A 230686-nucleotide genomic window follows, 5' to 3' on the forward strand; every position below is an offset into this window, starting at 1 on the left:
TCGATACGTGTCTTGCAATGTCGCAAGCGCGTCGCCCCCGGCGAAGACAAAACCGGTGACGCCGGCTGCACGCAGCGCCGCCTCGGCATCGGTCGGGCGGCCTGCCAGATAGATAAGTCGGGCGCCGGCGGTTTGCAGGGCCTGCGCCGCGGCTTCGGCGTGTTCTGCATAGACCTTGTCGCTGGAACAAAGGCAGGCGAGCCCGGCACCGGAGGCCTTGAAGGCTGCAGCTAACTGGGCCGGATCGGCGAAGCCCTGGCTGTCGACGGCCTGGCTGTCGACGGCCTGGATGCCGCCGGTCTCGAACAAGCTCTTGGCAAAGGTCGCGCGCGCCGTGAAATCGGCGGGCGTGCCGAGATTGGCCAAGAACACTTTCGGCCGCGCGCCGTGTGCCTTCAAGGCCCCATCGGATTTGTCGCGCAGCGCCTCGAACGGTTCCGCCAGCCGGATCGGCGGCAGCGGGTCGAACTTGTATTTTTGCTCGCCATAAGGCGCCAGCGCGATCGGCGTCGCCTTCAGCACCATCGTCTCGTTCTCGTGCAGGTTCGGAAACTCACTGGCGCCGGTCAGCACGTCGCGGCGTTTTGCGATGTTGGCGTCGCGGGCTTTTCGCGCGGCCGCGACCTTGCTCTGGAACAGGCCCTGCTGAAGCGCAGAGAAGGCGCCGCCGGCTTTCTCGCTCTCCTGGAATAGCGCCCAGGCGGCGTCACAAAGCTGGCCCGTCAGAGTCTCGATGCCGCCTGCGCCTGCCGCGGGATCGCTGACCTTGGCGAGATTGCTCTCTTCCAGCAGCACGAGCTGCGTATTGCGCGCCACGCGCCGCGCGAACGGATCTGGCAGGCCGAGCGCCAGCGTATGCGGCAGCACGGTGATCGCGTTCGCGCCGGCGAGTCCGGCCGCAAACGTCGCCATGGTCGCGCGCAGCATGTTCACATAGGGATCGCGTTGCGTCAGCATGCGCCAGGCGGTATCGGCGGTGATGAACAGCGGTTTTGGCATGAGCCCGCATGCCGTCTCGATGCGCGCCCACAGCAGCCGCAAGGCGCGGAATTTTGCCATGGTGAGGATCTGATCTGCATCCGCGGCAAGCCGCGCATAGACCATGCCCTGCGCCTGCTCCAGCGGAACGCCCGCGCCCTCGATCGCGCGCAAATAGGCGATGCCGCAGGCGAGCACGAAGGCGAGCTCCTGCACCTCCGAGCCACCGGCATCGTGGACGACGCGTCCGTCGGCTGATGCGAACGGTCCCTTGAAGCCGAGCGCGGCGAGGCCCTTGATGCCGCCGGTGACGACCGGAACGATCTCGTCCCAGGTATAGGGGCTGTGGCCCCACACCGCGCCGGCCGCAAGCGGGTCGAGCCCGAAGCGGATGTCGCAGGCCGCGGGATCGATGCCGTTGCTCTTCACATATTCCGCGACGTGGATCGCCGCCATCCGCGATTGCGGACCGATCTCGAGCTCCAGCCCGATGCCGGCGTCGAGATGGACGTCCTTCAAGATCTTCGCGATTGCGTCTGCGGTCGGTTCCAGCCCGAAACCGTGAGCGGCATTGCCGCCGGCGAACACCAGCGCAAGCCCTGTCGCGCCATTTTCGAGATCGGTCAGTGCCTGTGCATTCGCTGCACTTGCATCGGGATGGTCGATCCGCTGCATGATCTGCCAGGGTGCCGCCGCCGGCCGACCCACCACGGGCGCAACGCCTTTGGCGCGCGGATAGAGCGGATCGATCCTGATTCCGTCATAGGTCTTGGCGACCAGCTTCTCGAATGGCGCGCCCTTCAGCACGCCATCGACCAGCTTGCGCCAGTCGTCGACGGTCGCCTTGGGAAAATCCGCCGCCAGCGGCAGGTCGTCGGTCGCGGAGGTCATGCGGCGAAGGGCTCCCGAAAATCTTGTTGTTCGCAGGCGAAATTGCCACGGCCGGCCGTCCCTGCAAACGGTTGTTTTTGGTTAACCGGTATCCGGAAGCCGCTCAATGCCTTGTGTCGAGACGCTGGCGAGACCGTCACGGACACGAATGCCTGCGATCACGCGGTCGGGCGCGATCTCGGCCAGCGGCACCAGCACAAAGGCGCGCTCGAACAGGCGCGGATGCGGCAGGGTCAGATCGGGCTTCTGCATCGACACATCGTCATAGGCGATCATGTCGAGATCGAGCGTGCGCGGGCCCCAGCGCCGCTCCTTATCGCGCGAGCGGCCGAATTTCTGCTCGACCTTCTGCATCACGAACAGCAGCGCATGCGGATCGAGATCGGTCTCGATCTCGATGCAGGCGTTGATGAAGGGAGCCTGGTCCTCGTCGCCCCAGGGCGGGGTCGTATAGTCCGACGAGCGCGCGATCAACGCAGCCTGCGCCATGCCGCAGATATGGGCGATCGCCTTCTGGAACGTCGCGCGGACATCGCCGACATTGCCGCCGAGTGCAATCAGGACGCTTGCCATGTCAGGGGTGCCGCGAACGCGTAAGCATGATTCCGACGTCGTCGAAGATCGCGGCGATCGGCGCATGCGGCTTGTGCACGGTGATCTTCACGGCGCGGATACGCGGAAAGTGCGACAGGATGGCATCGGCGACCGCGCCGGCCGCGCGCTCCAGCAGCTTGTAATTGGTGTTCTTGAAGGCCGCGGTGGTCGTCGCCACGACGTCGGCGTAAGACACGGTGTCGGCGAGCCGGTCGCTGCGCGACGGCTCCGACAGGTCGGTATAGAGCTCGAGGTCGATGACAAAACGCTGGCCGACCTCGGTCTCGTGCTCCATCACGCCGTGGCGGGCATGGATCGACAGGCCGCTCACGAAGATCGTATCGGTCATGGCTTGCTCTCGATTGCGTGCGCCACTCGCAGGGCCTGCAAGGTCTCGGCGACGTCGTGTGTCCGGATGATTTTCGCGCCGCGCTGCGCGGCGATCAGATGCGCGGCGATCGAGCCGGCGAGCCGCTCTGTCGGCTCCGACGGCGACACCGAAGCGATGAAGCGTTTTCGCGAGGCGCCAACGAGGATCGGCAGGCCAAACATGTCGAGCTCGCGAAGTCGCGCCAGCGCGGTCATGCTTTGTTCGGCCGTCTTGCCGAAGCCGATGCCGGGATCGAGCACGATCTTGTCGCGGGCGATGCCGGCTTTTGCCGCGATCTCCAGCGAACGCAGGAAAAACGCTTTCATGTCCACGACGATATCGATGGCGGGATCGACGCTGTCGCGGTTGTGCATGACGATGACGGGGGCGCTTCTCGCGCCAATCAGCGGCGCCATGGCGGCATCGCGCTGCAGGCCCCAGACGTCGTTTGCAATCGCCGCGCCCTGATCGAGCGCGAAGGCCACCACTTCCGCCTTCATGCTGTCGATCGAGACGGGCACACCGAGCGCCACGATCTCCGATAGCACCGGCCGCAGCCGCGCCAGCTCGTCTTGCGCCGTGACCGGCCGAGCGCCCTTGTAGGGCCGGGTGGACTCGGCACCGATATCGATGATGTCGACCCCGGCCTCGATCATCGCCCGTGCCCGCGCGAGCGCCTGCTCGGGCGCGATGAATTCGCCGCCGTCGGAGAATGAATCCGGAGTGACGTTGAGCACGCCCATGACCGCCGGGATCGGCCGCTCCAGCAGCGTCCGCAGCACGTCAGGCCCGACTGAACCGGCCGCCGGGACGGATGGAGAGGGCGAGGCATTCATGCGGCCCGCTTTAACGGTCGGGGAGGGGGGATTCAAGGCGGGATTGGGGGGCGATCCAGTCGCCCCATGCACTCCGGGGCCGGTGAGGGCGCGATGCTCTTGCCCACGCTCCGTCATTACGAGCGTAGCGTAGCAATCCAGGCTGCCGCTGCGGAGAGACTCTGGATTGCTTCGCTGCGCTCGCAATGACGACCGGGAAGGAGCGGTGCTCTATCTGCCCAGCCTTGTCCCTGGATCAATACGAAATCTTCGGCGGCAGCTTTTTCGCCTTGGCAATGATGTCGCCGACCGACTTTTCCGAGGGCAGGATGCGGAGGAGCTTTTTCTTCTCGTTGGCATCCCGCATGCTCTGGGCCAGCCTTGCCGGATTTCGGTAGGCGAGCTCGCGCACGGTGGTGACGCCGGCGGCGCGGACCAGGCCGACCTTGGCCCGGCCCATGCCGGGGATGCGCATGTAGTCGGAGACGTTGGCCCATTCCAGCAGCAACTGCTCGCTGATGCCGGTCTTGGCGGAGAGCGCCTTGCGGCCCTTCACGGTCGAAGCCGCCTCGAGCAACGCATCGGTGGTGCGGATACCCTGCGCCTTCAACTTGTTGGCGGCAAAGGCCGACAGGCCCTCAATCTCGGAGATCGGATATGTCATGATACTCGATGTGAAATGCGCAGGCGTCAGGCGAACTGGCTGAGGCCCGGGGTCCCCGCGATGATCTTGCCCATCTGATCCGCTCCGATTTTGTCTCGGCCGAAGCGAAAAAGTTCACGGGCGATGTTCTGAATCTCGGACATGCCAAGTCCCAGGCCCATCAGGCGCGTGCCGACCGCCATCAAGCCGCCGCCCATCAGCCGCGACAGTCCTCCGCCGCTGCGGGACGCCTCGATTGCCGCTTCTGCACCTGGAATCTGGTCGATCAGGACCTGGACGCTGTCGGAAGGACCCTCGTTGCGGAGGAAGCCCAGGATAATGCCGACGGTCTTTTCAGCGACAGCACCATCTATGCTGGCGTTTGTCGCCAGCCGCCCGATCAGCTCGTCCATATGGCCGCCCCTCAGCCGGTTCACATGCCGGAGTATTGCTTTCGAAAATGATCTTGAGCCGGCGTGATCTGAAATACAAGCGATGAACGCCATCAACGTTCCGATTCATTCTCGAACGCGCGAGAAGTGTTGCAGCGATGCAAGGGCGGAGATGAAATCGGCAGAAAAATGCCGCGATGCGAATGCGTCGTTCCTACTTTCGGCTGATGTCACTCGCATGTTTCCGACGATGTCGCATGCCCGGAGCGCGTTGAATGGTTTCAATCAGCGCGCGATATGCGTTAAACTACGGAACTGGTGCATTCGAGTTTCGATATGCGAAACAAGGCAGAGAGATCAGGGCATAATGACCGCACAGGACAGCAAGCTCGGTGATACCGACGACAAGATCTTCGTCGGTAAAGGAAGCGAGCAGGCATGGCTGACGCTGGCGTTCGCCAATCGCCACGGCCTCGTCACGGGTGCAACCGGAACCGGCAAGACGGTCTCGCTGCAAGTGATGGCAGAAGGATTTGCGCGCGCTGGTGTTCCAGTGTTCGCGGCCGACATCAAGGGCGACCTCTCAGGCATCTCCGAAGTCGGCGAAGCCAAAGATTTCATCGTCAAGCGCGCCACCGAGATGGGACTGACGTTCCAGCCCGACCAGTTCTCGACGGTGTTCTGGGACGTGTTCGGCGAGCAGGGCCACCCGGTGCGGGCGACCGTCACGGAAATGGGCCCGCTGCTGCTCGCACGTATGCTCGACCTGAACGATGTGCAGGAAGGCGTGCTCAATGTCGCCTTCCGCGTCGCCGACGACAACGGGCTGACGCTGATCGACATGAAGGATCTGCGCGCGCTGCTCGATGCCATCGTGCCCGACGCCGGCAAGAAGGGGGCGGATGCCGAGGAGAGTCCGCTTGCCGAGATCAAGAAGGCGGCGCAGGGTTTTGGTAACGTCACCAAGGCCACTGTCGGCACCATCCAGCGCCAGCTTCTGGTGCTGGAGAATCAGGGCGCCACCAAATTCTTCGGCGAGCCGGCGCTGACGCTGAAAGACTTCATGAAGACCGACCGCGACGGCCGCGGCATGGTCAACATACTCGTCGCCGACAAGCTGCTGCAGAGCCCACGGCTTTACGCGACATTCCTGCTGTGGATGCTGTCGGAGCTGTTCGAAGAGCTGCCCGAGGCCGGTGACCTGCCCAAGCCGAAGCTGGTCTTCTTCTTCGACGAAGCGCATCTGCTGTTCAACGACGCGCCCAAGGCGCTGATGGACAAGATCGAGCAGGTGGTGCGCCTGATCCGCTCCAAAGGCGTCGGCGTTTATTTCGTCACGCAAAACCCGGTCGACGTGCCCGACCGCGTGCTCGGACAATTGGGCAACCGGGTGCAGCACGCGCTCCGCGCCTTCACCCCACGCGACCAGAAGGCGGTCGCCGCCGCGGCCCAGACCTTCCGGCCCAACCCGAAGCTCGACACTGCCAAGGTGATCATGGAGCTCGGCAAGGGCGAGGCGCTGGTGTCCTTTCTCGAAGGCAACGGCACGCCGGCGATGGTCGAGCGAGTGATGATCCGGCCGCCATCGGCCCGGATCGGACCGATCACGCCGGAAGAGCGCAAGGCGATCATGGATGCAAGCCCGGTGAAGGGCAAATACGACACCGCCGTCGATGCGGAGTCCGCCTACGAGATGATCCAGAAGCGCATTGCCGGCACTGCTGCGACTGCCGATCCAGGCGCGGCGGGCGGTGGAGGCGGCGGCATTCTCGGCCAGATCGGCTCGATCGTCGGCACCATCTTCGGCACCAACGTCAAGCGCGGCCGCCTGTCGACGGGCCAGGTCATCGCGCGCGACATGACCCGATCGGTGACCAACCAGGTGATCGGGGGGATGGCGGCCAATATCGGCAAGTCGGTCGCCGGCCAGCTCGGTGGCTCGATCGGCCGCACGCTGGTCCGCGGCGCGCTCGGCGGCTTGCTGCGTCGCTAGGCAGAAAGCCCTGTTTGAGGCAATTCGCCCGCAAACCCGCCGCTTGTGCGCGGCGGGTACAAATTCGGGTGAACAGGACTCTCCAACCTTCTATCGGTCTGCTAGGTGCTATGGCCCATGACTGGACCACACCGTGACCTCACCTGAATCTTTTACCAAACCCGGCGCACTCCGAACCCTGTCGCTGCGTGCGCCGCTCGACCTGCTCTTCCTGCTCTGCTGCTTCATCCTGGCCGCCGACGTCCTCGGTCCCGAGATCTTCGGGCACGGCAAGACCAAGGATTACGGGCTGTGGTACTGGGCTGGGCGGCAGGTCTTGCAGGGTGGGCCGCTCTATCCCGGCGACATCCATGAGTACTTCGAGTTCATCTACCCACCGCTGCCGGCAATCCTGCTGGCGATCCCGAGTTGGTTCGGCAAGGTCGCGCTCTACACCGTGCTGTCGATCCTTAATATTGTGGCGTGGTGGTACACGGGAATGTTTTCCAACGCCATGACTGGTTCGGGCCGCACGCCTGGCCCCTGGCTGGAGGCGCTGCCGGCTCTCGTCACCGTGACCTTCGTGTTCGACATGTTCGATCTTGGCCAGCCGAACCTCGTGCTGCTGGCGATGATGCTCTACGGCTTCTGGAGCTTGCAGCATCAACGCTCCTGGCTCGCAGGCTTGATGTTCGCGCTCGCCACCGCCATCAAGGTGTTTCCCATTGCGGTGCTGCCCTATCTGGTCTGGCGTCGAAACTGGGGAGCCGCCGTCGCTACGGTCGCCTTCACCGGCATGCTTCTCTATATCGTGCCGGCCCCCATACGCGGCTTCGAGCGCAACGCCGCCGAGGTCAAGACCTGGTATCAGGGCATGGTCGGGTCGAGCTCGGAAAAAGGATTTGGCCAGCGCGACGAGCAGAACTGGTCGTGGGTGAACCAGTCCCTCATTGCTGTCACGCACCGGCTGGTCCGGCCGATCAACTACAATCAGGAAGATGCCAACAAGCCGCCGCGCACGATGAATGTCATCGACGTCGATTACAGGACGGCGAACTGGATCGTGCTGGCGCTGTCGGCGTTGCTCGGACTCGCCTTCGTCGCGGTCATGCCACGGCAGGGGCAGCGTACGGCGCGGTCGGACGCCGAGGAGCTCGGCATCCTGTTCTGCCTGATGACGGTGGCATCGCCCCTGGCGCGGCAATACTACTTCATGTGGCTGTTCTTCCCGATGACGGTGCTGATGCATCGTGCCGCCTTCGATGAGCGGGCGAATGTACGCCTGGGAACCTGGCTCGCCCTCGGCGTCGCCGGCGGTCTCATGCTGCTGGCGCTGCCGTGGTTTCCCAATGTCATCCAGGCCTGGGGCAACAATCTCGTCGCCACGGCGATCCTCGCAGGTGCGCTCGGATGGCACATCCGGCATCCGCCCGTCGCGGCTAGCTCCGAGGCAGCGGCAGGGCTAAAAGCGCAGTGATCTTGAGACCCCGATTTCTTGAGACATGAAACGTAGGGAACACGACCATGGCCAATGCACAGCTTCAATCCGTGCTCGACCACATCGACAAGGATTTCGACAACAGCCTGGAGCGTCTGTTCTCGCTGTTGCGGATCAAGTCGATCTCCGCAGATCCCGCCTTCGCGGCTGATTGCAAGGCGGCGGCCGAGCATCTTGCCAAGGACATCGCGAGCCTCGGCGTCGCGACTGAAGTGAGGCCGACCGCCGGCCATCCCGCGGTCGTCGGCAAGAGTGTCGCCGGTGGCCGGCCGCATGTGCTGTTCTACGGCCACTATGATGTGCAGCCGGTCGATCCGATCGAGCTCTGGCACCGTCCGCCATTTGAGCCTGTTGTGACCGACCATGCCGACGGCCGCAAGATCATCGTGGCGCGCGGCGCCGAGGACGACAAGGGTCAGGTCATGACTTTCGTCGAGGCCTGCCGCGCCTGGAAGAAGGTGACGGGGTCGCTGCCGATCGACGTCACTTTCCTGATCGAAGGCGAGGAAGAAGTCGGCTCGAAGAACTTCGTGCCCTTCATCGAAGCCAACAAGGACGAGTTTAAGGCTGACTACGTGCTGGTCTGCGACACCGGCATGTGGGACCGCAACACGCCCGCGATCACGACCTCGCTGCGCGGCCTGCTCTATGAGGAGCTCAAGATCACCGCCGCCAATCGCGACCTGCATTCCGGCGTGTTCGGCGGCAGCGCGATGAACCCGATCCGGGTGCTGACCAAAATTCTCGGCGGGCTGTTCGACGATGACAACCGTATCACCATTCCCGGCTTCTATGACGGGGTGAAGGACACGCCGTCGGACATTCTCGCGCAGTGGAAGAAGCTCGATTTCACGCCGGACACTTTCCTCAAGCCGGTTGGACTATCGATACCGGCCGGCGAGAAGGGCAGGCTCCTGGTCGAGCAGGCTTCCACGCGTCCGACCTGTGACGTCAACGGCATCTGGGGCGGTTATATCGGTGAGGGCTCGAAGACGGTGATCCCGTCGCACGCATCGGCCAAGGTCTCGTTCCGGCTGGTCGAAGGCCAGGATCCCGCGAAGATCCGCAAGGCTTTCCGCGAGTACGTGACGGCGCGCATTCCGGGGGACTGCAAGGTCGAGTTCGGCGACCACTCTGCCGGGCCCGCGATTGCGCTCGACTGGAACATGAAGCCGCTCGCCGCGGCCAGGACCGCGCTGACCGAGGAATGGGGCAAGGAGACCGTGCTGATGGGCTCGGGCGCCTCGATCCCGATCGTCGCGGACTTCAAGCGCACGCTGGGGCTGGATTCGCTGCTTGTTGGTTTCGGCCTCGACGACGACAATATCCACTCGCCGAACGAGAAGTACGACCTCCGCAGCTTCCAGAAAGGCATCCGTTCCTGGGCGCGCATCCTCGCGGCGCTGGCGGAGGTGAAGTAGCGGGCGCTCTGTCCTCGTCATTGCGAGCGTAGCGAAGCAATCCAGAATCTCTCCGCAGAGACAGCCTGGATTGCTTCGTCGCTTCGCTCCTCGCAATGACGGGGCCAAATAAAAACGCCGCCCGGAATTGGGCGGCGTTTCATTCCGAAAATGTGTAGAGGGTGTTGAGACCTACCCTACACCAAATCCCGAAAATCTCAAGAGCGGTAGCCCGGAAGCTCGCGGTCCAGCTTGCGCAGCAGCGGAGGCCACACGAGGTTGGTGGCGCGCAACTCGGCGCGGTCGCGGTTGGCGAGCAGCTCGGTGTTCTTGTCGATGGCGACATCGTCGACCGGATAGACCGGCGTGCCCAGCGCGCGCGTACGTACCTGCATCGAGCAGGCCCGCTCAAGGTGATACATGCGCTCGAAGGCCGAGGCCACCGAGCGGCCGACCGTCATCGTGCCGTGGTTGCGCAGCAGCATGTGGTTGTGGTCGCCGAGATCCTTCTGCAGCCGCGGCCGCTCGTCGTGGTCGAGGGCGATGCCTTCGTAGTCGTGATAGGCGAGGTCGTGGGTGACGAGCTGAGCGGTCTGGTTCAGCGGCAGCAGGCCTTCGGCGCTGCTCGAGACCGCGGTGCCGTCGAGGGTGTGGAGATGCAGCACGCAGATGGCGTCCTCGCGCACCTCGTGGATCGCCGAATGGATGGTGAAGCCGGCGGGGTTGATGCTGTACTCGCTCTCGGAGAGCTGGTTGCCGTGCAGATCGACTTTGACGAGGCTCGACGCCGTGATCTCGTCGAACATCAGTCCGTAGGGATTGATGAGGAAATGATGGTCGGGGCCGGGCACGCGCGCGGAGATGTGGGTGTCGACCAAATCGTCCCAGCCGTAGAGCGAGACGAGGCGATAGCAGGCGGCGAGATTGACCCGTTGCTGCCACTCGGCCTCCGTCATGTTCGACGGCACTTCCTTCAGGCGCGCTTCCGCTGGCGACATGGTTGATCTCTCCGAACATCGTTGTTGCGGGGAGGGAGGGTAGTCCTGCCGCGAGCTGCCGGCAAGGCACACAAAGCGCGGCAGTCCAGCGTAGCCCGCATGAGCGAAGCGACATGCGGGGCTGCCTGATAGGCCCCGGATGTCGCTGCGCTCACCCGGGCTACGATCCGGAGAAATTTATTACGGTGCCGGGATCGAGAGCAGGCTGGAAATGCTGCTGCCGCGGATGTCGTAGACGCGGGCGAACACCACGTCGTCGCGCTTGATCTCGACCAGCACGGGCGCGGTGAGGCCCTTGCAGTAGAATTCACCGAGCGTCATGGCGAAGTCGGCGGCATTGGAATCCCAGCCGATGGTGAAATCGGGGCCGAGCGCGACCTGGGCGGGGCGCTGCGGACCGCACACGGCGACCTTCCATTTGCGGTTGCGCGGCGGCACTTCCTGGCGTTCCACCAGTTGCTCGCGCAATTCGTCCGAGGCCTGCTTCAGCGCCAGGCCCCAATAATCCAGCATGAAGCGGTCGTCGGCGCCGCGCACGGTGCCGGCGATGTGGTTGAAGTGGGTGTATTGATAAGGATGCAGGCGGATCATCTCGGCGAGCGAAAGCGCCAAGCCAAAGCAGAAGGTGGCGAGCACGACCGGCTGCCAGGTGCGGTGATTAGCGCGCAGCCGCTGCATGGCCCAGCCAAAGGCGACGCCGCCGAGCACCGCCATCGGCGGGATCACGAAGACGAAATGGCGGATGCCGTTGTACAGCGCCGGCCGCTTCACCATCGCGATCGCGAGCGGCAGCGTCGCGGCGAGCGTGAGCATCAGCAGGATGGTCTTGCGGCGTGCGGGAACCTCGCGACGCGGCAGCAGTGCGAAGGTGCCGATCACGGCGCCGAACATCAGCACCAGCATCACCTCAGGCAACTGAAGCGCGAACAGCGTCGGCAGATAGGACCAGGGCATGTCGGGCACGGATACGATCGCGCCGTCGAACATCTCCTTCCAGGGTTTCTCGAAGAAGTGCGAGAAGTAGGTCAGCGCCTCGAAGGGGTTGCCGGGCTCCATGATCGACCACGGCCAGATCAGCCCCATCACGAGGTAGCCGAGCACGAGGCCGGGCAGCAGCACGTAGACGACATAAGCGAAGCGGCGGACCGACTCGCGCAGGCCCTCGCTGCGCAGTTCCTCCAGGAACAACGGCATGAAGCCGATCACGGCATAGACCAGCGCCAGGCCGCCGAGGATGCGGGTGCCGAGCGAGAGGCCGGCACCAAGGCCGACGATCAGGATCGTGCGCGGCGAAGGCTGCGGATATTCCTCTGCGAGGCGGACGAGACCCAGCATCAGGATGATCATGGCCACCGCGAAGGGCGCATCCTTCGGGTTCATGAACATGTGGCCGTAGAAGGTCGGGCAGAGCGCGAGCAGCAGGAGTGAGGCAAGTCCCGCAAGGGGGCCACCGACTCGGCGGCCGAGCCGCCACGTCACCGCAAGTCCGATCACGCCGACGACGGCGCCGACCAGACGGCGCGTCTCGAACAGTTCGAGCGGAATCACCTTGTGCAGGAGGGCCGCGACCATGTCGAAGCCGCCGCCATACATATAGAGGTTAGCGAAGGAGAGTGCCGCCGTGTCCTTGAAACCGGAACCGAACATGCGCAGCAGCAGGTCGGCATATTCGGCGTGGGTGTAGTCGTCCCAGCCGAGCCCGTAGTCGCGGAAGGTCAAACCGGCAATGACGGCGACCGTAGCCAACACCAGCATGGCGAGATCGTCGCAAGTCCGTTCAACCGAGCGCCGCAGAGGCGTGTCGATCGCCGAAGTCGTGATGGATGTCATGGCTATTGGTGACCCGGAATCCCCTCTTGGCCCTGCTGGTGCGCGCGGGCCTGCTCCCCGGAATCCCTATAGCGCAGTTCCATTACCAAGTAATTGGGCATTATGGCTAAATTCCTGATGCAACGCAGCAAATCCGACCAGCTCGAGAGCAGCTTAGAAGTAGCGAGCCGTAGCTGAAGGGAATGTGAATAAGTCCCTGATTTCCTTTCCTTTAGGAACGCAGGCTATAATTCGACGTTGGCGTGGAACACCGGATGACGGTATCGTGGCGTGACGAGTGTCGCGTGTGGCTGCGCGGCCGGGGGTGAGTTCGATGGCGTTGGCATTGTTGATCGCGGGGATTTTCGCCGTTTTGGCGGGCCTCCTTGCGATCCTGTTCGGCTTCACCGTCAGGGAATTCAGTCTCGGCAGTACCCTCATAATCTCCGGCACCATCGGCGTCTGCTCCGGAATGTTACTGGCCGGCCTCTACGTCGTGGTTGCGGAATTGAAGGGCATGGCCCGCCGGCTCGCTGGATCAATCGCACCATCCGACGTTCGGGTCCGGCCCGTACTGCCGGGTCTCGGGATGCCTGGAACGCCTGCCCCCTCGCCTGAGCCGGGCGCGGAGAAGATGGAGCCGGCGCCGCCATTGCCGGCCGCAGGCCCGCCCCCCTGGCAGAACGAAGCAGCCGCGCGCGAGCGACCGCGCGTCGAACCTCCGCCACCGCCGGAAGCTCCGAGCCCGCCTGAGGTTCCGGAGCCGCCGCGCCGGCGCAACTTGCTGTTCGCCTCGACCTCCCGCAAGGAGCGCGAGCGCGCGGAGGCGAAGACCGGCGAGGGCGTGCCGCCGCTGCCGCATGCCGAGCCGTCGGGGGAGCCTGCCGCCCCGGAGGCGCCGCCTGCGAGCTTTGACGACGCCTGGCCGAAGCCGGATCGCATGAGGCCTGCAGAGCCGCCGGCCGGCTCGCGGCGCCCGCCACCGCGCTCGCCGTCGACCTTCGCGGAGGCTGCTCCGCCGCCCGCACCGGAGCCTGCGGCTGCGGCCGAACAGGCGCCCGTGACCGTGCTCAAATCCGGCATCGTCGACGGCATGGCCTATTCGCTCTACTCCGACGGCTCGATCGAAGCCCAGATGCCGGAAGGGATGATGCGCTTTGCCTCGATCGACGAACTGCGCTCCCACCTTGACCAGCGGGGCGCTTGAAGAGCGGGCGTAGGCAACTCTGGCGCAGCCAAGTAAAGCGCTGGCGTTCTTGTTGGTTCGTCAGTAAATCAGCCCATACTCCTCAGTCGTCCCATTTCAGCCAAACGTATTGTTGACACGGAATACTCTGACGTCGTCTCTCCCGTGAGACGCAAGGTGGAGAAAGGCGGGGCGATGTCGGATGCCGGGGCTAAGAATTTCATTGAGCTGACGGCAGGCATCGTGTCGGCCTATCTCAGCAATAATCCGACGCCTGCGGCTGAGATTCCGAACCTGATCAGCCAGGTGCATGGCGCGCTGGTGCGCGTTTCGTCGGGCCGCACCGAGACGGTGCCGCTTGAGCCCGCGAAGCCGGCGGTCTCGCTGAAGAAGTCGATCGCGCCCGATTATCTGGTCTGCCTGGAAGACGGCAAGCGCTTCAAGTCGCTGAAGCGCCATCTGCGCACCCAATACAACATGACGCCGGAGCAATATCGCGAGAAATGGGGCCTGCCGGCCGACTATCCCATGGTCGCGCCAAACTATGCGGTGGCCCGCTCGCAGCTTGCGAAGCAGATGGGACTGGGACAGCAGCAGCGGAAGCGGAAGTAGATTTTCTACGACGCTTCCGCGAGCGCCTCTTTCGCGTCGGTCTTGATGCGCTCGACCATCGAGCGCAGGCCGTTGGAACGCTGCGGCGTCAGATGATCGCGAAAGCCGAACTCGTCGAATACGGCAATGGCGTCGGTCGCAAGAATCTCCTGCGGCGTGCGGCCGGAGTAAAGCGACAGCACGATTGCGACCAGTCCGCGCACGATGTGGGCGTCACTGTCGCCGCGATATGTCAGGACCGGCGGGCCGCCATCGCGATGATCGATCAGCTTCTGAAGCCAGACCTGGCTGACACAGCCATTGACCTTGTTCTCGGCCGAATGCTCAGCCTCGGACATCGGTTCCAGGGTGCGGCCGAGCTCGATGACGTACCGATAGCGGTCGTCCCACTCGTCCAGAATCTCGAAATTATCCCTGATTTCGTCGATCGTCGTCATGCTGGCCCAAAGTTCCCGTTCAGGCCAATATAGGGACGCAAAGCGCCGAAATCGATAGGGTTTGGGCGCTAATTCGCCGGTGCAAGCGCCGGACCGCGCCATTCCAGCGCGAGGTCGTCCTGGGACAGGGTGTCGCGCGGCGCTTCGCTGGTTGCGGTATCGCCTTCGCCGGCCAGCGCGATCGAGCCGGTGTGGTCGGGCGCCTTCTTGTCGGGCTTCTCGAGCTGCTCTTTTTTGTCGTTGATGATCTGGTAGATCTTCTTCGCGCCGTCCTGCGCGCGCTGGCCGATGATGGTGGCGGCCTGTCCGCCGACCTCGCAGGCCGCCGGCTGGCGCTTGCAGAACTGAGTCATGTCGGAGACGGCCGCGGTCGCAGCCTGCACCGCGTCGGCAGCGCCGATCTGCGGCAGCTTGTCCGATTCGGGCGTCTTGTCCCGCGGCAGGAGCACCAGCACCAGCCCGAGCCAGAATGTGATGCGAAGCAGAAAGCGCATCTTGCGACCTGTATGTTAGACCCCGTCGCGGCGATCTCCGCGGATGTCGGACCTAGCAACTCTCGATAAATCGCAAGTGATTGCCTTCCGCTTAATTCGCGGAAAATTGACTCAAGAATCTTTGCAATCGACGGTGTCGTAAATTTTCGATTGACGTCCGTGCCGTGAGCTCTGCGGCCGCGCCCGTCCACCATTTCGAAACCATGCGGATCACGGGGAAACCCTGTGTTCACCATCCCCGCCGATGACGTCGTCAAATCGTCTAAAAAGCCCTGCGATGACGCGGTGTCCGGCGGCGCGCCGCGCTGCCTTAGTGTTCGTTTAAGGTCGCTCTGACACGGTGGCTCAACGATAAGGAGGCGTTCCGGCGCGTCTTCCCGACGAATGAGCCGAAGCGCGAGACCCGTGACAGTTTTGAGTATCATCCGCGATTGTCTCGATGCGCTGCTGCATCCCTCCGCGCGTTACGACGCGCTGACGCGAGCGCGCCATCGTGCCTTCATGGCCCCGCGGCTGCTCGGCAGCCTGGCCGCCTTCGCCGCATTCCCGGTCTATCTCGCCATGCGCGGCGCGCCGAGCGCGATCGAGGTCGCGGCCTTCGCCTGGCTGATTGCGCCGATCCTGTTGTCCTGGTTCCTGTCGCGCACCGGCCGTTACGAAGGCGCGCATGTGCTGTCGTCGCTGGCGCTGTCGGGCCTGATCATGGCGGTTGCGGTGACGACCGGCGGGATCGAATCCTTCGCCGCGATCTGGCTGGTCGTGGTTCCCCTCGAAGCTGCGCTGTCGGCCTCGCGCCGCGTCGCGGCCTTTGCATCGCTGCTGGCACTGTCCTGCGCCGGCATCCTGATCCTCGTCAGCCAGCTCGGGTGGCTGCCGATTGGCGACACCAGCGCCGCGGGACGCGGCGTGCTGATGGCGTTCGGCGTCGCCTCGGCGACGCTCTATGCCGCGGGCCTGGCCTTCGGTGCGGAATCGCTCGCGCGCACCAGCGTGGCGCTGCTGTCGCGTGAGGAGGAGCGTTACCGCCTCCTGGCGCGGAATATGAGCGACGTCATCTCGCGGCATCAGCGCAACGGCGCGGTGCAGTTCATTTCACCGGCGGTGGAAGCCATGCTCGGCGTGCCCGTCGCGCAACTGCTCGGCCACGGCCTGTTCGATCGGGTCCATGTCGCCGATCGGCCGGCGTATCTGACGGCGCTGTCCGATGCTGCGCGCGGCGACGTGCGCAGCGTCGAGTTCCGGTTGCGCCGGGAACGTGCCGGCTCGGAACGCGGCCAGGTTGACTTCATCTGGGTCGAGATGCGGTGCCGCCCGCTCGACCAGGATATGGGCCGTGATGCCACGCGCGAGGCCGATGTCGTCGCCGTGATGCGCGATGTCACCGACCGCAAGCTCGGAGAGCAGGCGTTCGACGAGGCACGCAGCGCTGCAGAGGCGGCCGACGCCGCCAAGACGCGCTTCCTCGCCACCATGAGCCATGAGCTGCGCACGCCGCTCAACGCCATCATCGGTTTCTCCGAGATGATCACGCAGGAGCAGACCTTGATGCTGGGCGCGGCCCAGCGGAGGGAATACGCCCAGCTCATCAACGATTCCGGCCAGCATCTGCTCTCGGTCGTCAACGGCATCCTGGACATGTCCAAGATGGAGTCGGGCAATTTCGAGATGGCGTCGGAACCGTTCGCGCCGCGTGCATCATTGATGCATTGCTGCAATCTGCTGGCGCTGAAGGCGCGGGAGAACGGCGTCGATCTCGTCACCGATGCGCCGCAGGACCTGCCTGTCATGACCGGCGATCCACGCGCCTTCAAGCAGATCGTGCTCAATCTCGTCGCCAACGCCGTCAAGTTCACCGAGCGCGGCGGTCAGGTCACCGTCACAGCCGCGGTCTCGGGCTCACAGCTTGCGCTGCGCGTCAGCGACACCGGTATAGGCATCGCGCCTGACGATCTCAAGCGCATCGGCGCGCCGTTCTTCCAGGCCGGCAAGACCTATCAGCGCCGTCACGAAGGCACCGGCCTCGGACTTTCGATCGTGAAGAGCCTGGTGGCGTTGCATCTCGGCGAATTGACGGTACAAAGCAGGCTCGGCGAGGGCACTGCCGTCAGCGTCAAGCTGCCGCTGGTCTACACGCCGCAGGCCAAGACGTCTGATCAAAAGACGTTCGATCAAAAGACGTTTGAGGCTAGCGAGAGCAAGATCGCGACGCTGACGCCGGTGCTCCGTCAGGAATCTCAGGACCAAGTTCAGGATCAACCCGCTCTGGTGAAGAAAAGTGCCTAAGAAGTCTGCCAAGGACGAAGCCGCTCCGCGCCGCCGTGGCGCCAAGGCCGCGGTCATCGATGTCGAGACCGAGCGCAATCTTGTGCTGCGCGTGCTGCTGCATAGCCCCAAGGATACGCTGGCCGGTCTCGTCGCCGTTGCCGCTATCGGCGCGATCGTTGCCAATGCGCTGTTCCTGCAGACCGGCCGGCACCCGGCGCCGATGTTCGGTACCGTGATCAATCTTCCCGCGCCGTCGTCCATGGCGCTGTCGAACCCCTTGCCCCGTCCGCGTCCCGTCGGCGCCGATACCTCTCCGCTCGAGCCGAGAGCGACGGAGTTTCGTGCCGAGCCCAAACCTGCAGACAAGCCGCCGGAGAGGCCCGTCGAGGCGACTGCATCGACGCCGCGCTCGGGCGATCCCATGACCAATCTGGTCAAGCAAACGATTTCGGCGCCGCCCTCCGTCTCGCGTCCGCCGGCGCCGATCCCCGTGCAGCAGGGCCCGGCCGCGCGGCGCATCGCCGGCGTGCAGCGCGCGCTCTCCGAATACGGCTACGGGAATTTGAAGATCACGGGCGCGATGGGCGCCGAGACCCAGTCCGCGATCCAGAAATTCGAGCGCGAGCACAAGATGCAGGTCACCGGCCAGCTGTCCGACCGCCTGCTCCGCGAGCTCGGCGCCGCGATCGGCCACCCCGTCGAATAGTCGTGATGTTGTGCGAAGGCTGGTGCTGATTGCAGCGCTGTCCTATCGTGGCCTCCATGCGTTTGAAATCAAACATCTGGGTCTCAGCCTATCTGCGCCGGTGCCAGACCGAGGGCGTGTACGGCGCGGTGCGTCGTCGCGGCGCCGAGGAGGCGGGTGCGGTGTTCGTGAAGGTCTCGCTGCTCGACGGCAATGCGATGCTCTACGTGCCGGCGCCGCAGACCTCTTATGACGACGGTCGGCCGGTCGATCGCTTCTTCGTGCCGCTTGCGCCGCAGCCGATGCCGGAGTCCGCGGTGGAGGAGCGTCTGACCAAGGAGATCCGCTTCGACTCCGACATCTGGATCGTCGAGACCGAAGACCGCGCCGGGCGGCATTTCCTCGAGCTGGCGAAGACCTAACGATCCGATCCGTCAGTCCCTGTCCGCACCGCAGGCGCGGAGCCGGGCTGCACGCCCGGACGCGTCTGGCTTGCGCCCGCACGTGCGCGCTGGCGCTCGCTGTGGTGCAGCGACGGTTGGTACTTGGCCCGGGTGACGGCAAGCGTCGAGCCGCGCCAGGCGGCCAGCATCACCAGCGCCGCGCGGTCGCTGAGGCGATCGTAAAGCCGCGACAGTCGGTACACGTCGGTCACGGAGTTGCCGATCTCCGGCTTGAAGAACAGCAGAATGCGCTGGAACACTGGGCTTGGCATGTCGAGTGCGCGCGCGGCGACCGCGAGCGCTTCGCCGCTTGCATCGTCGACGATCTGGGCTGCGACGCGCGAGGGCAGGATCAAGCTGTCGCCGAGCTCGAAGGTAAAATTCTCGACATCGCCCGCGATCGCCGCCATCTCGAGGATCTGGATCCCGCGCTTGGCGCGGACGGTCGGAATCCGCGGCGCGGCCTTCAGCGGCGTCTCCGCCAGATTGTGCAGGATCAGCGCGCGCTCGGTAGCGCCAGCGCGGAAGAACATGTCGTGGATATCGGCCGCGTCCTTTGGCTGCATCGCCATGTTCGAGGCCATGCGCAGCTCGGCGTCGCTAGGCGTGCGAACCGGCAAGGGGACAGGAGCGGGGGCAGGAGCGGGGGCAGGGACGGGCGCCGGGATTTCGCGCGCGAGCGGAACCCTGCGGCGCTCCTGCGCGGCCGACAGTCCGAGCTTCTGCATGATCGGCGCGGGCGTCGACGGATAGATCGCAAGCCGCGACTTGACGGCCGCGCGCGTCGCGTCGTCGACCTGGTCGATCAGTCGTGTGGCGAGCTCGACGAACTGGCGCTGCTCGTCGTCGCTATGGGTGCTCGACTGGACATAGAGGTCGGTCAGCACGCGCAGCAGCGTCGGACGAACATCGACGCCTTCGCGACGGGAGAGGGTCATCAGCCCGTCGAATCCTGGAAACAACGACTTGGTCATGGAGAGATACGCGACCTGGAAGAGATACTCGCCGCCAGCCTATCGCGGGCTCCTTTAAAGGCTCGTTAAGGAAAACGAGGCGTGAAGCCGAACGGGCAATTTGAAGCGTTCTCGTGCCGCAACGGGACGGCCGGGTCCCGCCCGTGCGGTTACGGTCCCGCCGGCACGTTTACACCCCGTTAACCATGAACTGATCTTAATGAATGCATGTTGCAGAGGCGCGCCGGGTCGCGCGGCAATTGAAGAGAGCTGATATGGGGACCATCATCGAATTTCCGGCCGGTCGCCGGGTGAGCGCGTCGGGGGACGTGGCTCCGCGCGCGGACATGGGCACGATTTTGATCCTCCCCGTGATCCGCATTGAGCGCGAGAGCGACGAAACCAGCGGCGATCACGGGCCGGAGCGGGGCACAGCGCCGGGGCGCCGTCGTCGTCGCCGTTAGCCTTCGGCCTTTGCAATGCCGGAGAACATCCGCCAGATCCGGCCCGTCGTAACGGCCATCATGCTCGCAGTGCTGGGCGCGACGCTTGCCGCCTGTAGTGGTGGCGATTTCGGCCGGACCCGCGCCGACATGCGCAGCGACGACATGCATCGCTGGCTGGGCGCGGAAGTCACCTCCAGCGTCGGGCTGAAGCCATCCCAGTTCCAGCTCACCGACGAGGAGCGCCAGCTTCGCGACCTCGCTTATCCCCTGATCGAGCCGCCGCTGTCGCGGCCCGCCTGGAAGAGCGTGTTCGGCGACTACAAGGCGCTGCCCTCGCCCTGGCGGCAAAAGATCGTGTTCGACCGCACCATGTATGGTCGCACACTGATCGACGAGCCGCACCGTTCGCATTCTTCGCGCTACACGCAGCTGATGGAGGACGTGCGCAACGACATCACCCGCTTCGAGCCGTTCTTCGCCTCCGCGATCCGCGTCATCGACCTCGACAAGAAGCGCAATGCCAGCATGGCGCGTGTCTCCTCCCTCTCGCCGAAGGAGAAGGAGGACGCGGTCGAGCGCATGCAGGAGAATTCGCTGATCATCCAGTGGGTGCAGCAGTGCCTCGAGCAGCGCGTCTCGTCCTATCGCTGGGGGCTGGAGCGGCTGGTGATCCAGGCGCCCGACGGCATGGCCGCCGATGCCGACCGCCTGATCGGCGAACTCGCCGCCCAGACCGCCAACCCGCCGGTCGCGGCCCAGCCGCCCTACGGCCGCGCGGTCGTCTCGAAGGGCTAACCCAGTTAGTCGCACAAGGGCGATATGGTCGGCTGCACTGGAGCCGCGGCCTCGCTCGCCGACGCGCGTCCCCAGATCATCACGGCGACGATGTGAACGACGAGGAATGCGGCTGCGACCGCCAGGAGCCAACGCATTTCACTGCGCTGCGGAGACCGCACCGTCAATCCTGCCTCAGCTGTCCTGTTCGCAACGATCATTCTCGTTCTCCGGCATCGTGTTTGAGTTCGTTGGTGAGCAAGTGCTCGTAATGGCGCAGGACGCGACCTGCCTGATGTCGTCGCGAGGCGTGCAGCGCCGACATGATGAAGGCGAAGATGCCTCGCGATTCCGGTCCGACGTGGCGGTTGGGAACCTGAGAGGCCGCTCCGGACCAAACTGACATGATGCTCATGGTCGAATCCGATCGGTCAGAAGAACCCGGCGCTGAGATCCAACCCGTGGGTCAGCGACAGCAGCCATACGAAGAGGACGGCTCCGCAGCACAAAGTGAGCTGCTTGAGAACATGTGCCCGCAACGAAGACGCGGGGAATGCGCGAGCAAAAGCGCTCGCAATGGTGGCGGTTGCGAGGGCTCGCATGATGATCCGGACCGTGGGCTAATGGCCGGGCCTGACCGGCCGTCGCGCTTCGCGCGTGAACTCGTCGTACCGTTGCCGGCGCCGGCGGGCTTCCTCGATTTCCCAGAACGCCCAAACGAAACACGCGCCCAGGCAGGCTGAAATCAGCATGAGCAAAAACGCTTGATCGCTCGCGGTTTGAGTCATGAAATGTCCGATGCAAATAAAAACCAAATCGAAGCAAAGGGTGCGCCAACGCGGCCTCACTCAAGGAATGTTGATTGCCGGCAGTGGGCCGGTGGCAAGAATTGAGACGTCGGTGGCTTGCTTCTGCTCGAACATGGCCAGCAACATCAGCGCGATCAGGAAGACGTAAGACGCGAGACGCCATCGCTTTGGTTCGGGCCGATGGTCGTCCGTATCGAGGCAGCGCCCGCCAGTTGCCGTCCGCATCGTTGATCTCCTGATGTCGTGACGATGAGAAAATCAGTCATCCCGCATCGCCGCATCATCGGAACCAATGAAACGCAACCGTCGTCGACGAATTTTTTCGTGTCTGGAGATTTCGCCCGGCATGCGTAGCGCGGCGCAAGCCGGCGGCGCAGGCAAATGACGACGATTTAGGCGTACGTCAGGTGACGAATTAGCCGACAGCGCCTTGTGCGGGCAGAAGTGGCGGCGTGGCGCTTTGCAGCAGGCGAAGCAGATCCGTTTGCCTCGTCGTGTTCGTCTTGGCAAAGATGCGCTGCAGGTGAGAGCGCACCGTTGACTCGCCGATGCCGAGCATGTCGGCCGCCTCTTTCGCGCCGAGACCTTGCGCGAGCGTCATCAGCACGCGAAGCTCGCCGCCCGTGAGCTTGTAAAGCCTCGCAAAAGCCTCGCCCGGCATCATCGGCACCTCGGCGGGGTCCTTCATGAAGACGGCTACCGATGCGGCAAACGGGGCGAGGATTCCGTTGCGCTGACCGCGATCGACAGGAAGCAGGGTGGCGATGTAGCCGGCGCCGTCGATATCGGGGATCGCAAGCGAGTGTCCGCTCAAATCCGCATCGTCGCGGGACGCTTCGTCGATGGCCTTGGACAGCGCGTCGCGGGCGGCGGCATCGGTCGGAAAGATCCGGTTGCCGAGGACACGAACGGCGTTGCCGGTCTTGATCTGCCGCTCGGCAGTCTCGTTCATGTAGACGACCCGGCCGTCGCGCGCCGTCAGGAAGACACCGACGGCAAGCATGTCGAATGTCCGCTCCAGCATCTCCGACCGCAGCGTCCTGAGGTCGAGTGCGTCGGAGATGGTGAGGGCGCGGCAGACATGAGGGGACAGCATCTTGAACAGGTTGATGTCCAGCTGCTGATAGCGATGCGTCTTCGCCGTCCGAGAGGCATGCATGGAGGCCATGCGCCCGCCGGTCCGCAGAGCTGGAAACCAGATGATGTCCTGCAATCCGTGAGGCTGGAGAATGTCCCGGTAGAACCGGCTTTCGAGCAGCTCATCGAGATCGTTCATCGAGAGCGCGCTGACATGACCGATGTCGGCGACGATATCCGCGGCCGCCATCGGCGTCTTCGCGTAGTTTTCGCCGAGCTTTTCCAGAAACGTCTGCTCGTAGCCGAACACGAACAGCTGGTCGTTCTGGACGTGCTTCATGTCGTGAACGCAGATGCCGCCCGCCGTGCTCTCGCAGAGATCGGCGATCTTCCGGCAGGTGGCCGCCCAAAGCTGCGGATTGAGGGCGCAGTCGTAGATGGCGCCGATGGTGTCGGATAACGCTTGGGCGGAAACCCCCTCCAAACCGATCATGACGCCTCTTTCATTCTTCTTTGATTAGTTTTTAGGCAAACAACCGGCGTAATATACATAGCACATGATTTGATGGATTTACGAGCGCTACTTTGCGCTGCAATAAGGATGCGCTAGCGCGGACGAGGCGATCTCTTCGCGTTGGCCACGGCCGCTCGGCCCCGTGGAGACTTGGCCCGCTGCTTTAGACACTGCGACGTCCGGATTGCCGCGCGCCACGCCTTCCGGGACAATGGCGATGCCGACCCCGGCAGCGACCAGCGCCATGGCCCAGTCTTCCGATTGCCGCTTTGCTCGCAATGGCAGCGGTCGATCAAGGGGACGCGGGCGAGATCGGCGGTGCGAAGCTTCTCCTTCAGCGCCAGCGGATGCGACGGCGGCGGCGCTGCGACATAACGCTCGCTCACATCGCGACGAAATGCTCGTCAGCGCGCAACATGGTCTTCGAGATGATCTGAACCACGGCGATCGCGTGAGCGTCGTCAACAGCCACGATCCCCCCGATTATGAGCGCTGCAGGTGCGACGCACATTGAGTGCGCTGCTCGGGCCGTCAGCGCTGTCCGTCGTGCGCGGAGATCGCGGATGCCGCGAGGCCTCCGATGCGCGCGTGAGGCCGGCCGCCGGTCGCCATCACGAGCCCGAATGCGATCTCGTCGCGCCGTGGTGAATCCCACAGGGTCATCTCCGCGGTGCCGAAATGGCTGCGGACATAGGCGGCGTGGATGTGCCCGAGCGGAACCATGAGCCGCGTGCCCGGACCGCCGATGGTCTTCGCCGCCGGAACGATCGCCTTGGGCTGACCGAGCACCTCGCGCATGCCCTGGCCGCCGGCCTCGTGCCAGACCGCGCCGTGCTCGAGCTCGCCGTCCTCGCCGACGATGATGCCCTTGCCATAGGCTTCGATTTGCGCGGCGCCGCCGAGCTGCGCGATCAGCCGTGTTGCGAGCTCGCGCCCGAGCTCGCGCAAGGATGCCTGAAACGGCATCAGGTCAGGTTCGAAGCGGCCCGCGAAGGGATTGCGGATCACCGCAATGGCCGTTCCGACCAACAGAGGCTTCTCCAGCCGGGGACCGCGCTCGTGCCAGATGGTCTCGACGCTAAGCGCGGTCTTGCGGATGTCATGGGACACGTCTTGAGACGACATGCGCAGGCGCTATGCTTCGTCGACGACGGGATTGCGCAGCACGCCGATGTTCTCGATCTCGACCTCGACCACATCGCCGGGCTTGAGGAAAACAGGCGGCTTGCGGGTGAAGCCGACGCCAGCCGGCGTGCCGGTGGCGATGACGTCGCCGGGGACGAGGTCGAAGATGGTCGAGCTGTACTCGATCAGCCGCGGGATCGAGAAGATCAGCATCGAGGTGTCGGAGGATTGTACCACCGCGCCGTTGACGCGCGTCTTGAGCTTCAATTTGGTGGGATCGCCGATCTCGTCCGGCGTCACCAGCCATGGTCCGAACGGGCCGGTGCCGACGAAGTTCTTGCCGGAGGCGATCTGCTGGGCATGACGCTGCCAGTCGCGCACGCTGACGTCGTTGTAGATCGAGTAGCCCGCCACGTGATCCCAGGCGTTGGCCTGGCTGATGTGACGGCCGCCCTTGCCGATGACGACAGCCAGCTCGCCCTCCCAGTCGAAATTGTCCGAGACCTTCGGCCGGATCACCGGCGCGTTGTGCGCGACCTGGGAGCGCCAGACCCGGAGGAAGATCGGCGGAAACTCCGTGATCTCGCGCTTCATCCCGAACGCCACGGCTTCATTGTGGTGGTCGAGATAATTGCGCACGGCGCAGACGATCTTCTCCGGACGCGGGATCACCGGCAGATATTTGACGTCGCTCAGCGCCATCGTGGGCTTGTGTCCGGCGACGATGGCCTCGCGCCGCGCATAGTCGTCGCTGCCGAGGAAGTCCGCGAGAACAGGGTACTGGGGCAGGGCGCGGCCGAGATCCACGACGCCATTTTCGACAACGGCGCCCCAGCTTTCCCGATTTCCGTCCAAGAACGACAGCAGCTTCATGGTTACGCCCCAAAGGTTGGCATTTTCGATCTTGGATATTATTTTCGATAATCTGGCGGGGCGCAAGCCCACGGCGGTAAAAAGCCGTTGCCGCCTATTCGATATCGAGCAGATGCGCGGCGTAGGTCGCGACGTTGTCGGCAGTCGTGCGGATATGCGTCTCGATCAGCTGCACCGCGAGATCCGGATTGCGCGAGATGGCGGCCTGCATGATCGCCTGGTGCTCGCCGGCCTTGTCGCGCGGCCGCGGCCGGAAATTGGACGACAGATGCCGATAGCGCTCGGCGCGATCGAACAGGTCGGCGCGAATGGCAAGAAGGGTAGCGGAGCCGCAGGCGGACACCAGTGCCTGGTGGAATTGGCGATGGGCGATCTTCCATTCGGGATCGCGCAGCGGATGTTCGGGATCGCGCTGCTCGATTCGCTTCAATCTATGCAGCGTCGAGATGACGGCGATTTCCCAATCGTCGTCGCCCCGCTCGATCGCGCGGCGGATCAATTCCACCTCGATCAGCACCCGGGCATCGGTGACTTCCACCAGGTCCTGGCGGCTGACCGGCGCCACCCGAAATCCGCGCTGCTCCTGCGCGTCGACCAGGCCTTCGGCGGTAAGCGCCGTCAGCGCCTCGCGCAGCGTCGTGAAACTTACGCCGAATCGTTCGCGCAGGACGTCGAATCGCAGCGGCTCGCCCGGCGCCAGGCCGCAGGCAATGATCTCCTCGCGCAGCCGATGGGTGATGTCGGCGGCAACGGTCTTGCCGAATTCCTTGCGGGGGCGAATGGCGCTTTCGGACATGGTTTCTGTCATTGAATCGATTGGCTCAACATGCCGCGCTAACGAGCATCTTGCAATAATTTTCGTAAACGATATTATTTTCGAAAATATGGGCGGAGATGAAATCATGAGGGCGGTGCTGGTGCGTCAGCCGGGTGGGCCGGATGCACTCGAACTGGTGGAGCTTCCGGTGCCTGTGCCCGGACCCGGCCATGTGCAAATCCGGGCCGAAGTGTTCGGGGTGGGGCAGCCCGATGTGCTGATCCGGCGTGGCGTCTACAAATGGATGCCGCCGCTGCCGGCCAATCCCGGCAACGACGTCGCCGGCCGCATTGCCGCGCTCGGGTCCGGCGTCGAAGGGTTTGCGATCGGCCAGAAGGTGCTGCTGAGCGCACGCGATCTGTCGCAGCGCGGCGGCTGCTACGCCGACTATGTGGTCGCGCCGGCGGACGCCATTCATCTGCTGCCCGACGATGTCGATATGCAAGCGGCCGTGTGCCTGTCGAACTACCAGGTGGCCTACGCGCTGCTGAACGAGTGCCGCCATCCGCGCGCACCGGCCAGCGTGCTGGTGATCGGGGCGGCGGGTGGTGTCGGCACCGCGCTGGTGCAGCTCGCCAAGCTCGCGCAGATGAATGTCATCGGCACGGTTTCCAACGAGGAGAAGGCCGCATTTGCGCGCGGCAACGGCGCCGATCACGTCATCTACTACCGCCGCGAAGACGTGGTGGCGCGGACCCGCGAGCTGACCAATGGCGAGGGCGTCGGCCTCGTGCTCGATCACGTCTGTGGGCCCGAGTTCACCGGCTATCTCGGCGCGCTCGGCAAATGGGGGACGCTGCTGTCGTACAACGCCTTCGCAGGATTGCCGGAAGAAAACCTGATGGCGGCGATGCGCGACCATCTCGACATCTGCCCGGCGATACGCTGCTTCTCCTTCCACATCTACGACCACGATCGCGACGGGCGTCGCGCGCTCATGCGCAACGTGATCGACGCGCTGAGCCGCAATGCGATCAAGCCGGCGATCTCGGCGGTCCTGAAGCTCGACGAGGTCAGGCAGGCCCACACGCTGCTCGAGCAAGGCTCGGCGCTCGGCAAGATCATCATGACGCCATGAGGGGGTGGATTGCACGATGACGACACAAGCACCCATTGCACGCTTCACCCGGCTCCGGCACGCGAGCTTTGCCTCGCCCGATCCCGAGCGGTTGCTCGACTATTACCGCGCCCTGATCGGTCTTGGCCTCGTCGGCCGCGACGGCAACCGCATCTTCCTTGCCAACGATTCCGAGCAGCTTTCGCTGGTGATCGAACCCGGCGACGCGGCGCTGACGAGCATCGCCTTCGAGATATCTCCTGATGTCCAGATCGAGGCGCTGGGCGCCGCGCTGAAGCAGGCCGATCTGCGGCCCGAGCTGCATAGCGATCCCCTGCCTGGCATTTCCAAATCGCTGTCGTTCAGCGACCCCGAAGGCACGCGCTTCGAGTTGATTCAGGGCTGGACGCCGACGCCTGCGCAGGAGCGGATCGGTGCGCTTGCCGTCACCAAGCTCGGCCATGTCGCTCTTCGCACGCCCGATCCGCGCGCGGCCTCGGAGTTCTACGCGAACATGATGGGCCTGCGGGTTTCAGACTGGATCGAGGATCGCTTCGTCTTCATGCGCAGCGGCTTCGAGCATCACACGTTGAACTTCGCCCGCGCGCCCGTCCGTGGCCTGCATCATGTCGCGTTCGAGCTGCGTGGTGCCGCCCACATGCACGAGGCCTGCGATCATCTCGCGCGGCACAAGCTGCCGGTTCTCTGGGGGCCGGTTCGTCATGGCCCCGGGCACAACACCGCGATCTACCACCGCAATCCCGACGGGCATGTGGTCGAGCTGTTCTTCGATCTCGACCGCATGACTGACGAAGAGCTCGGCTACTTCGAGCCGCGTCCCTGGCATCGCGATCGACCGCAGCGGCCAAAAGTCTGGGTCGGTCTGCCGCGCGACGTCTGGGGCATGCCGCCATCGCCTGAATGCACGGAGTTCGCCCGCTAGCGGATTCAAACTCGACTTGAAGAACGCCGCCTCGTCGCGGCCAACGATAGAACAGTCAAAGGGAGGACGCATCCATGCGAAGGATGAAGCGGCTTGCTGCGGCGATTTTTCTGTTTGGCGGCTTTTTAGCAGCCACTTCGGCGTCGGCGGACAATTATCCATCGCGCCCGATCCGGCTGCTGCATGGATTTGCCGCCGGCGGCGCGGCCGACACGTTGTCGCGCATCATCGCCGACGGGCTCTCGAAGAAGCTCGGCCAGCCGATCATCGTCGAGGCCAAGCCCGGCGCCGGCGGCAACATCGCCGCGGATGCCATCGCGAAAGCGGCGCCCGATGGCTACACGATCGGGCTCGTCACCGGCGCTCACGCGATTTCCGCCGCGACCTACAAGAGCCTCGCCTACCAGCCGGCCGAGAGTTTCGAGATGATCTCGACGCTGGTCTATTACGCGCTCGTAATCGCGGTGCGTAGCGATTATCCGGCAAAATCGCTGGGCGAGCTTGTCGCCATGGCAAAGCAGAAGCCGGGTGCGCTCTCCTTCGGATCGGTCGGTTTCGGCAGCACGCACCATCTTGCAGGAGAGCTGTTGAACGCAGCCGCCAGCGTCGAGATTGTGCACGTGCCCTATCGCGGCGACTCCCAATCCGTCACCGCGCTGCTCGGCGGAGAGGTTCCGGTGATCGTCGGCACGCCGGTCCTGCTCGCCCCGCAGATCCAGGCCGGTGCGATCCGCGGCCTGGCGGTGACCTCGCCGACGCGCACCGCATTGCTGCCCGATGTGCCGACGGTTCAGGAAGCCGGTATCAAGGGATACGACGTGCGCACCTGGGCCGGCCTGCTGGCCCCGAAGGGAACGCCGCCCGCCATCATGGCCACACTCAATGCGGCGACGCTCGACGCACTCAGGGATCCCGACCTCAAGCAGCGTCTGGAGACCGCCGTCGGCGGCGAGGTTCGCGGCAGTTCGCCGGAGGAGATGAAGGCCCTGATCGAGACCGAGATCAGCAAATGGACCGGCGTGGTGGAGCGGGCGAAGATCCCGAAGATCTGATCCCAATAGGACAGGGATCTCGTAAGCCTATCGCGCTTCGACCACCTCGCCATCCTCCTTCACGAAGCGGCCGACGGGACGGTCCAGGAGATCGATCACCGCTTCCGAGGGACGGCACAGGCGTGTGCCCTTGGGCGTCACCACGATCGGACGGTTGATCAGGATGGGATGCGCGAGCATCTGGTCGATCAGCTCGTCGTCGGACCATTTGGGGTCATCGAGGCCGAGCTCCTTGTAGGGCGTGCCTTTCTCGCGCAGCAGCGCGCGAGCGGAGACGCCGAGGGCCTTGACGAGTTCGACCAGTCTTTCGCGGGAGGGCGGCGTCTTCAGATATTCGATCACGTCCGGCTCGACGCCGCTCTGCCGGATCATCGCCAGCGTGTTGCGCGATGTGCCGCAGGCGGGGTTGTGGTAGATCGTGACGCTCATCGGGTGGTCTCCGCGATTGGGATGGGGTCGGCCGCGCGGGCGTCTGCGAGCAGCCAATTCATCAGCAGCACGCTGGCGAACGCTCCGCAGAGCTCCGCGAGAATGAATCCGGGCAGGTCGGCGGGACGTATGCCCGTGAACGTGTTGGTCAGCGACCTCGCAATGGCCACGGCCGGATTGGCGAACGAGGTCGAGGCCGTGAACCAATAGGCCGCGGTGATGTAGAGACCGACCAGCCAGGGGACCGCAGTGCGCTGAAACCGGATGCCGGCCAGGATCGTCGCGACCAGACCGAAAGCGGCGACGGCTTCGGCGAACCATTGCGGTCCTCCGGTTCGCATCTTTTCAGAGAAATCGAATAGTGGCAGTCCGAACATCAGATGCGCTGCCATCGTTCCCGCGATGCCGCCGGCGATCTGCGCGACGACGTAAAATGCGGCGTCGTTCACCGGCAGCTCCCGCTTGCCGGTGAAGACGAGGGTCACTGCCGGATTGAAGTGTCCGCCGGAGATCGGACCGAGCACGGTGATCAGGACGACCAGAATGGCGCCGGTCGGCAGGGTGTTGCACAGAAGCGCAAGCGCGACGTCTTTGGTCAGCGTCTCCGCCATGATGCCGGAGCCGACCACCGTGGCAACCAGAATGCCCGTGCCGAGCGCCTCAGCCGCGAGACGCCGCGGAAGATCGAATTGATCAGGCACGGCTTCGCTCCTTTCGTCTCGGCTTGCAGCACGCTTGCAGGGTTTCGACGACAGGTTCGCAGACTTCCGGCCGTCCGCCGCAACAATCCCGCAGCAGGAAGACCGCGACGTCGCGAAATTCGCCGAGATTGGCGCGGTAGACGATCGAACGGCTGCGCCGCTCGGAGGTCACCAGCCGCGCGCGCGTCAAGATCGACAGATGCGCCGAGAGGGTGTTTTGAGGGACCTCCAACAGCCGTGCGAGATCGCCGGCAGCGAGACCATCAGGCTCGTGCCTGACCAGTGCGCGGAAGGCCTCCAGCCGGGTCGATTGGGACAGCGCGGCGAGCGCCAGGACGGCTTCTTCTGTTTCCATATATCCAGACTTATGGAACTAATTGGAGCGCGTCAATCCGGAATTCTTGCCCGTTGGGCGGCCGAGCCAGTATTTCGAAGATTCTAGAAATATGGTTTGACAGTTTGAAATCGGCAGGCGCATCATGGCGGCCATGAAGATCGACGACGCAGCAGCACGCTTGGAGGCTCTGGGAAACCGGACCCGGCTTCAGATCTATCGTGCCCTGGTGCGGGCAGGGCACAAGGGCATGGCCGTCGGCCGCCTGCAGGACAAGCTGAAGATTCCGGCCTCGACGCTGTCGCATCACATCAAGACCCTGGTCTCGGTCGGGCTCGTCAGTCAGGTCCGGGAATCGACGAGCCTCGTCTGTCACGCGAATTTCGAGGCGATGCGGGGCCTGGTCGATTTCCTGGCGGCGGAGTGCTGCGCAGACGAAGTCGGATGCAAGACGAAGCAAACCGCGGCGTGAACTTTTTTTGGCTAGCATTTTCGATGATTCTAGAATTATGGGAAAAGTCGAATGAACGCTAAGACGGTCGCCATCATCGGGGCAGGGCCTGTCGGCCTCGCAGCAGCTGCGCACGTCCTGGAGCGTGGCATGTCACCCATCGTGCTGGAGGCAGGACCCGAAGCGGGGCACGCGGTTCGCCAGTGGCAGCAGGTCCAGCTCTTCTCGCCGTGGGAGTACAATATCGACAAGGCCGCCGCGCGCATGCTCGCGCCGACGGGATGGAATTCGCCGGACCCGGGCTCCTATCCGACCGGCGGCGAGCTGATCGACCGATATTTGACGCCGCTTGCGACGCGAACGCCGTTGCGCGAGGTGATCCGGACATCCAGCCGTGTCACGGCCATCAGCCGCGTCGGCTTCGACAAGGCGAAGACGAAGGGGCGTGAGCAGGCGCCGTTCGAAATCCGCTACCAGAACGGCAAAGGTCCTGAAGTGCTGCGCGCGGATGCCGTGATCGACACATCAGGCACATGGTTCTCGCCCAATCCCGCCGGAGGTAATGGTCTGGCCGCGATCGGCGAGCGTGAATGCGCCGGTCACATCGCCTATGGCATGCCCGATGTCCGCGGTGCCGGCCGCGCCAGATATGCCGGGAAGACCGTTGCGGTGCTCGGCGCCGGCCACTCCGCGGTGGGCACGCTGATCGATCTGGTGCAGCTCGCAGGCGAGGTGCCGGGGACGCAAGCGATCTGGCTGTTGCGCGGCGCCGATCCCGCCAAGGCCTTTGGCGGCGGCCGGAATGACAAGCTTGCCGCACGCGGAGAGCTCGGCAGCGCGTTCGCTGCGCTTGTTGCCTCCGGAAAGATCAGGGTCGAAACCGAATTCGGCGTCACGCATCTGTCGGACTCCGAAGGCCGCCTCGAGATCGCGGCCGGCTCGGGTTGCGGCGCGCGAAGCGTGATTGTGGACGAGCTGATCGTCTCGACCGGCTTTCGTCCCGACTTTTCGTTCCTGTCCGAATTGCGCCTGCGGCTCGATCCCGCCATCGAGGCGGCGGTCGCGCTGGCGCCGCTCATCGATCCCAACGAGCACAGCTGCGGCACGGTGCGCCCGCACGGCGCGCGCGAGCTCTCGCACGACGAGCCGGGCTTCTACATGGCGGGCATGAAGTCGTATGGCCGCGCGCCGACCTTTCTCATGATGACGGGGTATGAGCAGGTGCGCTCGATTGCGGCCGATCTCGCCGGCGACAAGAAAGCCGCCGCAAGGGTGGAGCTCGTGCTGCCGGAGACCGGCGTCTGCACGCGCGGCGGCGTCGAAGCCGCCGCGGCCGGATCAGGATGTTGCGGCGGGCCGGCGAAGCAGGAACCGACGGCCTGTTGCGCCGACGACGAAGCGGCGAAGAAGGCCGGCGCTTCCGGCTGCGGTTGTTCATGAATTTGGGTCTTGCAGGTGAAGCCGGGGAGTTGCCCATTGTGGTTGGTGCGCCGTGTCGGCGTGGGGGCGGGAGGACAGCATTCGTAACTTGAGCGGGCGGTCTCTGATCGCGGTGATGTGCATCGGCCAGGTCGGCAATCTGCTGCCGCATGTGACGTTGTCTGCGAATCTGGCGCAGCATCTGATGCCGGCGTGGGGGCTTTCGGCGGCCGAAGGCGGCCTGATGGCGAGCGGTTATGCGTTCGGCTACATGCTCGCCGTGCCCGTGCTGACGACGTTGACCGACCGGATCGACGCGCGCCTCGTTTTGCTCTGGGGTTCGATCGTCAGCGGACTGGCGACCGCCGCGTTCGGAATCTTCGCGCAAGGGTTCTGGTCCGCGACCGCGATCTGGTCCCTGGCAGGACTTGGATTTGCCGGCGCCTACATGCCGGGCCTGAAGGCGCTGACGGACCGGCTTCCCCCCGGCGACACCTCGCGCGCCGTCACGCTGTACACGTCGAGCTTCTCGGTCGGCGTCGGCCTCTCGTTCTTGGTCGCGCAAGTGATCGCCGACCGCTGGGGATGGCGGACCGCTTTCCTTGTCACCGGCTTCGGTCCGATCGCAATGGTCGTCGCGTGCCTTCTGATGCAGGCGCAGCGGCCCGCGCCGAAGACGGGACGTCTCTTGAACTTCGCGCCCGTCTTCGCCAACCGCGAGGCGCTCGGATACATCTTCGGCTACGGCGCCCATTGCTTCGAACTCTACGGTATCCGCACCTGGCTGGTCGGGTTCTGGACCTTCGTCGTCGTCCACCAAGGCGCGCCCTCATGGTTGAGCCCCGTCGTGCTGAGCTTCTGCTTCGCGGTGATCTCGATGCCGGCCAGCATCCTCGGCAACGAGGCGGCGCTGAAATTCGGGCGCCATCGCGCGATCACGGTCGTGATGATCGCGTCGGCCTGCGTCGCGCTCATCATCGGCCTTAACGCGACAGCGCCGGCATGGGTGCTCGCGCTGCTGCTGCTTGCCTATGGCCTGACCGTGCCGGCGGATTCGGGCGCATTGACCGCCGGCATGTCGGCCGCGGCTGTGTCCGAACATCGCGGCGCGACCTTGGCCCTGCATTCGACCGTCGGATTCGGCCTGTCAGCGGTCGGCGCCTGGGGCACCGGCGCCGCGCTCGATGCAGCCGGCGGCCCGCAGAGCGCGACCGGCTGGCTGCTGGCGTTCGGCGTCCTCGCGGCTGGTATCGCGTTGGGTCCATTCGCGCTGCTGTGGGCGCGGAAGGGCCAGTCTGTTCGGGCGCAGTCGATGTGAGGTCGCGCAGTTCTACTCGGCGGTGGAAAATCGATCGAGGCGTAATCGATGTCGATGATCGGTGAGAAGGCGAGCGCCTCCCGTCACGGCGGCGAGCGTTCCCAATCCCGTCCCGCCGGCGATCAAGAACATGATCAGGAGCTGATACTTGACGGCGTCGATCGGCTCGACGCCTGCAAGGATTTGACCGGTCATCATCCCCGGCAAAGAGACAAGGCCGATCGCCGCCATGCTGTTCATGATTGGCGTGAAGCCGCTTCTCAATGCGTCCCGCAGGACCGGCAGCAACGCCTGATAGCGGGTACCGCCAAGAGCAAGGCAAGCTTCGACGGCGGCCCGTTCGCGCACCAGGCTATTCGTCAGCACGTCCAAGCCCAGGCTTATCCCGGTCATGGTGTTGCCCAGGATCATGCCCAACAATGGCAGCGCATAGCGCGGATGATACCACGGATCCGGACGTAGCTCCGTCAGAAGCGCGAACATCGTGACGGTACCGGCCGCGAGCAGCATGCATCCCGCCCCTAAGCCATAGCTCCAGATACCCGGCAGGCGTCGCTTTTGCCGAGCGACGATTTCCCGTGATGCGAACAGAACCATGACGACGGCGGCGAGGGCGGTCCAGAGCGGCGAGACCGCGGCAAACAGGAACGTCAGCACGTATCCGACGAGCACCAGCTGAACCACCATCCGCACGGTGGCGATGGCCAGCTGCTTTTCAAGCTTGAGGCGGAGAGCGAGCGAGAGAGCGCCGTCCATGACGACAAGGAGCGCGGGCAGAACCAAATCGCCGTATGTCAAATGAATGTAACTCACGGCGGGTTTTCCTCAATTCCGCCCTCGGCATTCATCACAAGGACCCTCGACCCGACGCGGCGGGCCTGGGCGTTGTCGTGAGTGCTCCAGACGACACTCGTTCCATTCGAAATGCGTTCGGCGATCAAGGATTCCACGGCCGCCGTCGATGCCGAATCGAGGGCTGACGTCGGCTCGTCCAGGAGAAGAACCCGCGATCGCAGCATCAGCGCCCGCACCAGCCCCAGCCGTTGTCGCTCGCCGGTCGAAAGTCTCTGGACCGGCCAGGGACCGCAACTGCAGGGCAATCCCAGTCTCGTGACCAGTGGCAAGGCATCATCCCAGCCGCCGAAGTGATCTTGCACGATGTCTGTCCACCAGCCCGGCTCGGCAGCGAGGTAGGTCACTCGCTTGCGCCAGGCCGGGGCGGGCATCGCCTCCCTGAGCGTTCCGTCCAGTTTGACCATTCCTTCGTTGGGATCGAGATCCGCGATCGCGCGAAGGAGTTGGGTCTTCCCTACGCCCGAGGGCCCTTGCAGGGCGACGCATTCGCCGTCCTGCAAGTCGAATGAAACGGAGATGTGCAAGCGCTTGAGCGCGCGGACCGTCAGCATGTCTCAAAGCTTGCGCCGGAGCCGATCGGCAACTCGCCTCGCGATCTCCGCCGGCGCCTCGTCCGGATAGGGATGCACCCAGCTGGCATTGATCTCGCCGAGGACATAGCTGTCGGTTCCGTTGGGAAGGACCGGGCCAAGCATGAAGTCGGCGTCCCAAATCGCAGGCAGATCAAGTCGCGAAATATCCAGCAACGACATCAATTGGGGCGTCCACTCGTCTTCCATCAACCGACGCAGCCGCTGGAAGCGCGAGTCTGCGTTCGAGGTATAGAGTCGCGGTCCGGCCTCGGCGCGTGCGGCTGGCGAATCAACCAGGGCCTTGACCTTGTGATGGCCGAAGCCGGCACAGCGATCGTCTGCCATGTAGCAACGTACGACGCCCTCGCCCAGGCGAGGCTGGAATGGTTGGTCGATCACGCTACCGTTCTCGAAATACTCGGCGCAACGACGGAGAAAATCATCCAGCGTCAGTTCCTCGGGCGCGTCCTTGGTGGCGTCCAGCACCTTTATCATGGAGGAGGTCGGCAGACTCTCGACCTTCCAGACGCCTTGGCCGCCATTGCCCCGGTTGCGCTTGATCACGCGCGGACCAGCGGCGAGCCGCATCGGTAACTCGGCGCGCATCGCCGCAGCGGTTTCATATAGCGCCGTGTCGCTTCCCCAGCCCATCGCGCGGGTACGATACAGAACCTCCTTGGTGCCCATCTTGAGGATGACATCGGGATGGGCACTTACCCACACACCCTGCGCCGCGACGTCCCGCAGCAATGCGTCGAGACCAATGCGACTTCGACCGTCCTGAATGGGGTTAACCCAGACCAGCACGCCGTCCACCCCGAGCAATTGTTCACGGACGCCCTCGGCGAAGCCTTCATCATAGATCGCCGGCTGGGCTTCAATGCCGACGGCGGCGAGCGCTTCGAAAAGCTGCGCGAAGCGGCTGTTTTGCGCCGTCGCATCCCGCCGCGCGGCAGCGTCTCCGCGTGAGAGGATGGCGACGGTATGTTGGTGAGAAGGGTGTCGTTCGGTGTCCATGCGCAAGCTCCACAAATGGCGTGCTGCGCAGAGCTTGGACCGAGGCCTCACGGGGAGTCTGCTTTGTCCCCACGCAAAGGACAGTAGCGGGGCCGTCCGCCAGTTTCAAGACGTGGCTGGCGGGGTTCCGCGGAGCGGTGAACTCTTTGTGACGTTCGCCGGCGGCGTCGGTGCGCCGCCCAAAGCCTGGGCCCGTTGACAGCTGCCGCCCTCGGGTTTTTACTTGGGGCTCGGGGGATGTGCGATCTCCCCGTGAGGCGACATGCCCAAGCATCGCGTCCTGATCACCAAGGGCGCAGCATGTCATCATACATCCCCGATTTCATCCGTCAGACCGGCTCGACTTTTCGGCACGGCGTCCGCGCCGGTCGCGTCGCTGTGCACATTAATGCCCGCGGCCTCTTGCGCCTTGTGGGCATCGCGTAGGGGAAGATCGCGAGCGGACTTCACCTGGGGCAAGAAAACTTGGGGCAGGACAAGACCAGGAGAATGATCATGCGAACACGAACAATCTTCCGCACGGTTCTGTTGCTTGCGGTCGCGGGCGGGCTGTCGAGCGCGCACGCTCTGACGCAGGAGGAGCTCGTCGCCAGGATCCAGGCGGCCGGTTACACGCAAGTCAGCGATATCAAGTCGACGGCCGAAGGCATCACCGCCAAGGCGGTGAAGAACGGCAAGGCGGTGACGCTGGTCGTCGACAGCAGCGGCCAGGTCAAAGAGCGAAACTAAGCCTAGGGAGTAGCGCGATGAAAAGAATCATTTGGGCCGTGGTCGGCATTGGTGTCTGTCTTCTTGCATTTCGCTTCGGCCCCTTCATCCCGGCATATGCTCAGGATGCCGACTGGCAGAAGGTGGATGAGACCCTGGGGCGCAAGCCCGCCGTCTCGGACGACGTCCGCCGTTACGGCTTTCCCCGCAGCGATCTCTCCGTGACGTTGGATGGGGTTGCGATCAAGCCGGCGCTGGCGCTTGGCGGCTGGGTCGCGTTCAAGCCTGCGCATGGCGGCGCAATGATCATGGGCGATCTCGTGCTGCTCGAGACCGAGATCAATCCCGTGATGGCGAAGATGATCGCGACCGGGCTCGAGATCACCGCCGTGCACAATCATCTGCTGCGTGCGAGCCCGGCCACGTTCTACATGCACGTCGCCGGCCATGGCGATCCCGTCAAATTGGCCTCGGCGATCCATGATGCGCTGGCCGAAAGCAAGACCCCGCTGACGGTCACGGCGCCGGCGAACCCGCCGCCCGCCATCCACCTCGACACCGCGAATCTCGATCAGATCATTGGCGTCAAGGGGCAGGCGAACGGCGGCGTCTACCAGTTCAACGTGAAGCGGCGCGACCCCATCACGGAAGACGGCATGTTGTTGACGCCCGTCGGCGCGATGGGCGTGGCGATCGCCATCAATTTCCAGCCGACGGGCGCGGGTAGGGCGGCCATCACCGGCGACTTCGTGCTGACCAGCGACGAGGTAAACCCGGTCATCGTGGCGCTGCGGACGCACGGCATCGAGGTGACCGCGCTGCACAGCCACATGCTGGACGAACAGCCGCGGCTCTTCTTCATGCACTTCTGGGCCAACGACGATGCCGTCAAACTTGCAGAGGGTCTCCGTGCGGCGCTCGACAAGACGGCGAGCACGAAGGGCTGACGCATGGACAAGCACGTGGACAAGCTCATGGGCAAGCTTGCGCTGGCATCCATGCTGGCTTTGTTAGTGGGAGGGAACGCCATGGCCGAGACCTTGAATTTCGACAACGCTGCTGCCGGAACCTCGCCCGACGGATGGACTTTGACGATGACCGGCAAGGGACAGCCGAAATGGACCGTCGAGGCCGAGTCGACAGCGCCAAGCAAGCCAAACGTCCTCAAGCAATCCGGACGGGCGACGTTTCCCCTCGCCATCAAGCGCGATACGTCCATCCGTGACGGCTTCGTCGAGGTGAAATTCAAGGCCGTCGCCGGCTCCGAGGATCGCGCGGCGGGAGTTATCTGGCGTGCGAAGGATGCCGACAATTACTACGTGGTCCGCGCGAACGCGCTGGAGGACAATGTCGTGCTGTACAAGACGGCCAATGGCGTCCGAACATCACTTGAGATCGTGGGTCGCAGAGGCGGCTATGGCGTCAGCGCGCCGGTGTCGTCGGGGCAATGGCACCTGCTGCGCTGCGACTTCGCAGGAAGTCGGTTCAAGGTGAGCTATGACGGAAAGCAATTGTTCGAGGTGGACGACGTCACCATTCCGGACGCCGGCATGATCGGCCTTTGGACCAAGGCAGATAGCGTAACCCTGTTCGATGATCTGACATATGGTGGGATCAAATAGGCGTTTGGTCACCTTTGCCGGAGATTGCCATGAACGTTCGATGCCTGTCGGTCGCGACGGCCCTGCTGATTGCGTCCATCTGCCCGGTGCGGGCGGAGGAAGGTCTGGTCGCCTACAAATCCCTCGGTCCGGAACTGGCGCTCGATCTTGCGCGCGCTGCGTTGGCGAACTGCCGCACCCGTGGATACCAGGTTGCAGTTGCGGTCGTCGATCGCTTCGGCGTCACGCAAGTGATGTTGCGCGACCGCTTTGCAGGCCCTCACACGCCCTCGACGGCAGCAGGCAAGGCGTGGACAGCTGCCTCGTTCAAGACCAGCACGACCGAGCTGAATGCGATCAGCCAGCCGGGCATGATGCAGGCTGGCATTCGCAACCTTCCCGGAACGGTCGTCATCGCCGGAGGACTGATCGTCGAAGCCGGCGGCTCCCTGGTCGGAGCGGTCGGCGTGTCCGGTGCGCCGGGCGGTGACGCGGACGAAGCCTGCGCGAAAGCCGGAATTGACGCCATACGAGACAAGCTGGACTTCTGAGGCGTAAAGATCGTGGTGGAAAAATCTTCAGACCTTTGCGAGCTTGGCGGCCGTCCGATCCGCAGAGACAAGCAGACGCGCCGCCTTCGCACGCGCAGGTGTCGGGCGCTCACCGACAGGAATCGACAATATCCGATTTGTCACGCCAACCTGAGAAATAAGACCGTCGAGCTTCCCCAACGATTGTTCTCGATAAGCCGATGTCCGCGAGAAGCCGGTCGTCCAGTTCGAGAAGCTCGTCGTACTGGCGGCGCCGTGTGATGCCGTCCAGCAGCGCGAGCGTGAGTTTCCAGAACCATCCAGGGTTTGGAGAAGGAACGAAGGCTGCGTTGGATGTGCAGATTGAGCCAGGGGTGCTGTCGCAAGACATGTTTCACCTCCATAATGGAGCGAAACAACGCTTGGCTCGAAAGCTGGTCGGGCGGTTGTGTTTGACCCGATGGCGCTTGCTATCATGCTCGTCTTTGCCGCGCAAGCGACCCTGCCGACTTCGGCAAGTGACCCAAACCGGACGCCCGGCTCGCAATGGTGGGGCCAAGTTGCTACACTTAGTCCTGCCCGAATGCTGCCGAGCGCTCCTTCATTAGAGATTTGCGAAGTGCCGACCGATTGGATTGTCTATGGGATGATGGGACCAGCCGGTTTCTTGCTGGTTGGAATGGCACTTTTGCTCTCGCTTTTCGTCTGGTCCATGATCCTCGGCAGTACATCTACTCGGTTCGGCGTTGGGCCGTTGCTCATTGGATACGCATGCGGTGCATTCGGCCATTTAGCCAGTAATTTTCTCTGGTCATATAATGAATTCAGCAAGCGCGTTTCGACTGGTCTCCTTGAAGAGGCCCAACGTTGGTCAATCGTACCCGGCTGGACCGTCTATGCCTCAGTGCTGACCTTAATTTACCTGTTGCCGCCTGCCACGGTAGTTGGCGTGCCCCTCTCGGCCGTGCTGCTCAAGCATGGAAGGCTTACATACCTCAGCATCGCAGCGACGGCTGTTATGCTTTGGCTCAGTTTTGCGATCATTGCGTGGGCTCTGCCGACCAATGAGTGGCACCGCACACATCGTCTGGCTTCGTTCAAAATGATCGTCACTGACCTCCTACCAAGCGTAGCGCTCACGGCGGTTCCGTTCCTCCTCGGCATCTATGTGACCTCGCGATCCGCTCGCCGTCGTACCGTTTGACCCGCCAGGCGTCCGGCTCAGCCGAGTGCCCCTGCTTTCGCGGAAACGATAGTCAGAAGCCCTGTTGGTAATGCGTCTCGTCATGGCCCTTATTGGCCCATACCAATCCGTAGCTTCTTTCCGACGTCACCCACTGTGCTTTGAGCGGCGGAGGAAAAAAGCACCTGCGAACCCAACCAAGACACATGTCCCAAGCACGTAACCCGCCGGATTTAGCAAACCTGATTTGTCGGCAAGAAAAATGAGCGCGATGGAGATAATCACTTGGGCAGCCCAAACAGGTGATGCCGCCCGTAGGGCTTGACTGAAGGTCATCCGGTTGAAAAGAAAAAGAACAATCCATGATGGTGCGAGTAGCACCGTTAGCAGCCCCAAGATTGCGACCACGGCAAACATTAATGGTCATCCCCCTTTGGCGGCCACTTTCATATCAAGCAAAGATTGCGATGTCGCCTCCTGGCCCATCGCTTCCGTTGGCGGGGTCTCGCTGCATGTCAGCTCACAGGGGCCGACCGGAAGTTTGCAGCCGGCTGTCACTTCGGCGGCTTGTGACCCAAAGCGGCCATAAAAGGCTGTTCGACTTGGCAGTGGGCAATGATGAGCTATCCCACCCAATGTTGCCAAGTGAGTACGCTCAATGAAGGTTGGAACCAAAATCCTAATGTCCGTTTTGGCGGTGTTACCATCGAGTATCGCGGCTCAGTCACCAGATCGCATGGCGGCGGACACATGGTCACTTCTCTGGCGTGACGGCTACGTCAACTGGCGGGGCAAGCTCATTAAGCCGCGCTGGCAGGTAATGACCGCCGACGACGGCACCGAATTCGCAATTGATCTAAGCACGAAGCCCGCCCACTCCGCCACTGCCTACATTATCGATGGAGATGCCTTTAACAAGAACAACCTCTTCGAGTTTCACTTTGACTGCGACGGCAAGTTCTCCGAGGTAATTAGCAACATGGACTTGAAGCGCAGTCAAATTGTAGCGCCGACAGTGCATCGACTGGTCTGTGACGACGCGCGGAAAGCCCCCTGAGTTTTCTCTCGAGGAGTATCAGTAGTTGGCTTCGGCTTCTGGCCCGTTCCGGACCAACTGCGCCGGCTCCACCATGTCAGCTGTTCGGGCCGGACTGGAAGAGACAGTAGAGGTCTGCACCGACGCGATTGCCCCAGAAGAGACGTGTTGCGCATAGCTGCGATAGGTTCGCTGGGGTACGATCGGCCGAGACCTTGGGGTTCATAAATGCTGAGGCGACTTGCGATTGAAGACATGGATGCTGCGGCCGCTGTCCATCGTACGGCTTTCGACCAAGCTCTGCCAACTCTGGCCGGGCTCCACACTCCAGCGGAGGACCGTTGGTTCTTCAGAGAACGCATTTTTCCGGCCTGCCAACTCTGGGGCTGGTCCAGCGGCCAAGAGCTCGTTGGCTTTATAGCGTTTCGCGATGCATGGATCGACCAACTCTACGTGCTCCCAACGTGGCAAGGCCGTCAGATTGGCCTTACGCTGTTGAATGTTGCGAAGGATCGATTTGCGCACCTGAGCCTCTGGACCTTCCAGCGAAACCAAACTGCACGCAAGTTCTACGAGAAGCATGGTTTTCGGCTTGTCTCAAAGACAGATGGCGCACGCAACGAAGAGAAAGAACCCGATGTTCTGTACTCGTGGCGACGTGACCATCTCCACCAGGAATGACCGCTTGTGGCCCTTCGGCGAAGTGGCAGCATCGCTCCACGAGGTCCGCTCATTGAGGCATGGCGGACAAAATTTGCTCAGGTCGAGTTCTTCGCATTTTGACCAAAACGGACATTAGCCCTTGGCAACGGGATTTATTCGGCTGCTGCCAAACCGCCTACGCGCAGCTCTCCGACGGCTTGGCGGATGACGATAGCAGCACCCTGAATAGCAAGCACGGCCATGATGGCGGCCACGATCACGTCGGGCCATCCTGTGCCGGTCCCGAACACGCCAGCGGCTGCCAATAAGACCGCGAGGTTCCCAAGCACATCGTTACGGGTGCAAATCCATGCAGATCGCATGTTGGCGTCACCATGACGGTACGCCCAAAGAAGACCAAATGAAGCGGCGTTGGCAGCCAAGGCCGCAACTCCAACGGTGCCCATAGCAAATGCGCTTGGGAGCGTTCCGTGGAGCGAATGCCAAACGACTGTTGCGATGACCCATGCACCGAAGGCGGCCATTGTAGCGCCCTTCGCAAGAGCAGCAGCAGCGCGATAGCGGAGTGCCATGCCAATTACGAGCAGGCTTATGGCATAGTTTGCAGCGTCACCTAAGAAGTCGAGCGCGTCTGCTTGTAACGACGCCGATCCAGCAGCGAGGCCCGCGACGACCTCAACCGCAAACATTGCGGCATTGATCGCGAGCACAGCCCAGAGCACCCGGCGGTAAGCGGCATCCCGCTTTTTGGTTCCGCCCAAGTTGAGGGGCGGCGGAGGACAACAGCAATCGTTCATGGGCGGAAGATAAGATGAATTGAGGCCAATCGCTAGTCGAGTTCGGTCGCCTTTTAGCCCATCGCTACCGTTGGAGCGGTGCCGCGACATGTCGGCTCAGAGGGGTAGACCGGAAGTTTCCAGCCCGGCGCCAATCGCCGCTTGTGACCCATTGCAGAGTTGGCCGCCCTTATTTCGGTCCCAAAAGCGAGCTTCAACTTTAGTCCGTTTCAATGTCTTGGAGCGTCCATTGAGAGCAGCTATTTTGATCTCGCTTCTCATATTATCGTCTCAGCTATCCGCTCAGACGCATCATGGAGAGCAGCCGTCTGTTTCCCGCTTTCGAGCTTGTGTTCGGTCGCACGCACCTGATGCTCAAGCGGCGGGCGTTCGGACAGCCGAGGACGCCGCGCGCTACGCCATGAAGGTGTGCATGCCGTTAGTCGGGTTGTTCTTAGATCCAAACGCCTCCCGGAATGCGGAAGTCATAGAGGAAGTGCTTCCTCCCGGAATCTATCGTGCGGTTCTCAGGGAGGAGTGGGGCGATTTTGTTGAGCAGGGAAACAGACAATAAGGTTTAGCTCTCGCCGGCAGTTCTAGGAAGGTCGTCTCCTGGCCCTCAGCAGACATGCCACCAGCGCTTTTTCTGGAATCCGATAACCGCCCTTAACGGACTTCAGACCCCGACAGAGGTCATGCCATCCGAGGCTGGCACGGAGCAGCACTACGGAACAATAAAAAGACTTCGCGGTTAAACGGTTTCCCCCGACACCGGAGTCGACCATTTGCAAGCCCACCAGTCAAAACTTGACGGGATCGACGATACTGCGCGCCTTCAACTGCTCATCGACGCAATCGTTGATTACGCCATCTACATGATCGACCTCGACGGCACAGTCCGCAGCTGGAACTCCGGTGCCCAGCGGTTGAAGGGCTACTCGCCTGACGAAATCATCGGCAAGTCGTTCGCATCCTTCTATACGCCAGATGATCGCGCCAATGGGCTTCCAGAGCGCGCCTTGAGCGTCGCAGCACGAGAAGGCCGCTTCAGCGCCGAAGGATGGAGAGTCCGCAAGAACGGAAGCCGTTTCTGGGCATCGGTCATCATCGATGCCGTCCGCAATCAAGCCGGTGAAGTGATCGGCTTCGCCAAGGTCACGCGAGACGTTACCGAACGTCAGGAAGCCCATGAAGAGCTTCTCGATAGTGAGCGGCGCTATCGCCAGCTGGTCGAGGCCGTGGTCGATTACGCGATCTTTCAGCTCGACCCACTCGGCAACGTGACAACCTGGAATCCCGGAGCAGAGCGGATCAAGGGCTACGCGCCGCCGGAGATCATCGGTCGGCATTTCAGCGCTTTTTACACGCCTGAAGAGATAGAACTCGGTGTGCCCAAGCGTGCGCTTTCAGAGGCGGCGGAGCATGGTCGCTTCGAAGCGGAAGGCTGGCGCCTGCGAAAAGACGGCTCCCGCTTTTGGGCGTCGGTCATCATCGATCGCATCACGGACGAGGCCGGAAACATCGTCGGGTTCGCCAAAGTCACGCGCGACGTTACGGACCGGAAGCGCGCTGAGGACGAGCTCAAGCACGTTCAGGAGCAACTCGCCGCATCCCAAAAGCTGGAGGCGGTGGGGCAACTCAGCGGCGGGATCGCGCACGACTTCAACAATCTGCTCATGATCGTCCTTGGCAATCTCGAGACAGCTGAACGGCACGCCAAGGCGCCCGGAGCCAATCTGAACCGGGCGCTCGCAAACGCCAAACGAGGCGCGCAGAGAGCCGCGGCGTTGACCAGTCGCTTGTTGGCATTTTCGCGCCGACAAGCGCTTGATCCCAAACCAATCAACGTAAACAACTACGTCAATAGCCTGCAGGAATTCCTTCAGCGCACGCTCGGAGAGCGCATCGAAGTCCAGACCGTCGGAAGTGCGGGTCTTTGGGAAATCGAAGCCGACGCCAATCATCTGGAGTCAGCCATCGTCAACCTGGCAATCAACGCTCGTGACGCCATGCCCGACGGCGGAAAGCTGACTTTGGAAGCAGCCAACATCTCCGCCGACGATGATTACTGCCGGCTCAATCCTGAACTGGCGCCCGGTCAGTACGTCGCCATTTGCGTGACTGACACCGGAGGCGGAATGTCGCGGGACGTTCTCAGTCACGCCTTTGAGCCCTTCTTTACGACAAAGGAGCCGGGCCACGGCACCGGGCTTGGCCTGAGCCAGGTCTACGGCTTCGTCAAGCAATCCGGAGGCCACGCAAAAATCTACAGCGAGGTGGGGCAAGGCACCACCATCAAGATGTACTTTCCGCGCTTTTCCGGAAGCACACCGCGCGAGGAAATCGCACCCGAGGAAATTGCCGAGGGTGAGCTATCCGAGACCGTTCTCGTCGTCGAGGACGATGAAGATCTGCGCGTCTATATTTCTGACGTCCTGCGGGAGCTCAACTATCGCGTCCTCTCGGCCCGCAGCGCCCAGGCCGCTCTGACCATTCTCCTGCAAGAAGACTCGAAGGTGGACCTTCTTCTCACTGACGTGGTCATGCCGGGGATCAATGGTCGCGAACTCGGCAGGCGCGCGCATCAAATTAGACCTGGACTGAAGATCCTGTACATGACCGGCTATTCGCGCAATGCCGTGGTCCATCAGGGAAGGCTTGATGAAGGCGTCAACCTGCTGGAGAAGCCAATCTCGCAAGCAAAACTAGCGCTGAAGGTGCGAGAGATTCTGGATCAGTTTGAATGACCAAGGTCTAACCAGCGGTAGTATCCTGACCGCTGGCCGGCGGCGGTCACTGTAGCACCGTCCGCTCTCTGGGCCTTAGCCGTCATCCCTCCCTGTCTGCCTGGTGCCTCAACGGGCACCAAGATTCCCGTACTGCGCTCACCCTGAGGGAGTGGATCGGTAGCCGGACTTTCCCCGCTTGACCTTTTTTCGCGCCGTGAGATTTTTAAGGGTCCGAGAAAAGCCGGGGGCGGCGATGAAACTGTTGAACGAATACCTGGAGCGCGCCGTCAGTCTGGAGAAATTGGCCGCGGGCGAGCAGGATTCGACCTTCAAAACTCAGCTGTTGAGCCAGGCGGCGGCTTACAGAAAGCTGGCGGCAAAGCGCGCCTTGGAATACGGACTGCCGCCACCAAGCCCGCCAGAAGAACCGCCGCAACCCTGAGAGCGTGAAAGATCGATCTAGATCCAGGCCGCCTGCGGCCGTGCGGCTGGTGCGATGTCAGGCGCGATAAGCCGCCGGCCAAGCCAAAAGTGAAAGTCCGCGAGGGCGACTAGGCCCGGCGGCGCATCCTCCACGAGCATGTCGCGGGCCTTCGCGAATTGATCGGGAAGTTGCGCAAGAAGCTGCGCTCCTGAAGTCGAGCTGACCTTCGTTGGGCGGGGGACCCTTGCTCGCTGTGTTCAAAATGGAACATAACTCTTTATCGCGAGTTCCTTCCCCGATCGCACAGCGGGGTGCGCAGGGGGGCCAGCATGCAAGGGGCGGGAGTTACTATCCTCGTCGTCGAAGACGAACAGCTTATCCGCGACATGGTGGCCGACGCATTGTCAGATGGCGGCTTTGAAGCCGAAGTCGCCGTCAGTGGGGAGGATGCAGTTAGTCTTCTGCAGGGCAACCAAACCAAGTATCGCGCACTCGTTACCGATATAAATTTGTTCGGAAAGCTCGATGGCTGGCAAGTCGGCCATCGCGCCAGGGAGCTAAATCCGGACATCTCTGTGATTTACATGACAGGCGCGGCGGCCGATCAATGGCCCGCCCACGGCGTGCCCAACAGCATCTTGCTGACCAAGCCATTTGCACCTGCGCAAATCGTGACCGCCGTAGCTCAACTTCTGAATACCGGAGCTCCGCCCGCTCAGTCCTGAGGGAGTGGACGAAGCCTTCGCCGACCGAGGCAGCCTTGGTTCTTCGCCAAGGGCTTGGGCGGCTCTTCGACCATGGCCTCGACATCGATGGCAGGAAGCTCGCCGGTGCCGTCTTTCAGGTATGCGGCACGCTGTACGAAGCCAGCAGCGACCGTGGGATCCTTTGTGGTTTTTGCCATGCGCAGCAATTCCGCTGCGGCCTCACGGGCGAACTGATTTAAGCGCGACACGGTTGGACATCCGACACTCAGCCGACGTGGAATGATTCAAGGGTCGAATGTTCGTTCCGAATTCAGGCGGGGACAATCTCGAACGAGCCCCGCCATTCTAAGCGCAAGCTGCTCCGGCATAAAAAAACCCGCGGCGGATTGCTCCGCGCGGGTGAACTTTCGATGATGCCATTCTGCCAGTGTTTTGCCCGACGAGTCAAAGCCGAACAGCGCGACGGGCAGGGATGTATCGGTCCGGCAAACGCCTATTTGGTGCAACCAAAATGGCTAATGATTTCAATACCCCCGCTACTGTGCATGGGGTTGTTTTTCGACTTTTTGTTTTGCGGCTTGCCGAAGCCGCGCCTCAGCGCCGTCCGCGCGGCGCTTCGGCCTTGGCCGGCGCCTCGGTCTGCGGGCCGCAACTCGCGGCCGCAAGCGAAGCCTGCGCTTGCGGCATCAGGCCGGGCTCGGGGGCGAGCGCCTTCATCACGATCAGACCGGTGGTGCTGGGGGAATCGATGATCAGGCGGTCGGCGGCGGTGATCTCTTCGTCCTCCGGCAGTTCGTTGTGCTGCGGCTCGGTCATCAAATCGAGCTCGATCACCTTCTTGCCGGCCGAGCGGTCGTTGATGGCGTAATAGGCGATCTCGTTGCGAGTGTAGAACGACACCGAGGTGTAGGCCTGGCTGACGGGCACCGTCAGCTTGATCGGTCCGTTCGACAGATCGTAGCGGCAGATTGCCAGCGCAAAGGCCGGGTCCATGAACGGCATCGGCGAGGTCTGCGGATCGGCGAGCGGAAGCTGGGTGACGGCGTTGAGCTTGGTCATCGGCGTCAGCCGCGAATAGGCGTCCTGGGTCGCGATCCGCGGCAGCGCCAGCACGCTGACGAGATGAACCACGAGGCCCAGCACCACGCCGGCAACGATGGTGAACAACAGCCGGATCATGAGCAGCCCGCCGTCGTGATGGTGGGCATCGGCGCGTCGCGCTGGGTGCGGGTGGCAACGCCGACCGGGGTGTCGTAGAGCCGCAGCATCAGCGCGTAACGCTCGATGCCGCCGGTCGGCAGCCAGTTGCCGGCGCGCGAGCGGGAGGCGATGCGGATCTCGAACGAGCCGTCGGACTGCCGCACGATCTCCTGGCTGGTGAAGCCGTAGCGCTGCAGCGAATTGGGGACGAGATGACCCTTGCGGTCGTAAAGCGTCAGCGTCCAGAACCGTGCCGGCGGCGTCACGCCGGAGACCACGACGTCGCAGCGGCCGTCGAGCACCTTCTTCTTGTCGTCGGCGGTCGCGGTGAAGGCGACGCCGTCGCCGGTGCCGATCGGCAGCTCGCCGTTGCGCACGATGGTGGCGCGCGAATACGGATCGACATCGGCGGTGCCGGTGCGCGGACGCGCGGTCCAGGGGCCGATGGTCAGCGCGCCGATCTCGGTGCCGCGCGTCGTCGTCATCCAGGTCGCGCCGACGCCCACCACGGTTGCGAGCAGAAGGGCCGTCAATGTGATCAGGATCAGCCGCACTTGTTTCGATCAGTTCTTGCGCGGGGCGGATGCGTTCGCATTCTCTTCCGCATAGTTCTGCGGGAAGGCGAGCGCGCTCGTGGACGATGCCGGCTTGGCTTGCTTGGGATCGGTGGCCGCCGATTTGGTCGCGGTCCTGGCAGCGTCATCCAGCAGCTTCTCGACCCGCACCAACACGTCGGCGCCGCGTTTGGTCAACACCGGCGGCGGACCGGGCTTGGTCTCCAGCACCTTCGGCGTCGCATTGGCCTGCGCGTTGGCGATCCGCTCGGGCGGCAGCTTCTGGCCCATGCCGATGCCGGCGATTTCCCGGACCTCGACGCCCTGATGCGCCGCGAGCATGATGTCGTGCCAGGTCTGCGCCGGCAGCGAGCCGCCGGTCATGCGGTTGGTCGGCGAATAGTCGTCATTGCCGTACCAGACCGCGCAGGTGAAATTGCCGGTGTAGCCGACGAACCAGGCGTCGCGATAGGCATTGGTGGTGCCGGTCTTGCCCGCGGTCGGAATGCCGTCAAGGGCTGCGCGGCGCGCGGTGCCTTCGCTGACGACGTGGCTCATCATGCCGGCCATGTCGGCGGCCACCGAGGCGGGGATCGCTTGGCGCGGCTTCGGCCCGTCGCGGTCCCAGCGCCAGACCGGATCGCCTGCGCCGGTGCGCACTTCGAGCACGGAATGCGGCGTCACCGCCTTGCCGCGGTTGGGGAAGGTCGCATACGCCACCGCGTGCTCGAGCACGGTGACTTCGTCCGAGCCGATCGGCAGCGACGGCGTGTCGGGCAGCGGCGCCTTGAGGCCGAAGCGGCGGGCGACCTCGACGATCTTGGCGCGGCCGACCTTGGCCGGGTTCTGCGCTTTGGGCTCGTTCTTCTGGCCGATGGCGATCGACAGCTTGACCGGCACGACGTTGATCGAACGCGTGATCGCCTGTGTCAGCGTCACTGCGCCGGAATAGGAATGGCCATAGTTTTGCGGGCACCAATTGCCGATGCAGACCGGTCCGTCCACCACGATCGAATTCGGCGTGAAGCCGTTGAGGAGCGCGGTGGTGTAGACGTAAGGCTTGAACGACGAGCCCGGCTGGCGGTAGGCGTCGGTGGCGCGGTTGAACTGGCTGGCGCCGTAGTCGCGGCCACCGACCATGGCGCGAATGCCGCCGTCGAGATCGGAGACGACGGTCGCTGCCTGGGTCGCGTGATAGTCGCGGCCGAACTGGCGGAGCTGGTTCTCGACCGCGTCCTCCGCAGCCTTCTGCACATTGGTGTCGATCGCGAGCCGGACCACGAAGACGCGCTCGGTGTAGGATTTCGGGAAGGTGTCGACCAGCTTGCGCATCTCGTCGAAGGCGTAGTCGAGATAGTAATTCGGCGACGCCTCGTAGCGGCGGTCGACCGCGAACGCGGGATTGCGGCGGGCGCCGAACACCTGGCCCTCGGTCATGAAGCCGGCGTCGACGAGGTTGTCGAGCACGACGTTGGCGCGGGCGCGTGCGGCGGGCAGGTTGATGTGAGGCGCGTATTTGGTCGGCGCCTTGAACAGGCCGGCGAGCATCGCGGCTTCGGCGAGCGTCACGTCACGTGCCGACTTGTTGAAGTAGAAATGCGCGGCGCCGTCGACGCCGAAGGTGCCGCCGCCCATATAGGCGCGGTCGAGATACAGCTTGAGGATCTCGTTCTTGGTCAGGCGCCATTCCAGCCAGACCGCGAGGAAGGCTTCGTTGACCTTGCGTTCGATGGTGCGCTCGTTGCTCAGGAACAGGTTCTTGGCGAGCTGCTGGGTGATCGAGGAGCCGCCCTGGCGGACGCCGCCAGCCTGGGCGTTGGTGACGAGCGCGCGCGCGGTGCCGGCGATGTCGATGCCGAAATGCTCGTAGAAGCGGCGGTCCTCGGTCGCGAGGGTCGCCTTGATCAGCACGTCCGGAAAATCTTCCAGCGGGATCGAATCGTTGTGCTTGATGCCGCGGCTGCCGATCGGGTTGCCGTAGCGGTCGAGGAAGGTCACCGCGAGGTCGGACTTCTTCAGCCAGTCCTCGTCCGCGGTCTCGCGGAAGGCGGGGATGGCGAGGGTCAGCATCACAACCAGGCCGCCGAGGCCCAGCGTCGCAGCCTCCGACAGCGGCTCGATGAACACCCAGCGCTTCCAACGCCCGACATAGAAGCGGTCCATGAAGGTCGAGTAGCGCTCGTAGAGCTCGCGGATGCCCTTGGCCGAGGAGAACAGCGAGGAGTCGATGCGCGCATCGAGATCCAGGAAGAAATTCCGGATCCGGGCCTTCCAATGCGGTGGTATGATCTGGCGCACCTAGAACCCTTGCGGCTTGGTTCGAAAGCGTTCAAGCACCCGGCCGGGGCGGCATCGAGACGTCTTGCGGGAGTGTTGCGGCAAACCCAAGGCGCCCGGCCAGCGACGGTGGGGACTTGCTGTTCCTTCTAGCCGAGCAGGGCCTATAAACCAATGGTCACGCTTGCGATTTTGAACAACAGGCCTAATTGACCCCGGTTCATTACGGGCCTCACGCGGGCGTTGCTTGCAGCCCCGCGGCCGCACGCCCTAGATGGCATCAGCCGTAGCTCTTTCGAACTTTTGTTGAGGCGCATGACCGCAGCTCCCAAACGACCTTCAGGCCAGGAAGGATTCTTCTGGAAAACCAAGACCTTGGAAGAGATGTCGGGGCCCGAATGGGAAAGCCTGTGCGACGGCTGCGGCCGCTGCTGCCTGAACAAGCTCGAGGAAGATGGCACCGGTGACATCTATTTCACCCATGTCGGCTGCAAGCTGCTCGATGGGGTGACCTGCGGCTGCAAGGACTATGCGAATCGTTCCGACAAGGTTCCGGACTGCGTCCGCCTGACCCCGGCCAATGTCCGCACCCTGAACTGGCTGCCGCCGAGCTGCGGCTACAAGCTCGTCGCGGAAGGGCGCGACCTCTATTGGTGGCATCCGCTGGTGTCAGGCGATCCCGACACCGTGCATGAGGCGGGCGTCTCCGTGCGCGGACGGGTCGAAGGCAGCGAGGTGGAGATCCCGGACGATGAGCTCGAGAACCACATCGTGCAGTGGCCGGCGCAGCTTCCGAAACGGGCCCGGCTGAAGCGACGTCCGAAGGACTGATCCGCCTGCGAGATCGACGTCGCGCCGGCGCGGACGCCCAGCCCCTGGCGCAGCATATTGATACAATCTGAGATTGTGATAGACTGGCGCCGTTTTACGGTGCCGTTTTTCTCTTGGCTTCTGTTTTCAGTCCCCATTTGGGGCGCAATCTTTTGGAGAGCCATATGGCAAAGTCGCAAAAGCAGGCGAAGAAATCTCCCGTGGTCAAAGGTCAGGCCCGGCCATTTTGTCAGAACGGCCCAAGAGTCCTGCCGCAGCTCAGTCCGGCTGTCATGGCCGACACCCTTCGCGCACGTGCGATTATCTCGAGCCGATCCAAGTGGGTGAACGGCACGGTCCTGCACTACTGCTTTTTCACCTCGGGTCACTTTGAAGTTCCCAGGGCCCAGGCGGACGCGGTACGCAAGGCTTTCGCGAAATGGAAGACGGTAGGCATCGGCCTCGAATTCCAGGAGGTCTCCCAACTCGCTGAAGCCGAAGTGCGAATTGGCTATTCAGTGCCAGACGGATCGTCGGCCTCGCAGGTTGGCAGGGACGTGCTGCAGGTATCCCAGACCGAGCCGACCACCGTGTATGGTTGGGATCTGACCTCGCAATATGGCAGCGGCACAGCGCTGCACGAACTCGGACACGTGCTTGGCATGGAGCACGAGCATCAAAATCCCTTCGCCGGCATCAAGTGGCATGAGGAGGCTGTTTACAAGTCGCTGGGCGCCCCGCCCAACAAGTGGAGCCGCTCGACGACGTTTCACAACATCCTGGAGAAGCTCACCCCGCAGCAGGTACAGGGTTCAACATGGGACCCGGATTCCATCATGGAATACGAGTTTGAGCCGGGGCTGATTGCGGAGCCGAAGCCTTACGAGACCAATGGTCTGGTTCCTCCGGGGACGCTCTCCGCCGGAGACAAGCAGTGGATCCGCCGTTGGTATCCGCCGCTACAGCCGGCCTTGACGACGCTTCAGCCCTTCCATCCGGCCGTGGTCGATCTCGCCGCTGGTCAGCAGATGGACTATGCGATCAAACCCAGCGCCTCACGCAAATATACCATCGAGACCAAAGGGCCGTCTGACGCAACGCTGGTCCTGTTCGAGGAGGTGAACGGAACGCCGCGGTTTCTCGTGGGCGACGATGATAGCGGCGAGGATCGAAACGCGAGGATTTCCTACAAATTGTTCGCCGGCCGAAGCTATATCGCCCGGCTGCGACTGGTGCATCCAGGCCCCTCGGGCAAGACGGCACTGATGTTTTCCTAAAGGTGCCCTGGGACGTCGCAGGGCTGCCAGCAGCGACGGGGGCCCTGCGACTCTCACTTGGGTCCGTACGCCAATCGTCGCGATGGCCCGACTTTGGGATGCACCCATGCGCCGCGGTGCCTGCCTGGGAAGAACTTTGCTGTCTACATTGGACTGCATAGAACGAATCCTTCGCGGCGTTGCGCCGCCCCATGGCTTCCGGTCGAGATGAACAAGTTCGAGCGGCAGAGCAGTTCTGCCGACACCCAGACATTGCCCGACGACATCGCCGAGGAATTGTCACGCCTTCCTAGCGAGGTCTTGAGCGTCGATGACGCTCCCTCGCTCGCACCGCTGTCGCAGGACGAGGTCCGCACCATTGTCATCAGCCTGATGCTGACGATGTTCCTGGCCGCACTGGACCAGACCATCGTCGCAACCGCGCTGCCGACCATCGGACGCCAGTTCCACGACGTCTCCAATCTCTCCTGGGTCATCACAGCCTATCTGCTCGCCTCGACCGCGGTCGCGCCGGTATTCGGCACGCTCAGCGACATCTACGGACGCCGCGTGATGATCATCATCTCGCTCAGCCTGTTCGTCGCGGGCTCGGTGCTGTGCGCGATCGCGCCGAACCTGCCGATGCTGATTCTCGCACGCGGTCTCCAGGGACTGGGCGGCGGCGGCATCATGCCTGTCGTGCAGACCGTGATTTCCGACGTCGTGAGCCCACGCGAGCGCGGCCAGTACCAGGCCTATTTCTCCAGCGTGTGGATGGTCGGCGGCATTCTCGGCCCGGTCATCGGCGGCGTGTTCGCCCAGCATCTGCACTGGTCGATGATCTTCTGGATCAATGTGCCGCTCGCGGTCGCGGCGATCGCGCTGCTGCTGCCCAGGATGAAAAAGATCCCGGTGTTCCACCGCAAGCGCAAGGTCGACTGGCTCGGCGGCGTGCTGCTGATGGCCTCCGCCGTCGTCTTCATGCTGGTGCTGACCTGGGGCGGCACGCGCTTCCCGTGGCTCTCGTCGACCGTACTTGCGATGGTGGGCGGTGCCGTCGCGCTCGCGGTCACTTTCGTGTGGCATGCGCGCCGCGCCGACGAGCCGTTCCTGCCGCTGCCGCTGCTCGGAGGATCGGTTGTGCCGTTCGGGCTGACGGCGGGCGGCTGCGCGCTCGGTGCGATCACGGGCCTCACGGTGCAGCTGCCGCTCTACTACGAGGCGGTCTATCACCTCAGCGCCAGCGAAGCGGGCCTCGCGCTGATTCCGCTCGCGGCGGTCTCGACCGTCGGCGCGGCCGTCGCCGGCCGCACCATGGCGCGCGCCAAGCACTACAAGCGGGTCGCCATCGTCGGAACGTCCTGGGCTGCGCTGTGCGGCCTCGGCCTGACGTTGACGACGTTGCCGCTCTGGGCACTGCTGACACTGATGGCCGCGTTTGCGCTTGGCCTCGGCACCACCTTTCCGGTCTGCGTGGTCTCGGTGCAGAATTCGGTCGCCCGTCCGCAGGTCGGCACCATCACCGGCGCCTTGAACTTCTTCCGCTCGCTGATGTCCTCGTTCACGGTCGCGGCGTTCGCGGCCATCCTGCTCATCGCCCTCGGTGCCGACGTTCCACTCGCCGGCGAGCATCACGGCGCCGTCAATGCGATCCCCGCCGAGGACATGCGGCATGCGTTCCGTTACGTGTTCGGCGCCGCCACGGCGCTGATGGCCGGCGCCGCGCTCTGCCTGATCATGATGGAGGAGCGCCCGCTGGCCGGTCCCTCCGTCACGCAGCAGGTGGAGATGGCGGAGTAAGGGTTAGCCACCGCGGTCGGGATCATCGTCGCCATTGCCCGCGCCCGTCTTCCGCGCTTTCGTCGCGAGCTGGTACTTGAGCCGTGCGAGCGCTTCGGCAGACCAATCGCCGACATCTGTGACCGCGACCCAGCCATCGACGTAGTGTTCGGGCGCGTAGACATGGCCAAAACCCATCGGCGTGTTGGTTGCGACCGCCATGTCGAGAGCGAGCTGCAGCATCGTGACGATGGGGTACCATCGCAGTTCCGACGATACGTCAGGCCCGCGCGGTGCGTCCATCCAGGCCGGCGCCCGATAGGCGTCGCCGTAGTCGAAGAATGTGATCGCGTCACTGGCATATTGCAGATAGACCACGCGCATCGGGCCCCAGGGCGTATCCGGCGGCACCGTCGGTCCGTTCTGGTTCATGAAGCGCACGAAGCGGCCGTCGCGGAATTTTGGTAGCCACGCCGGTGATCCTGGATTGCGGTTATCGGTAATCGAGCGCCAGATGCGGCTCTCGAATGGCGCTCCGCTCCATAGTGCGCCGGCGATGGGATCGCCGATTGTTTCGAACAATTCTACGGATTTTTCCGAGTTCATGGCGCCGAGGCTGAGCCCGTGCAGATACAGCTTTGGCCGCTTGTCCTTGGGCAAGCTCGTCCAGTAGCCGTAGATTTCGGCGAACAGCGCACGCGACGCCTCCGCTCCGTATTCGGGCTGAAACAGCAGCGACAGCGGGCTGTTGAGATACGAATATTGCATCGCGACGCTCGCGACATCACCATGGTGGAGATATTCCACCGTATCCATCGCGGATGGATCGACCCAGCCGGTGCCGGTCGGCGTAACGACGATCAGGACCTTGCGTTGAAAACCGTGCTGGCGCTTGAGCTCCTCGAGCGCAAGCTTGGCGCGCGCCTGGGCCGTGTCGCGGCTGCCGAGACCGACATAGACGCGCACGGGATCCTGCGCGGGCTGTCCCGTAACGGCGCTGATCTCTGTCGCGTTCGGACCCGAGGCAATGAACCGGCGCCCCATGCGCCCGAGTTCCTGCCACTTCACCAGCGACGCAGAACTCCCGGTTCGATTGGGGGCGGCCGGTTGCGGCCGCTCGGGCTCTTGCAGGGCGTCGAGTTCGCGGAAGGAGGAGTCGAGCGCGTTGAACGCGGTCCGGACCAGGACGTTGCTGGCGATCGACCAGAACAGCAGGCCTGCGATCAGCACGCCGAGGACATTGGCGAGCTTCCGCGGAATGACGCGCTTTGTGCGTACGGCGAGGAAGCGGGCGACAAACGCGAACAGCCGCCCCAGCACCAGCAGAACGGCGAACGTGATCAGGGCGATGACGCAGACCTTGAGCGGATGCGCGGTCTCGACCGGCGTCATCTTCATCACTGTGCGGATCGAATTCTGCCATTCGGCGGTTCGCCGCAGGAAGATAACGACGACCAGCAGGCAACCGGCCGTGACCAGCGCATTCGCAATCGATCTCGCCCGCGGCGAAGGTTCGGGCAATTCGAGATAGTGCCATAGCCGGCGCCACAGCACGCCGGCGAAATAGCCGATCGCAAAACAGCCGCCGGCAAGCGCGCCTTGCGTGAGATAGCTCCGCGGAATCAGCGTCGGCGTAAGCGCGGCAGCAAAGAACAGGGCGCCCAGCATGAGGCCGACACCGGACAGCGAGAGCAATTGCCGTCGAACGAGCCAAGCCAGATTCGTCACGGCATCCTCCGGGCGAGTCTATCTCTTGTTCTTGTCTGAAAAACTGCTCTGTCGCGGCAGCCCGATCGTGAATTCCGTGAACTTGCCCGGCTCCGTCGCGACGTCGATGGTGCCGCCGTGCTGCTTCACGACGATGTCGTGGCTCATCGACAATCCGAGGCCGGTACCTTCGCCGGCGGGCTTGGTGGTGAAGAACGGATCGAACATCTTTTCCTTCACCTCGCGCGGAATGCCGGTGCCATTGTCGCGGATGCTGATCTCGATACTGTCGCCCCGATCGCGCGTCGCGGCGATCACCACCGGCTCGTAATCGGCGGCGCCGTCATCCGACTTGCGCTTGGCGACCGCGTGGAAGCCATTCGAGATCAGGTTCAGCAGCACCCGGGTGATCTCCTGCGGAAACACTTCCGCTTGCCCGGCCGCCGGATCGAGCTCGCGCTTCAACGTCACGTCGAACTGTGGCTTCTCGGCGCGGGCGCCGTGAAAGGCAAGGTTGAGGCTCTCCTCGACCAGCGCGTTGATGTCGCTCAGCCGATGCTCGCCGCCGCCCTCGCGGGAATGCAGCAGCATGTTCTTGACGATGGAGTCGGCGCGCCTGCCATGCTGCACGATTTTGGCGAGATTGTCCTTCAACAGTCCAGTCAGCTCGTCGACCTCGCTGCGGACGTCGTCCGCGAGCGGGACAGGCGCGAGCGCCTCGTTCAGTTCGTCCGTCAGTTCGGCGGACAGGGATGCAAAATTGTTGACGAAGTTGAGCGGATTCTTGATCTCGTGCGCGATGCCGGCCGTGAGCTGGCCGAGCGACGCCAGCTTCTCGGTCTGGACCAGCCGGTCCTGGGCTGCGCGCAAATCGTCGAGCGATTTGGCGAGGTCCCGGGTGCGATCCTGCACCTCGTTGAACAGGCGCGTGTTCTCGATGGCGATCACGGCCTGGTCGGCAAAGGTCTTGAGCAGGGCGATCGCCTTGTCCGGGAAAGGACCGGCCTCCGGCCGCGTCACGCCGATGGTGCCGATCGCGACGCCGTCGCGCAGCATCGGGATCACGAGGATGCTGCGATAACCTCGCGTCCGCGCCAGCTCTCTCATGGCGTCCGTGAGGTCGGGCTCGTTCTGCATGTCGCTGCGGGATGCGAACTCTCCGCTTCTTGCCACCCGGCTGTGAATGCCGGATGCCGACAGCGGCGCCGGGAACGAGCTGAGCAGCTCTTCATTGCCGGCTTCGTTGTCGGTGCTGAAGGCGGCCAGGTGCAGCAGGCCGTCGATGACGCGCGTGACGGTGGAGGAATGGCCGCCGACCAGGGACTTGGCGCTATCGGAGATCGCCTGGAACACCGGCGTCACATCCGCGGGCGAGGCCGCGATCACCTTGAGAATGTCGGCGGTCGCGGTCTGCCGTTCCAGCGCTTCCCTCGTGGTGTTGAACAGGCTGACATTCTTGATCGCGATCACCGCCTGGTCGGCGAAGGTCTGCAGCAGCCGCACGTGATGCTCGCCGAACGCGCCGGTCGCGCGTCGCGTGGCGATGATGACGCCGATGGCCTCACCGTCGCTCATCAAGGGCGCGAACAGCATGCTGCGGTAGCCGCGGGCGCGCGCGATGTCGCGGGCCGCCGGTTCGACCTCGGTGTCGGGCAATTGCGCCGCCACCCCACCGGCCACGAGCCGGTAGGGCGGGAACTGCGCGAATGGCACCGGGAACGAGGACTGCAGCACGCGATCACCGGCCGGATCGGTCGGCGTGAACGCCGCAAGGTGCGCGGCGCCGCCGATGTAGCGCAGCACCGCCGTGGAGAAGCCGCCGATCAGCCGGTTGGCGTTGGCGGCGATGGCGTCGAACACCGGCTGTACGTCGGACGGCGAGGCGGCCATCACTTTCAGGATGTCGGCGGTGGCGGTCTGGCGCTCCAGCGTCTCGCGCGTCTCGTTGAACAGGCGCGCATTCTCGATCGCGATCACCGCCTGATCGGCAAAGGTCTGGAGCAGCTGGACGAGGTCGGTTGCGAACGCGCCGGGCTCGGCGCGCGTGACGCTGATCATGCCGACTGGCGTCCCCCGGTTCATCAACGGCATGAACAGCACGCTGCGGAAGCCGCGCAGCCGCGCGAGATTCCGGTTCAGCTCCGGGACCTCCGCGGCTTCGCTATCTGGAAACTGGATCGTCTCGCCGCCGCGCACCAGCGCGAAGGTCGGAAAGTCGGCAATCTTGCGCGGGAACGACGCCTTGAGCCCTTCGTCCGCCTCGGGGCTGGTTGGTGTGAACGCCACGAGGTGGAGCTCGTCCTCGATGAACTGAAGCACGGTGGCGGAGAAGCCGCCGAGCAAACGCCTGGAGCTGGACGCAATCGCCTCGAAGACCGGCCGGGCATCGGAGGGAGAGGCCGCGATGGTGCGCAGAATCCCGGCGCTGGCGTTCTGACGATCGCGCGCAATCGCGAGCTCGCTGCGAAGCTGCGCGTTCTCGGCTGTGGCCACCTGTAACAGGCGCTTGAGTTCCGCGATGTCGTTGGAAGGGGCGGTCATTCGCAATCCGGCTTGATGCTGCGACAAGCGCGGCACCAGGGCGGATTATCACATCTCCTGCGGCCGGAGCCAGCGTCCGCGACAGCGAGTTTTGCTGCCTGAATCCGGCCAGCTTTATGTGCCCGGCCGAGACACCTCGGTCTCCTTGCTGGTGATGAACTCCAGCAGCACGGGAACGCCTTCCTGCGTCTTCTGGATGCCGCGCCTGATCGCGGGGATGATGTCCTCAGGTCTTGTCACCCGCTCGCCATAGCCGCCGAAGGCGCGCGCCATCGCGGCGTAGTCGCCGGAAATGTCCGTCGACCGATACTTCTCGGTCGAGACCGGCATCACCTTCAATTCGATCGCCATCGAAAAATTGTTCAGCAGGATCGACATGATCGGGATGCGCTCGCGCACCGCGGTCTCGAAATCCATTCCGGTGAAGCCGATCGCCGCGTCGCCCCAGACATTGATGCAGAGCTTGTCGGGCTTTGCGAGCTTGGCGCCCATGGCCAGCCCAAGGCCGTAGCCGAGCTGCGTCGTCTTGCCCCAGCCGAGATAGGTGAGGGGCTCGACCGACTTCCAGAACGGCGAGAGCTGGTCTCGCGGGCTGCCGGCATCGTGGGTGATTATGGTGTTGCCGATGTCGACGGTGTGCTGCAGGTCCCACAGCACGCGATAGGGACTCAAGGGCGCGTCATTGCTGGTGAGCTTCGGCATCCATTTCGCCAGCCACTCCTTGTGCGAGGCCGCGATCTCGGCCGCGACCACCGAGGCGTCGCGATCCGCGGTGACGGTCTTGCCGATCTCCTCCAGCAGCGCATCGAGCACGAGCCCGGCATCGCCGACGAGGCCGATCCTGGCTTCGACGTCCTTGTTGAGATGGTTCGGATCGAGTGTGGAGTGGATGATGGTTTTGTTTTTCGGCATCGCGATGCCGAAGCTTGTTTCGGTGAAGGAGCAGCCAATGCCGAAAATGACGTCGGCCTCGGCCAGGAACTTCGGCACCGCGCGCGGCACCGCAAGGCCGCCAGAGCCAAGCGAGAGCGGATGCGTCTCCGGGAAGGACGATTTGCCCCCAAGGCTGGTGGTGACGGGAACGGCGAGCCGTTCGGCCAGCCGTTTCAGTTGTGGCCACGCCTGCGCGTAATGCACGCCCTGGCCGGCATAGATCACCGCGCGCTTGGCGTTGACGAGCAGGTGGGCGGCCTCCTTCACATGAACAGGGTCCGCCCCATAGCGGGTGCGCAGCACAGGCGTGTAGTTCAGCGGCTCCGGTACATCTTCGTTCCACATGTCCGCGGGGATCTCGACGATGACAGGCCCGCCTCGGCCGTTCTTCAGCTTGGTGAAGGCGCGGCGAAAAATGTTGGCGACCTCGGCGGCAAGGATGATCGGTTCGGACGATTTCGAAAACGCCTTCATCGCCTCGCTGGAATTGAAGTTCGGCTCGATATGCGCAAGCCTGCGCTGATAACCCATCGGCAGCACCAGCACGGGAACCGATTCGCCGTAGCATTGCGCGACGCCGCCCATCGCGTTCTCCGCGCCGGGCCCATGCTGCATGCAGAACGCGCCAATCGAGCGTCCCGACGTCACCCGCGAGATCGCATCTGCCATGTGGATGCCGACGCGCTCCTGCCGCACCATCACCGGCCTGATATCGGCCTTGGCCGCATGTTCGATCAGATGGTTGACCGGATAGCCGCAGAGAATCTCAATTCCCTCGCGCTTCATGATTTCCGCAATCGCGGTGCCGAGCTTCATGGCGTCTCTCTCCCTGGGCAGGCCGGTTGGTCCGGCTGATTAGGGGAGAGAGGATCAGGAAATTGGGGGAGGGTAAAGCGTGAGCGCGTGAGAGCTGCGGTAGGCCAGCTATGCAGCGAGCTGCCGTAGCCCGGAGGGAGCGCAGCGCAATCCGGGGCCGTGCCACCCGGATAGACCCGTGACCAATTTCGCCGCGCTCCGTCCGCTACTTGCAGCTTTGGCAGATCCTCAGCTTGCGTTTCAACGCCTCGTCTTCTTGATCGATCAATTGCTCAGCGGCGCCTTTAGCACCCGGGTCGGCCCTGGAGCCCGTCGCCGTGCGTGACCTCACAGGCGGGACCACCTGATGCGATGTGTCGTTATCGTCGCCAGTGCCTACGCTGAAGCCATCGTAGTCGGCGGCTGGGCTCGGCGCCGATGAAAGCCCGCCGATCACCGGCGGCGAAGCCTCTTTGATGGATGCTGCCGGCGGAGGTCTGGAATTTTTGGCGCCCGCGTGCGACGGCGATCCATTGGGCGGAGAAAGCGAAACCGGCGGTGCGGCCGAAGTCTGTCCTCTCGCGCCGTCCTGCGACCAGACGCCGACAAAGACGAGGCTGAAAGCCAAGAGCATCACGCTTCTCATCCGCATCCTTGCAGCTGTGGTTGGTTGATTGACAGTATGAAGGGTATCAGGACCCGCATGGTCGTCAAAGCGCCGCAGCCCGGATTTCGCGGCCGGGAGTATGGTTCACAAAGCGTGACCGGCCCGCCGCGCACTCCCCAGCCGCCGTGAACGTCAAAGAGGAATTTAACGCTTGGGCCTTAACTTGCGCTCGCCATGAGTGAACAGGCCGTCCACAGCGAGGTTCAACCGTTTTCGGCGCGCGCGGCGCTCCCCTGGCTGGTGAGCCTTGGCGTCTATGTCCTGCTGCTGATCCTAGGACCGCGGCTGCTCAATGATCCCGACACCTATTCGCACATCGAGGTCGGGCGCTGGATCATCGCGCACGGCACGCTGCCGGCGAGCGATCCATTTTCTTTTTCGAGGCACGGCGCCCCCTGGATCACCTTCGAATGGCTCTCGGAGATCATCTACGCTGGAGCCTACGCGCTTGCCGGCTGGCAGGGCGTCCTCGTCGTCGGCGCCGCGGCGATAGCGCTCGCCTTCGGCCTGTTCACGTTCTTCCTGCTGCGCGAGCTTTCGCCGGCCCAGACGCTGCTCATGGTGATCGCGGCCGTGATCCTGTTGGCGCCGCATATGCTGGCGCGGCCACACGTGCTGGTGCTGCCGCTGATGGTGACCTGGGCGGCTGCCCTGGTACGCTGCATGGATCGTGGAGGGCCTCCGCCGTACTGGGCTCTCCCGCTGCTGGTCGTGTGGGCCAATCTGCACGGCAGTGTGGTGCTGGCGCTTGGACTGATCGGCCCTGCGGGGCTCGAAGCGCTGCTGCGCGAGAAGCGCAGCGAATGGCCGCGCGTATTCCTGCGTTGGCTGCCGTTCACCGCGCTTGCGGTCGCGGCGTCCTGCCTGACGCCCTATGGGCCGGAACCGCTGCTGATGCCCCTGACCACGCTCGGCCTCGGCCCCGCGCTCGGTTGGATCGCGGAATGGCGGCCGCAGGATTTCAGCCACATAGGCTTCTTCGAGTTGCTGCTGCTGGCCGGCATCTTCGCGCTCTCGCGCGGCGTGACGCTGCCGGTCGTGCGGGCCTTGGTCGTAATCGGCTTGCTGCATTTCGCGCTGGCCCAGATCCGCAATGCGGATCTGCTGGCCATGCTGGCGCCGCTCTATCTGGCGGCTCCGCTGGGGCGGAAGTTCGGCGGACCGATTGCGGAAGATGCTGCCGGCTCGTCGCGCGGCCTGAACCTGGCCACACTGGGTGTGTTGATCGTGGTGAGCGGGGCGACGCTGGCCCGTGATATACGGCCGGCTCCGGCCATTACCCCTCAGGCTGCCATCGCTGAAGCCAAGCTCGCCACGACGGGGCACGTGCTCAACGACTATTCCTTCGGCGGCTATTTGATCTTTGCCGGCATTCCCACCTTTATCGACGGTCGCGGTGAACTGTACGGGGGAGCGTTCATCAACCGCTACAATCGCGCCCTGGCGCTGGTCGATCTCGGCGACTTTCTCAAGTTGCTCGACGAATACAACATCGGCGCGACGCTGCTCGCGCCGGGGACGCCGGCGATAGCGATGCTGGACCGGCTACCCCAATGGCAACGCGTCTACAGCGACGACGTGGCGGTCGTGCACAAGCGGCGAGATATGCCGCAAAGATAGATCAAGCGGTCCCGAAGGCGGCGTATTGGCCGCCGAGCGGCACGCCGCTCAGGGTCGCTTCGAGGCGCCGCGCGGGCTTGGTGTCCCAGGGCAGCAGCAGGAAATGGCGCGCACCGATCTCGCGCAAGCCGCCGGCAGCCATCAATTTTCGGGCTTTGTCCGCCCCGAGCAAGACGGCGTCCCGATCGAACTCACAACGCGCGACGGCAAGGCGGGTCAGCGGGTTGTACGGATTGTGCTCGATGACGCAGACGAGTCCACCGGGGCGGGTCACGCGCCGCATCTCCGCGATGAATTGCGCCCATTCAGCCGGCACGACGTGGTGCATCACGCAGACGGCCGTGACCAGATCGAAGCTGGCATCGTCGAATGGAAAGGTGCGGCCGTCAAACTCACGGTAGTCGACCCTGCCATTGTCAGCGCGTGCCTGCGCCAGGCTGGCCGAAGAAACGTCGATGCCGCTCAAGCGGCCGACCATGCCGTGCAGCAGCGGATGAAGGCTGCCGACGCCGCAGCCGACGTCCAGCATGTCGGGCCTCTCCGTGTCGAGCCGCTGCGCGATCAGATTGCCCAGCAGATCGGCCTTGGCGCGCATGAAGAAATGATGCGGCAAGCCGGAGAAGTCGATCGAGGATTGGACCACGTCACGGTAGTTGTCGTGATAACCGTCGAAGAGCTCGGTCATGCGCGGGGTCACTCGTTGACGGCGTGGATCGCGGGCGCGGCCGCCGCCTCGTTGCGCTCGAAGCCGGCGCGCGTCTGCACCACGTAGAGCGGACGGCGTTTCACCTCGGCATGGATGCGGCCGACGTAAAGCCCGACGATACCCGTCATCAGCATGTTCATTCCACACAGCAGGGACACGACGACCATCGTCGAGGACCAGCCGGTCACGAGATGACTATCGTTGCTGAGCCACAACAGGATCACCCAGCCGCCATAGAGCAGTGCCAAACCCGACACCGTCAATCCGCACCAGATTGCGAGCCGCAAGGGCAAATCGGAAAAGCCGAGCGCGGCGTTCGTCGCGAGCCGCACCATCTTGAACAGCGGATATTTGGTCTCGCCCGCTGCACGCTCGAGGCGGTGGAAGGTGACCTCGGCCTGCCGGAAGCCGAGCCATGCGATCATGCCGCGTACGAAGCGGTCCTGCTCCGGCATCTGCCGAAGCGCGTCGAGCACCTTGCGATCGATCAGGCGGAAGTCGCCGACGTCGGCGGGGATGCCGACCGAGGACATCCTGCCGAGAAGCCGGTAGAAGAGATGCGCGGTCGCGCGCTTGAATCGGCTTTCGCCGTCGCGCGACAGGCGGCGGGCGTGGACGATGTCGTTGCCGTCCTGCCATTTTGCGATCAATTGCTCGATCACTTCGGGCGGATCCTGCAAATCGGCATCCATGACGATGATCGCTTCACCTTGCGCGGCGTCCATGCCGGCGGTGATGGCAATCTGATGCCCGAAATTTCGCGACAGGCCGATATAGCGAAAGCGCGGGTCGCGCGCGGCGAGCGCCTGTAGCACGATCGAGCTGGAATCACTGCTGCCGTCGTCGACGAAGATTGCTTCTGCCGGCCCGTCGAGCCGGGACAAGACCAGGTCGAGCCTGCGCAGCAGCACCGGCAACACGGCTTCCTCGTTGAACACGGGGATGACGAGGCTGTAGCGGATCGACTGGAAATTGGCCGCCATGCGAGAGAGTCCAACTCGTTGCAGGAGCGGAAGTCTATGCCGGCGGTGGTTAAGGTCGCCTTGCCACAACCATTAAGGATATGGGGCGCCGTGGCGGCTTCCAATGAGGCGGGTGCGGATGGGGATACCCGATTAACCACGCTGGGCGGCGCTTCGGCCTAGGACTTCGGCCTAGGACTTGCGGCGGATCTTGTAGAGAACAAATCGCTCCGAGGTGTCCAGCGCTTCCAGTAGATCCGGCAGCGGGTTTGCGACCTTCGGCCCGAGGACGTAGAGATAGTCGTAATCCTGGTGCCAGGTGCTGACGAACGGCGGAACGCCAGCCGGCTGCCGGCTTGCCGCAATCGCGGTAAGCACGCCGAGCGGCACCGGCCCCCCGTAGGGAATGGCAAGACGGCGCACGTCCTCGCGGGGCCGTACGGGCTGCTTGCCCGCTTCCGTGAATAGATTGGGCACGAACGCGTTGGCATAGTGCACGGCCAGCGTCGGCGCATAATACATCGGATACGAGGTGAGGTCGGCGAAGGGCGGGTCTCCATTGTCGTCCGTGCTGGCGACGAGGATACGCGAACCGCGATCGATCTTGTGGAACGATGCGACGATGGCCGCATAGTCGGTGCGGTAAGGCAGCCAGACCGCGAGCACGACAGCGAGATTGATCAGTATGACGCTACTGACCGCGGCGAGCGCTGCCATTCCCCATGCCCGGCTGGGCAGCGTCAGCGAGCAGAAAGCCGGCAGGATCAGAGCCGCAGCGGGAATCACGCGCAGGTCGACGAACGAGGTTCCGAACAGCTTCGAGGGAATGACGACATAGAGCAGCGCGAAGCCGATCGCGAGCCAGATTCCGGCTGCTTCGAGCTTGAGGACGCCGCGCCTTGCGGCGAAGAACAGCGAGATCATCAGCGTCAGTCCGGTCGCCGCCGCGACCGTCAAATTGTAGCCGTTCATGATGCGCAGCGGCCAGATCGGCTTGAATCCGAAGAACCAGTTCGTTCCTTCGCTTCCGATCGATCCCGCGGTCATGCGCATGATCCCAAACAGGGCAAGCGCCGGCATGGCCAACGCGGCGAGCCGCGCGGCGGCGACACCGCAAGATATTCGCCCATGGCGGATGCGCGAGAGTTCGTAAAGGCCGAGCGTCGCGCCGTAGATGCCGAGGGAGAAGAAATGCGCCGCAAACAGCGCCGCGACGAAGACCATGTTGACGACGAAACGCAGTGGCCATGGGCGTTCCGCGAGCATCAGATAGAGCGCGACGCCGCAGAGAGCGAGGCCCAGTCCGAACTCGAAATTCACGAAGCCCCAGCTGAAAGGCAGACAGTAAAGGAAAGCGAGCGCCGCAAAGCCGGCGAGATGGACCCGTCCCTTCCGGGCCCATTCGAGCAAAAGCGCGCCTCCGACGATCAGCAATTGGCTCAGGAGCAGAAACAGCCGCGTGGCGTTCTCGAGGCTGATCAGCCGCGCCATTTGCGGGACCAGCAGATCCATTCCAAGGTTGGGATAGAATGCCCAGGCCACTTCGTAATACGGATTGGCATTGGGAGTGCCGTTCTGGCTCAAAATGTACATCCGGGCGAGGTGATTGGGATAGTCGACCATCGCGGGGATAGGGGTCAGCAGCACCGGAAGAAACGACAGGGCCGCCAGGACAGCAAGAACGGTGATCGCCACCGATTGGTCAGAGCCAAGACGAGCCCGGATTGTCGAGGTCGGCTTGTCGGAAGGAATCATGTCATAGGGCCGCTGGAGTTTGAGCTTACGCTCTACGACGGCGCAACCGCACGACACAACGCCATAATGTGAACTTCGCGAAAATCAAGCTGGGGTCGCCGCCGCATCGGAAGGAGGAGCCCGTCATCCGGCGCGCTGCACGCGGACTCGTGCTGATGACATTGCGGCGCGCCGGCTATGCCGGCTACTTCACCGCCGCGCTGATCGAGTTGAATTTGCCGCTCAGGAGTGCACCGCCCGTGTTGTTCACGGCCGTGATGATCGCGAGCGCGATGCCCGTGGCGATCAGACAATACTCGATGGCGGTGGCACCATTTTCGTCGGCAAGAAATGACTTGAGCAAAGTCATCGTCAACTCCTGTTCATCCGTCCAACCTAGGCTGGTGCCGTTTTCGGAATGGTAAATTGATTCACTAATTTTTCGCGGGCGCGTCAAAACGCAGGTGGATGGTCCTCACCTGCCGTTTGATATGGTGTCATCGATTGACTTAAGGTTTCGTCACCCAATTCGGACGCATTTGGCGATTTCGTCGTGGTGTCTCAGGACGATATTTGGCGTTTCGGCGCGGCCTTGCCGGGGCGTTTCAGCACTATCGCCAGACGTCCGACCAGATAGCTGACCACGGACGGCTGCGCCCGCGCGGAGCTGCCGGCGAGGCTTTCTTCCTCGGCCGCGTCGTTGACGATGCCGATGTAGTTCTTTCTGGCGTCCTGCTGCTGCACGAGCCTGCAACCCCGAGTTCAATCGAGGGCGACCATGCTGCGCTGAGCGGGAAGCGTCGGTTAATTTTGTCTTCCGTAGGATTACGTGCCGCCCCCGCGACTGCGGGCAGACGCTGAAAGCGCGGGCTTGGCTTAACGGATTGTTGAGCCTGTTCTCGACCGGGGTGCAAAGCTCAGTCGCGCCGAGCGTCCGCATTCAGCGCCCGCAACACCGCGATGCGGGCGAACATCATCCAGCCGCCGCCGGTCTCGGCCGCGTTGATCAGGGTTTCGATCGCGGTCTGCCAGTGGCTCGCATGCTGCGTATCCTCGGGCAGTCGCATGATGTGATCGGCAGCTTCTTGCAGCGTCCGAAGCTTGCGCCCGCCACGTAACGAAATGGGGTCGTCGAACGCGGTCGACCAGGGCATGTCAGGTCGACCGATCGACGAGGGGAGGTATCACGGCGTCGTCGCTGTGCGATGCTGCTAGCCGGCCTTCTTCGCCCGCGCCGGCGCGCGCGCTGGCTTGTCGGCCTTCTTGGGAGCGGCTTTCGCAGCAGCGTCCTTGCCGCCCTTGCCGGCGATCGGCAGCAGCATCTCGCGCTGGCCTTCGACGCGCTTCTTCGGCTTCTTGCCCTTGACGGCGTCCTTGCTCACGTCCTTGGCGACCTTCGCCGGGGGGCTTGCGTCCTTCTCGTTCGCGATGCTCTTCTTCAGCGCGTCCATGAGGTTGATAACGTTGCCGCCGGTCTTGGGCGCGGCCTTCGCGGCGATGGGCGCGCCGCTGCGCTTCTTGTTGATGAGGTCGATCAGCGCGGTCTCGTAATGGTCCTCGAACAGCTCGGGTTCGAACGCGCCGGACTTCTTCTCGACGATGTGCTTTGCAAGGTCGAGCATGTCCTTGGTCAGCTTCACGTTCTGGATGTCGTCGAAATAGTCCTTCTCGCCGCGCACCTCATAGGGGTAGCGCAGCAGCGTCCCCATCAGGCCGCTCCCGAGCGGCTCCAGCGCGATGATATGCTCGCGGTTGGTCAGCACCACGCGGCCGATCGCGACCTTGTCCATGCTCCGGATCGTCTCGCGGATCACCGCAAAGGCGTCGTGGCCGACCTTGCCATCGGGCACGAGATAATAGGGGCGGATCAGATAGCGGCTGTCGATGTCGGTCTTCGGTACGAACTCGTCGATCTCGATCGTGTGGGTGGAGTCCAGCGCGATGTCGTCGAGCTCGTCCTTGGTGACCTCGATATAGGTGTCGGTGTCGACCTTGTAGCCCTTGACGATGTCATCCGAGGTCACCTCGTCACCGGTCTCGGCGTCGACCTTGAGGTACTTGATCCGGTGGCCGGTCTTGCGGTTGATCTGGTTGAACGAGACCTTCTCGGTATCCGAAGTGGCTGGATAGAGCGCGACCGGGCAGGTCACGAGCGACAAACGCAGAAAACCCTTCCAATTGGCGCGGGGGGCCATGGGCTACTCCAAACGCAACGGGGACAGAAGACGAAGATACCATCGGGGAACAACGAATCATAGCAAGGCGGATTGCTGAATCTTGCAACTGCGTTAACCGGCCGCCCGGTGCGCGGGTGCAACCTGATCAGGCCGCAAAGGCCGGAACATCATATCCCATCATGCGTTGCCACGAGACATTCCGCCGCGAGCAGTCGCGGCCATCCGACGCGACAGCCAGAATTGAGGTCACCATGGCAACCACGCGAGACCAACGTCAGATCGTGGAAACTCCGACCGAGGCGCGCCAGGGCGAGCCTGGGCCGTCGGTGGCGGCGCTGCTCGCCATATCCACCGGGCTTGCGATCCTGATCCTCGCGGTCATCTGGTTCGTGTTCTTCCGGACCTGATCGGCAGATCGACCGGACGGTTCGCACCTTCCGACTCGCCGCATAACGCGGCACATTGCGCCCGCCAGGCCGTCGGTTCGTCCGGTGGCTTGGCGGGCGCAATGCGTTTAGCGCGAACAGGTCGGATATGACCAAAAAGTAACGCGGCCGGTTCCCCGCGTTCATATTCAGTTCACGCCGGAATTGCTCATCTGTGCGGGTGTTCATGCGGCCTAATTCTGGAGAGAAGCGTGCGCCTGCTCGTCGTTGAGGACGACCCCGATCTCAATCGCCAGCTCACCAAGGCGCTGACCGACGCCGGCTATGTCGTCGATCGCGCCTTCGACGGGGAGGAGGGGCATTATCTCGGTGACAACGAGCCCTACGATGCCGTGGTGCTCGACATCGGCCTGCCGAAGAAGGACGGCATCTCGGTCCTGGAAGCCTGGCGGCGCAACGGCCGCACCATGCCGGTCCTAATCCTCACCGCGCGCGATCGCTGGAGCGACAAGGTCCAGGGCTTCGATGCCGGCGCCGACGACTACGTCGCAAAGCCGTTCCACCTGGAGGAGGTGCTGGCGCGCATCCGCGCGCTGCTGCGCCGCTCCACTGGCCACGCCCAAAGCGAGCTGAGCTGCGGCCCCGTCACGCTCGATACCAGGACCGGCCGGGTCAGCGTATCAGGCAATCCCATCAAGATGACGTCGCACGAATATCGGCTTCTGGCCTACCTGATGCATCATTCGGGGCGCGTCGTGTCCCGCACCGAGCTGGTCGAGCATCTCTACGACCAAGACTTCGACCGCGACTCCAATACCATCGAGGTCTTCGTCGGCCGCATCCGCAAGAAGCTCGACGTCGACATCATCCAGACTGTCCGCGGCCTCGGCTATCTCCTGACCCCGCCGCCCCCCGGCGCTTGAACCGTGGTGTCTCGAACGATCTTGTCTAGACGTATCTTGGCTTGACGGGCGGCCCGGCAGAGGCCTTGTTCGGGTCATGAGTTCCGACGCCATGCCACCCCGCGCCTCCGGGATCATTCCGATGCCCGCCAGCTCGCTCGCGAACCGCCTGTTCCTGTCGGCGACCGCGTGGCTCGTGGTGATCCTGGCCATCACCGGCGTGGTGCTGTCGTCGGTCTACAAGAACGCCACCGAGCGCGCCTTCGACCGCCGGCTCAATCTCTATCTCCGCACACTGATCGCCGAGGTCGCCACCCCCGACGAGCCGCCGGACCGCCAGTTCCAGTCGCTCGGCGAGCCTCTGTTCGAGCTGCCGTTGTCCGGCTGGTACTGGCAGATCACGCGGACCGACCCCGAAAAGCCGGAGGTGCGCTCGTCGCGCTCGCTCTGGGACAAGAAGCTGCCGAAGCTTGAAGAGCAGGGCACCGAGCTTACCGCCGCCGGCATCCGGATCGCTTATGTCGACGGTCCGGAGGGACAGAACCTGCGCATGGTGGAGCGGCCGGTCGATCTCGGCGCGGACGGCAAATTTCTCGTCAGTGTCGCCGGCGACGACACGGAGATTTTCGACGAGACGCGCAGTTTCGACTACTATCTCGGCGGCACCTTCACCGCGCTCGGCATCGTGTTGCTGCTGACCACCGTGTTCCAGGTCCGCTTCGGTCTCGCGCCGCTCAAGCGCATCTCCGAATCCATCGCCGACATCCGGTCCGGGCGGGCGGAGCGGCTCGAGGGCGAGTTCCCGGTTGAGATCGCGCCGCTGGCGCGCGAGACCAACGCGCTGATCGACGCCAATCGCGAGATCGTCGAGCGCGCCCGCACCCATGTCGGAAACCTCGCTCACGCCATCAAGACGCCGCTCTCGGTCATCGTGAACGAGGCCGGCGCGCATCCCGCCGATCCGTTCGCGGCAAAGGTGATGGAGCAGGCGGACGTGATGCGCGACCAGGTTGCCCATCATCTCGAGCGCGCGCGCATCGCGGCGCGGGTCTCGGTCGTTGCGACGGTGACGGAGGTTGCACCGGCCATCGAGGCATTGCGGCGGACCATGGAGAAGATCCACCGCGGCCGCGGCATCGTGGTCGAGGCCGAGGCTGATCCGTCGGCGAAATTTCGCGGCGAGCGGCAGGATCTGGAGGAGATGGTCGGCAATCTCGTCGACAACGCCTGCAAATGGGCGGCCTCGCGGGTCTTCATCGAAGTTCTGGTGGAGGCGCCGCATCAGGCGAGCGCCGGTCCGCGGCTGCATATCATCGTCGACGACGACGGCCGCGGCCTGTCGGAGGCCGAGCGTACCCAGGTCTCACGGCGCGGCCAACGGCTCGACGAGTCCAAGCCCGGATCGGGGCTGGGGCTGTCGATCGTGACCGAGCTCGCTGCGCTCTACGGCGGCAGCCTCTCACTCGGTCGCGCGCCGACCGGGGGCTTGCGGGCGGAGCTGGTCCTCCCCGGAATATAATCCCTTGTTCCGACGCGACTATTTGACCTGCAGAAGCACACCGATCCGAAAGAAACCAGGGGTATTCGGAGCGACTTCCTAAACGGCTTCTTAAGCGGGCCCACCTATGATCGAGCAGGACGGATCCCACTTTCGCCATTTACCGTTCATTACCCGGGCGCATGAGCCAGACATCGATCGAGCGGCTGAGGGAATATCTCGCGCAGCTCCCGCCGCAGGCGCAGGCACTGCTGATGCGGGAGTTCGAGCGCGCGCTCGAGCGCGGCCAGGACACGGCCGTGGCGACCCTCGTGCTCGACCAGCTGCGCAAGATTGTCCGCAAGACGGAAGCCGAGGAAGCAACACCGCCGCGCACGGACGATCTGTCGCGGCTACTGTTCCAGGTACTGGAACCATTCCTGGTCGAAGCAGGCGCCCCGATCCGGGCCGGGCAGATCCGCCGCTCTTCCCTGGCTCCGATCTGGCAATGGCTCGGCCGCGACGGTGCTCCGGCCAAGCTGAGCGAATTCGAGGCGGCGCTGGCGCGCATGCCGGCCGACAGTGCAGGGCAGGTCGAAGCGCTGGCCTCGAAGCTCCAGGCGGTCGCCGCGGATGCCATCTTCGAGCTGACGGGGCCGGGCGGGGGTGACAAATCGCGTGCGCTCGCCCGCGTCGGTCCGCCCAACGTGATCGAGGATCTCTATTCGACCGGGGCGGTCCTCGCGGTCCGCGAGGCTATCGGCACCCTGAACGAGAAGCTGCCGCGCTCTTTGCGCGCCTTCGGCGATGCCCAGATCGCCTCGGTGACTGCCGCGCTCAACATTCCCGTCCTCCAGACGCCGCAGATGCTGCCCTTCGCGCTCTCGATGGTCGTGCAACGGATGACCGCGCCGTGGCAGATCATCCGCCTCGCCATCAAGATTGCCGCGTCCGACGACGAGATCCGTGTCGCGGCAACGCCCTATGGAGTCGCCGTCACAATGGCGCTGCATGATCTGTCCTGCGTGGCCGCCGTCCTGCGCATGGACATCAAGCGCGGCCATTTCGACAATGTCGCCGGCAATCTCAAGACGCTGCACGACGGCGTCCGGGGCCTGCGTACCGAACTCGACCTGCGCAACGATTCCGCCTGGGGCAAGCAGTTGACCTCGATCCGGGCCGACATCTCCAACGCGCTGCAATCCGAGATCGACAGCGTTCCCGGCCGCGTCCGCCGCATCCTGCGCCAGCGCGCCGAGAAGGACATTCCGCCGGGCGCGCGGATCGACAGCACCGAGGTCGAGGAAACCGTGGCGCTGATCGATTTCGTCGCGACCTGTCGCAACTATGCGAGCGAGCTTGCGATCAACGAGGTGACACTGCGCACCTATTCCGACCTGCAGCAATATGTCGAGCGTTCAACCGAGCAGCTGGTGCAGTCGCTGCGCGGCGCCGATCACAAGGTCCGCACCTATCGGCAGCAGCAGGTGCAGGCCGCGATCCGCTTCTGCCAGGTGCTGTTCGGCGATGATTATGCCTCGCTGATGAGCCGCGCCGCGGAGAACGCGGCCACGGGCGAGCGCAAATCGTCGCGCGCGAGCTGATCCAGGCGCATATTTCAGTAGTCACAATTTCAGGTTGACGATGCCGATGTCGGGCCCTACGGTCGCCGTGCAAATTTTTTTGATATTTCTATCTGTGGGCGCATGAAATCCGTTATCAGTTCCATCGAAATCGAGAATCGCGTCGTCGTTGCCAAATATCAAAGGCTGATGGTCGGCGCGAAGGTGGTGCTGGTCGAGAAGGCAAGCGGTCGGCAGCTTCCTGAGACGGTCACCAGGGTTGCATCGCCCGTTCCGGTCGGAGCGTTGCGCATCAGATTGCCCGACGCTATCGAGCCGGGAACATACTTCCTGAAGGCCTTCAACGGGCATGGCGAGGACGCCGCTCAAAGCGCGGACTTCGAGATCGGCTAAGCCGTTGGATTTTCACCATTTCGGGACCGTGCGCGGTCGCGCCGAATTGACAATTGTCAATTGCCGCATCGTCCGGCCGTGGTGTAAAGCCACCTGTGGGCGCGGCTTGCGCGCTGCCGGAAGCTTGCCAGATGATGCTATGGTTCGTGTTCGCGCTGATGACGGTCGCGGCGATCTTCGCCGTGCTTTTGCCGCTCGGCCGTAGCGGACGCGCGCAAAATCAGGGCAGCGAGGTCGCGGTCTACAAGGACCAACTCGCCGAGATCGAGCGTGATCTTGCCGCAGGGCTGATCGCAGCGCCCGAAGCCGAGGCCGCGCGCGTCGAGGTCAGCCGCAGGCTGCTCGCCGCAGCCGGCAGCGAGCCCGCAACGGCGCCGAAATCCAGCCTCAAATGGCGCCGCGCGGCGGCCGTGCTGGCGCTTGCCGGCCTGCCGCTGGTTGCGATCAGCGTCTATGTGCCGCTCGGCTCGCCCAGGCTTCAGGACTTTCCACTGGCGCAGCGGGAGCGCGGATCCGGGTCCGGCATGGCGCAGTCGCTCGAGAATCTGGTCGTCCAGGTCGAGCAACATCTGGAAAAGAATCCGACCGACGGGCGCGGCTGGAACGTGATCGCGCCCGTGCTGGAGCGGCTTGGCCGCTTCGATGACGCCGTGCGCGCCTATCGCAACTCGCTCACCTACAATGGCGAGAGCGCGGAGCGCCGGTCCGATCTCGGCGAAGCGATCTCGGCCGCCGCCGGCGGCGTCGTGACCGCCGAGGCCAAGACCGAGTTCGAGCGCGCGCGGGCGCTCAGCGCTGACGACCCCAAGGCGAACTATTTTCTCGGTCTCGCCGCCGAGCAGGACGGTCGCAAGGACGATGCCGCCAACATCTGGCGCGCGCTGCTGGCGAAAGCGCCGGCGGATGCGCCGTGGCGCCCTCTGGTGCAGACCTCGCTCGCCCGGGTCGGCGGCGGTGGCGCTACGATGCCGGCGCTGTCGGATGAAACCCTCGCAGCTTCCAAGGACATGAAAGAGGGCGATCGCAACGCGATGGTTCGCGGCATGGTCGAACGGCTCGCCACGCGCCTCAAGCAGAACGGCGACGACGTCGAGGGTTGGCTGCGCCTGGTGCGCGCCTATCTCGTGATGGGTGATCGCGACAAGGCGGTGGGGGCATCGACCGATGCCCGCCAGGCGGTTGCCAACGATGCAGCGCGGTTGCGCCAGCTCGATGAAGGCCTCAAGACACTCGGGCTCGACGGATGATGATGTCAGGACGAGACGAGCAGGGAATGGATACGCCATGACGCGCAAGCAGCGACGTATGACCATCATCGGCGGCTCGCTTGCCGTGCTCGCGCTCGCCGCCGGGCTGGTGCTCAACGCATTGCGCGACTCCATCGTGTTCTTCTCGACGCCGACCATGGTCGCCGAGAAGCACGTTGCGCCCGGCAAGCGGTTTCGCCTCGGCGGCCTGGTGCAGCCCGGCTCGCTCCAGCGCGGCGACAATCTCGCAGTGACCTTCGAGGTCGCCGACGGCGGCGCAAAGCTTCCGGTCGCCTTCAAGGGCATTTTGCCCGATCTGTTCCGGGAAGGGCAGGGCGTCGTCGCCGAAGGCGCGCTCGACGCCAATGGCGTGTTCAAGGCCGACACCGTGCTCGCCAAGCACGACGAAACCTACATGCCCAAGGACGTCGCCGATGCCCTGAAGAAGCAGGGGCACTGGAAGGATGACTACGGCGCCAAGACTTATGATGGCGTCAAGGCTTCCGATAGCGTCAAGCCCGCGGCCACGACCGCGCAGGGCAATCCGCAGGGAGCAGTGCGGTGATCGCGGAGTCAGGACATTACGCGCTGGTGCTGGCGCTCGGATTGGCACTGATCCAATCCATCGTGCCCCTGATCGGTGCGCGGCTGCGCGATGATGCGCTGATGAATGTGGCGCGCTCCACTGCGCTGGCGCAGCTTCTGTTCGTCGGTGCGTCGTTCATCGCATTGGTGATGCTGCACGTAGAGTCGGATTTCTCGGTCGCGAACGTCTACGAGAATTCCCACTCCATGAAGCCGCTGCTCTACAAGATCACCGGCGTGTGGGGAAACCATGAAGGTTCGATGCTCTTGTGGGTGTCGATCCTCGCACTGTTCGGCGGATTGGTCGCGGCCTTCGGCAACAATCTGCCGCTGTCGCTGCGCGCGCATGTGCTGGCCGTACAGGCGTGGATCGCCAGCGCCTTCTATCTCTTCATCCTGGTGACTTCCAACCCGTTCCTGCGCATCGCCAACCCGCCGATCGAGGGACGCGATCTCAATCCGGTGCTTCAGGACATCGGTCTCGCCGTGCATCCGCCAATGCTCTATCTCGGCTATGTCGGCTTCTCGATCTCGTTCTCCTTCGCGATCGCGGCGTTGCTGGAGGGGCGGATCGACGCCGCGTGGGCGCGCTGGGTGCGGCCGTGGACGCTGGTCGCCTGGATCTTCCTGACCCTCGGTATCGCCATGGGCTCGTACTGGGCCTACTACGAACTGGGTTGGGGCGGCTGGTGGTTCTGGGACCCGGTCGAGAACGCCTCGTTGATGCCGTGGCTTGCCGGAACAGCGCTGCTGCATTCGGCTCTGGTGATGGAGAAGCGCAACGCGCTGAAGGTCTGGACCATCCTCTTGTCGATCCTGACCTTCTCGCTGTCGCTGCTCGGCACCTTCCTGGTGCGCTCGGGGGTCATCACCTCGGTGCATGCCTTCGCGACCGATCCAACCCGCGGCGTGTTCATTCTCCTGATTCTCTGCCTGTTCATCGGGGGCAGCCTGTCGCTGTTCGCGGGGCGCGCGACCTCGTTGAAGCAAGGCGGCCTGTTTGCGCCGATCTCGCGCGAGGGTGCGCTGGTGCTGAACAATTTGCTGCTCACGGTCGCCTGCGCGGTGGTGCTGTTCGGCACGCTTTATCCGCTGGCGATGGAGATGCTCGCCGATTTCAAGATGTCGGTCGGTGCTCCCTTCTACAATCTGACCTTCGCCCCGCTGTTCACGCTGTTGCTGCTCGCCGTGCCGTTCGGGCCGATGCTGGCATGGAAACGCGGCGATCTGCTTGGCGTCACCCAACGTCTGCTCGCGGCCGGCGTTGCCGGGCTTGTCGCCGTTGCCATGGTTTGGGGCTGGGCGCTCGGCGGCAGCGCGCTGGCGCCATTGGCAATCGGACTTGGCGTCTTCGTCATTGCCGGCGCTGCGACGGATCTGGCCGAACGAACCGGCTTGTTCCGCCTGCCGTTCGCGACGACGCTGCATCGTGCCCGCGGTCTGCCGCGCTCGGCCTGGGGCTCGGTATTCGCGCATGCCGGCCTCGGCGTCGCGCTGATCGGAATCGTCTGCGAGACCACCTGGAACAGCGAATATATCGCCACGATGAAGCAGAACGACGTCGCCCATGTCGCCGGCTATGACGTCAAGCTGGACGGCCTGTTTCAGCGCCAAGGGCCGAACTTCCACGAGATGATCGCCGAATTCAACGTCAGCCACGACGGCGAGAAGCTCAGCATGATGACGCCGTCCAAGCGCAGCTTCACCACCCGCGGTTCCTCGACCACCGAGGCCGCGCTCCTGACGCGTGGCGCCAGCCAGCTCTACATCTCGCTCGGCGACGCCACTGCCGAGGGCGCCATTGCCGTGCGCATCTATCACAAGCCGCTGGTGCTGCTGATCTGGTGGGGGCCGGTGCTGATGGCGTTCGGCGGCGTGCTGTCGCTGTCGGACCGGCGCCTGCGGGTCGGTGCGCCAAAACCGGCGCGGGCAAAGCAGCGCCTGCAGCCGGCGGAGTGATCTGATGCGCCGAATGATGGTCGCGTTCGTCGCACTGATGCTGCTGGCCTTGCCTGCGGCGCATGCCGTGCAGCCCGATGAGATCATGTCGGACCCTGTGAAGGAGTCGCGTGCACGCGACTTGTCGCGCGAGCTGCGCTGCATGGTCTGCCAGAACCAATCGATCGACGATTCCGATGCGCCGCTCGCGCGCGATTTGCGGCTCCTGGTGCGCGAGCGCATCGCGGCCGGCGACAGCAATTCGCAAGTGCTCGATTTCCTGGTCGCGCGCTACGGCGAGTTCGTGCTGCTCAAGCCGCGTTTCGAGCGCCAGAACATGCTGCTGTGGCTGCTCGCGCCGCTGCTGCTGCTTGGCGGCGGCCTGGCGCTATGGCTTCAAATCCGCCGGCGCTCGCAAAATGGTGCAGACCTACCGGCTCCGCCGCTCACGCCCGACGAGGAAGCGCGGCTCGCCGCATTGATGGCGGATGAAGCCAAATCGCGCTAGCTACGTTGCTGCGCATCGAGCCGGCACTGCGCGGGCGTTTCTGGAACCTCGTTAAGTTCCTGCCGGTTCAACACTTTCGGCCGCGATAAACTGCCGCATCCGCATCCGCGTTCATTACAAAAGTTTAACCCCGCCGCCAGCGCACGGTAAGGCGGCAGCCCCCATCTTCAGGTCCGTAAGGTGCCGCGTCAGGCGCCAAATGGATTTCAAGGCCCTGGAGATCTCCGCATGACCGACCGTTCCGACCTCTCGAACCTTCCGTCCTACCGGCAGCCCTGCCGATCCGTTTTCTCGGCCCGCAAGATCGCGCTGATGGCCTCGGTCGTCGCCGGCCTCGGCGCCGCCGTCTACGGCTTCGGCACGTCGACCTCGCCGGCCGACCTGTTCTCGAGCCCGGCGCATGCACAGGTCAACAACGAGGTCCGCAAGGTCGAACGCCCGATCGGTTTCGCCGACATCGTCGAGCGCGTGAAGCCGTCGGTGATCTCGGTGAAGGTCAACATCAAGGAAAAGACCGCGAGCAATGATGATGGCGATGACGCGCAGTCGCCGTTCCAGCCGGGCTCGCCGATGGAGCGGTTCTTCCGCCGCTTCGGCGGTCCGGATGGCATGCCGGGCCTGAAGGGTGGTGGCGGTCGTGGCCGCGTCGTGCAGGGCCAGGGCTCCGGCTTCTTCATCTCGGCTGATGGCTTCGCCGTGACCAACAACCACGTGGTCGACGGCGCCGACAAGGTCGAGGTCACGACCGACGACGGCAAGACCTACACCGCCAAGGTGATCGGTACCGATCAGCGCACCGACCTCGCCTTGATCAAGGTCGAGGGCAGCTCGAACTTCCCGTTCGCGAAGCTTGCCGACGGCAAGCCGCGGATCGGTGACTGGGTGCTCGCGGTCGGCAACCCGTTCGGCCTCGGCGGCACCGTGACTGCCGGCATCGTTTCGGCCAGCGGCCGCGACATCGGCAACGGCCCCTACGACGATTTCATCCAGATCGACGCGCCCGTGAACAAGGGCAATTCCGGCGGTCCGGCCTTCGACACCAACGGTGAGGTGATGGGCGTCAACACCGCGATCTACTCGCCCTCCGGCGGCAGCGTCGGCATCGCGTTCTCGATTCCCGCGAGCACAGTGAAGAGCGTGGTGGCGCAGCTCAAGGACAAGGGCTCGGTCAGCCGCGGCTGGATCGGCGTGCAGATTCAGCCGGTGACATCCGACATCGCCGACAGCCTCGGCATGAAGAAGGCCGAAGGCGCGCTGGTTGCCGAGCCGCAGGCGAATGGTCCGGCGGCCAAGGCCGGCATCGAGTCCGGTGACGTGATCACGTCGGTCAACGGCGAATCGGTCAAGGACGCCCGCGAGCTCGCCCGTACCATTGGCGGCCTGGCGCCCGGCGCGACCGTGAAGCTCAACGTGCTGCACAAGGGCCAGGACAAGGTGGTGAACCTCACCCTCGGCCAGCTGCCGAACACGATCGAGGCCAAGGCCGACATCGACAAGGACAGCGGCAAGGGCGCGAGCCGCGGCACCGACGTGCCCAAGCTCGGCATGACCGTGGCGCCCGCCGATTCCGTGGCCGGCGCCGGCAAGGAAGGCGTCGTGATCACCGAGGTCGATCCGAAGAGCGCGGCTGCCGAACGCGGCTTCAAGGAAGGCGACGTGATTCTCGAAGTCGGCGGCAAGAGCGTGAGCACCGCCGGCGAAGTCCGCGACGCCATCAACACGGCGCGGACAGACAACAAGAACAGCGTCCTGATGCGAGTGAAGAGCGGCGGCCAGTCGCGCTTCGTCGCCGTGCCCATCGCCAAGGGGTAACGAAGGGCCCGGCCTCAGGACCTCCGAGATGAAGGGTGTCGCCGGCATCAGTCGCCCCCGCCGACGGCGCCCTTCGGGGGAGCAGCGCAACGTTTGCTTCCCCTGTCTACCTTCCGGTGGAATACGCCCCCCTCCGTCGGAAGGCCTAGGGCGGTGAAGTCCCCCCAGCTTCACCGCCCGCCTTTTTCTCCATGCCAGAGTCTCTCACTCGGCTTGCATGCGATTGCCGCTCGCGCCATGTTTAGAGAAGGTTCACTCCCTTGACCGTTGCCGAACGCACGATGCGCCTCCTCATCATCGAAGACGACCGCGAATCCGCCGACTACCTCGTGAAGGCGTTTCGCGAGGTCGGGCACATTGCCGACCACGCCGGCGACGGCGAGGAAGGCCTCGCCATGGCCGAGAACGGCGACTACGACGTGCTGGTGGTCGACCGCATGCTGCCCAAGCGCGACGGCCTATCGGTGATCGGCGCGCTTCGCGACAAGGATGATTCGACACCGGTGCTGATTCTCTCCGCGCTCGGCCAGGTCGACGACCGCATCAAGGGCCTGCGCGCCGGCGGCGACGACTATCTGCCGAAACCCTATTCCTTCGCCGAGCTGTTGGCCCGGGTCGAGGTGCTGTCGCGCCGCCGCGGAGGTCCGGCCGAGGACACGCTGTACCGGGTCGGCGATCTCGAGCTCGACCGGCTCTCCCACCGCGTCGCGCGCGGCAAGGACGAGCTGACGCTGCAGCCGCGCGAATTCCGCCTGCTCGAATATTTGATGAAGCATGCGGGTCAGGTGGTGACCCGCACCATGCTGCTGGAGAACGTCTGGGACTATCATTTCGATCCGCAGACCAACGTGATCGACGTGCACATTTCACGGTTGCGTTCCAAGATCGACAAGGGTTTTGAGCGGCCGCTGCTGCACACGATCCGCGGCGCGGGATACATGATTCGTGACGGCATTCGGTAAACTCGTCCGCACCACGGCATTCCGGCTGACGCTGGTCTATTTGCTGTTGTTCGCGATGTTCGCGGCCTCGCTGCTGGCCTATTTCGCCTGGAATACGCGGCGGCTGATCACCGAGGAAATCACGCAGACGGTCAATGCCGAGACGTCTGAGATCAACGAGATCTACGGCCGCCGCGGCTTGCGCGCTCTCGTGCTCGCGATCGAGTACCGGGCGCTGCGGCCGGGCGCCAACCTCTATCTGGTGACGACGCCGACCGGCCAGTCGATCGCCGGCAATGTCGGCTCGCTCGCGCCCGGCGTGATGGCGACGCGCGGCTGGTCCGAGACCGCCTACCGGCGGATCGAGGATGCCGATGATCGGGACCATCTTGCGCTCGTCCGCGTCACCGAATTGGAAAACGGCTTCCGGCTTCTGATCGGACGCGATCTGGCCGAGCGGCGACGGCTGTTCGGCATCGTGGCGAAGGCCGCGCAATGGTCGATCCTGATCGTCGTGGTGCTCGGCCTTGGCGGCGGCATCTTCGTGGCGCGCAGGGTGCTCAGGCGCATCGACGCGATGAGCGGCACCGCCCATCGCATCATGACGGGCGATCTCAGCGAACGCCTGCCTGTGGGGCGCAGCGGCGACGAGCTCGACCGCCTCGCCGAAAACCTCAACGCGATGCTGGAGCGGATCGAGGCGCTGATGGCGGGGCTGAAGGAGGTCTCCGACAACATCGCACACGACCTCAAGACGCCGCTGACGCGCCTGCGCAACCGCGCCGAGGAGGCGCTGGCGAAATCCGGCGGCGAGGCCGACTACCGCGCCGCGCTGGAGCGGACCATCGAGGAATCGGACGGGCTGATCCGCACCTTCAACGCGCTGCTGATGATCGCGCGCGCCGAGTCCGGGCAGGCGCGCGGCAACATGGATGATTTCGACGCGGCCGATGTCGCCAACGGCATTCACGAGCTCTACGAGCCACTGGCCGAAGACGATGGCATGACCTTGAAGGTCAGGTGCGAGCCGACCCCGGTCCACGCCAACCGCGAATTGATCAGCCAGGCCCTCGCCAATCTTGTCGAGAATGCGATCAAATACGGCAAGCCGGCCGCGCAGCCGGCGGGAACTGTGGTCAGCATGGAGGGCAGGCAGATCACGATCGAATCGAGGCGCGAGGGCGATCAAGTGCTGCTCAGCGTCACCGATCGCGGTCCCGGCATCCCCGAAGCCGACCGCAAGCATGTGGTGGAACGATTCGTGCGGCTGGAAGCGAGCCGCACGCTGCCTGGATCCGGCCTCGGCCTCAGTCTCGCCTCCGCGGTCGCGACATTGCATGGCGGTGAGTTGAGGTTGGGTGACGCCCAGCCCGGTCTTGTCGCCACGCTGGTGCTGCCGGCGCGCGCGGGGGCTGGCGACAGGGTTGCTCCGCCAATGCAGGATGTGCCACAGAAGGTGGCATGAACCATTCCGCGCCGGGAAACGCGGACAAGCATGGTGAGAGACTTGCCGCGCGCTTTGCGGAGGCTCCCCATATTGCCGCTTCCGTCACCGACCAAGGACGTTTTGAAAGCTGGCTGGCCGAGCTCGAGCCCGCGCAATTCACTCGTCTTGAAGCGCTGCTGGCTCACCGCTTCGCGCGGGACATCCTGGCCGGCATCGCGGAATTCTCGCCTTATCTGTTTGAGCTGCTGCGCGCCGATCCGCAGCGTCTGATCCGGCTGCTGGAATGCGATCCGGATGCGCATCTCGCCACGCTGGTCGCGGAGGCGAACGGCGCGGTGCTCGCGGCATCCGACGAAGCCGAGGTGATGCGGCTGCTGCGCCGCATGAAGGCGGAGGCCGCGCTCCTGATTGCACTGTGCGACATCGGCGGGGTCTGGCCGGTGATGCGGGTGACCGCAGCGCTCACCGATGTCGCAGTGTCCTCGGTGCGGGCGGCGCTTCAATACCTGCTGCGGCAGGAAGCCGCACGCGACAAGCTCTCGCCGCCCAATCCCGAGGCGCCGGAGGAGGGCTGCGGGCTGATCGTGCTTGCGATGGGCAAGATGGGCGCAGGCGAGCTGAACTATTCCAGCGACATTGATCTCATCGTGTTTTTCGATCCCGACAATACGACGCTCGCCGCCGATATCGAACCCCAGCCATTCTTCGTGAGGGTGACGCAGGGGATTGCACGCATTCTCCAGCAGCGCACCTATGACGGTTACGTCTTCCGCGTCGATCTGCGCCTGCGTCCCGATCCATCCTCGACGCAGGTGGCGATTTCGCGCGACGCCGCGCTGAATTATTACGAGCGGGAAGGGCGCACCTGGGAGCGCGCCGCGATGATCAAGGCGCGCGCCTGCGCCGGCGATCCCAGGGCGGGCGAGGCGCTGCTCGCGGAGATCGCGCCCTTCGTCTGGCGCAAGCATCTCGACTTCGCCGCGCTTGCCGACGTTCACGACATGAAGCGGCAGATGCAGACCTATCGCGGCCAGAGCGAGGTCGCAGTCGAAGGCCATAACGTGAAGGTCGGGCGCGGCGGAATCCGCGAAATCGAGTTCTTCGCCCAGACCCAGCAATTGATCGCCGGCGGCCGGCATCCCGAACTGCGCGTGCGGCCGACGCTCGCCGCACTCGGCGTGCTTGCTTCCAGCAACTGGATCACGATTGCGGCGCGTGACGAGCTGACCACGGCGTACCAATTCCTGCGCCGGGTCGAGCATCGCCTCCAGATGATCGCAGACGAGCAGACCCACACACTGCCCGAGGACAAGGAGGCGGTCGAGCGTTTCGCCTGGTTCTTCGGCTATCCGGATCGCGAGGCCTTTGCCCGCGACCTCTTGCGCCAGCTCGAGATCGTCCAGGGCCACTACGAAAAACTGTTCGAGGGCGACGATCCGACCGGCACGGCCAAGCTGCCGGCGCTCGACTACGGTGCGGGTCCCGAGGATCCGCGGCTGCTTCAGTATCTGGCCACGCTCGGCTTCAAGAAGCCTGCCGCCGTCGCGCAGACCGTGCGTGACTGGATCACCGGCGAGTACCGCGTGTTCCGCGTTGAGGCGACGCGAAACGCATTCGTCGAATTCGTGCCGGCCCTGATCGACGGTCTCGCTCATGCCGAGGAGCCGGATCGAGCCGTCGTGGCGTTCGACCATTTCCTTGGAGCGCTTCAGCGCGGCGGCCGGCTGATCACGCTGCTCGGCCAGAACCGCGATCTCGTTGCGCTCGTGGCCCTGGTGCTGGGCGCGGCGCCCCGGCTCGGCGAGATGCTGGCGCGGCAGCCGCAGCTCATGGACGGCCTGATCGATCCGCGCTTCTTCGGCGCCATGCCCGACCGGCAGGAATTGTCGGGGCGGCTTGCGACCACCGTGCAGGATGCCGGCTCTTACGAAGAGTTCCTCGACCGCCTGCGCCTGTTCGGGCAGGAGAGCCTGTTCCTGATCGGCACGCGCATTCTCTCCGGCACCGTCTCGGCGCAGCAGGCGAGCACGGCCTTTGCCGACGTCGCCGAGGGCATCGTCCATACCGTGCATGGTCTCGTCGCCGACCGCTTCGCCGCCCAGCATGGCCGGATCAAGGGGCAGGAGAGCGCAATCATCGCAATGGGCCGGCTCGGCAGCCGCGAGATGACCGCGTCGTCGGATCTCGACCTGATCCTACTTTACGATTTCGACAGCGACAATCCGGACTCCGACGGTGCGAAGTCACTGCAAGGTGCACATTACTTCGCCCGCTTCACCCAGCGCCTGATCAGCGCGTTCACGACGCGCACCAATTACGGGGTGCTTTACGAAATCGACATGCGGCTGCGCCCCTCGGGGCGTGCCGGCCCTGTGGCCTCGAGCCTCGTCTCGTTCGCGGACTACCAGGCCAACGAGGCCTGGACTTGGGAGCACATGGCGCTGACGCGCGCGCGCGTCGTGTCGGCTTCGCCCGAATTCCGGGAGCGGATCGAACACGTCATCCGCGACGTCCTGACCCGTCGCCGCGATCCCGCAATCACCGCCAACGACGTTGCCGACATGCGGCGTGCGATTGCTCAGGAGAAGGGCGAGGCCGATTGCTGGGATCTCAAATATGCCGCCGGCGGCATGGTCGACATCGACTTCATCGCGCAATATCTCCAGCTAGTGCATGCGCACGAGAAACCGGAGATTCTCGACGTCGGCACCACGCAGGTGCTGGACAATGCATGCAGGCTCGGCGTGCTCGCGCAATCGGAGACCGAGATATTGCGTGCCGCGGCGCGGCTCTATCACGACCTGACGCAGATCCTGCGGCTCTGCGTCAGCGACCGGTTCAAGCCGGAAACCGCCGGCACCGACCTCTTGCGCGTGATGGCACGCGCCGGCGACGCGCCGCATTTCTCCTCGCTGGAGGCGCGCGTGAAGGAGACGCAGAGCGAGGTGCGGCGTGTCTTCAGGGCGCTGCTGGAAGGGACGTCGTCGGCTTCAGCGAGGTGAGCGCCTCCCGCACATTCGGCTCAAGACCCACGCCGCCGGCATCGAGATGGGCGAAGATCGCGCGCTTCATCCGCGGGTCCCAGAATTTCTTGATGTGGTCGGCGATCCCCGGCACGGCCTTGTCGTGGCCCTGGCTCCGAAAGAACGTGCCGATCTGGTTGGCCATGTAGATCAAGCGGTCAGGCGACATCAGCAACCTCCGTGGCATGACAGGCGACAACCCGGCCGCCATGCGAAAACACTTCGAACCCGTCCTGGCGGGCAATGGCAATCAGCGTGATGCCGGCGGCCTCAGCGGTGCGCACTGCGAGCGCGGTCGGCGCGGAGACGGCGACCACCACCGGCGCGCCGATGGCGGCCGTCTTCTGTACCATCTCGACCGAGACGCGGCTCGTCAGCAGCACGATGCCGCCGCTTGCAGCCGTACGGCTGCGCGCCAGCGAACCGGCAAGCTTGTCGAGCGCGTTGTGACGGCCGACATCCTCGCGCAGCGCGACGATACCGCCGGCAGGAGACCAGAACGCGGCGGCGTGAACGGCGCGTGTTTGCAAATTGATCGATTGTAGCGGTGCGATGGTCTGCATCGCCGCCATGATCTGCTCTGCCGTAAACGTCTGTCCCTGCGGCACGACGGCCGCAGGCCGCACGGCTTCGGCCATCGAGTCGATGCCGCAAATGCCGCAGCCGGTCGGGCCGGCGATGTGGCGGCGGCGCTCGCTGATTCGCGCGGCATTTTCCGGTGCCAGCCACATGCGCAGCTCGATGCCGTCGTCGAGGCGGACTATTTCGAGCGACTTGACGTCATCGACGGATCTGATGATGCCTTCGTCCAGGCTGAAGCCGACCGCGAAATCTTCGAGGTTCTGCGGCGTCCCCATCATGACGGCGTAGGTGCCGCCATTGTAGGTCAGCGCCAGCGGCGTCTCCTCCGGAATCAGCCGCGCTCCTTCGGACGCGACACCGTTGCGCCAGATCTCGCGGTCGATGGCCTGGACCGGTACGTGCATGCCGCTACTCCGCGGCCTCGGCCGGCGCGATACGGCGGGAATGCCGCGCCTGTGCGTCGTAGGCCTTCTGCCAGTCGGACGGGCCGTTCGACGGCGAGATCTGCACCGCCGTGACCTTGTATTCGGGGCAGTTGGTTGCCCAGTCCGAAAAGTCGGTCGTGATGACGTTGGCCTGCGTGTCCGGATGGTGGAAGGTGGTGTAGACGACGCCCGGCGCGACGCGATCGGTGATCTCCGCACGCAGCGTGGTCTCGCCGGCGCGGCTCTTCAGCCGCACCCAGTCCCCGTCGCGCACGCCGCGCTGTTCGGCATCGTGCGGATGGATCTCCAGCCGATCCTCGGCATGCCAGACTACGTTCTCGGTGCGCCGGGTCTGCGCGCCGACATTATACTGGCTGAGGATGCGGCCTGTGGTGAGCAGCAGCGGATAGCGCGGGCCGGTGCGTTCGTCGGTCGCGACATATTCGGTCACGACGAACTTGCCCTTGCCGCGGACGAAGCCGTCGATATGCATCACCGGCGTGCCCTCGGGCGCCTTGTCGTTGCAGGGCCACTGCACCGAGCCGAGCTCGTCGAGCTTGGCATAGGAGACGCCGGCGAAGGTCGGGGTCAGCGCCGCGATCTCGTCCATGATCTCGGAAGGATGGCTGTAGGTCATCTCGAAGCCCATGGCCCGGGCGAGGCCGATGGTGACCTCCCAGTCGGCAAGCCCGTTCTTCGGCGTCATCACCTTGCGGACCCGCTGGATGCGGCGCTCGGCGTTCGTGAAGGTGCCGTCCTTCTCGAGGAAGCTCGAGCCCGGCAGGAACACGTGGGCGTAGTTCGCGGTCTCGTTCAGGAAGAGGTCGTGGACGATGACGCATTCCATCGCCGAGAGTGCTGCCACCACATGCTTGGTGTTGGGATCGGATTGCAGGATGTCCTCGCCCTGCACGTAAATCCCCATGAACGTGCCTTCGACCGCGGCGTCGAACATGTTGGGAATGCGCAGGCCCGGCTCGGGGTTGAGCTTGACGTTCCACAGCGCTTCGAACTGGTCCCGCACGGCGTCGCCCGAGATGTGGCGATAGCCGGGCAGCTCGTGCGGGAACGAGCCCATGTCGCAGGAGCCCTGCACGTTGTTCTGGCCGCGCAGCGGGTTCACGCCGACACCCGGACGGCCGATATTGCCCGTGGCCATCGCAAGGTTGGCGATCGCGATCACGGTGGTCGAACCCTGGCTGTGCTCGGTCACGCCGAGACCGTAATAGATCGCGCCGTTGCCGCCGGTGGCGTAGACGCGCGCTGCTTCGCGCAGATCCTTCGGATCGACGCCGGTGAGGATGGCAGTGGCTTCCGGGCTGTTGTTCGGCTGGGCGACGAACGCCGCCCATTCCTCGAACTCGCTCCAGTCGCAGCGTTCGCGCACGAAGGTTTCGTCGACGAGGCCTTCGGTGACGATCACATGCGCCAGTGCCGTCATCACCGCAACGTTGGTGCCGGGCATCAGCGGCAGGTGCAGCGCCTTCACATGCGGCGATTCCACCATCTCGGTACGGCGCGGATCGATCACGACCAGCTTGGCGCCCTGGCGCAGCCGCTTCTTCAGGCGGGAGGCGAACACCGGATGGGCCGAAGCGGGGTTGGCACCGATGATGACGACGACGTCGGTGTCCTCGACCGAGTCGAAATCCTGCGTGCCGGCAGAGGTACCGAACGTGGTCGAGAGGCCATAGCCGGTCGGGGAGTGGCAGACGCGGGCGCAAGTGTCGACATTGTTGTTGCCGAAGCCGGCGCGGATCAGCTTCTGCACCAGATAGGTTTCTTCATTTGTGCAGCGGGACGATGTGATGCCGCCGATGGCGTCGCGGCCGTATTTCTTCTGGATGCCGCGCATCCTGTCGGCGGCAAACGAGAAGGCCTCGTCCCACGACACTTCGCGCCAGGGATCCTCGATCCGCTCGCGGATCATCGGGTTGAGGATGCGTTCCTTGTGGTTGGTGTAGCCCCAGGCGAAGCGGCCCTTGACGCAGGAATGGCCGCGATTGGCCTTGCCGTCCTTGTACGGCACCATGCGGACGAGTTCCTCGCCGCGCATCTCGGCCTTGAAGGCGCAGCCGACGCCGCAATAGGCGCAGGTGGTGACGACCGAATGTTCGGGCTGGCCGATCTCGATCACGGATTTCTCGGTCAGCGTCGCTGTCGGGCAGGCCTGCACGCAGGCGCCGCAGGAGACGCATTCGGAGCCGAGGAAGCTCTCGCTCATGCCCGGCGACACGCGGCTGTCGAGGCCGCGGCCGGAGATCGTGAGCGCGAAGGTGCCTTGCACCTCCTCGCAGGCGCGGACGCAGCGCGAGCAGACGATGCACTTGGAGGGATCGTAGGTGAAGTACGGGTTGGACTCGTCCTTTGGCATCCAGGCGGCGTTGATCTCGCCGTGGGATTTCGCGAAGACGTGGTTCTCCCCCTCGTAGCCGTAACGCACGTCGCGAAGGCCCACGGCGCCGGCCATGTCCTGCAACTCGCAATCACCATTGGCACCGCAGGTGAGGCAGTCGAGCGGATGGTCGGAGATGTAGAGCTCCATCACGCCCTTGCGCAGCTTCTTGAGCCGTTCGCTCTGGGTGTGCACGATCAGGCCGGACATGACAGGCGTGGTACAGGACGCCGGCGTGCCGGCGCGGCCTTCGATCTCGACGACGCAAAGGCGGCACGAGCCGAACGCGTCGACCATGTCGGTCGCGCAGAGTTTCGGGATCTGATGGCCGGCGTCCATCGCCGCCCGCATGATCGAGGTGCCCTCGGGCACCGTGACCCGGTTGCCGTCGATGGTCAGCGTCACCATCGTTTCCGATTTCGAGCGCGGCGTACCGAAGTCGATTTCTTCGATCAGAGACATTGTCGTCCTCCTATTCCGCGGCCTGAAGCGTGGTCGGGGCCGGGACGAAATCCTCCCGGAAGTGCTTCAATGCGCTGAGCACGGGGTAGGGCGTGAAGCCGCCGAGCGCGCAGAGCGAGCCGAATTTCATGGTGTTGCAGAGGTCTTCGACGAGTGCGAGGTTTTCGCTCACGCGCTCGCCCTTGATGATCTTCTCGATGGTCTCGACGCCGCGGGTCGAGCCGATCCGGCACGGCGTGCACTTGCCGCAGGATTCGATGGCGCAGAATTCCATGGCGAAACGCGCCTGCTTGCGCATGTCGACGCTGTCGTCGAACACGACGATACCGCCGTGGCCGATCAGGCCGTCGCGCGCGGCGAAGGCCTCGTAGTCGAACGGCGTGTCGAACAGCGCGCGAGGGAAGTAGGCGCCCAGGGGGCCTCCGACCTGTACCGCGCGGATCGGGCGGCCCGTGAACGTGCCGCCGCCGATGTCGTCGACGAGCTCGCCGAGCGTCACGCCGAAGGCCGTCTCGAACAGCCCGCCGTGGCGGATGTTGCCGGCGAGCTGGATCGGCATCGTACCGCGCGAGCGACCCATGCCGAAATCGGCATAGGCCTTGGCGCCTTCGGCCAGGATGAAGGGGATGGCGGCGAACGACAGCACGTTGTTGATGACGGTCGGCTTGCCGAACAGGCCGTGATGCGCGGGCAGTGGCGGCTTTGCGCGCACGATGCCACGACGGCCTTCTAGGCTTTCCAGCAGCGAGGTCTCTTCGCCGCAAACGTAAGCGCCGGCGCCGACGCGCACCTCGAGATCGAAGCTGTGCGCGGAACCACCGATGTTCGCGCCGAGATAGCCGCCGCGCTTCGCAGCCTGGATGGCCGCGTTCATCGCCTCGACCGCGTGCGGATATTCGCTGCGGATGTAGATGTAACCCTTGGTCGCGCCGACGGTGATGCCGGCGGTCGTCATGCCCTCGATGACGAGGAAGGGATCGCCTTCCATGATCATGCGGTCGGCGAAGGTGCCGCTGTCGCCTTCGTCGGCGTTGCAGACGATGAACTTGCGATCCGCTTTCGCCTGCGCGACCGTCTTCCACTTTATGCCGGTCGGGAAGCCTGCGCCGCCGCGGCCGCGCAGGCCGGACGCCGTCACTTCATTGAGGATGGCTTCCGAGCCGAGCGACAGCGCGCGTTCGAGGCCCTTGTAGCCGCCATGGGCGCGGTAGTCATCGAGCGAGCGCGGGTCGATCACGCCGCAGCGCGCGAAGGTGAGGCGGGTCTGGCGCTTGAGCCAGGGGATCTCGTCGGTGGCCCCGAGCCGCAGCAGATGCGGCGTGTTGCTCGCGAGCGCGTCGAGCAGGGAGGGCACATCGGTCTCGGTCACAGGGCCGAACGCGATCCGGCCCTGCGGCGTCGCGACCTCGACCAGCGGCTCGAGCCAGTACAGGCCGCGCGAGCCGGTTCTGACGATCTCGACGGCAATGCCACGCTTGGCTGCGACCTGCTCCAGCGCCAGCGCGACCTCGTCGGCGCCGACCGCAAGCGCACCCGCATCGCGAGAGACATATAGACGGATGCTCATCGCTGCGCCTCCGCCACAAGCGCGTCGATGCGCTTCTCGTCGAGCCGGCCGATGAGTCGGCCGTCGAGCATCGCGGACGGCGCGGTTGCGCACAGTCCGAGGCAGTAGATCGGCTCCAGCGTGACGCGATCATCGGCCGTGGTGCCGCCCAGCAACACGCCGAGCTTCGCCTCCGCACGCGCAGCCAGCGCGTCGCCGCCCGCCGCCTGACAGGCCTCCGCGCGGCAGAGTTTCAGCACATGGCGGCCGGCCGGCTTGTGGCGGAAATCATGATAGAACGTGAACACGCCATGCACTTCGGCGCGCGACAGATTGAGTGCGTGCGCCACCATGGGAATGGCCGCCGCCGGCACGTAGCCGAACGCCTCCTGAAGCGCGTGCAGGATCACCAGCGTCGCGCCTTCCTGCCCGCTGCGTTCGGCGATAATCTCGGCGCCGCGCGTTTCGTCCCAAGGCTCAAAAACCGTTGTCATTCTTCGTTCTCGACCAGAGCGTCTGCTGATCGCAAACTATTTGGAATCGTTCGAAGATCAATAAAGCTGTCTCATGCTGCGATTGCGGATTCAGATCGATTTGCGACGGCAATCACTCGATTTGAATTTGCGATTGGAGCCGTCCGCCGGGCGGTTTTTGCGTGTTGGGAAGGGGCGGGCATGCTAGCTTGTATGCCACCACACAATCCGAGGGGATGACCGGTTGCTCGACAAGCTTGAACTGCTGCTGGCGCTGGCGAAGGAGCGGCATTTCGGCCGGGCCGCCGAAATGTGCGGCGTGACGCAACCGACGATGTCGACCGGGCTGAAGCAGCTCGAGGAGATCCTCGGCGTGATGCTGGTCCAGCGCGGCTCCCGCTTCCAGGGTTTTACGCCGGAAGGCGAGCGGGCGCTGGATTGGGCGCGCCGGATCGTCGGCGATGCCCGCGCGATGCGTGACGAGATCAACGGGCTGAAGCATCAGCTCTCCGGCGAGATCCGTATTGCCGCGATCCCCACCGTGCTCGGCATGGTCGCTGCGCTGACGACGCCGTTCCGCGCCAGGCACCCCGAGGTGCGCTTCAGTATCCGCTCCACGACCTCGTCCGAGGTGCTGGGATTGCTCGAGAATCTCGAGGTGGATGCGGGGCTGACCTATATCGAGAACGAGCCGATCGGCAAGGTGCGCACCATCCCGCTCTACAGCGAGAGCTATCGTCTGCTCACCGCGCCGGATGGAATGTTCGGCGATCGCGAGACGGTGACGTGGCAGGAGGTCGGGCAGGTGCCGCTGTGCCTGCTGACGCCCGACATGCAGAACCGCCGCATCATCGACCGCGCGTTACGTTCGGTCGGCGCCGAGGCGACGCCGACCTTGACGTCGAATTCGCTGCTCGTGCTGTTCACGCATGTGAAGACGGGGCGCTGGGCCAGCGTGATGCCGGCCAAGCTCGCCGAGACGCTCGGCCTGTCCGATACGGTGCGCTCGATCCCGATCACCGATCCCGATGTCAATTACAGCATCGGCATGGTGATCCCGCAGCGTGATCCGATGACGCCGCTGATCGCGGCGCTGGTCAACGTCGCGCGGGAAGTCGCGCCGTCGCTGCAATCGTAGCATTCAGGCCGCGGCCGATATTCCTGATGCCGACTTGATCGCGTCGCGGGGCAGGGTGACGCGCACGACGGTGCCGACCTCCAGCTTGGAGCGCAGCCGCATCGAGCCGCCATGAAGCTGCGCGAGCGAGCGGGCGATCGCGAGGCCCAGTCCCGAGCCGTGATAGGTCTTCGTGAGCTGGCTCTCGACCTGCTCGAAGGGGCGGCCGAGCCGCGCCAGTGAATGCGGCGCGATGCCGATGCCGGTGTCGGCGATCATCAGCACGATCCTGTCGTCGAGCTGCCGGCTGCGCACCACGATGCGTCCGCCGTCGGGCGTGAACTTCACGGCGTTGGAGAGCAAATTGACGATGATCTGTTTGGTGGCGCGGCGGTCGGCGACGACGGAGATGGATTTCGCGATGTCGGCGTCGAGCGTCAGGTGCTTGTCCTGCGCGCGGCCGGTGACGACCCGCAGGGATTCCGCCAGAGTCTGCGCCAGGTCGAGCTCTTCCATGTCGAGCTTCATGCGGCCGGCCTCGATCTTGGACATGTCGAGGATGTCGTTGATGACTTCGAGCAGGTAATGCCCGCTGGTCAGGATATCGTGGCAGTATTCCTGGTACTTCTCCGAGCCGAGTTCGCCGAACATGCCCGAGCCCATGATCTCGGAGAAGCCGATGATCGCGTTCAGCGGCGTGCGCAGCTCGTGGCTCATATTGGCAAGGAATTTCGACTTGGTCTGGTTGGCTTCCTCGGCGCGGGTCTTCTCGCGCTGATATTTCTCGGCGAGATCGGCGAGTTCGCCCGCCTGGCGCTCCAGGGCTGCCTGCGAGCGCTTGAGGTCGATGACGGTGGCGCGCAGGCGTAGATCGTTGTCGACCAGCTTCTGCTCGTGCTCCTTGATGCGGGTGATGTCGGTGCCGACCGAGACGTAGCCGCCGTCCTTGGTGCGGCGCTCGCTGATGTGCAACCAGCTGCCGTCGTCGAGCTGCGCCTCGAAGGTGCGCGCGCCGGGGCCCTGGCTCGCCGTCTCGTTGTGTCGGGTGCGGACTTCGGGCATGCGGCCGACCTCGAGCACGGTCTCGTAGGAGGTGCCGGGGATGACGGCGCTGTCGGGCAGCTTGTGCAGGCGCTGGAAGTGCGAATTGCAGAGCACCAGGCGGTCGCTGGCGTCCCACAGCACGAAGGCTTCGGGAATGGTCTCGATCGCGTCGCGCAGGCGCAAATCGGCTTCGACAGTTCGCTCGGCGAGGCTCTTCTGCTCGGTGATGTCGACGGCGATCCCGATCAGGTGAACGCTGGAGTCCGTCGCGCCGCTGGTCTTTTCGCAGCGGACGCGCAGCCAGATCCAGTGGCCGTCGACATGCTGCATGCGGAAGGTCTGGTCGATGTGGTCGATCTTCTCGGAGATGAGCTGGTCGGCGATCTCGAACAGGTCGATGTCGTCGGACTTCACCAGCGCGTTGACCTCGCCGAAGGTGAGGAGCTCGTTGCGGCCGTCGAGGCCGAGCATGGAAAACATCGACTGTGACCAGAAGATGCGGCCGCGCGACAGGTCCCAGTCCCACAGCCCGCAGCGGCCGCGGTTGAGCGCGGTGTCGATCCGGCCGCGCACGGCGTCGTTGATCAGGTCGCCCTCGCGGGCACGGGTGGACTGCCAGTGGAAGGCGAAGCCGAGGATCAGGACGACGAAGCCGGTGGTGGCCGACAGCGTGACCGACAGCGCGGCGTCCGAGCCCCAGATCGGCTCGTTGCGCTCCTGGATCACGGTGACGAAGCCGGGCAGCGACTTGATCTGCCGCGAGGTCGCCATCGCGGCGTTGCCATTCGGCAGCGTCATGTCGGAGATGTTGCCGTCGCGCGGCGGCGCCGCCAGCAGTTGCGCCGTCGTGATTGCGTCGAGCAGGCGGTCGTTGCCCGAGGGATCGCTGTCGACCGGGATGCGGGCGAGGATGCGGCGGTCGAGTCCGGCCGAGGTGACGATGACGTGCCGGCCCGAGGCGGTGCCCCAGGATGGAATGAGGTCAGGCAGCAGCGCCGGCAGGCTCTCGATGTTCTTCAGCCGCTCCTGTCGCGCGGAGGTGAGGCGGTCGATGCGCTCGGCGAGCAGGTCGGCGAGCGCCGAGATGTCGTGGCGGATCACCAGACGCTTCTGGCGCGTCTGGTCGACGACCTGCACGAACGCGCCGAGGCAGATCGTGATCAGGAACGCGATGATGAGCGTCGGCACGGCACGGCGCAGCGCAGGCTCCGCGATCAGGAGCCGATGATAGGCAGGTTTCGCGATCGATTGCGCCAATCCTTTGATCGAATCGGATTGGACGCACGCGTTCGCGGCGTCTGCACGCGACATGCCTAAAGCCCCCTGGAACCTGCTTGCAACTTGATTTTGGAAGCAGCCCCACATCGCTTCCGAATCAAGGTCGATTTGAATCCAGATTTCGCGGGCTGTCGAGAGTCAACGAATCGTTAACGCGAATTTATTCTTATCCAACGCGCAGTTTGTGCGTCGCGCGTCCGCAAACTTACGTGCGCGGCGAGTCCGAAACGAGAACGTGTGACTCCTCGCACATTCTCTGTCACGCACGCGGCGGTTCGGCATGACTGATGACGCGCTTCACGCTCGGGAACGCGCGCCGCAACGCGCGCTCGATCGCGTCGACATGTTCGTGCACCCTGATCACGCTCATCGACGGCTCGGCGCGGCAGTGGAAGTTGACGATTTCGCCGGCGTCGGTGTTGCGGACGCGGACATTGTGGATGTCGTGGATCTCGCCGCCGGCGGCATACTCTGTCAGGGCGGCGGCGATGGCCTGCACCCGTTCCGACGCGGCATCGACCCCGAACGGCAGTTCCGGTTCCAGCGGCTCGATGTGGACGTCGACTTCGACGTCCGCGCCGAACTCTTCCTGGATGTTGCGTTCCAGCGTGTTGGCGACCTCATGGGCGGCGTCGAGCTGCATCCCGGCGTCGACCTCGAGGTCGATGCTGACGATCAGCTTGGCGCCGAGATCGTGCACGGTGACGTGGTGGATGGCGAGGCCCGAATTGTGGGCGATGACCATGATGCGGTCGCGCACGGTCTCGTTGTCGCGCGCCACGGGGACTGCGGTGAAGGTGAGGTCAGTATCGCCGAAGGCCTTCTCGACGGCTGCTTGCGCGTTGCGCTTGATGTCCTCGACCCGGTCGATGGGGTAAGTCCGCGGCACCTTTGCGATCGTGTCGATAAACGTGGTGGCACCGACCATGCGCACGCGGAGCCGCTCGATGTCGATCACACCCGGTACGCTGCGGATCGCGGCCGTGGCCGTCTCATGCGCGCCTTCCGGGGCGCGGTCCACCAGCGTCTGCACGGTCGAGCCGGCCATGCGTAGGCCGAGCAGGGCGATCATCACGGCCACCGCGGCGGCGGCAGCCGCGTCGCCCCACCAGAAGCCGAGACCGGCGAGGATCAGGCCCACGATCACGGCGAACGAACCCATCACGTCGGAGGCGAAATGCAGCGCATCGGCGGCGAGCGCCTGGCTCCTGGTCTCCCGTGCGGCACGGTGCAGGGCACGGGCGCGCCAGAAATTGACGGCGATGTCGATCACCAGCACGACGAAAGGGACGGCGGAGATCGTCGGCGGCGCAACTCCCTCTCGGAGATGGCTGTAGGACTGGACCAGGATTCCGCCGGCGAGCACGTAGAGCAGGGCGGTCACGCCCAATGCCGAGACACTTTCGAGTTTGCCGTGGCCGTAATGATGCTCTTCATCCGCCGGCTTGTCGGACACCCGCACCACCGCCCAGGTGATGATGGTGGCGACCAGGTCGATCGAGGAATGCAGCGCCTCGGAAATCAGCGCTAGCGAGCCGATCGCGATCCCGACCGCAAACTTCGCCGCCGCCATGCCGCCACTGGCGAAGATCGAGATCGCTGCGACCGAGGTCTTGTTGTGTTGGGAGCTCATGGCGGGGGATTTAGCAGGCCACGGGTGAACATCAAGCGACGATCCACAGGCGTAGACGCTAGTGAGTTGCAGGAGCGGGATCCCCCGGTTTGGTAGGGTGGGCAACGGCGCGGAGCGCCGCGCCCACCATCTTTCGGGGACGCTGACGCATGGTGGGCACGCTTCGCTTTGCCCACCCTACTAGACCTAGGTCTTTGGCCTCAGGAATGTTACGGCACCGTCACGACGATCTTGCCGAGATGCTTGTTGGCCTCCATGTGCTCGAATGCCTTGTCGATGTCGTCGAAGGCAAACACCTTGTCGATCGGCAGCTGCAGTTTTCGCGACTCGACCGCGCCCCAGATGTCCTTCTTGACCTCGTCGAAGATCTCGCGGACCTCCTCGATGGTGCGGGTGCGGAAGGTGACGCCGACATAGTCGATGCGGCGGGCCGCGTGCAGGTCGAAGTTGAAATCGGCATGGGTGCCGCCGAGCCGGCCGACATTGACGATTCGACCCTTGACCTTGGTCGCCGCGAGGTTCTGGTTGGCGACCTTGCCCGAGACCTGGTCGACGATGAGGTCGACACCTTCGCCGTTCGTCGCCTTCAGCACCTCGTCGATCCATGAGGGGTCGGAGGAGTCGACCGCGAGGTCGGCGCCATACTCCTTCAGTCGGCCGCGGCGGGCGGCATCGGTCGAGGAGCCGATCACGAGTCTCCCGCCCTTGAGCTTCGCAATCTGCATCGCCATCAGGCCGACGCCGGAGCTTGCGCCCTGGATCAGCACGGCCTGCCCGGGCTGCACGCCGCCGATGGTGACGACGGCGTTGTGCATGGTCGCGAGCGCGACGGGCAGGGTGGCGGCTTCCTCGAAGTTCATGTTCGAGGGCGCGCGGAACAGCCGGCCGTGATCGGCCAGCGTATATTCGGCAAACGCCGCGCCGCCCGAGCCCATGATGCGGTCGCCGACCTTGACGCCCTTGGCATCCGGTCCGAGTGCGGCGACCTCGCCGGCCCATTCCATGCCGAGCACGGTGCCGGCGCCGCCGGCCGCGCCATGGGCGTGGCCCTTGCGCATGCCGGTGTCGGCGCGATTGAGTCCACAGGCGCGGACCCGGACCAGCACCTGCGTGCCTTCAGGCTTTGGTTGAGCGACGTCGGAAATTGTAGCGCCGCCAGGGCCGTAGACATAAGCCTTCATGTATTGCTCTCGCTTCTTGCAGTGATTATTCCGCAGCCTGCGCTGTAGGATGAACGATCATGCCTTCGAGCCGGCTGCGGATGATGGCCTCGGCTTCGCGCACGATGCGGGAGATCAGCTCGGCGCAGGTCGGGATGTCCTGGATCAGGCCCTGGACCTGGCCCGCTGACCAGATGCCTTCATCCGAGTTGCCGGTCGCGTAGACCATCTTGCCGCGGGCGCCCGCGACGAGCTCGCGGATATCCTCGAACTTGGCGCCTTCCTTCTCCATCGCAACGACCTTGGTCGAGATCTCGTTCCTGGCGACGCGGGAGGTGTTGCGCATGGTGCGGAAGATCAGCTCGGTCTCGCGCTCGTCATTGGCGACGATCTTCTCCTTGATGAGCTGATGAATGGGGCTCTCTTTGGTCGCCATGAAGCGCGTGCCCATGTTGATGCCTTCGGCGCCCAGCGCCAGTGCGGCGACGAGGCCGCGGGCGTCGGCAAAGCCGCCGGAGGCGATCATCGGGATCTTGATCTTGTTGGCGGCGGCCGGGATCAGGATCAGGCCGGGGGTGTCGTCCTCGCCGGGATGACCGGCGCATTCGAACCCGTCGATCGAGATGGCGTCGACGCCCATACGCTCGGCCGAGAGCCCGTGACGGACGCTGGTGCATTTGTGCACGACCTTGACGCCGTGCTTCCTGAACTCGTCGACGTGCTCCTGCGGCTTGTTGCCGGCAGTTTCGACCACCTTGATGCCGCTCTCGATGATAGCGGCGCGATATTCGGCATAAGGCGGCGGCTTGATCGCGGGCAGGATGGTGAGGTTGACGCCAAACGGCTTGTCGGTGAGATCGCGGCAGCGGGCGATCTCCTTCCTGAGGTCCTCCGGTGTCGGCTGGGTCAGCGCCGTGATGAAGCCGAGCGCTCCGGCATTGGCGACGGCGGCGACCAGCTCGGCGCGCCCGACCCATTGCATGCCGCCCTGGACGATCGGGTGCTCGACACCGACGAGCTTGGTGAACCGTGTCTGCAGCATGGTCTGTTTCCTCCGCCTGTGTGGCGCTCTGTTATCGTTTGATGGCGGCAGGATGCCGCCCGGGTCGGCAAAAGTCTATTGGAAGGGCGTGCGGTGGAGGCGGGGCGATCATGCGGGGAGCGGGGGGATTCCGTGAGGCGGATAATTGAGGTGGTAGCACCGGGTGGCGCGAGGGTTTTTGTGCGCCGCTGCTTCAACACCGACGGAGGATGAGGAGCTTTCGGAGACCATCAACTTGCATTTTCTCGCAAGGCACGCCTCCGCCCTCTCGCGGCGCATTCGCCCGAGCTTTGCCCGATCGCATCGCCCTCGTCGTAACAAGGGCGCAGGGAAGGCCGAGCGCCGGCTGGCACCCGCAGATCCGTGCACGATAGAAATGCACACGGGGTGGACCACAGGTTCGCCGGATCGCCCGGCCTTCCCTGCGCGATGGTTTTAACGTGTCCTTCGTGCTCTCCCCGGGGAGCGATGCACTATTGCCCCCGTCGCCCCGCAGATGACTGATGCGCGCGCCCCGGTTGGACCGCCACATCACCACAGGACTTGACGCACAGACCCCGGGCGTCAGGACCACACGACTTGTTCGTCCGCGCACGTCCTCGCTGGGACTTCGGGAGCTGGCGTGTGCTCGCACCCGAAACCATGCGAAGACGCTGTCGGCGCCGTGTCGTAGACGCGAAAGCCTTTGCTCACGGTTTCCCGCCCTGCAAGGCTCGCCGCGCCCGACGCCGTCGCGTCCATCGCTGCCCAACCCGCGGTTCGTGACGATCGCGATCCGCCCCTTGTCCCGGGTCAGGGTATCGCTCACGTACGACAAATCCGAATTTCGGTAAAGTAGAATATTTTGGCGAGCCGGGATTGACACGCGACGCGGGAATTTGCGCGGGTGTTTTGCCCGACGGGCAAGACGGCTTCAGCTACTCCGCCGACAGCCGCACCATCTGGCGGCCGCCGTTCATTTCCTTGAGGCTGTTGACGAAGTTTTCCGGGCGCTGCCAGCGGTTGGGGACCTTCAATCCCATGTACTCGGCGATGTCGCCGATGAAGCCGGTGCAATTGGTGGTCTCGGCATTCCAGACCGGCGAGCTCGCCTGCAATTTCTTGATATAGGCAAACACGCGCTTGGCGTCCGCTTCGTTCAAATAGACGCGGTAGTTCGCGGTCAGGTAATCGGGGTCTAGATCGCCGTAGCTCGCGCCGGTCTCCGCCGGCACCCAGGTGAGGTGACCGAGCACATAGGCCCAAGTGTCGCCGGCCGGCGTGAGCCCTGCCACTTCGACGGCGCGCTCGCTGGTCTTGCCGTACCAGACGAAGGCGTGACCCCAGCTCGCGGCCGTGCGGGCTCGGAAATCGACGTAGTACGGGCCTTTCTCCGCGCGCGCGACTGCGCGCCGCGTCGTTTGCGGCGCCGGCCGTGATACGGCGTCGGTCGTGGCAAGCGCGTTTGCGTCAGCAACGCGCTTGTTCGCTTCGTGGGCCGAGGCCGAGGGTGTCGTGCACGCGAGCATGGCCGCGAGCGCGAATCCCGCAAGGATGCAGGGTCCCGATCGATCAGGTTTGTTCGTCACGCTATGCCCCTCGAATGTCGGCCACTCACGCAGAGTCTACGCTTGCTTCTGCGTATTTCGCTGCGCGTCAGTAGCGCGCGGCGACGGGGCCGGGCGCCTTGCCGATCGGGGCCTTTCCAACCGGGCTCTTGCCAATCGGCATCTTGCCGATCGGCGCCTGCTCGGAATAGACGGGAACGGGCTGGCGGCGCGGCAGATCCGCAGCATTCGCAACCGTCACCAGAGCAAGCGTAGCACCCACGACAAATACAATCTTCTTCACAGTCATACCCCTAGAAGGTTTGGTCCAAACACGGCACCGCCGTGCCCCCAGACACGCCTCACAGAAGGGCGGCCGAATGCGTCCACAGTGCGGCATCCGCGCGACATGTTGGCGGCATCTGCCGGGCGCGCGGAGACGTGATGTGTCTGAACGTTCGCCTTCGCGCCGCTCGTTGGTCAGTGATCGGCGCTGAGGCGGAAATGCATCTCGATCTTCGCGGGTGACGCATCGCCCGCCGCGCGCCAGGGTGAAAAGCCAGGGGTGGGATCAGGATCGGAGGGGAGATCGATCGGCCAGCTCTGCGTCGGCGAACCCGGAAGCGTCAGGCTGACGGCGCGGTGACGCGTTTTGTACGTCAACGATGTGGAGGCAATGATCGCTTTGCGCTCGCCTTCATGCGCGCGCCAGTTCGGAGGCAAATTGGCATTGGCATAACCTGTCGCTTCCTCGACCTCGATGTGCACATCCTCCGCCTTGTCCGGCAGCGTCATGCCGGCGGGAAGGCGAAACTCGATGTGGAGCGTCATGTAGCCGTGACTGAGATAGGGCGAGCGGATGAGTTCGTACCAGCCCCAATAGCCAAGGATTGCCGCGATGAGCAGAACGGTCAGAGCAAAGGGCGCAGAGAGCTGCGTGGTGCGGTGAGGCGTAGTGTCGGAGGTTTCCGTGGGCGGCTGTGGCGTTGCGTTCCGGACCAGGCCGAAGCGCACGAACAGCCAGATGCCGGCGATCAGGCCAACCACACCGCCGATCGGACCGATGTCGAAGAAGGCGCCCATGGCGATGCCGCCATCGCGGTCTGGCCCGGCCAGCGCGATCACCAGTGCGGCAAGGGCGGACCAGCCGGCGAGCGCGCCGAGCAGGGCGGAGAAGAGGCCGAGGATCAAGCGCATGTCCGGATTGGTCGCGCGGATGGGGATCGCGGTTCGAACCATCCCGAAGGATCGGGTGCCTTCACCCGATCCGGTTCAGGCTGTTCCTGATGGTCGAGAAGATGCCGCCGATGTCTTTTCGCAGGCCGTCGAGCGCGTTGAAATTGTCGAAGATGCGGGCGAGGCGGTCCTCGACCTCGCGCTTGCTCTTGGTCAGCGCGTCGACGCGCGAGGCGAGGCTGACGTCGCCGCTCGCCTCGATCTCGCCGACGGTTTCGGCGAGGAGGTCGCGCGTGGTGCCGACGTCCGCGATCATGGCCTCGATTCCGAACACGGGCGCCTTCAGTGGGACGAGGTCAGCCTGCGACTTCGACAGCTCCGTCTTGAAGGCGTTCAGCGTCGCCAGCGTTTCCTGTAACGCGCCGAGGCGCTGGCGCGACTGGAGAACAAAATCGTTCAGCGCATTCTGGCGGTCGGCAAGCGTCTTGCCCTCGGCGTCGATCTCGACACCGGCGAGCGAGCGTTCGAGCTGGGCCCGACGCTGGCCGAGTTCTTCGAAGTCGAGCCCGATCCCTTTCAGGATGTGGAAGCTGTCGTCGATGCGGGCCAGGCGCTGCTCGATCTCGACCTTGTTCTTCGACAGCGTCTCGACGCGGGTGCCAAGCGGCGGTTCGCCGACGGTTTCGAGCTCGTCGACGCTCTTGACGAGGCGCTCATGGCTGAGGCCCAGCTCGCCAATCAAGGCATTGAGGCCGGCGTCCGAGGCGCGCAGCGGCACCAGCTCGGCGTGGGACTTCGCCAGATCTTCCTTGTACTGGTTCAGGGTCGCAAAGGTGCCCTGGACCGTGCCGACCCGGGACAGCAACGTCGATACGTCGCGCGCGATGTCCTTGAGCCGGTCGGCGAGATTGTTCTTGCGGTCGTCGGTCTCGAGGTCGTGCAGCGAGCGTTCGAGCTGGTTCTGGCGGTCGCGGATCTCGGTGAAAACCGGCTCGACCGCGCGGCGCTGCTCGGCGACCTTGCCGACCATGTCGCGCAGTTTCTGCTGGCGGCGGCGGATTTCGGCGAGCTGGTCGTGCATGTCGGTGGATTCGTTGCGGCCCCGCTGCAGCAGGGCGCGCTGCTCGGTCTCGCCCAGCTTGTCATGGAGGGCGGAGACGGCCTCCCGGGGATCGCTCTCGATCAGGTGCTGGACGGTAGCGTCGAGGTGGTTCTGCAGGGCATGAGCGACGACGACGTCCTCGCGGGTCTTCTTGAGGCGGTCGCGCAATGTGTCGAGGCGCCGGTCCTGGCGCGAGAGCCGCCAGGCGGAGGCGCCGATCAGTGCCAGCGCCAGAGCCAGGATCGCGCCGGTCGCAAACCGCTGCGGGACAGGCAGGCCTCCGAACCAGGCAGGCAGGTGGCCGACATCGTAACCGAGCGCCTGCTGGGCGAAGATCGCGATGGCGGTGAGCAGAACAAACCAGGCAACCAGGAAAAACAGCCACATCGTGACTTCCTCACGCCGGCACACATTATCGCCATAATTGCTATTGGAGAGCGGAACCGAGATCAAGGGCGGCGGGGGCTTGCCGGATAGGTCCGGTCGCACGATCCACGGCTGAATGCGTCAGCCGATCGGTGGAGGAGAAGTTGGTTGCCGGGATTTCCCGAGCTTGGATGGAGTGTTCCGTAGCCTGGATGGAGCGAAGCGCAAGCCGGGTTCTGCAAGCCTTGCCAGCCCCGGATTTCGCTTCGCTCCATCCGGGCTACCGCACCGCGTTGGTGGCTACAGCCGAAACTCGTTGGTCAGCTCGCCGATGCCGTCGATCGCGACGGTCACGATGTTCACCGGCTCTTTCATCACGCCGACGCCGACCGAGGTGCCGACGGCAATGAGGTCGCCGGGGAGCAGGGTCATGTCGTGGGAGATCCTGCTGACCAGCTCCTGCGCGGAGAAGATCATGTCCGATATCGGATAGTTCTGCCGCTCCGCGCCGTTGAGGATGGTGCGGACCACCAGCTTTGCCGGATCGAGACCGGTGGCGATGACAGGGCCGAACGGGCCGTAATCGTCGATGCCCTTGGCCCGCGCCCATTGCGGGAAAGTGGGATCGCTGGTCAGGATGTCGTTGGCAGTGATGTCGTTGACGCAGGTGTACCCGAAGATGAAGCTGTCCGCGTCCGCCGGCGACACCCGGGCGCAGGTCTTGCCGATGACGATGCCGAGCTCGCCTTCATACGTGGTCTTGCCGTCGTAATAAGAAGGACGGCGGATCACGGCGCCTGGTGTCGTAATGCTGGTGGTGGCCTTCAGGAGGTAGAGCGGCTCGGGCGGCTCGGGCTGGTTGAGCTTGGCCGCGAGCGCGTGAAAATTGTTCCAGAGCGCGACGATCTTGCTGGGCGCGCAGGGCGCGAGCAGTTCGACCTCCGGCAGCGCCAGCGTCCTGCCGGTGGCCGCATGGCGGCCGAACATCTCGCCCTCGTGCACGCTGATGCCTGACGAATTCAGCGTGCCGAACCCGGTGGCACCGCTATTGCGGAAGCGGAGCCATTGTTTGATCTCGCGAGCCATCACGCCACCGCCAGTGCGCGCGGATCCGATCGTGTCGAGATGCCGTCGTAGAGACCGGCGATGCGGGCGCGCTGGGTCACCATCGCCAGCACTGAATCGAGCGCGGGGGTGGCGATGCCGGTGAGGCGGCCCATCTCCTGCACGACGGTGACGAGCGGGTCGATCTCCATCGGGCGGCCGCGCTCGAGATCCTGGAGCATCGAGGTCTTGTGCGCGCCGACCTTGCGGGCGCCTTCGATGCGGCGCTCGACGTCGACGCGGAATTTGACCCCGAACGTCTCGGCGATGCCTTGCGTCTCCATCATGATCGCGCGCGACAGCGCGCGGGTCGCCGGATCGGTGCAGATCACGTCGAGTGTTGCATGGGTGAGTGCGCTGATCGGGTTGAAGCAGACATTGCCCCACAGCTTGAGCCAGATCTCGTCGCGGATGCGGTCGAGCACCGGCGCTTTCAGCCCGGCTGCGACGAAGAGATCGGCGAGGCGTTGCACGTCCGGGGTGGTCTCGCCGGAGGGCTCGCCGAGCGGAAAGTTGTTGCCGTAGACGTGACGGATCACGCCGGGCGCCTCGATCTCGGTGGCGGGATAGACGATGCAGCCGATGGCGCGCTCGGCGCCGATTTCGCGCCACTGCCGTCCGCCGGGGTCGATGCTCTCCAGCGTCGAATTCTCGTATTGGCCGCCGTGCTTGTAGAAGTACCAATAGGGGATGCCGTTGACGGCGGTGACGATGCGGGTGTGGGGGCCGAGCAGCGGCTGCATTGTCTCGATCACGCCGGTGATCGAGTGCGCCTTCAGCGTGATGATGATGTAGTCCTGCACGCCGAGCTCGGCCGGATCGTCGGTGCAGCGCGGATGCACGGTGTGCTTCTCCTCGCCCGCGAGCAGCGTCAGGCCGCGCTCGCGCATCGCGGCAAGGTGCGCGCCGCGTGCGACCAGGCTGACATCGGCGCCCGCGCGCGCGAGCTGAACCCCGAGATATCCACCGATTGCGCCGGCGCCGTAGATGCAGATCTTCATGGAATCCTCGCGGAGCAGCAGAAGCCGGATTTCGGGACGAAAGATCCGGTCCGGCTCGGAAGGGTCCGAGCCGGGGCCGGTAGTCGCAGGGGAAGTGAGGCGCTTTAAGCTGCTTGCGGCGTGCCGTTGAGTGCTTCGTCGATGACGGCCGCGATGTCGCGCATGCTGATGACCGAGACGAGGCTGTAATCGTCGATGACAGGCAGGTGCCGGATGTGATTCCGGTTCATCAGATGGCGGACGTGCTCGATCGTGTCGCTCGAGGTGCAGGACACGAGTTGCTGCACCGAGACGAGCTGCGAGACCTTGACGTTGACGGCATTGGCGCCGTGCTCAGCGACCGCGCGCACGACGTCGCGCTCGGTGAACATGCCGACCGCGGTGTTACCCTCGGAGCGGACCACGTCCTTCACCACCAGTGCGCTGATATTGTTGGCGCGCATCAGCTTGGCGGCGATACCCACCGTTTCGTTCATTCGCACCGTGACAACGCGCGGTGTCTTCTTGCGCAGAATGTCTCCGACCAGCATTGCAACCTCCCTGGGTGAATGATGTGGCAAGTGTGGTATACATAATGCCAATCGTCAAGCGTTCGGTTTGGCTGATCCGAAAATTCTTGCGGCAGCAATGCTGACATTTATCGTGAGCCAAAAAGAAAGGGGCGCATCGCTGCGCCCCCTGTCACACCCATGCAAGGCGTGTGGTTATGCCGTCTCGGTCTTGGCGTTCCCCGTCGCGGCGTTGGCGCTCTCGGCTTCCTTGCCGAGGATGAAGGAGCGGCGCATCGGCTTGATCACGAACAGCGCCGTCAGGGCTGCCGTCGCGTTCAGCGCGACTGCGACCACGAACACGGCCTTCCAGCCATAGGTGGCCGAGATCACGCTTGCGAGCGGAACGAGCAGGGACGCCGTCCCCTTCGCCGTGTAGAGCATGCCGTTGTTGGTGGTTGCAAACTTCGAGCCGAAGGTGTCCCCGCAGGTCGCGGGGAACAACGAGTAGATCTCCCCGAACACGCCGAAATAGACGGCGGTGGCGAGCACGAAGACGACGGGCACGTGGCCATAGGCCGACAGCGTCAGCAGCATCAGCGCGGCGGTGCCGAAGGCGATGAACATGGTGTGCTCGCGGCCGATCGTGTCGGAGACGAAGCCGAAGAAGGGCCGTCCGAAACCGTCGAAGATGCGGTCGAGCGAGATCGCGAACGTCAATGCCGCCATCTGGAAGCCGGCGAGCGTGACCGGCGTGTCGGCGATCTTGAAGTCGTGCGCGATCGGGGCGATCTGCGCCGCGGTCATCAGGCCGCCGGAGGCAACCATGACGAACACAAGATACATCACCCAGAAAATAGGGGCGCGCAGCACCTGGGGCGGGGTGAAGTCGATCTTGGTCTGCGGCAAATTGAGCTGCTTCTTCTTCGGCGGAATCGAGAGCCGCGGCGGCTGGATGAAGAAGGCGAGCACGAAGACGATTACGCCCTGGCCGATGCCGAAGGTGAGGAACGCGTGCTGATAGCCGCTCGTCGCGATCATGGTCGCGATCGGCACCACGGTGAGTGCAGCGCCTGCGCCGAAGCCGGCGGCGGTTGCACCGGCGGCAAGGCCGCGGCGATCGGGAAACCATTTCAGTGCGTTGCCGACGCAGGTGCCGTACACCGCGCCCGCGCCCATGCCGCCGATGATCGCGGCCGCGTAGAGCAAGGTGAGGCTATCGGCATAGGAGTTGAGAATCCAGGACAGCGCGATCATGACGCCGCCGAACATGATGACGATGCGCGGGCCGTATTTGTCGACGAACCAGGCCTCGATCGGCACCAGCCAGGTTTCGGTGACGACGAAGATGGTGAAAGCGAGCTGGATCGCGGCGCGTCCCCAATGGTGCGCGTGATCGATCGGATCGACGAACAGCGTCCAGCCGTATTGCAGGTTGGCGATCATCGCCATGCAGACGATGCCCATGACCAACTGGAGCCAACGGAAACCTGTGCGAAGAGGCGCGGCCGTGACAGCGCCATCGGTGCTGGAAATCATCAAAAACCTCCCGAGCGCCTGTCTGGTTCGACACCGGTCGCAAGATGACCTGATGTCGCAATATTGTGGCGTATCGTCGCAAGCGCGATGAGAACCTTGGTATACCATATTCCAGATTGCAAGTCTTATCTTGGCGCGCCACTGACAAAAATATGCGGGGTTCCGTTTGGGAACGGCGGACTCATGAAGACGTTGCGCAAAACGAAAACGCCCGGCCGTGAGGCCGGGCGTTTTGCACGAGAAGGCGCTTTTGGAGCGCGTCAGACAGTCGATTGCGCGACCACCACCTTGCGCCAGGGCTTGAGCACCGCGATCGCCAGCGCCGAGGCCAGGATGTTGGCGCCGGCTGCGATGATGAACACGTTGTCCCAACTGCCCGACGATTGCTGCATGTAGTTGCCGATCGGGACCAGCAGCGCGGCCGTACCCTTTGCGGTGTAGAGCAGACCGGCATTGGTGGTCGCGAACTTGGCGCCGAACGTGTCGGTGCAGGTCGAGGGGAACAGCGAGTAGATCTCACCCCAGGCGAAGAACACGAAGCCCGAGAGCAGCACGAACCAGAGCGGATCGTGGCCCCAGAGGTAGAGCATCCAGATGCCAATGCCTTCCATGCCGAAGGCGATGAACATGGTGTTCTCGCGGCCGATCATGTCGGAGATCCAGCCGAAGAACGGACGCGTCAGGCCGTTGAGCACGCGGTCAATCGTGGCCGCGAAGGTCACCGCGGTCATGGTCACCGCCATCAGCGTGACCGGCACGTTGTCGATCTTCCAGTCGGCCGCGATCGGCTTCAAATTGGCCGTCACCATCAGGCCGCCGGCGCCGACGATCACGAACATGAAGTACATCAGCCAGAAGATTGGCTGACGCAGCACTTCGGTCGGCTGATAGTTGCGGCGGGTCTGTTGCAGATTGGCGTTCGCCACCACGCTGGGCACTTGGCCTGCCTTGGGCGCCAGCAGGAAGAAGGCGAGAATGCAGATGATGATGCCTTGTCCGAGGCCGAAATAGAGGAAGGTGGTCTGGAAACCGCTGTCCTTGATCATGGCCTGGATCGGCGCGACGGTCAGCGCAGAGCCTGCACCGAAGCCCGCGGCCGTGATGCCTGCGGCAAGACCGCGCTTGTCCGGAAACCACTTCAGCGCGTTGCCGACGCAGGTGCCGTAGACGCCGCCGGCGCCGATGCCCGCGATGATCATGCCGAGATAGTAGCCGTTGAGCGTGGTCGCCTGCGCGTTGATCGCCCAGCCGGCGGCGCAGAGCACGCCGCCGACCAGGACGACGAGGCGCGGACCGTATTTGTCGACGAACCATCCTTCGATCGGCACGAGCCAGGTCTCGAACAGCACGAACAGGGTAAAGGCCCATTGGATCGACGCGCGATCCCAGCCGAACTTCTTCTGGATGTCGGGGACGAAGAACGTCCAGCCGTATTGATAGTTGGCGATCATCACCATCGCCGCGACACCGACCGCCAATTGCGTCCAGCGATACGTGTCGCTAACGCGCGCGGCTGTCGGGGCGGTTGCTTGCACCATGTCCGTCATAAAGCCTCCCGTGGCGCCTCTCATTTTTCTGCGAGCGCTGGAACGGCATTCTTGTATGCATTATGCCAAGCTTCAAGCGCTGGTCCGGTCACCGTGCGCAAATGCCGCAGGACCTTGCCCGGTTGCGGCTGTGACTCAGGACAGCACAAGTAGAAATGGCCCCGTCATCCGGGGCCATTCATCAAAAGTAGTATGCGGACTGATCTAAAACCGTCTGCCGCTGTGCGCGCAGGGGCGGGAGGTTGCCCGGGTCACAGGCCAAAGCGCGGCAGGTCGCCGTTGTGATTCGAGATCTTGGCGCTCGCCATCAGGAGGCGGTCGATCGTGGCCATCAGACGGGCGAACAGCGAGGAGGAGGGCGCGAGAGCGACGGAGGCGGTCTTGGACATCGAATTCCCTTTCTTGAGACGGTCAGTAGTGCTGTCTCATTTCGAAGGGGAATTTATGTATACCAGATGCCAATGTCTATGCATGCCATTGCATAGCAGCATTTAGCTCTTCGCATTGCAGCATAACAATCCGTTAAATGGGCCGGTTTGAGCGGGATATGCCCAAGACCGGCCGAAACTGAACCATATGACCGTCGATGTCCAAAAACGGAGCCTTGGCAGCGGTACACGAAGCCGTTAGTGGTCTGCCCCTTCCAATCATCTGTCAGAGTGGTTCATGTCGAGCGCCTCGCCCGCCGTCTCGATCGGCATCGATTTTGGGACCAGCAACACGGTCGTGGCCCTTGCAGCGGACGACCGCCGGGTCGAGGCCATCCGCTTCGACCATGGCGGACAGCGCCACAGCGTCTTCGTGTCGGCGCTGTGTTTCTGGGAGGACCGGCCGGGCGCCGGCGCCCAGGCCGAAGGCGGCCCGTGGGCGATCGAGCAGTTCCTCGAAGGACGACATGTCTACCGCTTCCTCCAGTCGTTCAAGACCTTCGCCGCGAGCTCCAGCTTCAACACCACCCAGGTGTTCCGGCAGCGCTACAAGTTCGAGGATATTTTGGCGGCGTTCCTGCGGACGCTGGCGCGTCATGGCGGCGATAAATTCGGCTTCGAGACGTCCACCATCACGGTCGGTCGCCCCGTGCGCTTTGCGGGCGGCAATCCCGACGAGGCGCTGGCGATGCAACGTTACCGGGCCGCGTTCGAGCGCCTTGGGGCCGGTCACGCCCGCTACGTCTACGAGCCTGTCGGAGCCGCGTTCTCCTTCGCCCGCCGGCTGGAGCGCGATGCGACCGTGCTGGTCGCGGATTTCGGCGGCGGCACCAGCGATTTCTCGGTGATGCGGTTCTCGCGTGCCGGCGGGGCCTTGCGCGCCGAGCCGCTCGGCCATGCCGGCATCGGGATTGCGGGCGACACCTTCGATTACCGCATCGTCGATCACGTCGTCTCGCCGCGGCTGGGCAAGGGCTCGAGCTTCCGCTCGTTCGACAAGGTGCTACCGATCCCCACCGGCCACTACACCAATCTCGCGCGCTGGCATCAGCTCGCGATGATGAAGAGCAACGGCGACCTGCGCGAACTCCGGGAGCTTGCGCGCACCGCGGTGAAGCCGGCTCTGCTCGAGGATTTCATCACCATCGTCGATCTCGACCTCGGCTTTGCGCTGTACCGCGCGGTGTCCGACGCCAAGGTCGCACTGTCGGCGCAGGACCAGGTAGAGTTCCGCTTCAAAGGCGGTGGCGTCGACATCGGCTCGACCATCACGCGGAAGAATTTCGAAGCCTGGATTGCCGACGATATCGCGAGGCTCGGGGCTACCGTCGACAAGGTGCTTGGCGAAGCCGGCATTACCGCGCGCGAGATCGAGAAGGTGTTTTTGACCGGCGGCACGTCCTTCGTGCCAGCCGTTCGAAGACTGTTCGCCGAGCGGTTCGGCAACGAACGGCTGATGTCAGGCGACCAGTTCGAGTCGATCGCCTACGGCCTTGCTTTGATCGGACATAGCCCGGATCCCGACCGCTGGACCGCAAGTGGCGGCCTCCAGTCGAGGGCGGGCGCGTAGCCTGCGGTACGCGCGGCCGCCCCTAAGTCCCGTCCGGTCGCTATTGCTTGATCTCAGGCTCGACGAGCTTCGCGAGATTGCGCAGCGATTCCTGCCAGCCGAGATAACATGCCTCCGGCGGGATGACGTCGGGGATGCCGGCCTGCGTGATATCCAGCTCAGTGCCGACGGATACTTTCTTCAGGATCACGGTGACCTGGATCTCGCCCGGCAGATTGGGATCGTCGAACCTGTCGGTGTAGCGGAGACGTTCGCCGGGGACGAGCTCGAGATATTCGCCGCCGAAGGCGTGGCTGTTGCCCGTCGTGAAGTTGCGGAACGACATCTTGAACGTGCCCCCGACCTTCGGCTCGAAATGATGGACGGTGCAGGTGAAGCCGTTCGGCGGAAGCCATTTCGCCAGCGCATCCGCCTCCAGGAAGGCGCGATAGACTTTCTCCGGGCTGGTCGTCAAAACGCGGTGCAGGCGGACAGTGCTGGGCATGATCAGTCTTCCTCGTGAAGCGCCGGGCTCGACGTCAGCGTCTATTGCCCGTTCATGTCCAGATGACGGACGAGGTACCGCCGATCCGACGGGGCATCTCGAATTTTTTGATGGATCCACGCATGTGGCGCTCGGCAGCCCTCCCAGAGCAGCTCGCCGGCGGCGAACGATGAGCGCCGAATAGCGCACGTCCTGTACCTACCGCCGGGCTCCCGGGCCGTTAAATTCGGCCAAGCCTTGCAAATAGCGAGGATGTGGTATACGTTGAGGCTGTTCGTTCAGCCGCTGTGCCTTGTTGAATGCGCCCGCGGGCTCCTTTTCCATAGACATCGACGAATAGAATTTGTTCTGCGTGACGAGCACGCGGAACCTGCGCGTATGCGCTTTGGAGAAGAAAATGACGACAGGTACTGTGAAGTGGTTTAACGGCCAGAAGGGCTTTGGATTCATTCAGCCGAACGACGGCGGCAACGATGTGTTCGTTCACATCAGCGCGGTCGAGCGGGCTGGTCTTGCAGGTCTCGCTGAAGGCCAAAAGGTCAACTTCGAGCTCAAGACCGACAAGATGCGGGGTAAGGTCAGCGCTGAGAATCTCTCGCTGGCCTAAAGCCTTGGTGCCGTTTCACGGATGTGCTGAAACGGCCATGCCACCCGCTCGATCCCAGGATTGAGCGGGTTTTTGTCCGTTGCAGAGCAGGGTGAATAATGAGCGCCAAGAGACCGGCCGAACCGTCACCCGAAAGCATCGCGCGTACTAACCGTCAGCGGTTGGCCGCAGAGGAAGGCGCTCGGGCGATGGTGGATGTTGGAAAGCAAGCCGTCGATGTTCGCAAGAACATGGCGCGGCTTCGAGAGCTGCGCGAAGCCAAGGAAGCGGCAGACGCCGCCCTTCAGGCATCATTGCCCGCCGCCACCCCGACGAAGCGCAAGAAGAAGGTGACGCCATAGCTGGCTTCCATTGCGCCGACGACACCTCGGAGAGGGCCGATCACATGCCAAAGAGTGCGGGTCGTGCCTAGAATCAAGTCGGATGGCGGAGGCACCATCACCTTCTTTCTCGCGCTTGGCGCGGGACGACAGATGTGCCGTCTTGCGACGACCTTCCTGACGCAGAAGCAGGCTTTCAGTTATCTTCGCAAGAACCGGACCGAGTTCGAGCGTATGGCGCGGGCGCGGCTCGCTTCCGGTGCAGTCGAAGACGGAATCGTCGTGCTATCGATGCTGTAGGGCAGGCGCAGGTTTCAGTGCCGCGCCTTCAGCGCAATCCGCGATCGGAGTCTGGGACCGACGTTCTTATTCGGAGCCCCTTCCCGGCTTCGCCTCCCGGGCCAATCGCTCCGCTTTCAGCCGTTCGCGATTCTCGTTGAAGGAGTTCTGGTCCTTCGCATAGTCATTGATCGGCTTCTGCGTTGTCGCAGGCTTGAACGCCTTGTTGGCTTCACGCTTGGCGCGATCAGAGGATTGATCTTTCGACATTTAAGCCCTCATTTTGATCAACGAGCGTGGTCCTGGCGAGTGCCGGACGCGACGCCACCTGTGCCCGAACTGAAAGGCCGACTTGCCATCCTCGGAAGCGGAGGCGACCAGTTCTTCAGCGTGGGGCAGGGTCTTTGCGAGGCGTGCTGCACTCGCCGTGGAGATTGCATGCTGGCTTTTCCGGGCATGCTCGCATTTCCGGGAGCACGCCGGTCGAGGAGTAACGGCCGGCCACCGCATCTGTTCCTCGCGAAACAATCTTTAATCCAGCCTTGGCGGCGCGGCAAGCGCGCCGATCGTGCGATGCAGCCTTTGCGCGCCAACAAAAAGGCCGCCGAAGCCGGCGGCCTTTCGCGTCGTGAGATAAGCCCGCTTACTCCGCGGCCTGCTTTTGCGGCGGATCGAGCGCGCCGGACTTGTGGATATCGGCGACCTGATGGTCCGAGAAGCCAAGCACGGTGCGCAGGATCTCGTCGGTGTGCTCGCCGAGCAGCGGGGAGCGCTCCACCTCGCTCGGGGAGTCCGACAGCTTGATCGGGTTGCCGACCGAGATGTACTTGCCGCGGGTGGGGTGGTCGACCTCGACCACGGTGCCGGTCGCGCGCAGCGACTGGTCTTCGGCGATCTCCTTCATCGACAGGATCGGGCCGCAGGGGATGTCGTCCTTGTTGAGGATTTCCATCGCCTCGAACTTCGTCTTCGTCATCGTCCACTGTTCGATGCGGCCGAAGATTTCGTTGAGGCGCGGCAGGCGGACGGCCGGCTTGGCGTAGTTCGGATCGGCCTTCCAGGAGGGCTCACCGATCACGTCGCAGATCTTCTCCCAGACCGGGGCCTGGGTGATGAAGTAGATGTAGGCGTTGGGATCGGTCTCCCACCCCTTGCACTTCAGGATGCGGCCGGGCTGGCCGCCGCCGGAATCGTTGCCCGCACGCGGCACGGCATCACCGAACGGAATGCCTTCGCCGAACTGGCTGTATTCCTTGAGTGGACCATGGGCGAGGCGCTGCTGGTCGCGCAGCTTGACGCGCGCGAGGTTGAGCACGCCGTCCTGCATCGCGGCCGTCACCTTCTGGCCCTTGCCGGAATGGGTGCGCTGATAGAGTGCGGTGACGATGCCGAGCGCCAGATGCAGACCGGTGCCGCTGTCGCCGATCTGCGCGCCGGTGACCAGCGGCAGGCCGTCGCGGAAGCCGGTGGTGGAGGCGGCGCCGCCGGTGCACTGTGCGACATTCTCATAGACCTTGCAGTCTTCGTACGGTCCGGGACCGAAGCCCTTGATCGAGGCGACGATCATCTTCGGGTTGATCGCCTGGATCTTCTCCCAGGGGAAGCCCATGCGGTCGAGCACGCCGGGACCGAAGTTCTCGACCAGCACGTCGCACTTCTTGATCAGCTCGGTGAGGACTTCCTTGCCCTTGGGGTTCTTGGTGTCGAGCGTGATCGAGCGCTTGTTGTGGTTGAGCATGGTGAAATACAGGCTGTCCACGTTCGGGATGTCCTGCAACTGGCCGCGGGTGATGTCACCGACACCTGGACGTTCCACCTTGATCACGTCGGCGCCGAACCATGCGAGCAACTGCGTGCAGGTCGGCCCGGACTGGACGTGGGTGAAGTCGAGAATGCGAACGCCCTCGAGCGCTTTTGTCATCGTGTTGCTCCGTACTCTGATCTACCCCTGCACCCGCAGGGACCTTATGGGTTGAAGGGGAGTGCTTACTTCTTCTTCTGCAGAACGCTCTGCGGATTGAGGTTGCCGATGCGGCCGCTCTCGGAACCGGCGGCCGGATCGATCACGGCGTTGATGAGCGTCGGCTTGCCCGAAGCCATGGCTTCGTTGACGGCTCGCTTGAGCTCGTCCGGCGAGGTCGCGTTCACGCCGATGCCGCCGAAGGCTTCCATCATCTTGTCGTAGCGGGCGCCCTTGACGAACACGGTCGTCGCCGGATCGGCGTTGACGCTGTTGACGTCGGTACCGCGATAGATGCCGTCATTGTTGAAGATGACGACGCAGATCGGCAAATTGTAGCGGCAGAGGGTCTCGACCTCCATGCCGGAGAAGCCGAAGGCCGAGTCGCCTTCGACCGCGAGCACGGGATGGCCGGTCTCGAGAGCCGCCGCGATCGCCTGACCCATGCCAATACCCATCACGCCCCAGGTGCCGACGTCGAGACGCTTGCGCGGCTTGTACATGTCGATGACGCCGCGGGCGAGGTCGAGCGTGTTGGCGCCCTCGTTGACGAGGATCGCCTCGGGATGATCCTTGATGACGTTCTTCAGCACGCCGAGCGCGCCGTGATAGTCCATCGGCGATTTGTTGTTCATGAGCTTCGGCGCCATCTTGGCGACGTTCTCTTCGCGCTTGGTCGAAATCGCCTTGGTCCATTCGGCCGGCGGGGCGGTCCAGCCCGAAGCCATCGCCTGATTGAAGGCGGAGACGACCGAGCCGATGTCGCCGACGACGGGCGCGACGATCTCGACGTTGGAGTCCATTTCCTTGGGCTCAATGTCGACCTGGATGAACTTCTTGGGCGCTTCGCCCCAGTTCTTGCCTTTGCCGTGCGAGAGCAGCCAGTTCAGCCGGGCGCCGATCAGCAGCACGACGTCGGATTCTTTCAGCACCGTCGAGCGGGCGGCGCCTGCGCACTGCGGATGCGTATCGGAGAGGAGGCCCTTGGCCATGCTCATCGGCAGGAAGGGGATGCCGCTCTTCTCGACGAAGGTTTTGATCTCCTCATCGGCCTGCGCGTAGGCCGCGCCCTTGCCGAGGATGATGAGCGGACGTTTTGCGCTCTTCAAAACATCAAGCGCGCGCTTGATCGAAGCGGGCGAGGGGATCTGCGCGGGAGCCGCGTCGATCACTTTGACCAGCGACTCCCGGCCGGCATCGGCGTTCATTACCTGACCGAACAATTTTGCCGGAAGGTCGAGATAGACGCCGCCGGGACGGCCGGAGACGGCGGCACGGATGGCACGGGCAAGCCCGATGCCGATGTCTTGGGCGTGCAGCACGCGATAGGCTGCCTTGCACAGCGGCTTGGCGATCGCGAGCTGGTCCATCTCTTCGTAGTCGCCCTGCTGGAGGTCGACGATCTCGCGCTCGGAGGAGCCCGAGATCAGGATCATCGGGTAGCAGTTGGTGGTGGCGTGCGCGAGTGCGGTGAGACCGTTGAGGAAGCCGGGCGCGGAAACGGTCAGGCAGATGCCGGGCTTCTTGGTGAGGTAGCCGGCGATGCCCGCGGCATAACCGGCGTTCTGCTCGTGGCGGAACGAAATCATGCGAATACCGGCCGCCTGGGCCATGCGACCCAAATCCGTGATCGGGATGCCCGGCACATTGTAGATGGTGTTGATGCCGTTCAGCTTGAGCGCGTCGATGACGAGATGAAAACCATCCGTCAATTCCTGCTCGGTGCCCGGTGCTTCGGACTTGGTCGCGGTATTCAGCATGGGCCTTGTCTCCCTGGTCTCAAGATGCCGTTTCAGGCTTTTGGGGGCGATGCCTCGCCCTTCTGGTGAACGTTGCTAGCTAGAAGAGTTCCTGACCATGCGCTTCGACGTAAGCGGCAAGGCCAAGGGTGTGATCGCGGGCGCGCTTCTCGGCGAGTTCGGTATCGCGCGCCTCCAGGGCTTCGATCATGCCGAGATGCTCGGGTAACGACGTCGCGGTGCGGTCCTTGCGTCCGATGGTCAGTTGCCGATAGCCACGCACGTGCAGCAGCAGGTCGTTGGTGAGATCGACCAGCACCGGCGATTCCGACAGCGAGATCAGCGCCTGGTGGAAGGCGATGTTAGCGCGCGAATATTCCTCGACATGATCCTCGGGGAGGCGGTCTTTGCCAAAATCCTTGAAGTAGTCGCGCAGCGCCGTGATGTCTTTCTTGCGCGCCGTGGCGGTGATGAGACGGGCCGCCATGCTCTCCAGCGCCGCCCAGGCGCGGATCATGTCGACGATCTCGCTCTTGGTCCTTCGCACCACCATGATGCCGCGGCGCGGAACCGTCTTCACGAAACCGTCCTGCTCGAGCATCGCGATGGCTTCGCGGATCGGCGTGCGGCTCACGCCCAGGCGCTCGGACAACGCGCGCTCGTCGAGCATCACCGGCTCGGGCGTCGAGTAGATGTCCATCTTGAGGATGGCTTCCTTCAAGGCGTCATACGCCTTGTTCTTGAAGCTCGACTCCGGGGCAATACGAACGATTGCGATATCTGCCTCGGCCATGTTCGGCAACGCCTTGGTTGGTTTCCGCAGTGACACGACGAATCTCCTCCAGTGGGAGTCGTCTTTTACAGGATTATTAACGGGAAAGTTTTTGGCATACCAAATACCAGAATGTCAAGCTGCCTATTTTTTGCAGCGTTCTAAGGTGCGCTGCAGCTTGACAAGTTGGCTTCTGGCATACCAAATGCCATCGCCAGCCATTTTTGATCCAAGACGGCGGAGTAATCTCGGCTTTATGCCACTCCGTTCCGCGACATGGAACAGAGCGCGGCGAATGGAAAAGCATCACGGGCAGCCGCAACACGCGCGCGCTTTGAGAACGCAAGAACCAAGGTCAAGGGAGAAGCCACATGTCCAATTCCAAAGATGCCGTCCGCAAGGTGCTTGACCAGGTCAAGGCGGACAAGCGCACCAGCCTGACCGCGCCGGAAGGTAAGCTGGTCTGCGACGCCTATGGCATTGCGGTGCCGAAGGAGGGGGTGGCGAAGTCGGCCGGCGAGGCCGGCAAGATGGCCGCCTCGATGGGTTTCCCGGTGGTGATGAAGATCGTCTCGCCGGACATTCTCCACAAGACCGAAGCCGGCGGCGTCATCGTTGGCCTCAAGTCGGCCGAGGACGCCGAGAAGGCCTACGAGACCATTCTCGGCAACGCCAGGAAGTACAAGTCTGATGCCAAGATCGAGGGTGTCCAGGTGCAGCAGATGCTGGCCGGCGGCACCGAAGTGATCGTCGGGTCGATCACCGACGCCTCGTTCGGCAAGCTGGTTGCCTTCGGTCTCGGCGGCGTGCTGGTCGAAGTCCTGAAGGACATCACCTTCCGCCTCGCGCCCGCGACCAAGCAAGATGCGCTGTCGATGCTCGACGGCATCCAGGCGCATGAAATTTTGAAGGGCGTTCGCGGCGGTGAGCCGGTGAACCGCACCGCGCTCGCCGATGTCATCGTCAAGGTCTCGCAGCTCGTCACCGATTTCCCCGAGATCGTCGAGCTCGATCTCAACCCGGTGTTCGCGACGGCCAAGGACGCGATCGCGGCCGACGTCCGCATCGTCGTCGACTTCGCTTACGTGCCCAAGCCGAAGCCGCGCCCGACCGAAGAGATCGTCGCGGCGATGAGCCGCATCATGCAGCCGAAGGCGGTTGCCGTGGTCGGCGCTTCGGCCGAAGACGGCAAAATCGGCAATTCCGTGATGAAGAACCTCATCAACGGCGGCTACAAGGGCGACATCTACCCGATCCATCCCAAGGCCGCCGAGATCCTCGGCTACAAGGCCTACAAGAGCGTCAAAGACGTGCCCGGTGTGATCGACACCGCGGTGTTCGCAATTCCCGCGAAGTTCGTGGCCGCGGCGCTCACCGAATGCGGCGAGAAGAAAATTCCCGGCGCGGTTCTGATCCCGTCGGGCTTCGCGGAAGCCGGCGCGCCGGAACTCCAGGCCGAGATCGTCGAAGTCGGCAAGAAGTACGACATCCGCCTGATGGGACCGAACATCTACGGCTTCTATTATACGCCTGCCAATCTCTGCGCGACCTTCTGCACCGCCTATGACGTCAAGGGCCATGCGGCACTGTCTTCGCAATCGGGCGGCATCGGCATGGCCATCATCGGCTTCTCCCGTTCGGCCAAGATGGGCGTGTCGGCGATCGTCGGCCTCGGCAACAAGTCCGACATCGACGAGGACGATCTGCTCGCCTTCTTCGAGCAGGACCCGAACACCAACCTGATCGCGCAGCACTGCGAAGACCTCAAGGACGGCCGCGCCTTTGCGGAAGCGGCAAAGCGCGTCTCCAAGAAAAAACCGGTCATCGTGCTCAAGGCCGGCCGCACCTCCGCCGGTGCGAAGGCGGCCTCGTCGCACACCGGCGCGCTCGCCGGCAACGACAAGATCTACGAGGATGTCCTGGCGCAGTCCGGCGTGATCCGCGCCCGTAGCTTGCGGCAACTGCTCGAGTTCGCGCGCGGCGTGCCGGTGCTGCCGACGCCGAAGGGCGAGAACGTGCTGATCATCACCGGCGCCGGCGGGTCGGGCGTGCTGCTGTCGGACTCCTGCGTCGACAACGGCCTGTCGCTGATGGCGATGCCGGCGGATTTGGATGCGGCCTTCCGCAAGTTCATCCCGCCGTTTGGCGCGGCCGGAAATCCCGTGGACATCACCGGTGGCGAGCCGCCGATCACCTACGTCAATACGGTGAAGCTCGGCCTGACGGACGAGCGCATCCATTCGCTCATTCTCGGCTACTGGCACACCATCGTCACGCCGCCGATGGTGTTCGCCCGCAACATGGTCGAGGTGAAGAAGGAGATGGAGGCCAAGGGCTTCGTGAAGCCGATCGTCGCCTCGCTCGCCGGCGACGTCGAGGTCGAGGAGGCCGCCGAATATCTCTACCAGAACGGCATCCCGGCCTATGCATACTCGACCGAGTTGCCGGTGGAAGTGCTCGGCGCCAAGTACAAATGGGCGCGCGGGGCAGGGCTGCTCTGAGTCGACGATGCCGCTTCGCCTCTCCTCGCGTGCGGGGAGAGGCGAGAACAGTCAGGTCGCGATGAGCAGGAACGTGATCCGGCGCAAATCGATCGAGCCCCGATCGCCATCGGAGGCCGACCACGACGCGCGCGACGGCGGGGTGCAATCCGTCGACCGCGCGCTGTCGATCCTCGAGACATTGTCCGAGGACGACGAGGGCTATCGCCTCAGCGACCTCGCTGTTCGCACCGGGCTCTCCGCCTCGACCGTGCACCGCTTGCTCGCCACGCTGGAAAGCCGCCGCTTCGTCCAGTTCGACCGCGCCGAATCCAAATGGCATGTCGGCGTGCGCAGCTTCACGGTCGGCGCGAGCTTTGCGCGGCGGCGCAATTTCAGCGCCCAGGCCATCCCCTATTTGCGCAAGCTGCGCGATCTTACCCGCGAGACCGCTAATCTTGCCATGGTCGACGACGAGTTCATCATCGTGCTGACCCGCATGGAGAGCCGCGAGATCATGCGTTCGCTGACCCAAGTCGGCGGCCGCGTCCCCATGGTGACCTCCGGCGTCGGGAAGGCGGTACTCGCGACCTATTCCGACGAGGACGTCGGTGCCGTCATCCGCCATCACGGCATGCCACGCTTGACCGAGAAATCCATCGTGCGGCCGAGCGATCTGTTCAAGGAGCTCGAAAAGATCCGAAAGCAAGGCTACGCGCTGGATGATGAAGAGGCCTGCATGGGCCTGCGCTGCGTTGCCGCGGTGGTCTACAACGATTGCGCCGAGCCGCTCGCGGCGATTTCGGTCTCCGGCATGACGAGCCGGCTGACCGATCAGCGGTTACCGGAAATCGGGCAGATCGTCCGCGATGTTGCTGCCGAACTGACGGCCGCGCTCGGCGGGGCAGTTCCGACACCCCGCTAATCGGAAACCCGGGGTATGTCACTGGACAGTGTCGGCTGTTTTGGCTGATATGCGACCAAACGACACGATGCGGCAAACGTCCGCATGAGCCCGGAGACGTCCCATGTTTCAACTTCCCGCGCGCCTCGTCGGCGCAGCCGTCGCGCTGACCCTTGCGGCAGCGACGCCGGCCTTTGCCCAGCAGCTCGAGCTCAAGCTGATGGCACCGGCGGCGCCGGGCGGTGGCTGGGACCAGACCGCGCGCTCGATGCAGCAGGCGCTGGTCGCTGCCGGCGTCGCACGCAGCGTGCAGGTCACCAACGTTCCCGGCGCAGGCGGCAGCGTCGGCATCGCGCAGTTCGTCAACGGCGCCAAGGGTGACGGCAACCAGCTGATGGTCAACGGCTTCGTCATGGTGGGCGCGCTCGCCATGAACAAATCACCCGTCACGCTCGAACAGGTGACGCCGATCGCGCGCCTCACCGAGGAAATCCAGGTGATCGTGGTGCCGGCGAATTCACCGATCAAGACCGCGCAGGATCTGGCCGCAGCGGTGAAGGCCGACATCGCCAAGGTGACCTTCGCGGGCGGCTCGGCCGGTGGCGTCGATCATGTGATGGCGGCATTGTTCGCCGGCGCCGTTGGCGCCGACGCGAAGAAGATCAACTACATCCCGTTCTCGGGCGGCGGCGAGTCGCTCGCCGCCATTCTCGGCGCGAAGGTCACTGCCGGCATTTCCGGCCTCAGTGAATATGACGGGCAGATCAAGTCCGGCAAGCTGCGCGCGATCGGCGTGACCTCGGAGAAGCGCATTCCAGGCAGCGACATCCCGACCTTCAAGGAGCAGGGCATCGACCTCGTGATCGCCAACTGGCGTTCGGTGGTCGCGCCTCCCGGAATCACGCCGGAGCAGCGCAAGACGCTGAGCGACGCGGTCGAGAAGATGGTGAAGTCGGACGCCTGGAAGGACATCCTCAAGCAGAAGGGCTGGGAGGATGCGTATCTCGGCGGCGACGCCTTCGCCGACTTCCTAAAGAAGGAAACCGTGCGCGTCACCGACGTGCTGAGATCAGTCGGCCTGGTCAAGTCATGACCTCGGGCGATCCGGTCCAGCCGCCGCGGCGCGTTGATCGCGCCGGCGTCGTCATTGCTGCGTTGCTCGCAGGTCTTGCCGCGGTGCTGGTCTGGGACGCGCGCGGCCTGCAATCGACCACGATGTACGGGATGGGGCCGGAAGCCATGCCGGTCGTGATCGCCTCCGGCCTCGCGCTGCTCGCGATCGGCAATCTCGTCGACGCGCTGCGCGGTCATTTGCCGGCGCGCGAGAGCGCCGATCCCGTGCCTGTGGTCTTGATCCTCGCTGGTCTTGCGCTGCTGATCGGCATCATCGGCTTCGGCGGCGGGTTCATCCTGGCGACGTCGGCGCTGTTCGTCACGACCTCGGCAGCATTTGGGCGTCGCGCCGTCCTCGTCGATTCCGCCATCGCCCTGGTGATGTCGATCCTCATTTATCTCGCGTTCGACCGCCTGTTGACGTTGAGCCTTCCCGCCGGCCCCCTGGAGCGACTGCTGTGATGGACACTTTTGCCGCGCTGGCGCATGGCATGGCGGTCGCCGTCCAGCCGATGAATCTCGTCTACGCCCTGATCGGCGTGTTCCTCGGCACCGCCGTGGGCGTGCTGCCCGGCATCGGCCCGGCGCTGACGGTCGCGCTGCTGCTGCCGGTCACCTACAAGCTCGATCCCGGCGGTTCGCTGATCATGTTTGCCGGCATCTATTATGGCGGCATGTATGGCGGATCGACCACGGCCATCTTGATCAACACGCCCGGCGAGAGCGCCTCGATGGCGACGGCGCTCGAAGGCAACAAGATGGCCAAGGCCGGCCGCGGCGGGCCGGCGCTCGCGACCTCCGCGATCGGGTCCTTCGTCGCGGGCACGATCGCCACCATCGGGCTTGCCTTTCTCGCGCCGTGGCTGGTCGATTTCGCCGTGCGCTTTGGCCCGGAGGATTATTTCGCGCTGATGTGCGTCGCCTTCGTCACGGTGTCGGCGACCTTCGGCGATTCCCCGATCCGCGGCCTGACCAGCCTGTTCATCGGACTGACGTTGGGCCTCGTCGGCATCGACAAGCTGACCGGTCAGGCGCGGCTTGCGTTCGGAGTGCCCGAGCTGCTCGACGGCGTCGAGGTGACGACGCTCGCGGTCGGCCTGTTCGCGGTGGGCGAGGCGCTCTACGTCGCGTCACGCCGTCACCACACCGAGGAGAAGCTCGAGCCGGTGCGCGGCTCGCTGTGGATGACCAAGGAAGACTGGAAGCGATCGTGGAAGCCGTGGCTGCGCGGCACCATGTTCGGCTTCCCGATCGGTGCGCTGCCTGCCGGCGGCGCGGAGATCCCGACCTTTTTGTCCTATTCCTGCGAGAAGCGGCTGACCAAATACCCGGAAGAATTCGGCAAGGGCGCGATCGAAGGCGTCGCAGGACCGGAGGCCGCCAACAACGCTTCGGCTGCGGGCACGCTGGTGCCGCTCCTCACGCTGGGATTGCCGACCTCAGCGACCGCCGCGATGATGTTGGCGGGGTTCCAGCAATACGGCCTCAACCCGGGGCCGCTGCTGTTCGCCGAGCGGCCCGACCTCGTGTGGGGCCTGATTGCGAGCCTGTTCATCGCAAATTGCATGCTGCTGGTGCTCAATCTGCCGCTCGTTGGCCTGTGGGTGCGGCTGCTGGCGATCCCGCAACCGTGGCTCTATGCCGGCATCCTGGTGTTCGCGACCATGGGCACCATCGCCGCAAAGCCGTCGGTGGTCGAACTGTCGATGCTGGCCGGCTTCGGCGTGCTCGGCTTTTTGATGCGGCGGTTCGATTTTCCGATCGCGCCCGTCGTGGTCGGCCTGATCCTCGGCCCGATCGCCGAGAGCCAGCTGCGTCGCGCGCTCGCGATCAGCCTCGGCGATCCCATGACGCTGCTCCAGAGCCCGATCTCGGCGACGCTGCTTGCGCTGGCGTTGATCGCGCTGCTGGCACCCTTCGTGCTGAAAGGGATGGGACGCTTCAAGGCGAACGAGGACTAGCCATCCCGACGCGAGCGTCTTCTAATGCTACGTTCATCTCGTGGGAAAAGTCATGCCGTCAGAGCTCCGTTCGCCCCGTCTCGCTGTCCTGATTGATGCCGACAATGCTTCGGCAAAGATCGCCGATGGACTGTTCGAGGAGATTGCCAAGATCGGCGAGGCCAGCGTTCGCCGCATCTACGGCGACTTCTCCAATGCCAGGTCGAGGGGCTGGGCCGACATCCTGTCGAAGCACGCCATCATCCCGCAGCAGCAGTTTGCCTATACGACCGGCAAGAATGCCTCGGACATCACCCTGGTCATCGACGCGATGGACCTGCTTCACAGCGGCCGTTTCGACGGCTTTTGCCTGGTGTCCTCGGACAGCGATTTTACCCGTCTCGCCGCCCGAATCCGGGAGCAGGGCATCGATGTCTTTGGGTTCGGCGAACAGAAGACGCCGGAGAGCTTCCGGCAGGCCTGTCGAAGGTTCGTCTACACGGAGAACCTACTTCCCGCGCCGGCGAACACCCAGGACGCCGCCTCGAGATCGACGTCGCTTCAGCCGCTCGATGCCGCAACCCCCATCATCAAGAAGGTCATCACCCAGATGGAGAGCGAGGACGGCTGGGTGACGCTCGGGGAAGTCGGTCGCCAACTTGCCAATCTCGCGTCCGATTTCGATCCGAGAACGTTCGGCTTCCGCAAACTGAGCGACCTCGTGCGAAAGACCAATTCCTTCGAGATCGACGAGCAGAACGGGAGGTCGATGCGGATTCGGGTCAAGGCCGCTGCCGCAGCGGCCCCGAGACGACGGAACTCGCGCAGGCCCGCGAGGCCGGCGGCGGCAGGCGGTTCGACGCCTAAGGCGTAAGCAGGGCGTGCCGTTATATTTGCGCTTGCCCGGTCGAGCGCAGGGCGTAACCATCGCAGGGCCATAACGCCACGCGAGGGTCCTGATGACCAGACTTACCCGCTTCGCCGTCGCACCGTTGCATTCGATGACCCGGCGTCTCGCCGATGTGGCCTCGGCGCGTGTCGCGCCGGATCTCGTCGTCACCGGCGCGCGCGTGCTCTCGACCTATTCGGAGCGTGTCCATCAGGGACGTGAGGTCTGGATCACCGGCGGCCGCATCGCGGCGGTGAAGCCGGCTGGAACGGCCAAGAAGGCCTGGAGCGGTGTCACGACCTACGATGCCGCTGGCGGCATTATCGCGCCGGGCCTAGTTGATCCGCACATCCACATCGAATCCTCGATGGTGACGGCCTGCGCCTATGCCGAAGCCGCATTGCTCAACGGCACCACTACGATCTTCTGCGACAGCCACGAGATCGGCAACGTCATGGACGTCGCCGGCGTCGAGGCGATGTTGGAGGACGCGCGCGAGGCGCCGTTGTCGATCTTTTTGACCGTGCCAAGCACGGTGCCGGCCACCTCGGCCGCACTCGAGACCGCGGGTGGCGATCTGACGCCCGATAAGATCGCCGGCCTGTTCGACCGTTGGCCCGAAGCTGTCGGGCTCGGCGAGAAGATGGACTTTGTGCCTGTCACCATGGGCGACGAGCGAAGCCACGCCATCCTCGCCGCCGCCCTAAAGCGCGGGCGGCCGGTATCCGGCCATGTCTATGGCCGCGAATTCGTTGCGGCTTATGCAGCGTCCGGCGTCACCGACACCCATGAGGCGATCGACCGCGACATCGCCGACGATCTGCTCGATGCCGGGGTCTGGGTGTTCCTGCGCGGCGGACCGCCGACCACGCCATGGCACTCGCTGCCGCAGGCGATCCGCACCATCACCGAGCTCGGGGCCTCCCACAAGCGCACGGCCGTGTGCACCGACGATCGCGATGCCGACGATCTCCTGCTATTTGGGCTCGATTGGGTGGTGCGCGAAGCCGTGAAGGCAGGAATGTCGCCGGAGCAGGCCTGGTCGATGGGATCGCTGCATGGCGCCACGCGCTTCAACATGGACAGCGATATCGGCGGGCTCGGCGGCGGCCGCCGTGCCGATCTGGTGCTGATGGACGACAATCTGAAGCCGCAATGCACCTGGTACGGCGGCGAGCTGGTGGTCGAGAACCGCAAGATCACGCCGCGGCTCGATCAGGCATTGTCGCAGCGATATCAATACCCGCAGGCGGCCTACGCGACTGTGAAGCTGCCGGAGAAGCTGAAGCTGACGCCGGAGCTGCCGGCGAAGGCCTGCACCGTCAATGCCATCAAGACCGCGTTGCCCGGCATCACGCTGATCCATGAGAAGATCGCGATCGAGCCCGCAAAGGACTGGCCGACGCTGTTTGCGCGCTACGGCCTGTGCTTTGTCACGGTGGTCGAGCGCCATGGCAAATCGGCCGGCAATGTCGCCTATGGCCTGTTGAAGGACTTTGGCCTGAAGCGCGGCGCGGTCGCCTCCAGCGTCGGGCACGACAGCCACAACATCATCGTTGCCGGCACCAACGAGGCTGACATGCAGGTCGCGGTCGCCGCCATCAAGGAGCAACAGGGCGCCGTCTGCCTCGTCGCTGACGGAAAGGTGAGGGCGCTGGTGCCGTTGCCGATCGCTGGGCTCTTGTCCGACAAGCGCGTCCCGGAGGTGGCGGAAGAGGTCAAGGTGCTGAAGAAGGAATGGGAGGAAGCCGGCTGCACCATCCCCTACATGGGCTTCAATCTGATTCCGCTGTCGGTCATTCCGGAAATTCGTATCACCGACAAGGGCCTTGTGCTGGTGCCGCAGATGCAGCTGGCGCCGCTGTTCGAGTGAGCGCTTTCACGCGAGTCTCGATCTAACCGATTGAGACCGCCGCGATTTTTCCACGGCTGCCGCATCGTGGAAAATAAAATCGATCTCGTTGAGTGCAGCCCTCGCGGGCCCGATGATCTCGCTCGAGCCAATGCAACTCAAGCGAGGTCCGATATGGCGAAGATGCGAGCCATCGATGCTGCCGTGCGAATTCTGGAGAAGGAAGGTATCTCGACTGCCTTTGGCGTTCCCGGGGCGGCGATCAATCCGCTTTACTCAGCGCTGAAGAAGCGCGGCTCGATCCGCCATATCCTGGCGCGGCATGTCGAAGGTGCCTCGCACATGGCCGAGGGCTATACGCGGGCCAAGGCCGGCAATATCGGCGTCTGCATCGGAACCTCGGGGCCGGCCGGGACCGACATGATCACCGGGCTCTATTCGGCGATCGCCGATTCCATCCCGATCCTCTGCATCACCGGGCAGGCGCCGCGCGCGCGACTCTACAAAGAGGATTTCCAGGCCGTCGACATCGAATCGATCGCAAAGCCCGTGACCAAATGGGCGGTGACGGTGCGCGAGCCGGCGCTGGTGCCCCGCGTGTTCAGCCAGGCGTTTCACGTGATGCGCTCGGGAAGGCCCGGCCCGGTCCTGATCGACATGCCGCTCGACGTGCAGCTCGCCGAAATCGAGTTCGACGACGAGACCTACGAGCCGCTGCCGGTCTACAAGCCCAGCGCGACCCGCAAGCAGGTCGAGAAGGCGCTGGAGATGCTCAATGCGGCCGAGCGTCCGCTGATCGTCGCGGGCGGCGGTGTCATCAACGCCGACGCCTCGGATTTGCTGGTGGAATTCGCCGAGATCGCCAACGTGCCGGTTGTGCCGACGCTGATGGGCTGGGGCGCCATCCCCGACGACCACGTGCTGATGGCCGGCATGGTCGGTCTTCAGACCAGCCATCGTTACGGCAATGCCACCATGCTCGAATCCGATTTTGTGCTCGGCATCGGCAACCGCTGGGCAAACCGCCACACCGGCTCGGTCGAGACCTACACCAAGGGTCGCACCTTCGTGCACGTGGATATCGAGCCGACCCAGATCGGGCGCGTGTTCAATCCCGACCTCGGCATCGTCTCGGACGCGAAGGCGGCGCTCGAACTGTTCGTCGCCGTCGCCAGGGAGTGGCGCCGCTCAGGCAGGTTGCGCGAGCGCCAGGCGTGGCCCGCTTCCTGCCGGGACCGCAAGAAGACGATGTTGCGCAAGAGCCATTTCGACAACGTCCCGATCAAGCCCCAGCGCGTCTACGAGGAGATGACCAAGGCGTTTGGCCGCGACACCTGCTACGTCACCGTGATCGGCCTTTCGCAAATCGCCGGTGCGCAGTTCCTGGGTGTCTACAAGCCGCGCAACTGGATCAATGCCGGGCAGGCGGGGCCGCTCGGCTGGACCCTACCTGCGGCGCTCGGCGTGCGCGCGGCGTGCCCGGATCGCGATATCGTCGCGCTCTCGGGCGACTACGACTTCCAGTTCCTGATCGAGGAGCTCGCGGTCGGGGCGCAGTTCAACCTGCCCTACATCCATGTCGTCGTGAACAATTCCTATCTCGGCCTGATCCGCCAGGCCCAGCGCGGCTTCGACATGGACTATCACGTCCAGCTCTCCTTTGAGAACATCAACGCGCCCGAGCTCGGCGGCTACGGCGTCGATCACGTCGCCGTCGCCGAAGGGCTCGGCTGCAAGGCGATTCGCGTCACCGATCCCAAGGACGCGCAGGCCGCGTTCGCCACCGCACGCGAATGGATGGCGAAGTACCGCGTGCCTGTGATGGTCGAGTTCATTCTCGAGCGCGTCACCAACATCGCGATGGGCACGGAAATCGACAACGTCGTCGAGTTCGAGGAGGTGCTGGACCTGCCGCTCGACGAGGTCGCGACCGCGCGGCCGGGCGTGCTGCAGCCGGCGGAATAGGGGACCAGCATCATGCCGAAATTCGCCGCCAACCTCACCATGCTCTTCAACGAGATGCCGTTCATGGACCGTTTCGCCGCGGCCAAAGCGGCGGGCTTTTCCGGGATTGAGTACCTCTTCCCCTATGATTTCGAGAAGGCGCAGTTGCGCGAGCAGCTCGACAGCCATGGGCTGACGCAGGTGCTGTTCAATCTGCCGGCCGGCAATTGGGCCGCGAGCGAGCGCGGCATCGCGATCCTGCCGGATCGTGTCAGCGAGTTCAGGGACGGCGTGTTTCGCGCCATCGACTATGCCAAGGCGCTCGCTTGCGAGCAGCTCAATTGCCTCGTCGGCATCGCGCCTGTCGATGCCGATCCGCGTGAGCTCAACGAAACGCTGCTCGGGAATCTGCGCTTTGCGGCGTCGACCCTGGCGCGGGAGAACATCAAGCTTCTGGTCGAGCCGATCAACACGCTCGACATTCCCGGCTTCTTCCTGAACGGCACCGAGCAGGCCGTGCAGCTGATCTCCGAGGTGCGCTCGAACAATCTGTTCATCCAGTACGATATCTACCACATGCAGATCATGGAGGGCGATCTCGCCCGTACCATGCAGGAATATCTCCCGCAGATCGCGCACATCCAGCTCGCCGATAATCCCGGCCGCCACGAGCCCGGCACGGGCGAGATCAACTATCCCTTCCTGTTCCGCCATCTCGACGCGATCGGGTATCGCGGCTGGATCGGTTGCGAATACAAGCCGCGCACCACGACGCTGGACGGCCTGTCCTGGCACGCGGCGCAGACTTTCGAGACCTGAGGAAACTTTGACATGATCGACATCGGCTTTATCGGACTTGGCACCATGGGACGGCCGATGGCCGGTCATCTTCTGGCCGCAGGCCATCGCGTTCTCCTGCACGATGTCGGGCCGGTCGCACCCGAGCTGATCGCCGCCGGCGGCGTTGTCTGCAAGTCAAGCAAGGAGGTTGCGGAGGAGGCGGATGCGGTCATCATCATGGTGCCGGATACCCCGCAGGTGGAGGCCGTGCTGTTTGGCAAGGACGGCGTCGCGGGCGGCATTTCCAAGGGCGAGATCGTGGTCGACATGAGCTCGATCTCGCCGCTGGCGACCAAGGAGTTTGCGAAGAAGATCGAGGCGCTCGGCGCGGACTATCTCGACGCACCGGTGTCAGGCGGGGAGGTCGGTGCCAAGGCGGCAAGCCTCACCATCATGGTCGGTGGCCCCGAGCGCGCCTTCAACACCATGAAGCCGATCTTCGACAGGATGGGAAAGAACGTCACCCGGGTCGGCGCCAATGGCGACGGCCAGACCACGAAGGTCGCCAACCAGATCATCGTCGCGTTGACGATCGAGGCGGTCAGCGAAGCGCTGCTGTTCGCGTCGAAAGCCGGTGCGGATCCGGCGCTGGTGCGGCAGGCCCTGATGGGCGGCTTTGCGTCTTCGCGGATTCTCGAAGTGCATGGCGAGCGCATGGTGAAGCGCAATTTCGATCCCGGCTTCCGCATCGAGCTGCACCAGAAGGATCTTAACCTCGCGCTTGAAGGCGCCCGCGCGCTCGGCCTGTCGCTGCCGAGCACCGCAGTGGCGCAGCAACTGTTCTCGTCCTGCGCCGCGCATGGCGGCAAGGGCTGGGACCATTCGGCGATGGTGCGCGCGCTGGAACTGATGGCGGGGCACGAGATCGCCGCGGCCTAAACTGTTACCGGGTAACAGTCTCCGTTGTGGTTCTGCCTAGATCGGGCGAGGGAACCGGAACAATGATCCGGCCCCGCGGTTGAAGGCGCACAACAATCACTGGAGACATAAGCACATGAAAACCCGTCTTGCGATTTCGTTGGCTGCCGCGTCGCTGCTGGCGTCGAGTGCAGCCTTTGCTCAGTCGACGACCGAAGAGGGCGCCAGGAACGGCGCACGCGCGGGCGGCGACATCGGCGGTCCGGTCGGTGCGATGGTCGGTGGTACCGTCGGTGCAGCCGTGGGCGCCGGCCTTGAAATTCCGAACGCGATCCTGGGCGGAATTCCGCGTGATGATTCCGTCGTAGTTCACGAGCGCGTCGTGGTCGGCGAGCCCCTGCCGCCGACCGTGGTGCTGCGGCCCGTGCCGAACTACACCGAGTATCGCTATGCGGTCGTGAACGATCGCCGCGTGATCGTGGAGCCGCGCACGCGCCGCGTCGTCAAGATCATCGACTGATCGATCGGAGCGTGAGCTTTGAAAGGCGGGCCCTGCGGAGCATCACTCCGCGGGGCCTTGGCTCGTCAGGGCCGAATTTGCGCGAAACCGCGTCAAGGCCCAATCGGCGACGGTCGCGAGGGCGAAGCCGATGCAGGTGGTGCCGGCATCGACCAGAAAGTCCTCCAGCCGCGCATGTCGTCCCGGTGCCCAGAATTGCATCAGTTCGAGCAGGCCGATCAGCACCACAGCGATGGCTGTAGCCGACAGGCGGCGGCGCGGATAGGCGAGGCCGAAGGCTAGTCCCACCAGGACGAAGGCGAGGGCGTGTTCACCGTCCTGGCCAAGGTCGGAATGGGGCCGCAGGCCGGGCGGGCCGAGGGTTGCAAAGGCGACGGCGGCGGCAAGCAGCCAGGCAGAGGAGCGAACCAAAATGGACATCCGCACCGCTTAGCATGGATTGCAGCAGCCTGCCGAGGGGCCGGGATCAGATCGCCGTGTAGTTAATGACAAAACGTTAAAGCGGCTCACGCACGCCCAGGCCGTGCATGAAGCGTTCCCGGATTTGTACGGGGTCGCGTCGGGTGGCGCCGACGCCAGACTTGTCATCGATACGAACGGCGATCAGGCTCGGCTCGCCGGCCGACATGGCTTCTTCGACCAGACGCTCGAAATCCTCCTCGTCCGCGGCCCAGGCGCTGTTGGTAAGCCCGGAGCCGGTCGCGATGGCGACGATGTCAGCCACGTTCGCGGCCGGTGTCGGCTGCGCGCCGGTGATCTGATAGATGCCGTTGTCCATTACGATCATGGTGAGGTTCTTCGGCTTCAACGCCGCAATCGTCGAGAGCGCGCCGAGCTGCATCAGCAGCGAGCCGTCGCCTTCGAGCGCGAAGACGCGCCGGTCCGGCTGCGCCAGCGCCACGCCCAGCGCGATCGGGAAGGCGAGCCCCATGCTGCCGAGCATGTAGAAATTCTGCGGACGGTGGCCGGCGGCCCAGAGGTCGAAATTGGTGTTGCCGATGCCGCCGATCACGGCTTCCTCGTGCTCGAGTTTCGCGATCAGGCGCGAGGTGACGTCGAAGCGGTTCATCACTTTGGTGTTGCGCGCGTCTGTATTCATTTGAGCCGGCCTCACTTGTCGAACACCTTGCCGCCCGTGAGCAGCGGGTTGAGGATCAGCGCGACCGGCGCCTGCGTCGTCATGGCCTGCTTGATCGAGCGGTCGGCAATGAATTCGAGCTCGTCGAGCCGGGTGATGGTGTGATGCTCCAGCGCCAGAGAATCCAGCACCGGACGCATGGTGCGGCAGACCAGTGACTGGCCGTAGTTGAATTCGCCGAGCGTGCCGCGTTCGGACACGAACATGATCAGCGGAATCTGGTAGGGCACCGCGAGCGAGGCCAGCACGTTGGCGAGCGTCGCAAAGCCCGAGGTCTGCATCAGCACCGCACCGCGCCGTCCGCCCATCCAGGCGCCCGAGACGATGCCGACGGCCTCCTCCTCGCGGGCGGTGGCAAAGGTGGTGAAGAACGGATCGGCGTGCAGGTTCTTGATCAGCGGCGTCAGCACGCGGTCGGGCACGTAAGGGACGAGGCTGATCTCGTTCCGCTTCAGGGTTTGCAGGACGATGCCGTGCCAGCTCTCGTCGCTGGAGGTCTGCGCCGCCTCGGACGAGGTCTGTTGCTCCGCAATCGCCATTGCGTTCTCCCTTCGGCCGCGCATGCTTCTTGGTGTTTTGCCTTTGTCGTGGCCATCGTCTTGGCCGTCGCGGCGGTCTGCCGAACTTGACGCAGGCAGCGGGATTGTCAACATGCCCGGGCTGCACCGTGATCTGCGCCAGGCGACCTGCCGCGGCCGGTGCCGCCGTGTCATAAGCGGCAATAACAAGAGAACGGAGGAACGCATGACAGGAGCGCGCGAAGCGCTGGCCCTGCGGATCTCCTGGAGAGAGCCGGAAGGGTCCTGATGTCCGTCAACAGCAAGCGCGTCTTCTACGTCAAATATCTGGCCAACCCGATCTACATCGACATCCTGAAGGCGCGGCCCGACGTCCGGCTCGATCGCATCGAGAACGAGAGCCCCGAGGACTTTTTCGCGCCGATCATCGAAGCGGCTCATGTCTACCAGATCGGCGCCGCCCGCGACGAACTGGCCCCGCACTTCCATGTCGATGCTGCCTTCCTGAAGCGCGCGCCGAACCTGCTGCTCGTCTCCAGCAACGGCGCGGGATTCGATCCTGTCGACGTCGAGGCCTGCACCGATGCCGGCGTGCTGGTCGTCAACCAGTCCGGCGGCAATGCCCATTCCGTCGCCGAGCATGCGCTGGCGATGATGCTGACGCTGTCCAAGCGCATCATCCAGTCCGACCGCAAGCTCCGCAGGGAGTCCAACGTCAACCGCAACGAACTCGTCGGCAACGAGATCGAGCACAAGACCGTCGGCATCATCGGCCTCGGCAATGTCGGTCGCCGCATCGCCGCGCTGTGCAAGGGCCTGTTCGGCATGAAGGTGCTGGCCTACGATCCGTACCTGACGGCCGAGGTGATGGCCGAGCGGGGTGGCGAGAAGGTCGAGCTCGACGAGCTTTTGCGCCGCGCGGACTTCGTCTCGATCTCCTGTCCGCTCGACAAGGGCAGCCGCAATATGATCAGCGTGCGCGAGTTTGGGTTGATGCAGCCGCATGCGTACTTTATCACCACGGCGCGTGGCTTCATCCACGACGAAGATGCGCTGCTCCAGGCGTTGCGTGACAAGCGCATTGCGGGCGCCGGTCTCGACGTCTGGTCCAAGGAGCCGCCGCCACCGGAGCATCCGCTGCTCCAGCTCGACAACGTGCTGGCGAGCCCGCATACCGCGGGCGTCACGATCGAGGCGCGGCAGAACATGGGCCGGATCGCCGCCGAGCAGGTGCTGCAGACGCTGGACGGCAAGCGCCCGCCGCGCATCATCAATCCCGAGGTCTGGCCACGCTATGCGGAGCGATTCAAGCAGGCGTTTGGTGCGACGCCGGCGTAGTCGATGGTCGCTTTGTCCTTCCGGGGTGCGATGCTCCTGCTGCCCAATGTCCCGGTTAGCGCTACGCGCCACCGAATGATCGGCGGGCGGGAATCGCGCCCGACTTTGATCCGCGTCAAAATCTCCCTCCCGCAATCCGGCTAAATGGGATTAGAGTGAGCGCCGCCGGGGCAGGCAGGAGGTCCCATGTCAACTTATGTGGTCAGGTTCATGAAGGACGTGCTCGGCCAGTACGGCCGGCAGATCGAGGTGTGCCAGGGCACGCTCGAGGTCGACGCTTCCGACGAGGACGAAGCCAGAGAGCGGGCGAAGGCAAGGTTTTGCGCGGACCAGGCGTTGCACCACTGGTCGTTGCATGCCGACCGCATCCAGGTCAGACCGGCTGACTTTCCGTCGTGAGGGGCTTGGCGGCCGGGCGCCGTGAGGTCACGCTGGCGCCGAGCGGGACCGCTGCACCGTCTCAGTCGAGCAGCTTGTCCAGTGTGATCGGGAAGCGGCGGATGCGTTTGCCGGTGGCGTGATAGACGGCGTTTGCGATCGCCGCCGGGACGCCGACAATGCCGATTTCGCCAATGCCCTTGATGCCGAGCGCGTTGATGTGCGCGTCCGGCTCGTCGACGAAGATCACGTCGATGTCGCGAACATCTGCGTTCACCGGAATGTGGTACTCGGCGATATTCGCATTCATGATCCGGCCGAAGCGGTGATCCATCACCGTCTCCTCGTGCAGGGCCATCCCGATTCCCCAGACCACGCCGCCCATGATCTGGCTGCGGCCAGTCTTGGTGTTCAGAATCCGCCCGGCCGCGACGGCACTGACGACCCGCGTCACGCGAATGACGTTTAGCTCTTCGTCGACCTTGACCTCGGCGAAGACGGCCGAATGGGTGTTGCGCGCGTGCTTCTTGTCCTCATCGAACTGGTTGAGCTTTTCCTTCTCGATGCGTTCGACCCCGCCATGGCGCATTGCGTCGGCGATCGAGACCGCGCGGCTGTTGTCGCTGGCCCTGGCAATGCTGCCGTCGGTCAGCACTGTATCGGCCAACTCGGCGCCGGCGAGCGGCGAGCCTGGCATCTTCCCGGCCAGGCGTAACAGTTCCTTGCGCACCTCCTCGGCGGCTGCGAGCACCGCATGTGCGCTCGAGGCAGCCATCCAGGAGCCGCCCTCGACAGGCGCCTGCGGCAGACTGGAATCTGCGAGCCTGACGCTGATGTTCTCGATCGGCAGGCCGAGCGCATCGGCTGCGACCTGCGCCACGATCGTGTAGGTGCCGGTGCCGATGTCGGATGCCGCGCAAGACACCTCGGCATGTCCGTTCGACGTCAGCACGATACGGACGGCGACTGGCATCTGCAGTGCTTCCCACACACCAGTGGCCATGCCCCAGCCGACCAGCTCCCTGCCGTCGCGCATCGAGCGCGGCGCAGGATTGCGTCTGCTCCAGCCGAAGGCGTCCGCGCCGCGCGCGTAGCATGCCCGCAACTGCTTGCTGGTGTAGGGCAGGTTTTCGCTCTGGTCGCGGTCCGAGTAGCACTTCAGCCGCAGGTCGACCGGGTCGAGCTTGAGTGCGACGGCAAGCTCGTCCATCGCGCATTCGAGCGCGCAGACGCCCGACGCCGCGCCCGGTGCGCGCATGTCGCAGGGGGTGGAGACGTCAAGGTGGACCAGCTTGTGGGACAAGCGGCTGTTCGGGCTGCGGTAGAGCTGTTCGGCCCAGCCGGTATCGTTGCGGGCAAAATCCTCGTAGCGCGAGGTGACGGCAATGGCCTCGTGCGTGACCGCATCGAGCGTACCATCTGACTTTGCGCCGAGCCCGACGCGCTCGATGGTCATTGGCCGGTAGCCGAGCCCGTACATCTGCTGCCGTGTCAGCACGACGCGAACGGACCGTTTCAGCGCGAGCGCGCCGAGCGTTGCCAACACCACCTGATATTGCGGCCGCAAGCCGGAACCGAAGGCGCCGCCGACGTATGGCGAGATCACCCGAATGTCCTCCGGCTTCCTGTCGAACACGCCGCAGAGAAATTTGTGGACGTTCTGGACGCCCTGCGTCTTGTCATAGATCGTGAGCTTGCCATTGCTGTCCCAGACCGCCGTGGTCGCATAGAGCTCCATCGGGTTGTGATGCTCGGTCGGTATCACGTAGTCCGCCACATGGCGCACATCAGCTCCCGCAAGGGCGGCTGCGGCGTCGCCCCGCGGCTTATGCGGCTTGTCCTTCTCGGCAGCGTTGCCGCGCTCGCCTTCGAGGTCGGTCGCAAAACCATGCTGCTCATAGTCGACCCGCACAAGCGTCGCGGCGAATTTCGCGGTTTCCCAGTCCTCCGCGACGACCAGTGCGATCGGCTGGCCATTGAACTTGATTTTGTCATCATAAAGCGGACGGAAAGGCGAGCCTTCCTCGGGCGCCACCTCGTCCTTCCACGCCTCGTCCTTATCGGCCAGCGGCGGACGGTTCGCATGCGTGAGCACGTCGAGCACACCCTTGATCTGCAGCGCCGCATTGGTGTCGAGGCGGGCAATGCGCCCGCATGGAATGGTAGCCTCGACGACGAACCCATGGAGGAGCCTGTCGGCCGGAAATTCGCCGGCGTATTTGGCGGCGCCGGTGACCTTGTCGCGGCCGTCGACACGCGACGTTGGCGTTCCGACATAAGCGTTCATGGGGTCCTCACGCGATCTTCTTGTGGGCCTGGGATTGCGGCGTGGCGTTCGCCGCCTGTGTGAGCGTCCGCACGATGGCGCGGCGTGCGAGCTCGACCTTGAAGCCGTTATGTGAGCGGGCCGTTGCTCCCTGGAGCAAGAGATCCGCGGCGTGCGAGAAGTGATCGGGCGTTGCGGCCTGGCCGCGCAACGCCGCTTCGGCTTCGAGGCTGCGCCAGGGCTTGTGCGCCACGCCGCCGAGCGCCAGGCGTGCCCCGATGATCGCGTTGCCCTCCAATTCGAGCGCGGCGGCGACCGAGACCAGAGCGAAAGCATAAGACATCCGGTCGCGAATTTTTAGGTAGCTGTAGTTTTGTGCAAAGCCGCGCGGCGGCAGCTCGATCGCCGTGATGATCTCACCGGTGTCGAGATTGGTATCGACATGAGGCTTGTCGCCGGGCAGCCGATGGAAATCGGTCAGCGCGATGGTGCGTTCGCCGGAAGGACCCGCGACGTACACGAGCCCGTCCAGCGCGGCAAGCGCCACGCTCATATCGGATGGATTGGTCGCGATGCAGGCGGCGCTCGTGCCCAGGATCGCATGGTTGCGGTTCAGCCCGTCCATCGCCGAGCAGCCGCTGCCGGGATGTCGCTTGTTGCAGGGCGTGGCCGTATCATAGAAGTAGGCGCAACGCGTTCGCTGCATCAGATTGCCACCAACGGAGGCCATGTTGCGCAATTGCGCCGACGCGCCGGCTAGGATCGCGCTGGCGAGCAGGGGATAGCGCTGCTCGATCAATGGATGGTAGGCGAGGTCCGAGTTCGGCACCAGGGCGCCGATGCGCAAGGACCCGTCGGTCGTCTCCTGGACCTCCCGGAGCGGCAGGCGGGAGATGTCGATCAGCCGGGAGGGGCGCTCGACATTCTCTTTCATCAGGTCGATCAGATTGGTGCCGCCGGCAATCAGCTTGGCGCCGGGATCGGCGGCGAGCAGGCGGATCGCGTCGGCGACATCAGTGGCTCGGGCGTACTGGAAATTGTTCATGGCTGGCCCATTGCCTGCTGGATGGCGGCGACGATGTTCGGATAGGCGCCACAGCGGCAGAGGTTTCCGCTCATGAGCTCCCGGATCTCGTCGGAATCACGGGCACGGCCTTCGGCGAGCAGTCCGGCCGCCGAACATATCTGTCCCGGCGTGCAATAGCCGCACTGGAAGGCGTCATGGTCGATAAACGCCTGTTGCACGGGATGCAGTGCGCCGTCCTTGGCAAGACCTTCGACAGTCGTGATCTCCGCGCCGTCCTTCATGACGGCGAGCGTGAGGCACGAATTGACGCGCCGGCCATCCACCAGCACAGTGCAGGCGCCGCACTGACCATGGTCGCAGCCCTTCTTGGTGCCGCTCAGCGCAAGATGGTCCCGCAAGGCGTCGAGCAGCGTGGTCCATGGCACGAGATCGAGCGTGTGACTGACGCCGTTGACGACAAGATGGGTCGGGATTCGTTCGGAAATCTGATGCGTGACATCGCCCATGTCCTGCTCCCTGCGACGGCGACCGTGCCGGACGTCAGCCGTGTTGACGCGGGGGCACGCCTCCGCCGGCCAATAGCGCCCAACGGACCACCGACCGGTTGGTTCCTTGCAGGCAGTTCGCCTTTCCGAGAGGTTGCGGTCAGCGCTTTGCTTCGCCGAACACCACATTCGGCACGGCGCGGTTGACGACCTCGCGCAGCGCGAAGCTCGATTGGACCCGCGCGACGCGCGGCAGGCGCGACAGCTCCATGCGGTGGATGCGCTCGAAATCCTGGATGTCGCGGGCGAGCACGATCAAAATGTAGTCGTCGGTCCCCGACATCAGGAAGCAGCGCACGACGGACGGGCATTTCACCACCTCCGCCTCGAACGCCTTCAACGCCTCATCGCTCTGGCTTTCCAGCGCGATGCGGACCAGTACCGTGGTGGTGAGGCCGAATTGCGCGAGGTCGAGCGTGGCCTGATAGCCTTGGATGTAGCCGTCGTCCTCAAGTGCCTTCTGCCGCCGCGCGAGCGCGGTGCTGGATAGCCCAACCTTGTTAGCGAGCTCGGTGTGGCTGGCCCGCGCATTGGTCGTGAGTTCCGCGAGGATGGCGAGATCTTTCCGGTCGAGGGCCAAAGTTTCGTTTCCAGCGTGAAAGGGCGTTTGCGCGCCGGAAACCGGCGCAGGGACGCCAAAGCTAGCGGATATTTGCACGAAACCAAACCGGGCAGGTCGCTACGATCATGAGGTGAATCAAAAGGAGGCCCGGGATGCGCGTCGGTGTGCCCAAGGAAATCAAAGTGCAGGAATATCGCGTCGGGCTCACCCCGGGTGCAGTCCGCGAATATGTCGCGGCGGGGCACGAGGTGACGGTCGAAACCGGTGCGGGTGGCGGCATCGGCGCCTCCGACGAAGTCTACCGGCGGGCAGGGGCGATCATTGCCGACAGCGCACGCGACATCTTCGCGAACTCCGACATGATCGTGAAGGTGAAGGAGCCCCAGAAGAGCGAGTGGGCCCAGCTCCGCGACAGCCAGATCCTGTTCACTTATCTCCATCTCGCGCCGGATCCCGAACAGGCCAGGGGTTTGCTCGCCTCCGGCTGTACTGCGATCGCCTATGAAACCGTCACCGACGCGGCCGGTCACCTCCCCCTGCTAGCGCCGATGAGCGAAGTCGCCGGCCGCCTCGCCATCGAGGCCGCCGGCGCCGCGCTCAAGCGCTCGGCTGGGGGCCGCGGACTGCTGCTGGGCGGCGTTCCCGGCGTGCAGCCGGCGCGGGTCGTCGTGCTCGGCGGCGGCGTAGTGGGAACGCAAGCCGCGCGCATGGCCGCGGGCCTTGGCGCGGAGATCACCGTGATCGACCGCTCTATTCCTCGGTTGCGGCAGCTTGATGGTCTCTTTGCCGGGCGCGTACGCACCCGCTTCTCCACCGTCGAATCAGTTGAGGAGGAGGTGTTCGCTGCCGACGTCGTGATCGGCGCGGTGCTGGTGCCGGGCGCGAGCGCGCCCAAGCTCGTCACGCGTGCGATGTTGACATCGATGCGACCGGGCGCCGTGCTGGTCGACGTCGCGATCGATCAGGGCGGCTGCTTCGAGACCTCGCACCCGACCACGCATGCCGATCCGATCTATCTGGTCGACGGCATCGTGCATTATTGCGTGGCCAATATGCCTGGCGCGGTGCCGGTGACGTCGAGCCAGGCGCTGAACAACGCGACGCTGCCGTTCGGCTTGATGCTCGCGAACAAGGGTTTTGCTGCAGTGCTGGAAAATACACATCTGCGCAACGGGCTGAATGTGCATCGCGGCCGCATCACCAACAAAGCGGTGGCCGAAAGCCTCGGGCTGGAGTTTGCTCCGGTGGGGAGCGGGCTGGCGGCGTAGCGTTGCTGCTCATACCGGCTTGCGATGGCGGCTGCCGAGCGCGGCTTCGATCGTCTCAGGCTTCTCGATGCGTTCGATCAGCATGTCGATGCGGTCGCCGCCCCAGAACAGCTCGCCGTTGAATACCATGGTCGGCACGCCGAACACGCCGAGCGCTTCGGCCTCGTCAATGATGCGGTCATGCTCGGCGCGGGCGGGGCCATGGATGTAGGCTTTGAACTCACTGGCTGAGCCACCGCAGGACGTGATGACGTCCGTGATGGCGGCGAGATCGTCGATCTCGAGCTCATGGCTCCAGAAGCGCCGAAACACCGCATCGTGATACGGACGGAAGAAGCTGTGCTGTTGGGCGAACAGCATGCCGACGCTGGAATAGAACGCGTCGTAGATCCGCCGGGGCCCTTTCATGACGAGCCCTTGCGCATTGGCATAGCGCCGAGCGTCCATATAGGCGTAGCGCACCTTGCGCCAGAAATGCGGCGTGCGCTCTTCCACGGTCCCCATGAATTCGGCAACGCGCAGCGTATAGGGCAGCCATTCGAGCTCGACGCCGTGCGTCTCCTCGAGTTCGAACAGGCGCTTGTTGGCCACGAATGCGTAGGGGCTCTTGTAGTCGGTGTAGATACGCACGCGGGGATTTGGCATTGGCAGATTCCTTTCATACGCGCGGCGCTACCTGCTCGCCGTGGCGCCGGTGCTCAAATAGGCCGGAAGAAGAAAACTATTGCCCCGGGTCCGTCCGGCGGAAGGAGTTTCCCCTTCGGGAGGAAAAAAAGCCAATCGCTTCCATTGCTGTTTGGGGCCGAAACGACGACATTTCCATGAGAAATTGATGGATTGACTGCCATGGAACGCACCAGGTTTGAGCCTTTCGGCGAGCAATTGGTGTCCGCAACGGACACCCAGCCGCGCTCGCGCGGGTCAAAGCTGCTGCTGCGGGTCGGCACCGGCCTGTTCTGGTCGCTGGTCGCCGGCATCGTGCTGGCGCGTGCGGCCTTCTTCGAGCCCGGCGTCTATGACGGCTTCAGCCGCGTCGCCTCGCTGGCCAAGAGCCTGATCTTCTAAGGCGCGCGCCTGACCTTCCAGGCCGGATTATCCCGGACTGAGGATAGAACTTCCCTGAGCCCTGATATGTCGAAAACTTATTTCCCAATCGGATGGCGCTGCGTATAAATCCTTCTCCTCGGGGAGAGATTTGTGTCGCAGAATCAAGCATCCAGTCCGGCCGACGCCAAGCCGACCACGGCCACTGGCCGCATTGTCGCGCTGATTCCCGGGATCCTCCTCTGCATCGCCGTGGCCGGTGTTTCGGCCCTGCTCGAACGGGCGGAATTGGGCGTCTTCGAACATCCCTATGTCGAGGCGCTGGTGATGGCGATCTTGCTCGGCATGGCCGTGCGCAGCTTCTGGAAGCCCGCGCCGCGCTGGCAGTCCGGCATCGCCTTCAGCGCCAAGCAGCTGCTCGAAGTCGCCGTCATGCTGCTGGGAGCCTCGATCAGCTTTGCTGCTATCGCGGCGTCCGGCGTCGCGCTGTTGGCCTCGATCGCGGCCGTCGTTGTGGTCGCGCTCTGCGTCTCCTTCGGCATCAGCCGCCTGCTTGGTCTCTCGACGCGGCTCTCGATCCTGATCGCCTGCGGCAACTCGATCTGCGGCAACTCGGCGATTGCGGCGGTGGCGCCGATCATCGGCGCCAACAATGACGAGATCGCATCCTCGATCTCCTTCACCGCCATCCTCGGCGTGATGATGGTGCTCGGCCTGCCGCTGCTGATCCCGCTGCTGCAGCTATCGGCCACGCAATACGGCATCCTCGCAGGCCTCACCGTCTATGCCGTGCCGCAGGTGCTTGCGGCGACTGTGCCGGCGGGGCTCGTTAGCACCCAGATCGGCACGCTCGTGAAACTGATGCGCGTCCTGATGCTCGGGCCGGTGGTTGTCGGCCTCTCGCTGACGGCCTCGCGCTGGCACAGCGACGCCAAGAAGACCAATGTCGGCTTTTTCCGCCTGGTCCCGTGGTTCATCCTCGGCTTCCTTGCGCTGGCGACCCTGCGATCCCTGGAGATCGTGCCAGGCACGGTGGTTGGTCCGGTGACGAAGATCACCAGCTTTCTCACGGTGGTGTCGATGGCGGCGCTGGGTCTGGGTGTCGACGTTCGTGTGCTGGCCAATGTCGGGGGCAGGGTGACGGCGGCCGTGACGCTGTCGCTGATGCTGCTGCTCGGCATCAGCATCGCACTGGTGCACTGGTTCAAGTGAAGGCGGCTGTAGCCGCGAACTCTTCTTCCTTCGCGCAAGGGGAGAAGGGAAGTAAGAGGGTAAGGGTCGAGAAATCGCTAAATCACATCGGCGAGTGAATGCCCGTGCAGCTCGATGTTCAGCCCCTGCATGCCCATGTCGTTGAGCTCGCCGCCCATCGCCTTGATGCTTTCCTCGCGGATCAGCGACATCAGTCCGCGACGCAATGCCAGGAATTCCGACGACATCATCATCGACTGCTGCCGCGGCCGCTCCAGCGGGATCGGAATCTCCGCCTTGATCGAGCCGGGGCGTGCGGTCATGCAGTAGACACGATCGGACAGGAAGATCGCCTCGTCGATGTCGTGGGTGACGAACAGCACCGAGATCTTCAGCCGCTGCCACATGTTGGTGAGGATCTGCTGCATGATGACCCGGGTCTGCGCGTCGAGCGCGCCGAAGGGTTCGTCGAGCAGCAACACTTTGGGTCCCGTCGCGAGCGCCCGGACGATGCCGACGCGCTGCTTCATGCCACCTGAGAGTTTCTCGGGGTAATGCTTTTCGAAGGCTTCGAGGCCCGCGAGTCCCAGCAGCGTGCGCGCGGCGCGCTCGCGCTGCGAGCGTGGCATGCCGCGCATCTTCAGGCCGAACTCGACGTTTTCCCGCACGGTCTTCCAGGGAAACAGCGAATATTGCTGAAACACCATGCCGCGCTCCGCGCTGGGGCCGTTCACCTTCTCGCCGTCGACGGTGACGATGCCCGTGGTCGGCTTGAGGAAGCCGGCGACCGCGTTGAGCAGCGTCGACTTTCCGCAGCCGGAGGGTCCGACGATCGAGACGAACTCGCCAGGCTTCACATGAATCTGCGTATCGGTGACGGCTTCGACCGGCCCCTCGATGCTGTCGTAGCTGAGGGAGAAGTTCTTGACCTCGATATGGCCCTGCGGTGCCTTGACAACGATCTCACTCATCTTGACCTCCACGGCATCACCAATTGTCCGGCGCCTCGGATCAACATGCTCGATCCGAGGCCGAGCACGCCGATCGCGATCATGCCAAGCGCGATGTCGGCATACTGAACCAGCGAATAGGCCTCCCAGGTGAAATAGCCGATGCCGTACTGCCCCGAGATCATCTCGGCGGCGATCAGCGACACCCAGGCCACGCCCATGCCGACGGTCAGGCCGGTGAAGATGTGCGGGAGCGAGGCCGGAAAATACACATCGCGGAAGATCGAGCGCTCCCGCGCGCCGAGACATTGCGCGGCACGCACCAGCACGGGATCCACCAGCGACATGCCGTGCAGCGTGTTGACCAGGATCGGGAAGAACGATCCGAGGAACGTGATGTAGACGATGCTCTGCTCGTTGGTCGGCCACAGCATGATGGCCATCGGCACCCAGGCAATCGCCGGGATCGGCCGCAGTACCTCCGCTACTGGGAAGATGATCTCGTGGATCAGCTTGAAGCGGCCCATGATCAGGCCGAGTGGCACCGCGACGATCGCCGCAAGCGAGAAGCCGAAGAAGATGCGCCGGCAGCTCAAGAGGACGTGCAGCAGGAATTTCGGATCGTGGATCGCCTTGGTGAAGCTCGCATAGACCGCGAGCGGCGAAGGCACGTTGGTGAAGCGCACGAAGAACACGACGCGATAGGTCGTTAGCAGATGCCAGACCAGAAGAAAGGCGAGCAGCGAGATGATGCCGATCGCGGTCGCGCGCAGCCCGCCCCGGTTGAGCCGGTACCAGCGCAGTGCGAGCGTGCCGAAGGAGGGTGGAGACGCGGGTGGCGTGGAGGCGGGCATGGCGCTTGCCTCCGCGATTGCACTTGCCGGCATGCTGTCCTCGGAATGTCTGAGGAGGGCGGGACTGCTCACGTCTTGCCCCCGCCGACCGCCGCCTTTACCGCGTCGTCGAAGCCGAGCACCTTGCCGCTGATCTTGACGGCATAGGCTTCGGCGTCCTTCTTCAGCAGGAATGGCGCAACCTCGCCATTGCCGACCGCGAAGAAAGCCTGGTCGGCGAACAGCTTGATGCCGCGGGTGGTATCGAAGACGTAGGCGACGTTGATCTTCTTGCCCTTGGTCTTGTAGTCGGCATAGGCGCCGAGCGTGCAGCTGGCTGACGAGAAGGGCATGATGCCTGAATCGTCGACCCAGACCTCGCCGGCCTTGCGCGGATCGGAGATCGGTTTCTTGCAGAAGGAATCGTCGCCGGAGATCTCGTAATTCTTGGTGCTCGCAAGCTGCGCGTCATAGTCGAGCTTCATCTCGGCATACGCTTTTCGGATGTAGCTGTCGTCGACCCATTTCTTCGGGTCGAACTCCTTCATCCGGCCGAGGTTCTGCAGCACTTTGACGTCGGCCGTGGCGGCATCGATCAGTGCCGGCTTGATCGAGGGATCGGTGGTCATGTTGCCGCTGGGGCCGAGGAAGATGTAGACGACCTCCTTGCTGATGCCGGTCCATTCCTGGATCTTCTCGGCGGCGAGCTTGGGATCGTCGCGCAGCCATTGATTGGCGGCGATCACCGCCTTGAAGTAGGCGACGACGACCTCAGGGTATTTCTCGGCGAAATCGGTGCGCACGACGATGCCGTGGAAGGTCGGCAGATTGGTCTCGACGCCGTCAAAGATCTTTCGCGCAAAACCGCGGAACGGCAGCAGCTCGGCGAACGGAACGAAGTCGGCATGCGCGTCGATCTTCTTTTCCTGGAGATTGGTCGAGCCGACCTCCGGACTCTGGCTGACTAACTGGAAGAAATCCGACGCGTAGCCGCGGTCCTGCATCGCCTTGAGCACCATGCCGTGCGCGGCTGAGCCGAACGGCACGCTCACGAGCTTGCCCTTGAGATCGGCAAGATCGTAATAGGGCGAATCCTTGTGAGCGACGATGCCGTTGCCGGAGCCCGACAGGCTGTAGGCGGCGATGCCGATCAGCCGGCTCTTGCTCTCCGGATTGCTGTCGAAAGTGAAGCCGTTCACGATCAGCGGATAGTCGCCCATCATGCCGATCTGCAGCTTGTTCGCCATCATCGCGTTGGTGACGGGCGGGCCGGAGGTGAAGTTCTGCCACTCCAGCTCGAACTTGATGTTGGCGTATTTGCCGTCCTTCGGCAGATATTTTTCGAGGAGATGGAGCTGGCGGATGACGACGCCGGCGGTCACCGTGTTGGTCGTGGTGTCCTGCGTTCCGATGCCGAGCGTGACGGTTTCCGCCGCGGCCGGCTGCGCGAGGAGAAGCGCCAGCGACGTCACCGACATCGCGATCGAGAGCGTGGGAAGATGGCGGACCATTCTCATCCTCATTCGGTTGGATGTGCTGTGGTTGCCATGATTGGGTGAGGGCGTGGGCAGGGCAAATCCGGAATGAGCGCCACAGTCGATTAGTTGCCGGGAAAAGTTGATTGCATACTCCTTGGGCAGTCCTGCACTATAAAGCTGCTTGCATGGGCACCGGCCCTAGTCAGACCCTTGCCCTCGCATCTCTTCCAGCACGTCGGGCCGGCAGACCACGATCTGGGAGCGCTTGGTCAGCACGATTCCCTTCTCCTGCATGCGCTTCAGGCTGATCGTGACCCATTGCCTGGTGGCGCCGACCATGTGGGCGATATCGGCATGGGTGAAGGCGGCGGCGATCACCCGGCCGTCGGCGTCATCGACGCCATAGAGGTCGACGAGATGCAGCAACAGATGCGCAAGGCGCTGTGTGATCGAGCGCGTTCCCAGCATCTGGGCCAGAGCCGAATAGCACTTGCCCTTGAAGGTCAGGCCTTCGATCAGGCCGATCGCGAGGTTCGGGATCTCGACCGCAAGGGATCGCAGCTCCTTTCCGGGCAGATGCACCACGCTACAATTGCTGGATGCAACGCCGGACCATTGATGCACGGTGCCTTCGAACACTTCCGGCCCGCCGACGAAATTGCCGACATGCCAATAGGCCAGCGTGATCTCGCGGCCGAGCGGAGAGGTGTAGAACACCCGGATACGGCCGCTCTCGATCAGCCAGATACCGTCATGCTTGCCACCCTGGCTGAACAGCGTCTGGCCACGGTTGAGCACTTTCCGGCGGCCCTGCTTCAGCACCAGCTCACGTTCGCGCTGACTGAGCTTGTCCATCAACGCCGGCGGTCCGCCGATCCATTGCTGGTTCTCAGTGAGCAGCAGCGAGGAACCGCCGGCAGGCCGGACCGTTGCGGGAACGGTCCCGCGAACCACATTGGCCGCTGCCTGCAACATCATTTGCCTCCGGAACGTTCAAACCGTTCTAAAGAGGAGCAATGTCCGTGCCAGATTCACCCCGCTGTCATCGCCCGGCTTGACCGGGCGATCCAGTATTCCAGAGACGTCAATGGGTTATCGAGAAGCCGCGGCGTACTGGATTCCCCGCCTGCCGCCTACGCTAAAAGCTTCGGCGCCCCTGGGCCTGAACCCCGGCGAAGCCTTGGCGTAGCCGGGTCGCGGGGAATGACAGCGGAGTTTGGAGGACGACCTGTGGCGTCTACCGCCCCGCCAGGCTCAACAAATACGGCTTCGGGTAAATCCCCCGATTGTGCCCATCCGAAAACGAGATGTTCAGCCCGTAACCGAGATCGCCGATCTCGGTGATCGCGATGCCAGGAAACCGCTCGGGGAAGCGGCCGTCGAAGCGGGCACGGGTACAGTGGGCGCATTTGCAGGAGAGGCGGAGCGTTTCCGCGGGCAAGTCCAGCGTGTCGTCCTGAGCGGTGCGGACGCGGAGCGTCGCGAGGTCGGCGCTTGCTTCGTAATCTGCCACGGTCGGTGCCACCAAGGTCATGACGTGTCTCCGACCCTTCTCTACGTTGCCGCAGCGCTGCTGCGATAGCAACTAATTGCCAGGCGCAGGTGCGAGGCGCTGATCTTCGTTGCCTGCTGTTCGATCATCGCCCGCGAAATGTGAAACTAATCCACCGGGAATTTCAGTTCGGCATTGCCGGATTCCTGTCTCTCCGAAACCTTGTGCGCAATCGAGATCAGGAGAGACAATGAGCGCATTTCAGAAGGAAACGGTCCTCTCGGTCAGGCACTGGACCGATAGCCTGTTCAGCTTCACCGCGACGCGCGATCCGGGCTTCCGCTTCCAGAACGGCCAGTTCGCGATGATCGGGCTGGAAGTCGAGGGCAAGCCGTTGCTGCGGGCCTACAGCATGGCGAGCGCCAATCACGAGGAGGCGCTCGAGTTCTTCTCGATCAAGGTGCAGGACGGTCCGCTGACCTCGCGCCTTCAGAAGATCAGGGAGGGCGACGTCATCCTGGTCGGCCGCAAGGCCACTGGCACGCTGATCACCGGCAACCTCATTCCCGGCAAGCGCCTGCTGCTGCTCTCGACCGGAACGGGGCTCGCGCCGTTCGCCAGCCTGATCAAGGATCCCGACGTCTACGAGAATTACGAGACCATCGTCCTCGCCCATGGCTGCCGCCAGGTCTCCGAGCTCTCCTATGGCGAGCACCTCGTCGAAGGCCTGCGCGATCACGAGTTCTTCGGGCCGCTGATTCGTGACAAGCTCGTCTACTACCCGACCGTCACCCGCGAGCCGTTCAGGAATCGCGGCCGCATCTCCGACCTGATCGCGTCGAACCAGCTGTTCGACGACATCGGTCTGTCAGGCCTCGATATCGAGACTGACCGCATCATGCTGTGCGGCAGCCCGGCGATGCTGGAGGAACTTCCCGCGATGCTTTCTGCGCGCGGGTTTGTCGAGGGCAATCACAGCCGGCCCGGCCATTTCGTGATCGAAAAGGCCTTTGTCGAGCGCTGAGGCGCAAATCGCAGCCCGGCGACAACTAATTGCTATCGCCGGGACGCCTGCTGAACAAATCTGATGCAAAGGCGCCGGACCTGCCGGCGAACCAGGAGCAAGCGATGTCACTAGATCAGATCGTCGACGGACTTTCGGAGGTTTCCTGCGACGTGCTCGTCATCGGCGGCGGCACGGCCGGCCCGATGGCGGCGCTGAAGGCGAAGCTGAAGAACCCGAAGGCGAACGTCGTCCTGCTCGAAAAGGCCAACGTCAAGCGCTCCGGAGCGATCTCGATGGGCATGGACGGCTTGAACAATGCCGTCATTCCCGGCTATGCGACGCCCGAGCAGTACACCAAGGAAATCACCATCGCCAATGACGGCATCGTCGATCAGAAGGCGGTCTACAAATACGCGCAAAACTGCTACTCGATCATCGAGGAACTCGACAGCTTCGGCATCCGCTTCCTGAAGAACGAGAACGGCGACTACGCCGTCAAGAAGGTGCATCACATCGGCACCTACGTGCTGCCGATGCCGAACGGCGAAACGGTGAAGAAGGCGCTGTATCGCCAGCTCCGCCGCGCCCGCATCCTGATCTCCAACCGCTACATGGCGACGCGGCTGCTCAAATCCGCCGACGGCCGCATTGCCGGCGCGATCAGCGTCAATACCCGCACCGCCGAGATGCTGGTGATCAAGGCCAAGGCCGTTATCCTGTGCATGGGCGCCGCCGGCCGTCTCGGCCTGCCGACCTCCGGCTACATGTTCGGCACCTACGAGAATGCGGCCAATTCCGGTGACGGCTATTCCATGGCCTATCACGCCGGTGCGGCACTGGCGAACCTCGAATGTTACCAGATCAATCCGCTGATCAAGGACTATAACGGGCCGGCCTGCGCCTACGTCGCTGGTCCCTTCGGCGCCTTCACCGCCAACAACGAGGGATCGCGCTTCATCGAATGCGATTACTGGTCCGGCCAGATGATGCTGGAGTTCTACAACGAGCTGCTGTCCGGCAAGGGCCCGGTGTTTCTCCAGCTCAAGCATCTTCACCCCGACACCATCTCGGAGATCGAATCGACCCTGCACAAGGTCGAGCGTCCCACTCGCGGCCTGTTCCAGCAGGGGCGCGGCGTCGACTATCGCAGCGAGTCGATCGAGATGCATATCTCCGAGATCGGCTTCTGCTCCGGCCACAGTGCGTCAGGCGTGTTCGTCGACGACAACGCGCGCACCACCGTGCCGGGCCTCTATGCCGCCGGCGACATGGCCAGCGTGCCGCACAATTACATGCTCGGCGCCTTCACCAACGGTTCGGTCGCCGGCATCGACGCGATGGAGTTCGCGGACAATCACGACTTCGCGGAATTCGACGCGGCCGATGTCGCCAGCGAACGTGACCGCGTGATGGCGCCGACCAAACGCGAGGACGGCATTCCGCCGAACCAGATCGAGTACAAGACCCGGCGTCTCGTCAATGACTATCTCCAGCCGCCGAAAGTCACGCGCAAATACGAGCTCGGCATGCGCCGGCTCGCTGAAGCGAGGGAAGACATGCAGGAGCGCATGATCGCGCGCAATGCGCACGAACTGCTCCGCGCGCTCGAAGTCCAGTCGATCATGGATTGCGCGGACATGGCCGTGCATGCCTCGCTCTACCGCGAGGAAAGCCGCTGGGGCCTCTATCACTGGCGGACGGATTTCCCGGAGAAGGACAACGAGAACTGGTTCTGCCACACGCTGCTCAGCAAGCAGGACGGCAAGATGACCAGCGAGAAGCGTGCGGTGGAGCCCTATATCGTGCCGATCGCCGACGACGAGAAGGATCTCTACGACAAGCAGCGCATCCGCGCCACCGCCTGACCCGCCGCACAAATAACAGGAGACATACGATGCCTCTCGCTTCTTATCAGACATCGGTTCCGGTGGTCGTCGACGACGCCAAATGCATCGCGGACAAGGGCTGCACCGTGTGCGTCGACGTCTGCCCGCTCGACGTGCTGCGTATCAGCGATATGACCAACAAGGCCTACATGGCCTATGACGAATGCTGGTACTGCATGCCCTGCGAGGCGGATTGCCCGACCGGCGCCGTCACCGTCAACATTCCATATCTCCTGAGGTAGTCATGTCGAGCCCGTTCGAATCCTACGACGATCTCGAAGATGCCGACGAGCGGCTCCAGGCCGCCGATCCAGGGGAGCGCCGCGTCGCCATCATCACGCTCGGCCATTCCGGCGATCCCGCAGCGGTCGGCCATCTCGCCAAAATGGTCGCCGATCCCGATGCCGGCGTCCGCCAGCAGGTTGCGATGGCGCTCGGCGAGTTCGATGGGCCGGAGGCCGCCAGCGCGCTGGTCAAGCTGCTTGTCGACCCCGAAAGAATCGTCGCGGCCGCCGCGGCCGACAGCATGGCGGAGTTCAAAGATCCCGCCTGCGCCGAAATCATCCTGCCGCTGGTCAAGCATGCCCACGCCTTCGTCCGCATGGGCGCGTTGCGTGCGCTGAAGGAGCTGCGCTGTAAGGACACCTTGAAACCCGCGCTCGAAGCGCTCCAGGATTCCGATGCCGCCGTGCGGGTGCAGGCGATCGGCGTGATCGGGTTCCTCAAACTGGAGGAATCGATTCCGGCGCTGACCGCGCTGATCAACGATCCGGACGCGCATGTGCGCCGTGCTGCGGTGAGCGCGCTCGCCTTCTCGCAGATGAAGCCCGCGGCCGAGATGATCACGCGCGCCTTGAAGGATTCGGACTGGATGGTGCGGGAGATGGCCGCGGAAACGCTGGGCCTCAATGTCAACGGATCGATTGCCGCCGACCAGCTCATCGCTTCGCTCAGTGACGAGTTCTGGCAGGTGCGTCTGAAGGCAATCCGCAGCCTTGGCCGGATGAAGATCGAGCGCGCGGTTCGCCCGATTGGCAATTGCGTCAACCACGACCAGGCCAATTTGCGGAAAGAGGCGGCTGCTGCGCTCGGCGAAATCGCCCACCACGACGGCGAAGCCTTCCTTGCCGTCATCGCCGACGATCCCGATCCCGAGGTGCGCAAGAACGCGCGCTGGGCGCTTCAGCAGATTGCGGCGCGAAAAGCGCGGGCGGGGGCATAGAAGCGCGGCGGGCTGCCGCGCTGGACTTCCCGTCCCAGACGTTTATTGGTCTTCGCCAATGTGATAGGCCTCCGCGAGCGAGGCCGATCCGAAAAGAGCGAGGATGCGCCCATGACGACATTGACGGTTAAGGACCTTCTCCCCGAGGACGGCACGCGGGGAACGCTTGTCGGCCGCGTCTGGCTGCCGCAGGCGAATGGCCCGATCGTGGTCGCCGTGCGCGGCGATGGTGTGTTCGACGTCACCGCAAAATTTCCGACCGTCAGCGCGCTTTGCGAAGAGGATCATCCGGCCAAGGCGCTTGCCGCGACCAAGGGCGAGCGCATTGGCGATCTTGAAGCGATCGTGGCCAATACGGCCCCCGATGGTCGCGACCCCAAGAAGCCGTGGCTGCTCGCACCCGTCGATCTCCAGACGCTGAAGGCAGCCGGCGTCACCTTTGCCATCTCGATGCTGGAGCGCGTGATCGAGGAACGGGCGAAAGGCAATCCGGCCTCGGCCGAAGCGATCCGGCAAGAGGTGACGCGGCTGATCGGCAATGATCTGTCGAAGCTCAAGCCCGGTTCGGACCAGGCGATGCACCTCAAGCAGGTGCTGATCGACCAGAACGCCTGGAGCCAGTATCTCGAGGTCGGCATCGGCCCCGATGCCGAGGTCTTCACCAAGGCGCCGACCTTGTCGTCGGTCGGCACCGGCATGGATGCGGGGCTGCATCCGAAGTCGACCTGGAACAACCCCGAGCCGGAGCTGGTGCTGTTCGTCTCGAGCCGCGGCAAGATCGTGGGCGGCGCGCTCGGCAACGACGTCAATCTGCGCGACTTCGAGGGCCGTTCGGCGCTGCTGTTGTCGAAGGCCAAAGACAACAACGCCTCGTGCTCCATCGGCCCGCTGCTCCGTCTGTTCGACGACAGCTTTACCCTCGACGACGCCCGCAAGCTCGACATCAGCCTGAACGTGAAGGGGCAGGACGGTTTCGTCCTCGACGGCCATTCCTCGATCAGCATGATCAGCCGCGATCCGACCGATCTGGTCGAGCAGACCATCGGCAAGGTGCACCAATATCCAGATGGCTTCGTGCTGTTCCTCGGGACCATGTTCGCGCCGGTCAAGGATCGCGACGCGCCGGGACAGGGGTTCACCCACAAGCGCGACGACATCGTTACGATCTCGGCACCCCAGCTCGGCAAACTCGTCAACCGCATGCGGACCAGCGACGAGTGCGAGCCCTGGACATTCGGCATCGGCGCGCTGATGAAGAATCTGGCGCAGCGGAAGCTGATCTAGCTCACTGCCCGCCGGGTGTGGGGGACTCTCCACGAGTCGCCTTGCTCGATAGACGAAGAAGCTCTCCCCACCGTCATTGCGAGGCAAGCGAAGCAATCCAGAATCCCTACGCGGAAAGACTCTGGATTGCTTCGCTGCGCTCGCAATGACGGGGAGAGAGGTTGCGGGTACGTCTTTCACCGTCCTTGCAGAGGTGCCCTCATCCCAACCGCTGTACCATTTTTTCATCTCCGCGTTGCATCGCTGGAACAAAATCGCGCTGGGCGTGTCATACCCGAGCCTTCCAGCCAGCCATCGCACCGATCCAAATAGTCAGATAATATGACTAGTCGGAACCAAACTTCCGTGAAATAGTCCCTCCCGCCGCCTCAAAGGTCGGCCTGTGGGTGCGATGCTACCAATCGGCGCCCCGGATAACATTTGGGAGATACGCCGATGATCCTCAAAGCCCTCTTTGCGGCCAGCGCCACTGCCGCGTTGCTGCTCGCGCTGCCGGCGAACGCCGCCGAGCTCACCATCGGCTTCTCGCAGATCGGATCGGAATCCGGCTGGCGCGCGGCCGAGACCTCGGTTTCCAAGCAGGAGGCCACCAAGCGCAAGGTCAATCTCAAGATCGCCGACGCGCAGCAGAAGCAGGAGAACCAGATCAAGGCGATCCGCTCCTTCATCGCGCAGAACGTCGATGCGATCTTCCTCGCGCCCGTCGTCTCAACCGGCTGGGACTCGGTGCTGAAGGAAGCCAAGGAGGCCAAGATCCCGGTCGTGCTGCTCGACCGCGACATCGATCCCTCCGGGAAGGAGCTCTATCTCACCGCCGTGACCTCCGACAGCGTTCACGAAGGCGAGGTCGCCGGCGACTGGCTGGCGAAGACCGTCGGCGCCAAGGCCTGCAACATCGTCGAATTGCAGGGCACGGTCGGCGCCAGCGTCGCCGCCAACCGCAAGAAGGGTTTTGACACCGCCATCGCCAAGCACGCGAACCTGAAGGTGGTGCGCAGCCAGACCGGCGACTTCACCCGCGCCAAGGGCAAGGAAGTGATGGAAAGCTTCATCAAGGCCGAAGGCGGCGGCAAGTCGATCTGCGCAGTTTATGCGCACAACGACGACATGATGGTCGGCGCGATCCAGGCGATGAAGGAAGCCGGCCTCAAGCCGGGCAAGGAGATCCTCACCGTCTCGATCGATGCGGTCCCCGACATCTTCAAGGCGATGGTCGCCGGCGAAGCCAATGCCACGGTCGAGCTGACGCCGAACATGGCTGGCCACGCGCTCGATGCCATCGCCGCCTTCAAGGACAAGGGCACCGTTCCGCCGAAATGGATCCAGACCGAGTCGAAGCTCTACACGCCCGCCGATGATCCGCAGAAGATCTACGACAGCAAGAAGGGCCTCGGTTACTGAGGCGAGAGTGTCGCCGGACGACCGTGTGTCGGCAGTCCGGCGATCCCGCTCGAAACCGCCGCGCGAACGAACAGGCTCCGTGTCCGCATCGTCAGCGGGCGCCGTTGGGAGTGAATTTGTCATGGAGAACAGCCCGGATTCCGCTGCTTCCCTGCTGGAGGTGCGTGGGATCAGCAAGAGCTTTGGCGCCGTGCGTGCGTTGCAGGAGGTCGACTTCACGCTTCGCGCCGGCGAGATCCATGCGCTGCTCGGCGAGAACGGCGCCGGCAAGTCCACGCTGATCAAGGTGATCACCGGCGTGTTCCCGCGCGATGCTGGCATCGTCAGGATCTGCGGCGAAGAGGTCGCGCCACGCTCGGCCAAGGAGGCGGTTCAGGCCGGCATCGCCACCGTCTACCAGGAGGTCAATTTGCTGCCGAATCTCTCGGTGGCGCAGAACCTATTCCTCGACCGGCAGCCGATGCGCTTCGGCATCGTGCGTGAAGGCGAGATGCGACGCCGCGCGAAGTCGCTGCTCGCGGATTTCGGTCTCGACATCGACGTATCAGCGCCGCTTGGCAATTATTCGGTGGCGATCCAGCATGTCACCGCGATCGCGCGCGCCGTCGATCTCTCGGCGCGCGTGCTGATCCTGGACGAGCCGACCGCGAGCCTCGATCGCCATGAGGTCGAGATCCTCTTCGGCGTCATGCGTCAGCTTGCCAAGCGCGGCATTGGCATCGTCTTCGTCAGCCATTTCCTCGACCAGGTCTATGAGATCTCCGATCGTATCACCGTTTTGCGAAATGGTCGCCTGGTCGGCGAGCGCGAGACCGCGTCGCTGTCGCGGCTCGAGCTGATCCGGATGATGCTCGGCCGCGAGCTGGCCGAGACCACCAGCGCGCGGGCATCGGCAGGCGCACAGACGACGCGTGAAGTCTGTGCGAGCTTCGAGGGTTACGGCAAGGCCGGCTATGTCGCGCCGTTCAATCTCGAGCTGCGGCATGGCGAAGTGGTTGGTCTCGCCGGCTTGCTCGGCTCGGGCCGGACCGAGACGGCCCGGCTGGTGTTCGGCGCCGAGCGCGCCGATCGCGGACAGGCGAGGGTGGAAGGCGCGCCTGTCCGGCTTCAGTCGCCGCGTGACGGCGTGCGCCACGGCTTTGGCTATTGCCCTGAGGAGCGCAAGACCGACGGCATCGTCGCCGAGCTCACCGTGCGCGAGAACATCGTGCTCGCGCTTCAGGCCAAGCGCGGTTTGCATCGGCCGCTGTCGCGGCGCGAGCAGGACGAGATTGCGAGCCGTTACGTCAAGATGCTCGACATTCGTCCGCCCGATCCGGAGCGGCCCATCGGACTGCTGTCCGGCGGCAATCAGCAGAAGGTGCTGCTGGCACGGTGGCTTGCGACCTCGCCGCGGCTCCTCGTGCTGGACGAGCCGACCCGCGGCATCGACGTCGGCGCGCATGCCGAGATCATCCGCCTGATACGCGAGCTCTGCGACGACGGGCTTGCGCTGCTCGTGATCTCCTCCGAGCTCGACGAGATCGTGACCTATTCCGATCGCGTGGTGGTGCTGCGCGACCGCGCTCATGTCGAGGAGCTCACCGCCGAGGCCATCGACGTCGGCAGCATTCTCGCCGCCATCGCCGCCGATGACGCCAGTGTCGCACATGAGGGCCGGGCATGACCGCGCTGTTGCCGCGCCGCGGTCTTGCCCAGATCCTCGCGTTGATCGTAATCCTGGCGGTCGATCGCGTGGTGTCGCCGCAATTCTTTGATTTGCGCCTCCAGGACGGCCGGCTGTTCGGCAGCATGATCGACGTGCTCAACCGCGGCACGCCGGTCGCGCTGCTCTCGCTCGGCATGGTGCTGGTGATCGCGACGCGCGGCATCGACCTGTCGGTCGGTGCAGTCATGGCGATCTCCGGCGCGATCGCGGCGAGCCTCGCCGATAGCCACAGTCTGGCCGTGGTGCTGGCGGCTGCGCTCGGTGCGGGCCTGATCTGCGGATTGTGGAACGGATTTCTTGTCGCGATACTCGGCATGCAGCCGATCGTGGCGACCTTGATCCTGATGGTGGCGGGACGCGGCATCGCCCAGCTCATTACCGAGGGTCGAATCGTGACCTTCTCCTCGCCCGATCTGGTCTGGCTCGGCAATGGCTCTATTCTCGGTCTGCCGGTGCCGGTCGCGATTGCGCTGGGCATGCTGATCCTCACCGGCGCGGTGGTGCGAGGCTCGGCACTCGGATTGCTGATCGAGGCAACCGGCGGCAATGCGCGGGCGAGCGAGCTTGCCGGCGTCGGCACGCGCGCGATGATCTTGGCGGTCTATGTCTGGTGCGGCGTTTGCGCTGCGCTTGCCGGCGTCATCGCAGCGGCCGACATCATGGGCGCGGATGCCAACAATGCCGGCCTCTGGCTCGAGCTCGACGCCATCCTCGCGGTGGTGATTGGCGGCACCTCGCTGTTCGGCGGCCGCTTCAGCCTCGTGCTGGCCGTACTCGGCGCGCTGATCATCCAGACCATGAACACCGGCATTCTGCTGTCGGGCTATCCGCCGGAGTTCAATTTGCTGGTCAAGGCGGTGGTGGTGCTCGCCGTGCTGCTGCTGCAATCGCCGAAGCTGTCCGGCTTTGCCGGCGTTGTGAGGCGGCTGCGGGGGACCAAGGCATGAAAGGCCTGCCGCCCGTCCTCATCACGGCGATCGTGCTTGTCGCGGGATTCGTGCTCTGCGCGATGCAGTTTCCCAACATCGCCTCCACCCGCGTAGTCGGCAACCTCCTGACTGACAACGCCTTCCTCGGCATCGTCGCGACCGGCATGACCTTCGTCATCATTTCCGGCGGCATCGATCTCTCGGTCGGCTCGGTGATCGGCTTCACCACGGTGTTCGTCGCGCTGGCGATCGAGCGCTGGGGAATGCCGCCCTTGGTCGCCTTCGTCGCCATTCTCGCGCTCTCGGCCGCCTTCGGCGCGGCAATGGGCGCGGTGATCCATGTCTTCGATCTGCCGCCTTTCATCGTGACGCTCGCCGGCATGTTTTTGGCCCGGGGTGCCAGCTTCCTACTCTCGACGGAATCGGTGCCGATCACGGCACCGGTCTATTCGACCGTGTCGGACTTCGCTCTGCGACTACCCGGCGGTGGACGGCTGACGGCGGTCGCGATCATCATGCTTGCGATCGTGATCGGCGGCGCATTGCTGCTGCAGCTCACCCGGTTCGGCGCCAATGTCTATGCGCTGGGCGGCAGCCGGGCGACCGCGAGCCTGATGGGCGTTGCAGTTGGCAGGATGACGGTAAAGATCTACATGCTGTCGAGCTTGCTCGCTGGCATCGCCGGCATCGTCTTCTCCTTCTACACCAGCGCCGGCTACTCGCTGTCCGCCGTCGGCGTCGAGCTTGACAGCATCGCGGCCGTCGTGATCGGCGGCACGCTGCTTACGGGCGGGCAGGGCTCGGTGATCGGAACCTTCCTCGGCGTGCTGATCCAGGGCATGATTCAGACCTACATCAATTTCGACGGGACGCTGTCGAGCTGGTGGACCAAGATCGCGACCGGTGTGCTGCTGTTCGCCTTCATCGCCTTGCAACAGGGATTGGTTGCGCTCGCGCGCCGGCCCGTGGCAAAGCGCGCGGGAGCAGTCTCATGACCACCTCGCGCATCCTCGTCATTCCGACGCGCCGGGCGCACTCAAATCACGCGGAAGTGGCCCGCTCGATCGGCGTTGACATCATCGCCGGCCGATATGCAGAAGGGACGCGGCTGCCGGGCGATGCCGAGATGATCGCGATGTTTGGCGTGTCGCGACCGGTGTTGCGCGAGAGCGTGAAGACGCTGGTGGCCAAGGGCCTGCTTACTACCAAGGCGCGGGTCGGCACCGTCGTGCGCGAGCGCGTCGCCTGGAACATGTTCGACGCCGACGTGCTGGCCTGGCACCTGGATGCCGGGATCGACAAGCGCTTCCTCAACGACCTCGCCGAGATCCGCCTCGCGGTCGAGCCGCGCGCGGCCGCGCTGGCGGCGGCGCAGCGGTCGGAGCAGGATCTCTCCGAGCTCCGTCGCTGCATGGAGCGGATGCGGCTTGAGGCCTCCGACTCCGTTGGCTTCGCCGATGCCGACCTTGCGCTCCATGTCGGTGTGGCGCGCGCCTCCGGAAATCTGTTCATGCGCTCGATCGGGCACGTCATCGAGGCTGCGTTGCGCGCCTCATTCCTGCTCAGCGCACCGGTCGAACCGGAGGACCGCGACACCGTTCTGCTCTGGCATCAGAAGATCGTCGATGCCATCGCCGCCGGTGAAGCCGCGACCGCGTCGGAGGCGATGGTCTACGTCATTCACAACGGCATGCGCCGCCACGAGGGGACAGTGATCGAGACTGTATCGGCCGAAGCGCTGCCGTCCGCGGAAGCTGGAGAAAAATCGTGACTGAACTTCGCATCGCCATCGTCGGCTTCGGCAAGATCGCGCGGGACCAGCATGTCGGCGCCATCGCAGCGGTTCCCGGCGCGACGCTGGCAGCCGTCGCGAGCCGCAACGCCTCGCTGCCGGATCTGCCGCATTTCGCGACGATCGAAGAGCTGCTGGAAAAAGGTCCGCCGATCGACGCGGTCTCGCTCTGCACGCCGCCTCAAGTGCGCCGCGCCCAGGCCGTCGCAGCGCTCAGGGCCGGCAAGCATGTCATGCTGGAGAAGCCGCCGGGCGCCGGCGTTGCCGAGCTCGATCCGCTGATCGCGATGGCGAGAGAGGCCAAGCGGACGTTGTTCGCGACCTGGCATTCGCGCCATGCGCCGGCGGTCGAGCCGGCGCGCGAGTGGCTCGCCGCCCGCCGCGTCCGTTCCGTGCACATCAACTGGAAAGAGGACGTCCGCGTCTGGCATCCCGGGCAGGCCTGGATCTGGGAGCCGGGCGGGCTCGGGGTGTTCGATCCCGGCATCAATGCGCTGTCGATCCTGACCCGGATCCTGCCGAAGCCCGTGTTCGTCACCGCGGCCGAGCTCGCCTTCCCCGCCAATTGCCAGGCGCCGATCGCCGCGAACCTGACGCTGACCGACATCGACGGCCTGCCTGTGACCGCCGAGTTCGATTTCCGCCAGACCGGACCGCAGAGCTGGGATATCCTGGTCGAAACCGACCAGGGCCGGATGACGCTATCCCGCGGCGGCCGGATCATGGCGATCGATGGCAAGACCGTTGCCGAGGCGCCCGATGAGGAATATCGGGAGCTTTACCGGCGCTTCGTCACGCTTGCCGCGACAGGGGCGAGCGACGTCGATCTGGCGCCGCTTCGTCTCGTTGCGGACGCCTTCCTGCTCGGCAGGCGCACGATCGTCGAACCGTTTGTGGATTGATCATGGCTGGATCGAAAACAGAGAGAGACGTCTTCGGAACGCTGCCTGACGGCTGCAAGGTCGAGCGCATCGTGCTGCGCGGCGAGGGCGGGTTCGAGGCGCGCATCATCACCCATGGCGCGGTGATCCAGGCGCTGATCGCGCCGGACGCCAAAGGCGGCTACGACGACGTCGTGCTCGGCCATGATGGGTTCGCCGGCTATCTCGCTGAACGAAAGTTCTTCGGCGCCACCGTCGGCCGCTACGCCAATCGCATCGCCAACGGACAATTCTCGCTGGACGGCGAGACGGTGCAGCTTCCCGTCAACAACGGTCCGAATGCGCTGCATGGCGGCCTCGACGGCTTCGACCGCAAGCTCTGGGACATTGCGGAGATCGACGACGGCGCCGAGCCCGCGGTCACGCTGACCTATGTCAGTCCGCACGGCGAGGAGAACTATCCCGGTCGGCTCGATGTGCGCCTGACTTATCGCGTCACCGGCCCGGCCGAGCTATCCCTGACCATGGAGGCGCGGACCGACCGGCCGACCATCGTCAACCTGACCAACCACAGCTTCTTTAATCTGGAAGGCGCGACATCGGGCACGCCCATTCTCGATCACAAGCTGACGGTCGCGGCCGGGCATTTCCTCGCGATCGATCCCACCGCCATTCCGTTGCTTGAGCCGCCGCGCAGCGTTGCCGGCACGCCGTTCGACTTCCGCGAGCCGCGGCCGGTCGGCGAGCGCATCCGCGAGAGCGACCAGCAATTGCGCAACGGCAAGGGCTACGATCACACCTACTGTCTCGCGCGTGACGGCAAGCTTGCGCTCGCGGCGCGGCTGGAGGCGCCGCGCTCGGGGCGCATCATGGAGCTGTTCACTGATCAGCCCGGTCTGCAGGTCTATTCGGGTAATTATCTCGACGGCACGATTTCGGGCAAGGGCGGCAAGCTGTACCGGCAGTCGGACGCCATGTGCCTGGAGCCGCATATCTGGCCGGACGCACCGAACCGGCCGGATTTCCCGAGCCCGCGCCTAGCGCCCGGCGAGGTCTATCGCCATCATACGGTCTATCGCTTTGCGGTGAGGAGGTCCTGATGGAACAGGTGCCGACCTCGGTTCTTTCGAACGATCCTTGCCATCTCGGCGAGGGGCCGACCTATGACGTGACCACGGACACGGCCTGGTGGTTCGATATCCGCGAGGGGCGACTGTTCGAGGCGCAGCTCGGCAGCGGCAGGATTCGCGTTCATGCGCTGGGCCGGATGGCGAGCGCACTTGGGCGGATTGACGCCGAGCGGCAGTTGATCGTCACGGAAGACGGCCTCTATATCCGCAAAATTGCCGACGGTGCGATGGCGCTGCTCTGTCCGCTCGAAGCCGACAATCCCGCGACCCGCTCCAACGATGCCCGCGTGCACCCCTCCGGCACGTTCTGGATCGGCACCATGGGCCGCAAGGCGGAAGCAGAGGCAGGCGCGATCTACGCGTTCCAGCACGGCAAGATATCGATGCTGTTTCCGCGCATCAGCATTCCCAATTCGATCTGCTTCTCGCCCGATGGCGCTACCGGCTACTTCGCCGACACCGCGCGTGCGGTGCTCTACGCGGTGCCGCTCAATCCCGCGACCGGCCTGCCGCGCGGCGAGCCGGAGGTGCTGCTGCGCCACACCGGCATCGGCGGCCTCGACGGATCGGTGTGCGATGCCGACGGAAACATCTGGAACGCCTGCTGGGGTGCGAGCCGCATTGACGTCTACTCTCCGCAAGGCGAGCGGCTGCGCTCGCTCAGCGTGCCGGCAAAGCAGGCGAGCTGCCCCGCTTTTGTCGGCCCCGATCTATCACGTCTCCTCGTCACCTCGGCCTGGCAGGACATGGATGCGGCGGCGCGTGCCGCCGATCCGCAAGCCGGCTACACCTTCCTGTTGGAGGCCTCCGCGCACGGTCGCGCGGAGCCTGACGTCAAGCTCGCATAGGAGGCTCGAAGCTGCACACGACCAAAGTTCTCGACGACACGAAAAAACAGTCTGACATCCAAGGGAGTGAAACATGTTGAAACTGAAGACGACCTTCCTCGCGCTCGCGCTGGCCGGCGCTGCGACGATGGCCGCGGGCGTCACCGCCTCGGCCCAGGACAAAGCAACAGTCGGCATCGCCATGCCGACCAAATCGTCGGCGCGCTGGATCGACGATGGCAACAACATGGTCAAGGTGCTGAAGGAGCGCGGCTACAACACCGACCTGCAATATGCCGAGGACGACATTCCGAACCAGCTCTCGCAGGTCGAGAACATGGTGACCAAGGGCGCGAAAGCGCTGGTGATCGCCGCGATCGACGGCACCACGCTGTCCGACGTGCTCAAGCAGGCGAAAGCAAAAGGCATCACCGTGATCGCCTATGACCGCCTGATCCGCGGCACGCCGAACGTCGACTATTACGCGACCTTCGACAATTTCCAGGTCGGCGTGCTCCAGGCCGAGTCGATCGTGCAGGGCCTCGGCCTCAAGGATGGCAAGGGTCCGTTCAACATCGAGCTGTTCGGCGGCTCGCCCGACGACAACAACGCCTACTTCTTCTACAACGGCGCGATGAGCGTGCTGAAGCCGTACATCGACAGCGGCAAGCTCGTCGTCGTCTCCGGTCAGATGGGCATGGACAAGGTCGCGACCTTGCGCTGGGACGGCGCCACCGCGCAGGCCCGCATGGACAATCTGCTCAGCGCCTACTACGGCAACAAGAAGGTCAACGCGGTGCTGTCGCCGTATGACGGCCTGTCGATCGGCATCATCTCCTCGCTGAAGGGGGTCGGTTATGGCAGCGCCGGCCAGCCGATGCCTGTCATCTCGGGCCAGGATGCCGAAGTGCCCTCGATCAAGGCGATGCTGCGCGGCGATCAGTATTCGACGATCTTCAAGGACACCCGCGATCTCGCCAAGGTGACCGCCGACATGGTCGACGCTGCGCTTGCCGGCAAGCAGGTCACCGTCAACGACACCAAGACCTACGAGAACGGCGCCAAGACCGTGCCGTCCTATCTGCTCAAGCCGGTCGTGGTCTACAAGGACAATTGGGAGAAGGTCCTGGTCGACAGCGGCTACTACAAGAAGTCGCAGTTCCAGTAAGAGGTCTACTCCCTCTCCCGACCTGCGGAGAGGGAGTTCTTTAGGGTTTGGGCGAAGCGCATGTTTATCAACTCGTCGTGCCCGGGTTTGTCCCGGGCATCCACGTCCCTCTTCGCAAGCGACTGCACGTGGATGGCCGGGACAAGCCCGGCCATGACGATTGTGGAAGCCCCCGGGAGAATGAACCGATGACCGCAATGCTGGAGATGCGTAACGTCAGCAAGAGCTTTTCCGGCGTCCAGGCGCTGCGCGATGTCAACTTCTCGGTTGAAGCCGGGCAGATCCACGCCCTCGTCGGCGAGAACGGTGCCGGCAAGTCCACGCTGATGAAGGTGCTCAGCGGCGTCTACCCGGCCGGCAGCTACGAGGGCACCATCATCTTCGATGGCGAGGAGCGCCGCTTCCGCGACATCAACGATTCCGAGGCGCTCGGTATCATCATCATCCATCAGGAGCTGGCGCTGATCCCGCTGATGTCGATTGCCGAAAACATCTTCCTGTCGCATCCGCCGTCCAAGCTCGGCGTGATCGATCGCGACGAGGTCTATCGGCGTACCCGGGAACTGCTGGCTCAGGTCGGCCTCAAGGAATCGCCGGACACGCTGATCACCGATCTCGGCGTCGGCAAGCAGCAGCTTGTCGAGATCGCCAAGGCGCTGTCCAAGCGGGTGCGGATGCTGATCCTGGACGAGCCGACCGCCAGCCTCAACGAGGCCGACAGTGCCGCGCTGCTCGAACGTCTCATGGCCTTCCGCGAGCAGGGCATCGGCTCGATCCTGATCTCGCACAAGCTGAACGAGGTCGCCCGTGTTGCCGATCACATCACCGTCCTGCGCGATGGCCGCACCGTCGACGGCATCGACTGCCGCGCCGAGCCGATCCAGGAGGACCGCATCATCCGCAGCATGGTCAACCGCGATCTCGCCCATCGCTTTCCGGAGCGCAGCGCAAAGGTCGGCGAGCCCGTCCTCACCGTCGAGAACTGGTCGGTCTACCATCCCATCCATCCCGAGCGGCAGGTGATCAAGAACGTTGATTTCAGCGTGAAACGCGGCGAGGTGGTCGGCATTGCCGGATTGATGGGCGCTGGCCGCACCGAATTCGCCATGAGCCTGTTCGGCCGTTCCTGGGGCACCACGATCAGCGGTCGCATCCGGCTCGAGGGCCATGAGATCGTGCTGCCGAACGTCGCGGCCGCGATCGACGCCGGCCTTGCCTATGTCACCGAGGACCGCAAGCAGCTCGGGCTGATCCTCGCCGACGACGTCCGCAAGAACATCACGCTCGCAAGCCTTAACCAGGTCGCCCCCAACCGGGTGATCGACGACATCGCCGAGCTGAAGGTTGCCAGCGACTACCGCAACCGGATGCGCATCCGCTGCTCCGACGTCTATCAGGAGACCAGCCAGCTCTCCGGCGGCAACCAGCAAAAGGTCGTGCTGTCGAAATGGCTGATGACGGATCCCAAGGTCTTGATCCTGGACGAGCCGACCCGGGGCATCGACGTCGGTGCCAAGTACGAGATCTACTGTATCATCAACGAGCTTGCAGAGGCCGGCCGCGGTGTGGTGGTGATCTCCTCGGAGATGCCCGAGTTGCTCGGCGTATGCGACCGCATCTGCGTCATGAACGACGGTGCCTTCGTCGGCGAGTTCCCCGGCACCGAAGCGACACAGGAAAAGATCATGCGCGCCATCATGCGCAACGACAGAAATTATGGAAGCCGCGCCCTGGCGGGTGCCGAGATGGGAGGATCGCAGCCATGACCGACAAGACGGTTTCGCTGCCCGAGGAGCGCCGGAACGGCAGCTTCATCAAGAACAATCTGCGCAACTACGGCATGCTGATGTCGCTGATCGCGATCATGCTGTTCTTCCAGGTCATGACCGGCGGCACGCTGCTGCAGCCGCTCAACCTGACCAATCTGGTGCTCCAGAACAGCTACATCGTCATCATGGCGCTGGGCATGCTGCTCGTCATCGTCACCGGCCATATCGACCTCTCGGTCGGCTCGGTCGCGGGTTTCGTCGGCGCGGTGGCCGCCGTGCTGATGGTGACATACAAGGTCGACTACACGCTCGCCTTCATCGCATGCCTGCTGCTCGGCGCGGCAATCGGCGCCGCGCAGGGCTATTGGGTGGCCTATTTCAAGATCCCGTCCTTCATCGTGACGCTAGCGGGCATGTTGGTGTTCAAGGGGCTTGCGCTCGCGGTGTTGCAGGGCCAGTCGCTCGGACCGTTCCCGGCGACCTTCCAGAAACTGTCCTCCGGCTTCATTCCGGAGCTCTTGCCGGAGGCCGGCACCCTGCATCCGACATCCATGCTGATCGGTGCGGTGCTCGCGCTCGGCCTCGTCTACGCCAGCGCCAGGGGAAGGTCGCGCGAGCAGTTGCACGGCATCGAAGTCGAGCCTTACGCGTTCTTCCTCGGCAAGAGCATTCTTCTGGCCTGCGCCGTGCTCTATTTCACCTATCTGATTGCCTCGCATCGCGGCCTGCCCAACGTGCTGGTGATCATGGGTGCGTTGATCGCGCTCTACGGCTTCGTCACCCGCCGCACCGTGATCGGCCGGCAAATCTATGCGGTCGGCGGCAACGCCAAGGCCGCAAGCCTGTCGGGCATCAAGACGGAACGGTTGACCTTCCTCACCTTCGTCAACATGGGCGTGCTCGCCGCGCTCGCCGGCCTCGTCTTCGCCGCGCGCCTCAACACCGCAACGCCGAAGGCGGGTCTCGGCTTCGAGCTCGACGTCATCGCCGCCTGCTTCATTGGCGGCGCCTCAGCCTATGGCGGGGTCGGCCGCGTCGGCGGTGCCGTGGTCGGCGCCATGATCATGGGTGTGATGAACAACGGCATGTCCATCCTCGGCATCGGCATCGACTATCAGCAGGTCATCAAGGGCCTGGTCCTGCTCGGGGCAGTGTGCATCGACGTTTATAATCAGCGGAGATGAGGCTGCGTAGCCGGATGGAGCGAATCGCAATACGGGACCACTGATCCGCATTCCGCTCTGCTCCATGCAGGCTGGGGCAGCCGTTACTGCGTCGTGAACAGCACCGCCGCGATCGCGACCGAGATGCTCACCGCCGACACGGTGGCCACGGTCGATAGCACGCCGATTCGCCGGAGCGCGATGGCGAAGACGATGATGATGGGCGTCGCGGTCATCAGCCCGATTTGTGCATCGCTCATGTCATCGCTCGCAGCTCCATGGAACCTTCGGCGTTTCGTACCGCGACCCGGCAGGCTGGACGTTGCGACGGCGCAAACAAATTGATCGGCATTCCCCAAGTTTGTCCGGCAACAAACTCGGATCGGTACGGCTGAGCTAGGTCTGGCCGTTGTCCTGATCCGGAAGAGCAGATGTCGGCAGCCGATTGCGAACCACAGGGAACGGGTTGGGGAATTCTGGACGATCTTCCCGGCGATCCCATGATCTGGGTGCTGATCTTCAGCGAGCTCGCCGCCTTCGGTCTGTTTCTCGGTACCTTCACGGTCGCCCGCGCGATCCATCCCGCCGTGTTCGCGGCGGGGCAGGCGGCGCTTGATCCGGGTCTCGCCGGATTGAACACTATCGTGCTGGTGACGAGCGGTTGGGCCGCGGCCCGGGCTACGAAGGCCGCGCGGGCCAGCGAGAGGCGGGCGACACGATACTGGCTGCTCACAGCCATGGGGCTTGGTGGCCTGTTCGTGGCGGTCAAGCTCGCCCAATATGCCGAAGAGATCGGACGCGGCATCGGAATTGAAACCAGCCCCTTCTTCACACTCTACTTCCTCCTGACCGGCTTCCATCTCCTGCACGTCTGCCTCGGCATCATCATCCTCGCATTGGTCTGCCGCCGCGCTGAAGCGTTCGGCGTCGAGACGGGAACGGCCTTCTGGCACATGGTCGATCTGGTCTGGATCGTGATGTTCCCGATTCTTTATCTGGTGCGGTGACGATGCCGGATCGCCTGGACATCACCTGGATCGCGCTGATCGGCCTCGCGCTCGCGACCATCCTGGTGCCACCGCTGGTGCCGCGGCCGCTGCTCGGCAACGCCCTGCTGCTGGCCTTGGCCGCCGTCAAGGGCCGCCGGATTGCACTCGACTTCCTCGATCTTCGCGCGGCGCCTGCGCTCTGGCGCGGCCTCGTCAGCGCCTGGATCCTCATCGTGGTGCTGTTTGCCTGGCTCACATCCGCCGTCGTCGCCCTGATCTGACTCACTCCTTGCGCCCTGACAAAGAACGGGCTGGGCCAATCGGCAATAAATCGCATCACCGATTTACGCGACGGGACTCAATTGAAAGGATTGGCAATGGCTGAACGCCTGACCAAGTCGGCCGCTCGAAACGTCTTCTACGGCGGCTCGGCTTTTTTCTTCGCCATCTTCATCGGGCTGACGGCGCACAGCCACTACTACATGGCCACGGCATCCACGGACGCGGCGACGCTGACGTCGTCGGTCGCCCGCGGCAAGCATGTCTGGGAGAAGAACTCCTGCATCAACTGCCACACGTTGCTCGGCGAAGGCGCCTATTTCGCGCCCGAAGTCGGCAACGTCTGGGATCGATGGGGCGGCAAGGAAGACCCGGCCGGCGCGCGAGAGCCGCTGAAGGCCTGGATGCAGTCGCAGCCCTCGGGCGCGGAGGGCCGGCGGCAGATGCCGCAGTTCAACCTCACCGATCAGGAGCTCAACGATCTCGCCGATTTCCTGCAATGGGTGAGCACGATCAAGCGCCAGGATTGGCCGCCGAACAAGGCCGGCTGAGCCCGCCGCTTTCCTCTTTCAAGACAGAGAGAATCCGAGATGAAATACCAAACCCAGAAAGTCGCGATGCTGTATTTCTACGGCGCGCTGACCCTGTTCCTGGCCCAGGTCCTGTTCGGCCTCCTCGCCGGGACGATCTACGTCCTGCCCAACACGCTATCGGTGCTGCTGCCGTTCAACATCGTCAGGATGATCCACACCAACGCGCTGATCGTGTGGTCGTTGATCGGCTTTATGGGCGCGACCTATTTCCTGCTGCCTGAGGAAACTGAGACCGAGCTGTACAGCCCGCTGCTCGCAAAGATCCAGTTCTGGATGTTTTTTGGCGCGGCGGGCGTCGCGGTGGTGGGCTATCTCTTCCACTACCACGAGGGCCGCGAGTTCCTTGAGCAGCCCTTCATCATCAAGGTCGGCATCGTCGTCGTCTGCCTGATGTTCCTGTTCAACGTGACCATGACTGCGCTCAAGGGGCGCAAGACCACGGTCACCAACATCCTGCTGTTCGGCCTGTGGGGCGTTGCGATCTTCTTCCTGTTCGCCTTCTACAATCCGGCGAACCTCGCCGTCGACAAGATGTACTGGTGGTACGTCGTCCATCTCTGGGTCGAGGGTGTCTGGGAGCTGATCATGGCCTCCGTGCTCGCCTATCTCATGATCAAGCTCAATGGCATCGATCGCGAGGTGGTCGAGAAGTGGCTCTACGTCATCATCGGCCTCGCGCTGTTCTCGGGGATTCTCGGCACCGGCCACCATTTCTACTGGATCGGCGCGCCCGGCTACTGGCAGTGGATTGGCTCGCTGTTCTCGACGCTCGAGGTCGCGCCGTTCTTCACGATGGTGATCTTCACGGTGCAGATGACCTGGAAGGCCGGCCGCAAGCACCCGAACCGCGCCGCGCTGCTGTGGTCGGTCGGCTGTTCGGTGATGGCGTTCCTGGGGGCCGGCGTCTGGGGTTTCCTGCACACGCTGTCCTCGGTGAACTACTACACCCACGGCACCCAGGTCACCGCCGCGCACGGCCATCTCGCCTTCTTCGGCGCTTATGTGATGCTCAATCTTGCCGTGATGGCTTACGCCATCCCGCAGATCAAGGGACGCGCGCCCTATAACCAGTGGCTCAGCATGACGAGCTTCTGGATCATGTGCACGGCCATGATGACCATGACATTCGCGCTGACCTTTGCCGGCGTGGTCCAGGTCCATCTCCAGCGCGTGCTCGGTCAGGGCTACATGGACGTGCAGGACCAGCTCGCCTTCTTCTACTGGGTGCGGCTCGGCTCCGGTGTGTTCGTCGCGATCTCCGCGCTGATGTTCGTCTGGGCCGTGCTGGTGCCCGGCCGCGAAAGGCAGGCGACCATTCCCGCCGCGCTGCAGCCGGCCGAGTAAGCGTGAAGGCGGCCGCGTTTCATCGCGGCCGCCGCTTCAGAAATTTTCGGAGAGAGATCATGAAAGCAGCTCTTCACGCCTTGGCCGCGCCGGCACCCGCGCTACCAGCCTATGTCGCAAGCGGCAACGAATGCGTGCTGTTCGAGCATGCCTGGCGGCACCGGCTTCCGGTCCTGCTGAAAGGGCCGACCGGTTGCGGCAAGACACGTTTCGTCGCGCATATGGCGGCACGGCTGGGCTTGCCGCTGCACACCGTCGCCTGCCACGACGATCTCACCGCCGCCGATCTCACCGGCCGCTATCTGCTGAGGGGCGGCGACACCGTGTGGACCGACGGTCCGTTGACGCGCGCGGTCCGCGAGGGCGGCATCTGCTATCTCGACGAGGTGGTGGAAGCCCGCAAGGACGTCACCGTCGTGCTGCATCCGCTCACCGACGACCGCCGTATTCTGCCGCTGGAGCGAACCGGCGAGGAGCTTGTTGCTCCCGCGAGCTTCATGCTCGTCGTCTCCTACAATCCCGGTTACCAGACCCTGCTCAAGGCGTTGAAGCCCTCGACGCGGCAGCGCTTCGTCGCCATCGAGTTCGCCTTCCTGCCGGCCGAGCAGGAGATTGCGGTGGTGTCGGCCGAGAGCGGGCTGCCACCGGATCGCGTACGGCCGCTGGTCGCGCTCGCCGGACGTCTGCGGGCGCTGAAGGCGCATGATCTGGAGGAGGGCGTCTCGACCCGGCTCGTGGTGTATTGCGCGACCTTGATTGCGGCGGGAGTCTCGATCGCCGATGCCGTGCTCGCCGGCATGATCGAGCCGCTGACCGACGATTCCGACGTCAAGGCGGCGCTGCTAGATGTCACGCGCGCCGTGATTGGGTGAGGCAGATTCCATGCTCGACTTCCTCGAATTGGAGGAGACGGTCGGCCGTGCCTGGCACCGGATGGTCGGCGGCACCGCGAGCTATCCCGTTCACGATGATCACGCGGTCGCGCTTGCGGAGGTGAGAGGCCGGTTGGCGGTGATGTTCCGTGCGCTTGGGGGCGAGACGGGTGTTCAGATCGCAAGCGCGGGCGCACGCAGAGCGGGCCATCGGCTCGGCTGGCGGCAGCGCATCGGCCTTGGAGACGAACGTCTCGAACAGCCGGGCCGCGACGCCGCGACCGTCTTCCTCCCCGATCGCATCGCGATATTTGCCGACCGCGGCCTCAACGCATGCCTCTATCGCTGGCTTGCGGCGTGGTTCGCGGTCGCTCCGATGGAGACGATCACGGAGTATGATCCGCTGCGGCGGGACCTTCTGGTCTTGCGCCGGGCGAGCGAGACGGCGGTCTTTGTGCTCACGCAGTTTCCCGGGCTCGCCGCCGATTACGCGCAACTCGCCGCAGCAATGGCCGAGGCCCGGCCGCGACGTCCGTTGCCACGTATCGAGCAGGAGATCGAGCAGGTCGCTCTCGCCTTGCTCGGGGCCGGAAAGGCGCCTTCGGGCCGGCTGTGGCCGGCGATGATGGGGACAGGTCCGCTGCCGGAGAAGTCACCGCCGGGCTATCGCTCGGTCCTGCCGTGTCCGCTCTGGGGCGATTGCTGGACGCGCGAGCTTTCGCCCTCGCATGCGGGCGACGACGCGTGCGCACCAGGCGCGGGGGCCGCGGCCCAGGACAATCGCAAGCGCTTTGCCGTGCGCGAGCGCGAAAACAACGCCAATCGCCGCGATCCCTTCGTGCTCAACCGCTTCGAAAAGATCCTCGCGATGGCCGAGATGGTCAATGTCGACCGTCCGGCCGACGACAGCGAGGACGAGGACGCGCGGAAGGCCGCCGACGATCTCGAGGAGATCACGCTCAGTCGTCGCAGCGGCAAGCCGGCGAGCCGGCTCAAATTCGATCTCGACCTGCCGCCGGAAGCCCTTGATGCCTCGCCGCTGAACGCAGATCTCACCTATCCCGAATGGGACTACCGCAGCAGCTCCTACCTGCCCGATCACTGCCACGTGCTCGCGGGCGCCGCGTCCGAGACCGGCGAGACCTGGTCGCCCGACGAGTCCATGCGCCGGCATATCCGTCAGGTGCGGCGGCGCTTCGAGATCTTGCGGCCGCGCCGCGAATTGATGCGCGCCCAGGCCGATGGACACGACCTCGACCTCGACGCGCTCGTGCGCGCGCGATGCGATCTTCGCGCTGGCAGCAGCGGCGGTTTCGATCGCATCCATGTCGCGATGCGCCCGCAGGGGCACGATCTCGCCGTCACGCTGCTTGTCGATGTCTCGCTCTCGACGGACGCCTGGGTCGAGGGCCATCGCGTGCTCGACGTCGAGAAGGAGGCGCTGCTCGTGCTCGCGCACGGCCTGTCAGCCTGCGGCGACCACCACAGCATCCTGACCTTCACGTCGCGCCGGCGGTCCTGGGTGCGGCTCGAAACCGTCAAGGCCTTCGGCGAGCCGATGAGCGGGGCAGTGGAGCGTCGTATCGGTGCGCTGAAGCCCGGCTACTACACGCGGATCGGCGCGGCGGTGCGCCACGCCTCGGCCGAGCTCGCGCGTCAGCCGCAGCGCAAGAAGCTGCTGCTCGTCCTCACCGACGGCAAGCCGAACGATGTCGATCATTACGAAGGCCGCTTCGCGGTCGAGGACACCCGCAAATCGGTGCAGGAGGCGCGCCGGCTCGGCATCGCCGCCTTCGGCGTCACGGTGGACGCAACCGCGCAATCCTATTTCCCGACGCTGTTCGGGCGTGGCGGCTACGCCATCGTCGGTAATATCCGCCGACTGCCCGCGGCGCTGCCGGCGATCTACCGGCAGGTGGCGCACTGATCCAGGAAAGAGTGCGGCGTTCCGGGGCCTTGAGTGAGCTATTGCCCACCAATTGGGTATATGATCGAATGGCGGGATGGACCAGGGCCGGCCGAAACCCGATCTGATCATCTTCGACTGCGACGGCGTGCTGGTCGATAGTGAGCTGTTGAGCTGTCGGTGTCTGTCCGACGTGTTGGCCGAATGCGGCATCGCGCTGAGCCCGGAGCAGGCGTTCGAACTCTTTCTCGGACGCAGCACCAAAGCGGTCGATCAGCATTATCGGGACCTCGGGCAGGTCGTGCCGGACGGCTTTCTGCCGCGCTTGAAGTCGCATGTGTTGAGCACGTTCGCCGGATCACTCCAGCCGATCGTGGGTGTTGCCGCCGTGATATCGGAATTGCGGACACCATTCTGCGTGGCCTCGTCCAGCGACATCGACCGTATCGCGCTCTCCCTTGACGTCACCGGCCTGCGGGCGCATTTCGGCGACCGGATTTACACCGCGCAGATGGTCAGGCACGGCAAGCCGGCGCCCGATCTCTTTCTCCACGCGGCCGAGCAGATGGGCGCGCAACCTGCGCGCACGCTGGTGATCGAGGACAGTGCGAGCGGCGTGCTGGCGGGTAAGGCGGCCGGCATGATGGTCTGGGGATTTGCCGGCGGCAGCCATTATCGCGGACGCGACGGGCACGCTATACTGTCGGGTGCGGGGGCCGACCGGGTCTTCGCGCGCATGATTGATTTCTGGAAGGACGCCTGACGCCCGCCATGGCCGCCGAGAACGAAAAGACCAGGCTCGATGACGCCGCGCGTGCCGGCTGGCTGTATTTCATTGCCGGTCACACCCAGGACGAGATCGCGAAGATGCTCCAGGTGTCGCGCGCGTCGGCGCAGCGGCTGGTGTCGCTGTGTCTCGCCGAACGGCTCATCACCTTCCGGCTGGAACATCCCATCGCCGCGTGCATGGAATTGGCGGCGCGTCTGAAGGAGCGTTTCGAGCTTACCCATTGCGAGGTGGTGCCGGCAGATTCCGCTGCGCCCCAGGCCACAGCAGGCATTGCCGAACGCTGCGCCAACCTGCTCGATTCCACCCTGCGTTCGGAGACCCCCGTCATCGTCGCGCTCGGCACGGGACGCGCCGTGCGCGCCGCGGTCGAGCGCGTCACGCCGATCGACCGGCCCAATCACCAGATCGTCTCGCTGGTCGGCAATATCTCCGCCGACGGTTCCGCGAGCTTCTACGACACCGTCGGCCGGCTCGCCGACCGCACCGGCGCGCGGCACTATCCGATGCCGCTGCCGTTCCTGATGTCGTCCGAGGACGAGCGCAACAAGATGGTCCGGATCGAGCCGATCGCGAAGGTGAAGGCGGTCGCGGCCAAGGCAGATTTGCGCCTCGTCGGCATCGGCCAGATGGACCAGAAGGCGCAGGTCCATGTCGACGGCTTCGTCACCCGCGACGAATTGTTCGAGATGATGCGGCAAGGGGCAATCGGCGAGATCACCGGCTGGGCTTATGATTCCAAGGGCCGCCTGCTGAAGGCCGGCACCAACAGGCGCCTGACCAGCATCCCGCCGGAAGTACCCGCGAAGACCACGACGATCGGCGCCGCGGTCGGTGCGGCCAAGGTGCCGGCGATCGCGGCGGCGTTGAATGGACAGTTGATCAACGGGCTGATCACGGACGAGGCGACCGCAAGGGCGATTCTGGAGCGCTGAGGCAGGCTCGCTCTTCGCGTTGGCGAGGCAGGCGGTCTTTTCCTACACCACACTGTCATCGTCCGCGCAGGCGGACGATCCAGTACGCCGCGGCTCCTCTTAGGGCAAACCAATAGACGACACGGCGTACTGGATGCCCCGCTTTCGCGGGGCAAGACACTGAGTGTGAGACGAGAGCTCAGCCCATCTCCCGCACCGCAGCACTCATAAGTTGCGCGAACAGCTTTGCGCCTGCTTGACAACGGCCCGCCCTCAGTCGAACATACGCCCAACGCGTGGGCATATGCTCAAAAGCGCGATCCTAGGGAGGTCACCGTGAAACACGTCCTCGGCGCCGTCTGCGGCGCGTCTTGCCTGTTGCTGGCCGTCCCTGCGATGGCCGAAACGACCCTGACGATCGCCACCGTGAACAACGGCGACATGATCCGCATGCAGGGGCTGACGGCTGAATTCACCAAGAAGAACCCCGATATATCGGTCAAATGGGTGACGCTTGAGGAGAACGTGCTGCGCCAGCGCGTCACCACCGACATCGCCACCAAGGGCGGCCAGTTCGACGTCCTCACCATCGGCACCTACGAGGTGCCGATCTGGGCCAAGAAGGGCTGGCTGGTGCCGCTCGCGAATCTCGGCGCCGACTACGACGTCGCCGACCTCCTGCCCAAGATCAAGGATGCGGTCTCCGTCGACGGCAAGCTCTACGCCGCGCCGTTCTACGGCGAGAGCTCGATGGTGATGTACCGCACCGACCTGTTCGACAAGGCCGGCCTCAAGATGCCGGAAAAGCCGACCTGGGATTTCGTCGTGGACGCCGCCAAGAAGCTCACCGACAAGAGCACTGGCGTCTACGGCATCTGCCTCCGCGGGAAGGCCGGCTGGGGCGAGAACATGGCGTTCCTCTCCGCCATGGCCAATTCCTATGGCGCACGCTGGTTCGACGAGAAGTGGCAGCCGCAGTTCAACACCCCGGAATGGAAGGCGACACTCACGACCTATGTCGACCTGATGAAGCAGGCCGGCCCTCCTGGTGCGAGCTCGAACGGCTTCAACGAGAACCTGGCGCTGTTCAATGCCGGCAAGTGCGCGATGTGGATCGACGCCACCGTCGCGGCGTCCTTCGTCACCAACCCGAAGGACTCCAAGGTCGCCGACAAGGTCGGCTTTGCGATGGCGCCCAACACCGGGCTCGGCAAGAACGCCAACTGGCTGTGGGCCTGGAATCTCGCAATCCCCGCCGGTTCGAAGAAGGCGGAAGCCGCCGAGAAGTTCATCGCCTGGGCGACGAGCAAGGATTACACCAGGACCGTCGCCGCGAAAGAGGGCTGGGCCAACGTGCCGCCGGGCACCCGAACCTCGCTCTACCAAAATCCTGATTATCTGAAGGTCGCCCCGTTTGCGAAGCTGACGCTGGCCTCGATCGATGCCGCCGATCCGAACAAGCCTACGGTGAAGCCGGTGCCCTACGTCGGCGTGCAATATGCGGCGATCCCCGAATTCCAGGGCATCGGCACGCAGGTGGGCCAGCAGTTCTCGGCCGCGCTTGCGGGATCGATGACGGTCGATGCCGCGCTCACCGCGGCGCAATCCTCAACCGAGCGCGAGATGAAGCGCGCGGGTTATATCAAGTGAGCTCTAGCTCTCCCTCCTGAGCTCAGACTTGCGGCCATCCACCGCTAAGGATGGATGGCCGCCTTCTTCCCGCAAGCGGAGAGAAGCCAAGAATGGCAACCCGGCAGACGCAGCTTCTCGCACGGACGCTCCTGACGCCGGCCGTCGGGCTGCTGTTCATCTGGATGATTGTCCCGCTCGCGTTGACGATCTATTTCTCGACGCTGCATTACAGCCTGCTCGATCCCGGCTCGGAATCGTTCGTCGGGCTGGAAAATTTCCGCTACTTCCTCACCGATCCCGCGTTCCTCGCCTCGCTCCAGAATACGCTGGTGCTGGTCGGCTCGGTGCTGGCGCTGACTGTCCTGCTCGGAATTCCGCTGGCGCTGCTGCTCGATCAGCCCGTGATCGGCCTCAACATCGTGCGGCTGATGGTCATCGCGCCGTTCTTCGTCATGCCGACGGTGAGCGCCTTGGTCTGGAAGAACCTGTTGATGCATCCGGTGTCCGGGCTGTTTGCCTGGATCGCGTCGCTGTTCGGGTTGACGCCGATCGACTGGTTCACCGACGCGCCGCTGCTCGCGGTGATTCTGATCGTGTCTTGGCAATGGCTGCCGTTCGCGACGCTGATTTTGCTCACTGCGATGCAGTCGCTCGACGAGGAGCAGAAGGAGGCCGCCGAAATGGACGGCGCCAGCGCGGTCTCGACCTTCATCTACATTACGCTCCCGCACCTCGCGCGTCCCATCACGGTGGTGATCCTGATCGAGACGATCTTCCTGCTCACCGTCTTTGCCGAAATTTACGTCACCACGGGCGGCGGCCCGGGACTGTCGACCACCAACATCGCTTTCCTGATCTATTCGCAGGCACTGATCCAGTACGATGTCGGCACCGCCTCGGCGGGCGGCCTCGTCGCCGTCGTGATCGCCAACGTCGTAGCTTTCTTCCTGGTCCGCATCGTCGGCCGCAATCTGGAGGCTTGAGACATGGCGCGGATAGCGACGAGGCAGCGGGTGGTGGTCTCGACCATCGGGGCGTGGTTCTTCGGCTTCCTGATCTTCTTCCCAATCCTCTGGATGGTATTGGCGAGCTTCAAGACCGAACTTGAGGCCTTCGCGATTCCGCCGTCCTTCCTGTTCTTCCACTGGACCACCGAGAACTACGCAACGGTTCAGGAGCGCAGCGACTATTTCCTCCACGCAATGAACTCGATCATCATCGCCGGCGGCTCGACCTTGATCGCGCTGCTGATCGCGATCCCCGCCGCCTGGTCGATGGCGTTCTCGCCGACCAAACGCACCAAGGACATCCTGCTCTGGATGCTCTCGACCAAGATGATGCCGCCGGTCGGCGTGCTGGTGCCGATCTACCTGATCTACAAGTCCTTCGGCTTGCTCGATTCCCGCATCGGGCTCGTCTTCATCCTGTGCCTGGGAAACTTGCCGATCGTGATCTGGATGCTCTTCACCTATTTCAAGGAGATCCCGCGCGACATCCTGGAAGCCGCGCGCATGGACGGCGCCACCATCGGCCGTGAGCTGGTCTATGTCCTGACGCCGATGGCGATCCCGGGACTCGCATCGACCATGCTGCTGAACCTGATCCTGGCCTGGAACGAGGCGTTCTGGACGCTCAATCTGTCGACCTCGAACGCTGCGCCGCTCACCACGTTCATCGCGTCCTATTCGAGCCCGGAAGGGCTGTTCTGGGCAAAGCTGTCGGCGGCGTCGACGCTGGCGATCGCGCCCATTCTCGTCCTCGGTTGGTTCAGCCAGAAGCAGCTCGTGCGCGGGCTCACCTTTGGCGCGGTAAAGTAGGAAGGGCTGCCGGATCATGGGTCAGATCACACTTCAGGACGTGCAGAAATCCTTCGGCCCCGTGCACATCATCAAGGGCGCAGACCTCGAGATTGCCGACGGCTCCTTCGTGGTGTTCGTAGGTCCCTCAGGCTGCGGCAAGACCACGCTCTTGCGGCTGATCGCGGGGCTCGAGGACGTCTCGGGCGGAAAGATCCTGATCGACGGCAAGAACGTGGTCGACACGCCGCCCGCCAAGCGCGGGCTGTCAATGGTGTTCCAGTCCTATGCGCTCTATCCGCATATGAGCGTGCGCGGCAACATCGGCTTCGGCCTGAAGATGGCGGGTCTTTCCAAGGACGAGACCAACCGCAAGGTCGAGGCCGCCGCCGCGACGCTGAACCTCACGCCCTATCTCGACCGTAAGCCGCGCGAGCTCTCCGGCGGCCAGCGCCAGCGCGTCGCGATCGGGCGTGCCATCGTCCGCGAGCCCAAGGCCTTTTTATTCGACGAGCCGCTCTCCAACCTCGACGCGGCGCTGCGCGTCCAGATGCGCATCGAGGTGACGCGGCTCCAGAAGCAGCTCGGCACTACCGCGATCTATGTCACCCACGACCAGGTTGAGGCCATGACCATGGCCGACAAGATCGTGGTGCTCAACGGCGGTAAGATCGAGCAATACGGCTCGCCGCTGGAGCTCTACGAGAGGCCGGCTAATCTCTTCGTCGCCGGCTTCATCGGTTCGCCGAAGATGAACTTCGTCACCGGCGAGCACGCCCTGCAGAAGGGCGCGGCGACGATCGGGGTGCGGCCGGAGCATCTCAAGATCGAACGCGACGGTGCCGGCGGCTGGCAGGGAACGATCGCGGTGGCCGAGCACCTTGGCAGCGACACCTTCCTTTATGTCGATGCCGGACAGCTCGGCATGCTGACGGCGCGCTACATCGGTGAATTGAGCCTGCATGCCGGCGATCATGTGTCGCTGGTGCCGGAGCCCGCGCGCATCCATCGCTTCGACGCGAGCGGCAACGCCATTCGGAACTGACAAGAAACGGCAAGAAGCGGCAAGAAGCGGAAGAGCAACATGTACCTGGAAAAGTTCAAGCTGAACGGCAAGACCGCGTTCATCACCGGCGGCGGGCAGGGGATCGGGCTCGCCTGCGCCGAAGCGCTGGCTGAAGCCGGCGCCAGGGTCGTCATCGGCGACCGCGACAGCAAGGTCGCGGACAGCGCGAAAGCCAGCCTGAGGGCGAAGGGCTTCGACGCCGAGACGGCGATCATGGATGTCACCGATACCAAGCGCGTGGCGGAAGTGGCGAGCGACCTCGTCGCGCGCCACGGCAAGGTGGACATCCTCGTCAACAACGCCGGCATCGCCCGCAGCGAGACGCCGGCGGAGACCGTGACCGACGAGCACTGGCTCAACGTCATCGACGTCAATCTCAACGGCACCTTCTGGTGCTGCCGCGAGTTCGGCAAGCACATGCTCAATGCCAGGAGCGGCGCCATCGTCAATGTCGGATCGATGTCCGGTTTCATCGTCAACAAACCGCAGGAGCAGTGCTTCTACAATGCGTCCAAGGCCGGCGTGCACCATCTCACGAAATCGCTCGCCGCCGAATGGGGCACGCGCGGCATCCGCGTCAACGCGGTGGCGCCGACTTATATCGAGACGCCGCTCAACGCCTTCGTGAAAAGCAATCCGAGAATGTACGACGCCTGGATCGGTGGAACCCCGATGGCACGGATGGGGCAGGTCGATGAGATCGCTTCCGTCGTGCTGTTCCTGGCTTCCGAAGCCGCGAGCCTGATGACCGGCAGCATCGTGCTGGTGGATGGCGGCTACACTTGCTGGTAGGCTAGCGTCAAAACTGACGAGAGCTTCCGGGGGCGACAATGCCGCGAGCGTATATCGGCGTCGATGTAGGGACCACGAGCACGCGGGCAGGGGTGTTCGACGAGGCGGGCACCTTACTGGCGATCGCACGGCATCCGATCAGGATATGGCACGAGGCCGGCGACATCGTCGAACAATCGTCCCAGGATATCTGGGACGCTTGCACTGCGTCGGTGCGGGCAGCGATGGCGGAAGCTGCCATCGCGCCCGACAGCGTCGGCGGTATCGGTTTCGACGCCACCTGTTCCCTCGTGGTGCTCGACGGGCAAGGCGAACCGCTCACCGTCAGCGCCTCCGGCGGCAGGCAGCGCAACGTTATCGTCTGGATGGATCATCGCGCCACGGCCGAAGCGCGGCTGATCAACGAAACCGGTGATGCCGTGCTGCGCTATGTCGGGGGCTCGATCTCGCCCGAGATGGAGATGCCGAAACTGCTGTGGCTGAAGCGGCACATGCGCGCGAGCTTCGATGCTGCAGGGCACTTCTTCGATCTGGCGGATTACCTGACCTGGCGCGCAACCGGCTCGCTTCAGCGCTCGACCTGCACGGTCACCTGCAAATGGAACTATCTCGCCCACGACGGCGGCGGCTGGAGCGCGCCATTCTTCAAGCGCATCGGCCTGTCGGATTTCGTCAACGAGAAATACGCCCGGATCGGCACCGAGATCGTCGCGCCCGGCACGCGGCTCGGCGCCGGTCTGACCGGTACGGCAGCTGCCGATCTTGGCTTGTCACCGGGCACACCGGTCGGAGCGTCCCTGATCGATGCGCATGCTGGCGGCATCGGGGCGATCGGCGGGCGCGATGAATCGGACGGCGCGACAGATGTCTCCGACCGTCTCGCCTACATCATGGGAACGTCGGCCTGCATCATGGCGACGACGAAAGAACCGTGCTTCGTGCCGGGCGTGTGGGGTCCTTACTATTCCGGCATGGTGCCGAATTTCTGGCTCAACGAGGGCGGGCAGTCGGCTGCGGGCGCTGCGATCGACCATCTTCTCAAGTCGCACCCCGGCCACACCGAGGCGAGCGCGGCGGCGCGCAGCGAGAGCCTCGACCTCATCGAGTTCCTCGAGCGCCGCATCATCGCGCGCGCAGGCGGCGCCAGCCGTGCCGCGCTGCTGGCCAGCGACGTCCATGTACTTCCTGAATTCATCGGCAACCGCTCGCCCTACGCCGACCCTGACACGCGCGCGGTGATCGCCGGCCTCGATCTCGACACCGGCATCGCCTCGATGGAACGGCTGTTCGTCGCCGGTCTGTGCGGGCTCGCCTATGGGCTTGCCGAGGTGATCGAGGCCTTTGCCGCGCATGGCGTCCATTCCGGCATCATGATCATGGGCGGCGGCGCCAGCCGCAGTCCGCTGGTGCGGCAGGTCATGGCGGACACCACCGGCCTCACGGTCGCGCTGCCGCAGACCAAAGAACCCGTGCTGCTCGGCGCCGCCATGCTCGGCGCAGTCGCCGGCGGCGCCTACGCCTCGATCGGCGAGACCATGGCAAAGATGTCGGCGCTGGGACGCAAGAGCGAGCCGACCACGCCCGACATCGCCGCCTTTCACGCCCGCAAGCGCGAGGTCTACAAGCTGCTGCGCGAGGTCGATCGCGGCAGCCGCGTCGCGATGCGCGACATCGCGGGAGGTTGAGACGGATGCTGATTTCCTGCGGCGATGCGCTGATCGATTTCGTCCCGACGCGAAACACCGACGGGCGCGAAGCGGTGATGCCGGCGGTCGGCGGCTCCTGCCTTAACGTCGCAATCGGTATGGCGCGGCTCGGCGCGCCGACCGGCTTTGTCGGCGGAATTTCGACCGACATGTTCGGGCGCATGATCGCCGACCACGCCGCTGCATCCAATGTAGAGCTCGGTCTCGCCACCCGCAGCGATCACCAGACCACGCTCGCTTTCGTTCGTATTGTCGCGGGCGAGTCGCATTACGCGTTCTACGATGCCGAGACGGCGGCGCGGAACTGGGTCTACCAGCGCGGCTCCATTCCTTTCGACGCGATCGAAGTTCTCCACGTCGGCTCGACCACACTCGTTAACGACCAGGGCGCGACCGAGACCAAGGCTCTGATCGCGGACGCGCGGGCGTCCTCGACAATCTCCTTTGATCCGAACTGCCGACCCAACCTCGTGAAGGACAAACCGGCCTATCTCGCGCGCATGGCCGCGTTTGCGGCCAGCGCCGATCTCATCAAGATGTCGGACGTCGATTTTGCCTATTTGTTCGGCGACGAGCCGTATTACCAGCGTGCGAGCACGCTGCTCGCGGGGGGCGCGAGCCTGGTCGTCATCACCCGTGGCGACAGCGGCGCGATCGCGTGGCATGTGGGGGCAGGGCAGATCGAGGTCGCCGCGCCCAAAGTCGTGGTCGCCGACACCATCGGCGCGGGCGACAGTTTTCAGGCGGCGTTGTTGTTCGCCCTGCACAAGCAGGGACGTCTCCCTCGACAGCACTTGAAGGATATCGGCGCAGAGGAGCTTCGCCGTGCACTGTTCTTTGCCGCCAATTGCGCCGGTCTCACCTGCACCCGTCGCGGTGCCGATCCGCCCTGGAGCCACGAGATCAGTTGGAGCTGGTAGGCCGCTCACAGTCGTGCGACCGCCTTCTCGGCGCATTTGAGGAACGTGCGGATCAGCGGGCTCTGGGAATCCCGGCGCCAGCACACCGCGATGTCGATCGAATCAGAGGCATCACGCAGCGATCTGAACACGATGCCGCGCGGCGCCCCGAGCTTGGCGCAGGCTGGCAGGATCGCAAGACCTTCACCGGCCAGAACCAGGCTCATCGCCGCATGCACCGTCTCCACCCGGCTTGCGACCGGCATCACGATCTGGTGGCGCCGCAGCAGGGCGGCGACCGCGGAGGAGGCGGGATCCTGGTCCGGCGGCGGGAGCGCAATCAGCGGACGGCCCTGCAATTTCGCCATCGGCACCGTGCTCAGGCGGGCGAGCGGCGAATGGTTCGGCATCGCCAGCAGGAGCGGCTGCGCACCGATCCGCGCCACCTGAATTTCGGGGTGATGTATCGCCGGCATGCACAGCGCGACCGTGACGCTGCGGTCGAGCAGCCGCGCCTCTCGCGTCGATGCGCTGAGTTCCGCGAATTCGAGGTCGACGCCGGGCATAGACCGGCGCAACTCGGGGATAAGCCGCGGCAGCACTGCATTACCCAGCACGATCATGTAACCGACCGATAGCCGCCCGCGCCGGCCCGAGGCCACTGCACGCGCGGCCTCGGCGCCGTCAGCCGCAAGTGCAAGCGCTTCGCCGGCGCGCGCCAGCAGGGCCTGACCCGCCTCAGTCAGGTCCATGCCGCGCGTGCCACGGCGGAACAGCGGCGCGCCGATCTCGGCTTCGAGCTTGCGGATCTGGACCGAAAGCGGCGGCTGCGCCATCCGCAGCCGTTCGGCGGCCTTGCCGACGCTGCGCGCCTCGGCGACGGCGACGAAATAGCGGAGCCGGCGAAGATCCATTGGCATACCGAAAACGTATGGGATGGCGTCCAAAATCGTATTGGACGGCGAGTTAACAAAACTGTCATCCTCGCTGTCAATGCAATCGGCCACGGCGGCCGGCTTCGGAGCGATGTGACGATGAACGGCGATCCTTGCCTGCTATCCGCAACCATGCTGCGCGGCCTCATCGCGACAAAGCAGATCTCGCCCGTCGAACTCGTCAGCGCGGTGCTCGCCCGTGCCGAGGCGTTCCAGCCTGAGCTGAACTGCTTCATCACGATCTGCGGCGACGAGGCGCTTGCCGCCGCGCGCGAGGCCGAGCGCAAGGTGATGGCCGGCGAGCCGCTCGGCCTGCTGCACGGCATCCCCGTCACCGTCAAGGACATCGTCAACACCAGGGGCGTCAAGACCACCTTCGGCGCCGTTCCCTACAAGGACAATGTTCCGAACGAGGATGCCGTCGCGGTTGCAAGGCTGCGCGCGCAAGGCGCGATCCTGATCGGCAAGACCACGACGCCCGAATTCGGCAGCAAGTGCCTGACCGACTCGCCCCTGTTCGGCCGCACCCGCAATGCGTGGAGCGCCGAGCGCTCGCCGGGCGGCTCCAGCGGCGGCGCGGCGGTGGCGGTGGCGAGCGGCATCGCGCCGCTTGCGATCGCGACCGATGGCGGCGGCTCGACGCGGATTCCCGCCGCCTGCAACGGCGTGGTCGGGCTGAAGCAGAGCAACGGCGTAATCCCGCACAGCCAGGCGCTGGACGCGTTCGGCAACCAGACCTATGTCACGCCGATGACGCGGACCGTCGCCGACACCGCGTTGATGATGCAGGCGATGGCCGGCGAGGAGTCTTGCGATCCCTGGTCGATCGGCGTTCCCGTGCCCGACTTCATCGGCGCGGCCGCCCCGCGCGGCGATCTGCGTGGGCAGAAAATCCTGTACTGCCTGTCGCCGCCCGGACGCCCTGTCTCTGCCGATGTCGCAGCCGGCTTCAAGGCCAGCCTCGATCGGCTCGCGGGCCTGGGTGCCGAGCTCAAGGAATTTTCGGGCGAGGGGTTCGACATCGAGCCGATCTGGCGCGCCATCAATCACACGGTCTGGCGCACGCGCTTTGCCAAACTCGCGGCCGAGCAAGGGGAAGCGCTGAGCGAGGCCTTCCTCAAGCAGCTTGCGCTTGCCACCGACGTCAGCGGCGTCGCCTATCAGGAGGCGATGTTCGCGCGCACGGCGCTGTTCCGCCGGGTGCAATCCCTGCTTGCGCGCGGGCATCTGCTGGCGATGCCAACCATCACCCGCACCGCCCTGCCGATCGATCAGGACCTGTTCGGCACCATCGAGATCGACGGCAAGCACTTTGACAGCGTCCGGCCGCACTGGTTCCCCTGGACCATGCCGTTCAACATGACCGGACACCCCGCGATCAGCCTGCCCTGCGGCTTCGGCCGCGACGGCCTGCCGATCGGATTGCAACTCGTCGGCCGCTTCCGCGCTGATGCGGACTTGCTGCGCGTGAGCGCGCTGTTCGAGGCCTCGCAAGGCCTTCTGTCCCGCTGGCCCGGTTGAGCAGATGGGGATGCAGCAAAGCACTTGCCTCCGGTGCCCGGACATGTTGATCGTGCAACGGATGAGCCCTGAATCCGAGCGCGCATGAGCGTATTTGTCCTCCGACGTCTGCTGACCTTGCTGGCGACGCTGGTCGGCGCATCCGTGATCATTTTCCTGGTGCTGGATGCTCTCCCGGGCAACGCTGCGCAGATGCTGATGGGCGCCGACGCCTCGCCAGATGCGGTCCGCGCGCTCACGGTCAAGCTCGGGCTCGATCAGCCGCTGGCGGTTCGCTATTTGCAATGGGTCAAGGGGCTGCTGGTCGGCGATCTCGGCAACTCCTATGTCTACGGTACGCCGGTTGCCGCCTTGATCGCGGAGCGGCTGGTGCTGACCATTCCGCTCGCAATAATGTCCATGCTGATCACGGTGACGCTGGCGCTGTCGGCCGGCATCTACACCGCCGCCAACCACAACAAGCTCGGCGACGTCGGCGTGATGTCGCTGACGCAGGTCGGCATCGCGCTGCCGAATTTCTGGTTCGCGATCCTGCTGGTGCTGTTGTTTTCGGTGCGGCTGCAATGGCTGTCCGCGGGCGGCTTTCCCGGTTGGGAGGACGGCATCTGGCCCGGCATCAAATCGCTGCTGCTGCCGGCGGTGTCGCTCGCGGTGGTGCAGGCCGCGATCCTCGCACGCGTCACGCGCTCGGCGGTGCTGGAAGTGCTGCGTGAAGACTTCGTCCGCACGGCGCGCGCGAAGGGCCTCGGCAAGCGCGAGGTGCTGTGGAAACACGTGCTGCGCAACGCCATGATCCCCGTGATGACGGTGATGGGGCTGCAATTCGCCAATCTGCTCGCCGGCACCATCGTGATCGAGAACGTGTTCTATCTACCCGGCCTCGGCCGCCTGATCTTCCAGTCGATTGCCAACCGCGACCTCATCGTGGTGCGCAACTGCGTGATGCTGCTCGCGACCATGGTCGTCATCGTCAATTTCGTGGTCGACGTGCTCTATGCCTTCGTCGATCCCCGCATCAAGGTCCACGATCTGTGAGCGCGCCGCTGACCACCCTCGTCGAGGCGCCGGCCTTAGCGCGCCCTCTGCCGGCCCGGACGTTCTGGCGCCGCGCGCTGCGTCATCGCAGCTTCGTGCTCGGTGGTGCGCTGAGCGTGCTGGTTCTCGCCTCGGCGCTGCTGTCGCTGCTGTGGACGCCCTGGTCGCCCTATGAGATCGACATCGCGTCAAAGCTCCGGCCGCCCTCGGCCGCGCACTGGCTCGGCACCGACGTCTTCGGCCGCGACATCGTTTCGCTGCTGCTCGCCGGCGCCCGCTCCACCATCATGGTCGGCATCATCGCGGTGAGCATCGGTCTCACCTTCGGCGTCTGTCTCGGCCTGATCGCCTCGGCGAAGCGTGACTGGACCGAGGAGATCATCATGCGCTTCTCCGATTTCACCTTCGCCTTTCCGGCCGTGCTGTCCGCCATCATGCTCGCCGCGGTCGTGGGGCCCGGCATGGTGACCTCGATCGTCGCCATCGGCATCTTCCAGATCCCGACGCTGATCCGGCTGACGCGCGGCTCGGCCAACGCGATCTGGGCGCGCGAATTCGTGCTGGCCGCGCGCGCGGCAGGCAAGGGCAAGTTTCGCATCACCATCGAGCACGTGCTGCCCAACATCCTGTCGATCCTGATCGTGCAGGCGACAATCCAGTTTGCACTCGCGATTCTTGCCGAGGCCGCCTTGTCCTATCTCGGTCTCGGCACGCAGCCTCCGCAGCCGTCCTGGGGACGGATGCTGAACGACGCGCAGACGCTGCTGTTCCAGTCGCCGATGCTCGCGGTCTATCCGGGCGCTGCGATCGCGATCGCGGTGCTCGGCCTCAACCTGCTCGGCGACGGACTGCGCGATCTGCTCGATCCACGACTGGCGCGGGAGCGATGACGATGGGCGAGCGCTCGACCATGCCGTTGATCGAGGTCAAAAATCTCGGCGTGCGCCTCAACACCAGCCGCGGGCCGGCACAGGCCGTGCGCGGCGTCAGCTTCGCCCTGAAGCGCAGCGAGACGCTCGGGCTCGTCGGCGAATCCGGCTGCGGCAAGTCGGTGACGGCGTTGTCGCTGATGGGGCTGCTGCCGGACAGCGCGGTCGTCACCGGCAGCATCAAGCTGGATGGCGGCGAACTCGCTGGATTGTCGGACGCGGACTATTGTCGCTTGCGCGGCAATCGCATCAGCATGATCTTCCAGGAGCCGATGACCGCGCTCAATCCGATGCACACGATCGGACACCAGGTCGCCGAGCCGCTGCGGCGTCACAGGAAATTTTCGGCATCGCAGGCGCGCAAGGAAGCGATCGCCTTACTCGACCGCGTTGGATTGCCCGATCCGGCGAGGCGCGTCGACGCCTATCCGCACCAGTTTTCCGGTGGCCAGCGTCAGCGCGTCACCATTGCGATGGCGCTCGCCTGCGAGCCCGACCTTCTGATCGCGGACGAGCCGACCACGGCGCTCGACGTCACCATTCAGGGCCAGATCCTCGACCTCATCGCCGACCTCGTCGAGGAGCGCGGCATGTCGATGATCCTGATCTCGCACGATCTCGGCGTCATCGCCGAGAACGTGCAACGGATGATGGTGATGTACGGCGGCACGATCATCGAGAGCGGGCCGACCGACGAAGTGTTCCGCCGGATGGGCCATCCTTATACGCAGGGCCTGTTCCGCGCCCGACCGAAACTCGGCGCACGCAAGGGGACGCGGCTGACGACGATATCCGGCTCGGTGCCGGAGCTCGCCGATCTGCCTTCCGGTTGCACCTTCGCCGATCGGTGTCCGCTCGTGATCGAGCAGTGCCGGGCCGCGCTTCCACCGATGGTGGACGTCGGACCCGGCCACTTCGTGCGCTGCATCCGGACGGACGTCTCCATGGCCGAACGCATCGGAGCGCTGACCGCATGAGCACGGCGCCTCTTCTCGACGTGAAGGATCTCGAGCAGCGCTACACGCTGCCGCGCGAAAGCGTGTTTCGCCCGCCGGGGCAGGTGCGCGCGCTCAACGGTGTGAGCGTGCGGGTCGACGCCGGCAAGAGCCTCGGCATCGTCGGCGAGTCCGGTTCAGGCAAGTCGACCTTTGCGCGTGTGGTGATGGCGCTGGAACGGCCGACATCGGGGCAGGTCGCGCTGCTCGGCCGCGACCTCAACCGCATCTCCGCTGACGAGCTGCGCCGCGCCCGCCGCGATTTCCAGATGGTGTTCCAGGATCCCTACGGATCGCTGGACCCACGCCAGACCATCGCGCGCGTCGTTGCCGAACCGCTCACCGTGCTGGAAGACGCCGACCGGAATACGTTCCGCGAGCGCGTCTCCGCAGCGCTGCGGCAGGTGGGGCTGCGCGATGCCGACATGGAGAAATATCCGCACGAATTCTCCGGCGGCCAGCGCCAGCGCATCGCTATTGCGCGCGCGCTGATCACCCAGCCGAAGCTGATCGTCGCCGACGAGCCGGTCTCGGCGCTCGACGTTTCCGTGCAGGCGCAAGTCTTGAATCTGATGCAGGACCTCCAGGAACAGTTCGGCCTCAGTTACGTCCTGATCAGTCACGACCTCGCCGTCGTCGACTATCTCTGCGACGAGGTCGCGGTGATGTATCTCGGCCGCATCGTCGAGCAGGGCAGGCCAGAGGATTTGTTCGAGCGCTGCGCCCATCCCTACACGCGAGCACTGCTGGACGCCGTGCCGCGGGTGCGCGCCGGTGGCGGCCGGCGGCGGCGCGGGGCCCAGGCGATCGCCTCGCAATCGGCGGCGGCGACCGGCTGCCCCTATGTCTCGCGATGCGCGCTCGCCGACCAGCATTGCCGCGAGGTTCTGCCTGAGCTACGCAAGGTGGGCGAGACGCATCTGGCCGCCTGCCATAAGGCGGAAGCCGTGATGGCGTTGCCGCAATTGCCCGTGGAAGGTTAGCGTCCGCGGCGGGATTGGCGTAGGCTTGAGACGAGACAAGGCCGGGGAGTTACGCATGTTCAGGAAACTATCGATCGTCGCATTCGCCGCCGCGCTTGCCGTGGCTCCGTTGCCGGTGCTGGCGCAGTCCAAGAAGGACAGCGTCGTCATGGCGATGGCGCTGGAGCCGCCCGGGCTCGATCCCACCAATGCCGCCGCCGCCGCGATCGCCGAGGTCACGCTCTACAACATCTATGAGACCCTGACCAAGATCAACGAGGACGGCACCACGTCGCCCCTGCTGGCGGAGAGCTGGACCGCATCGCCCGATCTGAAGACCTATACGTTCAAGCTGCGCAAGGGCGTCAAGTTCCACAATGGCGAGCCGTTCGACTCCGCGGCCGTGAAATTCTCGTTCGAGCGCAATGCTGTCGCCACCAGCACCAACAAGGACAAGAGCCTGTTCCAGAGCTTCGAGAAGGTCGACGCGCCCGACGCCGATACGGTCGTGATCAGCCTGAAGAATTCCGAGCCGAACCTGCCGTTCCTGCTGGGGCAGGCGAGCGGCTCGATCGTCGAGCCGAAGAGCGCTGCCACCAATATCACGCAGCCGGTCGGGACCGGGCCCTTTCAGCTCGGTGCGTGGGCCAAGGGCTCCTCGATGACCCTGACCAAATGGGCCGACTACCGCAACGCCGCCGCGATCAAGCTCTCGAAGGTGACGATCCGCTTCATCTCCGATCCGTCGGCGCAGACGGCCGCGCTGCTGTCGGGCGACGTCGACGCGTTTCCCCGGGTGTCGGCCCAGCGCACCATCGCGCAGTTCAAGGCTGATCCGCGCTTCAACGTTATGGTCGGCGGCTCCAGGGCGAAGACCATCGTCGGTATCAACCATCGCAAGAAGCCGCTCGACGACGTTCGCGTGCGCCGTGCGATCCTCGCCGCGATCGATCGCAAGGCGATGATCGACGGCGCCGTCGATGGTTTCGGTACGCCGATCGGCAGCTTCTACGTCCCGACCGCGCTCGGCTATGTCGACACCACAGGCATCAACCCCTACGATCCCGAGAAGGCCAAGAAGCTGCTCGCCGAGGCCGGAATCACCACGCCGCTCGAGCTGTCGCTGAAGCTGCCGCCGCCGTCCTACGCGCGGCAGGGCGGCGAGATCCTCGCAGCCCAGCTCGCCAAGGTCGGCATCATCGCCAAGATCGAGAACGTCGAATGGGCGCAATGGCTGTCGCAGGTATTCGCCGGCAATGGTCCGCACAATTTCGACCTCACCATCGTCAGCCATGTCGAGCCGTTCGATCTCGTCAAGATCACCGAGCCGGACTACTATCTCGGCTACAACAACGACGCCTTCAACGCGCTCTACAAGCAGATCGTGTCGACGCCGGATGAAGCCGCCCGTGTCAAGCTTCTCGGCGACGCCCAGCGGATGCTGGCAACCGACGCGGTCTCCGGCTATTTGTACCAGCCGCAGCTGATCACCATCACCAACAAGAAGCTGAAGGGCGTCTGGAAGGACGTGCCCCAATACGAGAACGATTTCTCGACATGGGCGTGGGAGTAGGGTCGCGCAGGTCGATTGCCTGATTTCGGTGACGATCTCTCCCAACGGAAGAGATCGTCACGAGGCCGGTCCAAACAAAAACCTGAAAAACAACCCCATGCACAGTAGCCGAGGGTAGTTGTTTCAATGACTTGCGCGTCACGCCATCGAATGGCTTCGCGTAGCGCGATGCCGTTGACGCGTCGGGCAAAACACTGGCATGATGGCATCATCGCAGAACTCGTCGGCCGCCGTCGCCACCACATGCCAGGTCTGCCCGGACGAGGTGAAGATCTGACCGGCCGTCTCGATTGCGAGCAAACCTTGCAGGCGCGTCATCGCCAAGACCTCGTGACCAGGCAGACCAAAACCAACCTTGGTCTTCCAAGCAGCGTCTCTCGCTTCTTTCCCGCTGACTCACAACAGACCGTCTGTCTCACGTCAGTCTGAGCCGGAGCGCCGCAGTTGAACGCGCCGCCCGGCATCTGCTGCGGCAATCCCGTAGTCACACGATGGTCATCGGTTAGCTTTCGTCAACCAACTCGAACAAGGATGCAGGGCGTTTTATTAACCCTTTGCTTGCGGGAGCAAACATGCGCCTGAGTGTTAAAATTTGCCTACTTGGAATCGTTTCCCTCCTTGTGCTCCTTCTAATGGCGCAGGCATGGATGGCACTTTCCCGCGCGGCAGCGCTAAATGCGAATGCGGAAGACCTTGCCACCAATTGGTTGCCTGCGACGAAAGCGCTGGGTGACGTCAAGTATTGGTCGACACGCGGCCGGGTCGCCGGCAGCCGCCTGATCGTGACCACCGACCCGTTGCAGCGCAGAACTACAGAAGGGCAGCTCTCGCAATATATGGCTAATGCCGAGAAGGCCGCGAAGGTCTATGAGGCTACCATCGTATCGCCTCAGGAAAGGGCGCTTTGGGATAAGTTCCAGCAAAAGTCAGGTTTCTATAAGAATGAGCAGGATCGCATCCTGATGCTGGCCGCGAGTGATCCGGCCAAGGCGATAAGCGACTACAATGGCTTGGGGAGTGCAGCGTTCAGTGAGGCGCAGAACGCCATCGACGCCGTTGTCGAATTCAATGAGAAGGGTGCCGCTCAGGCCGTTTCAGAGGCACGCGGCAGCTATTCGCTCGCAAAACTGGTGACGTTCACGGTCGGGGGCGTCGCACTCTTGATGGGTCTCGTCGCTGCATGCTTTGTGTTGATGCGGGTGACTTCGCCGCTCCAGCGGCTGAACGGCACGATGCGGACTATCGCCGACGGGAACCTCGACACCGAAGTCGTATATACGACGCGCAACGACGAAATCGGCGACATGGCCAAGGCACTCCTCGTTTTCAGGGAGAACGGCCTGCGCGTGCGCCGGATGGAGGATGAGCAAAAGGCCAACGAGCAGGCGGAAGCAAGGCGTCGCAAGCTGGAAATGGAGAAGCTTGCCAACGAGTTCGAGCACGCTGTCGGCGAGATCGTGGACGCCGTGGCGTCCGCTTCTACCGAGCTGGAAGCCTCAGCCAACACGTTGACCCATTCCGCGACACGTGCTCAGGAGGTCACCACGACCGTTGCCGCCGCGTCCGAGCAGGCTTCTGCCAACGTCCAGTCGGTTGCGAGCGCAACGGAAGAACTGTCGACGTCGGTTAACGAAATCGGCCGGCAGGTTCAGGAATCGGCGCGGATGGCTGGCGAAGCCGTCGGCCAGGCCCGCAACACAATGAACCAGGTCAGCGAGCTGTCGCGGGCCTCGACCCGCATTGGCGATGTGGTTGAGCTCATCAACACGATCGCCGGACAGACCAACCTGCTGGCGCTGAATGCAACGATCGAGGCAGCGCGGGCCGGCGATGCGGGCCGCGGCTTTGCAGTGGTTGCCTCCGAGGTGAAGGCGTTGGCCGAGCAGACCGCGCGGGCAACCGGCGACATCGGACAGCAGATCACCAGCATTCAGGCCGCAACGCAGGAATCCGTCACGGCGATCAAAAGTATCAGCGGTACGATCGAACGACTTTCTGAAATTTCGTCGACCATTGCGGCAGCGGTGGAGGAACAGGGCGCCGCCACTCAGGAGATCGCGCGCAATGTCCAGCAGGCGTCCCAGGGCACTCAGCAGGTTTCCTCCAACATCGTCGACGTTCAGAGGGGGGCGACGGAGACGGGCGGGGCGTCCAGCCAGGTGCTGTCCTCGGCGCAATCACTGTCCTCCGACAGCAACAGGCTGAAAGCTCAGGTACAGCGGTTCCTCTCCACCGTACGCGCCGCCTGATCTGAAAAGCAACGGGCGCCTGGTGAACGCCAGGCGCCATCCCGTTCTCTCCAGTATCGATTGTCCAAGATGTCGAACGTCACAACCTTGCACCTTAGCGAGCCTGTGTTGAAACAGCGTCTCATCGCAGCCGATCTCATTGCGCAAAGCAAGGAGACCAGGGAAAAGAGGGAAAAATTTGCACCGTGCTTCGCCGAACTGGAATCGACCACCGAAGCGTTGAACGGTGCGAAGCGGCACGGCTATCGCATGCGCTTTCGGCGGCTTCAGAGGGAGCTGAAAGCTGCCCTCGAGGAGCTGGTGCTGTTGGAGAAGCAGCTCTGCGACATTCGCCGATACGTCGCGCGCCAAGCCGTGGCCGAAACGAAGGGGCCGCTTTCACCGGCTTTCTTTGAGCTTTCGGAGGTCGCTGGGCAAAATTCCATAAGCTCTTTTGAATGATCGGCTGAAGTGGGTCAGGTCCGAAAATCCCCAGCCGAGAGCGATGTCACTGACTGAACGGTGTATTTGTCTCGGGTCTTCCAGCGCGTGGCGGCATCGCGCCAATCGCTTGGTTTGGACGAGCCGCATGAGTGAGCTGCCCTGCGTTCCGAGCAATCTGTTGGCTTGGCGAACGCTAATTCCGACACGTTCGGCGATTCGCTCCGGCGTGAGGTCGGTATTCTGCAATCTCGCCTCGATGACGCGGTGAATGTGCCAGACAAGGCGCGATTTATTGGCCGGAAGTTGCGTTGGCCTATCGACCGCGTTCCCGAGGGAGAGCGCAATCAAGTCGATTGCCTGCGTCGAGATGGTTTCCTCGCTTGTCCTATCGAGTGTACCGCTCAGCTGTTCCAGCTTGGCTGCAAAGAATAGGGTTAGGCGCTCCTGCGGACCCAACGGAGCGATGCGGCAAGCCGCAATATCGAAGTTCGTACCGAGTCTTGCTTCAAGTTCCGTTCGCGGAACTTTGATGATGAGCGTGGACGACTGATCGAGAAAGTGCATCGTGTGGGCGAGCCGCGGGTCCACACACGCGAGTGAGCCTGCGTCCAAGGACACCCTGCGATCGCTTTGTTCCAGCAGGATTCGACCAGCGAGCAAACAGAATAACAGGATTTCGCTGGGGTCCGAGCAGGCCGCATGCCGGTTTGTGGAAGCGACCTGAATCTCGGAGTTACATGATCTAACCAGGCCCAGCGACCCAACGCGTCCGACCGACAGCTCTGCTTTGAAACCGTCGCGAGAGGAAATCGAGGAGTCGTGGTCGGCGATCCGCTCGCGCGTGGCAGCTTGCCAATAGTCGAAACGGTCCCGCGGATGCACGTCTGCGGTGGAGAATGCGACCTCCATAAATCTCCTCCCAATTCCCCGTTGGCCGATGGATTGGACCCAACAAGCCGAGCGGATGAACCGCGCCTGTTTAAGCGTCGATGCAAAGCCTCGCTCGATTCGGCGAGCATCAGCACTGACCTTTTGGCATACAGCATATGAATCGCGCGAGACGTAATTGTACGGGTAGTCCTTCCGTTCAAGTGCCTGCCGGACCTGTTCTGGTGCTGGATGACGAACCCGCGGTCTGGCAGACGGTCTCGCTCGTGCTCACCAGGGCGGGGTTCGATGTGATCGGCTGCAGCGATCCGAAGTCATTCATTGCGTTGTGCCTCGATTCCAATCCTTCTTGCGTCCTCGTCGACGTCGTTCTGAATGACACTTCGGGGTTGGAAATACTGAGGGAACTCCGGAACCGAGGTTTTGATCGGCCCATCATCATGGTGTCCGGTTGCAGCGACGTCGTAACGGCTGTCCGCGCGATCAAGCAGGGCGCCTTTGATTTTATCGAGAAGCCATTTCGGGGCAACGACCTCGTTGCGCGGGTTGCGGCAGCTCTGAAACCTGGGGAGTCCAGGAGCTCGGGGCCTGTGTTTCATTTCCCCGGACGGCCGCCGCTCACGGTTCGCGAGCGGGAAGTTCTGTCCGAGCTGATCGGCGGGAGGTCGACCAAGGAGATCGCAGACCGCATGGATCTGAGCCCACGCACCATCGAGAGCCATCGGGTCAATATCATGCAGAAGGTCGGCGCGAAAAATCCCGCCGAGCTGGTGCGCCTTGCGATTACGGCGAAGCGTTCCGGCACGTGAAGACAATTTCGACTGTACCATCGGCAGGCATGTCGAGCCGCGGCCTCTGGCACCTTGTACCAAGTTGAGCCCTGAACAGGATCGCTGCTCAAGCAGGATCGCCAAGTCGTCCGGCTATCCATTCTTGGCCGCGGATTGCTCTTGCGCCGCAATTCAATTGCCACTGCTTCCCGGTTCACGCGCGCGGAGGCGCACGCACCGGGAAAGGCTAAATACTCCGTATTGACATGGTGCCAACTCAGACGGCCCACCCTGCAACTTCGGTATCATGACGGTTGTTGCCGCTTTTTCCTGCAATTTGTATTTGCTGGTTTGCCGAAAATACATGCCGATCTGCTGGCGCCAACATTTTATTTTAACGATCTGCCTCTATTTTCATCACGCCAGAAGGGCGGTGCATTGCCTCGAAGGTTTTCCAGTGTCGCGAATGACACCCTCTCGAGGGACATTGCATGCCGATGTTCGGCTCCTCACGTTATACCATCTTCGCCGCCGCAGTCGCATCGGCCGGTATTGGCGCTATCGGCTTCAGCACGATCGGTTTCGGCGCAGCCGTCATCGGTGAAAGCCGCAAGGTCGAGATCACACAGAAGGCGCCGGGCGGGCTCGACGCCCTCAAGGCCCTGTATCGCAGACCCTCGACAATCCCGTTCCCGAAAGAAAATCCGTACACGCCAGAGAAAGCCGCGCTCGGCAAGAAGCTGTATTTCGACACCCGCCTCTCGGTGACATCGGCGCAGTCCTGCGCGAGCTGCCACAGCCCCGGGTTCGGCTGGGGCGACGGGCTGGCGGTCGGCGTCGGCCACGGCATGGCGAAGCTCGGGCGTCATTCACCGACCATCGTCAACGCGGCCTGGAGCGCCATCTTCATGTGGGATGGCCGTCTTCCGACACTGGAGGAGCAGGCGCTCGGCCCGATCCAGTCCCCCGGCGAAATGAACATGAAGCTCGACGAGCTCATGCAGCGGCTTTCCGGCATTCCCGAATATAAACCGATGTTCGAGGCCGCGTTCCCGGGCGAGGGAATCAAGGCCAAGACGCTGGGCCAGGCGATCGCGACCTATGAGCGTACCGTCGTCTCCGAACGGGCGCCGTTCGACGGCTGGATCGAGGGCGACGAGAAGGCGATCTCGGAAGATGCCAAGCGGGGCTTTGCCGTGTTCAATGGCAAGGCGCAGTGCGCAGCGTGTCACGAAGGCTGGAACTTCACCAATGAGGGTTTTCAGGACATCGGGCTGCCAAGCAGCGACGTCGGCCGTGGCGAGTACCTTCCCGGTGTCATCAAGATGAAGCACGCCTTCAAAACCCCGGGCCTTCGCGAGATCAGCCGCCGCAGCCCCTTCATGCACGACGGCTCGCTCGCAACGCTCGAAGAGGTCATCGAGCACTACGATCACGCGGGTATCGATCGACCTAGCCGCTCGGATCTCATGCGCCCTCTCGAACTGACAGCGCAGGAGAAGGCCGATCTCGTTGCGTTCCTCAAGACATTGACCAGCGAACTCGCCCCGACGGCCGTGCCGGTCCTGCCGCGCTAAATTTAAAAGGATACCCCATGCGTGCACTTGCTCTGTTCACTTGCGTCATCGTCAGCGGGCTTTCGGTAGGCGCTTATGCGGCCACCGAAGTCATCCACCAGCAGGGGCGCGTCTTCTCAGCCGAGAACATCTCGGTCAAGAAGGGCGCTGCCGTCACGTTTTTGAACGATGACACGGTGCCCCACAACATCATGTCGGCCAGCAAGGGCAACGAATTCAACCTCGGATCGCAGGCGCCCGGTACCTCGACGGACGTCAGCTTCAAGGATGCCGGCGAGGTCCTGGTGATCTGCGCCATCCATCCGCGCATGAAGATGATGGTGAAGGTAACTGACTAACGACCACGTGGCGCCGGAGATTGATGATGTCGATACGCTACAAGATATTCGGTGCCTTCAGTGTCGTGATCCTGCTGGCCTGCGGGATCGCGTTCTACGGCATACGCGCCATCGGCAATTCCGGCGATCTGGTGATCCGTCTCTATGACGGGCCGCTGATGGGGATCAACCATGCGCGGGCCGCCCACGCGGCGCTGCATGAGGCCCGCCTCGTGCTCCAGCGAAACCTGCTCGCGGGCAGCTCGGGCGAACAGGTCAAGAAGTTCGAGGATCTGGTGCGCAGCAGCTTCGAAGATCTGAAAGTCGTGCGCGAACGCACCTCATCGCCGAATGTCACGAATGTCCGCGAGAAGGTCGAGGGCCAGCTCAAGGAGTGGTCCAGCGGCGCGCTGAAGATTCTCAAGTCGTCCGCCGGCGGTACAACGGAGATTCCGACCAGCTTCCTGCTCGCGCAACAGGGCGACCGGTTGATGACGTCGATCGACGATCTCGTCGAGCTTGTCGCGGCTTACGGCTATGAATATCGCACGGAGGCGGAAGCAGCGGTCAATTCGGCCCGCACCACGATGGTGTCAGTGGCGGTCGGGACGGCGCTGATCGGACTCGTCATCGCGCTCGCCTTCACTTACTCGATGAGCCGGCCGATTTCGGCCGCAGTCCGGATCGCTGAACGCGTGGCAGCCGGCAACTTCATGGACGATATATCCGTCCGTCGTCGCGACGAGCTTGGTCGGCTCCTGAAGTCTCTGGCCGTGATGCAATCCAGCCTGAAAGCCCGCGCCGATGAGGACTTGGCCTTGATCGCCGCCAAAGATCAGAGCAGCGCCGCGCAGATCGGCCGCCGGCAACGTGTGGAGGCCGAGATCGATGCGTTCCGCGCCGCCTTCAGCTCCGTGCTCAGCCACACCGACCGCATGACCGGGGAGTTGACGGACACGGCGCAGAACCTGGCCGAGACGGCGCGCGTCGCTGGCACACGTTCGAGCGAGGCGGCTTCGACTGCCAAGGAAACGTCCTGCAACGTCCAGACCGTTGCGAGCGCCGCGAGCGAACTCGGTGAGTCCGTGCAGGCCATTAGCTCTCAGCTGGCCGACGCCTCCACAATCGTCCAACGCGCCTCCGGTATGGCGGAGTCCGCCAACCAGACCATCGGCAGGCTCGCAAGCGCGGCACAGCAGATCGACGAAGTGGTCGGCTTCATCCGGACCATTGCCGGACAGACCAACCTGCTTGCGCTCAACGCCACCATCGAGGCCGCGCGGGCCGGCGAGGCGGGTCGGGGCTTTGCCGTCGTCGCGTCGGAGGTCAAGGCGCTTGCAACCCAGACTGCGAAGGCAACCGAGGAGATTTCGTCGCAAATCAACGAGGTGCAGTTGGCGACACGGCAGGCAGTCGACAACGTTGGAGCGATCGCCTTGATCATTGGCGACATCGACAGTTTCACAGGCCGGATCGCCGCGGCTGTCAGTCAGCAGAATGCGGCGGCGGGAGAGATCTCCAGAAGTATCGGTCAGGCCGCGACTGGTACGGCCCAGGTTGCCCGAAGCATTGCCGGAACGGCCGAAGCTACGGATAATGCCAACCGTTCCGCCGACATGGTTCTGGCAACCGCCCACGATCTGTCCAGCCAGGCGGCACTGCTGCGCTCGTCGGTGAATCGCTTCCTCGCCAACGTGGCGGCTTGAGCAGTCCTTGCGTTGATTTCAGTTGGCGATCGCGGCCCGCTCTTCAGCTCGGGTCCGCGCGGCAAAGGCACTGAACGTTTGTAACCGTCAGACGTTAGCCCGGTGGATGGCAGCCCAATGAACCATCCGGCGTGACGACGTACGGAGTTCGGTTCCTTGCTCAAACTGTACAGGTGGCCGTCCGACGACTGGCAGAAGATCGGCGCGCAGATGCCGTCCGAGATCATCTGGGCTGATCTTTTGGACGCGACCGCAGAAGAAAAGCAGTTCGTCGAACGATTGCTCGGGATACGCGTTCCGTCCGAGGATTCGCTCAGCGAGATCGAAGCGTCGAGCCGCCTGATCCTCGACAACGGCACGCTCTATCTCAGCTCGCCTGCGGTCCGGCTTAACGAGGACAACGAGGCCGAGATCACGCCCGTGGGATTCGTCATCGGCCCGCGCGTGCTGGTGACGGTGCGCTTCGCGCAGCTGCCGATCTTCGACGACATCGGCAAGCGCATCGGTTCCGATGACAGCCTGGAGAACGGCATGTGCGTGTTCACCAGCCTGGTCGAGGCCATGGTCGACCGCGGCGCCGATGTCCTTGAGCATCTCGGCGCGAAGGTCGACAGGCTCTCGCGGGGCGTCTTCAAAGGCGGGCTCGTTCGCACCAAGCGGCCGGTCCGCTCCAGCCGCAGGATGCGCGAGGCGCTGGAAAACATCGGCGAGTTGGCGGATCGGCTCGCCAAGGCGCGCGATGTCCTGCTTGGTGTTGGCCGCATCGCATCATTCGCCGGCGATGTCGGCGGTGAATGGATCACTGCCGCCTCGAAGAAGCGCCTCGAAGCCGTCTCCAAGGATGTCGTCTCGCTCGGCGATTACGAGACGCGATTGTCGGACAAGATCCAGCTTCTGCTCGATGCGGTGCTCGGCTTCATCAACATCCAGCAGAACGAGCTGTTCAAGATATTGACGATCGTCTCGGTCGTCGGCGTGCCGCCCACGATCATGGTCGGAATCTGGGGCATGAACTTCAAGCACATGCCGGAGCTGGACTGGACGTTCGGCTATCCGCTGGCGTGGCTTGCCATCATCGCCGGCGGCGTGCTGCCGCTGATCTGGTTCAAGCGGCGCGGCTGGTTCGAATGAAGCCGCGGCGCACCGTTCGAAAACGATGCGCCGCTTTTTCCGGATCAGGCGACTTCGGCGGCGAGTTTGCCGATCCAGTCGCGGGCGAGCGTCACGTCCGCTTGCGACAATTGATGGCCCGCCGGCAACACCTTGTGTTCGACCCGCGCTCCGGCTCCCGACAACAACGAGGCTAGCTTCGCGGAATTGCTCGGCGGAACGATCGGATCAGCCTGCCCTGAGAGAAGCAGGACGGGCTTGCCGCCGAGCTCAGCCTTCGGCGGATCCGACAGCGGCACCATGGCGCGGAGCAGGATCGCGCCTGCCAGCACGTCCGGCTCCAGCAGCAACAGCGCGGCTGCGATGTTGGCGCCGTTGGAGAAGCCGACCGCGACCGGCGCGGCGATGCCGTAGCGCTGCCGTGCCTCGGCGACAAAGCCGCCGAGTTCGTGCGCGCGGCGGCGCACGTCGCCTTCGTCGAACACGCCCTCCGCGAGACGGCGGAAGAAGCGCGGCATGCCGTGCTCGAGCACGCGGCCGCGCGGCGAGAGCAGGGCCGCGCCGGGCGAGATCATCTTGCCAAGCCCGAGCAGGTCGTTCTCGTCGCCACCGGTGCCGTGCAGCAGCAGGAGCGGAGGGGAGCCCGCGCTGGTCGCGGGCTCGTAGCGATGGATGAATGCGCTCTCGGTCATGCCACGGTCTCCTCCAGGTTCGGCAGTACGCCCTCGATCTGCTTGCGGTGCGCTTCGAGGAAGCTTGGCAGCTTCAGGTCTCGTCCCAGCGTCGCGACGGGCTCGTCGACGGCGAAGCCGGGGATGTCGGTCGCGATCTCGAACAGCACGCCGCCGGGCTCGCGGAAGTAGATCGAGCGGAAGTAGTTGCGGTCCCGCTGCTCGGTCGGGTGCAGGCCGTGATTGCTCACGAGCTTCTGCGCCATCTGGCCCTGCTCGGCATCATCGACCGCGCGGAAGGCGATGTGGTGCACCGAGCCGCCACCCTGATGGCCGCGCAAAAAGCCCTTGGCCTCGTAGATGTCGACGACGCTGCCCTCGACATCGCCGGCTGCCTTGAAGCGGATCACGGAGCCTTCACGGCCCGTTTCCTTGAAGCCGAACACGTCGGTGAGGACGGCCGCCGTCTTCGCCGCGCTGTCGAGCAGCAGGGTCACGCCGTGGAAGCCGCGGATCGCGTGCTCGGCCGGCACGTCGCCATTGCTCCAGCCCGGCTCGTTCTCGGCGCCGGGGACGCCGACCAGCGCGAGTGCCATGCCATCAGGATCGGTGAACGGCAGCACGGATTCGCCGAAGCGCTTCTCCAGCGCCTCGTAGGCGATGTCCTTCTCGGTGAAGCGCTGGGTCCAGTAGCCGAGCGAGCGCTGCGGCACCCGGAAGGCGGTCTGATGGGTCTCACCGACGCCGCGGCGCCCGGCCGGTGCGCCGGCCCAGGGGAAGAAGGTCAGGATGGTGCCGGGGCGGCCGGTCTCGTCGCCGTAGTAGAAATGGTAGGTGCCGGGATCGTCGAAATTGACCGTCTTCTTGACGAAGCGCAGGCCGAGATCGCGCGTGTAGAAGCCGAAATTCCTGATGGGATCGCCGGCAATCGCGGTGACGTGGTGCAGTCCAGACATTGTCGTCCTCCAACATTCGGGGAGCGGTCTTGCTCTGGCCGGAAATATCGTGCCGCTTTGAATTGGAGACAATCCGTGGAATTATGACGTCTATGTCTACGATTTGGAACCAATCGCCGGGGCTGGCCCTTGGATAAGGTGGCCAGCCTCCGGGCCTTCGTGAAGGTGGTGGAAAGCGGCAGCTTTGCCGAAGCCGGCCGCCAGCTGCGGCTGTCGCGGTCGGCCATCAGCAAATACATCGCCGATCTCGAGGGCAGTCTCGGCGTGCAGCTCTTGAACCGGACCACGCGCCACGCCAGCCCGACCGAGATCGGCCAGCGCTATTTCGAGCGCGCCGTCGTGATCCTCTCGGAGATCGAGGCGGCAGACCAGGCCGTGACGCAGGCCCAGTCGGCGCCGCGCGGCCTGTTGCGCGTCAACGCCCCGATGTCGTTCGGCACCCTGCGGCTCGGGCCGGTGCTCGCCGATTTCATGGCGCGATATCCGGAGCTGCAGCTCCAGCTCGTGCTCAGCGACGACCTGCTCGATCCCGTCCAGGACGGTTTTGACGTGACGCTGCGGATCGCGGAATTGGAATCGTCGAGTTTGATCGCGCGAAAAATCATGCCGGTGGCCCGCATGATCTGCGCCTCGCCGGATTATCTGGCGCGTCACGGCACGCCGAAGCATCCGCAGGATCTGCGCGAGCACGCCGTGCTGACCTACGGCTTCCTGCTGACGGGCAATCAGTGGAAGCTCACCGGCGCCGATGGCGATCACTGGATCCAGCCGGCATGGTCGCTCTGCGTCAACAATGCCGAAGTGCTGCGTGATGTCGCGATCAAGGGCAGGGGGCTCGCGCTGCTCCCGGAGTTCATCGCCGCCGACGCCTTGAGGAAAGGCGAGCTGCGGACCGTGCTGGACGAGTATTCGGCGCCGCCGCTTGCGCTCTACGCGGTTTATCCGCCGACCCGGCATCTGTCGGTGAAGGTGCGGCTGTTCATCGATTTTCTGGTTGAGCGGTTTGGCCGGGAGGATGAAGCGTCGGGCCGATTAAAATGAGCCGCGCGGAAGGACCGAGCCGAGATATGTCGGCTCCGCGCGGCTCGCTGCTCTATTTTTTGGTATCGAGAAATTGGCGTATCGCCTTCACGGTTGCCGCCGGTTGCTCTTCCATCAGCCAATGACCGGCGTCCGGAATGACCAATTCGGTGACGTCAGTCGCGGCGCTTCGCATCACGACGGCCTCCGTCGCACCGAAGGATTTCTCGCCCCCGACGGCCAGCACGGGGATGGTCAACTTGGTCGCGATCGCCTTCTTGTTGTCCTCGGCGTCGGTTCGGATCGACCTGAACTGGGCGAACGCAGCACGCATGGCGCCCGGCCGCGCATAGAGCTCTGCGTAATGACGGCGTGTCGCTTCCGCGATCCTGGAGGGCGTCCCCGCGAAGTCATTCCAGAAGCGGTCGAGGTAGATGCGCTCGCGGCCCTTGACCAGCCGCTCCATGTCGGGGCCTCCGAGATCAAAATGCCAGAGCTGCGGGCTGCGAACGACCTCGTCCCACGGCGGCACCCCGGGTACCGGAGCATCCATGACGATCAGCTTCTCGGTCAGGTCGCGATACCGGGCCGCGTAGGCATAGGCCACCATGGTTCCGATGTCGTGGCCGACGACGGCGGCCTTTTCGATGCCGAGCGCTGCGAGAACGGCCCGCATGTCGGCCGCCTGGGTCCATTTGTCGTAGCCATTGTCGGGCTTGCTCGAGAGGCCCATACCGCGCAGATCGGGCACGACAACGGTGTGGTCGCGCACGAGGTCAGCGCCGAGCTTGACCCACATGTCGCCGGTATCACCAAAGCCGTGGATCAGGATCACGGCAGGCCCTTGGCCGCCGACGCGAACATGAATCTGCGTGCCGTTGGCCGCGATGGTTTTGGTTTTGAAGCTGGACGGGAACTGTTCGACCTCGGCGCGCGCGGCAGGAGCGAGCAGCATGAGAACAATGGCGAGACATTTTGCGCGCACCGGCGCCTCCTATCATCTTGTATTTCAGTCAGTGACCGAACGCTGTTAGGCCGGCCGAAGCAGATCGTCCAGCGCGCTCATCGAGGCCTTCCGAAGCGCGGCGATTTCGCGGGCGGCGCTCTGGCATTCGGGCGGGGACATCGTGACTGCCGCCAGCTCGATCTCACGGCAGAATTCGAACAGGCGGACGAGGCCGAGTGCGCTCGCGCCGCTGCCGAGTTGATGCGCGCAGCGCGCCAGCTGCGCGGGATCGCCGGTCACTGCTGCCCTGGTGATGTCCTCGACCAGCTTTTCGCTGGTCTCTTCCAGCAGGTCGTGGAGTTTTGCGATCTGCGCCGGGCCCAACAGCTCCTTCTGGTCATCGAGGAAATGCCGGTCGATCAAGGCGCCTGCGGCGAGTTGCGGCGCGGCGGGCTGGTTCTGGGCATCGTCCTCGATCGCCTCGCGCAGCGCATTGATCAGGATCGGCTTGCTGACGATCCTGGCAATGCCCGCGCCCGCGAGCCGCTCGCGGGCGCGGGGCGACATGTCGGCGGTCACCGCGATGATGCGTGGCATCGTCGGCAGACCGAGCTTTCGAATCCGCGATGCCGCCTCGACCCCGTCCATATCGGGCATGTGCAGATCCATCAGGATGATGTCGAAGGCTTGATCGCGAGCGAGTGCGATGGCCGACGCGCCGTTCGTGGCGATGGTGGTGGGGTGGCCGAGCCTCTTCAACATCGCTTCGCCGACCTCGCAATTGACGGGGTCGTCGTCGACCAGCAGGACGCGAAGCTGCCGCGAGGGCGGCTGGTCCGCGCCTTGCGCGATGCCGCTCGCGGCGAGGCCAAGCGGGACCTGCAGCATGAACGAGCTGCCCGTGCCCGTCGTGCTCGCCACCGTCAACTCGCCGCGCATCAGGCGGGTCAGGCGCCGCGCGATCGCCAGTCCAAGGCCGGTGCCGCCGAACCGCCGCGCGATGCTGTCGTCGGCCTGGACGAAATCTTCGAAAATCCGCTCGTGCATGTCGGGCGCGATGCCGATGCCGGTATCGCGAACGGTGATGCGCAGCAGGACATGATCGTCATGTGCCTCGGCGGCCGCGCTCAAGCCGATGCCGCCGCGCGGTGTGAACTTGATCGCATTGCCGATCAGGTTGAGCAGAATGCGATTGAGCCGCACCGGATCGCCGTGCACGGAGGTATTGACCGTCGCATCGCAGGCGAGATCGAAGGAGAGGCCCTTGTGAGAGGCCTGCGGGCGCATCAGGTCGGCCGCCGTTTCGATGAGCTGGTCGAGGCGGAAATCGCGGGTTTCCAGAGTCTCGGCGCTGGCCTCGAGGCGTGCATATTCGAGGATGCCGTCGACCAGCGCGATCAGCGTTTCGCCCGACGCGGCCGCGGTGGTGAGGTGGCGCCGTTGCGCTTCGCCGAGGCTGCCGTCGTCGAGCAGTTGCAGTACGCCCATGACGCCGTTCAGCGGCGTGCGCAGCTCGTGGCTGACGACCGCGAGAAAGCGCGATTTGGTCTCGTTGGCCGCCACCGCCGCGCTGCGCGCGCGCTCGGCGGCATCGTGCTCGGCAAGGGCCTGGTCGCGGGTCTTTTCCAGTTCGGAGGTGCGCTCGATCACCTTGCGCTCGAGCGTCGCATAGGATTCGCGCAAGTGAGCGGCCATCCGGTTGAACTGATCGCCGAGCGCCTCCAGCTCGTCACCGGTCTTGATCGCGAGCCGCAGGCCGAGGTCGCCGCTGCCGATCCGCCGCGCGCCCTGCGTCAGGATCTGGATCGGCACGGTCATGCGCCGGCTCAGAAAGAGAGAGACCAGCACCGCACATGCCAGCAGGATGACCAGGAGAAAAGTCGAGCGTCCGATCGACGCATAGATCGGTGCGTAGGCTTCGGTGAGCGGCAGCTCGACGAACACCAGCCAGCCCAGCGAGGGGACCGTCGCATAGGTCGACAGCACGCGTTGACCGGACAGATCCTCCTTGACCAGGCCGCCCGAGGGCGGCCCGACGCCATCGAGCGCGGCCCGGACGTCCGGATGGCCGGAGAGATCGCTGCGACGCAACGCCGGCCACAAATCGGGATGCGCGATCAACAACCCCATCCGATCGACCACGTAGGCCTTGCCGGTGTTGCCGACCCTGATCCCGGCGACGAGGTCCCAGATGAAGCGAAGATTGACCTCGGCGACAATCACATCGGGCGCGACGCCAGTTCCACGCGTGGCGAGCGTCATGAACGGCTCGGTGTCACCGAGGAAGTAGACCGGTCCGTAATAGGCGCGGCTTTCGTTGGCGCCGCGGAAGGCTTGCGAAGCGGAGAGATCGGCCTTGCTTCCGATCCTGTCCGCGACGCGGCGCGACACGCGGACCTGCTCGCGGCCGCGGGCGTCGAGCTCGGCGATTTCCGCGATCGCGGGCGAGAGGCGCAGGAGGCGGATGGCGTTCAGACGCTGGTCCTCGTTCGTGGACAGCTCCGGGGGCAGGCGCGAAAGCCATCTGATCTGGTTTTCGATCTGGCCAATGAACTGGCCGATCTGGATGGCGGCACTTGCTGCCTGCTCGCGCTGGGTCGCCGCCAGGAGCTGCTTCTGCTCGCGATAGGAGAACCAGACGTCGAAGCCCGTGTTGATGGCGAGCGCGGCAAAAGCGAGCGCGACGATCGAGTAGAGGTATTTGCGGAACAGCCGGCCGGGAGGTGGCCGCAAATCTCCCTGGTCGATCGTCTCGTTCACTCGCGGATCTCGTCGGCCCGCGCGAGCAGCGTGAATGGTATCGTCAAATCCAGCGTGCGGGCGACCGTGCGGTTGATCAGGAGCTCGTATTTCCGCGGCGATTGCACCGGCAGATCGCCGGCCTTGGTGCCGCGCAGGATGAGATCGACATAGTCAGCCGAGCGCACTTCGAGCGTCGGGCCATAGCTCATCAGCCCGCCCGCATCCATGAAGTAATGGAACGGGTAAATCGTGGGCACGCGATATTTGGCCGCCGCCGCCACCGCAGCCTGCCGGTGGACCACGAGGAAGCTGTCGACCAGCGCAATCATCGCCGCCTTGGGCGGTTCGGAGAAGGGCCTGACGGCTTCGTCTATCTCGGTTGGCGCGCTGACGGGCGCGGGGACCACGGACACGCCGGCCAGTGCTGCCTCTTGCTCGATGGAATCGAGGAAGAAGCGGCCGCCGCGAGGCGTGGTCGCCGGGTTGTACAGAATACCGACGCGCGCAAGATCCGGCACCGCCTCGCGAATGAGCTGAAGCCATTTGCCGCCCATCTCGGCGCTGCTGTTGGTGAAGCCGGTCACGTTGCCGCCGGGATGGGCGAGGCTTTCGACGAAGCCGTTGCCGACGGGATCGTTGGCGGTCGCGAACACGATCGGGATGGTTTTGGTGGCCGCCAGGACTGCTGCGGTTTCGACCGTCGAGCCGGTCAGGATCACATCCGGCTTGAGCGCCAGCAATTCCTGGACCGCGGTTTTCAGTCTGTCCGGCGCGCCGAAGGTCGAACGGAGTTCGAGGCGGAAATTGACGCCTTCGACCCAGCCTCGCTGCCTCAAGCCCACGATGAGGCCGCCCAGGCGGGAGGTCGGGCTGTCGATCATGCTCCTTCTGGTCAGTTCGTCGTCGAGCGGCAACGCCGTCAGCGATGCCACGATCCGCACGCGATCAGATGTTGCGCCCAGCGCCAGCCATCCTGCGGCGGTCGTGCCCGCAAGGCGAATGAACCCGCGGCGATCGACCGCGAGAGCGGAAGGCCGTTCGGTCATGAAAGTCTTTGCATGATGCTTTGCCCTAAGCCGATGCTTAGCGCGAACGGCCGGCATCCACAATTGATGAAAAATTGCGTTTGTGACTGCTCATTCGCAGCGTTTGGCAGCCCGATACCGTATTCCTACGCCGCCAAAGAGTCGCTGTTCGAACCTTGCCTCCTCCGTGACACCTTGTAACGCACTGCGGCGTTGCAACATTTTCCGTCTCGGTCGTGATGACGGTTCGGGGAGGCCGATTTCGTAGCTGCTGATTTTTGAAGCGTTGTTTCAAATTTTTTTCGAAGGTTTTCGATGCGCAAGATCTATCTCGTTCCGGCCCTCGTCGGCCTGCTCACCTCCGTTGCAGCGGGCCCCCTTGCGGCCCAGGGCGCCGTGCCAAAGCAGAAAGCTGCGACGGCACCGAGAGCCGCCGCCGGTGCCGCTCCCGCAGCAGCCGGGACGCCGGTCGCTGCCGGCGCGACGTCGGCGGCCGCGGCCGAGACGGCGGCCCCGGACGACAAGTCCAAGGCGATCGACTCCAAGGCGATCGACGGCTTCCGCTCGGCCAAGTTCGGGATGAACGAGGCCGACGTGCGCGCGGCGATAGCCAAGGATTTCGGCGCGAAGCCCGACGCCGTCAGGGCGCAGGACAATGCATCCGAGCTGACGCACAGCCTGCTCTATTCGGCGCCCGAGCTGCTGCCGAACGGCGGCACCGCGGAGCTCTCCTACGTGTTCGGCTACAAGTCGAAGTCTCTGATCCAGGTCGGCGCGGTCTGGTCGAAGGGCACCGACGCGGCGATCACGCCGGAGAAGCTGTTCTCCAACGCCAACATCCTGCGCGCCCATTTCCTCAGCGAGGGCTTCAAGCCCGACTCCATCGCGGTCAACATGCCCGTCAACGGCGGCATCGTGATGTTCCGCGGCAGCGACGCCAAGGACCGCTCGGTCATTTTGCTTCTCCAGGGCACGTTCGAGAACAAGGACAACAACCAGCGAGTGCTGACGCCTACCAGCCTGCTGCTGTTCTACGTGGCCGATGCCAAGAGCCCCGACATATTCAAGCTGCCGCCCGGCCAGTTCTGATGCCGCGCGCCACGACATTCTCCCAGCCGGTTGTGGATCGGCCCCAGTGCCGATGAAGAGGATCTGAAATGCGCCGACCATCTGCAAGGCGAGACAATGACGAGCTTACGCTGCGGGGGCTCGCGCGTTTCCGCTCGATGTCACTGCTCTGCGCGATGCAGATGGTCTTCCTGCCGGTGTTCAGTGTTCGCCTGCAGGCGCAGCCGGCGAACGTGATCACGCCGGACGGCCGCACCGGGACCAGCCTTCAGACGTCTGGCAGCGTGACCACCGTCACGACGTCGACCGTCTCCGGCACCAGTGCCTTCAACTCGTTCTCGCAGTTCAGCGTCGGGCAGGGCAACACGGTCAATCTGCAATTGCCGACCGGCACGCAAAATCTCGTCAACATCGTTCGCGACGCACCGGTCTACGTCAACGGCACGCTGAACTCCTACATGAATGGCGCGATCGGCGGTAACGTCTATTTCGCCGATCCCAAGGGCTTCGTGGTCGGCCGCAGCGGAACGGTCAATGTCGGCAGCCTCAACGTCTCGACGCCGACGCGCGAGTTCACCGACAGCCTGATCGGCGCGCAGGGGCAGATCAACGGTTCGGCCATCGCCAATCTGATGGCGGGCTCGTTCCCGGTCTCGCCGGACGGCAACATCCGGATCTACGGCCGGGTCAATGCCATCGATGGCGTGCGCCTGACCGGGCAGAACGTCCTTGTCGGTGGCGCGAGCCAGCGCGACATTGCCAATCTCGATCATGCCGCGAAGTTCGCGGCCTCGGTCAATTCCAAGGGGCTGCGGAGCGCTGCCGCGATTTCCGTGCGCAACGGCTCCATTCACATCGGCGCCGTCAACAGCGCCAGCGTCAACGGACGGCTGACCGCGCGCAGCAAGACCACCACGCCAAGCAACATCACGGTCGTGGCCGGCAACCAGGCCGAACTCGGCAAGAATGCGCGGCTGAGCACGGCGAGCAGGACCGCCGATGCCGGCGGCGTCCTCGTCAAGGCCGGCAACGACGTGACCGTGAAGAGCGGCGCGAAGATCAATGCCAGCTCGAAAACCGGCAATGCGGGCCTGGTCGAGCTGAGCGGAAACGGCGTCATCGACGTCGGCAGCGGCGTTACCATCAACCTCGCCGCGCCGAACGGCCGGGCCGGCACGCTGCTGATCGACCCGACCGATGTGGTGATCGGCGACGCCAGCCAGGGCGACGTCGGCGTAACCCTCGGGAACACGTCCGTCGCCAACGCCATCGCGGCGCTCAGCGCTGGTGGCACCTATCTGGTTCAGGCCGACAATTCGGTCACACTGGCCGCGCATGCGGTGATCGATGCCCGCAACCTCGACGCCACCAAGACTCATTCCGTCGGCAACGCCATCAATGTCGAGATCGACGCGCCGACCATCAGCATCGTCAACGGAGCGAAGATTCTCGCCCAAGCGATCAATGTTGGTGGAACGAACTACGCCAGCGGCAGTGTCACGCTGACCGCGACGGCGACTGATACCAAGCTCTCGGGCCAGGCCACCGCGACCACAGGAATCACGATCGACGGCCAGATCACCGGCGGCGACATCTCGATTGGTGCGACCTCGACGGCGACATCGAGCTTCACCAGCTCGGTGCCCGGCCTCTTCACGCTGGTCGGCACCACGCTTGCAGCCTCGCTGCTCGGCCTCAACGGCGGCTATGTGGCCGCGAGCGCCACGGCGACGGTCAACATCAACAGCCACGCCAACATCAACGGCGTCGGCAACGTCGACATCAGGTCGCACGGCTCGGAAACGGCGCAGGATCCGGCGCTGGCGAGCACCTTGCTCGGCGGTTCGCCGATCGGCGCCGCCGCCGTCGTCGGCAAGCTCGACGGCAACGTCACCACCAACGTGGCCTCCGGCGCCACGATCAGCGCGGGCGGCAACCTCAACATCCACGCCATCAATGACGCCACGCTGAACGTGACTGCGGTCGCGGCGACGTCCAGCGCGCAGTTCGTCGCGACCGTTGCCTATTCCACCGGCTCGGTCTCGACCACCGCCAATGTCGCGACCGGCGCGAACCTTTCCGTCGGCAACGTGATTGCATCCGGCAACGCGCTGACGGTGCGTGCGATCAACAACAACTCGTTCTCGACCAGTGCCACCGCGGTCGCGCTGAGCACACCGAATGCGAGCGGCGGCATAGGCGGGGCGCTCGCCATCAGCGACGTCACGACGTCGGCCACCGCAAAGCTCGGCTCGTCCCTGGGCACCAGCACGTCGTCCCGGATGAACGGCTCCGTGATGGTCGAGGCGACGTCGAACACCACGAGCAACTCGACCATGGCTTCGACCATCGTCGGTACGCCGGCCGTGATCGGCGCGATCCAGGATTTCATGGTCTCCACGGCCAGCCCGGGTTCGATCATCGCTCAGCATATGATCCCGCTGATGCCGGTGAATTTCAATTTGAAGGCCGCCGCCGCGCTGTCGCTGGCCAACAGCACCGAAAACGCCACCGCGTCGATCGGCCAGAATCCGAGCGGCGGCGCACCGAACCTCTATGTCAGTGGCAACGTCGCCGTCGTCAGCACCCTCGTCGACCGCGGCGTGCGCAGCAACGCCACGGCTTCCGCGATCGCCTCGGACCCGACGAGCGGCGAGGGGGTCGCGATCAGCGCCGCGGTCGCATGGGGCAACTTCAATCACAATTCGAACGCCTATGTCGGCGGCGGTACCGTGATCAATGCGGCCAACATCGCTGTCGACGCCAGCACCTGGATGCCGATCACCAATACCTGGCTGAAGTGGGACGGATTGACCGAGGTTCTCAGCCACCTCAACGGCAATCTCGGCGTCGGCGGCAACATCCTGACCAGCTATGCCAACGCCACGGCCGACGCGGGCGATACCGCCGCCGTGGCCGGCTCGGTGAACCATTTCGTCGTGAACAATGACACCACGGCGTGGGTGGCCAGCAGCGCCAGCCTGACCGCGACATGCACGGCGGCTTGCGGCAGCAGCTGGTCCGCGACGGCGAACAACGGCGACGTCCACACTTACGACGCGAGCATCCAGATCGCGGCGACGACGACGACGGCGTCGATCGACGCCGCCGGCAATGTCGGTACACTCGGCTTCCTGCCCGGCAACACCTCCGGCGGCTCCTCGGTGGGCGGATCGCTCAATTTCGTCCAGTTCAACACCAGCACGATCGCCGGCGTTTCGGAGAGTGCATCGCTGCGGGCGGCGGACGATATCGCCGTCAACGCGATCACCTCGGATCAGTTCGTCGCGGTCGCGCCGTCGTCCGGAAAGGCCGGCGGCGCGCTGGCTCTGAACGGCATCACCTCGCTCGGGTTCCTCAACAACACGACGCACGCCTCGATCTCCAGCCAGGCCAGCGTCTTTTCTCCGACGCTCAACGTCCTGGCGCAGCAGGATCTCTCGGTCGTGACGATCGCCGGCGCGGTCAATGTCGGCGGCGGTTCGGCGGTTGGATTGTCCGTTGCCTATCTGGGCGCGAATATGGATACATCCGCCTATATCGGCGACAACCATTCCGACATCCGGTCCGGTCCGTTCAGCAGCAACGATCCGTTTGCCGGCAACGGCGGCGGAAGCGGCTCGGTCAACGCCGACAACCTCACGATCAGCGCCACCACCTCTGGCCGGATCACGTCCGCGGCCGTCGCGGCTTCGATTAGCGAGCCGTCATTGTCCAGCTTCGCCGACAAGGCGAACGCCGCCGGTGCCGCCGCGACCGGCGGGCCGGCCGGGATCGCGCTGGCTGCAAACAAGATCAGCTCGGGCTCGGGATCGAGCACGAGCGGCTTCACCATGGACCTTGCGGGCAGCTCGTCCGTGAGCGACGTCTCGCTCGGGACCAGTGCTTATATAAAGAATACGTCGGTCAACAAATTCACCACGGCGACCGCGGTGAACACGAATACGATCGTGCAGGCGCTCAACGACACGATTCTGAGCAACGGCTCCGGCTCCGCCGCGGCCAACATGTCGGGCGGGTCGTCTCAGGGAGCCGCGATCGGCGCCGCCATCGCGGCTGCGATGTCCAACAATGCCACGCTCGCCTATATCTCCGGCACCACGATGCAGAACCAGATGTCTGTGACGGTGCAGGCACTTAATGGCGGGTCGGAAACCGTCGTCGCCCTCGGCGTGGCCGGCGGAACGTCAGCTAATGCGCTCGCTCTGTCGGGATCTGTCGGCATCGTCACGGACAGTGCCAATGCCTATATCGAGAACTCGACGATCACGGGCTTCGCGACGGGGACCAACCGCGCGATCGAGGTCGATGCCTATCAGACCACGAACATCGCGATCGGCGGCGGTTCGCTCTATCTCTCGGGCGGCAAGGCCGGTGTCGGCATCGCGCTGACCTATGCGTCGATTGCCGATCCCTCGGGCGGTAATGCCACCGACGCGCATATCCGCAATACGTCGATCTCGAACTATGACAGCCTGCTGGTGCTGGCTGACAGCGCCAGCGTGATTGCGGCGGGCGCGGCCTCGGGCGGGGCAGGGAGCAACGCCAACGGACTTGCCGGGGCAATCGTCGTCGACGAGATTACGCCCACGACGACGGCGTATATCAGCAGCAGCGCGACGGTGAACATCAATGTCGGGCGCGTGACGGTGCTGGCGGACAGTGGCGCTGTGTCGGACCTCGATACGGCGCTCGGAAATCTGGTCAAGAAGTCGAACAGCGGTCATCTCGCATCGGACACGTGCACGGCCGCCGCCGGAAACGGCACGGCGAATTGCATAGATTTCAGCGCGGCGGCGCTCAACGGCGGCGCGGGTAACGGTCCGGGCGCCGGCATCGTCTCCGTTGCGGGCACCATCCAGGCCGGCAAGAACAATGTCGGCGCTTCGATGGTGTATGACACCATCGCGACGACGCATTCGGCCTATATCGCCAACGTCCGGATGTCGGCCCTCGGCACAGTCAGCGTGAATGCGGTCGACACCACGAAGATCCAGTCGGTCACGATCGGATTCGGTCTGGCGAGCGGCCAGTTTGCCGGCGTTGGCGGCATGACGATCAGCTCGATCGCCAATACTGTTTCGGCGGCTATCGGTAACAACCAGTCCGACACGACGCAATCGACCGTGACGGCCTCCAACATCTCCGTCACCGCGATCGAGAATTCCAGCATCACCGGAGCCGCCGCCGTCGCTGGCGGCTCGACGCAAGGCAGCGCCGCGGGCCTGGCGCTCGTCTACAGCAGCATTGCCAACAATGTCAGCGCCGGTGTCACCGGTTCCAAGCTGACCGCCTCGGGCAGTGTCGCCGTCAACGCGAACTCGAACGCCAGCATCTCGACAGTTGCCGTGGGTATCGCGATTTCTTCGCAGATCGGCCTTGCAGGCTCGGTCGCTACCAATCTGATGGGAACCAACGTCACCGCCAGCATTGCCGGCGGGGCCGACGTCATCGCGAACAACAACGTTGCCGTGCTAGCCGGCAATAATGACAAAGCGGGTGTTTTCGCCGGCGCCGTGTCCATCAGCAAGGGCGCGGCCGGCGGCGCGGGCTCGATGGTCACGAACAAGATCACCGGCACCACCGCGGCCTATATCAGCGGGACGACAACCAAAGTGGATGCGCGCGGAACCAGCACGAGCGACGTGCTTTCGGTCAACAGCGGCACGCTCGCGCACGCGATCGATCTCGGCGGCTTCAGCGCGCCCACCGACACCACGCCCGATCTGAGCGAGACCCAGGAGAGTGTACGCGGCCTCGCCGTCGTCGCCAGCTCGCACCAGGCCGTCGTCACCAACGTCGCCACCCTGTCTGCGGGCTCGGGCATCTCCATCATGATCAATCCGATCACCAATGTGATGAGCGGATCCACCAAGGCCTATATCGACGGCGCGGCAATCGACACGCGGCTGGCAAGTTCGACGCTGGACCCACAGATCGAGGTGGCCGCCAGCAGCTTCTCCTATTCGGGCGCGTTCGGCGCCGGCGTGGTGCCGCCAACCGGGAGCGGGGGCGGCGGCGCGACCATTCTCAGCACGACGATGTCGCGTGACACCGAGGCGTACATCACCAATGCGACCGTTGGCGGCGTGCAGTCGACGAGCGCAACGGTGGGCGCCGTCACCGTGAAAGCCAATGCCGAGCAGGACGCGTCATCGATCGCGGTCGGTTTCGGCACCGGCTCGGTCGGGCTGAACGTCTTCGTCGCGACTACCGAGGCCTATGTCGACGGCGGCTCCCTCACGGCGTCGTCGCTCACGGTCAACGCCTACGACGCCACAGGTATCGCGTCGGCGAACGGCTCGGGCGCGTATGGCAGCCAGGCCGCGATCGGCGCGGCGTTCCTGGTTCAGGTCTCGGCGAACCGGACGGAGGCCTATGTCGGCGACGAGTTCCACTACCAGGGCAACGGCGCGGCGCACACCACCGCGGTCAATCTGAGCGGTGCGCTCGACGTCCAGGCAACGACGAAAAACCGCTTCCAGGCTTATTCGATCGGCGGGGCGCTTTCGACCGGCACGGCGGCGATCGCCGGCATGGCCAATATCGAGATCGCCAACAATACCACCATCGCGGGCGTTTACGACACCACGCTGCAGTCCCCCACGGGCGGCGCGGCTGGCGCGGTCACCATCAACGCCACCGAGGACGTTGCGATCAAGGAGATCGCCGGCGCGCTCTCGATTGCAGCCAGCGGGTCCGGCGTTGGCGTTGGCGCGGCGGCCAACGTTATCGTCTTCAAGAGCCAGACCATTGCGGAAAGCCGCAACAGCAACCTCAATTCGTCCGGCGCGATCAATGTCGGGGCGCTCAGCACCAAGGAAGTGTTGTCCTACGCGGTCACCGCCGGCATCGGCGGCAGCGTCGGCATCGGCGCAACCGTCGGCGTCATCATCGTCGGCACCAACACCGCCGATCCGGATACGCAGGGCGAGCAGACCGGCCAGCTCAACCAGGGCAACAACGGCACCCTCGCGTCGGTGAACGCGGGCACCAATTCCTCGCACGGCAGCGACGCGGTCGCGAGCGGCACCTCGGGCAATCCGGGCAACGCCAACGCAACCTCGACCTACGACGTCAGCACCGTTTTGACGGGCGGCAATGACGGCGTCACCGCCCGGATCGCGGGCGGCAACGTCACGGGCACGCAGGTCAACGTCGCTGCTACCAGCGCCAACGCGACCAAGATGTTCCTGCTCGGCGCTGGCTTTGCCAAGAATGTCGGGATCGGTGCCGGCATCGGCTACACCAGCGTCAACAGCAGCGTGCTCGCCAATCTGAGCGCGATCGTTGCGGCGCCTTCCGTGACGGTCGCCGCGCGGGTCAAGGACGCCGACACCGGCCCTTATTCGGGCAAGACCGTCGACAGCGAGGCGATTGCCGGCGGTGCAGCGCTCTACTTCGGCGCGGATGCTGCCGTGGCGGTCGGCAACGTCGCCAACACCGTGACAGCCCAGCTCGGCGGCTCCGTCACCGGCACGGGCGGCACCGGCGTCGCCGTCATGGCGATGGACAGCTCGACGCAGAGCGTGACCGCGGGCGGCGGCACCGGCGGCCTTGCGGCCATCGGGGTATCGATCGCCACCACGGGACGATCCAGTTCGGTCGCGGCAAAGGTGCTGTCGAACGCGACGGTGAACAGCTCGACCCTTGCGGTTGGCGCAGGCGAGGCTGGCGCCATGTCGGCGTCCGCGACCGCGGTCGCCGGCGGTATCGTCGCCGGTGACGGCGCAGTCGCGACGGCAAAGGAAAATTCGACTGTTCTTGCCGAGATTGGTTCCAGCGCCTCGATCACCACCTCCGCGGCCGGCGTCGGCACGCTGGTGTCGGCATCGCTCACCCCCAATCTTTCGAGCAAGGCGATTGGCGTCGCGGTCGGCGGCGGCGCCATCGGCGTATCGGTCGCGGAATCGATGGTGACGGCCACCGTCACGGCCAATGTCGGCGACAACACCACCTTCTCGGGCGGTGCGCTCGCCGTGACCGCGATGGCGCTGGTTCCGACGAGCGGCACGACGACCTACGCCTGGTCACTCGCTGGCGGCGGTGGCTCGCTGATCGGCGCACAGGGCAGCTACGCCAGGGCGTCCGAGAACGCGACGGTGAGCGCGTATGGCGGCACCGGGATTACGCTTCCCAACGCCGACGTGGTCATCACGGCCCAGAACGACAGCAGCCAATACGCCCAGGCGACCGGCCTTTCGACCGGCTTCCTGGCAGTGGGTGCGACGGTCGCCCAGACGTCGTCGAGCGCGCACACTTACGCTTATCTGGGCGCCCCCGACGATATGGATGCGACCCATCTGAATCACGCCGACTACACCGGTATCCTCCAGATCACGGCGACCGGCAAGGACATCAACGTCTCCAATGCGACGGTTGGCGCGGGTGGCACTTATGCCGGCGCTGCCGCGGTCGCGACGACCAGTTCGACCGCCGTGACCAATGCGCGGTTCGACGGCGGCGCAACGGATGACACGCTGTTCTTCGGCGGCCTCAACATCCAAGCCAAGCACACCACGAACTATGCCGCCAGCGGCGATGCCTACCAGGCGTCCACGGCCGGCGTCTCCGGAGGCAGCGCGCAGAACGACGTCAACGCGACCACGACCGTCGACATTGGACCTCATCTGATCATCAACTCGGCCGGCGGCGACATGGTCGCCATCGCCAACGACATCGTCAACCAGGCTGGTGGCGGCGCGCGGTCGGGCTCCGGTGGCGTGTTCGCGGGTGCTGCGGCACTGAGCAACACGCATGTCACCCAGACCGTCACCACCAATATCGGCGCCGGGACGGTGCTGAGCCTCAACGGCGATCCCCGGACATCGGCGGCGGTGATCAACATCGAGGCCTACAACACGCTGAATACCAACGACACGGCGAGCCTGGCCACAGCCGCGTTCTTCGCCGGCGGCGGCGCCGAATCCAACATGACGGCGAACGCCACGCTCGCGGTCAACATCAATGCCCGCGAACTCTTCAGCGCCGGCAAGATCTATATCGGTACGGCTGCCAAGATGGCGGCGGCCAACAACGCCAATGCCAGTCTCTACGGCGCGATCGCCGGCGTCGGCGCCAGCACCAACAGCTGGGTTCATGCCAACCAGGCTGTCACCGTCGGCAACAACGCCAAGGTCGAAGCCTGGGGCCAGATCAACATCTATGCCGGCATGTCGGGCGACACCATTATCTTCAGCAGCGTTCAGGCTACCGCGACGACGGTCGTCTACAACAACACCGCGATTCCGATCTCCACGCTCTACCGCGGCACGGCCAACGCCGATGACACCACGAGCCTGACGCTCGCCAACACCTCAAGCGTGCTCGGCGTCCAGAACATTTCCCTGGGAGCGACCCAGGGTCAGGTTACGGCCTCCGGCAATGGCAGCAACTACAATCCCTATCTGGACATCTTCAGCGCCAAGAACAGCGACAACCACAGCCACACCAGCGGAACCGGCGATGTCGCGCTCAATGGCCTGGTGGTAGCGGGCATCAACAACGATATCACCATTACGATCGACGTTGGTGCGGGCGCACCGACCGCGAGCACGACGAGTCCTTACTCGTCACTGCTGTCCGGCGGTTCGTCGACACCCACCCTCGAATATGTCGCCGACGTCGATCACTTCAACCCGATGATGAGCTGGAACCACCAGGTGGTCCAGTACACCATCGTCGGCGGCTTCAATCCCTATCAGAGCGTCGTCAACCAGCTCGCCACGCTGACCGGCCTGACCGAGACGCAGATCCGCTCGCAGCTCGCGGCGGCGACGCCCGCGGCGCCCGCCACGATGTCGCCGTCCGGCACCGATCCGACCGGCGACTTCCAGCGCCAGATCAACGCGCTGATCCAGCAGGCGCCGTATACCTCCGACGCCGCCGGCAATGCCTTCGCGTTCGGCGATATGCTGGTGTCCGCCGGCAACGTCTCGATCCTGGCGCAGAAGCTGACCGGAAACAGCGGCACGAACCCCGCAGCGCCGGCGGTCATCGCGCGCAGCTCGCCGATGATCAAGATCGAGAACAGGGGCCTCGACTTCATGGACCTGGCCAACCTCACGGTCACCAATATCACCGGAGGAAACATCACCTACCGCCAGATCGACCATGTCGACCCGGATTCGCACTCCAATGTGACCTTCACGGCCACGCCGAGCGCGACGCCGATCATCGACATCTCGGCCACCTACAACCGCCTGGATCCCTCCAGCGGACTCGGCGTCGACCAGAACGGCAACCAGCTGACCCGCACGCCCGACATCTATTTCGACGGCGTCGTCAACAACGAGAACGGCCTGCTCAAGATCACCAACAATCTCGGCAGCATCGTCGCGTCGCAGTCGCTCAACGCCGCGACTGTCCAGATGGTGGCGCCCAACGGCTCGTTCGTCTTCCTCGGCGGCATCGGCAGCTTCTACACCTCCAACCACGATGTTCTCTCGCAATGGTCGGGTGTCGAATTCAAGCCAGGTGATAATGACACGCTGACGGCGGTGATGGCGGCGGCGACCTATCTCGGCGCCTATGGCGATTACGCGAACAGCCCGCATATCGGTGCGGGCGGCGGTCACCCGTATTCCTACTATTGCTGCGTCGACGGCAATAACGGCGTTCAGCAAACGGCGAGCAACAGCACCATCTTCACCGCGCGCATGCTGGATCTGTATTACGACGGCCTGTCGCTCTATTCGGCGATCTTCCTGCCGATGGGCCAGGGTGCGCCCGGCGCCGGTAACCCGAACGTCGGCGGCGTGCCTAACGCTGCTACGCTCGCGATCATGGAGGGCCCGACGGCTCAGACCATCTCCACCGCGCCGTGGGAGCGAAATACCTATACCGGGCAAGGCGTCTACAGCAACTCGACCTACGACTACACCACGACCTCGACAGATGCACAGGGCAACACCACCACCACCAACCACACGGCTACGTATTACTCGCCATTCAATTGCGCGGGGTGCTCTGCCTACTTCCAGGTCGTCAATATCCAGCCCGACGTGATCACGCCGAAGACCGCGTCTTCGAACTCAGCCGCGAACTCGAGCACGGGGACCAATCCGCCGGCTAACGCGCCCTTCATCTTCGGCAAGGCGATCATCATCTCGGCGGGGGTCATCAACATCAACGGCACCATCCAGAGCGGCACGAGCAGCGATTACTCGGTCGATATCGGCGGCTCCACGTTGACCGCCATCAACGACCTCAAGAGCCGCAATGCGGGCGCGGACTTTGCCCAGGCCCAGGTCAACGCCCGGAACGGCAGCTATTACGACATCACGGCGTCTGCGACGACGGAGGCTGCCGGCGACATCAAGATCGGCGTGAAGTACAACGCTCTCACCGACCAGATCCTCGTGAACGGCGTGGTTCAGGGCTCGGGCGGCTACGTCTATCTGAACGGCAGGATCATCTCGACCTCGACTCAGGACGGTGTCTCCCAAGGCACGATCGCGGTCAAAGGTGGCGCCGGCTCGATCACGGTCAACAACACAACCGGCCTGCAGCTCGTCACCAACACCATCAATACCGGCGTCAGCGCGCCGAGCGTGATCGAGATCGTCGATCAGCTCAAGCAGCAGACGACGTGGTACGTCTACAATCCGTCCGCCGCGGGCGGCCAGCAGGTGTCGACGTATCAAACGAGCGGCGTCAATGCGAGCCACTACACCGACACGATGTTGACGAGCCTCAGCGGCACGGCAGGTATCCAGTACGCGACCAAGGCAAACATGTTCTACCAGTGGGTCGATACGGCTACGCTGGATCGTCCGACCAGCTCGACGCAGTTCGACTACGGATGGCACTACACGCCCAACTCGGCGACCGGGCAGAACTGGACCCGCACCATCAGCCTGGTTTCGGACGTGCAGCAGGCCCAGGGCGGCGGCGGCAGCACTGGCCCACAGACCTCGAACTTCCAGGAAGTCGTCACCGCAACCGGTTCCTATCACACCGGTGGCGGCAACACCCATCCCGAGAAGTGCTGCGGCACGGACAACCAATACAATTGGTACCAGAATATCTATGATCACCTGACCTTGACGCTGACCAATACGGTCAAGGCGTCGAACCCGATCAACATCTCGTTCAGCGGCGGCGGCAACAGCACGGTTCTGGTCACGTCCAACTCCGGCATCGTCGTCAACGGTCCGATCAACAACCTCTCGGGCACGACGACGGTCAGCGCCACGGGGGCCAATTCGGCTATCACCAGCGGCACGAACGCGAACAACCCGATGATATCGGGCCGGAGCGTCATTCTCTCGGCGGATGGCGGCATCGGCACGATCGGCGCGAATGGTGTTCCCGTCCAGGTGCAGGTCTATGGTGGCAGCCTGACGGCCAGTTCGATCGACCACGACATCGCGATCGCGGCCGTCGGCTCGCTTTCGATCAACCAGGTGAAGGTGAATTCGGCAGGAAGCACGCCGCAGGGCAGCGTCTTTATCTCGGCGACCGGCGACATCAACTCGGCCTCGCCCTACGACGTCGCCAACCCCGTCGTGATCGGCAAGAACGTCGAGATCAACTCCACCGCCGGCGCGATCGGCGCGACGAGCGCCGTCATCAACGGCGCGAGCACCCTGACCAATATCAATCCGCTGGTGATCCAGGCGACGGGCACGACGCAGGCCGGCGGCACCGTCGACGGCGGGGTTCTCGACAGCGCATCGGCGACCGGCACCTACATCGTGCAGTCCAAGGGCGACCTGCGTCTCGGCACGGTCCAGTCGAGCGGCGGCCCGGTGTTCCTCGAGGCGGCCGGCTCGGACGGCAACCAGGCCAGCATCCTGAACGGAAGGGCGGCGGTCGGTCTCACCCAGGCGCAGAGCCAGCATCTCCAGGACGTCTGGACCAGCCTCGACCTGCTCAGCGGCAACGCCGCCACCAACGCCGTCAACAGCTACCAGTTGATGGTGACGTCGGCCTATAACGACTACTTCCAGCTCAAGAACATCGCCTTCGCGAACGGCAGCACCTACAACCCGACTTCGGTGGGATTGACGGTGCTGCGGGCGCAGGTGGCGGCCAAGCTCGGCATCGATCCCGCAAACGTCTCGACGACGGACATGAAGGTCGAGGCCACGACGCGATTCCTGAGGGACCAGTTCCTGCTCGGCAAGATCACGACCGACGAGCTCAAGACGTCGCTGACGACATTGCTCGGCACGGCACCGGCAGATCCGCTGGGGACCGTGTTTGGCAGCTCGTTGTCGTCGACGCTGTTCACGAAGCTGTTCGACGGCATAACGACAGCCAATCAGCGCCTACCGAGCAATACGGCGCTGCAAACGGCGCTGAACACTTACAATGCGAACTACGCCTATGCGCTCGCGTCGACCGAGCGGGTCTACGGCATCATCACCGCGGGCGCGCAGTGGACGCAGAGCCAGCTCGCCTACACCGTCTCGTCGTCGGCCGTCGGCGCGGCGCCGCCGCCGATCGACGAGAACGTCGTGGCCAATGTCAGCGCCAACCAGATCATGCTCTACGCGCCGCACGGCTCGGTCGGCAATTCGGCAGCGCCTCAGACGTTCACATTCACCAGCGTCGATTCCTCGTCGCTGACGCCGGCGCAGAGGGGATTGCTCGCGACGGCCGGTCCGGGTCAGCTCACCGTCGGCGCGGTCACGGATCCGACCACCCACGTCGTGACCTATACGGTCAGCCTGTCGCAGCAGAACCTCGTCGTCGTCGACAACCCGATCGCGATCTCGGCCAAGGCGCTGACCAACATCTATCTCGGCAGCAAGAACAGCCTCACGCTCGGCGGCATCACCGCGAATTACGGCCCGATCGCGGCCGCGCAGGCCAACGGCATCGAGGTGACCGGCCGCGGGGACGTCAAGCTCGACGCCGTGACCAGCATCACCGCCGCCGCCGGCGTGACGGGTACGCCCGTGATCTCCGGCGATATCGGCAATCTGACTCTGATCGCCGAGCACGGCAATGTCGGTGCCCCCGGCGCTGCCGGAAGCAATCCCGCGACCAACGCGAACGCGATCCAGATCGCCTTCGCCGACCCGGCCAACGACCAGCTCGACCAGGTCTCGTCGGCGCAGGGCATCTATGTGAAGCAGACCACCGGCGATCTCATCCTCGGCAACATCGCTGCCGGCAATGCAATCCAGCTCGCGGCGACCGGCAGCATCTACGCCGAGTCCGGCTTCACGGACCGTACCGCGATCCATATTCTCGGCACCGACCTCGATCTGCGCGCCGGCGGCAGCATCGGCTTCAACGGCTCGACCTTCCAGCCGGTGCAGGTGAATATCTCCGGCGCCGTGACCGGCTCGGCGGTCGGCGATCTCAGCATCCTCGCGGTCACCGGCGACTTCGTGGTCGGCACCAGCGGCGCCTATGGGACGCTGACATCCGGCGGCGCACTGACGCTGAACGTTGCGCGCGGCGCGCTCACCATCAATGCCGACCTCGCCAGCGGTGGCCTGATGCAGCTCCTCGCCAACCGTGGCATGAACTTCGCGGCCGGCACCGGCACGGCGCCGGTGGTTGCGACCAGCAGCGCCGGCGAGGTGACGCTAGTAGCCGCGACACTGTCGATGGGAGCTTACTCCGCCATCAACGCGGCCGGCGTGATCTCCGTGACCACCACCGGCGACGCGACCATCGGCCAGCTGAATTCGTCGCTGTCCTATGCGGCGGCCTCGAACGCGCCTTCGATCATCGTCACCGCTGGCGGCGTTGCCTCGCTCGGAGCGATCATCGACAATGGCGACGGCCAGACCAAATTCGTCGCGGCCGGCTCCGGCGCCGAAGTTTCGCTGAGCGCATCCAACGGCATCGGCAACGCGACGAGCCGGTTCATCCTCAGTGCCGCGCGGCTGTCGGCAAGCACGAGTGCCGGGGACATCTATCTGAAGTCTCTGACCGACACCGAGGCAAGCCTGCTCTCGGCGGTCAAGGGCAGCGTGGACATCCTCGGCACCGGCGGCCTGACGCTCGACCAAGTGCTGGCAGGTACGGATGCAGGCGCAAGCGGCACCTTCAGCGCCGTCGCGAACAACGGCAGCATCGTCATCGGCACCGCCGACAGCAGCGGCTCGCAGACGGTCCATGCCATCCAGAACGTGACGTTCAAGTCGCTCACGTCCACCGGCTACAGCGGCGATGCCGGCGGCATCAACGTCAATGCGGACAACGGCTTCATCCTGGCGCAGACGGTGATGTCGGGCGGCGTGACGACGCTCGGCTCGGTCTCCGCCCACGGCTCGGCAAGGCTGATCGCGGCGGGCAGCAACACCGGTCATAACCTCACGGCGACGACCGGCACCGCGGTCCTGAGCGGCACCGTGGTCCATTGGGATAATCTCAGGGCCGGCGGCACACTCGACGTCACCGCGACCGCCGGGGGGATTACCGTTGGCACCGCCATCAGCGGCGGCACACTGACCTTGCACGCCGTCAACGACATCGTCTTCAGCCAGCTCACCACGACAGGCATCCCGGGCGACGCCGGCGACCTCAACGTCAAGTCCGACACCGGCTCACTCCGTGGCGGATCGATCTCGGCCAGCGGAGATACGCATTTCGATGTGGCCGGATCGGTCTCGCTCGACCGGGTCAGCGGCAATGTGATCAAGCTGACTTCATCGGGCGACCTGACCATCGATTGGGTCAGCGTGGTCAAGGAGCTCGATCTCGCCGCCGATACCATCAACGTCAAGGGCGAGCAGGTCCGCTCGAACCCGTCGGTTCCGCTGATCATGAACATCACCGGCCATAACGGCGGCGTCGCGACTTCGGCCAATATCTCGATCGATCCGGACAGCATCATCATCAACCAGTTCAAGGTGGTGGACGCGAACTTCTGGACTGATGCGCACGCGGTCGCGATCCTGAACGGCTATGTCCCAGGCCAGTTGATGCTGACCACGGCAACCCAGCAGGTGCTGCTCAACAACCGTACGCCCGCGCCGTCCAACTGGCCGTCGCTCCAACTCTACCAGCCGGGTGGCGTGTTCACGATGAGCCAGGTCGGGAATGCCAATGTCAGCAACGCCTATGTGGTGTTCTACACCGGCAACGTCTCGGCCACCGTTAGCAACTATGGGCCGACCCACACCTGCTGCTACGACTTCACCGGCGCCAGCATGGTGCGCAACATCCCGGTCGACGGCGAGGGCACCGAGAACATCGAGACCTGGCTCGCGAAGAAGGACGGGGGGACGTTCTACCTGCTCGGTCTCTCCGGCAAGGCGCGGCTCGATGCGCTGCTGACGCCGCGGCCGGTCGAGACCATCGGCTCTGGTCCCGCCGTCAACGTCGAGGGACTGAGCGACATGCGCAAGCTGCGCCGGCAGGGCCAGCGCGTGGGACGCGCCGGCTGGAAGGACGCGGCGATCGAGGCAGCGAAGCCGGCCATCGGCCGTCTCGCACAGGCATGGTAACGGGACCAGGGATGCGCATTCTGGGGGCAGCGATAGGGGTTGGACTGGCAGCGTCGTGCATCGCCTCCGCGCGGGCGCAGATTCCGTCGATCAATCCCGGCGTGATCCAGAACGATGTCGACCGGCAACGCCGGCAGCTCGAACAGCAGAGCGCGCCGCCCAAGCTCAACGGGCCGGCGGTGATTGGCGGCGAGCGGGAGAAGTCCCCGCTCCTGAAGCCGGGCGGGCCGAAATTCCGCCTGCGCAAGGTCGAATTCGACGCCTCCAAGTTCATCACGCCGGCCGAGCTCGACGAGATCGCGAAGAAGTATGTCGGCAAGAACGTCGACATCGCCTCGCTGCTGCAGCTCGTCGCCGACATCAACGCCATCTATACCGAGCGCGGCATCGTGACGGGCATTGCGACGCTGCCCGAGCAGGATGCCAAGGGCGGCATCGTCCGCGTCAAGCTGACCGAAGGCCGGCTCCAGAAGACGACCATCGAGGGAAACAAGCAGACCCGCACCGAGTACATCCTCCAGCGCGTGAAGGAGCCCGAAGGCGAGGTCCTCGACGTTCCAAAACTCAATCGCGACGTGATCTGGTTCAACCGGACCAACGACGTGCAGATCAAGGCGCTGCTCCAGCCCGGCACGACCTTCGGCCTGACCGATCTCCAGTTCGCCGTGATCGAGCCGCCGGTCGACACCTTGCAGCTCTTTACCGACAACCAGGGCGCGGAAAACACCGGGCGTTGGGAGGGTGGGGCCTTCTACAAGCGCCACGGCCTGTTCGGCGTCGACGACCGCCTGACCTTCTACGGCGTCCGCTCCGACGGCAACCTCAACGGCAATGTCGCCTACAGCATCCCGGTCAATCCCTGGGGCGGCCGCGCCGGCGTCAGTTATACCGAAGGCAAGATCAAGATCATCCAGGGACCGTTCGTCGCGCTCGACGTCACCGGACGCTCGAGCCAGGCCGCGGTCAGTTTCAGCCAGCCGGTCTGGGTGACGCAGAACTGGCTGGTGCTGCTCAACGCTGCGGAGACCGAAGGCAAGACGGTCAGCCGCTTCGCCACGGTCGCCGTGACCCAGGATCACTACGACAAGGCCACGGCGGGCCTCTCGGTGACCAATTCCGGCAACACCTATTCGATCACGGTCTCGCCTGCGGTGAACTACATCGCATGGCAAGACCACGTGCTCGGCAACAACCGCGCGTTCAACACCTATACCGGCTCGTTGATCGCGACCAGCGCCGCAGGGCCGGCGAATTTCAGCACCAACGTGCTGGCGAGCTGGCAGTACACACAGGAAAAGCTGCTGCCGGGCGACCAGATCTTCTCGATCGGCGGTCCCACCACCGTGCGCGGTTATCCCTCCAACTCGGCGTCCGGCGACAGCGGCTATTATTTCAACGCCGAGCTGCACTACAATTGGTCGCAATGGCTCAGGGGTTTCGACACCTACATCTTCACCGACTGGGGTGCGGTGTATTCGACCTTCCCCGGGATCACCGAGTTGGGCTCGGTCGGCATCGGCTTCTCCTGGACCTACGCCTCGTTCATGACGTTCGAGGCGAATTACGCGACGCCGCTGAAGATGGCGGTCTCGACCCAGAACCATTACGAGGCCTATGGCCGTGTCATCTTCCGGCCGTTGTTGATGTTCCAGAAGCAGGAAAGCACTGCGCCTGTCGCGGCAGTGGCCGGCAGGAGCAAGTCGTAGCTGAAGCTCTCTCCGTCGTCTTTGCGAGGAGCTCTTGCGACGAAGCAATCCAGACTGATTCGGCGGCAAGATTCTGGATTGCTTCGCTGCGCTCGCAACGACAGGCGATGGACTGCGAGGCGGTCTGATTAACGCCGCAACGTAAATTCTTCCGCGCCGCGCCGCTGCTCCCACTTCGCCTGTTCCAGCTCGGGCCGGTCGCATTCGACCTCCGGATAGCCGATGCAGAGATAGGCGATGAACTTCCAGGTGTCCGGGACGTCGAGACTAGCGTGGATGCGATCTGGATGGAGGATCGATACCCAGCCAAGCCCGATGCCCTCGGCGCGCGCGGCGAGCCACATCGCGGTGATCGCCGCGACCACGGAATATTCCGTCGTCTCCGGCATTGTCGCGCGGCCGAGGCCGTGACCGATGTCGCTGGCCTTGTCCGCGAACACGGCGAGGTGGCCGGGGGCCTGTTCGAGACCCGACAGTTTCAGCGTCGCATAGCGCGCGGCGCGCTCACCGGCATAGGCATTCAACGCGTCGGCGTTGCACGCTTTGAAGTCGTCGATCACGGCGCGACGCCGTGCGGCGTCGTCAACGATGACGAAGCGCCAGGGCTGGCTGAGGCCGACCGAAGGCGAGAGACAGGCCGTCTCGATCAGGCGATCGACGGCGCCGTCAGGCAACGGATCGGCGCGAAAGCGGCGAACGTCGCGGCGCCACACGAACAGCTCGCGCAAGTGCTGGCGGAAGGTGTCGTCGAATTCGACCATCGCATCACCCTCCGATCTGGAAAGCTGCGGCAACCAGCAGGATCAGGATCTCGCCGGCCTGCTCGAACGCGCCGAGGATGTCGCCGGTCTGCCCGCCGATCTGGCGGATGGCAAGTCGCGCCAGCATCAGGCCGGCGAGAGAGAGCAGGATCAGGCTCACCAGCGCCTTGCCCGGCCCAAGCGCGAGCACGAGCGCGAGGGTTCCAACAGCGAATGCGATCGCAACGCTGCGGCCCGGCGGTGATCCGGCGCTCGCCGACAGGCCGTCAGGTCGTGCAGGCGCGACCTGCGACATGAACGCCGGCAAGCCCGCGCGGGCCGCTGTATGCGCAGCGCACAGCGCGAGCGCGACGGCCCACGGATTGGCGATCGCCGCGAGCGCGCTCCAGCGCAGGCCGAACGACAGGATCAGCGCGCAGACGCCATAGGTGCCGATCCGGCTGTCGCGCATGATCTCGAGCTTGCGTTGGCGCGTGCGGCCGCCGCCGAGCCCGTCGGCAGTATCCGCAAGGCCGTCCTCGTGCAGCGCGCCGGTGACGAGGGCGGTCGCGGCCAGCGCGAGCAGGGCGGCGAGGCTCGATGTCAGACCGAACCGGCTGGCGATCGCATAAACCAAAGCGCCGGTAAGCCCGACCGCCAGTCCTGCAACGGGAAGCGCCCATGCCGCGCGCGCGATGGCCCCGTCGCCGGCTGGCTTCGACGAGGCGACGGGAAGGATCGTCACGAACGATGCGGCGATCCTGAGATCGCCGATGACGTCTCGCAGGAGTTGGTCGCGCGCCTTCATTTCAGCTTCATCGGCAGGCCGGCGACGACGAACTCGGCCTCGTCGGCAACGGCCGCGATGGCCTGGTTCATGAACCCGGCGGCGTCTCGGAAGCTCCGCGCCAGCGCATTGTCGGGGACGATGCCGAGGCCGACTTCGTTGGTGACGAAGACGACGGGGCTCTTCTGGGCGCGCAGGAAGACGGCGAGCTTCATGACTTCGTGATCCCAGTTGCGCTGCGCATGCATCATGTTGGAGAGCCACAGGGTCAGGCAGTCCACCAGCCTAGCGCCGCCGCCATCGGTTTCGATCAGCGCCTGCAGAAGATCGAGCGGTACCTCCCGCTCGATCCAATCGGTTGAGCGTCGTCTGCGATGCTTTTCGATGCGTGCTTCCATTTCCGCATCGAGCGCCTCGGCCGTCGCGATGTAGACGGGGCGGCCCGGAAAGCTGCGTGCGCGTTTCTCCGCATGGGCGCTCTTGCCCGATCGCGCTCCGCCCGTGATCAAGATGACGGCCATAACGGTCTCCTGTGGGCCTGACTAATCACCAAACGCGGCCAAAGACAAAGCCGAAATCAGGCAGTCGGGGGCTTGCGTTCGGCCTTCGCTTTGCGCAACAGGGGCGGGACAGGAGACGCGTGTGGGTTTTGCGGGTGCGATGGCGGTTGCGATGGCGGTGGATGCCCTGTTGGGCTGGCCGTCGTTGTTGTTCGCGCGCATCGGCCATCCCGTCACCTGGCTGGGCCGGCTGATCTCTGCGGTCGACACCGCCTGGAATCGACCGTCCGATCGGCCGGCATTTCGCCGCGCCGCTGGTCTCGCCGCAGCGCTCGTGGTGATCGCGCTCTCCGTCGCGGTCGGCTGGGCACTTCAGTCTCTGCTTCCCCTGGGCTGGATCCAGATCGTGCTGGTCGGCGTCCTGGCCTGGCCGCTGGCCGCCTTGCGTTCGCTGCACGACCACGTTGCTGCCGTCGCGAATCCCATGCGGGCCGGTGACATCGCCGCCGCGCGCGACGCGGTCTCGCGCATCGTTGGCCGCGATCCCCTGACGCTCGACGAGGCCGGCATCGCGCGCGCGGCGATCGAGAGCCTCGCCGAGAATGCGTCCGACGGCATCGTCGCACCGGTGTTCTGGGGCGCGCTGTTCGGTCTGCCCGGCATTTTGGGCTACAAGGCGATCAACACGCTGGACTCCATGATCGGCCATCGCTCCGAACGGCACGAAGCCTTCGGCTGGGCCGCGGCGCGCATCGACGATGTCGCCAATTTCATTCCGGCGCGGCTGACCGGATTTCTGTTCGTGCTGCTGGCGCCACGGCGATCCGAGGCGCTGTCGTGCATGACGCGGGACGCACGCCGTCATCGTTCGCCCAATGCCGGCTGGCCGGAAGCAGCCATGGCGGGTGCGCTCGGCGTGCGGCTCAGCGGTCCGCGGGTCTATCACGGCAGCACCACGAACGAGCCCTGGTTGAATGAAGGTGCGCGCGATCCGCTTGCCGCCGACATCGATCGGGGATTGACGGTTTACCGCCGCGCCATGCTGCTGCTCGCCGGCCTCCTTGCGATCCTGGCCTTCGCGTGAAAGAAGAGCACATGCGCGAGCACGGTGGAAATCTCGATGAGGCCCAGCAGCGCTTCGGCGGTCGCGCGGAGGACTGGATCGATCTGTCGACCGGGATCAACCGTCTGCCTTATCCCGTTGGCGAGGTGAGTTCGCGCGCGTGGAGCGCGTTGCCGTCGCGCGCCGAGATCGAGGCTCTGCATCGGGCGGCGCGGCACGCTTACCGCACGAGCGCGGCGGTTGTCGCGCTTGGCGGCGCACAGGCCGCAATTCAATTGCTGCCGCAACTCGCACCACCCGGCCGCGCGCGCATCCTCGCGCCGACCTACAATGAATATGCCGGGGTCCTCTCGGCCGCGGGCTGGGAGGTCCAGGAGGTCGGGGAGCTCGACGCGCTGGTCGGCGCCGACCTCGCCATTGTCGTCAATCCCAACAATCCCGACGGCCGATGTCATACGCCAAAGGATTTGCTGGCGCTGCTGCCACGCGCCGGCCGTCTTGTCGTCGACGAGAGTTTTGCCGATGTGGCCCCGCAGCTATCGCTTGCATCCGAGGACCGGTCGGGGCTGCTGATCCTGCGCTCCTTCGGAAAGTTTTATGGCCTTGCCGGCCTGCGGCTCGGCTTCGCGCTCGGCAATGCGTCCGACATCGCCAAGCTTGCGGCGATGTCGGGACCTTGGCCGGTCTCGGGAGCGGCAATCGCGATCGGTTGCCGCGCTCTGCATGACGATGCCTGGGCCGAGGCCACGTCCGTGCGGCTCGCGCGTGACTGCGCTCGCCTCGATGGCATGGTGCAGGCGCAAGGCTGGACGGTCATTGGCGGGACGCAGCTGTTTCGTCTCTACGCGACGCCTGACGCGCTTGCCGCGCAGGAGAAGCTGGCGCGTCGCCATATCTGGTCGCGCGTGTTCGCACGGGAGCCGACATGGCTGCGCCTCGGGCTTCCAGGCGGCGAATCCGAATGGTCGCACTTGGCCGAGACGCTAGCGCGCTAGCGCGAGCAGGCCGTCGACGTCGAGATGGGCTTCGATATGATCGGCGAGCGCATCGAGCGCGCTCTCGACCCTGGCGTGATAGGGCTCGTCGCCTGCGGGAATGTCGAGCTTCGCCAAGAAGGCTTTACGGAAATCATCCGACGTGAACAGGCCGTGCAGGTAGCTGCCTTGCACATGTCCCTCGCGCGAGATCGCGCCTTCCGGTTCGCCATTCAGCCTTGCGAATGGCCGTGCGCGATCCGGCCCATCAGTGCGGCCGATGTGGATTTCATAAGCATTAATCGGCTGATCTGTCGCGGCATGCACGGCCGCGACACGCGTCAGCGTCTTCTCTGGGCTCATCACCGTTTCGACATCCAGAAGCCCGAGACCCGGTGTGTCGCCGGCGGGGCCTTCGATCCCATCGGGATCAGTGACGCTGTGTCCGAGCATCTGATAGCCGCCACAGAGGCCGAGCACATGGCCGCCTCTGCGGTGATGCGCCAGAAGATCGATGTCCCAGCGTTGCGCGCGCAGAAAGGCGAGATCGCCGCGGGTGGATTTCGAGCCGGGGATGATGACGAGCCTGACGTCGCCGGGAATGGCCTCGCCCGGCCGCACCATCACGAGATCGACGCCAGGCTCGAGCTTGAGCGGATCGAGATCGTCGAAATTGGCAATCCGCGACAGCGCGAGACAGGCGATCTTGCATTGGCCCGGCTTGCGCGCATCGCTCAGGCCCAGCGCATCCTCGGCCGGCAGCTCGCCGGCGCGCGCGAACCAGGGCAGCACGCCAAAGCCGCGCCATGCGGTCTTTTTTTCGATCAGCTTATAGCCGTCGTCGAACAGCGTGGGATCGCCGCGGAACTTGTTGATGACAAATCCCTGGATCATCGCGGCATCATCCGGGTCGATCACCGCCTTGATGCCGACGAGTTGCGCGATGACACCACCGCGGTCGATGTCGCCGACCAGCACGACCGGCACATCGGCCTTGCGCGCAAAACCCATATTGGCGATGTCGGCGTTGCGCAGGTTCACCTCGGCCGGACTGCCGGCGCCTTCCACCAGCACGAGATCGGCGCGCGCCTTCAGCCGCTCGAAGCTCTCCAGCACAGCGCCCATCAATGACGGTTTCATCGCCGCATATTCACGCGCACGCGCGGTCGCGATGCGTTTTCCCTGCACGATCACCTGCGCGCCGACATCCGTCTCGGGCTTGAGCAGCACCGGGTTCATGTCGGTGTGCGGCTCGACGCCGGCGGCGAGCGCCTGGAGCGCCTGGGCGCGGCCGATCTCGCCGCCGTCGACCGTGACAGCCGCATTGTTCGACATGTTCTGTGGCTTGAACGGGAGCACGCGCAGGCCGCGTCGCACAAAGGCGCGCGCGAGGCCGGCGACGATGAGCGACTTGCCCACGTCCGAGCCGGCCCCCTGGATCATCAATGCGCGCGCCATCGCGAGTTCTTAGAACTCGACGCCGGCTTGCGCCTTGATGCCGGAGCGGAAGGGATGTTTGACCAGCGTCATCTCGGTGACGAGATCGGCGATCTCGATCAGCTCGTCCTTGGCGTTGCGTCCGGTGAGCACGACATGCGTCATCGGCGGCTTCTGCGTCGTGAGGAATTCGACGACCTCCGCGATGTCGAGATAGTCGTAGCGCAGCGCGATGTTGATCTCGTCGAGCACGACCATGCGGAGATTATGGTCGAGGATCAGTTCCTTGGCCTTCTCCCAGCCGGCGCGGGCGGCGGCGATGTCGCGGGCGCGGTCCTGCGTCTCCCAGGTAAAGCCTTCGCCCATGGCGTGGAATTGGCAGAGGTCGCCGAAATGGCCCGTGAGCATGCGGCGCTCGCCGGTATCCCAGGCGCCCTTGATGAACTGCACGACCGCGCAGGGGAAGCCGTGGGCGACACAGCGGACGATCATTCCGAAGGCCGAGGAGGACTTGCCCTTGCCTGCGCCGGTGTGGACGATGATGAGGCCCTTTTCGCCGCTCTTGGTCGCCATGATCTTGTCGCGGGCGACCTTCTTCTTCGCCATTTTCGAGGCGTGACGGGCGTCGGTTTGGTCGCCCGTCTGGGTATCCGGTTCTGACGTCATCGGACGGGGTCCTTCGGCTTGACAAGAGGCGGTCGGGGGCAAATGGTGACCCGGCGTTGGTTCCTGTCCTACGACAGGCGAAGAGGGAATGCGATAGGGTCCGAATCGGCAAGATTTGGTTCCAAAATGCAGCCGCCCCCGCGACCGTGACCGGAGAGATGCCCGAAGCCACTGATCCCCTGGGGATCGGGAAGGCGGGGATCGAAGGGGAAACCCTGCTCCGGAAGCCGGGAGACCTGCCAGCGCGGACGATTTTGGACCGGCGGACGGGGTGTTCCGCGACGGGGAAACGGGCCTTCGCAAGAACGGTTCGTGGGCCTCTTCGCTTCCCGCTGTTTATTCTGGAAGAAGCGATGACCGTCACACTTCATGTCTGCATCACCTGCCGCGCCGGCCAGACGCTTGGCGAGGGCGAGACGACGCCCGGCAAGCGCCTGCATGGTGCGATCCTCGAGGCCGGCGTGCCCGATGGCGTCAGCGTGGTTCCGGTCGAATGCCTGTCTGCATGCAACCAGGGTTGCTCGGTCGCGCTCAGCGCACCCGGCCGCTGGTCCTATGTCTATGGTCGCCTCTCGGATGCGCATGCGAGCGACGTGGTCGCGGGCGCCGCGGCCTATGCGGCCGCACCCGATGGCCTCGTGCCCTGGCGCAGCCGCCCGGAGATCTTCCGCAAGCAATCGCTTGCCCGCATTCCCCCCATTCTCCCCTTGGCCGTCGTGCCGGAGGCCGCCGAATGAATTCGCTCGCAAAAGTCCCCGTCACGGTCGTCACGGGCTTTCTCGGCTCCGGCAAGACCACGCTGATCCAGCATCTGCTTGCCAACGCTAACGGCAAGAAGCTCGCGGTGCTCGTCAACGAGTTCGGCAGCGAGGGCGTCGATGGCGAGATTCTGAAATCCTGCGCCGATGCGAATTGCCCGGAAGAGAACATCATCGAGCTCGCCAATGGCTGCATCTGCTGCACCGTCGCGGACGATTTCATTCCGACCATGGAGAAGCTGCTGTCGAGGCCGGTCAGGCCCGACCACATCCTGATCGAGACTTCGGGCCTGGCACTGCCGAAGCCGCTGCTCAAGGCATTCGACTGGCCGGAGATCCGTTCGCGCATTACGGTCGATGGTGTGATCGCGCTTGCCGACGCCGAAGCTGTTGCTGCGGGCCGTTTCGCGCCCGACCCCATTGCGGTCGAGGCGCAGCGCGCGGCGGACGGCAATCTCGACCATGAGACGCCGCTGTCGGAAGTGTTCGAGGACCAGATCGCCTGCGCCGACATCGTGCTGCTGACCAAGGCCGATCTTGCGGGTGCGGCAGGGCTCGAAGCAGCCAAAGCGGCGATCACCGCCGAGATGTCGCGCCGCGTGCCGATGCTGGCGATTACCGACGGCGCGATCGACGCGCGCCTCATCCTCGGTCTCGGCGCTGCCGCCGAGAACGATCTCGCCGCGCGTCCCTCGCATCACGACGGCGAAGAGGATCACGAGCACGACGATTTTGCGTCCGTCGTGATCGATCTTCCTGAAGTCACCGACATCGACGCGCTGGTTGCATCCGTTCAGCGTCTGGCGCGCGAGCAGAATGTGCTGCGCGTCAAGGGTTACATCGCGGTAGAGGGCAAGCCGATGCGTCTCTTGCTGCAAGCGGTCGGCGAGCGCGTGCGGCACCAGTTCGACAAGCCCTGGGGCGCGGGTGCGAGGCGGTCAAAGCTGGTCGTGATCGGCGAGCACGGAAACATTGATGAAGCCGCGATCAAGGCGGGACTCGGTATCTGATGCACGTCGTCTTCCGCGAGAGCCGCGGTCTCGAGGAGACCGCGATACCAAGGGACATCGGCCAGGACCCGGCCGATCTCGTGGTGCTCTCGTATTCGGATTCCGATCTTGCCACATTCGCGGCCGGCTGGCGCCGTGGCCGCGACAGCCTGCCGTCGCTACGGCTCGTCAATCTCGCAGAACTCCGTCATCCGCTCTCGGTCGACACCTATATCGAGCGCACGCTTGCGCAGGCGCGCGGCATCCTCGTGCGCCTGATCGGCGGGGAATCCTACTGGTCGTATGGGCTCGCGGCCCTGCAGCAACTGGCGAAGGAGCGCGGCATCGTGCTGGCGGTGCTGCCGGCCGACGGCCGCGACGACACGCGTCTGGACGCGTATTCGACCCTGCCGGTCTCGACGCTGCGGCGGCTCAAGGTGCTCTGCGACACCGGCGGCCCCGTCGCATCGCAAGCCGCGATCGCGCAGCTTGCGCTGGCTTCGGGCCTCTATGCCGGCCCCGTGATCGGCGAGACGACCGTGCCCGAGATGGGCTTTTACGATCCGGCGCGCGGCGTCATTGCCGCGCCGGCGTCGGGTGAGGGCAGGCCGCGCGCGCTCGTGG

Annotated in this window: 211 protein-coding genes, 1 pseudogene and 1 riboswitch (2 of these 213 running past the window's edge); of the genes and pseudogenes, 117 read left to right on the top strand and 95 right to left on the bottom strand. The window is 64.3% G+C overall.

From position 1 onward, the window contains the following. From IVA75_RS36965 to IVA75_RS36990, 6 genes are all read right to left on the bottom strand, one after another. Nucleotides 1–1869: the 5' portion of a methylmalonyl-CoA mutase subunit beta gene (locus tag IVA75_RS36965; RefSeq protein WP_247288749.1), read on the bottom strand. The gene continues 18 nt to the left of window position 1, outside the view; only the first 1869 of its 1887 coding nucleotides appear in the window; its start codon is at nt 1867–1869; its stop codon lies off the left edge, out of view. Nucleotides 1870–1950: 81 nt separating this feature from the next. Next, nucleotides 1951–2442: a 2-amino-4-hydroxy-6-hydroxymethyldihydropteridine diphosphokinase gene (gene folK, locus IVA75_RS36970; protein ID WP_027569055.1), complete on the bottom strand. Its 492-nt coding sequence runs from the start codon at nt 2440–2442 to the stop codon at nt 1951–1953. A 1-nt stretch (nt 2443) separates the two neighbouring features. Then, a complete protein-coding gene (gene folB / locus IVA75_RS36975; protein ID WP_027516901.1) occupies nt 2444–2812 on the bottom strand; it encodes a dihydroneopterin aldolase in 369 nt (122 codons plus the stop codon). Continuing rightward, entirely contained in the window at nt 2809–3669 is an 861-nt protein-coding gene (gene folP / locus IVA75_RS36980) for a dihydropteroate synthase (protein WP_247288750.1), read from the bottom strand. The genes folB and folP overlap by 4 nt, the downstream gene beginning before the upstream one ends. 235 nt (nt 3670–3904) lie before the next feature. Further along, nucleotides 3905–4312: a DUF4332 domain-containing protein gene (locus tag IVA75_RS36985; RefSeq protein WP_007608193.1), complete on the bottom strand. Its 408-nt coding sequence runs from the start codon at nt 4310–4312 to the stop codon at nt 3905–3907. A gap of 26 nt (nt 4313–4338) precedes the next feature. Beyond that, nucleotides 4339–4704: a DUF2267 domain-containing protein gene (locus tag IVA75_RS36990; protein WP_247288751.1), complete on the bottom strand. Its 366-nt coding sequence runs from the start codon at nt 4702–4704 to the stop codon at nt 4339–4341. 346 nt (nt 4705–5050) lie between these two features. Between IVA75_RS36990 and IVA75_RS36995 the strand changes: the two genes are divergently transcribed. The 3 genes from IVA75_RS36995 (at nt 5051) to IVA75_RS37005 (ending at nt 9574) form a co-directional block, all read left to right on the top strand. Beyond that, nucleotides 5051–6676 carry a helicase HerA-like domain-containing protein gene (locus tag IVA75_RS36995; protein ID WP_027569058.1) on the top strand — a complete coding sequence of 542 codons (1626 nt, stop codon included), beginning with the start codon at nt 5051–5053 and terminating at the stop codon, nt 6674–6676. 133 nt (nt 6677–6809) lie between these two features. After that, a complete protein-coding gene (locus IVA75_RS37000; protein ID WP_247288752.1) occupies nt 6810–8132 on the top strand; it encodes a glycosyltransferase family 87 protein in 1323 nt (440 codons plus the stop codon). A gap of 47 nt (nt 8133–8179) precedes the next feature. After that, the gene (locus IVA75_RS37005; RefSeq protein WP_247288753.1) at nt 8180–9574 is read left to right on the top strand and encodes a M20/M25/M40 family metallo-hydrolase; all 1395 of its coding nucleotides are present in this window, start codon (nt 8180–8182) and stop codon (nt 9572–9574) included. Between the two features lie 197 nt (nt 9575–9771). Here the strand turns inward: IVA75_RS37005 and IVA75_RS37010 are convergent, their stop codons facing one another. Both IVA75_RS37010 and IVA75_RS37015 read right to left on the bottom strand, forming a co-directional pair. After that, a complete protein-coding gene (locus IVA75_RS37010; protein WP_007593534.1) occupies nt 9772–10551 on the bottom strand; it encodes a class II aldolase/adducin family protein in 780 nt (259 codons plus the stop codon). 180 nt (nt 10552–10731) lie between these two features. After that, nucleotides 10732–12381, bottom strand: a complete 1650-nt coding sequence (locus IVA75_RS37015; RefSeq protein WP_247288754.1) for a glycosyltransferase family 39 protein — start codon at nt 12379–12381, stop codon at nt 10732–10734. A 313-nt stretch (nt 12382–12694) separates the two neighbouring features. Here IVA75_RS37015 and IVA75_RS37020 point away from each other — a divergent pair, with 313 nt between their 5' ends. Both IVA75_RS37020 and IVA75_RS37025 read left to right on the top strand, forming a co-directional pair. Continuing rightward, nucleotides 12695–13567: a DUF308 domain-containing protein gene (locus IVA75_RS37020; RefSeq protein WP_247288755.1), complete on the top strand. Its 873-nt coding sequence runs from the start codon at nt 12695–12697 to the stop codon at nt 13565–13567. A gap of 174 nt (nt 13568–13741) precedes the next feature. Then, on the top strand, nt 13742–14158 hold the full coding sequence (locus tag IVA75_RS37025; RefSeq protein WP_027569063.1) for a MucR family transcriptional regulator: 417 nt from the start codon (nt 13742–13744) through the stop codon (nt 14156–14158). Between the two features lie 5 nt (nt 14159–14163). On the opposite strand, the gene IVA75_RS37030 is transcribed toward IVA75_RS37025, so the two are convergent. Continuing rightward, nucleotides 14164–14595 carry a SufE family protein gene (locus tag IVA75_RS37030; RefSeq protein WP_027569064.1) on the bottom strand — a complete coding sequence of 144 codons (432 nt, stop codon included), beginning with the start codon at nt 14593–14595 and terminating at the stop codon, nt 14164–14166. Between the two features lie 68 nt (nt 14596–14663). Further along, complete coding sequence (locus tag IVA75_RS37035; protein ID WP_247288757.1) at nt 14664–15089, bottom strand: DUF5330 domain-containing protein; 426 nt, start codon at nt 15087–15089, stop codon at nt 14664–14666. A gap of 384 nt (nt 15090–15473) precedes the next feature. Here IVA75_RS37035 and IVA75_RS37040 point away from each other — a divergent pair, with 384 nt between their 5' ends. From IVA75_RS37040 to IVA75_RS37050, 3 genes are read left to right on the top strand one after another with little or no spacing between them, the layout of a single operon-like run. Next, nucleotides 15474–17372, top strand: coding sequence for a PAS domain-containing sensor histidine kinase (locus IVA75_RS37040; RefSeq protein WP_247288759.1), 1899 nt, complete (start codon nt 15474–15476; stop codon nt 17370–17372). Beyond that, entirely contained in the window at nt 17365–18060 is a 696-nt protein-coding gene (locus IVA75_RS37045) for a peptidoglycan-binding domain-containing protein (protein ID WP_247288761.1), read from the top strand. The genes IVA75_RS37040 and IVA75_RS37045 overlap by 8 nt, the downstream gene beginning before the upstream one ends. Nucleotides 18061–18116: 56 nt before the next feature. Further along, nucleotides 18117–18461: a DUF1491 family protein gene (locus tag IVA75_RS37050; RefSeq protein WP_027569068.1), complete on the top strand. Its 345-nt coding sequence runs from the start codon at nt 18117–18119 to the stop codon at nt 18459–18461. Here IVA75_RS37050 and IVA75_RS37055 read toward each other — a convergent pair. Continuing rightward, the gene (locus tag IVA75_RS37055) at nt 18458–19456 is read right to left on the bottom strand and encodes a DUF2336 domain-containing protein (RefSeq protein WP_247288763.1); all 999 of its coding nucleotides are present in this window, start codon (nt 19454–19456) and stop codon (nt 18458–18460) included. The two genes, IVA75_RS37050 and IVA75_RS37055, sit on opposite strands and share 4 nt — an antisense overlap. Before the next feature lie 254 nt (nt 19457–19710). Here IVA75_RS37055 and IVA75_RS37060 point away from each other — a divergent pair, with 254 nt between their 5' ends. Beyond that, on the top strand, nt 19711–19899 hold the full coding sequence (locus IVA75_RS37060) for a hypothetical protein (protein ID WP_247288766.1): 189 nt from the start codon (nt 19711–19713) through the stop codon (nt 19897–19899). A 15-nt stretch (nt 19900–19914) separates the two neighbouring features. Further along, nucleotides 19915–20676, top strand: a complete 762-nt coding sequence (locus IVA75_RS37065) for a hypothetical protein (protein WP_247288767.1) — start codon at nt 19915–19917, stop codon at nt 20674–20676. Nucleotides 20677–20681: 5 nt separating this feature from the next. On the opposite strand, the gene IVA75_RS37070 is transcribed toward IVA75_RS37065, so the two are convergent. The 9 genes and pseudogenes from IVA75_RS37070 to IVA75_RS37115 form a co-directional block, all read right to left on the bottom strand. After that, complete coding sequence (locus tag IVA75_RS37070; protein ID WP_247359707.1) at nt 20682–20876, bottom strand: hypothetical protein; 195 nt, start codon at nt 20874–20876, stop codon at nt 20682–20684. Next, a complete protein-coding gene (locus IVA75_RS37075; RefSeq protein WP_247288769.1) occupies nt 20873–21070 on the bottom strand; it encodes a hypothetical protein in 198 nt (65 codons plus the stop codon). Before IVA75_RS37075 ends, IVA75_RS37070 begins: the two co-directional genes overlap by 4 nt. A gap of 205 nt (nt 21071–21275) precedes the next feature. After that, a complete protein-coding gene (locus IVA75_RS37085) occupies nt 21276–21443 on the bottom strand; it encodes a hypothetical protein (protein ID WP_247288772.1) in 168 nt (55 codons plus the stop codon). A 60-nt stretch (nt 21444–21503) separates the two neighbouring features. Continuing rightward, nucleotides 21504–21689, bottom strand: a complete 186-nt coding sequence (locus IVA75_RS37090) for a hypothetical protein (protein WP_247288774.1) — start codon at nt 21687–21689, stop codon at nt 21504–21506. 190 nt (nt 21690–21879) lie between these two features. Further along, entirely contained in the window at nt 21880–23034 is a 1155-nt protein-coding gene (locus IVA75_RS37095; protein WP_247288777.1) for a helix-turn-helix transcriptional regulator, read from the bottom strand. Between the two features lie 183 nt (nt 23035–23217). Then, nucleotides 23218–23491, bottom strand: a pseudogene (locus tag IVA75_RS37100) (LysR family transcriptional regulator); the annotation flags it as partial. 95 nt (nt 23492–23586) lie between these two features. Then, nucleotides 23587–24180, bottom strand: coding sequence for an amino acid synthesis family protein (locus IVA75_RS37105; RefSeq protein ID WP_247288779.1), 594 nt, complete (start codon nt 24178–24180; stop codon nt 23587–23589). 9 nt (nt 24181–24189) lie between these two features. After that, on the bottom strand, nt 24190–25053 hold the full coding sequence (locus IVA75_RS37110; RefSeq protein WP_247288781.1) for a fumarylacetoacetate hydrolase family protein: 864 nt from the start codon (nt 25051–25053) through the stop codon (nt 24190–24192). 94 nt (nt 25054–25147) lie between these two features. Next, nucleotides 25148–25849 carry an FCD domain-containing protein gene (locus tag IVA75_RS37115; RefSeq protein WP_247288784.1) on the bottom strand — a complete coding sequence of 234 codons (702 nt, stop codon included), beginning with the start codon at nt 25847–25849 and terminating at the stop codon, nt 25148–25150. Nucleotides 25850–25955: 106 nt separating this feature from the next. On the opposite strand from IVA75_RS37115, the gene IVA75_RS37120 reads away from it, so the two are divergent. The 3 genes from IVA75_RS37120 to IVA75_RS37130 all read left to right on the top strand — a co-directional run bounded on the left by IVA75_RS37120 (nt 25956) and on the right by IVA75_RS37130 (nt 28922). Further along, on the top strand, nt 25956–26948 hold the full coding sequence (locus IVA75_RS37120; RefSeq protein WP_247288786.1) for a zinc-dependent alcohol dehydrogenase family protein: 993 nt from the start codon (nt 25956–25958) through the stop codon (nt 26946–26948). A gap of 16 nt (nt 26949–26964) precedes the next feature. After that, nucleotides 26965–27870 (top strand): VOC family protein, encoded by a 906-nt coding sequence (locus tag IVA75_RS37125; RefSeq protein ID WP_247288788.1) that lies wholly within the window; start codon nt 26965–26967, stop codon nt 27868–27870. 74 nt (nt 27871–27944) lie between these two features. Further along, complete coding sequence (locus IVA75_RS37130) at nt 27945–28922, top strand: tripartite tricarboxylate transporter substrate binding protein (protein ID WP_247288790.1); 978 nt, start codon at nt 27945–27947, stop codon at nt 28920–28922. A 27-nt stretch (nt 28923–28949) separates the two neighbouring features. On the opposite strand, the gene arsC is transcribed toward IVA75_RS37130, so the two are convergent. Genes arsC through IVA75_RS37145 form a run of 3 tightly spaced genes read right to left on the bottom strand, consistent with a single transcriptional unit; the run spans nt 28950 to nt 30407 of the window. Beyond that, nucleotides 28950–29351 carry an arsenate reductase (glutaredoxin) gene (arsC, locus tag IVA75_RS37135; RefSeq protein WP_247288792.1) on the bottom strand — a complete coding sequence of 134 codons (402 nt, stop codon included), beginning with the start codon at nt 29349–29351 and terminating at the stop codon, nt 28950–28952. Continuing rightward, the gene (locus tag IVA75_RS37140; RefSeq protein WP_247288794.1) at nt 29348–30052 is read right to left on the bottom strand and encodes an MIP/aquaporin family protein; all 705 of its coding nucleotides are present in this window, start codon (nt 30050–30052) and stop codon (nt 29348–29350) included. The genes arsC and IVA75_RS37140 overlap by 4 nt, the downstream gene beginning before the upstream one ends. After that, the gene (locus tag IVA75_RS37145; RefSeq protein ID WP_247288796.1) at nt 30045–30407 is read right to left on the bottom strand and encodes a metalloregulator ArsR/SmtB family transcription factor; all 363 of its coding nucleotides are present in this window, start codon (nt 30405–30407) and stop codon (nt 30045–30047) included. Before IVA75_RS37145 ends, IVA75_RS37140 begins: the two co-directional genes overlap by 8 nt. A 133-nt stretch (nt 30408–30540) precedes the next feature. Between IVA75_RS37145 and IVA75_RS37150 the strand changes: the two genes are divergently transcribed. The 3 genes from IVA75_RS37150 (at nt 30541) to IVA75_RS37160 (ending at nt 33574) form a co-directional block, all read left to right on the top strand. Next, nucleotides 30541–30858, top strand: a complete 318-nt coding sequence (locus IVA75_RS37150) for a helix-turn-helix domain-containing protein (RefSeq protein WP_247289104.1) — start codon at nt 30541–30543, stop codon at nt 30856–30858. Between the two features lie 51 nt (nt 30859–30909). Further along, the gene (locus IVA75_RS37155) at nt 30910–32277 is read left to right on the top strand and encodes an NAD(P)-binding domain-containing protein (protein WP_247288798.1); all 1368 of its coding nucleotides are present in this window, start codon (nt 30910–30912) and stop codon (nt 32275–32277) included. Between the two features lie 115 nt (nt 32278–32392). After that, nucleotides 32393–33574 carry an MFS transporter gene (locus IVA75_RS37160; RefSeq protein ID WP_247289106.1) on the top strand — a complete coding sequence of 394 codons (1182 nt, stop codon included), beginning with the start codon at nt 32393–32395 and terminating at the stop codon, nt 33572–33574. Between the two features lie 12 nt (nt 33575–33586). Here the strand turns inward: IVA75_RS37160 and fetB are convergent, their stop codons facing one another. From fetB to IVA75_RS37175, 3 genes are read right to left on the bottom strand one after another with little or no spacing between them, the layout of a single operon-like run. Beyond that, complete coding sequence (gene fetB / locus IVA75_RS37165) at nt 33587–34387, bottom strand: iron export ABC transporter permease subunit FetB (protein WP_247288800.1); 801 nt, start codon at nt 34385–34387, stop codon at nt 33587–33589. Continuing rightward, the gene (locus IVA75_RS37170; RefSeq protein WP_247288802.1) at nt 34384–34980 is read right to left on the bottom strand and encodes an ABC transporter ATP-binding protein; all 597 of its coding nucleotides are present in this window, start codon (nt 34978–34980) and stop codon (nt 34384–34386) included. Before IVA75_RS37170 ends, fetB begins: the two co-directional genes overlap by 4 nt. Before the next feature lie 3 nt (nt 34981–34983). Further along, nucleotides 34984–36018: a Cj0069 family protein gene (locus tag IVA75_RS37175; RefSeq protein WP_247288803.1), complete on the bottom strand. Its 1035-nt coding sequence runs from the start codon at nt 36016–36018 to the stop codon at nt 34984–34986. Nucleotides 36019–36513: 495 nt separating this feature from the next. Between IVA75_RS37175 and IVA75_RS37180 the strand changes: the two genes are divergently transcribed. Genes IVA75_RS37180 through IVA75_RS37195 form a run of 4 tightly spaced genes read left to right on the top strand, consistent with a single transcriptional unit; the run spans nt 36514 to nt 38878 of the window. Beyond that, on the top strand, nt 36514–36747 hold the full coding sequence (locus tag IVA75_RS37180) for a hypothetical protein (RefSeq protein WP_247288804.1): 234 nt from the start codon (nt 36514–36516) through the stop codon (nt 36745–36747). A 17-nt stretch (nt 36748–36764) separates the two neighbouring features. Beyond that, entirely contained in the window at nt 36765–37673 is a 909-nt protein-coding gene (locus IVA75_RS37185) for a DUF1259 domain-containing protein (protein ID WP_247288805.1), read from the top strand. Between the two features lie 27 nt (nt 37674–37700). Continuing rightward, nucleotides 37701–38348 carry a hypothetical protein gene (locus IVA75_RS37190; RefSeq protein ID WP_247288806.1) on the top strand — a complete coding sequence of 216 codons (648 nt, stop codon included), beginning with the start codon at nt 37701–37703 and terminating at the stop codon, nt 38346–38348. Between the two features lie 29 nt (nt 38349–38377). Further along, nucleotides 38378–38878 carry a heme-binding protein gene (locus tag IVA75_RS37195; protein WP_247288807.1) on the top strand — a complete coding sequence of 167 codons (501 nt, stop codon included), beginning with the start codon at nt 38378–38380 and terminating at the stop codon, nt 38876–38878. A 109-nt stretch (nt 38879–38987) separates the two neighbouring features. On the opposite strand, the gene IVA75_RS37200 is transcribed toward IVA75_RS37195, so the two are convergent. After that, a complete protein-coding gene (locus tag IVA75_RS37200; RefSeq protein ID WP_247288808.1) occupies nt 38988–39248 on the bottom strand; it encodes a DUF1127 domain-containing protein in 261 nt (86 codons plus the stop codon). A gap of 84 nt (nt 39249–39332) precedes the next feature. On the opposite strand from IVA75_RS37200, the gene IVA75_RS37205 reads away from it, so the two are divergent. Continuing rightward, nucleotides 39333–40061 (top strand): hypothetical protein, encoded by a 729-nt coding sequence (locus IVA75_RS37205; protein ID WP_247288809.1) that lies wholly within the window; start codon nt 39333–39335, stop codon nt 40059–40061. A 126-nt stretch (nt 40062–40187) separates the two neighbouring features. Here the strand turns inward: IVA75_RS37205 and IVA75_RS37210 are convergent, their stop codons facing one another. Next, entirely contained in the window at nt 40188–40457 is a 270-nt protein-coding gene (locus tag IVA75_RS37210) for a hypothetical protein (RefSeq protein ID WP_155809916.1), read from the bottom strand. 241 nt (nt 40458–40698) lie between these two features. On the opposite strand from IVA75_RS37210, the gene IVA75_RS37215 reads away from it, so the two are divergent. Further along, nucleotides 40699–41097 (top strand): hypothetical protein, encoded by a 399-nt coding sequence (locus IVA75_RS37215; protein ID WP_155809917.1) that lies wholly within the window; start codon nt 40699–40701, stop codon nt 41095–41097. A 207-nt stretch (nt 41098–41304) separates the two neighbouring features. Continuing rightward, nucleotides 41305–41757, top strand: coding sequence for a GNAT family N-acetyltransferase (locus IVA75_RS37220; RefSeq protein WP_247288811.1), 453 nt, complete (start codon nt 41305–41307; stop codon nt 41755–41757). Between the two features lie 134 nt (nt 41758–41891). Here IVA75_RS37220 and IVA75_RS37225 read toward each other — a convergent pair whose 3' ends face one another. After that, nucleotides 41892–42536: a cation transporter gene (locus IVA75_RS37225; protein WP_027569097.1), complete on the bottom strand. Its 645-nt coding sequence runs from the start codon at nt 42534–42536 to the stop codon at nt 41892–41894. 764 nt (nt 42537–43300) lie between these two features. On the opposite strand from IVA75_RS37225, the gene IVA75_RS37230 reads away from it, so the two are divergent. The 3 genes from IVA75_RS37230 (at nt 43301) to IVA75_RS37240 (ending at nt 46393) form a co-directional block, all read left to right on the top strand. Further along, nucleotides 43301–45262 carry a PAS domain-containing sensor histidine kinase gene (locus IVA75_RS37230; protein WP_247288813.1) on the top strand — a complete coding sequence of 654 codons (1962 nt, stop codon included), beginning with the start codon at nt 43301–43303 and terminating at the stop codon, nt 45260–45262. 235 nt (nt 45263–45497) lie between these two features. Then, a complete protein-coding gene (locus IVA75_RS37235) occupies nt 45498–45686 on the top strand; it encodes a hypothetical protein (RefSeq protein ID WP_247288814.1) in 189 nt (62 codons plus the stop codon). A 311-nt stretch (nt 45687–45997) separates the two neighbouring features. Beyond that, on the top strand, nt 45998–46393 hold the full coding sequence (locus IVA75_RS37240) for a response regulator (protein ID WP_247288815.1): 396 nt from the start codon (nt 45998–46000) through the stop codon (nt 46391–46393). On the opposite strand, the gene IVA75_RS37245 is transcribed toward IVA75_RS37240, so the two are convergent. The 4 genes from IVA75_RS37245 to IVA75_RS37260 all read right to left on the bottom strand — a co-directional run bounded on the left by IVA75_RS37245 (nt 46384) and on the right by IVA75_RS37260 (nt 50427). Continuing rightward, complete coding sequence (locus tag IVA75_RS37245; RefSeq protein ID WP_247288816.1) at nt 46384–46623, bottom strand: hypothetical protein; 240 nt, start codon at nt 46621–46623, stop codon at nt 46384–46386. The genes IVA75_RS37240 and IVA75_RS37245 overlap by 10 nt on opposite strands. A gap of 346 nt (nt 46624–46969) precedes the next feature. After that, nucleotides 46970–47554 (bottom strand): DUF1254 domain-containing protein, encoded by a 585-nt coding sequence (locus tag IVA75_RS37250; protein ID WP_247288817.1) that lies wholly within the window; start codon nt 47552–47554, stop codon nt 46970–46972. Then, a complete protein-coding gene (locus IVA75_RS37255; protein WP_007593444.1) occupies nt 47551–48129 on the bottom strand; it encodes a DUF1214 domain-containing protein in 579 nt (192 codons plus the stop codon). Before IVA75_RS37255 ends, IVA75_RS37250 begins: the two co-directional genes overlap by 4 nt. A 9-nt stretch (nt 48130–48138) precedes the next feature. Then, a complete protein-coding gene (locus IVA75_RS37260; protein ID WP_247288818.1) occupies nt 48139–50427 on the bottom strand; it encodes a PBP1A family penicillin-binding protein in 2289 nt (762 codons plus the stop codon). Nucleotides 50428–50721: 294 nt separating this feature from the next. Here IVA75_RS37260 and IVA75_RS37265 point away from each other — a divergent pair, with 294 nt between their 5' ends. The 3 genes from IVA75_RS37265 (at nt 50722) to IVA75_RS37275 (ending at nt 54272) form a co-directional block, all read left to right on the top strand. Further along, nucleotides 50722–51237: a YcgN family cysteine cluster protein gene (locus tag IVA75_RS37265; RefSeq protein ID WP_027569103.1), complete on the top strand. Its 516-nt coding sequence runs from the start codon at nt 50722–50724 to the stop codon at nt 51235–51237. 164 nt (nt 51238–51401) lie between these two features. Then, a complete protein-coding gene (locus tag IVA75_RS37270; protein ID WP_247288819.1) occupies nt 51402–52493 on the top strand; it encodes a M12 family metallopeptidase in 1092 nt (363 codons plus the stop codon). A gap of 207 nt (nt 52494–52700) precedes the next feature. After that, nucleotides 52701–54272 carry an MDR family MFS transporter gene (locus IVA75_RS37275; protein WP_247288820.1) on the top strand — a complete coding sequence of 524 codons (1572 nt, stop codon included), beginning with the start codon at nt 52701–52703 and terminating at the stop codon, nt 54270–54272. A 3-nt stretch (nt 54273–54275) separates the two neighbouring features. On the opposite strand, the gene IVA75_RS37280 is transcribed toward IVA75_RS37275, so the two are convergent. From IVA75_RS37280 to IVA75_RS37295, 4 genes are all read right to left on the bottom strand, one after another. Continuing rightward, entirely contained in the window at nt 54276–55919 is a 1644-nt protein-coding gene (locus IVA75_RS37280) for an alpha/beta-hydrolase family protein (RefSeq protein WP_247289107.1), read from the bottom strand. A 78-nt stretch (nt 55920–55997) separates the two neighbouring features. Beyond that, entirely contained in the window at nt 55998–58499 is a 2502-nt protein-coding gene (locus IVA75_RS37285) for a GAF domain-containing protein (RefSeq protein WP_247288822.1), read from the bottom strand. 114 nt (nt 58500–58613) lie between these two features. Next, nucleotides 58614–60269 (bottom strand): thiamine pyrophosphate-requiring protein, encoded by a 1656-nt coding sequence (locus IVA75_RS37290; RefSeq protein ID WP_256465227.1) that lies wholly within the window; start codon nt 60267–60269, stop codon nt 58614–58616. A 184-nt stretch (nt 60270–60453) separates the two neighbouring features. Then, nucleotides 60454–60873 carry a hypothetical protein gene (locus IVA75_RS37295; RefSeq protein WP_247288826.1) on the bottom strand — a complete coding sequence of 140 codons (420 nt, stop codon included), beginning with the start codon at nt 60871–60873 and terminating at the stop codon, nt 60454–60456. 195 nt (nt 60874–61068) lie between these two features. Between IVA75_RS37295 and IVA75_RS37300 the strand changes: the two genes are divergently transcribed. Next, entirely contained in the window at nt 61069–62514 is a 1446-nt protein-coding gene (locus IVA75_RS37300; RefSeq protein ID WP_247288828.1) for a hypothetical protein, read from the top strand. Between the two features lies 1 nt (nt 62515). On the opposite strand, the gene IVA75_RS37305 is transcribed toward IVA75_RS37300, so the two are convergent. From IVA75_RS37305 to IVA75_RS37335, 7 genes are all read right to left on the bottom strand, one after another. Further along, nucleotides 62516–63199, bottom strand: coding sequence for a class I SAM-dependent methyltransferase (locus tag IVA75_RS37305; protein ID WP_247288830.1), 684 nt, complete (start codon nt 63197–63199; stop codon nt 62516–62518). Nucleotides 63200–63207: 8 nt separating this feature from the next. Then, complete coding sequence (locus IVA75_RS37310; RefSeq protein WP_247288832.1) at nt 63208–64203, bottom strand: glycosyltransferase family 2 protein; 996 nt, start codon at nt 64201–64203, stop codon at nt 63208–63210. 171 nt (nt 64204–64374) lie between these two features. After that, nucleotides 64375–65937, bottom strand: a complete 1563-nt coding sequence (locus IVA75_RS37315) for a hypothetical protein (protein ID WP_247288834.1) — start codon at nt 65935–65937, stop codon at nt 64375–64377. 184 nt (nt 65938–66121) lie between these two features. Then, nucleotides 66122–66286 (bottom strand): Flp family type IVb pilin, encoded by a 165-nt coding sequence (locus IVA75_RS37320; RefSeq protein ID WP_027516964.1) that lies wholly within the window; start codon nt 66284–66286, stop codon nt 66122–66124. 191 nt (nt 66287–66477) lie between these two features. Continuing rightward, nucleotides 66478–66660, bottom strand: coding sequence for a hypothetical protein (locus tag IVA75_RS37325; protein WP_027569114.1), 183 nt, complete (start codon nt 66658–66660; stop codon nt 66478–66480). 173 nt (nt 66661–66833) lie between these two features. Continuing rightward, nucleotides 66834–67070 (bottom strand): hypothetical protein, encoded by a 237-nt coding sequence (locus IVA75_RS37330; RefSeq protein ID WP_027569115.1) that lies wholly within the window; start codon nt 67068–67070, stop codon nt 66834–66836. A gap of 57 nt (nt 67071–67127) precedes the next feature. Further along, a complete protein-coding gene (locus IVA75_RS37335; RefSeq protein ID WP_247288836.1) occupies nt 67128–68111 on the bottom strand; it encodes a Ku protein in 984 nt (327 codons plus the stop codon). Nucleotides 68112–68344: 233 nt separating this feature from the next. Between IVA75_RS37335 and IVA75_RS37340 the strand changes: the two genes are divergently transcribed. From IVA75_RS37340 to IVA75_RS37400, 13 genes are all read left to right on the top strand, one after another. Continuing rightward, complete coding sequence (locus IVA75_RS37340; RefSeq protein ID WP_007593402.1) at nt 68345–68500, top strand: hypothetical protein; 156 nt, start codon at nt 68345–68347, stop codon at nt 68498–68500. 230 nt (nt 68501–68730) lie between these two features. After that, a complete protein-coding gene (locus tag IVA75_RS37345; RefSeq protein ID WP_027569117.1) occupies nt 68731–69402 on the top strand; it encodes a response regulator transcription factor in 672 nt (223 codons plus the stop codon). Between the two features lie 121 nt (nt 69403–69523). Next, nucleotides 69524–70900 carry a sensor histidine kinase gene (locus tag IVA75_RS37350; RefSeq protein WP_027569118.1) on the top strand — a complete coding sequence of 459 codons (1377 nt, stop codon included), beginning with the start codon at nt 69524–69526 and terminating at the stop codon, nt 70898–70900. 161 nt (nt 70901–71061) lie between these two features. Continuing rightward, nucleotides 71062–72462 (top strand): hypothetical protein, encoded by a 1401-nt coding sequence (locus IVA75_RS37355; protein WP_247288838.1) that lies wholly within the window; start codon nt 71062–71064, stop codon nt 72460–72462. A 102-nt stretch (nt 72463–72564) separates the two neighbouring features. Further along, entirely contained in the window at nt 72565–72834 is a 270-nt protein-coding gene (locus tag IVA75_RS37360) for a hypothetical protein (protein ID WP_007593394.1), read from the top strand. A gap of 131 nt (nt 72835–72965) precedes the next feature. After that, entirely contained in the window at nt 72966–74081 is a 1116-nt protein-coding gene (gene ccmI / locus IVA75_RS37365; protein ID WP_027569120.1) for a c-type cytochrome biogenesis protein CcmI, read from the top strand. Between the two features lie 37 nt (nt 74082–74118). After that, nucleotides 74119–74646 (top strand): cytochrome c maturation protein CcmE, encoded by a 528-nt coding sequence (ccmE, locus tag IVA75_RS37370; RefSeq protein ID WP_247288840.1) that lies wholly within the window; start codon nt 74119–74121, stop codon nt 74644–74646. Beyond that, nucleotides 74643–76625: a heme lyase CcmF/NrfE family subunit gene (locus IVA75_RS37375; protein ID WP_247288842.1), complete on the top strand. Its 1983-nt coding sequence runs from the start codon at nt 74643–74645 to the stop codon at nt 76623–76625. Before ccmE ends, IVA75_RS37375 begins: the two co-directional genes overlap by 4 nt. A gap of 4 nt (nt 76626–76629) precedes the next feature. Then, entirely contained in the window at nt 76630–77112 is a 483-nt protein-coding gene (locus IVA75_RS37380) for a cytochrome c-type biogenesis protein (protein WP_247288845.1), read from the top strand. A 228-nt stretch (nt 77113–77340) separates the two neighbouring features. Further along, a complete protein-coding gene (locus IVA75_RS37385) occupies nt 77341–78924 on the top strand; it encodes a Do family serine endopeptidase (protein WP_247288846.1) in 1584 nt (527 codons plus the stop codon). Nucleotides 78925–79205: 281 nt separating this feature from the next. Beyond that, the gene (locus IVA75_RS37390; protein WP_035963061.1) at nt 79206–79886 is read left to right on the top strand and encodes a response regulator transcription factor; all 681 of its coding nucleotides are present in this window, start codon (nt 79206–79208) and stop codon (nt 79884–79886) included. Continuing rightward, entirely contained in the window at nt 79870–81330 is a 1461-nt protein-coding gene (locus IVA75_RS37395) for an ATP-binding protein (RefSeq protein WP_027569126.1), read from the top strand. Before IVA75_RS37390 ends, IVA75_RS37395 begins: the two co-directional genes overlap by 17 nt. Then, a complete protein-coding gene (locus IVA75_RS37400) occupies nt 81327–84314 on the top strand; it encodes a bifunctional [glutamine synthetase] adenylyltransferase/[glutamine synthetase]-adenylyl-L-tyrosine phosphorylase (RefSeq protein ID WP_247288847.1) in 2988 nt (995 codons plus the stop codon). The genes IVA75_RS37395 and IVA75_RS37400 overlap by 4 nt, the downstream gene beginning before the upstream one ends. Here the strand turns inward: IVA75_RS37400 and IVA75_RS37405 are convergent. From IVA75_RS37405 to IVA75_RS37425, 5 genes are read right to left on the bottom strand one after another with little or no spacing between them, the layout of a single operon-like run. Next, a complete protein-coding gene (locus IVA75_RS37405) occupies nt 84271–84504 on the bottom strand; it encodes a formate dehydrogenase subunit delta (protein WP_219680856.1) in 234 nt (77 codons plus the stop codon). The two genes, IVA75_RS37400 and IVA75_RS37405, sit on opposite strands and share 44 nt — an antisense overlap. After that, entirely contained in the window at nt 84494–85321 is an 828-nt protein-coding gene (gene fdhD, locus IVA75_RS37410) for a formate dehydrogenase accessory sulfurtransferase FdhD (protein ID WP_247288848.1), read from the bottom strand. Before fdhD ends, IVA75_RS37405 begins: the two co-directional genes overlap by 11 nt. Before the next feature lie 4 nt (nt 85322–85325). Beyond that, nucleotides 85326–88199: a formate dehydrogenase subunit alpha gene (fdhF, locus tag IVA75_RS37415; protein ID WP_247288849.1), complete on the bottom strand. Its 2874-nt coding sequence runs from the start codon at nt 88197–88199 to the stop codon at nt 85326–85328. 10 nt (nt 88200–88209) lie between these two features. Further along, on the bottom strand, nt 88210–89766 hold the full coding sequence (locus tag IVA75_RS37420) for an NADH-quinone oxidoreductase subunit NuoF (protein ID WP_247288850.1): 1557 nt from the start codon (nt 89764–89766) through the stop codon (nt 88210–88212). After that, a complete protein-coding gene (locus IVA75_RS37425; RefSeq protein WP_247288851.1) occupies nt 89763–90239 on the bottom strand; it encodes a formate dehydrogenase subunit gamma in 477 nt (158 codons plus the stop codon). Before IVA75_RS37425 ends, IVA75_RS37420 begins: the two co-directional genes overlap by 4 nt. Before the next feature lie 223 nt (nt 90240–90462). On the opposite strand from IVA75_RS37425, the gene IVA75_RS37430 reads away from it, so the two are divergent. Then, nucleotides 90463–91356, top strand: coding sequence for a LysR family transcriptional regulator (locus IVA75_RS37430; RefSeq protein ID WP_247288852.1), 894 nt, complete (start codon nt 90463–90465; stop codon nt 91354–91356). Between the two features lie 3 nt (nt 91357–91359). Here the strand turns inward: IVA75_RS37430 and IVA75_RS37435 are convergent, their stop codons facing one another. The 14 genes from IVA75_RS37435 to IVA75_RS37500 form a co-directional block, all read right to left on the bottom strand. Beyond that, on the bottom strand, nt 91360–93690 hold the full coding sequence (locus tag IVA75_RS37435) for a PAS domain-containing sensor histidine kinase (RefSeq protein WP_027569134.1): 2331 nt from the start codon (nt 93688–93690) through the stop codon (nt 91360–91362). Nucleotides 93691–93916: 226 nt separating this feature from the next. Continuing rightward, nucleotides 93917–95290, bottom strand: coding sequence for a cation-efflux pump (locus IVA75_RS37440; RefSeq protein WP_027569135.1), 1374 nt, complete (start codon nt 95288–95290; stop codon nt 93917–93919). A 209-nt stretch (nt 95291–95499) separates the two neighbouring features. Then, nucleotides 95500–96471 (bottom strand): zinc-binding dehydrogenase, encoded by a 972-nt coding sequence (locus IVA75_RS37445; protein ID WP_247288854.1) that lies wholly within the window; start codon nt 96469–96471, stop codon nt 95500–95502. Between the two features lie 25 nt (nt 96472–96496). Continuing rightward, nucleotides 96497–97492 carry a nitronate monooxygenase gene (locus IVA75_RS37450; protein ID WP_007593350.1) on the bottom strand — a complete coding sequence of 332 codons (996 nt, stop codon included), beginning with the start codon at nt 97490–97492 and terminating at the stop codon, nt 96497–96499. Nucleotides 97493–98409: 917 nt separating this feature from the next. Continuing rightward, a complete protein-coding gene (locus IVA75_RS37455) occupies nt 98410–99060 on the bottom strand; it encodes a hypothetical protein (protein ID WP_027569137.1) in 651 nt (216 codons plus the stop codon). Nucleotides 99061–99127: 67 nt separating this feature from the next. Then, nucleotides 99128–99328: a hypothetical protein gene (locus IVA75_RS37460; RefSeq protein WP_007608336.1), complete on the bottom strand. Its 201-nt coding sequence runs from the start codon at nt 99326–99328 to the stop codon at nt 99128–99130. A 170-nt stretch (nt 99329–99498) separates the two neighbouring features. Continuing rightward, nucleotides 99499–100257 carry a hypothetical protein gene (locus IVA75_RS37465; protein ID WP_027569138.1) on the bottom strand — a complete coding sequence of 253 codons (759 nt, stop codon included), beginning with the start codon at nt 100255–100257 and terminating at the stop codon, nt 99499–99501. Between the two features lie 19 nt (nt 100258–100276). Beyond that, the gene (locus tag IVA75_RS37470; protein ID WP_247288857.1) at nt 100277–101683 is read right to left on the bottom strand and encodes a hypothetical protein; all 1407 of its coding nucleotides are present in this window, start codon (nt 101681–101683) and stop codon (nt 100277–100279) included. A 279-nt stretch (nt 101684–101962) separates the two neighbouring features. Continuing rightward, the gene (locus tag IVA75_RS37475; RefSeq protein ID WP_247288858.1) at nt 101963–102748 is read right to left on the bottom strand and encodes a fumarylacetoacetate hydrolase family protein; all 786 of its coding nucleotides are present in this window, start codon (nt 102746–102748) and stop codon (nt 101963–101965) included. Next, on the bottom strand, nt 102748–103767 hold the full coding sequence (locus IVA75_RS37480) for a 2-dehydropantoate 2-reductase (RefSeq protein WP_247288860.1): 1020 nt from the start codon (nt 103765–103767) through the stop codon (nt 102748–102750). Before IVA75_RS37480 ends, IVA75_RS37475 begins: the two co-directional genes overlap by 1 nt. Nucleotides 103768–103871: 104 nt before the next feature. Then, nucleotides 103872–104297, bottom strand: a complete 426-nt coding sequence (locus IVA75_RS37485; RefSeq protein ID WP_027569141.1) for a CBS domain-containing protein — start codon at nt 104295–104297, stop codon at nt 103872–103874. 174 nt (nt 104298–104471) lie between these two features. Beyond that, entirely contained in the window at nt 104472–105794 is a 1323-nt protein-coding gene (gene oxlT, locus IVA75_RS37490; protein ID WP_247288862.1) for an oxalate/formate MFS antiporter, read from the bottom strand. A 260-nt stretch (nt 105795–106054) separates the two neighbouring features. Next, nucleotides 106055–107341: an oxalate/formate MFS antiporter gene (gene oxlT / locus IVA75_RS37495; RefSeq protein WP_247288864.1), complete on the bottom strand. Its 1287-nt coding sequence runs from the start codon at nt 107339–107341 to the stop codon at nt 106055–106057. A gap of 251 nt (nt 107342–107592) precedes the next feature. After that, complete coding sequence (locus IVA75_RS37500) at nt 107593–107730, bottom strand: hypothetical protein (protein ID WP_007608347.1); 138 nt, start codon at nt 107728–107730, stop codon at nt 107593–107595. Nucleotides 107731–108007: 277 nt separating this feature from the next. Between IVA75_RS37500 and IVA75_RS37505 the strand changes: the two genes are divergently transcribed. Next, on the top strand, nt 108008–109339 hold the full coding sequence (locus tag IVA75_RS37505; protein WP_247288867.1) for an Hsp70 family protein: 1332 nt from the start codon (nt 108008–108010) through the stop codon (nt 109337–109339). A gap of 40 nt (nt 109340–109379) precedes the next feature. Here IVA75_RS37505 and IVA75_RS37510 read toward each other — a convergent pair whose 3' ends face one another. Continuing rightward, nucleotides 109380–109823 (bottom strand): SRPBCC family protein, encoded by a 444-nt coding sequence (locus IVA75_RS37510; protein WP_007593330.1) that lies wholly within the window; start codon nt 109821–109823, stop codon nt 109380–109382. A 397-nt stretch (nt 109824–110220) separates the two neighbouring features. On the opposite strand from IVA75_RS37510, the gene IVA75_RS37515 reads away from it, so the two are divergent. The 3 genes from IVA75_RS37515 (at nt 110221) to IVA75_RS37525 (ending at nt 111050) form a co-directional block, all read left to right on the top strand. Further along, nucleotides 110221–110430 carry a cold-shock protein gene (locus tag IVA75_RS37515; RefSeq protein ID WP_007593324.1) on the top strand — a complete coding sequence of 70 codons (210 nt, stop codon included), beginning with the start codon at nt 110221–110223 and terminating at the stop codon, nt 110428–110430. Nucleotides 110431–110528: 98 nt separating this feature from the next. Beyond that, complete coding sequence (locus IVA75_RS37520; protein ID WP_007593322.1) at nt 110529–110771, top strand: hypothetical protein; 243 nt, start codon at nt 110529–110531, stop codon at nt 110769–110771. Between the two features lie 54 nt (nt 110772–110825). Further along, the gene (locus IVA75_RS37525; RefSeq protein WP_027569146.1) at nt 110826–111050 is read left to right on the top strand and encodes a hypothetical protein; all 225 of its coding nucleotides are present in this window, start codon (nt 110826–110828) and stop codon (nt 111048–111050) included. A 66-nt stretch (nt 111051–111116) separates the two neighbouring features. Here IVA75_RS37525 and IVA75_RS37530 read toward each other — a convergent pair whose 3' ends face one another. The 4 genes from IVA75_RS37530 to IVA75_RS37545 form a co-directional block, all read right to left on the bottom strand. Next, nucleotides 111117–111299 (bottom strand): hypothetical protein, encoded by a 183-nt coding sequence (locus IVA75_RS37530; protein WP_247288870.1) that lies wholly within the window; start codon nt 111297–111299, stop codon nt 111117–111119. Between the two features lie 373 nt (nt 111300–111672). Next, the gene (frc, locus tag IVA75_RS37535) at nt 111673–112950 is read right to left on the bottom strand and encodes a formyl-CoA transferase (protein WP_247288873.1); all 1278 of its coding nucleotides are present in this window, start codon (nt 112948–112950) and stop codon (nt 111673–111675) included. A 65-nt stretch (nt 112951–113015) separates the two neighbouring features. Further along, nucleotides 113016–114749 carry an oxalyl-CoA decarboxylase gene (gene oxc / locus IVA75_RS37540; RefSeq protein ID WP_247359721.1) on the bottom strand — a complete coding sequence of 578 codons (1734 nt, stop codon included), beginning with the start codon at nt 114747–114749 and terminating at the stop codon, nt 113016–113018. A 79-nt stretch (nt 114750–114828) separates the two neighbouring features. Then, complete coding sequence (locus IVA75_RS37545) at nt 114829–115521, bottom strand: GntR family transcriptional regulator (RefSeq protein ID WP_197031202.1); 693 nt, start codon at nt 115519–115521, stop codon at nt 114829–114831. Nucleotides 115522–115871: 350 nt separating this feature from the next. Between IVA75_RS37545 and IVA75_RS37550 the strand changes: the two genes are divergently transcribed. From IVA75_RS37550 to IVA75_RS37600, 11 genes are all read left to right on the top strand, one after another. Beyond that, nucleotides 115872–118001 (top strand): acetate--CoA ligase family protein, encoded by a 2130-nt coding sequence (locus IVA75_RS37550; protein WP_247288877.1) that lies wholly within the window; start codon nt 115872–115874, stop codon nt 117999–118001. A gap of 61 nt (nt 118002–118062) precedes the next feature. After that, nucleotides 118063–118905: an IclR family transcriptional regulator gene (locus IVA75_RS37555; RefSeq protein ID WP_027569149.1), complete on the top strand. Its 843-nt coding sequence runs from the start codon at nt 118063–118065 to the stop codon at nt 118903–118905. 103 nt (nt 118906–119008) lie between these two features. Further along, entirely contained in the window at nt 119009–119977 is a 969-nt protein-coding gene (locus IVA75_RS37560) for a tripartite tricarboxylate transporter substrate binding protein (RefSeq protein ID WP_018458586.1), read from the top strand. Continuing rightward, nucleotides 119974–120459 (top strand): tripartite tricarboxylate transporter TctB family protein, encoded by a 486-nt coding sequence (locus IVA75_RS37565; RefSeq protein ID WP_247288879.1) that lies wholly within the window; start codon nt 119974–119976, stop codon nt 120457–120459. Before IVA75_RS37560 ends, IVA75_RS37565 begins: the two co-directional genes overlap by 4 nt. Further along, nucleotides 120459–121958 carry a tripartite tricarboxylate transporter permease gene (locus tag IVA75_RS37570; RefSeq protein WP_247288881.1) on the top strand — a complete coding sequence of 500 codons (1500 nt, stop codon included), beginning with the start codon at nt 120459–120461 and terminating at the stop codon, nt 121956–121958. The genes IVA75_RS37565 and IVA75_RS37570 overlap by 1 nt, the downstream gene beginning before the upstream one ends. A 52-nt stretch (nt 121959–122010) precedes the next feature. Further along, on the top strand, nt 122011–122811 hold the full coding sequence (locus IVA75_RS37575) for an NYN domain-containing protein (protein ID WP_247288882.1): 801 nt from the start codon (nt 122011–122013) through the stop codon (nt 122809–122811). Nucleotides 122812–122896: 85 nt separating this feature from the next. After that, nucleotides 122897–124699, top strand: coding sequence for an adenine deaminase C-terminal domain-containing protein (locus tag IVA75_RS37580; RefSeq protein ID WP_247288883.1), 1803 nt, complete (start codon nt 122897–122899; stop codon nt 124697–124699). Between the two features lie 153 nt (nt 124700–124852). Then, a complete protein-coding gene (gcl, locus tag IVA75_RS37585) occupies nt 124853–126643 on the top strand; it encodes a glyoxylate carboligase (protein WP_247288884.1) in 1791 nt (596 codons plus the stop codon). A gap of 12 nt (nt 126644–126655) precedes the next feature. Then, nucleotides 126656–127441, top strand: a complete 786-nt coding sequence (gene hyi / locus IVA75_RS37590; RefSeq protein WP_247288885.1) for a hydroxypyruvate isomerase — start codon at nt 126656–126658, stop codon at nt 127439–127441. 12 nt (nt 127442–127453) lie between these two features. Continuing rightward, on the top strand, nt 127454–128341 hold the full coding sequence (locus IVA75_RS37595; RefSeq protein ID WP_247288886.1) for a 2-hydroxy-3-oxopropionate reductase: 888 nt from the start codon (nt 127454–127456) through the stop codon (nt 128339–128341). 115 nt (nt 128342–128456) lie between these two features. Further along, nucleotides 128457–128840 (top strand): DUF1236 domain-containing protein, encoded by a 384-nt coding sequence (locus IVA75_RS37600; protein WP_007593296.1) that lies wholly within the window; start codon nt 128457–128459, stop codon nt 128838–128840. A gap of 42 nt (nt 128841–128882) precedes the next feature. On the opposite strand, the gene IVA75_RS37605 is transcribed toward IVA75_RS37600, so the two are convergent. From IVA75_RS37605 to IVA75_RS37615, 3 genes are all read right to left on the bottom strand, one after another. Next, on the bottom strand, nt 128883–129260 hold the full coding sequence (locus IVA75_RS37605; RefSeq protein ID WP_247288887.1) for a VanZ family protein: 378 nt from the start codon (nt 129258–129260) through the stop codon (nt 128883–128885). A gap of 76 nt (nt 129261–129336) precedes the next feature. Then, complete coding sequence (locus IVA75_RS37610; protein WP_247288888.1) at nt 129337–129939, bottom strand: thiamine pyrophosphate-dependent enzyme; 603 nt, start codon at nt 129937–129939, stop codon at nt 129337–129339. A gap of 11 nt (nt 129940–129950) precedes the next feature. Continuing rightward, on the bottom strand, nt 129951–130517 hold the full coding sequence (locus IVA75_RS37615) for a thiamine pyrophosphate-binding protein (protein WP_247288889.1): 567 nt from the start codon (nt 130515–130517) through the stop codon (nt 129951–129953). Nucleotides 130518–130784: 267 nt separating this feature from the next. On the opposite strand from IVA75_RS37615, the gene IVA75_RS37620 reads away from it, so the two are divergent. Then, nucleotides 130785–131834, top strand: a complete 1050-nt coding sequence (locus IVA75_RS37620; RefSeq protein WP_247288890.1) for a hydroxyacid dehydrogenase — start codon at nt 130785–130787, stop codon at nt 131832–131834. 186 nt (nt 131835–132020) lie between these two features. After that, entirely contained in the window at nt 132021–132233 is a 213-nt protein-coding gene (locus IVA75_RS37625) for a hypothetical protein (RefSeq protein WP_027569161.1), read from the top strand. Between the two features lie 61 nt (nt 132234–132294). Here IVA75_RS37625 and IVA75_RS37630 read toward each other — a convergent pair whose 3' ends face one another. The 4 genes from IVA75_RS37630 to IVA75_RS37645 all read right to left on the bottom strand — a co-directional run bounded on the left by IVA75_RS37630 (nt 132295) and on the right by IVA75_RS37645 (nt 136630). Beyond that, complete coding sequence (locus tag IVA75_RS37630; RefSeq protein WP_247288891.1) at nt 132295–134499, bottom strand: xanthine dehydrogenase family protein molybdopterin-binding subunit; 2205 nt, start codon at nt 134497–134499, stop codon at nt 132295–132297. A gap of 7 nt (nt 134500–134506) precedes the next feature. Continuing rightward, a complete protein-coding gene (locus IVA75_RS37635) occupies nt 134507–135523 on the bottom strand; it encodes a xanthine dehydrogenase family protein subunit M (protein WP_247288892.1) in 1017 nt (338 codons plus the stop codon). Next, the gene (locus IVA75_RS37640) at nt 135520–136011 is read right to left on the bottom strand and encodes a (2Fe-2S)-binding protein (RefSeq protein ID WP_247288893.1); all 492 of its coding nucleotides are present in this window, start codon (nt 136009–136011) and stop codon (nt 135520–135522) included. Before IVA75_RS37640 ends, IVA75_RS37635 begins: the two co-directional genes overlap by 4 nt. A 139-nt stretch (nt 136012–136150) precedes the next feature. After that, nucleotides 136151–136630, bottom strand: a complete 480-nt coding sequence (locus IVA75_RS37645; RefSeq protein ID WP_027569165.1) for an Lrp/AsnC family transcriptional regulator — start codon at nt 136628–136630, stop codon at nt 136151–136153. 134 nt (nt 136631–136764) lie between these two features. On the opposite strand from IVA75_RS37645, the gene ald reads away from it, so the two are divergent. After that, a complete protein-coding gene (gene ald / locus IVA75_RS37650) occupies nt 136765–137880 on the top strand; it encodes an alanine dehydrogenase (RefSeq protein WP_247288894.1) in 1116 nt (371 codons plus the stop codon). Nucleotides 137881–137889: 9 nt separating this feature from the next. Here the strand turns inward: ald and IVA75_RS37655 are convergent, their stop codons facing one another. Then, entirely contained in the window at nt 137890–138525 is a 636-nt protein-coding gene (locus IVA75_RS37655) for a DsbA family protein (protein WP_247288895.1), read from the bottom strand. Between the two features lie 201 nt (nt 138526–138726). Here IVA75_RS37655 and IVA75_RS37660 point away from each other — a divergent pair, with 201 nt between their 5' ends. Beyond that, on the top strand, nt 138727–138945 hold the full coding sequence (locus IVA75_RS37660) for a hypothetical protein (RefSeq protein ID WP_007593267.1): 219 nt from the start codon (nt 138727–138729) through the stop codon (nt 138943–138945). A 132-nt stretch (nt 138946–139077) separates the two neighbouring features. Next, on the top strand, nt 139078–140136 hold the full coding sequence (locus IVA75_RS37665) for a putative sulfate exporter family transporter (RefSeq protein WP_247288896.1): 1059 nt from the start codon (nt 139078–139080) through the stop codon (nt 140134–140136). 77 nt (nt 140137–140213) lie between these two features. Here the strand turns inward: IVA75_RS37665 and IVA75_RS37670 are convergent, their stop codons facing one another. From IVA75_RS37670 to IVA75_RS37690, 5 genes are all read right to left on the bottom strand, one after another. Then, nucleotides 140214–141086 carry an ABC transporter ATP-binding protein gene (locus tag IVA75_RS37670; protein WP_027517023.1) on the bottom strand — a complete coding sequence of 291 codons (873 nt, stop codon included), beginning with the start codon at nt 141084–141086 and terminating at the stop codon, nt 140214–140216. Beyond that, nucleotides 141083–141919 (bottom strand): ABC transporter permease, encoded by an 837-nt coding sequence (locus IVA75_RS37675; protein ID WP_035963082.1) that lies wholly within the window; start codon nt 141917–141919, stop codon nt 141083–141085. The genes IVA75_RS37670 and IVA75_RS37675 overlap by 4 nt, the downstream gene beginning before the upstream one ends. Nucleotides 141920–141987: 68 nt before the next feature. Continuing rightward, entirely contained in the window at nt 141988–143409 is a 1422-nt protein-coding gene (locus IVA75_RS37680) for an ABC transporter substrate-binding protein (protein WP_247288897.1), read from the bottom strand. Between the two features lie 165 nt (nt 143410–143574). Beyond that, a complete protein-coding gene (locus IVA75_RS37685) occupies nt 143575–144354 on the bottom strand; it encodes a Crp/Fnr family transcriptional regulator (RefSeq protein WP_247288898.1) in 780 nt (259 codons plus the stop codon). Between the two features lie 259 nt (nt 144355–144613). Next, nucleotides 144614–144910 carry a gamma-butyrobetaine hydroxylase-like domain-containing protein gene (locus tag IVA75_RS37690; protein ID WP_247288899.1) on the bottom strand — a complete coding sequence of 99 codons (297 nt, stop codon included), beginning with the start codon at nt 144908–144910 and terminating at the stop codon, nt 144614–144616. 208 nt (nt 144911–145118) lie between these two features. On the opposite strand from IVA75_RS37690, the gene IVA75_RS37695 reads away from it, so the two are divergent. The 16 genes from IVA75_RS37695 to mmsB all read left to right on the top strand — a co-directional run bounded on the left by IVA75_RS37695 (nt 145119) and on the right by mmsB (nt 163055). Further along, nucleotides 145119–145892, top strand: a complete 774-nt coding sequence (locus IVA75_RS37695; RefSeq protein ID WP_247288901.1) for a ferredoxin--NADP reductase — start codon at nt 145119–145121, stop codon at nt 145890–145892. Between the two features lie 104 nt (nt 145893–145996). Further along, nucleotides 145997–147739, top strand: coding sequence for a fumarate reductase/succinate dehydrogenase flavoprotein subunit (locus IVA75_RS37700; protein ID WP_007608408.1), 1743 nt, complete (start codon nt 145997–145999; stop codon nt 147737–147739). 29 nt (nt 147740–147768) lie between these two features. Further along, nucleotides 147769–148002 (top strand): ferredoxin family protein, encoded by a 234-nt coding sequence (locus IVA75_RS37705; protein WP_007593252.1) that lies wholly within the window; start codon nt 147769–147771, stop codon nt 148000–148002. A gap of 2 nt (nt 148003–148004) precedes the next feature. Further along, complete coding sequence (locus tag IVA75_RS37710) at nt 148005–148982, top strand: HEAT repeat domain-containing protein (RefSeq protein ID WP_247288903.1); 978 nt, start codon at nt 148005–148007, stop codon at nt 148980–148982. 111 nt (nt 148983–149093) lie between these two features. Continuing rightward, nucleotides 149094–150266 (top strand): fumarylacetoacetate hydrolase family protein, encoded by a 1173-nt coding sequence (locus tag IVA75_RS37715; protein WP_247288905.1) that lies wholly within the window; start codon nt 149094–149096, stop codon nt 150264–150266. Nucleotides 150267–150701: 435 nt separating this feature from the next. Next, nucleotides 150702–151667, top strand: a complete 966-nt coding sequence (gene ytfQ / locus IVA75_RS37720; RefSeq protein ID WP_247288908.1) for a galactofuranose ABC transporter, galactofuranose-binding protein YtfQ — start codon at nt 150702–150704, stop codon at nt 151665–151667. Nucleotides 151668–151788: 121 nt separating this feature from the next. After that, entirely contained in the window at nt 151789–153333 is a 1545-nt protein-coding gene (locus tag IVA75_RS37725; protein WP_247288911.1) for a sugar ABC transporter ATP-binding protein, read from the top strand. Then, complete coding sequence (locus IVA75_RS37730) at nt 153330–154322, top strand: ABC transporter permease (RefSeq protein WP_247288913.1); 993 nt, start codon at nt 153330–153332, stop codon at nt 154320–154322. The genes IVA75_RS37725 and IVA75_RS37730 overlap by 4 nt, the downstream gene beginning before the upstream one ends. Then, nucleotides 154319–155299 carry a galactofuranose ABC transporter, permease protein YjfF gene (gene yjfF / locus IVA75_RS37735; RefSeq protein ID WP_027569179.1) on the top strand — a complete coding sequence of 327 codons (981 nt, stop codon included), beginning with the start codon at nt 154319–154321 and terminating at the stop codon, nt 155297–155299. Before IVA75_RS37730 ends, yjfF begins: the two co-directional genes overlap by 4 nt. Beyond that, the gene (locus tag IVA75_RS37740; RefSeq protein WP_027569180.1) at nt 155296–156075 is read left to right on the top strand and encodes a FadR/GntR family transcriptional regulator; all 780 of its coding nucleotides are present in this window, start codon (nt 155296–155298) and stop codon (nt 156073–156075) included. The genes yjfF and IVA75_RS37740 overlap by 4 nt, the downstream gene beginning before the upstream one ends. Then, on the top strand, nt 156072–156998 hold the full coding sequence (locus tag IVA75_RS37745) for a Gfo/Idh/MocA family oxidoreductase (protein WP_247288915.1): 927 nt from the start codon (nt 156072–156074) through the stop codon (nt 156996–156998). Before IVA75_RS37740 ends, IVA75_RS37745 begins: the two co-directional genes overlap by 4 nt. A gap of 2 nt (nt 156999–157000) precedes the next feature. Beyond that, entirely contained in the window at nt 157001–158077 is a 1077-nt protein-coding gene (locus IVA75_RS37750) for an aldose epimerase family protein (protein WP_247288917.1), read from the top strand. Continuing rightward, nucleotides 158077–158955, top strand: coding sequence for an SMP-30/gluconolactonase/LRE family protein (locus IVA75_RS37755; RefSeq protein ID WP_247288918.1), 879 nt, complete (start codon nt 158077–158079; stop codon nt 158953–158955). The genes IVA75_RS37750 and IVA75_RS37755 overlap by 1 nt, the downstream gene beginning before the upstream one ends. Nucleotides 158956–159028: 73 nt before the next feature. Next, entirely contained in the window at nt 159029–160102 is a 1074-nt protein-coding gene (gene chvE, locus IVA75_RS37760; protein ID WP_247288919.1) for a multiple monosaccharide ABC transporter substrate-binding protein, read from the top strand. Between the two features lie 188 nt (nt 160103–160290). Continuing rightward, nucleotides 160291–161868, top strand: a complete 1578-nt coding sequence (gene mmsA / locus IVA75_RS37765; protein ID WP_247288920.1) for a multiple monosaccharide ABC transporter ATP-binding protein — start codon at nt 160291–160293, stop codon at nt 161866–161868. Then, nucleotides 161865–163055, top strand: a complete 1191-nt coding sequence (mmsB, locus tag IVA75_RS37770; protein WP_027569186.1) for a multiple monosaccharide ABC transporter permease — start codon at nt 161865–161867, stop codon at nt 163053–163055. The genes mmsA and mmsB overlap by 4 nt, the downstream gene beginning before the upstream one ends. A gap of 83 nt (nt 163056–163138) precedes the next feature. Here mmsB and IVA75_RS37775 read toward each other — a convergent pair whose 3' ends face one another. Next, nucleotides 163139–163294 carry a hypothetical protein gene (locus IVA75_RS37775; protein WP_247288921.1) on the bottom strand — a complete coding sequence of 52 codons (156 nt, stop codon included), beginning with the start codon at nt 163292–163294 and terminating at the stop codon, nt 163139–163141. Nucleotides 163295–163465: 171 nt separating this feature from the next. Here IVA75_RS37775 and IVA75_RS37780 point away from each other — a divergent pair, with 171 nt between their 5' ends. From IVA75_RS37780 to IVA75_RS37850, 15 genes are all read left to right on the top strand, one after another. Continuing rightward, complete coding sequence (locus IVA75_RS37780) at nt 163466–164041, top strand: cytochrome c oxidase subunit 3 family protein (protein ID WP_247288922.1); 576 nt, start codon at nt 163466–163468, stop codon at nt 164039–164041. Between the two features lie 2 nt (nt 164042–164043). Further along, nucleotides 164044–164304 (top strand): cytochrome C oxidase subunit IV family protein, encoded by a 261-nt coding sequence (locus tag IVA75_RS37785; protein ID WP_247288923.1) that lies wholly within the window; start codon nt 164044–164046, stop codon nt 164302–164304. A 96-nt stretch (nt 164305–164400) separates the two neighbouring features. After that, nucleotides 164401–164853 carry a cytochrome c gene (locus tag IVA75_RS37790; RefSeq protein WP_247288924.1) on the top strand — a complete coding sequence of 151 codons (453 nt, stop codon included), beginning with the start codon at nt 164401–164403 and terminating at the stop codon, nt 164851–164853. Between the two features lie 39 nt (nt 164854–164892). Then, nucleotides 164893–166239, top strand: a complete 1347-nt coding sequence (locus IVA75_RS37795; protein WP_247288925.1) for a cbb3-type cytochrome c oxidase subunit I — start codon at nt 164893–164895, stop codon at nt 166237–166239. Nucleotides 166240–166298: 59 nt separating this feature from the next. Continuing rightward, the gene (locus IVA75_RS37800; protein ID WP_247288927.1) at nt 166299–167111 is read left to right on the top strand and encodes a CbbQ/NirQ/NorQ/GpvN family protein; all 813 of its coding nucleotides are present in this window, start codon (nt 166299–166301) and stop codon (nt 167109–167111) included. Nucleotides 167112–167121: 10 nt separating this feature from the next. Continuing rightward, on the top strand, nt 167122–169038 hold the full coding sequence (locus IVA75_RS37805) for a VWA domain-containing protein (RefSeq protein ID WP_247288929.1): 1917 nt from the start codon (nt 167122–167124) through the stop codon (nt 169036–169038). 76 nt (nt 169039–169114) lie between these two features. Next, entirely contained in the window at nt 169115–169780 is a 666-nt protein-coding gene (locus tag IVA75_RS37810) for an HAD family hydrolase (RefSeq protein WP_247288931.1), read from the top strand. Nucleotides 169781–169788: 8 nt separating this feature from the next. After that, a complete protein-coding gene (locus tag IVA75_RS37815) occupies nt 169789–170739 on the top strand; it encodes a sugar-binding domain-containing protein (protein ID WP_247288932.1) in 951 nt (316 codons plus the stop codon). Between the two features lie 315 nt (nt 170740–171054). Next, a complete protein-coding gene (locus IVA75_RS37820; RefSeq protein WP_247288933.1) occupies nt 171055–172368 on the top strand; it encodes a sugar ABC transporter substrate-binding protein in 1314 nt (437 codons plus the stop codon). A 92-nt stretch (nt 172369–172460) separates the two neighbouring features. After that, entirely contained in the window at nt 172461–173333 is an 873-nt protein-coding gene (locus tag IVA75_RS37825; RefSeq protein ID WP_247288934.1) for a sugar ABC transporter permease, read from the top strand. Nucleotides 173334–173336: 3 nt separating this feature from the next. Continuing rightward, the gene (locus IVA75_RS37830; protein WP_027569196.1) at nt 173337–174167 is read left to right on the top strand and encodes a carbohydrate ABC transporter permease; all 831 of its coding nucleotides are present in this window, start codon (nt 173337–173339) and stop codon (nt 174165–174167) included. Between the two features lie 16 nt (nt 174168–174183). After that, nucleotides 174184–175191, top strand: coding sequence for an ABC transporter ATP-binding protein (locus IVA75_RS37835; protein WP_027569197.1), 1008 nt, complete (start codon nt 174184–174186; stop codon nt 175189–175191). Between the two features lie 39 nt (nt 175192–175230). After that, nucleotides 175231–176004 (top strand): SDR family NAD(P)-dependent oxidoreductase, encoded by a 774-nt coding sequence (locus IVA75_RS37840; RefSeq protein ID WP_247288935.1) that lies wholly within the window; start codon nt 175231–175233, stop codon nt 176002–176004. A gap of 38 nt (nt 176005–176042) precedes the next feature. Then, nucleotides 176043–177689: an FGGY-family carbohydrate kinase gene (locus IVA75_RS37845; RefSeq protein ID WP_247288936.1), complete on the top strand. Its 1647-nt coding sequence runs from the start codon at nt 176043–176045 to the stop codon at nt 177687–177689. Between the two features lie 5 nt (nt 177690–177694). Continuing rightward, complete coding sequence (locus IVA75_RS37850; RefSeq protein ID WP_247288937.1) at nt 177695–178630, top strand: carbohydrate kinase; 936 nt, start codon at nt 177695–177697, stop codon at nt 178628–178630. A 5-nt stretch (nt 178631–178635) separates the two neighbouring features. Here IVA75_RS37850 and IVA75_RS37855 read toward each other — a convergent pair whose 3' ends face one another. Beyond that, the gene (locus tag IVA75_RS37855) at nt 178636–179523 is read right to left on the bottom strand and encodes a LysR substrate-binding domain-containing protein (RefSeq protein WP_247288938.1); all 888 of its coding nucleotides are present in this window, start codon (nt 179521–179523) and stop codon (nt 178636–178638) included. A 120-nt stretch (nt 179524–179643) separates the two neighbouring features. Here IVA75_RS37855 and IVA75_RS37860 point away from each other — a divergent pair, with 120 nt between their 5' ends. The 6 genes from IVA75_RS37860 (at nt 179644) to IVA75_RS37885 (ending at nt 186559) form a co-directional block, all read left to right on the top strand. Beyond that, nucleotides 179644–181065, top strand: a complete 1422-nt coding sequence (locus tag IVA75_RS37860) for an amidase (protein WP_247288939.1) — start codon at nt 179644–179646, stop codon at nt 181063–181065. Between the two features lie 84 nt (nt 181066–181149). After that, a complete protein-coding gene (locus IVA75_RS37865) occupies nt 181150–182100 on the top strand; it encodes an ABC transporter permease (RefSeq protein WP_247288940.1) in 951 nt (316 codons plus the stop codon). Next, nucleotides 182097–182990, top strand: coding sequence for an ABC transporter permease (locus tag IVA75_RS37870; RefSeq protein ID WP_247288942.1), 894 nt, complete (start codon nt 182097–182099; stop codon nt 182988–182990). Before IVA75_RS37865 ends, IVA75_RS37870 begins: the two co-directional genes overlap by 4 nt. 2 nt (nt 182991–182992) lie before the next feature. After that, nucleotides 182993–184006, top strand: coding sequence for an ABC transporter ATP-binding protein (locus IVA75_RS37875; RefSeq protein ID WP_247288944.1), 1014 nt, complete (start codon nt 182993–182995; stop codon nt 184004–184006). Continuing rightward, nucleotides 184003–185007 carry an oligopeptide/dipeptide ABC transporter ATP-binding protein gene (locus IVA75_RS37880; protein WP_247288945.1) on the top strand — a complete coding sequence of 335 codons (1005 nt, stop codon included), beginning with the start codon at nt 184003–184005 and terminating at the stop codon, nt 185005–185007. Before IVA75_RS37875 ends, IVA75_RS37880 begins: the two co-directional genes overlap by 4 nt. 55 nt (nt 185008–185062) lie before the next feature. Continuing rightward, nucleotides 185063–186559: an ABC transporter substrate-binding protein gene (locus IVA75_RS37885; protein ID WP_247288947.1), complete on the top strand. Its 1497-nt coding sequence runs from the start codon at nt 185063–185065 to the stop codon at nt 186557–186559. Nucleotides 186560–186697: 138 nt separating this feature from the next. On the opposite strand, the gene IVA75_RS37890 is transcribed toward IVA75_RS37885, so the two are convergent. After that, the gene (locus tag IVA75_RS37890) at nt 186698–186877 is read right to left on the bottom strand and encodes a hypothetical protein (RefSeq protein WP_247288950.1); all 180 of its coding nucleotides are present in this window, start codon (nt 186875–186877) and stop codon (nt 186698–186700) included. Nucleotides 186878–187131: 254 nt separating this feature from the next. Between IVA75_RS37890 and IVA75_RS37895 the strand changes: the two genes are divergently transcribed. Beyond that, nucleotides 187132–188808: a methyl-accepting chemotaxis protein gene (locus IVA75_RS37895; RefSeq protein ID WP_247288952.1), complete on the top strand. Its 1677-nt coding sequence runs from the start codon at nt 187132–187134 to the stop codon at nt 188806–188808. A 108-nt stretch (nt 188809–188916) separates the two neighbouring features. Next, on the top strand, nt 188917–189249 hold the full coding sequence (locus tag IVA75_RS37900) for a hypothetical protein (RefSeq protein ID WP_247288954.1): 333 nt from the start codon (nt 188917–188919) through the stop codon (nt 189247–189249). On the opposite strand, the gene IVA75_RS37905 is transcribed toward IVA75_RS37900, so the two are convergent. Beyond that, nucleotides 189187–190140: a helix-turn-helix domain-containing protein gene (locus IVA75_RS37905; RefSeq protein WP_247288956.1), complete on the bottom strand. Its 954-nt coding sequence runs from the start codon at nt 190138–190140 to the stop codon at nt 189187–189189. The two genes, IVA75_RS37900 and IVA75_RS37905, sit on opposite strands and share 63 nt — an antisense overlap. 137 nt (nt 190141–190277) lie before the next feature. Between IVA75_RS37905 and IVA75_RS37910 the strand changes: the two genes are divergently transcribed. The 5 genes from IVA75_RS37910 to IVA75_RS37930 all read left to right on the top strand — a co-directional run bounded on the left by IVA75_RS37910 (nt 190278) and on the right by IVA75_RS37930 (nt 195620). After that, nucleotides 190278–190928, top strand: coding sequence for a response regulator (locus IVA75_RS37910; protein ID WP_247288957.1), 651 nt, complete (start codon nt 190278–190280; stop codon nt 190926–190928). A gap of 452 nt (nt 190929–191380) precedes the next feature. Next, a complete protein-coding gene (locus IVA75_RS37915; protein ID WP_247288959.1) occupies nt 191381–192466 on the top strand; it encodes a cytochrome c peroxidase in 1086 nt (361 codons plus the stop codon). A 17-nt stretch (nt 192467–192483) separates the two neighbouring features. Next, complete coding sequence (locus IVA75_RS37920; protein WP_027569212.1) at nt 192484–192804, top strand: plastocyanin/azurin family copper-binding protein; 321 nt, start codon at nt 192484–192486, stop codon at nt 192802–192804. Nucleotides 192805–192830: 26 nt separating this feature from the next. Continuing rightward, a complete protein-coding gene (locus IVA75_RS37925) occupies nt 192831–194489 on the top strand; it encodes a methyl-accepting chemotaxis protein (protein ID WP_247288961.1) in 1659 nt (552 codons plus the stop codon). Between the two features lie 156 nt (nt 194490–194645). Continuing rightward, on the top strand, nt 194646–195620 hold the full coding sequence (locus IVA75_RS37930) for a magnesium transporter CorA family protein (protein WP_247288963.1): 975 nt from the start codon (nt 194646–194648) through the stop codon (nt 195618–195620). Nucleotides 195621–195664: 44 nt separating this feature from the next. Here the strand turns inward: IVA75_RS37930 and IVA75_RS37935 are convergent, their stop codons facing one another. Together IVA75_RS37935 and IVA75_RS37940 are read right to left on the bottom strand one after the other, a co-directional pair. After that, the gene (locus IVA75_RS37935; protein WP_247288964.1) at nt 195665–196291 is read right to left on the bottom strand and encodes an alpha/beta hydrolase; all 627 of its coding nucleotides are present in this window, start codon (nt 196289–196291) and stop codon (nt 195665–195667) included. Next, nucleotides 196288–197226 (bottom strand): ring-cleaving dioxygenase, encoded by a 939-nt coding sequence (locus tag IVA75_RS37940; protein ID WP_247288966.1) that lies wholly within the window; start codon nt 197224–197226, stop codon nt 196288–196290. The genes IVA75_RS37935 and IVA75_RS37940 overlap by 4 nt, the downstream gene beginning before the upstream one ends. A 129-nt stretch (nt 197227–197355) precedes the next feature. Here IVA75_RS37940 and IVA75_RS37945 point away from each other — a divergent pair, with 129 nt between their 5' ends. Next, complete coding sequence (locus IVA75_RS37945) at nt 197356–198267, top strand: LysR family transcriptional regulator (protein WP_247288968.1); 912 nt, start codon at nt 197356–197358, stop codon at nt 198265–198267. 52 nt (nt 198268–198319) lie between these two features. Here the strand turns inward: IVA75_RS37945 and IVA75_RS37950 are convergent, their stop codons facing one another. From IVA75_RS37950 to IVA75_RS37960, 3 genes are all read right to left on the bottom strand, one after another. Next, nucleotides 198320–199201 (bottom strand): alpha/beta hydrolase, encoded by an 882-nt coding sequence (locus tag IVA75_RS37950; RefSeq protein WP_247289108.1) that lies wholly within the window; start codon nt 199199–199201, stop codon nt 198320–198322. A gap of 75 nt (nt 199202–199276) precedes the next feature. Next, nucleotides 199277–201952 (bottom strand): hybrid sensor histidine kinase/response regulator, encoded by a 2676-nt coding sequence (locus tag IVA75_RS37955; RefSeq protein ID WP_247359733.1) that lies wholly within the window; start codon nt 201950–201952, stop codon nt 199277–199279. Beyond that, on the bottom strand, nt 201949–202980 hold the full coding sequence (locus IVA75_RS37960) for an ABC transporter substrate-binding protein (RefSeq protein WP_247288972.1): 1032 nt from the start codon (nt 202978–202980) through the stop codon (nt 201949–201951). Before IVA75_RS37960 ends, IVA75_RS37955 begins: the two co-directional genes overlap by 4 nt. Before the next feature lie 294 nt (nt 202981–203274). Between IVA75_RS37960 and IVA75_RS37965 the strand changes: the two genes are divergently transcribed. From IVA75_RS37965 to IVA75_RS37975, 3 genes are all read left to right on the top strand, one after another. Further along, a complete protein-coding gene (locus IVA75_RS37965; protein WP_247288974.1) occupies nt 203275–204048 on the top strand; it encodes a hypothetical protein in 774 nt (257 codons plus the stop codon). A 68-nt stretch (nt 204049–204116) separates the two neighbouring features. Beyond that, the gene (locus IVA75_RS37970) at nt 204117–220442 is read left to right on the top strand and encodes a leukotoxin LktA family filamentous adhesin (protein ID WP_247288975.1); all 16326 of its coding nucleotides are present in this window, start codon (nt 204117–204119) and stop codon (nt 220440–220442) included. An 11-nt stretch (nt 220443–220453) separates the two neighbouring features. After that, nucleotides 220454–222148, top strand: coding sequence for a ShlB/FhaC/HecB family hemolysin secretion/activation protein (locus IVA75_RS37975; protein WP_247288977.1), 1695 nt, complete (start codon nt 220454–220456; stop codon nt 222146–222148). A 128-nt stretch (nt 222149–222276) separates the two neighbouring features. On the opposite strand, the gene bluB is transcribed toward IVA75_RS37975, so the two are convergent. From bluB to cobU, 3 genes are read right to left on the bottom strand one after another with little or no spacing between them, the layout of a single operon-like run. Continuing rightward, nucleotides 222277–222909, bottom strand: a complete 633-nt coding sequence (gene bluB, locus IVA75_RS37980) for a 5,6-dimethylbenzimidazole synthase (RefSeq protein ID WP_247288979.1) — start codon at nt 222907–222909, stop codon at nt 222277–222279. A 4-nt stretch (nt 222910–222913) separates the two neighbouring features. Continuing rightward, a complete protein-coding gene (cobS, locus tag IVA75_RS37985) occupies nt 222914–223696 on the bottom strand; it encodes an adenosylcobinamide-GDP ribazoletransferase (RefSeq protein WP_247288982.1) in 783 nt (260 codons plus the stop codon). Continuing rightward, complete coding sequence (gene cobU / locus IVA75_RS37990) at nt 223693–224196, bottom strand: bifunctional adenosylcobinamide kinase/adenosylcobinamide-phosphate guanylyltransferase (protein ID WP_247288984.1); 504 nt, start codon at nt 224194–224196, stop codon at nt 223693–223695. The genes cobS and cobU overlap by 4 nt, the downstream gene beginning before the upstream one ends. Before the next feature lie 121 nt (nt 224197–224317). Here cobU and cbiB point away from each other — a divergent pair, with 121 nt between their 5' ends. Beyond that, on the top strand, nt 224318–225259 hold the full coding sequence (gene cbiB, locus IVA75_RS37995; protein WP_247288986.1) for an adenosylcobinamide-phosphate synthase CbiB: 942 nt from the start codon (nt 224318–224320) through the stop codon (nt 225257–225259). 11 nt (nt 225260–225270) lie between these two features. Beyond that, nucleotides 225271–226233, top strand: a complete 963-nt coding sequence (gene cobD, locus IVA75_RS38000) for a threonine-phosphate decarboxylase CobD (protein WP_247288988.1) — start codon at nt 225271–225273, stop codon at nt 226231–226233. On the opposite strand, the gene IVA75_RS38005 is transcribed toward cobD, so the two are convergent. Together IVA75_RS38005 and cobO are read right to left on the bottom strand one after the other, a co-directional pair. Continuing rightward, nucleotides 226222–227670 carry a cobyric acid synthase gene (locus tag IVA75_RS38005; protein WP_247288990.1) on the bottom strand — a complete coding sequence of 483 codons (1449 nt, stop codon included), beginning with the start codon at nt 227668–227670 and terminating at the stop codon, nt 226222–226224. The genes cobD and IVA75_RS38005 overlap by 12 nt on opposite strands. A 9-nt stretch (nt 227671–227679) precedes the next feature. Continuing rightward, nucleotides 227680–228315: a cob(I)yrinic acid a,c-diamide adenosyltransferase gene (gene cobO, locus IVA75_RS38010; protein ID WP_247288992.1), complete on the bottom strand. Its 636-nt coding sequence runs from the start codon at nt 228313–228315 to the stop codon at nt 227680–227682. Between the two features lie 40 nt (nt 228316–228355). Next, a riboswitch (cobalamin riboswitch) is annotated at nt 228356–228574 on the top strand. A gap of 94 nt (nt 228575–228668) precedes the next feature. Here cobO and IVA75_RS38015 point away from each other — a divergent pair. The 3 genes in view from IVA75_RS38015 to cobN are tightly spaced (each overlapping or abutting the next) and all read left to right on the top strand, a layout consistent with a single transcriptional unit that may run on beyond the window. Then, nucleotides 228669–229052 (top strand): DUF1636 domain-containing protein, encoded by a 384-nt coding sequence (locus IVA75_RS38015; protein WP_247288996.1) that lies wholly within the window; start codon nt 228669–228671, stop codon nt 229050–229052. Beyond that, complete coding sequence (cobW, locus tag IVA75_RS38020) at nt 229049–230083, top strand: cobalamin biosynthesis protein CobW (protein WP_247288998.1); 1035 nt, start codon at nt 229049–229051, stop codon at nt 230081–230083. Before IVA75_RS38015 ends, cobW begins: the two co-directional genes overlap by 4 nt. Beyond that, on the top strand, nt 230083–230686 hold the 5' portion of the coding sequence (cobN, locus tag IVA75_RS38025) for a cobaltochelatase subunit CobN (protein WP_247289000.1). The gene runs 2645 nt beyond the window's last position; 604 of the gene's 3249 nt are visible here — the first part of the coding sequence; its start codon is at nt 230083–230085; the stop codon falls past the right edge of the window. Before cobW ends, cobN begins: the two co-directional genes overlap by 1 nt.

It is taken from the genome of Bradyrhizobium sp. 134 (assembly GCF_023074155.1).
In the GTDB taxonomy this organism is placed as follows: domain Bacteria; phylum Pseudomonadota; class Alphaproteobacteria; order Rhizobiales; family Xanthobacteraceae; genus Bradyrhizobium.

Bases quoted from the DNA above. Each gene is read 5' to 3' on its own strand.
- IVA75_RS37295 (WP_247288826.1), bottom strand. From the start codon at position 60,873: ATGAGAAGCGTGATGCTCTTGGCTTTCAGCCTCGTCTTTGTCGGCGTC.
- IVA75_RS37120 (WP_247288786.1), top strand. From the start codon at position 25,956: ATGAGGGCGGTGCTGGTGCGTCAGCCGGGTGGGCCGGATGCACTCGAA.
- IVA75_RS37360 (WP_007593394.1), top strand. From the start codon at position 72,565: ATGAAATCCGTTATCAGTTCCATCGAAATCGAGAATCGCGTCGTCGTT.
- IVA75_RS37470 (WP_247288857.1), bottom strand. From the start codon at position 101,683: ATGTGGCTGTTTTTCCTGGTTGCCTGGTTTGTTCTGCTCACCGCCATC.
- IVA75_RS37155 (WP_247288798.1), top strand. From the start codon at position 30,910: ATGAACGCTAAGACGGTCGCCATCATCGGGGCAGGGCCTGTCGGCCTC.
- IVA75_RS37910 (WP_247288957.1), top strand. From the start codon at position 190,278: ATGAATCGCGCGAGACGTAATTGTACGGGTAGTCCTTCCGTTCAAGTG.
- IVA75_RS37625 (WP_027569161.1), top strand. From the start codon at position 132,021: ATGTCAACTTATGTGGTCAGGTTCATGAAGGACGTGCTCGGCCAGTAC.
- IVA75_RS37630 (WP_247288891.1), bottom strand. From the start codon at position 134,499: ATGAACGCTTATGTCGGAACGCCAACGTCGCGTGTCGACGGCCGCGAC.
- IVA75_RS37515 (WP_007593324.1), top strand. From the start codon at position 110,221: ATGACGACAGGTACTGTGAAGTGGTTTAACGGCCAGAAGGGCTTTGGA.
- IVA75_RS37385 (WP_247288846.1), top strand. From the start codon at position 77,341: ATGACCGACCGTTCCGACCTCTCGAACCTTCCGTCCTACCGGCAGCCC.
- IVA75_RS37840 (WP_247288935.1), top strand. From the start codon at position 175,231: ATGTACCTGGAAAAGTTCAAGCTGAACGGCAAGACCGCGTTCATCACC.
- IVA75_RS37790 (WP_247288924.1), top strand. From the start codon at position 164,401: ATGGCTGAACGCCTGACCAAGTCGGCCGCTCGAAACGTCTTCTACGGC.
- IVA75_RS37460 (WP_007608336.1), bottom strand. From the start codon at position 99,328: ATGACTGTGAAGAAGATTGTATTTGTCGTGGGTGCTACGCTTGCTCTG.
- IVA75_RS37925 (WP_247288961.1), top strand. From the start codon at position 192,831: ATGTCGATACGCTACAAGATATTCGGTGCCTTCAGTGTCGTGATCCTG.
- IVA75_RS37960 (WP_247288972.1), bottom strand. From the start codon at position 202,980: ATGACCGAACGGCCTTCCGCTCTCGCGGTCGATCGCCGCGGGTTCATT.
- IVA75_RS37285 (WP_247288822.1), bottom strand. From the start codon at position 58,499: ATGACCGCCCCTTCCAACGACATCGCGGAACTCAAGCGCCTGTTACAG.
- IVA75_RS37250 (WP_247288817.1), bottom strand. From the start codon at position 47,554: ATGATCCGGCTGTTGTTCACCATCGTTGCCGGCGTGGTGCTGGGCCTC.
- ccmI (WP_027569120.1), top strand. From the start codon at position 72,966: ATGATGCTATGGTTCGTGTTCGCGCTGATGACGGTCGCGGCGATCTTC.
- IVA75_RS37835 (WP_027569197.1), top strand. From the start codon at position 174,184: ATGGGTCAGATCACACTTCAGGACGTGCAGAAATCCTTCGGCCCCGTG.
- IVA75_RS37475 (WP_247288858.1), bottom strand. From the start codon at position 102,748: ATGGCTCGCGAGATCAAACAATGGCTCCGCTTCCGCAATAGCGGTGCC.
- folB (WP_027516901.1), bottom strand. From the start codon at position 2,812: ATGACCGATACGATCTTCGTGAGCGGCCTGTCGATCCATGCCCGCCAC.
- IVA75_RS37660 (WP_007593267.1), top strand. From the start codon at position 138,727: ATGGAACGCACCAGGTTTGAGCCTTTCGGCGAGCAATTGGTGTCCGCA.
- IVA75_RS37725 (WP_247288911.1), top strand. From the start codon at position 151,789: ATGGAGAACAGCCCGGATTCCGCTGCTTCCCTGCTGGAGGTGCGTGGG.
- IVA75_RS37175 (WP_247288803.1), bottom strand. From the start codon at position 36,018: ATGGACACCGAACGACACCCTTCTCACCAACATACCGTCGCCATCCTC.
- IVA75_RS37125 (WP_247288788.1), top strand. From the start codon at position 26,965: ATGACGACACAAGCACCCATTGCACGCTTCACCCGGCTCCGGCACGCG.
- IVA75_RS37920 (WP_027569212.1), top strand. From the start codon at position 192,484: ATGCGTGCACTTGCTCTGTTCACTTGCGTCATCGTCAGCGGGCTTTCG.
- IVA75_RS37715 (WP_247288905.1), top strand. From the start codon at position 149,094: ATGACGACATTGACGGTTAAGGACCTTCTCCCCGAGGACGGCACGCGG.
- IVA75_RS37270 (WP_247288819.1), top strand. From the start codon at position 51,402: ATGGCAAAGTCGCAAAAGCAGGCGAAGAAATCTCCCGTGGTCAAAGGT.
- IVA75_RS36995 (WP_027569058.1), top strand. From the start codon at position 5,051: ATGACCGCACAGGACAGCAAGCTCGGTGATACCGACGACAAGATCTTC.
- IVA75_RS37380 (WP_247288845.1), top strand. From the start codon at position 76,630: ATGCGCCGAATGATGGTCGCGTTCGTCGCACTGATGCTGCTGGCCTTG.
- IVA75_RS37500 (WP_007608347.1), bottom strand. From the start codon at position 107,730: ATGTCCAAGACCGCCTCCGTCGCTCTCGCGCCCTCCTCCTCGCTGTTC.
- IVA75_RS37825 (WP_247288934.1), top strand. From the start codon at position 172,461: ATGGCAACCCGGCAGACGCAGCTTCTCGCACGGACGCTCCTGACGCCG.
- IVA75_RS37700 (WP_007608408.1), top strand. From the start codon at position 145,997: ATGTCACTAGATCAGATCGTCGACGGACTTTCGGAGGTTTCCTGCGAC.
- IVA75_RS37355 (WP_247288838.1), top strand. From the start codon at position 71,062: ATGAGCCAGACATCGATCGAGCGGCTGAGGGAATATCTCGCGCAGCTC.
- IVA75_RS37480 (WP_247288860.1), bottom strand. From the start codon at position 103,767: ATGAAGATCTGCATCTACGGCGCCGGCGCAATCGGTGGATATCTCGGG.
- IVA75_RS37025 (WP_027569063.1), top strand. From the start codon at position 13,742: ATGTCGGATGCCGGGGCTAAGAATTTCATTGAGCTGACGGCAGGCATC.
- IVA75_RS37830 (WP_027569196.1), top strand. From the start codon at position 173,337: ATGGCGCGGATAGCGACGAGGCAGCGGGTGGTGGTCTCGACCATCGGG.
- folP (WP_247288750.1), bottom strand. From the start codon at position 3,669: ATGAATGCCTCGCCCTCTCCATCCGTCCCGGCGGCCGGTTCAGTCGGG.
- IVA75_RS37305 (WP_247288830.1), bottom strand. From the start codon at position 63,199: ATGACCGAGCTCTTCGACGGTTATCACGACAACTACCGTGACGTGGTC.
- IVA75_RS37575 (WP_247288882.1), top strand. From the start codon at position 122,011: ATGCCGTCAGAGCTCCGTTCGCCCCGTCTCGCTGTCCTGATTGATGCC.
- IVA75_RS37685 (WP_247288898.1), bottom strand. From the start codon at position 144,354: ATGATGTTGCAGGCAGCGGCCAATGTGGTTCGCGGGACCGTTCCCGCA.
- IVA75_RS37090 (WP_247288774.1), bottom strand. From the start codon at position 21,689: ATGCGGACGGCAACTGGCGGGCGCTGCCTCGATACGGACGACCATCGG.
- IVA75_RS37950 (WP_247289108.1), bottom strand. From the start codon at position 199,201: ATGCTGCTCGCTCCTGCCGCGCGCGCCGAGGTCGAACAGTTCCCGTCC.
- IVA75_RS37280 (WP_247289107.1), bottom strand. From the start codon at position 55,919: ATGCTGGGCGCCCTGTTCTTTGCTGCCGCGCTTACGCCGACGCTGATT.
- IVA75_RS37310 (WP_247288832.1), bottom strand. From the start codon at position 64,203: ATGGCGGCCAATTTCCAGTCGATCCGCTACAGCCTCGTCATCCCCGTG.
- IVA75_RS37450 (WP_007593350.1), bottom strand. From the start codon at position 97,492: ATGCTGCAGACACGGTTCACCAAGCTCGTCGGTGTCGAGCACCCGATC.
- IVA75_RS37330 (WP_027569115.1), bottom strand. From the start codon at position 67,070: ATGCCCTGGTCGACCGCGTTCGACGACCCCATTTCGTTACGTGGCGGG.
- ytfQ (WP_247288908.1), top strand. From the start codon at position 150,702: ATGATCCTCAAAGCCCTCTTTGCGGCCAGCGCCACTGCCGCGTTGCTG.
- IVA75_RS37520 (WP_007593322.1), top strand. From the start codon at position 110,529: ATGAGCGCCAAGAGACCGGCCGAACCGTCACCCGAAAGCATCGCGCGT.
- IVA75_RS37730 (WP_247288913.1), top strand. From the start codon at position 153,330: ATGACCGCGCTGTTGCCGCGCCGCGGTCTTGCCCAGATCCTCGCGTTG.
- IVA75_RS37860 (WP_247288939.1), top strand. From the start codon at position 179,644: ATGAACGGCGATCCTTGCCTGCTATCCGCAACCATGCTGCGCGGCCTC.
- IVA75_RS37905 (WP_247288956.1), bottom strand. From the start codon at position 190,140: ATGGAGGTCGCATTCTCCACCGCAGACGTGCATCCGCGGGACCGTTTC.
- mmsA (WP_247288920.1), top strand. From the start codon at position 160,291: ATGACCGCAATGCTGGAGATGCGTAACGTCAGCAAGAGCTTTTCCGGC.
- IVA75_RS37435 (WP_027569134.1), bottom strand. From the start codon at position 93,690: ATGTCGCGTGCAGACGCCGCGAACGCGTGCGTCCAATCCGATTCGATC.
- frc (WP_247288873.1), bottom strand. From the start codon at position 112,950: ATGACAAAAGCGCTCGAGGGCGTTCGCATTCTCGACTTCACCCACGTC.
- IVA75_RS37550 (WP_247288877.1), top strand. From the start codon at position 115,872: ATGTCCAATTCCAAAGATGCCGTCCGCAAGGTGCTTGACCAGGTCAAG.
- IVA75_RS37300 (WP_247288828.1), top strand. From the start codon at position 61,069: ATGAGTGAACAGGCCGTCCACAGCGAGGTTCAACCGTTTTCGGCGCGC.
- IVA75_RS37405 (WP_219680856.1), bottom strand. From the start codon at position 84,504: ATGTCGCCTGACCGCTTGATCTACATGGCCAACCAGATCGGCACGTTC.
- IVA75_RS37615 (WP_247288889.1), bottom strand. From the start codon at position 130,517: ATGGCGATTGCGGAGCAACAGACCTCGTCCGAGGCGGCGCAGACCTCC.
- IVA75_RS37595 (WP_247288886.1), top strand. From the start codon at position 127,454: ATGATCGACATCGGCTTTATCGGACTTGGCACCATGGGACGGCCGATG.
- IVA75_RS37060 (WP_247288766.1), top strand. From the start codon at position 19,711: ATGGGGACCATCATCGAATTTCCGGCCGGTCGCCGGGTGAGCGCGTCG.
- IVA75_RS37220 (WP_247288811.1), top strand. From the start codon at position 41,305: ATGCTGAGGCGACTTGCGATTGAAGACATGGATGCTGCGGCCGCTGTC.
- IVA75_RS37050 (WP_027569068.1), top strand. From the start codon at position 18,117: ATGCGTTTGAAATCAAACATCTGGGTCTCAGCCTATCTGCGCCGGTGC.
- IVA75_RS37005 (WP_247288753.1), top strand. From the start codon at position 8,180: ATGGCCAATGCACAGCTTCAATCCGTGCTCGACCACATCGACAAGGAT.
- IVA75_RS37465 (WP_027569138.1), bottom strand. From the start codon at position 100,257: ATGGTTCGAACCGCGATCCCCATCCGCGCGACCAATCCGGACATGCGC.
- IVA75_RS37880 (WP_247288945.1), top strand. From the start codon at position 184,003: ATGAGCACGGCGCCTCTTCTCGACGTGAAGGATCTCGAGCAGCGCTAC.
- IVA75_RS37185 (WP_247288805.1), top strand. From the start codon at position 36,765: ATGAAAAGAATCATTTGGGCCGTGGTCGGCATTGGTGTCTGTCTTCTT.
- ccmE (WP_247288840.1), top strand. From the start codon at position 74,119: ATGACGCGCAAGCAGCGACGTATGACCATCATCGGCGGCTCGCTTGCC.
- IVA75_RS37810 (WP_247288931.1), top strand. From the start codon at position 169,115: ATGGACCAGGGCCGGCCGAAACCCGATCTGATCATCTTCGACTGCGAC.
- IVA75_RS37265 (WP_027569103.1), top strand. From the start codon at position 50,722: ATGACCGCAGCTCCCAAACGACCTTCAGGCCAGGAAGGATTCTTCTGG.
- IVA75_RS37640 (WP_247288893.1), bottom strand. From the start codon at position 136,011: ATGGGCGATGTCACGCATCAGATTTCCGAACGAATCCCGACCCATCTT.
- IVA75_RS37400 (WP_247288847.1), top strand. From the start codon at position 81,327: ATGAACCATTCCGCGCCGGGAAACGCGGACAAGCATGGTGAGAGACTT.
- IVA75_RS37680 (WP_247288897.1), bottom strand. From the start codon at position 143,409: ATGGTCCGCCATCTTCCCACGCTCTCGATCGCGATGTCGGTGACGTCG.
- IVA75_RS37675 (WP_035963082.1), bottom strand. From the start codon at position 141,919: ATGCCCGCCTCCACGCCACCCGCGTCTCCACCCTCCTTCGGCACGCTC.
- IVA75_RS37510 (WP_007593330.1), bottom strand. From the start codon at position 109,823: ATGCCCAGCACTGTCCGCCTGCACCGCGTTTTGACGACCAGCCCGGAG.
- IVA75_RS37780 (WP_247288922.1), top strand. From the start codon at position 163,466: ATGTCGGCAGCCGATTGCGAACCACAGGGAACGGGTTGGGGAATTCTG.
- IVA75_RS37425 (WP_247288851.1), bottom strand. From the start codon at position 90,239: ATGACAACGGTTTTTGAGCCTTGGGACGAAACGCGCGGCGCCGAGATT.
- IVA75_RS37065 (WP_247288767.1), top strand. From the start codon at position 19,915: ATGCCGGAGAACATCCGCCAGATCCGGCCCGTCGTAACGGCCATCATG.
- IVA75_RS37275 (WP_247288820.1), top strand. From the start codon at position 52,701: ATGAACAAGTTCGAGCGGCAGAGCAGTTCTGCCGACACCCAGACATTG.
- IVA75_RS37440 (WP_027569135.1), bottom strand. From the start codon at position 95,290: ATGAGCTCCCAACACAACAAGACCTCGGTCGCAGCGATCTCGATCTTC.
- IVA75_RS37975 (WP_247288977.1), top strand. From the start codon at position 220,454: ATGCGCATTCTGGGGGCAGCGATAGGGGTTGGACTGGCAGCGTCGTGC.
- oxlT (WP_247288862.1), bottom strand. From the start codon at position 105,794: ATGATTTCCAGCACCGATGGCGCTGTCACGGCCGCGCCTCTTCGCACA.
- IVA75_RS36990 (WP_247288751.1), bottom strand. From the start codon at position 4,704: ATGGACGAGCTGATCGGGCGGCTGGCGACAAACGCCAGCATAGATGGT.
- IVA75_RS37635 (WP_247288892.1), bottom strand. From the start codon at position 135,523: ATGAACAATTTCCAGTACGCCCGAGCCACTGATGTCGCCGACGCGATC.
- IVA75_RS37115 (WP_247288784.1), bottom strand. From the start codon at position 25,849: ATGTCCGAAAGCGCCATTCGCCCCCGCAAGGAATTCGGCAAGACCGTT.
- IVA75_RS37010 (WP_007593534.1), bottom strand. From the start codon at position 10,551: ATGTCGCCAGCGGAAGCGCGCCTGAAGGAAGTGCCGTCGAACATGACG.
- IVA75_RS37965 (WP_247288974.1), top strand. From the start codon at position 203,275: ATGCGCAAGATCTATCTCGTTCCGGCCCTCGTCGGCCTGCTCACCTCC.
- IVA75_RS37655 (WP_247288895.1), bottom strand. From the start codon at position 138,525: ATGCCAAATCCCCGCGTGCGTATCTACACCGACTACAAGAGCCCCTAC.
- bluB (WP_247288979.1), bottom strand. From the start codon at position 222,909: ATGGTCGAATTCGACGACACCTTCCGCCAGCACTTGCGCGAGCTGTTC.
- IVA75_RS37335 (WP_247288836.1), bottom strand. From the start codon at position 68,111: ATGGCCCCCCGCGCCAATTGGAAGGGTTTTCTGCGTTTGTCGCTCGTG.
- cobO (WP_247288992.1), bottom strand. From the start codon at position 228,315: ATGACGTCAGAACCGGATACCCAGACGGGCGACCAAACCGACGCCCGT.
- hyi (WP_247288885.1), top strand. From the start codon at position 126,656: ATGCCGAAATTCGCCGCCAACCTCACCATGCTCTTCAACGAGATGCCG.
- cobD (WP_247288988.1), top strand. From the start codon at position 225,271: ATGCGCGAGCACGGTGGAAATCTCGATGAGGCCCAGCAGCGCTTCGGC.
- IVA75_RS37885 (WP_247288947.1), top strand. From the start codon at position 185,063: ATGTTCAGGAAACTATCGATCGTCGCATTCGCCGCCGCGCTTGCCGTG.
- IVA75_RS37895 (WP_247288952.1), top strand. From the start codon at position 187,132: ATGCGCCTGAGTGTTAAAATTTGCCTACTTGGAATCGTTTCCCTCCTT.
- IVA75_RS37130 (WP_247288790.1), top strand. From the start codon at position 27,945: ATGCGAAGGATGAAGCGGCTTGCTGCGGCGATTTTTCTGTTTGGCGGC.
- IVA75_RS37530 (WP_247288870.1), bottom strand. From the start codon at position 111,299: ATGTCGAAAGATCAATCCTCTGATCGCGCCAAGCGTGAAGCCAACAAG.
- IVA75_RS37030 (WP_027569064.1), bottom strand. From the start codon at position 14,595: ATGACGACGATCGACGAAATCAGGGATAATTTCGAGATTCTGGACGAG.
- IVA75_RS37105 (WP_247288779.1), bottom strand. From the start codon at position 24,180: ATGTCGTCTCAAGACGTGTCCCATGACATCCGCAAGACCGCGCTTAGC.
- IVA75_RS37225 (WP_027569097.1), bottom strand. From the start codon at position 42,536: ATGAACGATTGCTGTTGTCCTCCGCCGCCCCTCAACTTGGGCGGAACC.
- IVA75_RS37600 (WP_007593296.1), top strand. From the start codon at position 128,457: ATGAAAACCCGTCTTGCGATTTCGTTGGCTGCCGCGTCGCTGCTGGCG.
- IVA75_RS37145 (WP_247288796.1), bottom strand. From the start codon at position 30,407: ATGGAAACAGAAGAAGCCGTCCTGGCGCTCGCCGCGCTGTCCCAATCG.
- IVA75_RS37315 (WP_247288834.1), bottom strand. From the start codon at position 65,937: ATGATTCCTTCCGACAAGCCGACCTCGACAATCCGGGCTCGTCTTGGC.
- fdhF (WP_247288849.1), bottom strand. From the start codon at position 88,199: ATGTCTCTGATCGAAGAAATCGACTTCGGTACGCCGCGCTCGAAATCG.
- IVA75_RS37075 (WP_247288769.1), bottom strand. From the start codon at position 21,070: ATGAGCATCATGTCAGTTTGGTCCGGAGCGGCCTCTCAGGTTCCCAAC.
- IVA75_RS37580 (WP_247288883.1), top strand. From the start codon at position 122,897: ATGACCAGACTTACCCGCTTCGCCGTCGCACCGTTGCATTCGATGACC.
- IVA75_RS37240 (WP_247288815.1), top strand. From the start codon at position 45,998: ATGCAAGGGGCGGGAGTTACTATCCTCGTCGTCGAAGACGAACAGCTT.
- IVA75_RS37755 (WP_247288918.1), top strand. From the start codon at position 158,077: ATGGAACAGGTGCCGACCTCGGTTCTTTCGAACGATCCTTGCCATCTC.
- gcl (WP_247288884.1), top strand. From the start codon at position 124,853: ATGGCGAAGATGCGAGCCATCGATGCTGCCGTGCGAATTCTGGAGAAG.
- IVA75_RS37485 (WP_027569141.1), bottom strand. From the start codon at position 104,297: ATGCTGGTCGGAGACATTCTGCGCAAGAAGACACCGCGCGTTGTCACG.
- IVA75_RS37865 (WP_247288940.1), top strand. From the start codon at position 181,150: ATGAGCGTATTTGTCCTCCGACGTCTGCTGACCTTGCTGGCGACGCTG.
- IVA75_RS37775 (WP_247288921.1), bottom strand. From the start codon at position 163,294: ATGAGCGATGCACAAATCGGGCTGATGACCGCGACGCCCATCATCATC.
- arsC (WP_247288792.1), bottom strand. From the start codon at position 29,351: ATGAGCGTCACGATCTACCACAACCCCGCCTGCGGCACATCGCGCAAC.
- IVA75_RS37190 (WP_247288806.1), top strand. From the start codon at position 37,701: ATGGGCAAGCTTGCGCTGGCATCCATGCTGGCTTTGTTAGTGGGAGGG.
- IVA75_RS37215 (WP_155809917.1), top strand. From the start codon at position 40,699: ATGAAGGTTGGAACCAAAATCCTAATGTCCGTTTTGGCGGTGTTACCA.
- IVA75_RS37195 (WP_247288807.1), top strand. From the start codon at position 38,378: ATGAACGTTCGATGCCTGTCGGTCGCGACGGCCCTGCTGATTGCGTCC.
- folK (WP_027569055.1), bottom strand. From the start codon at position 2,442: ATGGCAAGCGTCCTGATTGCACTCGGCGGCAATGTCGGCGATGTCCGC.
- IVA75_RS37070 (WP_247359707.1), bottom strand. From the start codon at position 20,876: ATGATCGTTGCGAACAGGACAGCTGAGGCAGGATTGACGGTGCGGTCT.
- ald (WP_247288894.1), top strand. From the start codon at position 136,765: ATGCGCGTCGGTGTGCCCAAGGAAATCAAAGTGCAGGAATATCGCGTC.
- IVA75_RS37695 (WP_247288901.1), top strand. From the start codon at position 145,119: ATGAGCGCATTTCAGAAGGAAACGGTCCTCTCGGTCAGGCACTGGACC.
- IVA75_RS37815 (WP_247288932.1), top strand. From the start codon at position 169,789: ATGGCCGCCGAGAACGAAAAGACCAGGCTCGATGACGCCGCGCGTGCC.
- IVA75_RS37710 (WP_247288903.1), top strand. From the start codon at position 148,005: ATGTCGAGCCCGTTCGAATCCTACGACGATCTCGAAGATGCCGACGAG.
- IVA75_RS37855 (WP_247288938.1), bottom strand. From the start codon at position 179,523: ATGGATCTTCGCCGGCTCCGCTATTTCGTCGCCGTCGCCGAGGCGCGC.
- IVA75_RS37505 (WP_247288867.1), top strand. From the start codon at position 108,008: ATGTCGAGCGCCTCGCCCGCCGTCTCGATCGGCATCGATTTTGGGACC.
- mmsB (WP_027569186.1), top strand. From the start codon at position 161,865: ATGACCGACAAGACGGTTTCGCTGCCCGAGGAGCGCCGGAACGGCAGC.
- IVA75_RS37690 (WP_247288899.1), bottom strand. From the start codon at position 144,910: ATGACCTTGGTGGCACCGACCGTGGCAGATTACGAAGCAAGCGCCGAC.
- IVA75_RS37890 (WP_247288950.1), bottom strand. From the start codon at position 186,877: ATGACGCGCCTGCAAGGTTTGCTCGCAATCGAGACGGCCGGTCAGATC.
- chvE (WP_247288919.1), top strand. From the start codon at position 159,029: ATGTTGAAACTGAAGACGACCTTCCTCGCGCTCGCGCTGGCCGGCGCT.
- IVA75_RS37805 (WP_247288929.1), top strand. From the start codon at position 167,122: ATGCTCGACTTCCTCGAATTGGAGGAGACGGTCGGCCGTGCCTGGCAC.
- IVA75_RS37055 (WP_247288763.1), bottom strand. From the start codon at position 19,456: ATGACCAAGTCGTTGTTTCCAGGATTCGACGGGCTGATGACCCTCTCC.
- IVA75_RS37235 (WP_247288814.1), top strand. From the start codon at position 45,498: ATGAAACTGTTGAACGAATACCTGGAGCGCGCCGTCAGTCTGGAGAAA.
- IVA75_RS37110 (WP_247288781.1), bottom strand. From the start codon at position 25,053: ATGAAGCTGCTGTCGTTCTTGGACGGAAATCGGGAAAGCTGGGGCGCC.
- IVA75_RS37170 (WP_247288802.1), bottom strand. From the start codon at position 34,980: ATGCTGACGGTCCGCGCGCTCAAGCGCTTGCACATCTCCGTTTCATTC.
- IVA75_RS37670 (WP_027517023.1), bottom strand. From the start codon at position 141,086: ATGAGTGAGATCGTTGTCAAGGCACCGCAGGGCCATATCGAGGTCAAG.
- IVA75_RS37015 (WP_247288754.1), bottom strand. From the start codon at position 12,381: ATGACATCCATCACGACTTCGGCGATCGACACGCCTCTGCGGCGCTCG.
- IVA75_RS37935 (WP_247288964.1), bottom strand. From the start codon at position 196,291: ATGACCGAGAGCGCATTCATCCATCGCTACGAGCCCGCGACCAGCGCG.
- IVA75_RS37845 (WP_247288936.1), top strand. From the start codon at position 176,043: ATGCCGCGAGCGTATATCGGCGTCGATGTAGGGACCACGAGCACGCGG.
- cobS (WP_247288982.1), bottom strand. From the start codon at position 223,696: ATGAAGGCGCGCGACCAACTCCTGCGAGACGTCATCGGCGATCTCAGG.
- IVA75_RS37785 (WP_247288923.1), top strand. From the start codon at position 164,044: ATGCCGGATCGCCTGGACATCACCTGGATCGCGCTGATCGGCCTCGCG.
- IVA75_RS38015 (WP_247288996.1), top strand. From the start codon at position 228,669: ATGACCGTCACACTTCATGTCTGCATCACCTGCCGCGCCGGCCAGACG.
- IVA75_RS37610 (WP_247288888.1), bottom strand. From the start codon at position 129,939: ATGAATACAGACGCGCGCAACACCAAAGTGATGAACCGCTTCGACGTC.
- IVA75_RS37850 (WP_247288937.1), top strand. From the start codon at position 177,695: ATGCTGATTTCCTGCGGCGATGCGCTGATCGATTTCGTCCCGACGCGA.
- IVA75_RS36985 (WP_007608193.1), bottom strand. From the start codon at position 4,312: ATGACATATCCGATCTCCGAGATTGAGGGCCTGTCGGCCTTTGCCGCC.
- IVA75_RS37940 (WP_247288966.1), bottom strand. From the start codon at position 197,226: ATGTCTGGACTGCACCACGTCACCGCGATTGCCGGCGATCCCATCAGG.
- oxc (WP_247359721.1), bottom strand. From the start codon at position 114,749: ATGCTGAATACCGCGACCAAGTCCGAAGCACCGGGCACCGAGCAGGAA.
- IVA75_RS37570 (WP_247288881.1), top strand. From the start codon at position 120,459: ATGGACACTTTTGCCGCGCTGGCGCATGGCATGGCGGTCGCCGTCCAG.
- IVA75_RS37795 (WP_247288925.1), top strand. From the start codon at position 164,893: ATGAAATACCAAACCCAGAAAGTCGCGATGCTGTATTTCTACGGCGCG.
- IVA75_RS37970 (WP_247288975.1), top strand. From the start codon at position 204,117: ATGCGCCGACCATCTGCAAGGCGAGACAATGACGAGCTTACGCTGCGG.
- fdhD (WP_247288848.1), bottom strand. From the start codon at position 85,321: ATGCACGTACCGGTCCAGGCCATCGACCGCGAGATCTGGCGCAACGGT.
- IVA75_RS37160 (WP_247289106.1), top strand. From the start codon at position 32,393: ATGTGCATCGGCCAGGTCGGCAATCTGCTGCCGCATGTGACGTTGTCT.
- IVA75_RS37035 (WP_247288757.1), bottom strand. From the start codon at position 15,089: ATGCGCTTTCTGCTTCGCATCACATTCTGGCTCGGGCTGGTGCTGGTG.
- IVA75_RS37095 (WP_247288777.1), bottom strand. From the start codon at position 23,034: ATGATCGGTTTGGAGGGGGTTTCCGCCCAAGCGTTATCCGACACCATC.
- IVA75_RS37750 (WP_247288917.1), top strand. From the start codon at position 157,001: ATGGCTGGATCGAAAACAGAGAGAGACGTCTTCGGAACGCTGCCTGAC.
- IVA75_RS37915 (WP_247288959.1), top strand. From the start codon at position 191,381: ATGCCGATGTTCGGCTCCTCACGTTATACCATCTTCGCCGCCGCAGTC.
- IVA75_RS38005 (WP_247288990.1), bottom strand. From the start codon at position 227,670: ATGGCGCGCGCATTGATGATCCAGGGGGCCGGCTCGGACGTGGGCAAG.
- IVA75_RS37320 (WP_027516964.1), bottom strand. From the start codon at position 66,286: ATGACTTTGCTCAAGTCATTTCTTGCCGACGAAAATGGTGCCACCGCC.
- IVA75_RS37560 (WP_018458586.1), top strand. From the start codon at position 119,009: ATGTTTCAACTTCCCGCGCGCCTCGTCGGCGCAGCCGTCGCGCTGACC.
- IVA75_RS37740 (WP_027569180.1), top strand. From the start codon at position 155,296: ATGACCACCTCGCGCATCCTCGTCATTCCGACGCGCCGGGCGCACTCA.
- IVA75_RS37150 (WP_247289104.1), top strand. From the start codon at position 30,541: ATGAAGATCGACGACGCAGCAGCACGCTTGGAGGCTCTGGGAAACCGG.
- oxlT (WP_247288864.1), bottom strand. From the start codon at position 107,341: ATGACGGACATGGTGCAAGCAACCGCCCCGACAGCCGCGCGCGTTAGC.
- IVA75_RS37210 (WP_155809916.1), bottom strand. From the start codon at position 40,457: ATGTTTGCCGTGGTCGCAATCTTGGGGCTGCTAACGGTGCTACTCGCA.
- IVA75_RS37040 (WP_247288759.1), top strand. From the start codon at position 15,474: ATGAGCCGAAGCGCGAGACCCGTGACAGTTTTGAGTATCATCCGCGAT.
- IVA75_RS37545 (WP_197031202.1), bottom strand. From the start codon at position 115,521: ATGGCCGAGGCAGATATCGCAATCGTTCGTATTGCCCCGGAGTCGAGC.
- IVA75_RS37085 (WP_247288772.1), bottom strand. From the start codon at position 21,443: ATGACTCAAACCGCGAGCGATCAAGCGTTTTTGCTCATGCTGATTTCA.
- IVA75_RS37205 (WP_247288809.1), top strand. From the start codon at position 39,333: ATGCTCGTCTTTGCCGCGCAAGCGACCCTGCCGACTTCGGCAAGTGAC.
- IVA75_RS37800 (WP_247288927.1), top strand. From the start codon at position 166,299: ATGAAAGCAGCTCTTCACGCCTTGGCCGCGCCGGCACCCGCGCTACCA.
- cobU (WP_247288984.1), bottom strand. From the start codon at position 224,196: ATGGCCGTCATCTTGATCACGGGCGGAGCGCGATCGGGCAAGAGCGCC.
- IVA75_RS37340 (WP_007593402.1), top strand. From the start codon at position 68,345: ATGGCAACCACGCGAGACCAACGTCAGATCGTGGAAACTCCGACCGAG.
- IVA75_RS37605 (WP_247288887.1), bottom strand. From the start codon at position 129,260: ATGTCCATTTTGGTTCGCTCCTCTGCCTGGCTGCTTGCCGCCGCCGTC.
- IVA75_RS37020 (WP_247288755.1), top strand. From the start codon at position 12,695: ATGGCGTTGGCATTGTTGATCGCGGGGATTTTCGCCGTTTTGGCGGGC.
- IVA75_RS37390 (WP_035963061.1), top strand. From the start codon at position 79,206: ATGCGCCTCCTCATCATCGAAGACGACCGCGAATCCGCCGACTACCTC.
- IVA75_RS37705 (WP_007593252.1), top strand. From the start codon at position 147,769: ATGCCTCTCGCTTCTTATCAGACATCGGTTCCGGTGGTCGTCGACGAC.
- IVA75_RS37565 (WP_247288879.1), top strand. From the start codon at position 119,974: ATGACCTCGGGCGATCCGGTCCAGCCGCCGCGGCGCGTTGATCGCGCC.
- IVA75_RS37875 (WP_247288944.1), top strand. From the start codon at position 182,993: ATGGGCGAGCGCTCGACCATGCCGTTGATCGAGGTCAAAAATCTCGGC.
- IVA75_RS37420 (WP_247288850.1), bottom strand. From the start codon at position 89,766: ATGAGCATCCGTCTATATGTCTCTCGCGATGCGGGTGCGCTTGCGGTC.
- IVA75_RS37445 (WP_247288854.1), bottom strand. From the start codon at position 96,471: ATGAAGGCTTATGTCTACGGCCCTGGCGGCGCTACAATTTCCGACGTC.
- IVA75_RS37620 (WP_247288890.1), top strand. From the start codon at position 130,785: ATGTCCGTCAACAGCAAGCGCGTCTTCTACGTCAAATATCTGGCCAAC.
- IVA75_RS37180 (WP_247288804.1), top strand. From the start codon at position 36,514: ATGCGAACACGAACAATCTTCCGCACGGTTCTGTTGCTTGCGGTCGCG.
- cobW (WP_247288998.1), top strand. From the start codon at position 229,049: ATGAATTCGCTCGCAAAAGTCCCCGTCACGGTCGTCACGGGCTTTCTC.
- IVA75_RS37555 (WP_027569149.1), top strand. From the start codon at position 118,063: ATGAGCAGGAACGTGATCCGGCGCAAATCGATCGAGCCCCGATCGCCA.
- yjfF (WP_027569179.1), top strand. From the start codon at position 154,319: ATGAAAGGCCTGCCGCCCGTCCTCATCACGGCGATCGTGCTTGTCGCG.
- IVA75_RS37200 (WP_247288808.1), bottom strand. From the start codon at position 39,248: ATGTCTTGCGACAGCACCCCTGGCTCAATCTGCACATCCAACGCAGCC.
- IVA75_RS37350 (WP_027569118.1), top strand. From the start codon at position 69,524: ATGCCCGCCAGCTCGCTCGCGAACCGCCTGTTCCTGTCGGCGACCGCG.